We start from the raw sequence: 230,686 nt of genomic DNA, 5'->3' as shown, positions 1-230,686 counted from the left end.
TCGGCGCGCACATAGGGCCCTGCATTGTCGTTGCCATCATCATGAAAACTAAGGTAAGTGAAATCCCGGCTGACGCTTTGCTGTTGGTGCAATATTGACGCACTCCAACTCACAGGGCTGATGAAAATCGACAATATGGCGATGACACGAAAAGACAGCAGTAAGCGGTTCATTCAGTTCTTAGTGGTTCAGCATTGATAGGGCCAGCATAGCTTTAACCGTGAACATCATTATTGAGCTACGCCATATTTCGCCAGCGACTTGTTGCTAGGATAGTGCGCAATGTACAATTCCGCGCCTAATTCGCAACACGGTATAACCGAGACGCTCGTTCCCATGACGACAACCACCAACCAAACGCATGTCACCATTGGCTTGCTCAATCCCAAAAGTGCCACCAACGTTGGAGCTGTGTTACGCGCCGCGCAGTGTTATAAGGCCGATGCCATTCGCTATACTGGTCAGCGTTGGGAACGTGGTGCCAAATTTCATACCGATACAAAAAATGCCGCCGCCCATTTTGACATTGCTAGCGTTGATGATTTGCTGACAACCTTGCCGCCAAATACTGCAGTGGTTTGCGTTGATTTGGTTGAAGGGGCAACAGCTTTGCCTGAATTTGAACACCCAGCGAACGCTATTTATGTGTTTGGCCCCGAAGATGGTTCAATACCACAACCAATGATCGATCGTGCTGACCGAGTCACTTACGTGCCCACCATCGGTTGTTTGAACCTTGCCGCCACCGTGAATGTTGTACTGTACGACCGGTTGGCCAAATCCAACTCAACGTTTGGTGGCGATGAGTTGATTCGTGCCAGCCGCGACAACAATAATCAAACTCAGTTTAAGTCGGCGATGACTCAAACTGCGCCAACAGATGAGCAATAAACAGCTTCATTCGAGTGGAGTGTTCAATACGTTGCGGGTAGACCAGCCAAACGTGGCGCGACTCAATCTGATAGTTTTGAAACAATCGCTGTAACCGGCCAGCCGCAACATGCGGCTCTAGTAGATGCTGCGGCGCTCGCACCAACCCATTACCGGCTAAACAAGCTTCTACCAACACGCCATAGTCATTGACAGCAAAGCCCCCATGGGTGGCAATATCACTCACCTCATCGTGCCCTTTGACGATTCGATGTAACACCCAATTACGCCAATCTGGATGCGATAAGCATTGATGATGGCGTAAATCAGCCGGCTGCTCTGGTATGCCAGCTCTCGCCAAGTATTCATCGCTAGCGCAAATCCAATGCTCGTAACAGGTGAGTTGGCGCGCAATCATATTCTCCGGCGGTTGCTCAGTAACTCGGATAGCCAGATCGTAATTGCGCTTGGCAAGATCTTCTAAGTGATTGCCAACATCAATTTCGAATTCAACTTGCGGATATTGCTGGCGAAACGAATTGCAAATTTGCATCAGATACGCCGAACCAAAAAATGCAGGAGCGGTGATGCGTAACACGCCACTGACGGATTGATCGCTATGGCTGAGATCTCGCTCGATATCCAGCAATGTGCGATTAATGTCGAGCATTTGCCGCAACACCTTTTGCCCTTCAGTGGTTAACCGAACTTTTCGGGTAGAACGAATCAACAACTGCGTTTTAAGTTCGGATTCTACTTGGCTGATCTGCTGCGATAAGTAACTACGAGAAATATCTAATTCATCCGCTGCTTTTGAAAAGCTAAGGTGTTCGGCAACCTTCGAAAACAGTAAAAGCCGCTCTATCCGCTTATGTGATTTGGCCAATCGTTAAGTCCTCAGCTTTCATGAATCCACTCTATTATTTGATAATAAACCATTAACAACAAACCATTGGTTGGTATATCAAACTGTCTTTTTAGCTACATCGCTTTTTCCAACCTGATCAACACCTATAATGAGTGCCATTCAGTACAACGCTCACCTTTGTTCATTCTTGCTCACAATGGAGTATCCAATGCAATACCGACGACTAGGCCGCAGCGGCCTGCAAGTAAGCGAGCTTAGCCTTGGCTCTTGGGTCACTTTTGGTCAACAAGTGGATTTAGCTGATGCCAAAGCCATCATGGCGCACGCCTACGATGCTGGTATTAACTTCTTTGACAATGCAGAAGGTTATGAAGCGGGCGAGGCTGAGCGTTTGATGGGTCAAGCCATTGCCGACCTCGGTTGGAGTAGAGATAGCTTTGTGGTGTCGAGTAAAGTGTTTTGGGGTGGAGAAAAACCAACCCAACGCGGGCTGAGCCGTAAGCACGTATTTGATGCGTGCCACGCAGCCCTGTCGCGCCTGCAAGTCGACTACTTAGACTTGTACTACTGCCATCGCCCCGACATCGATACACCAATTTATGAAACCGTGCGCGCCATGCACGATTTGGTAAGCCAAGGCAAAGTGATGTATTGGGGTACCTCCGAGTGGAATGCGCAGCAAATCACTGAAGCTTGGGCCGTCGCCAAAGCTGAAAACCTAATTGCTCCTGTGATGGAGCAACCACAGTACAACATGCTCACGCGTGACAAAGTTGAGGGCGAATTCGCACCGCTCTATTCATTAACTGGACTTGGGATCACAAGCTTCTCACCACTCGCTAGTGGCTTGCTAACCGGTAAATATTTAAATGGCATTCCAGATGATAGCCGTCTCGCGCTGCCCGGCTATGAATGGTTACGCGACATGCTAATGGGTGAAGACAACAAGCTGGCGCAGATTAAGCAGCTCGATGAATTGGCCCAATCCTTAGAGCTGCCTCTGCATCACTTGGCACTCAATTGGTGTTTGGCAAATCCACAGGTCAGCAGCATTATTCTTGGCGTATCCAAATTGGCACAATTGCAAGACAACCTGCAAGCGGTCAGCCACGCCGATAAATTAACGCCGCAGGTCATGGAACAAATCGACACTATTTTGGCCAACAAACCTGCTGCGCCTCAGCGTTGGTAACCCGGCAAAACCCGGTGTCGGCATACAAATTGGGTGCACAAATGGTCAAGTTACTCGAAACAATCGGCAAGTAATTCCCTTAATCGAGTCGGAGCAGTGAGCTAGTGCGCAGTTCAATGGCAAATCTATTGCTACTATTTTTCCAATATAGCGGCACGAGTGATGCTTATGGATACGATTGAGCAACTATTGCAATACCAAGCACCGGAGATCATTTGCCACCCAGATGGCGAAGGCCATGTGCAAGTTCAAGTTGTTGCGAACGACACTAGCTTAGAGACGCCAACGCCAGCTGAGTTATTTCAAACAATTGAGCAGCAGGCATTGTGGAATGATTGGCAACAAGTTGCAGTGCAACAATCGCCACGCTGGCTGGGCGATCTAATGAGTCACATTGCGATAAGAATGAAAGCCGATCCGAATCAGCTTAATGCTTGGTTAAGCTGCTTCTTTGGTTTAGCCAATCAAGACGCTCAACTAACGGCGATTAGCGATATTAGTGAGTTGCCTTTAGCTGATGCTAGCCCTGAACAGTTATCGGCGTTAATGGATAAAGTAGAAGCGCTGGCGCCTCAATGCTTAACTTCTGAAGATGACGATCTGAGTCAATACTTAGAGCAATGCATGGTGAGCGACGCACTGGAACACTTACGCAGCTACCTCTAGCTCCATCAGGTAATCTACTTTAAACAGAGTTAACGAGCGCAAAAACTGCGCTCTTTTCATTGCTCATATAGGTAAGAAAACAGCGCCTGTGTTGGCGCTGTTTCACTCACCAAAACCGTTAAGCTATGGTGTATTGATACATTGCATTAAGGCTCGCTTCACCCAAACGCATACAACGCTCTGGCGACCAGCCCTGTTCATAGTCCGGTGTATCGACAGTATCTTTGAATGGCATTTCCAACGTCATGGCCAAGCAATCAAAGCGCTCAGCAATGTTGTTAGTACAAACCGTCATATTGGCTTGGCCAGGTTCATCAACGTCATAGCCAAACTTGGTTTGAAAATCTGGGCTCGCTTTGACCAATTCAGCCTTAAACCGATCCAATTGAGACTGTTTGTGCTCGTTCCAGCTTGGAATACCTTCAGCACCAGCAATAAAGTTGTACGGTAAGGCTTCATCGCCATGCACGTCAAAACACAGATCGACACCGGTTTGCTTCATTTTTTCTAGCACGTGATAAACTTCAGGGCTGCGCTCAAGGGTTGGCGTTTGCCATTCGCGGTTAAGGTTCGCCCCCGCCGCATTCGAGCGTAAATGACCGCGAAATGAACCATCTGGATTCATGTTCGGCACGATGTAAAAAGTTGCTCGCTCCAACATTTCTCGGCCAATCGGATCGGACTTATCAAGCACACGACTGATGAAGCCTTCCATCCACCATTCAGCCATTGTTTCGCCAGGGTGTTGACGAGCAATAACCCAGTATTTCAGTTTGCCTTCGCGCTCATCACCAATGGTCAGCATGTCCATATCGCGGCCATCAACGGTCTGCCCCAAAACATCGACTTCGCAATCACCACTGTCAGCAGCCCACGCAATCAGATCATGATGGCGTTCCATTGAATAAGGCGCGAAATAGGCAAAATACAGACTGTTAAGCTCTGGCTCGTGCTCGATGATGAGTTTTCCATCTTCGTATCGGCTATTCACACGAAACCAGTTTTCCCGATCGTATGACGCAACCACTCGGTAGTCATCCCACCCTTCGACATAAGAGCAGCTCGCCGCATTTTCAATCACTAAGCGGCATGCAACATTAGCGGCTCCCGACAATCGGAAATAAAACCACTGCGAAAAATCAGCAGCGCCATCTTCGCGAATATTCAGTGAAATATGCTGTGGGTCTGAGCTGTCGCGGCACTCAATGTTGCCACCATCAAAATGACTGGAAATACGGATCATTTGGTGTTGTCTCTTGTTAGATCAGAAGGAATGGTTGGCCTCCGGGGCCGACCTTAGCCCGCCGAGTATAGTCTCACCACGGCAGGCCTGCATGGCGTTGATTGTGCCACTCCCAAATCTGCTGTAAACCGCCTGCTAACGCTCATTAGGACGAAGCACTGCAACGGAGAATTTACGGTGCGGAATCAGCCGGTAGCAATGGGGATTGGTAATGACTCAGCGTGCCGTTGAGAAAGGGGTTTTGAAGACGAATAACTCGTCTATGCTGAAGATTTAGTTGCGCCACTGCATGCCCATAAAAATCATTAAAACATGCATCAAGGCGGCCGTTGCCTTGAAGGGTTTTCAGGCCAGAATGAATCTTCTCGGCAAGATGAAGCTGCTCGGAGGCGACATAAAATATCAGCGGAAAGGGGTAATACAGCATCAGATTTGGCTCAATGACTAATTGATCCGCAGGCTTAACCATGGACTGGTAGACATCGAGAATCTCATTGGCGCCCAACGCCACATAATCAAATTCATCGCGACTTAACCGTTCGAATAACTCATCAAAGCAGCCACGCTCAACCACCGCACAACCATTGCTTCGAAACAGCCCTGCATCCACCCACGTTGCCGGGATCCCAATGCGCAAGCGCTGAAGATCAGCCAGCTCGGTAATGGCGCTAAATTCAGCCAAGCGCTCTTTTTTAACAATCAGAATGCGTTGCCCAAGCAAGCCATTCGCAATCGGTACATCAATGGTAATTTTGGCTTGGCCGGCAAACTTGGTATTGCCCGCCACCGTCACTAAAGCGTCTGCCGAGCCATTGAGAACATCGCCTTCTTGCTCAGCTTGAGGGAGATCGGTGCTGTCGTGCTCCACCTGCCAGGATTCGCTTTGCAAAGATTCTCTTTGCCATAGCTGCGTAAGCTCTTCCATCACCCGCAATTCATGCTGTTGCCGAACTTTCGACTTGTTGCCGTTCCAAAACCGAATGCGTTGCACAATTAGTTCTCTATGTGTCCCAATAAGTGAATACTCATGTAAGCGCTTACACAAATCAACCTTAAACATGTTGAAATTTGACCTGTGTTGGATTGGTTTTAATCCGGCTTATCGATGGGTGAGGCTAATTGCCAGTCGGTTTGCGCTAACAGCAATTGCCGGATCTGTTGAATGTTCTCATTCAGGCGTAATAGCTGGAAGGTCACCATTAAATCCTGCCCCTGCAAATTCGGAGTTAGCTTCGACAAATAACTTGAAAGCTCTTGATGCTCGCCATGCTCGCCGAGCAAAGGCTGATTTGCCAAGGCCGCTTCCAGTTGATTCAGTTGTTCACTAAGCCGCTCACCAATTCGTTCAACCAATGGCAAAGCGGTCGCCGAAGTAATTGTGCCGCGATGGGATGCCAACGCCGACAAATAAGAAAGATAAGCATGTAAACGCCCCGTCAGCAGATACAACGTTGATGCTTCCGACTGCTTTGAGCGAGGCTCCGCCAACAACGCTTGCCAATGTTCAACCAGCGATGCTTCCGTAACATGAGCGTGAAAACGCGCTAGACGATAGGTTTCATCTTCATGGTGTTGCTGACTCAAATACTGGCTAAAGATGGCACTTTGGTAGTCTTTAATCGCGTGCAGACTGGCGGCAATGACAGCACGAGAGCGTTGTTGCAGCCAATCAGGCCATAGGTAACGCAGTGCCAAAAAGACTAAGCCAGCGGCACCAACGGTAATTAAAATCCGCTTGGCGAACAGCGCTTCGGCATCAAGGCCGTAAAACTGCAGCAAAATCGCCACGTACACAGACACACAACCAACCGCAATGGAGTAACGCTGTTGCAGATACCAAAAGAACACAAACTTAGCCAATACGGCAATCACAATTAAGCTGACGTCAGGCAATGCGAGCCAATACAAAGCGGTTGCTAACGCAATACCGGCAACCGTTCCCACAATACGCTGCCAAAGCCGCTGCTTGGTTTCCGAAAAAGTCGGCTTGGTAATGAACAGCACGGTGAGTAACAGCCAATAGTTTTGGCTATCGGCTGGCAGCAACTGAACAATGCCGTAACCAACAAGCATACAGAGCGAAACGCGCGTAGCGTGGCGAAACAAGGGCGTTTTTCGGCTTAAACAAAGTCGGCCGTAATCTTTCCAATTAAGTTTGTGCTGCTCAGAAAATAAGAAGTCAGGGTTAGGAAATGGCGTTTGCCGCTCTGTTAATTCACACACCTTGCGCAAGTTCGTTAGCAAATAGTTCAGCTGGCTGGCACATTGTTGGCTAAATACTTGCCGCGCCGCTAATCGTTCGATGCTGTCACTTAATGCCGTCAATTCATTTTCAACGGCATCATTCATGCTGTAACTCAGTTGCTGGCGGTATCGCGGTTGGCGAAGCATCCGTTTTGATAAGCCAACCATCACTCGCTGAATCCGTGCAGGTAATGAGGTGTCGGCCAACTCCACGCGTAATTCTTGATAGAGCAAATGGGATGAGCTGAGCCGCTCTAATAGCAGCTGGGCTTTGAAAAACTGCTCCAGATAACCAGACTGACGATTAGCCGTGGCATCCTGCTGTTGCCTCACAATCAATTGCTGACGGACATTAGCTAATGCAGCAGAAGCTTGCGCACCGAGTTTTGCCAGCCGCAAACGCAATTCAGCAGGATCGGTTCCGTCATCAAAAAAGCGGGCTTTGAGTAACTGATATTTCGCCAATGTTGAAAACAGCTGGCGACTATCATGCTCCAAATTAAAATTCGGAATGAACCAGTGCACTAGCGATGACAAAATGAAATAGCAGACGGAGCCACCAACCAGCATCAGCGGCAACCATAGAGGCTCAGCATGATGGTTGTAACTGAGCATGGTAAATACGGCAGTATTTAGCGCACCAAAGCAAATGCGCCCCAACCGAGTGCCGAACGCCGCAGCCATTAACAGCAAATAGGTAGAAATGGCAAGCGCGATGGCAAATAGCCAAGGTAACTGAAACAGTAACACCACAGAGAAAGAGGCCGAGCCAAAACAAATTAGCATGGCAAACAAGGCTGTGGCCCGTTTAGCGTATTGGCTGGGGTGATCCGACAGAGCTGCCGCTGACACGCCCATCGACATGGCGCTCATCATGACCAAATTTTCTTGCAGCCAACCAAGCATCAAAAACACAGCTGTGAGGAAGCTGGCCTTAACCGCCGTGATAAACCATGGCGAGCGCGTTGATGGAGGAGAAAAATAAGCCATAAATACGCCTAAATGCGACTGCGTTTAACGTGCTGAACCTGCGTCTGAGCGACCTTACTTGGTCATCATCAAAAATGTTGACCACGAGAAACAACGCGGCGAGAAACAGCAAAAGTGTGATCTATGTTACATAAATTGCGAGCGAAACAAAAAGTAAAGCCTCAATAACTTCTCTTAACCACTTAACTTTATGATTTATTGCAAAAATGTGACCTCGTCATTCGACTTTATGGCGCCAGCGACGATCAATTAAACATTGTTTTGTTTTCAATCTGGAGTGACGCATGGCTCAACCTCGCCTGCTATCCGTAACAGCAGCCAACCCCAAACGCGTTGGATCGTTCATCATGGTGGTAATGACCACGCTATTATTCATGGCCATTCCCGAGGCGCTTGCGGCTTCTCAATCACCGAATGAGATAGATTACGGGCCAATGCTCATGGGCTTATTTGGCGGCTTGGCGCTATTTCTGTTTGGCTTGGAAACCATGTCATCCGCACTGAAGCGCGCCGCTGGCGATCGCATGCGAACCCTGTTGGCCAAGTTAACCACTAACCGCGTGATGGCGACGATTACCGGAACCGGCATTACTGCCATCATTCAATCGTCATCAGTCACCACCGTGTTATTGGTAAGTTTCATTTCTGCCGGCTTGATGTCACTCACACAGGCCGTTGGCGTCATTATGGGCGCCAACATCGGCACAACTGTCACTGCCCAAATCATTGCCTTTAAAGTGACCAAAACAGCCATGGTGATGATTGCTGTTGGCTTTCTTCTACAATTTACTGCCAAGAAGGAATCTATTCGTCACTACGGCGATATGTTGTTTGGCCTCGGTTTGATCTTCCTGGGTATGAATATGATGGGCGATGCCATGGCGCCCCTGCGCAGCTATGAGCCATTTATTCAAGCCATGGCCCACATGGACAACGTATTCATCGCCATTGCGCTATCGGCAGCTTTTACCGCCTTAGTCCAATCTTCGTCGGCGACCACAGGTATTGTGATTGTGCTAGCTGGGCAGGGTCTGATTCCACTAGAAACGGGCATTGCGCTTGCCATGGGCGCCAATATTGGTACCTGCGTTACGGCGATGCTGGCGGCAATCGGCAAACCCAGAGAAGCTGTCCAAGCAGCAACGGTACACGTGAGCTTTAACCTTATTGGCGTCATTATTTGGATTCCGATGTTAACGCTCTTGAGCGAGACAGCCATTGCCATTTCACCCGTGCATAGCAATCTTGACGGCCTCGCGCGGCAAGCAGCAGAAATCCCGCGCCAGATTGCCAACGCCAACACTCTATTTAACTTATTGAATACCATTGTGATGCTGCCCTTTGCTGGGCTATTTGTTTGGTTTGCTCGCAAAGTCGTGCCACATCAACCCTTGGCCGAAAAGAAATCGATTCGTACCAAGTATTTATCAGATGATTTGCTGGAGACGCCAGATTTAGCATTGGATCAAGCTCAACTGGAACTTGGCCGAGTTGGCCGTCGCGTTTGCAACATGGTGAATATGTTACCGCCACTGACCATCAGCGGCATAAGTAGTGATGAACAGGACCAAATGCGGGCTCAGCTCAAACAAATTGACGACATGGAAGAAGATGTCGACCGTCTCCATGGTGCCATTCTCTCTTATCTCGGCAGGCTAAGACTCGAACCCCTATCCGATCAACAAAGTGCCCGCCAGATCCAACTTATTGGTATTACTGATCAACTCGAAAGTGTTGCCGATTTGGTGGTCGATACCATGTTGCCGCTCACCTATAACGCCTTGAATCACAATATCGTTGTAAGCCCCAAAATGCGTAACGCCTTAGATACCATTCAAGAGCGGGTCAATCAGGCGCTGCTCGATTGTGTTAATGCTGTACGCCGCAACGACCGAGAAATGGCAAGCCGCGTACTAAGAGCCAAGCGAGAGCTCAATTCATTGCTCGAAGCCGTGCTCGAACACCAAGCCGAACGTTTGGTTGAACAAGACGATAAACGGCTTCAAGTGTTCCGATTGGAAATGGAATGGGTGGATTCGCTGAAGCGCATTTACAATTTGAGTAAACGAATTGCCAAGCTGCACTTACGAAAACGTAATATTCGGGAGTCATAAACAAGCGCATAACGCCTGAATCGCTAGGCACAAAAAAGCCGCCTATTGGCGGCTTTTTTATAGCCACAGAGATGAATTTAAGCCGTTACGACTTCACCTTCAGCGGTCTCTCCGTCTTTGGCTGCACGTGCTTTCTTAATGTAGCTAATCATCATTAAAGACGTGGCCAGTGCAACAATAAAGGCACCACCAAAGATATATAGCGTGGTCTCATACGAGCCGGTCAAGGTATGCAAGTAAGCATTGATTTGCGGACCAGCCAAACCAGCCGCCGCCCAAGCCGTTAATACATATCCATGAATCGCACCTAACTCTTTGGTACCGAACAGATCACCAATGAAGGCAGGCAATGTAGCAAAACCGCCACCGTAGCAAGTCAGGATGGTGTACAGCACGATTTGGAACAACAGTACGCTGGTGATATTTGGCAGCAGCAAAAAGGCAACAATCTGAATCAGGAAGAAGGTCATGTATGTTTGACCGCGTCCTAAGACGTCAGAAAACGATGCCCAACCAATTCGGCCTAGACCATTGAACAGCGACATTAAACCGACAACGGCAGCGGCTTCTGCGGGACTCAAGCCAATACTTTCTTGTGCCAGTGGCGATGCGGAATAAATCACCCCAATACCACAAGAGATATTGATAAACATCATCACCCACAAGCCCCAGAATGGACCGGTTTTCACCGCTTCATTGGCCGTCTGCTGCGATAAATCTTCAACTTTTTTCTGTTTACCAGAGTCAATCGCTTCTTTCATATGCGCCGGCATCCAACCTTCTGGAGGCCGCTCAAGATACAGCGCAGACGACATCATGATGACAATGTAAACCACTCCCATAATGAACCAAGTGTTAGCAATACCGTTATTTGCCACACCGAACGATTCAATGATGTAGTTGAAGATAGGAGCGCCGATCATGGCACCAAAACCAAAGCCCATGATGGCTAAACCAGTTGCCAATCCTCGGCGGTCAGGGAACCACTTAACCAAGGTTGAAACCGGCGTAATATAGCCAATCCCCAAGCCAATACCACCAAGCACGCCGTAACCGAGCCAGATGATATAGAGGTTTTCCATTGCGGCACCAAGACCAGCAACTAACAAACCGCCACCGAAGAAAGTGGCAGATAAAAGACCGGCTTTGCGTGGGCCATGTTTTTCAACAAAGTGCCCCATGATGGCCGCAGCCATCCCCAAAAAGAAAATGGCCAAACTGAATGTCATGGCAATTTCATTGTTGGTTGCAGTCTCAATTAACTGTCCCAATGGCTTTTTAAATACGCTGAAAGCATACACAGAGCCAATCGAAGCATGAACACCTACCGCCGATGCGGCTATGAGCCAGCGATTCTTCATTTGTTATCTCCAAATTAATTTTGTTACAGGCACTTTATATAGGTTGCGATTTTGTTAATTGATTGTGATCAATAAGTCATCAAGGCACTTCAACCATAGTGAGTTTGTGCTAACCACATCGTTCAAAGGGTCTTTTGAAGATTGCTTTGGTCGACCAATTGGGTGGCGTAAACCACATAGTCTTTTAACAACAAATTAAAAAGAGCGGCTTATGAGTGCGATGTTTATTGCTTCCTTAATGGGGAAGAACCGACCTGGCTTACTGAAAGATTTAGCGGAGAAAACCCATGAAGTGGGTGGCAAATGGCTAACCAGCAAAGTGAATCATCTAGACGACCAAATTTCAGCGCTGATAAAAATTGCTCTGCCCGAAACGCAAGTGCAGCCGTTAAAAGACATTTTTAGCGCAGAGCCCGCCATGTGCGTGGTGTTTTCTGACGGCGACATTGAGACTGCACCCAGCACCCTGATGGAAATGGTCGTCGATGCGAATGATCGTGCAGGCTTGGTCAATGAAATTACTCAAATGCTCGATAATGAGTGTGTCGAATTGGTTGATATGGACTGCCAGCGGGTTGGCATTGCCGAACTCGGCCGCAGCGTGTTTACGGCTCGCTTGAAATTGAAAGTGCCAAACGGCCATAACGGTGAAAAGCTAGCCGAAGATTTAGAGCGAATTGCTGGCGATATGGTTGTTACGGTGGTTTAACATTCTCGCAACAAAAAAGGGAGCTAAGCTCCCTTTTTAATGCTTCACTCGTAGTGAATAACGAGTGCTCGTTGTTGCCGTGTAATTAGTCCGCTTTGAACAATGATTCCACGGACAAACCATTTTTGGTGAGTACGTCACGGAGTCGGCGGAGTGCTTCCACTTGAATTTGGCGAACCCGTTCACGCGTCAATCCAATTTCAGAACCAACATCTTCTAATGTTGAAGGCTCATAACCAAGCAGACCAAAACGTCGGGCTAACACTTCACGCTGTTTCGGATTCAAATCTTCTAGCCAGCGGACAATGTTACGCTGCATATCTGAGTCTTGTAGCTTTTCCTCAGGGCCAGATTCAGTTTCATCGGCGATGACATCCAACAAGGCTTTGTCATTTCCACCACCAATTGGCGTATCTACGGAACTGATTTTCTCGTTCAAGCGCAGCATTCGACTAACATCTTCAACTGGCTTATCAAGCTTCATCGCAATTTCTTCGGCCGTTGGCTCATGATCGAGACTTTGGGCCAATTCACGCGCAGTACGCAGATAAACATTGAGTTCCTTCACCACATGAATCGGCAACCGAATGGTTCGCGTCTGATTCATAATGGCGCGCTCGATGGTTTGTCGAATCCACCAAGTCGCATACGTTGAGAAACGGAAACCGCGTTCGGGATCAAACTTCTCAACTGCTCGGATTAACCCTAAGTTGCCTTCTTCAATTAAGTCCAGCAGGGTCAAACCGCGATTGTTATAACGGCGAGCAATTTTCACAACCAAACGCAGGTTGCTCTCAATCATTCGTTTACGTGCACGCTCATCACCCTTTAGGGCTCGGCGAGCGAAAAAGACTTCTTCAGCCGCAGTGAGCAATGGCGAAAAGCCAATTTCACTGAGATACAACTGAGTCGCGTCTAAGTTTTTTTGTAGGTCTTGCTGTGTGACTTGGTCGCTTAATAGCGACTCTCTGCCTTTGGAATTTCTACGTTTGGTGGCTTTTTCTTCAAACGCGCTGTCGGCTTTTTCCAAATCTATGGCTTGTGCTTCTTGAGTCATACTCGATCTCCCAACCGTATATCCCTATATATTATTCTGTGCTTTCCTGCATACGGAGCTTGCTTGCTCCAAAAGACCGCCCTATTTAGGCAAATATTTCAACGGATCGACTGGCTTACCTTTAAAACGAATCTCAAAGTGAAGCTTCACTGCGTCGGTGCCCGTACTTCCCATATTGGCAATCAACTGACCGGCCTTAACCCATTGTCCTTCAGCGACACGGATGGCGCTGTTATGAGCGTAAGCACTGAGAAAGTCGTCGGAATGTTTGATGATGATAAGCTCACCATAACCACGCAATCCAGAACCTGCATAAACGACTTTACCGTCTGCAGAAGCGGTTATGGCCTGACCAAATTTACCTGATATATCAATGCCTTTTGAACCAAGGTTTGCTGTCGAAAAACGCCCCGACAGGGTCCCCTTAGTGGGCCAAAGCCATTGCTTTACACGTCCATATGGGCGCGGATTGGTCTGAGCCGTACTGCTTCTTTCTTGACCAGCCTTGACTTGACGATATCCCTGCGCCTTAGTCGAGTCAACGGGATTTTTATGACCGCTGTCGATTTTATTTTGTTGGTGAGCTGAACTATTTGAACTCGCTACAATTTTATTACTTGAAGATGAGCTAGTTGAAGAACACTTTAAACTCAAAACCTGCCCTGGATGGATGACAAAAGGCGATTTTATTTTATTGATCTGTATCAGTTTTTTGTGGTCAACTCCACTCGCCCACGCAATAGAATAAAGCGTGTCACCGGCTTTAACTTGGTAACTTTTTCCACTAATTGTTGCACGATTGTAGTCGGAGTAATCTTTTGTGACTGATCTCACAGGCGCAGGATTTTGCGGTTGCCCAGCACAACCGATAAGCCCCAAAAGCACCAGTAACCATAGATTTATTATGGCTTTTTTAAGATGCAACAACGCCACCCAGCCCTTTCTTAATGCCTAAGAAATAAGTACAGGATGACTGCTGCCGCTACAACCAACCAACCTAGCACTTCAACATATTGTCGTAATTTGCGTTCCATCGGCTCACCGCCCCAAACCATCAATGCGGCAACCAGAAAGAAACGCATGCCACGGCCGACCGCAGAAGCCAGCATAAATGGTAAGAAGGCCATGCTCAGTAAGCCTGCGCTGACCGTAAATAACTTATAAGGGATCGGCGAAAAGCCTGCGACAAACACCACCCAAATGCCATATTGCTCAAACCACGCCACAACATGGTTGAACTTGTCTACTTTACCCATGGTTTCGAGCATGGGCATAACAACGGGATCAAACAGTAAATACCCCAACAAATAGCCAAAGGCTCCACCAATGATCGAAGCAATGGTAGTGATCATGGCATAACGCCAAGCTTTTGCTGTTTGTGCCAGCGACATTGGCGCCAACATGACATCGGGAGGAATGGGAAAAATAACGGATTCGGTAAAACTGAGTACAGCTAAATAAGTAGGTGCATGGCGGTGCTTAACTTTCGTCATCACCCAATCATACATCCCTGTGAAAATCTTCATGCCAAATCTCCGGGCACTAATGGAACAAAACGAACAGCCTCTACAACTTGTTCAGAAAAACCTTGCTCATGGCGATCGATCACCATCAGCTGCTGCTGTGCTTCACCAACAGGGATCACCAGCCGACCGCCAATGTTTAATTGCATTTTTAGAGCCTCAGGTACAACCGGCGCAGCGGCGGTTACTAAAATAACATCAAATGGGCCTTTAGTTTCCCAGCCTTGCCAACCATCGCCATGACGCATTGAAACGCCGTGGAGATCGAGCTTACTTAAACGGCGCCGAGCTTGCCATTGCAACGAGCGAATTCGTTCAACACTAAAGACCTTCAGCCCCAGCATGGCTAAAATTGCTGTCTGATAACCCGAGCCGGTGCCTATTTCAAGCACCGTTGTCGGCGAGATTTTCATCAGCAGCTCGGTCATACGTGCCACGATGTAGGGCTGCGATATAGTTTGCCCTTGGCCAATGGGCAACGCAGTATTTTCATAGGCCTTATGGCCTAGTACCGACTCGACAAAGTGCTCACGCGGCGTGGCCGCAATCGCCTTTAACACCTGCTGATCGGCAATTCCTTGCTCTTGCAATAACGTAGCCAGCCGCAAGCCGCTACGTGACATAGCATTCAATTCTTTCATGTTTCCAATACGAGTTTGCTGGCCCAGTAAGTTAAGGCTGGTAGCTGGCGGTGAGCGGTTAAATCGACTTTCAATGGTGTAATCGATACATAGCCTTGTTCTATGGCATCAAAATCGGTGCCTTCACCTGCATCTGCTTTTTCACCTGGCGGACCAAGCCAAAAAATTTCGCGGCCGCCGGGATCCGTCGTCCGGATCATGTGTTCAGCTCGATGACGGCTGCCCAGTCGAGTCACCTTAATTCCTTTAATTTTCTCGAACGGTAAGTCAGGCACATTCACATTGAGGATTTGGTCTGATTCAAGCGGACATTTGAGAAGATGAGATACCACCTGCGCAGCAACTTTTGCTGCCGCGTCATAATGCTGTGGCTCACGCGCACATTGAGAAACAGCAACCGCAGGCAACCCTAGAAACCGTCCTTCGGTCGCGGCCGCCACGGTGCCAGAATAAATCACATCATCACCAAGGTTGGCACCGGCATTAATGCCACTGACCACCAAGTCGGGTAACTCGGCCAGCAATTCATTAATGGCCAGATGAACACAATCGGTCGGCGTGCCTTTGACAGAAATATAGCCATTGGCAAATGTTTGTGTACGCAATGGGTTTTCTAGCGTTAACGAGTTGGACGCGCCGCTGCAATTGCGGTCGGGTGCAACAACGATCACATCCGCTAATTCGGAAAGCGCTTGCTGCAGCGCAGCGATGCCCGGTGCATGTACACCGTCATCGTTACTCACCAAGATCTGCATGAACACTCCCTGATGCATCCTGATAGGACACTAATTCTCTAAGAACACTGGTCGCGAAAGAACCAGACGGTAACACAAAACTGATTTTGACATCCTTGCCTACAAGGTCAATACGGCCATGCTCTGGCTTCAGTAAAATAGGCCGCAGTGCCATTTTTACACGTTGTTTTACCAAGCCTTCGGCAAGTTCGGGCTCGGAATTAGCCACCGACTGCGCAAGGGCTAGGTATTCACCTTCTAGTTTTTCATAACCTTCGCCCCACAACGGCGCTGAAAGTTGTACATCGCCTGATGCCAAACGTTCAGGTAAATCCGCTTCGCCTTGGTTCTGAAAATGACTGCGACTCCCCGCGAGCATCAACATGTCGCCAGCAATTAAGGTCTCGAACTGGCCTTGCTCCAAGCGTTGGCTAATCATGCAATTAAACAGCCAAGAACGAGCAGCGGACAAAAACAAGCTTTGCAAATGGCGTTTTACACGCTTGCCGGCAAAGACTTGTTTCGCTTTGTCGATATTGCCAAAACTGTGTCCAAAGCGCTGTTCACCAAAATAGTTCGGCACGCCGCGGCTCACTTGTTGCCAGCGTTCAACCACGGCTTGTGGATCACTCACGTTGGTCAACAACAACTCAAATCGATTGGCTAGTAGCACTGCTGAGCGCAATTTCTGCGAGTGGCGATGTGCAGCAATCACCTGAATATCGTCGTTTTCCAACTCCCTAATATCGGGATCTGGCTTACCCGGTAGTTGAACCGACAACCATTGCTCAGTCACTGCATGACGATCTTTGAGGCCAGCGTGGCTAACATTGCGCTCGGAAACACCAGCCCAACGCGCCACCTGCTTCATCAAAAACTGGGTGTTCATGCCCCGTTTACGGATGTTTAGCCAAAGGTGTTCGCCAGTGCCGTCTGGCTCGACTCTGATCAGCTCTTGCACCTTAAAGTGCTCTGGCTGTTGTCGAATGGCAGCCGTTTCGGTTGGCTGACCAAAGCGATACGCCAATTTATTCAATGAATATTCTGTCATTTAGGTTTCATTAGCGTTGCAGTAGAACAACTGCGTGGGCTGAAATGCCTTCTTTGCGGCCGGTATAACCGAGCTTTTCTGTCGTGGTCGCTTTGACGTTCACTTGATTCAAACCACACTTAAGATCTTCTGAGAGATGTTGCTTCATCTGCTTAATATGGGGCGCCATTTTTGGCGCTTGAGCAATAATGGTGGCATCAAGATTACCGATTACATAACCGCTTTGCTCTGCTTGAGCAAAGCACTGACGCAGTAATTCGCGACTGTCTGCGCCTTTAAATTGATCATCGGTATCCGGGAAATGGTGGCCAATATCACCGAGAGCCATGGCACCTAAAATCGCATCACTAATGGCGTGTAGCAGTACATCGCCATCGGAATGGGCTAATAGCCCTTGTTCGTAATCAATGGCTACGCCGCCGATAATTACTGGGCCTTCGCCGCCAAATTTATGCACGTCAAAACCGTGGCCGATACGAATCATGCAAGCTCCTGAATCACGTCTTGAGAAAGGTAAAAGCGCGCCAGCGCTAAGTCTTCGGGATGAGTAATTTTAATATTGTCAGCATGGCCTTCAACCAACAGTGGTTGTTCACCAAGCCATTCAAGTGCAGAAGCTTCGTCGGTAATATTAGCTCCGGCAGCTAACGCTTGGGTCAACGCTTGTTCTAGCGCCTGAGCAGGAAATAGTTGTGGTGTTTGAGCATGCCATAGCGCATTTCGATCAACTGTTTCACTAATCACACGGTTAATGCCAGCTCGTTTCATCGTATCCCGCACAGGCACCGCCAGAATACCACCTTGGTCAGCTGCCAAGAGGCTATCAATCAAGTTGTTTAAGTCTGCGGGGCGTAAACAAGGGCGTGCCGCATCATGCACCAATACCCAATCCGCTTGGCATTGAGAGGTCGCGTAACGAATTCCCGCTAAGACAGAATCGGCCCGTTCTTTACCGCCTTCAACGATATGAACCGGCTTCCCCTCAGGCCACTGAATGTCAGCAATGTAAGGATCTACCGAGGACACCGCGACAACAGCCTGAGAAACGAGCGGATGCGCTAATAATCGACAAACACTATGCCAAAGCACGGGTTGATTATCGATGGTGAGGTACTGTTTTGGACAATCAGACTGCATTCGCGAGCCAACGCCCGCAGCAGGAATGACAGCCACCAAATTGGCGGCACTACTCATGAATCTGGTTCCTCCAGATCTTGGTAGGTTTGGTAGAACACTTCATCTTGTTTGATTAGCCCTAGCTCATTGCGAGCACGCTCTTCGACCGCATCAAGACCACTTTTTAGATCATCAATCTCTTCATACAACAGTGCATTGCGCCGTTGTAGCTTTTCGTTGGTGATCTGTTGCTCCGCCACACGCTCTTTGAGTACCACATAATCTGGCATGCTATTGCGACCGAACCAAAGTCGGTATTGCAGCAGCAAGAACAAAATCAGCAGTATTGGGGTGACAAAGCGCATGGGTATCGCGGTCTGATAAAACTTGCGGTTTATTATGCAAGGGAGCAGGGAGATAGCCAACTTAAAAAGTTGGGGAATTGGGGTTTAGGAGCATTTTTCATTTCAGGAGGGCCGGATATAGTTTGAAGTAATCATGCATAATCTCCGCTGTAACAAAGTTACTCTCGCCCAGCGCGCTCGAAGGCCAACAAGAAATATACAAACTCATAGCTGATTCAACGCTGGAGCCTCCAGCCCCCGTTATTGGCATGAGAACAACCTCAGGAAAAAGCACAAAACCAAGCGCTTGTAGGTCGTGGCGTAGATAGCGTGGCATTAATTGGAACTCGAACGCGTTCAAGCGCGACTTTTGTGCGCTTGAGGTTGGCTTCATGTATGCCAATGCCGGAGCACACTTTCTTTTGCTTACTTTTCTTTGTGTGAGCAAAGAAAAGTAAGTCACCTTTCTTTGCAAAAGAATGGCGAAACCATGGATAAAAAAAGGCCAAAATAATCCCCGCCGAAGCGAGGATTTATCAACAAGCTAAAAGCTTAAAGTTTCAATTATTGACCTTTAACTTCTTTCAGGCCGTTGTACGGTGCTTTTTCACCCAACGCGTCTTCGATACGAATCAGCTGGTTGCCCATAGTTAGGTATGAGCAGCAACACGGTCAGAACGGCTCATTGAGTTTTCTACGGCCAAAAAAAATCCCCGCCGAAGCGAGGATTTATCAACAAGCTTAAAGCTTAAAGTGTCAATTATTGACCTTTAACTTCTTTCAGGCCGTTGTACGGTGCTTTTTCACCCAACGCTTCTTCGATACGAATCAGCTGGTTGTACTTAGCAACACGGTCAGAACGGCTCATAGAACCTGTCTTGATTTGGCCAGCAGCGGTACCAACAGCTAAGTCAGCAATCGTTGCGTCTTCTGTTTCGCCTGAACGGTGAGAGATAACAGCAGTGAAGCCAGCATCTTTCGCCATTTTGATAGCTGCCAGAGTTTCAGTCAAAGAACCGATCTGGTTGAATTTAATCAAGATTGAGTTAGCAATACCGTTGTCGATACCACGCTTCAGGATCTTGGTGTTCGTTACGAACAAATCGTCACCAACCAATTGGATTTTGTCGCCCAACAATTTAGTTTGGTGTGCGAAACCGTCCCAATCAGACTCGTCCAAACCGTCTTCGATAGAAACGATTGGGTAGTCAGCAACAAGGCCTTCCAAGTAGTGGTTGAACTCTTCTGAAGTGAAGATCTTGCCTTCGCCCTTCATGTTGTAGTTACCAGCTTCTTTGTCGTAGAACTCAGAAGCAGCACAGTCCATAGCCAGTGTTACGTCTTTGCCCAGCACGTAGCCAGCAGCTTCAACCGCTTCTTTAATCGCAGCAAGTGCGGCAGCGTTTGATTCTAGGTTAGGAGCGAAACCACCTTCGTCACCAACTGCAGTGCTCATGCCTTTTGACTTAAGAACTTTAGCTAGGTTGTGGAATACTTCTGCACCGATGCGCAGACCTTCTTTCAGAGTTTTCGCGCCAACTGGCTGAATCATGAACTCTTGAATGTCTACGTTGTTATCAGCGTGCTCACCACCGTTGATGATGTTCATCATTGGTAGAGGCATAGAGAATACGCCTGGAGTGCCGTTCAATTCAGCAATGTGCTCGTACAGAGGCATGCCTTTAGCAGCCGCAGCAGCTTTAGCAGCAGCCAGAGATACAGCTAAGATTGCGTTTGCGCCGAACGTTGATTTGTTTTCAGTGCCGTCCAAATCGATCATGATTTGGTCTAACGTTGCTTGGTCTTTGGCATCTTTACCAACTAAAGCACCAGCAATTGGGCCGTTCACAGCTTCAACAGCTTTCAGAACGCCTTTGCCCAAGAAGCGGCTTTTGTCGCCATCACGCAGTTCAAGCGCTTCGCGAGAACCAGTAGAAGCACCAGAAGGAGCGGCAGCCAAACCTACAGAGCCGTCAGCCAAGTGAACTTCAGCTTCAACAGTTGGGTTACCACGAGAGTCGATGATTTCACGACCGATGATTTTAACGATGTCAGACATGGTTATTCCTCATATCCATTATTTAATGTGTGAAATGTAAGCCGCCGAACAACTCGCTTGTTACCACGAGCTGCGACGGCCCTGAATTTGGGTGTTTACAGTTTAGTTTGCTTTTTGGTACTCACCAGCAGCTTTCACGAAACCGCTAAACAGTGGGTGGCCATCGCGCGGGGTTGACGTGAACTCCGGATGAAACTGGCACGCAATAAACCACGGATGGTCGGCCAGCTCTATGATCTCAACCAACTTTTTGTCTTCACTTAAGCCAGAGAACACCAAACCGGCTTGTTTTAGTTGATCAACATAGTTGTTATTTACTTCATAGCGGTGACGGTGACGCTCAACAATTGTGTCGTGACCGTATAATTCTCGGGCCTTTGAATTTGCTTCCAAGTGGCATTGCTGGCCGCCGAGGCGCATTGTGCCGCCTAAGTCACCGCTTTCAGAGCGCTGCTCCACACGACCTTCTGCGTCCATCCACTCGGTGATCAAACCAACCACGGGAGCTGGTGATTCTGGCTCAAACTCAGTTGAGTGAGCGCCTTCCAGGCTCGCAACGTTGCGCGCAAATTCAATTAAGGCAACCTGCATACCTAGGCAAATACCTAAATATGGAATTTTGTTTTCGCGAGCATATTGAGCGGCGGCAATTTTGCCTTCTACGCCACGCTCACCAAAGCCACCGGGAACCAAAATAGCATCGATGCCTTCGAGCACCTCTTCGCCTTTACTTTCAAGATCTTGCGAGTCGATGTACTTAATGGTCACATTCAAACGATTTTTCAAACCGCCGTGTTTCAGCGCTTCGTTCACCGACTTATAAGCATCAGGTAAGGTTATGTACTTACCGACCATACCGATCGTAACTTCACCGACCGGATTGGCTTCTTCGAAAATAACCTGTTCCCACTCGCCCAAATTAGCTTCAGGCACATCAATGAGGAAACGGCGGCAAATCAGCTCGTCCAGACCTTGCGATTTCAGCACCGCAGGGATCTTGTAAATACTATCGAGATCTTTCAAGGAAATAACTGCACGTTCTTCCACGTTGGTGAACAATGCAATCTTGCGACGTTCGTTCGCAGGAATCGTGCGATCCGAGCGACAGATTAAAATATCTGGCTGAATACCAATTGAACGAAGCTCTTTTACCGAGTGCTGCGTTGGCTTGGTTTTCACTTCGCCCGCTGCGGCCAAGTATGGTACTAAAGTCAGGTGCATGAACATGGCACGTTCACGGCCTAGTTCAACGCCCAACTGACGAATTGCTTCTAAGAACGGCAGTGATTCGATATCACCAACGGTGCCGCCCACTTCAACAATAGCCACGTCATGGCCTTCACCACCAGCAATAACGCGCTCTTTAATAGCGTTAGTAATGTGTGGGATCACCTGAATCGTGGCACCCAAATAATCGCCGCGACGTTCTTTGCGTAGTACCTCTGCGTAAACTTTACCAGTGGTGAAGTTATTGCGTTTTGAGGTCTTGGTGCGAATAAAACGTTCATAGTGACCTAAATCGAGATCGGTCTCAGCTCCGTCCTCGGTGACAAATACTTCACCGTGCTGAGTTGGGCTCATGGTGCCTGGATCAACGTTGATATACGGATCCAGTTTCATAATGGTGACGTCCAGTCCCCGTCCTTCTAACACGGCACCTAAAGATGCTGCGGCAATACCTTTACCTAGGGATGAAACTACCCCACCAGTGACAAATATATAACGAGTCGTCATGCTGAACCTGAGAGCTGAATGATAGATATTATGTGTGATCAAATGATCACCAAAAGACGGGGCGACAGTATATCAGCCACCCCACCTCGAAACAAACTGAGATCACAGTTTTCGAATTACTAGAGCATGACCCACATCAACGAGTTAGCTATTAACCACACGTCGGGCCAGTGCCAAACGTAGCAGAATACAAAGCATAAACCCCAATACCAACCAATGCCCTAGCGAAAAAATAAGTCTCAATTACAAACGAAAATTAGTGTAGTCAATTCATCTGGGCTGACGACTTAATTGTTGAGTAATGATAAATACTGTTTAGCAGGTCAAATTTTAAACGGTATAATTAAAGGTTACTGACGCAGTTCTAGGAGGTCGGTTGATGAATACAATTCAGTCCAGTAACCAAGCCATCTTATTGAATCGCTTGCAACAACAGCAAGAAGAGCAACAACAGCAATTGAGTGCTGGCAAACGCATTAATAGCGCAGCCGATGATGCGGCTGGCCTACAGGTTGCCAACCGCCTCACCAGTGCAATTCAGCAATCTGACCAACTCAGTCAAAACGCTCAAGATCAAATCAACCTCAATAACACAGCAGAAGCTTACGTTGAAGGGCTAAGTAACGATGTACTGCGCGCCCAAGAACTGGTTATTCAAAGTGGCAACCCGCTCTATGACAGTAGTGTTATTCAACCCGAATTGAACGCCATTGTTGCTTCAGTAAATGAGACTGCCGGCGAAGTACTTGGCTCCGAGCAATTGCTACCCTCGCTCGACGCATCGGGCTCGGTAGATGACAATTTAGCCGCCATTACGGGTGCTTTTGACGAGTTGAATGCCACTGCCGCACAGTTAGGCGCAGAATCTAACGGACTGACCAGCCAAGTATCAACATACCAAGTTCAAGTTGAAACGCAGTCGGCTGCTAGAAGCCGAATTGAAGACGCCGATTTTGCCCAGGTGACCAGCGAGCAGGCTCAAAGTGCAACCCAACGCGACATTTTGATTGAGCTTAAAAAGGAAGAAGACGAGCGTAAGGGGCGGATTATTAATTCGTTTGTTTAGCTGGCGCATGCTAAACGATCTGGCAATGGGCCGAGTACCAACCATGCCACCGAAGAACTATCGTTCGGGGGATTAATTCAATAATTGCTGTGCTACATGAACGATACCAATACGATTTTCTACCGTGGATATCTAATCAATGATGGTCTCAAAAATTCAACTCATCTCCCTGTCACCACTAATCGCATTGATGGTGGGGTGCTCGCCATCGAAGAACATGCCGGCTAGTCGTGACATCAGCAATTACAGCGGTTCAGCAAGAATCACACAAGGCCTTGCTCAATCCGTGCAAACGAATCTTTTTGAGTGTCAAAATGGGCGTAGCCGAGTTGCTGGTATTGGTGAAATTACAGACTTAGAAGGGAAGGTTTGGACTGTTCCGGCTAAAAACCACTTTGCTACCGCACCGAAGGCAATGGACTTATACGAAAAGTGCGCAAACATGATCCCAACCAACATTGATGATGTCGACGAAGCCTCGGTGCCTGTCGCAGTGATTGATCCCAATGGTGAAGAAATAACGGGGTATATTTTTGCCGATAACTATTTTGAGCTGTATATCAACGGAACCCTCATCGCTGTTGATAGCGTGCCGTTTACACCATTCAATTCTAGTATCGTAAAGTTTGTCGTTAATAAGCCTTATACAATTGCTGTAAAAGTAGTTGATTGGGAAGAGAACTTAGGTGTAGGCACAGAAAATAATCGCGGAAAAACTTATCACCCCGGAGACGGCGGTTTTATTGCTAGTTTCAGTGATGGAACCGTAACTAGCGCAGACTGGCAAGCTCAAACATTTTACACCGCGCCTATTTATGATCTGACTTGTCTCAGTGAAGTTGACGGTCAACGCCTCTCTAATACCTGTACGACTGACGCCAATAATGATGGCCAAAATGCTTACGCCGCTCATTGGCAAACACCAACGAATTGGATGGCTAAGGAGTTTGATTCAACCGCTTGGCCGCAAGCAACCTTGTATTCAGAAGATGAGATTGGTGTAAATAACAAAAAAGCTTATATGAATTTTATTGAAAAATTCAGTGGCGCCGGAGCAAGCTTTATTTGGTCTACAAATGTCGTACTGGATAATGAAGTGCTGTTGAGATATCAGGTTCACTAAGCCAGTTCGCGTCAGTCGGTCTTTAGCCTCTAAGACGACAAGTCCAAGCAGATGCATTAGCTGAATTTCAGCACGGTGGGATTGATTGCTAGATGCCAGTTTTATTTGTTTTTAAAGTGCCTTTTCGCTTCTCGCCATAACGCATCCATCTCAGCCAAGCTACTATCCTCAAATGAGCGTCCTTCGGCAGTTAGGGTTTGTTCAATAAAACCAAAGCGCTGCTCGAAGCTTCGGTTGCTGACACGCAGCGCGTGTTCAGGATCAATTTGGTGATGGCGCGCTAAATTCACCACCGCAAACAGTAAATCGCCAATTTCAGCTTCGAGCTTTGATTGGTCGATCGGCGTCGCGGCAAGCTCGTCAGCAACTTCGTCGACCTCCTCTTTGATTTTTTCAAATACCGGCTCTGGTGTTGGCCAATCAAAACCGACTTTTGAGGCTTTTTTCTGCAGCTTATGAGCTCGGCTTAACGCTGGTAAGCCTAAGGTTACTGAATCGAGTAATTTTTCTTGCTGATCGTTGCCGCCTTTGGCAGCCCGCTCTTTTTGTTTTTCAGCTTCCCAATTGGCGTGTACCGCGGCCTCATCAGCAAACTCTTTGGCGCCGAAAACATGAGGGTGACGGCGGATCAATTTTTCATTAATGCCTGCCACCACATCATTAAAATCGAATAACTGCTGCTCTTTGGCCATCTGCGCATGAAATACCACTTGTAACAGCAAATCGCCGAGTTCTAGGCGCAATTCGTCAAAGTCACGCTGCTCGATAGCATCAGCCACTTCGTAGGCTTCTTCAATGGTGTACGGCACAATGCTGTCGAAGTCTTGTTTGATATCCCAAGGGCAACCACCGTTGGGATCACGCAGCTTGGCCATGATGTCGAGCAATTGTTGAATTGAGCTAGGTTGACTCACGGTGTTCTCCGTTTTTACAGTCGCCGTGTTTCTACCACGCCGTTGAGTTGGCCAATACGCGTCAAGATGCGCGACACCGTATCGAGGTTGTAGATTTCCACATCCATGTCGATGATAGCCGTTTGATCCGTTGCGTTAGAGCGCGTTTTCATGCCCATCACGTTAATTTTTTCATTGGCCAGCAAGGTTGTAATGTCGCGAAGTAAGCCGCTGCGATCCATCGCCACAATGCGAATCGTAATGGCATAGCCACCGGAGTAGTTTTCGCCCCAGCGCACATCAATCACTCGCTCAGGATGGGCTTCGAGCAAGTCATGAAATTGTTCGCAGTCATTGCGGTGAACCGAAATCCCCCGCCCTTGGGTAATGTAACCACCAATGGCGTCGCCAGGTACGGGCTGACAGCAACGGGCAATGTTAGTCATCAAATTTCCAACACCATCAACCACCACCGCATCTTTACTTGGTTTTTTAGCGGTATGGTTGGTGCGTTTAATGAGCCGCTCGGCTAGCTCTTCATCACTGGGTTTGTGGAGCTGGCTTTGCAAAAAGTTGATCACCTGGTTGAGGCGAATGTCGCCTCCACCAATGGCCGCTTGTAAATCTTCAACTTTATTGACATTGAACCGCTTCACCGCGAGATCAATGTGCTTGGAATCGATATTGACCTTGGCCAGCTCAGCTTCTAACAGTTCTTTACCCGCTTGCAGGTTGGAGTCTTTGTCTTGCAACTTAAACCAATGTTGGACCTTGGCGCGAGCACGGGCGGAATTAATGTAGCCCATGTTAGGGTTGAGCCAGTCCCGGCTAGGCTTGCCATTTTTGGCCGTTAGAATTTCAACTCGGTCTCCACTTTGCAGCTGATAAGTAAACGGTACTATGCGACCGTCAACCTTAGCGCCAATGCAGCGATTACCGACTTGCGAATGCACATAATAGGCAAAATCAAGGGGCGTAGAGCCTGCCGGCAGGTCAACAACATCACCATTGGGGGTAAACACATAAACCCGGTCTTCCACCACTTGATTACGCAGCTCTTCTGCCAAATCACCACTTTCGGCAACATCATCTTGCCAGGCGAGAATTTTCCTTAGCCAAGCGATTCGCTCTTCATATTTGCTGCCGGCGGCGCCACCTTCTTTATATTTCCAGTGTGCTGCTACACCTAGCTCTGAGTCTTCGTGCATGTCGTGGGTACGAATTTGAATTTCAACATTCTTGCCTTCAGGGCCAATCACAACCGTATGAATCGAGCGATAACCATTGGGCTTTGGCGTGGCCACATAATCATCAAACTCTTTCGCCAGGTGCTTCCAGTTGGTATGTACTACACCCAGTGCGCCATAACAGTCTTGCAGTTCATCGGTCAGGATCCGTACCGCGCGAACATCAAATAGGCGATCAAACGTTAAATGCTTGCGCTGCATTTTTTTCCAAATGCTGTAGATATGCTTTGGTCGCCCCTGAACATCAGCGCTGATGCCTTCTTTTTCCAGCGCTTGCTCTAGCGCTGAAACAAACTCGGTAATGTAGCGCTCACGGTCAAGCCGCTTCTCTTTCAGTTGCTTGGCAATTTGCTTGTACGTTTCAGGATGCTGGTAACGAAAGGCGTAGTCTTCAAGCTCCCACTTGAGTTGGCCTATTCCCAAGCGGTTCGCCAGCGGCGCATAAATGGTTGAGGTTTGCCGAGCCACCATGACCCTGGTGTCTTCATCAGCATTTTTAACGGATCGTAAATAGCAGATTTGCGAGGCGAGCTTGATCACCACAGCGCGCACATCTTCAGCCATGGCTAGCAACATACGGCGCAGCTTGTCGACTTGCGCGGGCGAAGCACTTTCGCTCTGGTTATGCAGGGTACTAATGGCATCCATGGTGTCGACGTGCTGAATCAGGCTATTAATATCAGCGCCGAAATGTTCTTCGATAGATTGCCGTTCGATGACGTTAGCTTGGACCAGTGGCACCATCATGGCAGCCAACAAGGTGTCGATATCCATATTGAGGGACAACAGAATCTCGACCATCTCTCGCCCTTGGCGGAGCAAGTCACTGTCATGGCTAACACCAGACTGTTCAGAAATAAGCTGATATACCTCGCCTAAACGCTGAACTTGGGCATTGTTGGCCAGCGGCAACCCTGCCAACCATTCGGCAGTGGAAACGATGCTCTGTTGGTGTGCCTGACGCACCGAAACCATGTGAAACTCCCTCGGATATAAACGGCGACTCGTGTGAATCGATAAAAAACAGAAGGCTCGAGCCGAGCCTCTAATTCTTACTGAACAAGATCATGGATTCAAGGTGGTGGGTGTGCGGAAACATATCCATCACACCGGCTTTTTCAGCTAGATAACCATGCTGGTTAAGAATGGCAGCATCTCGCACCAAGGTTGCCGGATTACAACTGACATAAAGAACCTTACTCGCGCCACTGTGATGGAGCTGCGTGACAACTTGTTCGGCACCAGCTCGGGCAGGGTCGAGCAACACCACATCAACCGGCTGCCACCAAGCTTGTTGATCGAATCGTTCACTTAAGTCGGCGTGATAGAATTTGGCATTGGTCATTTTGTTGCTCGCGGCATTTTTAGTCGCTTGCAGTACCATGGCCGCCACACCTTCAACACCCATCACCTGGTTAGCCCGTTTTGCCAGCGGTAAGCTGAAATTACCCGCCCCACAAAACAAATCCAATACGGTTTCCGAGCCATCAAGCGCAAGCCATTCAATCGCTTGCGCCACCATCCGTTGGTTCACAGCACGATTGCTTTGAATAAAATGGCTGCGGCGATAACCGATGGTGACATCAAAATCTGCCAATAAGTAACTCAGCTCACTATCATCGGCTAGCCATTGCACTTGGTGCGCTTCACACCACTGTTCAATCTGCTGCCAGTCTTGCTCGGCCCACTCGCCTTTGCGATGCAACCAAATTGCCGGATGTTGGTCGTTCAGCAGTAGCTCTACATGACCAATAGCCGTTCGGTCTTGCAGCGCTCCGATCAGTTCGGTCAATGGGTTAAGCAATTGTTCAAGTTTTGGATGCAAGATCGGACACTGATTGATGGCCACCACAGACTGCCGTTCAACATGGCGAAACCCCAATTTGATTTGCTTACGAGCGTCGACCGCTAAACGAGCTTTAATTCGGTAGCCCAAATCGTGATCACTGGTAATTGGTGGCGCCCAGTCATCAATTTCAATCTGGCGCTTTGCCAGCATACGTTGCAGTGATTGCTGCTTGAAGATGATTTGCTGTTTAGCCTTTGCGTGTTGCAAACGGCAACCACCACAGTGACCATAATGGCGACAAACCGGCTCCGCTCGATACTCTGATGGCTGAGATATATTTTTAACGACGGCTTTTATTGGCCCCTTTGACGGCACCTTCGCTTGCACCTGCACTCGTTCACCGGGTAGGCCTCCGGCAACAAACACCACCCGATTCTGCCAGTGACCAACGCCTTGAGCATGACTATCTAACTCATTGAGGTGACATTGAAAAAGTTTGTTCGTTTGTGTTTTCTTAGGAGTAAAAAAGTTGGCCATAGTTACCAGCAGTGAGCAAAAAGACAGAATGGGGGCACAAATTGTGCAAACGAAGATAGCTGTGTCATTATAGCCCTCATCATTTTCACGAATTGTCCCACAAACCAACTCCATGACAAAGTACGGCCTGCGCACTTGGGTAATCTTACTGTCACTGGCACCTACGGTGTTGGTCAGCTTGTTGCTCGGCAGCTACTTTACCGTCTCTCGCTTTGAGCAACTTGAGCGACAATTGGTTGAAGAAGGCGCCAATATCGTTGAGCCCCTGACGATTGCCGCGGAACAAGGCTTGGTGAGCAATGATCGTGAGCGGTTAATGCGATTACTGAGTGTTACTCACCGCAAACATACGCCTGCGATTCGCGCCATAACCGTCTTTACTCCCGATCATGAAGTCTTTGTCACTTCAAATTTTCATCGTCAGTTTGATTCCTTTCGGCTAAAGCCCGGCCAAGCGATTCCGGAAGGCACCGACGTCAGTTATGGCCGCACCAGCGTCACATTGCGCGCACCTATCTTAAGTTCTGCGCAACAGAATATTGGCCAGCCACCTGCGCCACTAGGCTACTTGGTTGTTCAGCTCGACCGCTCGGCGGCAACGCTCGACCAACACCGAGCTGCGTTTTATACCTTTTTAATTGTGCTGCTTGGCATTGCGGCTTGTTTACTGTTCACCATTCGGTTGGTGCGCAAAGTGACCAAACCCATTAGCGAAATGGTGAAAGCCATTGATGATATTCGCAAAGGTAAACTGGAAACTCGGTTAGAAGGCCAACATATTGGCGAGCTCGATGATCTGAAAAATGGCATTAACGCCATGGCCAAATCTATTTCTGAGTATCACCTGGAAATGCAAAGTAACGTTGAGCAGGCCACCGGTGATTTGCGCCAAACCTTAGAACAAATTGAAATTCAAAACGTTGAGCTCGACTTGGCTAAACGTCGGGCACAGGAAGCGGCTCGGGTCAAAACCGAATTCCTTGCCAATATGAGCCACGAGCTGCGTACTCCGCTCAATGGTGTACTCGGATTTTCTCGCCAATTATTGAAAACATCACTCACCAGCTCGCAATTTGATCAGGTAATGACCATTGATAACTCGGCCAAAAACTTACTGGGCATCATCAATGACATTCTCGATTTATCCAAGCTTGAAGCCGGCAAACTCACATTAGAGCAAGTGCCGTTTATTTTGCGTGATGCGGTTGATGAAGTAATGCAGTTACTCGCGCCAACAGCACACCATAAAGGGTTGGATTTCGCCTTTATCATCGATGATAAAGTTCCGGATGATTTACTTGGTGACGCACTTCGTATCAAGCAAGTAGTCACCAATTTGGTGGGTAATGCCATTAAATTTACCGAGCAAGGCAGCGTGGTCATTCGCATTAGCGTAGAGCAATTGCGAGGCGACAACATATTCCTCAAGCTCGAAGTACGTGACAGCGGCGTTGGCATTTCACACGATCAGCAGCAAGCACTATTCCAAGCCTTCGCACAGGCTGACGCCAGCATTTCGCGCCGCTTTGGTGGTACAGGTTTAGGCTTGGTGATCACCAAACGCTTGTTGGCAGAAATGGGTGGCGACATTGGCCTTGAAAGTGAACTCAACAAAGGCGCTTACTTTTGGTGTACGTTCTGCTGCCGCTTAAGCCCGATTGCGTTGGGCGATCACAGTCAATCAGAAATGCTGGCCAGCAAAACGGCTCTGGTTTACGAACCGCAGCCCCATGCTTTAGAGAGTATTGAAACGCCAATGCACGATTGGCTCATGAACGTCACACCATGTCGTAGCAAGCAGCAATGGCAGTCTCTTATTCAACGGCAAGTAAAATACGACTACGTGATGCTGGCCGTCGATGAATTCGATGCCCATGAGCTGCAACAGCAATTGGCTTATTTAAGCCGGATCACGCGCCACGCGGTACTAATGTCTGCGGTTTCCAGCCAGCATGAAATTGGCCATTTAGACACATTTGAAGGCATGTTTATCAGTCATCTGCGCAAACCCATTGTGAGTAACCGTATGCTCGACTCAATGCAGCGGATGACGCGTACAACGGCAACGTACCCAGCGCAAATCAGTCAGCCAAAAGAGCCTGAAAAAATGCCATTGAAAGTGCTCGCTGTGGATGACAATGCCGCTAACCTCAAGCTGATTGTGACGTTATTGAAGGAGAAAGTAGCGCAAGTGGCCATGGCCAATAATGGTGAGCAAGCCATCGCTATGGCTGAAACAGAATCCTTCGATATCATTTTTATGGACATTCAGATGCCCAATATTGATGGCGTCACAGCCACAACAACAATTCGCGAGAGCGACGCCAATAAACAAACGCCTGTGGTTGCGGTGACGGCCCACGCGCTACCAGAAGAAAAAGCCAACTTGCTCGCCAGCGGCATGGACGACTACCTGACCAAGCCAATCGAAGAGAATTTACTCGATAATATTCTTCAACACTGGCATAAATTTAAACATCAAAATCAACAACCCCAAGAGCTACAACACCCGCTGATTGACTGGCAACAAGCGCTAGCACAAGCCGGTGGCCGTGAAGATTTAGCAAAAGACATGTTGGCTCTACTAATTGAATCACTGCCTCAATCACGTCGAGCGATAGAACAGGCATGGCAAGCAAAAGATAAGAAAGAGCTAGCCGCCCAAGTGCACCGCTTACATGGCGCATGTTGCTATGCCGGGGTACCAAAGTTGAAGGCGATTGTGGCTGCTGTCGAGGGAATTCTAAAACAGCAGTATTCATTAGAGGAGGTTGAGCCGGAGTACTTCGAAATGTTCGACTTACTAACTCAGTTGATCGATTCTCCGCCCCCGGGGCTAACCGACTCAAGCACCACCGTTGCCAACGCGTAGTGGCGTTCATCTGACAAACTTAACCAACACGCGCTAACCCCACGTTGGTTCGCTAGCGTTTTTGCTTGCCCCGAAAGACTCAATAGCGGGCGTCCAGCGGCGTCGTTGGTCACTTCAAAATCTTGAAAGGTCACACCCGCAGCAATGCCAGTGCCAATTGCCTTGGCCGCGGCTTCTTTAGCCGCAAAGCGTTTTGCTAAAAAGCGGGCGGGCTGTTTGTGTTGTTGGAATTGACTTAGCTCAGACGCCGTTAAGATGCGCGCAGCAAAGCGCTCAGGTGTGCGCGCCAGAACCTGCTCTATACGAGCAATTTCGACTAAGTCATTACCAATCCCAACAATAGCCATGAGGTAGGTCTTAAAACTCCAGTGAGCCGTCGATGCTCACCTGAGTACGTGCTTCAACCATCAGTTTTTTCATCGTTGCTACGGCTTCTGGCAAACCGGAATAAACCGCGCGGGCAACAATCGAGTGTCCAATATTCAGCTCTTCAATTTGCGGGATCGCGGCAATTGGCGCGACGTTGTGATAATGCAAACCATGACCTGCATTCACCTTGATTCCCAAACCGTCGGCAAACTCTGCTCCGGCCTGAATTTTGGTTAGCTCAAGCAATTGTGCTTGATCATCTTCGGCGTCCGCATAAGCGCCTGTGTGTAATTCGATATAAGGCGCTCCAACCGCTTTTGCCGCTTCAATTTGATCGGGCTCAGCATCAATAAATAATGAGACTTTAATACCAACATCGGCGAGTTGTGCCACAACCTCAGCAATACGGGCTTGATTACCAACGACGTCGAGACCGCCTTCGGTGGTCAGCTCCTCGCGTTTCTCCGGCACGACACAAACAAATTCCGGTTTAATACGGCGAGCAATAGCCACCATTTCATCGGTTGCTGCCATTTCCAGATTCATACGGGTTTTAATGGTATGAGCAAGAATTTCAACATCGCGGTCTTGGATGTGGCGACGATCTTCACGCAAATGAATGGTAATACCATCGGCACCAGCTTGCTCAGCCAAACTGGCTGCATGAACGGTATCGGGATAAACAGCTTTACGGACTTGTCGTAATGTAGCGACGTGATCGATGTTTACACCCAAGTAAATTTGTTTCACACCTTGCCTCTTTTCATTTGTAACCAAACCTGACGACTCTTCAGGGGCCGCCCTGCCAGTAACGGCTCGAGCCGCTGCCGGATTAATATTTTGGCAGCTTTTGCCACCTCAGGCAGCTGATAATCTGCCTGTTCAATATGTTGTAGATGCCAGCCTAAAATCGAGCTCGGATATTCCGTTTGCAATAACCCTTGTTGCGGATCCCATTGATAATAAGCATCTGGATCTATTTGGGCCAAATCATTCAAACCATAACCAAGATGGTTGAGTAGTTCATGCTCAAATCGGCGAAGCGTTGGCTCTAAACGTTGTTGCGGATCGGCTAAACAATCAATCGCTTGCGCGTAGTATGCAAAGACTGGCTCGGCCGCTTCCATCGGCTCTAACAAGCGGCTCACTAATTCATTCAAATAAAAGCCAGCTAAGGTTTGGTCGCCCTGCAGTTGAAATGACGCGCTAGCCGTTTCTGCCGCCTGTAACTGACCAAGTTCTGACTTGGCTTGCCAGCTCAACAGCAACGGCGTAAACGGCTGAAGAATAGCTGCTAGGGGCTGTCGCTTACGGCGCAAACCTCGAGCAACTAAACGCAACAAACCATGGTGCTGGGTTAGCACGTCGATAAGTGCCGAGTCTTCTCGATAAGGTCGCCGACTCAGCAGATAGGCGGGCTCAAGTTGTGCCCTAGTCCTCGCCATATCCTAAGCTGCGCAAGGCGCGTTCATCATCGGCCCAACCACTTTTGGTTTTCACCCAAATTTGCAAAAATACTTTTTGCTGGAACAAGTCTTCCATATCGAGGCGAGCTTCTCGGCCAATGGTTTTAAGCTTCTCTCCGCCTTTGCCAATCACCATGCGTTTTTGTGAATCGCGCTCGACCAATACCAACGCATTAAGCTCAGCAATGCCTTTTTCATTCACCACAAAACGTTCGATTTCAACGGTGACACTGTACGGCAGTTCGTCACCCGTAAACCGCATGAGCTTTTCGCGAACAATTTCGGCCGCCATAAAACGCTGAGAACGGTCGGTCACATAATCTTCTGGGAAGAAGTGCTCACACGGCGGCAGATCGGCCATAATGATTTTCATCAAGGCATCAACATTGTCACCTTTCTCTGCTGAGATCGGCATGATGTGATCGAATTCCATACGGCTTGATAGGCGCTGCAATATTGGTAACAACTGCGCCTTATCTTTAAATTGATCGGCTTTGTTAATCGCGGCAATAACTTGTACACGCTGCGGTAAGCGTTTGAGCTTTTCCACCACCATGTCATCATCATCGGTCCATTGATCGCTATCGCATAAAAAGATCACAGTTTCGATATCGGTCATGCTAGAAGACGCCGCACGATTCATTAATCGGTTAATGGCGCGCTTCTCTTCTTTGTGCAAACCCGGCGTATCAACAAACACCACCTGATCATTACCTTCGGTATAAATGCCGGTAATACGGTGACGAGTAGTTTGTGGCTTCTTCGATGTGATACTGATTTTTTGGCCGAGAATTTGATTTAACAACGTTGATTTACCAACGTTTGGCCGCCCAACGATTGCCACCATGGCGGCGCGTTGACCGTTTGCTTGCTGTTTAGTCATTGGTTAATAACCTTTGCAGCACTTGTTCGGCGGCTGCTTGCTCTGCTTTACGACGGCTAGAACCCTGTGCAATCACAGGCTCAGCGTCTTCAATGGTGCAACTAACGGTGAAGGTTTGTTTGTGCGCCTGCCCCGTGGTGTTGGTTACCAGATACGTTGGCAACGCGAGTTTGTGCGCTTGCAAATGTTCTTGTAGACGCGTTTTCGGATCTTTCTGGTTGTTGCCTGGCGATATGTTGGCTAAACGCGGTTGATACCAGCTCAGCACCATGGCTTTGGCCACATCAATACCGGCGTCTAAAAACACCGCACCGATAATAGCTTCAACCGAATCGGCGAGAATGGACTCGCGACGGAAACCGCCACTTTTAAGTTCACCCGGCCCTAGTTTGAGGTAATCGCCCAAACCAAAATCTTGCGCCAACTCGGCCAGTGTTTGACCACGAACTAAGGTTGCGCGCATGCGACTCAAATCGCCTTCATCTTGTTCAGGAAAAGCATGATAAAGGGCTTCGGCTATCACCACGCCCAGTACGGCATCGCCTAAAAATTCAAGCCGCTCATTATGTATTGCAGCAGCACTACGGTGAGTAAGCGCTTGCTCTAATAACGACGGCTCGGCGAATTGATGCCCGACTATCGTTTGTAGTCGGGTGATGTTGACGGCGTTTAACGCCATTATTCAATGCTTCCTAAACGTTCGAAGCGAACGCCTGTTGGGATCCAACCTGGCAACCAAGAGTCTTCGCTGCGTTCAAATTCAAAGCTCATCCAGATGAACACGGCTTTGCCCACCAAGTAGTCTTCCGGCACAAATCCCCAGAAACGACTATCGCGGGAATTATCGCGGTTATCACCCAGTACAAAGTATGAATTGGCTGGAACTTTCCACTCATCTGATTGAGTGCCCGGTTGAGTAAAGTATTCAGTAATGCGATCAGGAATAGCCGGGTTAACCAACAACTCATGACTCGCATCACCAAGCTGTGAGTGCCCTTGGATCAACGGGAATGGCCCTTGGAAGTATTGGCTTTTGGCCTGGCCGGTCATCTCAACCGGCGTGTAGCCAGAACACTTAGCCCCTTCACAAGCAGGTTTAACGTAAAGCTGCTTATCACGATAAATAATCGAATCACCAGGGAGTCCAACAACACGTTTGATGTAATCAACGTTCGGTGACTCGGGATACTTAAAGACGATGACGTCGCCACGTTGAGGGCGACCAGTTTCCACGAGTTCTTTGCGTAATAGTGGCTCACGGAGGCCATAGGCAAATTTTTCAACCAGAATGAAGTCGCCTTTGAGCAAGGTCGGCATCATCGAGCCTGATGGGATTTGAAACGGCTCATAAATGAATGAACGCAAGATCAGCACGAAAGCCAACACAGGGAAAACCGATACCGCGGTGTCAATCCAGCCCGGTATTTCAGTCAGCTTGGCTTTGGCATCATCGGGCAGACCCGTTTCGGTATGGGCGTCGCCGGTCGCTAAAGCTTCAGCACGCTTTTTACTCCAAACCCAACGTTCCAGCGCATAGATAATGCCGCTGAATAAAGTCAGGAAGAACAAGATCTGTGAAAAATATGTGGCCATGAATGTCCCTATTTACCGTCAACTTTAAGGATTGCCAGAAACGCTTCTTGCGGCACTTCTACATTGCCGACCTGCTTCATGCGCTTCTTACCTTCTTTCTGTTTCGCCAGTAGTTTTTTCTTACGACTGATGTCACCACCATAACATTTAGCAATCACGTTCTTACGCATTTGCTTCACCGTCGAGCGGGCAATGACGTGGTTGCCAATCGCAGCTTGAATTGCCACATCAAACATTTGACGCGGGATCAGCTCGCGCATTTTTTCCACCACTGCTCGTCCACGGCTTTGTGCGCTATCGGCATGACAGATGATTGCTAACGCATCAACCCGATCACCATTGATCAGAATATCCACTCTAACCATTTTCGCTTCTTGAAAATGTTTAAAATTGTAATCAAGTGATGCATAACCACGACTGGTTGATTTCAGTCGGTCAAAGAAATCCAAGACCACTTCGCCCATTGGAATGTCGTAATTCAATGAGACTTGGTTACCGTGGTAACTCATATTGGTTTGCACGCCCCGTTTTTCCACGCACAAAGTAATCACGTTGCCCAAATGTTCTTGTGGTACAAGAATATTGACGTCAGCAATCGGCTCTCGGATTTCCTCGATGTTGTTAATGGGTGGCAGTTTGGCTGGACTATCAACCATTTCGACAGAACCATCATTCACCACAACTTGATAAACAACCGTTGGCGCCGTGGTAATCAGTTCAAGATCGTACTCGCGCTCCAAGCGTTCTTGGATGATTTCCATATGCAGCATACCGAGGAAACCACAACGAAAACCAAAGCCCAATGCAGCTGAGCTTTCTGGTTCGTAGAACAGCGAGGCATCGTTAAGGCTTAATTTTGCCAGCGCATCTCGGAACGCTTCGTAATCATCGGAGCTAATAGGGAACAAACCTGCGTATACCTGCGGCTTCACTTTTTGGAAACCAGGCAAAGCGGTCTCACATGGATTGCGAGTCAGGGTCAGGGTATCGCCAACTGGCGCGCCCAAAATTTCTTTCATGCCACAGACAACCCAGCCAACTTCGCCGGTACGCAACACACCGGTATCGGTTTGTTTCGGCGTAAAAATACCAATGCGGTCAATACCCCAGTCTTGGCCAGTACTCTTAACGCGAATTTTATCGCCCTTTTTCAGCTCGCCGTTTTTAACGCGAACCAAGGACACAACGCCTAAGTAGGAATCAAACCACGAGTCGATGATCAAAGCCTGTGTTGCTTGCTCTTCATGGCCTTCAGGCGCAGGAATAGACTGCACAATACGCTCTAATACATCTTCAATACCAATACCAGTCTTAGCGGAACAACGCACCGCATCAATGGCGTCGATACCGACAATATCTTCGATTTCTTCGGCAACGCGATCCGGATCGGCCTGCGGCAAGTCAATCTTGTTAAGGATTGGCACCACTTCCAAATCCATTTCAATGGCGGTGTAACAGTTGGCGAGGGTTTGTGCTTCAACGCCTTGGCCGGCATCGACCACCAGCAGCGCGCCTTCACAGGCTGCTAGTGAACGCGACACTTCATAAGAAAAGTCAACGTGGCCTGGAGTATCAATGAAGTTGAGCTGGTAGGTTTCACCGTCTTTAGCCGTGTAATTCAGAGTAACCGACTGGGCTTTAATGGTGATACCCCGTTCGCGCTCCAAATCCATGGAATCCAGTACCTGTGAGGCCATTTCACGATCACTTAAACCGCCACAATGCTGAATCAAGCGATCGGAAAGCGTCGACTTACCATGATCGATGTGGGCGATGATCGAGAAATTACGAATATGCGTTTGCTTCATTGGGTCTGAACTGCCTAGCTAGAGTTAATTCTAAGGGCGGAGATTGTACTTAAAATAAGCCGTTGAGACTAGGATTGTAGGACTTTCAGCGTTAGCTGCTAACTTCTGTTGCTGTAATTGTATGGTGAAGCCGTTTAATGTGAGGTTCAAACCATTGATGAGACTGAATTTTACGATGCCACCAGCGAGCTATTGTAAAGCCCGCGACACCGGCACTCGCAGCCAGCACTACCACCCAAAGCTCATGTTGCGCGAGTAATTCCACCAATAACCATTGGCCAATACCGGCGCCAATCAAAATAGCGAGCAGTGGCACCACAAACATTAAGCCCGCTGCCGTGAGCAAACCTTGCTCAGGCAACGCCACAATAACTTGTTGGCCGATGGCGACTGGCTCATCGAATGGTAACGACAAACGGTGATAGCGATTCGACAACGCTCGGTTTACTTGCCCGTTGCCACAGTCTTTGTCAGCACATTGATCGCAGCTACTGCGCCGCAAAGCTTCCACAGTGATAGTACCCTGGTTGACCGCAACAACAGTGGCAACGGTTTCTATCACGGGGCCTTACCCGGTAATGAGCTATTGGCCACAACGGGGTGCACGCTCTCAACAATGCGAGTAATGGTTTCAATAGGTAATTTGCCAATCACAGCAACTTCAACGCCATCTTTGGCTACCGTCACCAAATGAGTCGCACCTTTACTGACGCCAGCTTGACCCGGCTTTTCATCAGCCGCAGAGCCGACATAAACAGATACAGAGCTGATGCCGTCGCTGTAGAGTTGGTAATCAACAAGGTCTTTGGTCACACCAAGGCGATGACGATCACGGCCAATCAATTCAAAACCTTCGGGCAGATACCCCGTTACCCAGCGAATTCGGCCATTACCGCTAACCTGCTGCGATTCCATCAAGGGCACCGGCGCAGGTAAATCAAGGGCTGCTAATTGTTGAACCACCGCGCTTGGTGTTTCTGAATACTGCATTGAAACAACTTGAATATGCTCCAATGGCTCACCGCTTGGGGACACAATATCGGCACGCAATAGCATGCCATGCTCGGCATCAAGCCACACCCAAATGGCGTAACGATCCGCTTCGTTCGGTTCGATTCGAATGAGTTGCGCTGAGCGTCCTAAAACCCGGTTACGGCCACCTAACACAAACTGATAGCTGCGTTTTAGAATCGATACATCGGTGATAAAGGCGCGCGGAATAGGCCCTACCGCACGTTGACCAGCAACGGAATAAGGTGGTTCATCATGCTGAAAATAAGTAACCACGCCATCGCGATGAAGGATTTCCCGCTCAGGACCATTCAAGTAATTCACGTAAACCAATGTTTCGCCATCAACAATGCCGTGTTCGATAGCGATCGGCTCAAAATGCTGTTGATTTACGCGTATCACCGAGAGTGAGTAGTTTGCCGCTTGGAACGTCTGACCCATTCGTTGTAACCAGGCTTCAGCAGTCGCCACGGTCGCGATGGTTTCTGTGGGTTCAACGATAGAAACGGTCGGCTCTTCGGGAGGCTCGGCATGAGCACCTAAAGACACCAATAAGGAAAAGAGGAAAAGCGCTGCAGCGATCATTGGCTGCAGCGAGTATTGATTATTGCTGAGGTTGTTCAGTGGTTGAACTCTTTGCATCGTGTTGATTAGCAGCTTGGGCAGTTTCTTGCGGCTGCTGAATTCTCATTTGAAGCTCATGGTCTTGGAAATATGCATTAATTCGACGTCGTTGTTCAATCAATCTTTGTCGAGTTTCTGCTTGAGACTGCATACTGGAGCTGCCAGCAGGTGTTGCATTCAAGCTCACCGGTGAGGTGCTCACGCCCATTACAGGGTTAGTGTTGAGTACAGGTAGAGGTTGTTCTTCGGATTGTTGACCGGTTTGTTGCACGCCAACAATGGCAACAGCTGCAACAGTAGCGGCAATCGCATACTGGCCCACTTGGCGGAACATACGAACCACTTTACCTGGCACCTTAACTGCTCGTTTTTCAGCAGAAGGTTTGGGCGCCAAAACAGTTGGTTCATCGGCAATGGCAGCTGAGACCTGAGCAGTAAAATCTGCTGAGAGAATGGTAACATCATCACCACGAATGGCATCACTTACGGTGTGGTGACGTGCCCATTGCTGTTGAAGCTCTGGATCATCCAGAAGTGCATCAATCATCTTGTCGTCTAGCTGTTCATCAACCAGAGCAGATACCCGTTCGAACTTGTCAGTCATACTAAACACCGTGCCTTTTGAGGCTTATATCTATTAGCGCTGAATAAGCGGTTGCAGCCGCTTGTCAATTGTTTCTCTCGCTCGGAATATTCGTGATCGTACTGTCCCAACAGGACAATCCATCACGCCGGCGATCTCTTCGTAACTCATACCTTCAAGCTCACGCAACGTAATTGCTGTGCGCAGATCATCGGGCAGGTTTTCAATAGCTTCGAACAACACTTGTCTGATTTCATCGGATAAAGCTTCACGTTCTGGTGTTGCCACCTCATGTAAAACTTCGCCACCTTCGTAAAACTCAGCATCCTGAGCATCAACATCGGCAGCTGGCGGACGACGCCCCTGCGAAACCAAATAGTTCTTCGCGCTATTTACTGCGATTCGGTACAGCCAAGTATAAAAAGCACTTTCACCACGGAAATTACCTAATGCTCGGTACGCTTTGATGAAAGCTTCTTGCGCCACATCTTGAACCTCAGCTGGGTTCTTTACGTATCGAGAAATAAGGTTTGCCACTTTATGCTGGTACTTTTGCACCAACAAATCGAAAGCTCGCTTATCACCTTGCTGCACGCGTTCGACCAACTTCTGGTCGATACTCTGCTCGCTCATTCGAGCCGATTCTCCTATGCAATCCGATTACTGCAACTTCGCCGGCTCGTGTGGCGATACAAGTCAGACCCACGAGTTTGAGAAAAGTTCGGATAAAAATTAAAAAAAATATGACTTCAAATATGAGAGTTGTGTAATGGGAAGCCAACTTCCGCTAACATAACAAGGACTAATACCTGTCGCCAGTAACTTGATGAAACAATCCGCTGATTATACCTGTGATGTACTCATTATCGGAAGCGGTGCTGCAGGCCTTACTGCAGCGCTACGGCTCGCCAACGATGCCAAAGTGCTCGTACTAAGTAAAGGCCCGTTGACCGAAGGTGCCACCTATTATGCCCAAGGTGGGATCGCTGCAGTGTTTGATGAGACCGATAGTATCTCTTCCCACGTTGCCGATACGTTGGATGCCGGCGCAGACTTATGTGACGAAGAGGCGGTACTCTACACTGCTTCTCGCGCTCGCCAAAGTATTCAGTTCCTGATTGACAAAGGCGTGCCGTTTGATACCGAACGCGATGACAACGGCCAGCTTCGTTATCATCTCACTCGAGAGGGTGGCCACAGCCACCGGCGAATTCTTCATGCCGCCGACGCGACCGGCAAAGCCGTACAAACGACCTTGGTCGATGCAGTGCGCGCTCACAGTAACATTACTTTGCTCGAACGCTATAACGCAGTTGATCTCATTACCGGCCATAAACTTGGCCTGGATGAAAATAAAGTACACGGTGCCTACATTTGGAACCGAGACAAAGAGCATGTCGAAACCATCCGTGCTCGCTTTGTGATTTTAGCAACCGGCGGCGCATCGAAGGTATACCAGTACACAAGTAATCCAGACGTGGCATCAGGCGATGGTATCGCCATGGCATGGCGCGCGGGTTGTCGCGTGGCGAACATGGAATTCAATCAATTCCACCCCACCTGCTTGTTTCACCCTGAAGCCCGTAACTACTTGCTGACCGAAGCGCTGCGAGGTGAAGGCGCTCATCTTAAATTGCCAAGTGGTGAACGCTTCATGCATCGCTTTGATGAGCGTTTAGAGCTTGCTCCTCGCGATATTGTGGCTCGTGCCATTGACTATGAAATGAAGCGACTCGGCGCTGACTGTGTCTACTTGGATATTTCCCACAAGCCAGCAGACTTCGTCAAAAGCCACTTCCCAACCATTTACGAAAAATTAAAATCACTGGGCATCGACATTACGTCTCAATCCATTCCAGTTGTGCCCGCAGCACACTACACATGTGGTGGCGTTATGGTCGACTTCGATGGTCGTACCGACTTAGAAGGGCTTTATGCCATTGGTGAAGTTAGCTACACCGGCTTGCACGGCGCCAACCGTATGGCAAGTAATTCGTTGCTGGAATGTGTCGTGTTTGCGGAAGCTGCGGCTCAACATATCACCCAACAATTAACCACCCCGTGTGCACTTGTTGATATTCCTAACTGGGATGACAGCCAAGTTTCTGACTCTGACGAAGAAGTTGTGATTCAGCATAACTGGCATGAACTACGCCTATTTATGTGGGATTACGTTGGTATTGTTCGTTCCGACAAGCGATTACAGCGAGCGTTGCGACGCATTCGATTATTGCAGCAAGAAGTTTATGAGTACTACTCGCATTTTAAAGTGAGTAATAACTTACTCGAGCTGAGAAACTTGCTGCAAGTGGCGGAATTGATTGTGCTATGCGCCATTGAGCGAAAAGAAAGTCGAGGCTTGCACTTTACGTTGGATCACTTGGAGCGATTAGAGAACAGTGCCCCAACCATTCTTAAGCCGGAGCCGATCAAACCCTCTCCACCATCACTCTAACGAGCCATGCTTTTGCCCTACCAGCTGGTGTCTTCGTTGAAGCAATGAGGCACTGAGCTGGCGAAAGTCATCTGGGCCTACTGCATCTCGCATAATGAGCAATTGACGGCGGCGCCCATCATGCTCAAGGCAAATAAGAATTGCCAGATCGCTCAATAGCAAAGGAAGTTGCACTTCCCCATGCAAATTTTCTTCAGTGTATTGAACCGTCACCTGACCATCTTGGGAAAGTAACAAGTAGCCTTCGAGCCGACGGGCTTTCCGAATAAGTAAAGCGCACAGCCACAATATCGACGGGATCAATATGATGGCAGCCCAACCGTGTGTCCAAGCCCCATAGCGATAGACCACGGCCAAGATTGCGAGTAGCGCTAAAGTCATCGACATCACTGCCAATTGCGCCACCCGAGAGGGTTTGAAATTAGCGGAGCAAGCTGCGGTTGTAGTCGACAATACGCTTTACCATAGCGGCTAAAGCCGCATCTTCGCAGCTTTCATGCCCCATAATCCAAGCAAACAACTCAGGATCATCACAGGCCAATAGGCGCTCAAAATCTTGCTGACATTGTGGCGTCAAGTTGGCGAACTCATTGTCGAAAAAGGGTTCTAGAATCACGTCCAACTCCAGCATGCCGCGACGGCAGCCCCACCGTAAACGCGCCATATTGGCATCTTGAGCAGTCATGTTTAGCCTCTCTATTCAATTCATTAAAGGCTATCATAACAGTGGAAGGGAGCTGACCCAATATCCCTATTGGCTCTTGAAATTTGTGTCGGCCGCCCTCATTTTATTCTCTATAGATAATTTTGGATTTGCCCGCTATGCCCAAGCCATACCGCCTTTCTCAACTCGGAGTGATACAGGTCACCGGAGATGATCAACGCAGCTACCTGCAAGGTCAGTTAACCTGTGATATGAGCCAACTTGATCAACAGCATTGGTTGGCGGGTTGCCACTGCGATGCAAAAGGCAAAATGTGGAGTAATTTCATATTGCTGCAAGCGGATGAAGGCTTATTCATGGTCATGCATCGTGCGGTATTGCCTGCTAGCTTAGCTGCCCTGCAGAAGTTTGGCGTATTCGCCAAGGTCGATATCACTGACGTATCGGCGGATATCGCAGTCTATGGTCAGCTCACTGCTGATGTTCAGTATCCTGCCTTAGCAACGGCCACGTTGCCCTTTGGCCAGTTATGGCTAGCGAACAATGACCTTGATGCGGATAGCGATGACAGCCCTTGGCAAATAGCACAAATCCAAGCGGGCTGGCCCCTGCTCTGCGATTCTGAGCACGTGGGTGAATTAGTGCCACAAATGCTAAACCAAGCCGCGATTGGCGCAGTCAGCTTTAAGAAAGGTTGTTATATCGGCCAAGAAACAGTCGCCAGAATGCAGTATTTGGGAAAACAAAAGCGCGCGACCTTTTACCTGACAGCAACTGCGGCAGAAGAATTCCACATTAGCGGCAACAATCAGTTAGAGATCAGTCGCAATGGGAACTGGCGTAAAGCGGGCACATTGCTCAATAGCGTGTTAGATCAAGATGGCAAGTTGCACACGCTTGCGGTACTGGCAAGTGATGCGAGCAATGAAGAAAGCTACCGGCTGGTCGATGAAACAGAAGCAAGCATTGCGTTAAGCCTGCAACCGTTACCTTATGAGCCGATGCCTAGCAGCGACTAATATTCACTTCTCGATTAGTCGCAGGTCGTATCTTGATCTGCGACGTTTACCAGCTCAGACACGATTAAGGTTTCCACCTCACTGCCCTCTTCCATGCCCGGTAGAACCTTAAGCTTTCCAGCAACCGTCATATGCAATGGCTCACCAGGGCCGGCTCTGTTCTGCATATAAGCTTGCTCTAGGCGCAGTCCGCCTTGGTCTTGAGCAACGGGCCATCGCTTACCTGTGACACATTCCTGAAATACAGCCGCATCCGCCATATACCGATAATCACCGATGAGCTGAATAGCCAAATCAAGTGATGGCATTGGCGCATCGAGTAATAACGGTGGCGCGGGCAACTTTGCACTGCCAGCAGCTAAAAGTGGCTCTAAACCATTTTGATGACGACGAAACCAATAAGACTGACCATCTGAAGCCGTTAACGTCAGTACTGGCCCCTGCTGCTTCCAACCACCAAACGAGGCATGCTTGCCCGCAGAATCTAACATCAAGAAGGTATTGTCAGCCTCCAAACCTAGATGTACTGGGCCATTTGGGCAATCAGCACAAACAAGCTCGCCATAAAAGGTTTGTTGTGAGCGCTCATTAAGTGTTGGTTTACGCCGCTGTACAGGTTCAACTTCCACTTGAACCGAGCCGGACTGCATTGGCTCAACGCCATAGTGACGGGTACTCGTGAACAGCAGCTTGTCATCAACATGGATGCTTGCGCGAATCGAATAACGATGCCCAGCTTCAACTTGAGATTTCATTAAAGCTAGCTTGAATGGTACGGGGACTTGCTTGCCATTCAGCGCTACAGCATAACTTGCCATTTGCTTGGCGGGCGCATCGGCTAGAGACACATCGTTGAGCACCACGGTTAGCATCGCACGCGGTGATAGTGCCATTCGCTGATGGTAAGTTACGTCGCCACTGATCACTGCAAGTTGTTCGTCAGCGCGCGCAAACTCGCCAGCCATGCGACCATCACCAACCAACGTAAATTGAGCTTGGGAAAACGATTGAATGTCGTATTCGACAATATGGGTTTCGGACTGGAGCGTAGAGTCTGTGATGAGAATTAAGCGTTGCGATTGGGCATCATATTGCCAACGCTCGCCTTGCTCATTGGCAATTCCCACCAGACTCAAATCGCCGTCGGGATGAAGCACCACTCCCTGTTGGTGACCATCTTGCGTTTGCAACCAAGCTCCGCTGAGCTCAGCATGTGTTGGTGGTGAAGGCTGGCAGCCAACGATGGTCACCATCACTCCAATAAGCACGGCAAATAACCTACAACCCAACATCACTACTCCTTGTAGACCAGCTAACGTTAGCCGCCCAACTTAATCCGTTTTAACATCGCCGAAGATACAATGTTTAGCATAGTCGCCAGCTTCCGTTGCAGACCATTCAGATTTATCTTTTTTTTCAAGCTGCTGGCACCAAGCTTGACTACCAACTTCAGCACTACATGCCTGTAGAAGAACAGCCGCAAACACAGCGGCGCCCATTTTAATAATGCGCACAATCAAATCCTTTAATAGTTTTCGGGAACAACATGAATAATCGAATGCGACTGCAAATTCAACAGTCAACATTCGATAAGAAGGAAAAGATTACCAATTGAGGGTTAACGTCTGATCGACGTAATTGACAATACCTTGATGTTTAACCAAAAAATCAGTGCCTAAAATTCCCACTACCGGCTCGTTGGCCGTAATACGGCGGATATGGTGTAAGTCGGTCGTATAAAACTCTGGTGTTGGAAAGACCGCCATGCCGATTTCGAGATCAACCACATCAAGATTACGCATGGTCTGTCGTTTAGTCCCCAAACCTGCCAATTTGATATTGTTGCGCGATGAACTTATTTCGAGGCCAAGCGCTCGGGCCGTGCGTTTATCAAGCAGGGAGATACCGGCTGCAGTATCAATTAATAAAGCGCTTGGCTGCATGCCATTAAACGACACTTCAATAATTAAATGGCCGCTATCAGCAAACGAGAACGGCACAATCACTTGTTGATCTGCTCGTTCATCAATTTGAGTTAGTGGATCTAGCTGCTCAGCATTAGCGCTTCCTGCGAGTATCAACATCCATAGTGGCACCAGCAACCAAGTTAACTTGGTCATGGTTCACCTCCGAATTTGGCTCAAACAAAATTTCCCAACGGGAACTTATTAATAATTATGTCATATGGATGTAATAGTGCAGGTTCGGCGGCGGGGTTTCTCGATCTGAATCAATAGAGTTGGGATCTAGCGCAAGCAAGGCTCACAGAAAAGCAAAAAGCCAGACAATAGTCTGGCTTTTAACGTTCTTGGGGGTGCCGTTACTGAGTGGTTACTGGCGTAATGCTCGCTCACCACGTGCAATACCCGCAACACCTGTTCGAACAATCTCGACAATCTCGGTGGTATCACGAACCGCGGCGATGAATGCATCTAGCTTATCGCTTGGGCCAGTCAGCTGAACCGTATACAACGAGTTGGTGACGTCAACCACCTGCCCGCGAAAGATGTCCACCGTACGTTTGACTTCTTCTCGCGTCGCATTGCCATTCGCCCGTAACTTGGCCAACATCAATTCACGTTCAACATGGGCACCTTCAGACAGGTCTGCCACCTTCAACACGTCAACGAGTTTGTTAACTTGCTTGGTGATTTGCTCAATAACCTGATCGTCGCCCATTGTCGTAATCGTAATACGTGACAAGGTTTCATCATCAGTGGGCGCAACCGTTAGTGATTCAATGTTGTAGCCGCGTTGAGAAAACAAGCCAACGATACGAGACAAAGCGCCGGGCTCATTTTCTAGCAAAATCGATAGAATTCGTCTCATGAGGTGCGCTCCGTTTTCGAAAGCCACATATCATCCATGGCGCCAAACTTAATTTGCATTGGATAGACGTGCTCAGCTGGGTCAATCCGGATATCCATAAAGACTAGCCTGTCTTTCATTGCAAATGCATCGGTCATGGCTTGCTCTAGTTCGGCCGGATCATCCACCCGCATACCGACATGGCCATAAGCCTCTGCCAATTTCACAAAATCAGGCATCGACTCCATGTATGAATGAGAACGACGGCCAGAGTAGAACATTTCCTGCCACTGTTTCACCATGCCCAGCGCCGCATTATTCAATGAAATAATTTTCACTGGAATGTTGTATTGCAAACAGGTGGATAGCTCTTGAATGTTCATCTGAATTGAACCATCACCGGTAATCACTGCCACTTGCGCATCAGGAAAAGCAGTTTTTACCCCCATGGCGGCCGGAAAGCCAAAGCCCATGGTGCCGAGACCGCCAGAGTTAATCCATTGGCGAGTCTTCTTAAACGGATAGTACAAGGCTGCAAACATCTGATGCTGACCAACATCGGAGCAAACGTACGCTTCGCCTTTAGTCACTTTATATAGTGTTTCAACCGCGAACTGAGGTTTGATTTTGTCGGTCGACGGCTCGTAACTCAGGCATTTGCGAGAACGCCACTCGTTAATGGTTTGCCACCACTCAGCTAATGCTTGCTGATCGAGTTGTTCTTTTGACTCTTCGATCTGCTGCATCATTTGTTCGAGTACGGTATCGATAGCACCAACAATCGGAATATGGGCCGATACAGTTTTAGAAATACTCGTTGGGTCGATATCAACGTGAATAATTTGTGCATCGGGGCAAAATTTAGTGACGTTGTTGGTCACGCGATCATCAAAACGCGCCCCCAATGCCACAATGACATCAGACTTATGCATGCTCATGTTTGCTTCATAAGTACCATGCATACCCAGCATGCCAAGGAATTGCTCATGCTCACCGGAAATCGCACCTAACCCCATCAACGTATTGGTGATTGGCAGGTTGAGTTTTTCAACGAAATCGGTGACCAATTGCTGAGCTTCAGACGCCACTGCGCCGCCGCCCACGTATACTACCGGCTTCTTTGCCGCCATGATGGCCGATACCGCTTTTTTGATCTGCCGAGAATGGCCCCGAGTTGTCGGGTTGTACGAGCGCATATTGACAGTTTCCGGAAATTTATACGGAAACTTCAACTGAGGATTTTGGACGTCTTTTGGCAAATCAACCACGACCGGCCCAGGACGACCTGTCGAGGCAATATAGAAAGCTTTGCGAATGGCTTCAGGAATGTCTTCGGCATGTTTGACCAAGAAACTATGTTTTACGATGGGTCGGGAACAACCAATCATATCGGTTTCTTGGAATGCGTCATTACCGATCAGGCTAGTTGGTACCTGACCCGACAACACGACCATTGGAATAGAATCCATATAAGCTGTGGCAATACCAGTAATTGTATTGGTCGCGCCAGGACCGGAAGTCACTAGACAAGCACCGACTTCGCCGGTTGAGCGCGCATAGCCATCGGCCATATGGACCGCAGCTTGTTCATGGCGCACTAGAATATGTTCGATGTCACTGTGCTGAAACAGGGCATCGTAAATGTCCAACACAGAACCACCAGGGTAGCCGAAAAGGTGTTTTACACCGAGATCGGTAAGGGTTCTTACCACCATCTCGGCGCCAGATAATTGTTCCACGCGAGGGCCTCTTAACTATTATTTTTAAAATTTGACACCTTGGTATTGTCAACCCCAATTTAAAACAAATTTTAAATTAAAAGGTAAAGCTGACGTTACAGCGCAAGAGTGCAGTAAATAAGGGGTTAAAGTCAATCAGTTTCAATCTTATCCGTTAGAAAACTGTCTAAAATAAAAGCCTCTGGCTTCGTGTTTAAAATGCCTTAAACCAACGACCAATCTTAATACTGGCGCACATTAACAAAACCGCAATGGCTGGTCTTATCTGCGAATCACACCATTGAGTGGTATAAACTGCCGCTATTTTAATCACAGAGCATTCAAACGGCCATTTTAGTTGGTCATGTTGTGGAACAAAGTCATGGTTTTAGAAACTTTCTACCAATGCCAACAAGGCACCGTCACAATTACTGCAGAGCAAGCATCTCGTTTTGCCAAGCGCGTGGCGGGTGATTTCAACCCCATCCATGACGCTGATGCCAAACGTTTCTGTGTGCCTGGCGATTTGTTATTTGCCGTTGTTCTTAAAGAATACGGCATTCAGCAAACAATGGATTTTAAATTTGAAGGGATGCTCAGCGCCGATCGCACCATTTCCTTACCCGATGCCAGCTTAAATCAATTTTCCATCCAAGACGTTGAATCGGATAAGACCTACCTGCAAGTCAGCCGCGCTGGTGCTAACCGCGCCTACGATGACAGTGTAGAAGCCCTGATCCGAAATTATGTTTCGTTTTCTGGGCAGAACTTCCCGTACATTTTGGTGCCTTTAATGGAGCGCCACGATGTGATGATCAACCCTGCTCGCCCATTGGTGATGTATGAAAGCATGTCTCTCACATTAGAGACCTTGGACTTCGAACAGCCAGAACTCAGCCTCGCTAGCACTGAGCTTGACGTGAATGGCAAGCGTGGCGATGCCTACTTAAATTTTGAGATTCACGATCAAGGCAAGCTCATTGGCCAAGGCCGCAAGAAAATGGTGCTAAGTGGCTTGAGGCCGTTCTGCTCAGAACAAATGGCCGCGATGGAGCAAGCGTATTTAGAACGAAAAGAGAATGTTGGCGCCGCCTAAGTTTTGCAATGATAGCTGGCACCAATGCTTCGCATTAGTGACCAGCTTGATATTTCAGCAACAACGCCGGCGTAAAGATTAATTGCTCCTGCGCCATCCATAAGGTGCGCTGCTCATCGATACAAACGGCCTCGATTTGACCCAAGCCGGGTAACAGTTTTACTTCCAGCACTTCAAACGCTTCACTTAGACGCGCCACAAAGGGCGTCATTTTTGGCAACCCCTTACTGTTGTAGCCAACCAGCCAATAGCTTTTCTCGGCGGCGTCATAATGTGCGCCAGTTACCATCCCCGGTAAATCAGCAATCGTTGCAATGGGGCTCAGTAATTGAAGTTGCGATGCCGGCAACTGCGCCACGCGATATACCCGAGTGCGATTGGTTTGCCAGCTTTTGCTAAACAACATCAAGTCGTTGCCATTCAGTGCAATCGCTTCTGCGTCCAAGTCGTGGCGCATTGGCTCGATAGGGTGCAGCTCAAAATCAGCAAACGAAAAATTGATTTGCTCAAACATGCCCGGTTTGGACGGATGTAACGCAGTCAACGGCAAATGATAAATCTGTAGCTGGCGATTAACCCCGTGATTATTCCCAATATCGGCAATAAATAGTCGCTGGCCATCGGTTGTCATCGCTTCCCAATCACGGCTGGGAGCAATCATTGGAAAGGTGGCCTGAATCTGACCTTGATGATCTAATTCATAAACATTGGGTTCATTACCCGAGTCGTTAATGACGAATAAGCGCTCATCAGTGCAAGCCAAGCCTGACGACTCTGACACTTGTTTCGCCAGTTTGTAGCGGCCAACTTCCTCATAGGCAGCTAATTCAGCAGCTCCAGCAACATTGCAAAGTAGCCCGAAGGCAGAAATCGCAATCGCCAACAAACGCGTCGCTCCATGCATTAAATTCAAATTAAAATCCTATTTAGCCTTGTTACCACACATCATTTTCCTGCAAGCAGACTAGCAAATCACACCAGCCGATGTAACTAAGCCATTTGTTTAGATTTTGTTTCACATCAACACAACTGTACAGATAACCAGTATCCTGTTAGTTTATGCGCTATCCTGTTGCTCGGACTGTTCGATAGTGCAAGTAACAGCGTGAAAGGAAATAACTTTGCGATCTGGGGATTGGCGAATGAGGAGAAATCATGGCAGTTGAAACCCGCTATGTCGTTGTGCGCAATGGCGAGGAGGTCAGAACGTTCGTGGATAAGAAACAAGCTGATGAATATGACCGTATGTTGGATATGGCAGCGGCACTGGAAGATCTAGTGACGGCGTCCGGCATCAAAATCGACGAAGGTGAACTAGAGAAACTTGGTGTTTATCTGGCAGAAAATCGCGATGAAGTGTTGTTTGCTCTGCAAGCTAAACGTCGCCCTCAGCCGAAAAAGGTCGCCCTTAAAGCCGAGCCCGACGCGGCTTAAATAGCCCTTCGGCGGCACAATCAAGCATAAAAAAAGCTGGCAGATGCCAGCTTTTTTATTGTCGTAAGGTTAGCTTACTTTTTCTTTGCCTTGGCGTTTGGCAAATCAGTAATCGAACCTTCGTAGACTTCTGCTGCAAGACCAACAGATTCATGCAAGGTTGGGTGAGCATGAATGGTCAATGCGATATCTTCAGCATCACAGCCCATTTCGATCGCCAGACAAATTTCGCCCAACAATTCACCGGCATTCTTACCAACAACCGCGCCACCTAACAAACGATCGGTGTCTTTGTCGAAGATCAGCTTGGTCATGCCAGACTCAGCATCAGCGGCAATAGCGCGGCCAGATGCAGCCCATGGGAAAGTAGCTGTTTCGAAATTGATGCCCTTCTCTTTTGCTTCTTTCTCGGTCATACCCGCCCAAGCAACCTCTGGGTGTGTATAAGCAATCGATGGGATCAATTTAGGTTCGAAGAAGTGCTTCTTACCAGCAATGTTCTCAGCCGCAACGTGACCTTCGTGCACACCTTTGTGAGCCAACATAGGTTGACCAACAATGTCACCAATGGCAAAGATGTTCGGTACGTTGGTGCGCATTTGCTTATCAACAGAAATAAAGCCGCGCTCATCAACAGCAATGCCGGCTTTTTCAGCTTCCAACAATTTACCGTTTGGCGTACGACCTACAGCAACCAATACCGCGTCATAGCGGATTGCTGCATTTGGCGCGTTTTTGCCTTCAAAGCTGACATAGATACCGTCGTCTTTCGCTTCAACAGCGGTCACTTTGGTTTCTAGCATCAACTTGAATTTTTCTTTGATTTCACGGGTATAAACGCGAACCATGTCTTTGTCAGCGGCAGGGATCAGCTGATCCATGAACTCAACCACTTCAACTTTAGAACCCAGCGCATCGTAAACGGTACCCATTTCTAGGCCGATAATACCGCCGCCCAAGATCAACAACTTCTCTGGTACCGTTTCCAGTTTCAGTGCGTCTGTTGAATCCCAAATACGTGGGTCATTGTGTGGGATAAACGGCAATTGAATTGGGCGAGAGCCCGCCGCGATAATTGCGCTGTCGAAGTTAACGGTCGTTTTACCGTCAGCACCTTCAACTTCAATTGAGTTAGCGCCAGTGAATTTACCGTAGCCATTAACTACTTTCACTTTACGCATTTTCGCCATACCGGCCAGACCGCCAGTTAGCTTAGAAATTACTTTGTCTTTCCAGATGCGGATCTTGTTGATGTCGGTTTTTGGCTCACCAAAAACAACACCGTGCTCTGCCATGTTTTTTGAATCTTCAATCACTTCAGCAACGTGCAAAAGTGCTTTAGAAGGAATACAGCCAACATTCAAGCAAACACCACCCAAGGTATCGAAACGCTCAATCAATACGGTTTCCATACCCAAATCTGCACTGCGGAACGCAGCAGAATAGCCAGCAGGACCAGCACCAAGCACCACCACCTGCGTTTTGATTTCGTTACTCATTACGACCTCAAATTTTAATTTTGTTTTAGTTGTCCGATTTGCTCGAGGGTACGAGGCTTTCGGCAATATAACTTAGGGTCAGCTAAAACGCCAAGAGCCGGGGCGAACCCGGCTCTGACAACTGACTTTACATGACGAGGCGACGAATATCGCTCAACACGTTGTTCAGCTCGGTGATGAAACGGGCACCATCGGCACCATCAATCACCCGGTGGTCGTAAGACAATGCCAGCGGCACCATCAGACGAGGTTCAAATTCGGAACCGTTCCACTTTGGCTTAATGTCAGACTTAGACACACCCAGAATGGCCACATCCGGCGCATTCACGATTGGCGTGAACTGAGTACCACCAATACCACCCAAGCTAGAGATTGTGAAGCAGCTGCCTTGCATGTCTGCTGCAGTCAACTTACCACCGCGGGCTTTCTTACTAATGACGCCCAACTCTTGAGTAATTTCGATGATGCCTTTCTTATCGACATCGCGCAGTACTGGAACCACCAAACCGTTTGGCGTATCAACGGCCACACCAATATGAATGTATTTCTTCATATAGAGGTGATCGCCATCTGGGTCCAGCGAGCTATTGAACTTAGGATAAGTTTCTAGTGCTTTTGCGGCAGCCTTAATGATGAAGGCTAACGGCGAGACCTTGTAACCAAGATCGCGCTTCGCAGCAATTGCATTTTGCTCTTTACGGAACGCTTCCAGCTCAGTGATATCGGCTTCGTCGAACTGTGTCACATGAGGGATTGTTACCCAGTTGCGATGCAGATTCGGACCTGAGATCTTCTGAATTCGGCTTAGTTCAACCTTTTCAACTTCACCAAACTTGCTGAAGTCAACGCGAGGTTGAGCCAATACAGACAAACCTCCGCCGCTAACGTTTGCAGAGCCTGAAGACTTAGGACGAGCCAATTCAGCTTTAACATACGCTTGAACGTCTTCTTTCAGAATACGTCCTTTACGACCTGTTCCTTTCACCTTAGACAAATCAACACCGAATTCGCGCGCAATGCGACGAACAGCTGGTGACGCATGGCCTGCGGCCGATGCTTTTTGATTTGAACCCGGGTGATCAGAAACTGGTGGCGGCTTGCTGGCAGCAGCAGGCGCAGCTTTCGGTGCGGCTGGCGCAGCAGGTGCTGGAGCAGACGCAGCAGCTGGAGCTGCCGGCGCTTCGCTGACAGTTTCAACCAACGCGATTAGAGTGCCTTCGGCAACCTTTTCACCCACAGCAACTTTGATTTCTTTCACGGTACCAGCAAACGGAGCAGGCACTTCCATAGAGGCTTTGTCGCCTTCTACTTCAATCAAGCCTTGCTCAGCTTCAACGGTATCGCCAACAGCAACCAAAATAGTGGTCACGTCAACTTCATCACCGCCGATATCAGGAATGGTTACTTCCTTCACTTCGGCAACCGCTGGAGCTGCGGCAGGAGCAGCAGGTGCGGCAGCCGGAGCTTCCGCAGCTGGTGCTGAAGCAGGAGCAGCAGCGCCGGTTTCGATGCGAACAATCAAAGTACCTTCGGCAACTTTGTCACCTGTGTTAACGATGATTTCTTTCACGGTACCAGCAACGGGTGAAGGCACTTCCATAGAAGCCTTATCGCCTTCTACTTCAATCAAACCTTGCTCTACTTCAACGGTATCGCCAACAGCAACCAAAATAGTGGTCACGTCAACTTCATCACCGCCAATGTCCGGGACCGCTACGTCTTCAACCGCACCGCTTGCTGCAGGTGCAGCAGCCGGAGCTGCGGCAGGCGCTTCAGCAACAGGTGCTGGGGCAGCTTCTTCTGCAGCAGGCGCGTCAGCACCCGTTTCCAGAATCACGATCAGGCTGTCTTGGGAAACTTGATCACCCACGGCAACTTTAATTTCTTTGACGGTACCAGCGAATGGTGCTGGTACTTCCATGGAGGCTTTATCACCTTCCACTTCAATCAAACCTTGCTCTGGCTCTACTTGCTCGCCAACTTCAACGAGAATACCAATTACGTCAACGGAATCCGCGCCAACGTCTGGAACCAGAACTTCTTTCAATTCGGCCATTTGTATTCTCCTTAAGCGTACAGTGAGTAGACTTTGTCGACATCCAGACCGAACTTCTCGATCGCTTCTGGAACGACTTTAGCGTCTAGGTCACCGTTCTTAACCAACTCGCTCAGTGCTGCTACAACAATGTATGGCGCACTAACTTCGAAGTGGTCACGCAAGTTTTCGCGGCTGTCTGAACGACCGAAGCCGTCAGTACCCAGCACCTTAAATGGCGCAGGAACATAAGCACGAACCTGATCTGCGAAGATACGCATGTAGTCCGTGGCCGCGATAACTGGTACGTCTTTCTCCAGTACTTTGGCGATGTAAGGTACTTTCGCTTCTTCACCAGGGTGCAGCATGTTGAAACGTTCAGCTTCGTTACCGTCACGTGCCAACTCAGTCAGGCTGGTTGCCGAGAATACGTCAGACTCAACTTTGAACTCGTCAGCAAGAATTTGAGCTGCTTCGCGAACGTGGCGCAAAATAGAACCACAACCCAATAGCTGAACTTTCTTCTTACCGCGGCCTTTAGCTTTGATTTCATCAAGCTTGTAAAGACCTTTGATGATGCCTTCTTCAACGCCTTCTGGCATTGCTGGCTGTACGTAGTTTTCGTTCAAGGTAGTGATGTAATAAAACACATCTTCCTGACGCTCACCGTACATGCGATCCATACCTTCTTGAACAATCACAGCAATTTCGTAACCGTAGGCTGGATCGTAAGAGATACAGTTTGGAATCGTCGCTGATTGCAAGTGGCTGTGGCCATCTTCGTGCTGCAGACCTTCACCGTTTAGCGTTGTACGACCTGAAGTACCACCAATCATGAAGCCACGGGCACGCAAGTCACCAGCAGCCCAAGCTTGGTCACCAATACGTTGGAAACCGAACATGGAGTAGTAGATGTAGAACGGAATGGTTGGCGCATCGTTCACCGAGTAACTGGTAGCAGCTGCCATCCAAGAACTCATTGCACCACCTTCGTTAATGCCTTCTTGCAATACCGCACCGCTTTTATCTTCGCGGTAGTATGCAACTTGGTCGGCATCTTGTGGGGTGTACTTCTGACCACCATGGGCGTAAATACCCACCTGACGGAACAAGCCTTCCATACCAAAGGTACGAGCTTCATCCGGGATGATTGGAACAACGCGCTTACCAACACTCTTGTCTTTCAACAAGGCAGTCAAAACACGTGACAGTGCCATTGTGGTTGAGATTTCACGGCCGTTAGAACCTTCCAGAACTTGCTGGAATGCTTTCAGCTTAGGAATATCCAGCGATTCGCTGAATTTCACACGACGCTGTGGCAAGTAACCGTGTAGTGCTGCACGGCGCTCGCGCAGATAAACCATCTCAGGGCTATCTTCAGCTGGCTTGTAGTACGGCAGATCTTCAATGTCGTTATCGTTAATTGGAATGCTGAAACGATCACGGAAGTGCTTGACCGCATCCATGTTCATTTTCTTAACGTTGTGAGCGATGTTTTTACCTTCGCCCGCGTCACCCAGACCGTAACCTTTAACAGTCTTCGCCAGAATTACAGTTGGACGACCTTCAGTGGCAACCGCTTTGGCGTATGCTGCGTAAACTTTTGCTGGATCGTGACCACCGCGGTTCAAGCGCCAGATGTCTTCATCAGACATGTTGGCAACCATTTCAGCAGTTTCAGGGTATTTACCGAAGAACTTCTCACGCGTATAAGCGCCGCCTTTGGCTTTACAGTTCTGGTATTCACCGTCAACGGTTTCTTCCATCAACTGCAGCAGTTTACCTGTGGTGTCACGGTTCAGCAGTGCATCCCAGTAGCGACCCCAGATAACTTTAATCACTTCCCAGCCGGCGCCGCGGAAGGTGCCTTCCAGCTCTTGAATGATCTTGCCGTTACCACGGACCGGACCATCGAGGCGCTGCAGGTTACAGTTGACAACAAAAATCAGGTTATCAAGACCTTCGCGAGTAGCGAGGCCGATAGCGCCTAGTGATTCTGGCTCATCAATTTCGCCGTCACCGAGGAAACACCATACTTTTTGATCGGAGCAATCTTTGATGCCACGGTCAGTCAAGTACTTGAGGTAACGCGCTTGATAAATCGCCTGCAATGGACCTAAGCCCATAGAAACCGTTGGGAACTGCCAGTAATCAGGCATCAGTTTCGGGTGTGGATAAGAAGACAGGCCTTTGCCGTCTACTTCCTGACGGAAGTTATCCATTTGCGAATCAGTGAAACGGCCTTCTAAGTAAGAACGGGCGTAAATACCCGGTGCAATGTGGCCTTGGAAGTAAATCAGGTCGCCGCCGTCTTTATCGTTCGGCGCACGCCAGAAGTGATTGAAGCCCACATCGTACAAAGTCGCACTAGAGGCGAAAGAAGAAATGTGGCCGCCGAGATCTAAATCTTTTTTAGACGCACGCAGAATGGTCATTAAAGCATTCCAACGGATATAACCGCGGATCTTACGCTCTAATTCCATGTTGCCAGGCATTTGCGGCTCTTGCGACGGTGGAATGGTATTCAGGTATGCAGTGGTTGCCGTATAAGGCAAGTGCGCACCGCTGCGACGTGCTTTTTCAATCAGTTGCTCAAGCAGGTAATGAGCGCGTTCTGGCCCTTCCTGCTGCAAGACGCCTGCTAGGGCATCAAGCCATTCCCCAGTTTCTTGGGGATCGACGTCATGCTCGAGATGATCAGACATGCCGTATTCCTTCTTTCAGAGTATTAGTTTAATGGCAAACCTAGTGATCATAGACCACGCAAGTTTGACGTTATTTCGTCTCACTGCGAACTCGGCGCAGTGAGCGCTCCATCCGCGTTTTTTGTCGGCTGACATCCAAGAGTGTTTCTTCGATGTAGGCCAAGTGTTCATGGCTAGCTTGTCTTGCCAGCTCTGGTTCTCGTTGAACAATCATGCTGAGCAAATGTTTTCGATGTTTAAACACCACTTGCTGAGCTTCTAAGCTCCGCAACATTTGTCGCAAGTTGTCTTCAATATTTTGTTGCAGTAAGGGTTTTAAGCAGTGCATTACCTGTAGCACCACAGCATTGTGGCTAGCTTCAGCCATTTTCAAATAAAACCCCATCACTGCATTGGCGTGGGTATGTATGGTGGCGTCGCTCAGTTGCACATTGGTAATATCCTCAATGCACTGAGCTAATTGTTCGTCATCCGTTTGCGTGCCACGCAGAGCAGCATAATAGGCGCAGATCCCTTCAAGCGCATGACGAAATTCTAGTAAATCAAATTGTGACTCAGGATGGTTGACCATTAATTGGAACAAGGGTTCCGCTACATTTTGCCAGCTTTCATCGCTGACAAACGTCCCACCGCCTTGCTTGCGTGATAATAAGCCTTTGGCTTCAAGCTTTTGTATGGCTTCTCGCAGCGATGGTCGCGATACATTGAACTGGCTAGCGAGTTCACGTTCCGACGGCAATTTTTCACCCGGAGCCAAAATACCTTCAATGATCATGCGCTCTAATTGCTCGACGATAACGTCGGCGAGACGAGGCTGCTTGACTGAATTGAACGGGCTTTTGATCTGAGTCATGTTGCTCTTGGCTAATTGGTCTTACCATTCGACCGCAAAAATTTAGCAGAGTGGGGTTGCTGTGTCTAGCCTAAAACACAGCGGTTTATTGTGCCTTCTTTGCAGAACCCCGCCGCTATTGAGCTCCAAGCCTTTGCCAAGTGGTCTGATTTGAGCACCAAACCACCGGCGGCAAATTGTTTTCTCATATTCGCAAGCTAGCTAACACTGCCGTATAAGGTCAGTACCGCAACAACACTCAGTACCAGCAAGACATTTCGCTTAGCGATTTCAACAAACTTAGTCACGCTTACAACACAAGTCGGGTTACTCGGATCGGCAATGTCTTCTGCAGCCAAGGAGACTCGAACCAAATGCGCTTTAGGTGATTCTTTGGTATTGAGAAGATGCTCCAGCCAAATCGGCATGGCGCGGCTAAAGTTACCCACCAGCGTTAAGCCAAGTGATGCCAAACGCACCGGAATAAAATCAAACCAATACAGTAGTTCTGTTGCCGCCTTAGCGGGGGTTAAGCTCGGCGCTTGGTCAGTCACTTGTTCTTCGAGCCCTGCCACTTCATCATTTTCGTTGAGCTCAAGGGCATCTACATCAATGTCGTCGGCATTCACTTGGGGCGGCTTAACCGCATTCTTTAATTCGCGATCGGCCAACGTACGTATGGTGGCATAGAACACAACGCCTGCCGCACCAAACACCACCAGCCAAATCATCACCGCAATGTAGTAACGGTAATTAATCCAAGCTAACGTTTGACCAACCCCCTGCTCTAACTCGCAATGAGGCGTTTTAGGTTGTTCGAGTTGTTCATCTTCATCCAACAACTCAACGGCTAACTCAACGTCTTGTGGTAACTCGTCTTGGCTACCTTCAGTTTTGAGTGGCGCATCGTTCGCCAATGCCCCCAACTCTTTAGCCACCATATAACAAGCTTGCTCATCGCCGCGCCGAGCCGCTCGTAAAAAGGTTTTATAAGCTTTACGGGCATGCAAACAGCCAATGGCCAGCGTAATGGCCAGTACCGTGACGACTAGCGACATCAGGCCAAAAAGCATGCCTTCCACCAGCCTCAGCAAGATCATGATTAATACGGTTGGTATGGCGCTAATCGCAACCACACCAAGCGGCGTATTAAACCAATCTTTGGTTTGCGAATAAGCCGAAATGCGTGCCAAAAACAAATTGGCATAAGTGACAAATTGCCAACGCGACGAAGGCATTAAAATTCGTTCCACGGCGAGCGCAATCAGAAGAGCGAGTAATGTCATGGTGACAAGTCCATTTAGTAGGCGAGTGCCGAGGCACTCGAAAGTCTATGTTTTAAACAAGCTTTACGCAAAGCGGTCTGCATATTCAGAGAGCCAGTTGCGAGCGATAATAACCCCAGTCAAATGATGGTCCAGGGTCAGTTTTTCGGTTCGGCGCGATATCGTTGTGACCCACAATCCTGCCTAATGAAATCGTAGGGTAGCGTTTCATTATGGCCTTGGTGACGGCAATTAAACGCTGGTATTGGCTAGAAGTAAAGCCACCGTTGTCGGTTCCTTCTAGCTCAATTCCAATGGCAAAATCGTTACAACGATTACGCCCTTGATAGCTAGAAACACCCGCGTGCCATGCCCGCTTGTCAAACGGCACGTATTGCGCCAATTGGCCTTGACGGTCGATCACGCAATGCGCTGACACCCGCAAACCGACAAGCTGCTCAAAATAAGGATGGGCGCTGCAATCAAGGGTTCCCATAAACAAATCATGTATGTAGCTATTGCCATACTCACCCGGCGGCAAGCTGATGTTGTGGATCACCAATAAACTCGGCTGTTCATGATTAGGGCGATCATCATAATGTGGACTGGTGTAACAGTTGGCACCAGTGATTTGGTGGTCGCTGTCAATATCAGGCAAGTCAAAATCAGCCATAAATGATGCTCTATACCTTTGATTTAGTTACGAGGATACTAACGACAGTTTACAGCCTTGCAGTAACTTTTGTTGTGAAAGAGGCAATAGAAATACTGTGCAGTTGCTCACGGACAGAGTAAACTTACCGCCACATTTAACCCTATGCCCTGAACCACGCCATGCCCAACCCTGACGACGTCCGCCGCTTAGTCGAAGCTTGCCTCGCTGAAGACTTAAATCACCTAACACCGATTGAAGGCGATATTACTGCGTCTCTAATCCCGCTCACAACGATCAGCAAGGCTTACATAATAAGCCGTGAGAAAGCGGTTTTTTGTGGCCAAGCTTGGAGCGAAGAAGTATTTCAACAGCTGGGCAGCCACGTCTCCATTGAGTGGCTTATCAATGATGGCGAGCTGATGGAAGAAAATCAGCGTATTTGCAATTTAACTGGCACCTCACGCGATATTCTGACCGGCGAGCGAACGATGCTCAACATCGTGCAAACCTTATCGGCGACAGCAACAGCTACACGCAAATATGTCGACGCGATTGAGGGTACTGGCGTGAAATTGCTCGATACGCGTAAGACCATTCCGGGAATGCGCAACGCACAAAAATATGCAGTGCACTGCGGCGGCGGTGTCAATCATCGTTGCGGCCTTTACGATGCTTTCTTAATAAAAGAAAACCACATTGCAGCTGCCGGCAGTATTGCCGCAGCGGTTGAACAAGCCCGAACCAACTTTCCCGGCAAGCCCGTTGAAGTTGAAGTTGAAAACATGCAGGAGTTTTGTTTGGCATTAGAAGCGGGCGTTGATCGTGTCATGCTCGACAACTTTAGCCCCGAACTGATGCGGGAAGCGGTTATTGTTAACCAAGGCCAAGCAGAGCTCGAAGCATCTGGCAATGTGACCATCGAAACGATTCGCCAAGTTGCAGAAACCGGCGTCGATTTCATCTCAGTTGGCGCTCTCACCAAGCACATTCGCGCGGTCGACTTTTCCATGCGCATCGAATCGGCTCATCAGTAAACTTGCTCTCTAAGTCACTTTGATGAATGAAAACGGGTTGTTTGCCGAATCATGGCACAACCCGTAATTGTAATTTGGCCTCATCAACGCCAACCGGCTTGCACCACGTTCAAAACCTCATAAAACGCGCCAATAATTTGTAATGCGTCAAAATTTGATTAAAAAAGCGATATGAATCAATTTTTTGACGCGTTGAAAAGTTGTCACCTGACTGCGATACGTCGTTTTCATTACCAATTTCAAATTAATTAGAAAAAGTAGCAAATTTGTTATTGAAAACGGCAAACAGGCTCCCTAGTATCAGGAACACGCAATATCTCACAGCGTCCTCCACGGAGACATTATTATGAAAGCGCAAAAAGGTTTTACCCTAATTGAATTAATGATCGTTGTTGCGATCATCGGTATTTTGGCAGCAATCGCTCTTCCTGCTTATCAAGACTACGTACGAGGCTCTCAAGCCACTAGTGCAATTGCTGGCGCCGCCACATACAAAATGGCTATTAGCGTTTGTACCAGCACAGAGGGTGATGGTACTAATATTAAAGTTGACTGTTCCAACGTTCCTACTGAGGATGGTACTAAAGTGACTAGTGTCGCTGTAGCTGGAATTACCGTAAATACTGATGTAGACAGTAATGGCGATGATGTGTCTGGCGTTGGCAATGTGATTTTGGTTCCGGCTTTAGATAGTGGCAACATCACCTGGACTATTACTGGTGGGACTGATTGCCAAGATTTAGTGAAAGGTTGTCAACCTGCAGCTGCTGCTGGCGGCTAAATTAATCAACTATTCTCGAAAAAGACCACCGCTGGTGGTCTTTTTTTTTGTCTGTGTTATTTTGATGTCCAACCAGTTACTTAACCCATTTCTCAGGCTTTCAGCCTCCGTAAACGATAGAGTTCTGAATGGATCACGCAGCAAAGATTCAAGGCTTATCCACACTTCTTGTTCGTAAACGTCTGCTTGAGGCGAGTATCGCCGTCAGCCTGATAGAGCAGGCTCGCACCGGCAAACATAATTTCATTAACTTGCTGATAGAACAAAATATTGTCACCAGCAAGTCATTGCAGCAATTACTCAGTGATGAATATGGTATTCCAGCGCTCGATTTGGCTACCGTTGATGTTGACCAGATCCCCGACGAGTACCGCAACGAATCACTGATTAAGAAACACCATGCACTGCCGCTTTATGTTGAACGCGGGGTGTTAGTTGTTGCCGTTGATGATCCCATCAACATTACTGCCTTGGAAGACTTTCAATTTAGCTTTGGTCGCCGTACTGAACCGGTATTGGTGGAGCACGATAAACTCAGCAAAGCCATCGAGAAAATACTCGACAGTGGCCTTGATGATATTGATTTAGGCGATGTCTCCGATGACGATCTGGCCGACATGGAAGTCCAGGATACCGATCAGCATGACGATGACGTAGTTGAAGGCACCGATGACGCGCCAATTGTGGTGTACATCAATAAATTATTGATGGATGCCATCCGCAAAGGCGCCTCAGATTTGCACTTTGAACCCTATGAGAAACGTTACCGAGTGCGTTTTCGCATTGATGGCATTTTGCATGAAGTGGCCACGCCGCCGAATTCTCTATCCTCTCGATTGGCTGCTCGCCTAAAAGTTATGGCCAATTTGGACATTGCTGAGCGTCGCGTCCCCCAAGATGGCCGCATTAAGATGCGCATTAGCCGCACCAAAGCCATCGACTTTCGAGTTAGCACCCTGCCCACCTTGTGGGGTGAAAAGATCGTGATGCGGATCCTCGATTCCTCAAGCGCCCAGCTTGGCATCGATATGCTCGGTTACGAAGCCGAGCAAAAAGAACTGTATATGAACGCCCTGAATCAGCCTCAAGGCATGATTCTGGTAACTGGCCCAACAGGCTCAGGTAAAACTGTGTCACTCTATACCGGGCTAAATATTCTAAATACCGAAGAACGTAACATTGCTACCGCCGAAGATCCGGTCGAAATCAACCTACCCGGTATCAATCAGGTACAAATCAATCTTAGAGCGGGCTTGGATTTTGCCTCTGCGCTCAGGGCGTTTTTACGACAAGATCCTGATGTGGTGATGGTCGGTGAAATTCGCGATTTGGAAACCGCTGAAATCGCCATTAAAGCATCGCAAACCGGCCATCTAGTGCTATCAACGCTCCATACGAATTCATCTGCAGAGACCTTGACTCGTTTGCTAAATATGGGTGTACCTGCCTATAACATTGCCAGTTCCGTGAGTTTGGTCATTGCTCAACGGCTGGCTCGCCGCTTATGTAGCAAATGCAAAGAGGTTGAAGACGTACCAGCCCCTGTATTATTGACTGAAGGTTTCTCGCAACAGCAAGTCGACGAGGGCTTAAGTGTGTATAAACCCGTGGGTTGTGACGAATGTACTGGTGGTTATAAGGGGCGAGTCGGCATTTATGAAGTAATGCCAATGACAGATGCCATTGCCAAAATTATTATGGAAGGCGGCAATTCGTTACAGATTGCGCAACAATCCCAGCAAGAAGGTCTCAGTAACCTACGCCAATCCGCACTTCGGAAAGTTGCTCAAGGCGTAACGTCACTGGCTGAAGCAGCTCGAGTCACCAGTTTCTAATCAGGAAGAAGCAACACTGTTATGGCAGCATCACGGGCAAAACAAGTTTCAATCAAAATCAACACGTACCAATGGCAGGGCGTCAACCGCAAAGGTCAACGGATTGAAGGTGAAACCACGGCGGCCAATGAGCAAGCGGTAAAAACTCAGCTACGCAAACAGGCCATTGCGGTTTCAAAAATCAAAAAGAAACCCAAACCGCTGTTCCAGTTTGGCAATAAAGTGAAAGCGGCCGATATTTGTATCGTAACGCGCCAAATTGCCACCATGCTAGGGGCTGGCGTGCCACTAGTGCAGGCGCTCGAAATCATTGGCAAAGGTTGTGATAAAGAGACCATGCGTAAACTCATGGAAGAAATTCATGCTCATGTATCGGCCGGTAATCCATTAAGTGAGACCCTAAAAAGGCACCCTGAACACTTCGATGATTTGTATTGCGACTTGGTGGCCAGTGGCGAACAATCTGGCGCTCTCGATTCAATTTATGACCGCGTGGCAACCTATAAAGAAAAGGCTGAAGCATTAAAGGCTAAAATTAAAAAGGCCATGACGTACCCAGCCATAGTTATTCTGGTCGCCGTGGTGGTAACGGCAATCCTGTTAGTTTTTGTTGTCCCTAGTTTTGAAAATATCTTTTCAAATTTTGGAGCTGAGCTTCCCGCATTCACGCTATTTGTTATCGGAATTTCCAATTGGCTAACATCAAACCTTTGGTTGGTCATTCTCGGCGCCTTTGCCGCTTCTTTTGGCTTCGCCAGAGCTCACCGTAACTCTAAATCACTGCGCGATAAAACCGATGCATTGATTTTAAAATTACCTGTTGTCGGCGGCATTCTCCATCAAGCCGCAGTGGCTCGTTACACACGCACACTCTCCACAACATTTGCCGCCGGCGTACCTTTAATTGATGCTCTTGATTCAGCAGCGGGAGCTTCAGGCAATGCCGTTTATCGTGATGCTATTCAAGCAGTACGAAGTGATGTGTCTTCGGGGATTCAGCTCAATAATGCCATGCGTCAAACGCGACGCTTTCCCGATATGGTGTGCCAGATGGTAATGATTGGCGAAGAAGCTGGCTCTTTAGATGATATGCTGGCCAAAGTTGCGTCGATTTATGAACAACAAGTAGATGATGCCGTAGACAACTTAAGCTCCATGCTTGAGCCGTTAATCATGGTCATCATCGGTACGTTAGTCGGCGGGTTGATCGTCTCTATGTATCTACCAATTTTCCAACTAGGCCACGTCGTAGGTTAACGAAATGATTGAGCAATTTACGCAAGCGGCCGAAACAGCGCCAGTTTTAATATCTGCTATTTGTTTTGTGTTTGCAGCACTTGTCGGTAGTTTTCTCAATGTTGTGATTTATCGCTTACCAATCATGATGGAGCGAAAATGGCAGCAAGAATTGGCAGAAATGAATGAACAGCCGATACCTGAATTTGAGCGCTTTAACCTAGTCGTTCCCGGATCACGATGTGGCCATTGCAATACCACAATCAAGCCTTGGCATAACCTTCCCATTGTCGGTTGGTTTATCCTCAAGGGGAAATGCGCAAGCTGCCAGCAGTCTTATTCCATTCGTTACCCACTCATTGAATTGCTAACGGCCAGTTTATCGGTATTAGTACTTCATGTGATTGGCTTTGATCATTTCGGTCTTGCCGCCGTAATGTTCACTTGGCTGTTAATTTGCCTAACTTTTATCGACGTTGATCACTACTTACTACCCGATCCACTAAATTACCTGTTGTTGTGGAGTGGGTTGCTCTTCCATTTATGGCTAGCACCCAACGAGCTAAGCAGCGCCGTGATTGGCGCTATAGCGGGTTACTTGTCGCTATGGTCTATCTACTGGGCATTTAAGCTACTGACCGGCAAGGAAGGCATGGGCTATGGTGACTTTAAGTTACTCGCTGCCCTGGGCGCGTGGCTGGGCTGGCAAATGCTGCCGCTGGTCGTGCTGTTATCGAGTGCCGTTGGAGCGGTGCTGGGCATCATGATGATCGTCCTGAAAGGCCGCGACCATCAAAAGCCAATCCCATTTGGTCCTTATCTAGCCATTGCTGGGTGGATAGCTTTGTTGTGGGGACAACCAATCCTCGATAGTTACTTCGGCTTACTTGGTTATTAAGTTGTTTGATGAAAACAGTCCAATGAGCAAATTTGTGGTGGGTTTAACTGGCGGCATTGGTAGTGGTAAAACCACCGTTGCCAACGAATTTGAGCGTCTCGGCGCAGGGTTAGTTGATGCCGATATTATCGCTCGAGAAGTTGTTGCCAAGGGCGAGTCAACCCTGGCTGAGATTCACCATCGTTTTGGAGATCAAGTGTTAGCGGCCGACGGCGAGCTGAACCGTGATGCACTTCGACAACAGGTATTTAGCGACGAGTCTCAACGCCAGTGGCTCAACAACTTGCTTCATCCGTTAATTCGTCAACGCATGATCGATCAAAGCCAGCAACAAGTAGCCCCTTATACTATTTTAGTGATCCCGCTTTTGGTCGAAAATAAACTGCAAACGCTTTGCAAGCGGGTGCTGTGTGTTGATGTGCCAGTATCCGTTCAAGTGCTCCGCACTAGTCAACGCGATGGCGTGACGAACAGTAGCGCCAAAGCAATTATTGCCCGCCAAGCGACCCGTTGGCAGCGCCTCAGAGCGGCCAATGACGTCCTGAACAACAACCGAGTATTGGAATCCGTTGCAAAAGATATTTTACACCTGCACCAGCATTACCTAGAATTCGCTACTCAGAGCTATCCAAGCTAATTTTCTCAGAATAAAATAGATGGAACCCGCATGGTTGACGCGTTCACCTACCAATTTCCTCTCAATGAAACTGCTCGCTCCTATTTACGAATAGAACACTTGCTGCTCCGCTGCACACAGGCCATGCAGGCACTCAATGAGCAAGCATTTCTAAGCTATTTCTCTGCCTTATTCGATTTGTTGGAGTTGCTGGAGCGCGCCGATGTGCGCCAAGATCTAATTAAAGATCTTGAAGGGCAACAAAAAGAGCTGGCCCGCTGGGCAACCTACCCCAATGTCGATCTAGATGCGTTAAAACAGCTGGACCAATCGAACCAACACTGTTTGAGTGCGTTACGCAGTCAATCACGATTAGCTAACTGCCTGAAGTCTGATAAATTTTTGTCCGGTATTCGGCAACGTTTTAGTATTCCTGGTGGCAACTGCTGCTTTGATTTACCGCAGCTTTACTATTGGATGAGCCAAGACAGCGAAAGCTGTTTGCAGGACATGAATCGCTGGCTAAGCCAACTGGATATACTTGCCAATGCAATCGGTCAACTCATGCACCTGACCCGCGATGGCAAGTTATTTCAGCCCGCAGTCGCCAAAAAAGGCTTTTACCAAGCCAGTGCCGAAAATCTACAATTGCTCCGCATCCGAGTTTCCAGCGACAGCAAAGTATTTCCTACCGTATCAGGCAATAAGCACCGTTTTACGGTTCGCTTTATGCGGCACACTAACAATGGTACGGCCGCTACCGAGCAAGATATTGAATTTTTGCTATCAGCCAGCTAGTTGCCTAACCACTATTTTCGAGAAGTTTTTATGAAAGTTTCATGCCCCACATGCCAAGCCCAAGTTGAATGGTCGACCGCCAATCAATACCGACCATTCTGTTCAGAGCGTTGTAAATTGATCGATCTAGGTGAATGGGCAGATGAAAGTCACCGCATCGCAGGCGAGCCTGACAGACAACAAATAGAGAATATGAGCGATGAAGAGTTGATGGAAATGATGGCGAAGATGCAAGTACCGCCGAAAAAATAAGGTCTATAAGAGCGCTTCGGCGTCAACTACGTCAGAGTCGCTAACACTTTATCTAAAATGGGCTTATTGGCTTCTGGGAAGTCATATTGAGCGAGTTCGGCCGCTGCGACCCAGCGCCCTTGCAAACCTTCTTGGCTAGCAGGCTCGCCACTAAATTCAGTCACCCAATGAGTATCGAGTTTCACCTGCTTGTCGCCATAATCATGGCTAATCACCACCAAGGGCTCACTCTTTAGTGTGCTTATTGCCAGTTCTTCTTGTAATTCACGCGCGAGCGCCTGCTGAACCGTTTCACCAGCTTCGCACTTACCACCCGGAAATTCCCACTTACCACCTTGATGCTGATGCTCGGCTCTGCGGGTCAAAAAAATATGGCCGTCGCGTACAATGACGCCAACGGCCACATGAACTTGCTTAATGCTCACCAACTAGCCTACGACAGCTTGCCGTGACACTGCTTGTACTTCTTGCCTGAGCCACATGGGCATGGCTCATTACGGCCAACTTTCGGCTGTGGGCGCTGCTGTGGCTGCGCTGTACCGCTAGCTTCAGCACCTGTAGCCCCTTGGTACTGTTTCGGCAATGCGGCTTGCTGTTGACGACGCTTCTCTTCAGCCGCTTCAACATCTTCTTGCGACTGCACTCGTACTCGGCTCAGGATAGAAATCACTTCCATCTTCAGTGCATCTAGCATGTTGCTAAACAAGTCAAACGACTCACGCTTGTATTCCTGCTTAGGGTTCTTCTGAGCATAACCGCGTAAGTGAATACCCTGACGCAAGTGATCCATTGCAGCGAGGTGATCTTTCCAATGAGTATCGAGCACCTGCAACATAATTTGTTTTTCGAATTGGCGAACAATCGGTTCACCAACCATTTCTTCTTTCAAGCGATATGCTTCAGAGAAGCTATGTTGAATACGCTCGCGAAGATTATCTTCATGCAGTTTATCGTCTTCATCAAGCCAATGTTGTAGTGGCATCTCAATGCCGAAATCACCTTTCAGACGTTCTTCAAGACCAGCTACATCCCACATTTCTTCAAGAGACTGCGGCGGAATGTATTCGCTAATCATATTGTCGACAACGTCTTCACGAATATTAGAGACCGAGTCTTTAATGTCTTCAGCATCCATCAAGTCGTTACGTTGGGCGTAAATTACTTTACGTTGGTCGTTGGCAACATCATCGTATTCAAGCAGCTGCTTACGAATATCAAAGTTGCGCGCTTCCACTTTACGTTGGGCATTTTCAATAGCTCGCGATAACCACGGATGCTCAATGGCTTCGCCACGCTCCATGCCCAGCTTTTTCATCATGCTGCCCATGCGATCCGAAGCAAAAATACGCATTAACGGATCTTCTAACGACAGGTAGAAGCGAGATGAACCCGGATCACCCTGACGACCAGAACGGCCACGAAGCTGGTTATCAATTCGGCGAGACTCATGACGCTCGGTACCGATAATGTGTAAACCACCAGCTTCAATCACTGCATCATGGCGTTGCTGCCAGTCGGCTTTAATGACCTCGATCTGTTCTTCTGTTGGGTTCTCAAGTGCATCAATTTCGGACTGCCAGCTACCACCCAAGACAATATCGGTACCACGACCGGCCATGTTAGTGGCAATCGTTACAGCACCTGCGCGGCCTGCTTCTGCAACAATTTCAGCTTCTTTCGCGTGAAACTTAGCATTCAGAACGTTGTGCTTGATGTTGGCTTTTTTCAGCAGCCCTGAGAGTAATTCAGAGGTTTCAATGGTGATGGTACCCACCAGAATTGGCCGGCCTTTAGCCACTTGCTCATGAATATCTTTGGCGATGGATTCGTATTTTTCTTCTGCGGTGAGATAGACCTGATCGGACATATCGTCACGAACCATTGGTCGGTTCGTTGGGATCACCACGGTATCCAGACCGTAAATACTTTGGAATTCAAACGCTTCGGTATCGGCAGTACCCGTCATGCCAGCTAACTTCTGATACAGACGGAAGTAATTCTGGAATGTGATCGACGCCAGCGTTTGGTTTTCATTTTGGATGTTAACGCGTTCTTTCGCCTCAACAGCCTGATGCAAACCTTCAGACCAACGACGCCCAGGCATCGTTCGGCCAGTGTGCTCATCAACAATAACAATTTCGTTGTCGCTAACAATGTAGTCAACATCGCGTTTGAACAACATATGAGCGCGCAACGCCGCATTGACGTGATGCAGTAACGCGATGTTGGCTGCGTCATACAATGACGAACCTTCGGCTAGAATCTTGTTGGTTGCCAACAGCTCTTCAATGCGCTCTTGACCTTGTTCAGTTAGGTGAACTTGCTTGGCCTTTTCGTCAACCGTAAAGTCACCAACCGCAGCTGTTTCTTCGGTATCTTCTGCCTCGGCTTTTTCAAGCATTGGAATCAGGGTGTCGATTTGACGATACAGGCCTGAGCTATCTTCGGCAGGGCCGGAAATAATAAGCGGGGTACGCGCTTCATCAATTAAGATGGAGTCAACTTCATCCACAATGGCGAAGTTAAGTGGGCGTTGAACCCGATCTTCTGGGCGAAATGCCATGTTGTCGCGCAGGTAATCAAACCCAAATTCGTTATTGGTGCCGTAGGTAATATCGGAGCCGTAGGCTTCTTTTTTGGCATCTGGTGCCATACCCGACAAGTTAATACCAACGGTCATACCGAGGAATTCAAATAACGGCTTGTTCCATTCGGCATCACGTTGTGCCAAATAGTCGTTCACGGTAATCACGTGAACGCCTTTGCCGGCTAACGCATTGAGGTAGGCTGCTAAGGTTGCGGTTAAGGTTTTACCTTCACCGGTACGCATTTCAGCAATGGAGCAGTCGTTGAGTACCATGCCGCCAATCAACTGAACGTCGAAGTGGCGCATACCAAAGACGCGTTTACTTGCTTCACGTACTATTGCAAAGGCTTCTGCAAGCACATCTTGCAAGCTAGCACCTTCGGCTATACGAGCTTTGAGTTCATCGGTTTTGTTTTTGAGGTCGTCGTCAGAGAGGGCTTCGAAGTCTGCCTCCATGGCATTAATTGCGTTGACAACTTTACGCAGCTTCTTCAAAGTCCGGTCGTTTTTGCTGCCGAACATCGAAGTCATTAATTTTACAAACATGGCTTGCCTAGTAATTTTAATTGTTGAACGCTAGCTTTTGGTCTACTGCCAACGAACATGATGAACCCATCAATCTAATGACCCCGCATAATGAACGGATCATTCGACTAGGTAAAGACTATTTATGGGGTCATTTATCGAAAAATAAACGGGCTTGGATCCACTTGCTTACCATTTTTTAGCACTTCGTAGTGCACATGGGGGCCTGTAGAGCGACCTGTACTGCCCATCGCTGCGATGACATCGCCTTTGGTAACTACGTCACCAACGGCTACATGAATTTCGCTGTTGTGACCATAGCGTGTTGTGTAACCACCGCCATGACTTACCTCAACCAAATTGCCATAACCCCAGCGGCGACCCGCCCAAGTTACAACGCCAGCAGCCGTGGTGTGAACATTGCTACCCGCATGGCCAGCAAAATCAACACCCCAATGGGATGCTTTTTTGCCGGTAAAAGGATCAATTCGCGCACCAAAGCCTGACGACAACCAGCCTTCCCCAATGGGGCGGCCAGATAGCCAGCTTGCGTCTTCTGCGTCTTGTTGCTGCATTAACACCGCGAGCAACTCTAACTGACGTTGCTTGTCATCGTAGCTTTCTATCAATTCATCAAGCTCAACCAGCATTTCTGTCAAGCTTTCGGTATTGGTCGCCGGAGCTGCTGCGAATGGGCCACCCGCAGCTTCCATTGACTGCTGACTGGTCGTTGTCGCAATGTCGAATTCTTGCTGATCGATCTCAGACTTCTGTACCAACATTTCACTCAGTCGGTCTAGCTGCGATGACTTGGCTTGCAACGTGCCAATGTGCTCGGCCATTTCAATCAATTGACCATGCAACTGTAAACGTAATGTCATGAGCGTATCGCGCTGCTGAAGGTTTTCCGTTTGCGCTTGTTGTACTTGTTGCTCGAAGTGCGTTGAGCTGATCAGGTGCGGGGCGAGCCACCACGGCATGATAAGAAGCGCCATCAACGCTAATGCCGTCCCTAGTAACGCCAACGGCGGGAAAGTCCAAGTAACTGGCTTCCCTGCAGCATTAAACGTTAAACTAACTAAAGGTCGACTCATAATTTGCTACTTTAAATGTCAAAAAGAAGCCACAAACCAGTGGCGTTATCAAAATTGTTTCAAGGTGGTCGTTCAGAACTTGCCAATATTGCTCGGCACAGTCAATCGTTAACCACTTTGCAAGAAGCGTTTGCTAACGCCCTAGACGTAGATTTAGCGCCTCATTGCCATTTAGTTCGCTATCAAAATGGCGTGCTCACTGCGCATGTCGATTCGGCCGTTTGGCAATGGCGGTTCAACATGAACAAAGTCCGCATCATTGCTAATTTACGTCAGCAAGGCTTTCGTGCGCTAACAACTCTCGAATCCCACGTAAAACCCCGAACCCTGCCGAGCCAAACGAAAGATTCTGGCTTTAAAGTGAATCGGATCATGACCCATCAATCAGCAAGCGATTTGCGTGCCCTTGCGGAATCATCTCCCGAACCACTGAAATCTCAATTACTTAAGTTAGCCGCACATGAAAAAACAAAACCAGCTTAAGCGCTGGTTTTGTTTAATCTTAACGAGTATTCATTATGCCAAGCTCGGCACCTGGTAACTGATTGGAGCTTCCTGATCATCAAAGCTAACTAGCTCCCACGCTTCAGGTTGCGTCATCATGGCTCGCACTAACATGTTATTCAGTGCATGCCCCGATTTATAGGCTTTCACTTCACCAACAATGCTGTGGCCGGCCATATACAAATCACCAATGGCATCCAAAATCTTGTGTTTGACGAATTCATCGCGATATCGCAAACCGTCGTCATTCAGGATTTTGTAGTCATCCAACACAATGGCGTTATCTAAGCTGCCGCCAAGGGCTAGGTTATTCGCTTGCAAATATTCAATATCACGCATAAAGCCGAAGGTACGGGCGCGTGAGATTTCTTGCACAAAACTGCAGGCAGAAAGATCTAACACCTTGTGCTGGGTATCAGAATCAATCGCAGGGTGAGCGAAATCGATCGCAAAGTCGATTCGAAAGCCGTTATAGGGTGAGAGTTCGGCCCACTTATCGCCATCTTCAATGCGAATCGGTTGCTTAATGCGAATAAAACGCTTAGCAGCTTGTTGCTCTTCCACGCCAGCTTGTTGTAGCAAGTAGACAAACGGTAATGAGCTGCCATCCATAATAGGAATCTCAGCTGCATCGACTTCAACAAACACATTGTCGATGCCCATGCCCGCCAAGGCGGCCATTAGGTGCTCTACCGTTGACAAGCGAACGCCATCATCGGTCACCAGAGCAGTACACAAAGTCGTTTCGCGAACCAGTTCTGCTTTAGCAGGAATATCAACTACCGGATCAAGATCGGTGCGGCGAAATACAATACCTGTATTTACCGGTGCCGGGCGCAAAACCAGTTGCACTTTGTTACCAGAATGCAGACCAATCCCTGTCGCTTCAATCATTTGTTTGAGCGTGCGCTGTCTCATCATATAGCTTGCCAATGTTCCAAAATTATCTGCAAAACGTGTCGCGGGTCGCACATCATACCAAAGTTACGACTTAAGTACAAAAGTGTGAACAAAAAACGACCAGTCGCCCCGTATTAATCCGCCTGCTTACGCAAAAATGCCGGAATATCCAAGATGTCGTTATCACTCTCAGGTAATTCAACCTGTAGCGGCTGCTGACTACCAACAGCAACTTGCTGAGGTGATTGTGGCGTTTTAATCGTTTGCTGCACGGTTGTCACGTCTGGTCGCTCCACTGGCGAATCAACCAACGTAATGTCTGGTTTACGCTCCGCGCCAATGCCAGTTGCAACAACAGTCACGCGCAATTCATCGGTCATTTCCGGATCGATGACGGCACCGACAACTACAGTGGCGTTATCAGAAGCAAACGCTTTCACTGAATTACCGACGGTATCGAACTCTTCAATCGTGATATCTAAACCGGCAGTGATATTCACCAAAATACCGCGTGCACCCGCTAAATCAATATCTTCCAGCAGTGGCGAAGCAATCGCCAACTCGGCCGCTTCTTGAGCGCGGTCAGCGCCTTTCGCAACACCTGTGCCCATCATGGCCGTGCCCATTTCAGACATCACCGTTTTCACGTCAGCAAAGTCGACGTTAATCAGGCCAGGGCGAGTGATTAGCTCGGCAATACCTTGCACCGCACCATAAAGCACGTTATTCGCGGCTTTAAAGGCGTCTAACAAAGACGTACCTGGGCCTAACACTTTCATTAACTTTTCATTCGGGATCGTGATCAGTGAGTCAACATGCTTGGCTAACTCATCAATACCTTGCCCTGCGAAGTTCATGCGCTTATTGCCTTCGAACGGGAATGGCTTAGTCACAACCGCCACAGTCAGAATACCCAGTTCACGTGCAATTTCAGCTACAACTGGCGCAGCACCAGTACCTGTACCGCCGCCCATGCCGCCAGCAATAAAGATCATATCGGCTCCTTCCAACGCTTGTTGGATGGCTTCACGATCTTCCATGGCCGATTGACGCCCCACTTCCGGATTGGCGCCAGCGCCTAACCCTTTAGTGATATTTGAACCTAGCTGAATTTTGTTGCCAGCACTCGACTTACGCAACGCTTGCGAATCAGTATTCGCAGCTAAAAATTCAACACCTTCGATGCTGTTTTGCACCATATATTCAATAGCGTTGCCGCCACCGCCGCCAACACCGATAACTTTAATGACCGCCTCGTCAGTATGGCTTTCCATAATTTCAAACATGACAGGTTCTCCGTCGTTGTAACATTCTCACCCTATTTAAAACTCGCCTTTGAACCAACCATGAATGGTGGACCAAAGAGAAGCAACCTTTTCTGTGCCAGTGCGCTCTCGCGTATTTCCCAAAACATCATCCATGCCATAATGCAGCAGGCCAACTGCGGTGGCATAACTTGGGTCACTGACATAGTCGTACAAGCCCTTAACTTCTTGCGGCTGTCCCAGCCGTACTGGCATTTGGAAAATATCTTCCGCCAACTCAATAGCGCCTTCTATTTTCGCGGTTCCACCGGTGAGCACAACACCAGCGGCAATCTGATCTGCCAGACCCGATCCTTTTAATTCTTCGTGTATCAATTCAAACAATTCGTGATAGCGCGGTTCAACAACCTCTGCCAACGTATGACGCGACATAGTCCGCGCCTGACGGCCACCAACACTGGCAACTTCAATGGTGTCTTGCATGTTCACCAATTGACGTTGCGCGCAGGCATACTGCACTTTTATTTCTTCCGCATGATTCAACGGGGTACGGAAAATCTTGGCAATGTCGCTCGTGACCTGATTACCGGCCACAGGGATCACTGCGGTATGACGAATCGCGCCATTGGCATAGACCACCATGTCAATGGTGCCGCCGCCCATATCGACGACGCAAACCCCTAATTCTTTCTCATCTTCGGTAAGTGCCGCATCGCTAGCCGCCAAGGCCGAGAAAATCAGCGATTCTACCTGTAAATCACACCGTTCAACCACCTTTTCTATATTGCGCGCCATATCATTGGCACAGGTGATCAAATGAACCTTGGCTTCCATCCGCATCCCATTCATGCCAATTGGACTTTTAATGTCCTCCTGACAGTCGATGGAAAACTCTTGCGGCAATACGTGCAATAAGCGTCGCTCATCGGAAATAGGAATCGATTTGGCGGTATGGATGACGTTATCAACATCTTCTTGCGTCACTTCCTCACCGTTAATCGACACCATGCCGTTTTCGTTTTGACACTTAATGTGGCGCCCGCTGATCCCCAAATAAACCGAAGCAATCTGACAATCCGCCATTAACTCAGCTTCTTGCACCGCGCGCTGCACACAGCGCACGATGGAATCCAAATCATTGACGCCGCCTTTGTCCATGCCTCGAGAAGCATGACTGCCAACGCCAACAATGCTGAGTTCGCCGTTCGCTAAAATCTCACCCACTAACGCACTGACTTTGGACGTTCCAATGTCCAGCCCTACGATGAGTTTGCGCTCGTTACTCTTTGCCATCTTGCTCTGTTAACCTTTGTCCACTTCGTTCAATTCAGTTTCATCCGGCCACTTCACTGCAGCACCCGTGTCATACCGCAAATCAATATATTGCGGCGTACCTCGTTGCGCTTTCAACAGCTCTGGGTATAACGCCAGAAATCGTTCAAAACGCGCTAATGTTTGTTCTCGCCCTAACCGCAATTCGATGCCGTTAGTTAACTTAACCGTCCACGCTTCACGTGGCGTAATTTGCAACTGCCGTAACTGCAAGTCCGGGTTATCGGTCCGAGCCACCACTGCAGCCAACATCGACATGGCTTCTGCCACCATGTCATCGGGCGCATTCACTTGCGCCAATTCCGCCACCACGCCAGTGTCTGGTACGGCAAACAATTTGCCGTCGCCACTCACTAGGCGGCTATTGGTCCAACGTGCCACCGGTTGATACTCAGTGACATGCACACTCAGTTGATCGGGCCACTCTTTTCTAACTGCCGCTTGAGCAACCCAAGGCAAGGCCGTTATTTGTTGTTGCACCCAATCAACATCAAGGCCAGTCAAACTCGGCAAAGGCCCTTGTTTGAGCAACTGCTCGGTCACCATGGTGTCGGTGACAAAACGCCGATCGCCGTGGATCCGCAAATGCTGCACCGGCAGTGCCGCTCGGTCACTCCAAACATGGGCGGCACCATATGCTAAATACAAGCCGCCAACTAAGGTGACGATAAAAAACGCCACACCAAACCAAAATTCCCATTCAGGAAGACGGCGAGCACTCGACGCTCCAACGGTCATCCTGATCGCCCCACTAGATTTTGGCTGCTGCCAAAATCCGTAACACTAATTCGGAAAATCCAATGCCTTTGGCTTTCGCAGCCATAGGTACCAAACTCTTTTCTGTCATCCCCGGTACTGTATTGACTTCCAGCAGGTGCCATTGGCCATGGTCGTCACGCATTGCATCAACGCGTCCCCAACCCTCTGCGCCAACGGCTTTAAATGCCTCTTTGGCATAAACTTGCAGCGCTTTTTCATCTTGTTCAGACAAACCGCACGGGCAAAAATACTGTGTTGTTTTCGACTGATACTTAGCCTCATAATCGTAAAATTCATGAGGCGTTTGCATCCGCACCACTGGCAATACTTCGTCGCCCACGATCGCAATGGTAAATTCTTCCCCTTCAATCCAGCGTTCCACCAGTACTTGGGGATCGAATTTCAACGCTTCGCTGACAGCTTCAGACAATTGTGCCGCGGTAGTCGCTTTTGCCATGCCGATGCTAGAGCCTTCGCAGGCTGGTTTGACAATCACAGCACCCGACAGCGCGGATAAAATGTCAGCAGCATCCGCTTCATCTAATGATTCGCTGATGATGTGATAACCCGCTGTTGGCAAATTCATGCTCTGCCAAATTTGCTTGGTGCGGATCTTATCCATTGCTAGTGCAGAGCCCAGCACTCGGCTGCCGGTATACGGCATACCAAGCCACTCTAAAGCACCTTGCATCACACCATCTTCACCGCCGCGCCCATGCAAAGCGATAAACGCGCGGTCAAACCCCTGCTCTTTCAACTGTTGTAAGGGTTGCTCGGCCGGATCAAACAAGTGGGCGTCGACCCCTTCCGAAATCAGCGCGTTATAAACCGCCTGTCCAGATTTAAGGGACACCGGGCGCTCGGCAGAACGACCACCGAGTAACACCGCTACTTTGCCAAACTGCTCTGCGGCAACATTAAGCGTCATGGTCACTTCCTCCGATGCACGCTTTCATGGTTTCAATATCTAATTTAAAGTCGGCTAATCGCTTGGCTAAGGCACCAACGCTGCCCGCGCCTTGGGTTAACACCAGATCGCCATCGGTTAACACATCAGCCAACACTTCTGGTAATTCGTCTGGACCACTCACAAAAACGGGGTCAATTTTGCCACGTTGACGAATGGTCCGACACAGCGCGCGGCTATCGGCACCACTAATGGGCTCTTCCCCTGCGGAATACACTTCCAGCAGTAACAACACATCGGCCTGCGACAACACATCAACAAAGTCTTCATATAAGTCGCGCGTACGGGTATAGCGGTGGGGTTGATACACCAACACTAAACGCTTTTCTGGCCAAGCTTGACGCACGGCAGCCAAGGTCGCGGCAACTTCAGTTGGGTGGTGACCATAATCATCCACCAACAACGCGTTGCCTGCACCGGTATCGAACTCGCCGTATTGTTGAAGCCGGCGGCCAATGCCTTCAAATTTTGTCAGTGCCGCCAAAATATGTTCATCAGCCACGCGTTCATCATGCGCAACAGCAATGGCGGCAAGTGCATTAAGCACGTTGTGGCGGCCAGCCATATTCAAATTGATGCTGAGCGGTGCTAGTTCATTTCGGTGCAAGACAAACTGGCTCGTCGCGCCTTGCTGTTGATAATCGCTAGCGCGAATATCGGCGTCTTCAGAAAAGCCATAGGTCACCACTTGGCGGCCACCTTCAGCAGCAAGTTCTCGCACTACTGGACAGTCGATGCACATCACCACCAGTCCATAAAACGGCAAGTTATGAATAAACTCTCGGAACGTAGCCTTGAGTTGCTCAAAGTCGCCTCCGTAGGTATCCATGTGATCCGCTTCGATATTGGTGATCACCGAAATCATGGGCTGCAAATGCAAAAACGACGCATCACTTTCATCCGCTTCGGCTACCAAATAGCGACTTTTTCCTAATTTTGCATTGGTGCCCGCACTATTAAGCAAGCCACCGATGACGAAGGTCGGATCTAAGCCGGCCTCGGCCAATATGCTGGCAGTTAAACTGGTTGTTGTGGTTTTACCGTGCGTTCCCGCAATGGCAATACCGTGACGAAAGCGCATCAGCTCGGCCAGCATTTCAGCGCGGCGCACCACTGGTACTCGGTTGGCTTGAGCGGCGGCAATCTCTGGATTGCTCGCATCAATTGCAGTAGACACCACAACCACACTTGCACCATCGATATTGGTTGCCGCGTGGCCAATGAATACCGTGACGCCTAATCCTCGCAGACGTGACACCATCGCATTTTCGGCAATATCACTGCCCGTCACTTGGTAGCCTTCACCGGCTAATACTTCGGCAATACCGCCCATGCCAGCACCACCGATGCCAACAAAATGGATTCGCTCAACCCGGCGCATTTCCGGAATTCGAATGGCGGTATTCTGCTCTAAACTCACAACGTTCCTCGATTCGTAACAACTTGTTGGCATAACTCAGCCATGCGCTCAGCAGCATCGACAACAGCGACGCTTCGCGCCGCCTTGGCCATTTCCAGCAATTGTTGTGGCTGCTTCGCTAAATTCTCAATCTGTTCGGCTAGCGTTGCAGCCGACAATTCAGGCTGCGGCATTAACACACCAGCGCCCGCTTGTACTAAAACTTGGGCATTTTTGGTTTGATGATCATCCACTGCATGGGGCAATGGCACCAAAATGGATGCTCTACCAACGGCCGCTAACTCCGATACGGTCAGCGCACCAGCGCGACATACTACCAAATCACACCACTGATACGCTTCATCAATATTGTGAATAAAATCATCGGCGTGATTCGGTTCAATACCAAGCAGCTGATAACGAGCCCGAACCTGTTCGCCATTACCTTTGCCTGCTTGGTGCCAAACCTCTATTGCAGGGCCAGAAGCCAACAATGCCAGCGCTTCTGGCATGCTATCGTTCAGTACTTTGGCGCCCAAACTACCACCCACGACTAATATCCGCAGCGGCCGCTCATCGGCGAATTCTGGCAGTGTCGTGCTGGCTAAATTTGCACGTACTGGGTTACCAACCACATCACCTTCGGCAAATGCGCCGGTAAACGCCATTAATACCCGATCAGCAAACTTCGCCACGTAGCGGTTGGTCATCCCCGCAACGGCATTTTGCTCATGCAAAACAATCGGAATACCAGCCAACTTGGCAGCCAGCGCGCCAGGGCCACTTGCGTAGCCACCCATGCCAATCACAACCTGCGGTTTTAATAACTGCAAAATTCGTTTGGCTTGCCAAATTGCTTTTAAAATTTTGAATGGCGCCGCCAGCTTTCGAACCAAGCCGTTGCCGCGAACACCCTTAATATCAATAAAGTGAATGGGGTAACCGTAACGCGGCACCAAATCCGCTTCCATTCGCTCGGCCGTACCGAGCCAATCAATCTGCCAGCCGTTTTGCTGCAATTGTTCTGCCACGGCTAGCCCAGGGAACACATGTCCCCCCGTTCCACCAGCCATGATCAGCGCACGTTGGGTCATTTGCTTCGCCCCCCCAACGCTTGCACCGATGCCATTTTCATTTCATGGTCGATACGAACTAAAATCGCAATGGCAATACTCAGCGTCACCATGGAGCTTCCGCCATAACTAACCAGCGGTAATGTCAGTCCTTTAGTCGGCAATAACCCGGCACTTGCGCCGATATTGACCACACCTTGGAAACACAGCCAAATGCCTATGCCGCTGGCAAAAAAACCTTCGAAGTAGCGTTCTTTGTTGAGTGCTTCTCGGCCAATAAGCAGGCCGCGAAAAACCACGACCGCAAGCAACATCACCACACCAACGACACCAACGAAGCCCAATTCTTCCGCCAGAATGGCAATCACAAAATCAGTATGCGCTTCTGGTAGATAAGACAGTTTTTGAATGCTATTGCCTAACCCTTCGCCAAACCAACTGCCACGGCCAAATGCCATCAGCGACTGGGTGAGCTGGTAACCGCTACCGAATGGATCGGCCCAAGGATCCCAAAAGCTGGTAACGCGCCGTAATCGGTATGGAGAGAACACAATCAGTAAAACCACAGCCCCAACGCCGCTCATCACCAACGCTGCGAACTGCCACAACTTAGCACCAGCAAGGAATAACATTCCCATGGTCGTCACCAACATCACGATGACGGTTCCCAAATCGGGCTGCAATACAAGTAAAAAGGCGATAACAAAAAATACCGCTAGCGGCTTAATAAAACCTTTGACGTTCTCTCGAACTTCATCGTGCCTGCGCACCAAGTAGCCAGCCAAATAAGAAAAGAAAAACAGTTTAGCCAGCTCTGCGACCTGAATATTAATCGGCCCAAGCGCCAGCCAACGGGTACTACCATTAACTTTTCGCCCAATAATCAACACTGCAAAAAGCAATACAAAGGCAATCAGCAAAAGTAAGGAATTACTTTGTTGCCAGCGGTACATTGGCACATGCATGACAACGCCAGCCACAACGAGTGCTAATCCCAAAAACACGCCATGCCGAATGGCATAGTGGTAAGGGTTGCCGAAATTCTTTTGAGCTTCAGGAATCGATGCCGACATCACCATGACTAAACCAATGGCCATTAAGGCTAACGCGCATGTAATCAAGGTGCCGTCGTATACTGAAGGCGATGCTGACTGCGCAGGTTTGTTGCCTGCGAAGAATTGCCCCCAAGCGGGCCACTGCCATTGTGCGCGCCATTGACTCAGAGCTGCCATCATGAGGACACCTCCTGCGCCAACTCTTTGGCCAATTGCGCAAAGCGTTGACCACGCACCATGTAGTTTGGAAACTGGTCGAGGCTTGCGCATGCTGGTGATAGCAACACCAAGTCGCCACTGCAACTGATGTCGTGGGCCAGCCGAACGGCCTCTTCTAGATCGCTCACTAAACGCGCCTGATGGCGTTTACTCGCCAACTTCACGGCGTCTTTACCAAAACAAATCAGTTCATCAACTTGCTGATTAAGTGCCTGCTTTAAGGTGCAGAAATCCGTGCCTTTGCCGTCTCCACCAGCGAGTAAAATGAGTTTGCCGCGATAACTGCCATTGAGTCCATCGAGTGCAGCTAACGTAGCGCCTTCGTTGGTGGCTTTAGAATCATTAACCCAAGTGACACCATGTTGTTGATAAACAGGTTCACAACGATGTGGCAATCCAGTAAATGTGCGCAACACATTTGCACAAGGCGCTAAATCGTCAACCAGCTCAGCTACACAGGCTAATGCTGCAAGCGCGTTTAATTGATTGTGGCCGCCCAACATCGCCATGTCAGCGCAATTGAATACCGCCGTTGAGCCCTTTAACAACGAGCTATGACGGCCTTCTAAGCCTACGCCCCATTGCTCTTCTGCAATCTGATCCTCTGGCAAATCAAGACCAAAGCTAATCGATTTGCCACTAAACTGATGTGGCTTGGTTCGTTGGTCGTGACGATTCCAAATAGCAACTTTGGCTTGCTGATAAATTCGTGCTTTTGCAGCAGCATAGTGCTCGAAGCTGTCATAACGGTCTAAGTGATCGGCAGAAACATTTAGGTTGCAGGCAACAGTCGCTTGTAATGAGTAGGTGGTTTCAAGCTGGAAGCTCGATAGTTCCATCACAACGACATCTGCATCGCTACCAAACTCATCGAGTACTGGCACTCCGATATTGCCAATCGCTGCGGCTTTAATGCCTGCTGCGTGCAGCATGTCGGCCACTAGTGTGGTAACCGTTGATTTACCATTTGAGCCGGTTATGGCTATGCGCGGGCGCTCGTCGAACAAGCAAAACAATTCCACATCGCCAATTAATTGCGTGCCCGCTTCAGCTGCTTTGGCAATTGCCGGTGTCGCAATCGAAATCCCAGGGCTGACGACTAACACATCACAGCTATTGAGGGCTTCACTATCAAATTCACCCAAATAAACGGTGAGTGACTGCGGCGCCAATGCCAACAATTCACTCGCCGCTTGGGGTAATTGATCCCGACTATCAAACAGCACTGGCTGTTGGCCTTGAGCCAATAGCCAACGAAGCACGGAGCAGCCAGTCTGCCCCATACCTACAATGCCAATTTTGTTAGTCGAAAGTTGCAAATTCATTCCTGTTATAAATCGATTAACGCACTTTGAGCGTTGCCAATCCGATCAGTACCAATATCAGGCTGATAATCCAAAAGCGCACAATAACCCGCGGCTCAGGCCAGCCTTTCAATTCATAATGATGGTGAATTGGCGCCATGCGGAAGATCCGCTCGCCTCGCAGTTTGTAGGAGCCAACCTGTAAGATGACCGACAGGGCTTCCATAACAAACACCCCGCCCATGATCACCAAGACCAGCTCTTGCCGAACCAAAATCGCTAACGTACCGAGCGCGGCGCCAAGCGACAAAGAGCCAACGTCACCCATAAAGACTTGTGCCGGATACGTGTTAAACCATAAAAATCCGAGCCCAGCGCCAACAATCGCGGCGCACACAATCACCAGTTCGGAGGCTTCCGGAATATATGGAATATGTAGATAAGTTGAGAAATTGACGTTGCCGGTGACATACGCGAAGAAACCAAATGCGGCGGCCACCATGACGGTTGGCAAAATCGCTAGGCCATCAAGGCCATCAGTCAGGTTTACCGCGTTGCTGGTACCAACAATCACAAAGTAACTAAGGAGCAGGTACATGGCCCCGAGTTGCGGCATCACATCTTTGAAAAATGGAACCACGAGGAGCGTTTCAGCTTCAAGGTGAGCGGTTTGATACAGGAAGAATGCCGTCACAATCGCCGCAATGGACTGCCAGAAATACTTCCACTTGGCGATTAAACCTTTCGGATCTTTGCGGATCACCTTGCGGTAATCGTCCACCCAACCAATCGCGCCAAACGCAGTAATGACAAAAATCATCACCCAGACATAACGGTTCGATAAATCAGCCCAAAGTAAGGTCGCCAACAAAATTGCCGCGAGGATCAACACCCCGCCCATGGTTGGAGTACCCGACTTGCTAAAGTGAGATTCTGGCCCATCGGTACGCACCGTTTGGCCGATTTGCAAGCGCTGCAAAAATCGAATGACTTTAGGCCCCAACAACAATGCGACAGTCAAGCCGGTCAGAATACTGACAATTACCCGTAACGTCAGATAAGAAAAGACGTTAAACCCGGTATAAAACTGTGTCAGCCAGTCCGCTAGCCACACTAACATGATAATTCCTCTTCGCTGCGCAACCACTGCTGCAGTCTGTCGATCACCCGCTCCATTGCGGCACCTCGCGAGCCTTTCACCAACACGCGCAAGGGCTGCTGTTGTTGTGAAATCCACTCGGTTAGCGCTGCCATAAGCGCGTCTAATTCGTAAAAATGTTCACCATGGCTAGCGCTTGAAGCAAAGCCTTGTTGTGCCACTTCGCTGAGCGAACCTAGGGTGAATAATGCTTGCACGCCTTGTTCACGGGCATAGCTACCGGCATCGTGGTGATGCTGGCGGGCCCAGCCACCCAGCTCGCCCATGTCGCCTAAAATCAGCACAGTTTTTTCTTGTTGGCAGTTTGCTAGCACATCAACTGCCGCCTTTACTGAGGCCAAATTAGCGTTGTAAGTATCATCGATAACCGTCAGTTGTTCGGTCAGAGCCGTGCTATTCAAGCGCCCCTTCACGAACACGCCAGCTTCCAGCACAGTCGCTATCTCAACAATACCGACGCCAGCGGCGTAAGCAGCTGCGCTCGCTGCCAGCGCGTTGTCGATATTGTGCAGGCCAGCCATCGGCAAACACATATCAATAGATTCATGGCCAATGGTTAGCACAAACTGGCTGCTATCCTGTTCAAGCTCGATATGACTTGCACGCACTTGTGCTCTTAAATCTGCTTGCCGCGACCAAGTAATCACTTGCTTCCCTTGCAGCTTGTTTTGCCATTGCGCGGTGTATTTACCGTGCAGATCAAAAATAGCGACGCCTTGAGGGGGTAAGCCGGAAAAAATCTCAAACTTGGCATCGGCAATACCTTGCTCCGATCCAAATCCTTCTAAATGGGCGCTGCCAATATTGGTGATCATGGCAATCGAGGGTTTGACCAAATCAGTGGTGTAAGCAATTTCACCGGCATGGTTTGCGCCCAACTCAATCACAGCATGGGTAACTTGGTGATTGAGTCGCAACAATGTCAGCGGCACCCCGATGTCATTATTGAAATTGCCGTCAGTTGCCAGCACCTGATGATGTCGACCCAGAATGGCCGCCGTCATTTCTTTCACGGTGGTTTTGCCGGCACTGCCAGTTACCGCAATATTTTTGGTTTGGCAGCGCTCGGCAATCAGTCGGCCTAAATCACCTAACGCAAGCTTACTGTCATTGACCACGATTTGTGGCAAGGAACTCTTCACTTGGCGACTCACCAATAAGGCACCCGCCCCAGCTTGTTGCGCTTGGTCGACAAAGTCATGGGCATCAAAACGCTCACCCACCAAAGCAACAAACAGTGCGCCAGATTCAACCTGACGAGTATCCGTTGTGACACTGTTAATCGACTTATCATCGCCAACTAATGTGCCCGCTACAGCGTGACAAATGTCTTTAAGCATCAGCTCAATCATGTCACCGCCTCCAGTAAATTTTGAATCACCTCTCGATCGCTGAAATGGAGCCGTTGCTCGCCGATCAATTGATATTCCTCATGCCCTTTACCAGCAATTAAAATGAGATCTTGCGGCGCTGATTCACGTAACGCTGTTTGTATCGCTTGATGGCGATCGGCCACATCCATGACATTTTGGCTGTTGTTGAAGCCGACCATGATGTCTTTACTAATCGCTTGTTGCTGTTCTGAACGCGGATTGTCGGCGGTCACAATAATCCGATCGGCATATTGCTCAGCCGCCTGCGCCATCAATGGACGTTTGCCTTTATCACGGTCGCCGCCACAACCAAACACAACCCATAATTCTCCGGCACAATGAAAGCGAGCAGCTTGTAACGCCAAAGCCAGCGCATCTGGTGTATGGGCATAGTCAACGATGCACACCGGCATATTGGCTTGTTGAAAACTTTCCATGCGGCCTGCAACCGGGCGCAATGTCGCTAATCCATTGATGAGATCTTCGAGCGGCAAGCCGGCATGTAACAAAGGTCCCAGAGCGGCGAGTAGGTTGCTTAAATTGAATCGCCCAAGCAATGGCACGTACGCGGTGGCATCGCCCCAACTCGAACGTAGAGTCACATCAAAGCCAGTCGCAGCAGGCTTAATGGCATCAAAGTACAGCCACTGACGTTGACGCTGGATCCGCGCGAGATCATTCAAGCCATAAGCAATGGCGCTCGGGCCTAATTCATCTAATAATTTGCTACCAAATTCATCGTCAGCATTGATTGTTGAACTGGCCAGAGTCGGCCAACGGAATAATGCTGATTTGGCTTCACCATAGGCTTCCATCGTGCCGTGGTAATCCAAGTGGTCGCGACTTAAATTGGTGAACACCGCATGTTCAAAGGCAACGCCACCCACACGATTTTGTACCAAACCGTGAGACGAGACTTCCATGCACACCCAATCCGCTTGCTCGGTTCGCAATTGGCTAAGCAGGCGGTGCACGGTCAGGGCATCAGGTGTGGTATTCGGCAAAATGTGCAGCGATGCAGGGTTACCGTAACCCAGTGTGCCAATCACGCCAGCGGTTTGTTCTTTGCCGGTTAGTGCCTGTAGCAATTGGACCATGTAATGGGTCACTGAGGTTTTACCGTTTGTACCGGTCACACCAACGACTGTCGGCGCATTGGCTTGGTTGTTGTAGAAACTCGCAGCCAATTCACCGAGTCGTTCCGGTAACTGAGTCAATTCCACAACAGGCACTTGCCACTGGCTATTAACGTGCACTCGGTCGCCGTCAACGAGCACGGCACTAGCGCCCTGACAGATGGCAGCATTAATAAAGTCGGCGCCGTTTAGCTGATGGCCGCGCAGGGCAACAAAAATATCACCGTGACTAACTTGGCGGCTGTCTAAAACCAAATGACGCGCGGTGACATTGGCAACGCGCGCACTTATTCCCCAGGGTTTGACGATGTCGCGTAATCGCTGACTCATGGCCATATCCCCGCATAGTCTGATGTTTCAGCATCCGGTGGAATATTAAGGTAGTGAAGCGCTCCGGCCATGACGGCAGAAAACACCGGCGCAGCAACATCGCCGCCATAGTATTTGTCGCCAGCAGGCTCATTAATCACCACGGCAATTGCTAGTTTCGGCTGAGATAACGGCGCAACGCCGGCAAAATCGGCCACGTATTCTTCACCATAACCACCTGCGATGGCTTTACGAGCAGTGCCGGTTTTACCAGCAACGCGATACCCGGGTACTCGCGCTTTAGTGCCGGTACCACCTTCTTCAGTGACAGACTCAAGCATCTCAAGTACGGCGGCAACGTGGTGCTTTTCAATCACCCGCTCCCCCGTAGGAGGCTCATTGAGTTTCAAGATAGATAACGGATATTTAATGCCACCCGCGCCGATGACAGCATATGCTCGGGCCAATTGAATGGGCGTAATGGTCATGCCGTAGCCAAATGACAAGGTTGCCAATTCAAAGTCCGACCATTTCCGACGAATCGATAAGTGGCCACTTGATTCTCCGGGTAAAAGCGCATCAGACAGGCTACCGAAGCCAAGTTGAAAGAAGGTTTCAATGAGTTCGTCTGGGCTGGTTTGCAGCGCCATTTTAGTCACGCCAATGTTGCTCGACTTTTGCAACACAGCGCGCACCGTCATATCGCCATAATTTTTACTATCGCGCACTTCTCGGCCACCAATACGCATCCAACCTGGCGACGTTGCAATGACCGAGTCTTGTTCAACAACGCCATTAGCTAAAGCGCCCAACACCACCATTGGCTTCACGGTAGAGCCCGGCTCAAAGGCGTCGGTTACGGCACGGTTACGCATGCGAAACGGATCGCGGTCGCGACGATTATTAGGGTTGAAGGATGGCGTGTTGACCAAGGCCAAAATTTCACCGCTTTCCACATCAATCACCACCACAGAGCCCGATGTGGCGCCATGGTATTCGGTGGCAATCTTTAATTCTCTGTACGCTAATGCTTGAATGCGCTGATCGATCGCCAGTTCAATATCGCCTGGCTGTTCGCGGGCTTCAATAACGCCTAACTCTTCAACAGTGCGCCCTGTTCGGTCTTTACGGATCCGACGTTTTTCAGGGCTGCCATTGAGCCAGTCGTTATAGGTAGCTTCAATGCCTTCAATACCATCGGCATCAATATTAGTCACACCAACAATGTGAGCACTAACTTCGCCTGCAGGGTAAAAGCGGCGAGATTCGTTCTTTAAAAATACACCGGGAAGTTTGAGCTTCTTGACGTAATCCGTTAAGCCAGGGGTGACCTGACGTTTAATGTACATAAAGCGGCGATTTGGCGCGCTTTCAATCTTGCTGATGAGCTTATCGGCATCCAATGACAAAGCATCGGCCAGTGCTGACCAGCGTTGGCGCTTTTGAATGCCCCCCATGTCAGCAATCACTTTTGGATCGACCCACACAGCTTTCACTGGCACGCTTACGGCTAATTCTTCGCCATGACGATCGGTAATGATGCCCCGCTGAACATCACCGGTCTTGGTCCGCAGTGAGCGCATGTCACCTTCACGCTTTAGACGATCCGGTTCAACGATCTGAATGTAAGCCGCTCGTGCTAGCAACATGGCAAACATTAAGCACACCGTCACGATGACCGCATAAAACCGCCAAGGGATCATGGTTGGTTTGAGTTTCCGCTTGGCGTGACCGGGGCGACTCATGGCACCTCCACCAGCGTATTGGCTGAGCGCGAAGGCCGCACCATGCCAAGTTGTTTGGTCGCTTTGCGACTAATGTGGCTGTGTTCAGCCAGTGCGCCTTCTTCCAACCGTAGGTGACGCCATTCAATATCTAATTCGTCGCGTTGCTGTTTTAGCTCATCAAACTGCGCGGTTAACTGCCGATTGTCATACGCCAGACGCACCACCACAAAAGCGCTGGTCAGCACGGCTATCGCCATGCACCAACGTAATTTGTAGCGCATCATGTCACGTAACATGAGCCGCATCAGCAGGGGGTGACTCAAAGCTTCACCCCCTGCTTTTCGGCGATCCTCAGCACCGAGCTGCGCGCACGGCTATTAGTTTCTATTTCCCGGGCTGAGGGTTTAATTGCCTTGCCAATGGCTTTTAACGGTAATGATTGCTTCAATTGATCTTCGGTAAGCGGTAGCCCACGCGGTGGCGGCGTGCCTTTACTGTGATGGCGAATAAACTGCTTCACGATTCGGTCTTCCAACGAATGGAAGCTGATCACCGACAACCGGCCGGTATCGACTAATGCTTCTAAAGCGCCATCAAGGGCTTGTCGAATTTCTTCCAACTCGGAATTAATGTAAATCCGAATGGCCTGAAAACAACGTGTTGCCGGGTGCTTCTTGCGATCGCGAGAAGGGCTTACTCGTCCGATTAAGCCAGCTAATTCAGTGGTTGTGGTGAATGGCGTTTCATCACGATCGGCAACAATCGCTTTAGCGATGCGCCAAGCAAACCGTTCTTCACCAAATTCTTTGAGCACCCAGCTAATTTCGTCAGCTTCTGCTTCTGCTAACCACTCAGCCGCCGAGCGGCCAGAGGTGGGATCCATTCGCATATCGAGTGGGCCGTCACGCATAAAACTAAAACCGCGATCGGCTTGGTCGAGTTGTGGGGAAGAAACGCCGAGGTCAAATAAAATGCCATCAACTTTGCCAAGCAAACCACGTTGTTCCAGATAGGCGAGGATGTGGGAGAACGGACCATGCTGGATAGTGAATCGTGGGTCGTTGATTTGCTTTGCTGTTTCAATAGCTTGAGGATCGCGATCAATCGCAATCAGGCGCCCGTCAGGGCCGAGACGAGACAAAATCTCTCTACTGTGGCCACCGCGTCCAAAGGTCGCGTCCACATAGATACCGTCCTTTTTGATGGCCAACGCATCTACTGCTTCATGCAGAAGTACGGTGACATGCTCCTGACCAGCTGTCATTTATATACTTATGTTTAAAAGGTTATCGCTTAGTGGTTCATCATCGGCAAGCTGTGCTGCCAAATCTTCATCCACCTGGGTTTGCCAGTTTTCGTCGGACCAAATTTCAAATTTGTTGGTTTGCCCGACCAGCGTAATTTGCTTCTCAAGGGCAGCAAACTGGCGCAGCTTGGCGGGAATTAAAAAGCGGCCATTTTTGTCCATATCACAGTCTGTCGCATGACCGATAAGCAAACGCTGCAAACGGCGCTCAGCCGGCTTCATGCTCGATAGACGGCGCAATTGCGCTTCAATGGCTTCCCATTCGGGGAGGGGGTATAGCAGTAGGCAGGACGAGGCGACGTCAATGGTACAAACCAAACGTCCTCCACATTGATTCATCAGCATGTCGCGATAGCGCGAAGGTACGGCTAACCGTCCTTTGCTATCTAAGCTGATTGCACTTGCCCCACGAAACATGATTCACCCTTAGCGTTGATCGATTCCAATAATGCATTAATGAAATGATCCACTTTGATCCACTTTTTCCCACCAGAGCTAGTTTAGGGACTGGCATCAATGAATGTCAAGCTAGGAAACAAGCCATTTTAACCTTGTAAAATGCGGTATTCGGCTAACCGATTGGTATTGAAAAGGAAGTGGGAAATGATGGCGAAAATGTGACTGGCAATGGCTTTCAAGAAGAGTGAAGCTGACCAAATTTTGGCCTTATTTGATCCCAGAGTGGATCAAAGTGGTAACTCGGAGCAGATCACAAATTTTATGATTAATTAACGTACCGCAATTTTAGTGCAACCAATTCGTGCAATTTGCTCTTTTCCACAATCTGCTCTTCTATACTTTGCGCAACGTTCTTGGGAGGTGCTCATGAAGCAATTTGTTTCGTTGCAAACGCTAAAGCAACATTTAGTCGCGGAGCTACCCATGGATGTGGAATTGTCAGCCATCATTCAACAATTGACCGAAAATTCCAGCAGCAACAAAAGTATTCCCGAATCTCATTATCAGATTGATCCTCGCGACGGCACCATTAGCATATTTAGCGCTGCCCGCGCCAAACGCGTTCATACCGTAACCAATGCAGATGAGCAGCCAGCCTCTGATGTCAGCTGCCCCATCTGCGATGGTAAGCTGACCACCGTTTGTCACATCCAACCACTATCCAATGGCGCTAGTTTTATTACCGACAACCTATATCCGGTTGTCACACCTCATGGCCTTAACCCAGACGCCCACCTGCAATTCGGCACCCAATCCTTTATTCGTGGTGGTCATGTATTTGGTGGTCATTTTTTACAATGGACCAGCTCAAACCATGACGACGACTGGCATAACATGCCACTAGCGGATTTGGTGCTCACCATGCAGCAATTAGCCCAATTCGCTCAGAAACTAATGACTGAGGCAGATGTCATGCCCAAAACCGCAGGGTGCCATCATGGTAGCCGCGGCTATATAACCTTGTTTAAAAACTATGGCGCCAAAGCCGGCGCATCGTTGAGCCATGGCCATCAACAATTGGTGTTTGCTAATTTGATGAGCCGGAGCAGCTTTAACAATTGGCGTTTTTACGGTCGCCATATGGAAACCTTCGCGGACTACATGCTGCGGGAAAACCCAAATTCACTTCAGCTATTAGATTTGGGCGACGTCGTGTTGCTCGTGCCTTATTTTATGCACCGCCCCTATACCATGATGGCTTTTATTAAGGACACTGAGTGCAGTCACTTACACCAGCTATCGACGCAACAACTAGAGCAACTTACTGAAGCCATGCAGCTTGCCATTCAAGCGATTCGAAGCGAGTTGACGGACGACGGCAAACCGATAGCCTTTAACGTCACCGTGCACACGGGCCCCGGATGTGGGCTTTACGTGGAATTTTTGCCGCGAGCCGACACCATGGGTGGTTTAGAGTTACAAGGCTGTTGGGTATGCCAAGCACTACCAGCCGACTGCTATGACAAATTGAACAAGCGTATTCAGATGTTGAGGGTTCGTTCAAACGACTCATGTTGAGTATGGCTAGAAAAACAAAGCATAAAAAAACGCCTGCAATGCAGGCGTTTTTATTTCAATCGCTAACCTAAATTATTTTTTAGGGTGAACCTCAACACGACGGTTCAAAGCGCGATTATCACTGGTGTCATTGCTAACGGCTGGATCGTCCATGCCGTAACCGTGCACATCGAGTTTGCCCTCGGATACACCTTCTGACACTAAGATTGCTCGGGCATTACCTGCTCGGCGTTGTGACAAGCGCTCGTTATAGGCTTTAGAACCAACGGAGTCGGTGTAGCCTGCAACTTCCAGCATAGGAACATTCGTCGCTTTAGCTGCTCGAGCGATACAAGATAATATCATTTGCCCTTCGCCGGAGATCTCAGCAGAATCAAAGGCAAACAATACCGGAGCGGCTTTCACCATTTGGTTGTCAGTTACCGTCAGGTAAGGCTTACATTCTTCCGGAATATTGGCCGGAATAATCAATGGGCAGCCTTTGTCGTCAACTTTTATGCCTGCAGGAGTGTTCGGACAATCGTCCATGTGATCCGGTACGCCGTCACCATCAGTATCAAGTGGGCAACCATCGCGATCCACTTCTACGCCCTCTGGTGTTGCTGGGCATTGATCAAACTCGTCTGGCACGCCATCACGGTCTTCATCAGCAGGATCACAGATCAAAGCACCGGCAATCGCGCCAGCAACGGCACCCGCAGGTGCAGCAGCACCAGCCATACCAGCACCAGCTGCAGCACCACCAGCGGCACCACCTGCTAATGCACAAAATCCAATGTTTTCTCCAGGGTTGTCCCGATTGGTCGCGCAACCACTAAGCATCACTGCCGCGAAAGCAACAATCGCTATGATTTTTTTCGCATTCATACAAATTCATCCTCTAAGTGTGTATCGCTTCCTTAAATCCTGATGAGGAAGCCCTAGCCTTTTGATGTTGACCATTTTTTTGTTGTCAGGTCATCCACCATAAAAAGTAGGTGACAAATCATTGTCATGCCAACTTTTATACTCGCTTTATTAGCCAAAAATCCTTTTCCACCAAGGCTTCTGAGCATCAGCCTCTGGCGTCATTTTTTTGGCGCACCTAATTTGCAACAATTCTGCCTTAACATCAAATGGTAATGTTCGCTCTGCTGGGCAACCGGCTTCATAAACTTTGCCGCTCACATCGACCGGTAAAAATTCAATATCTGCGGGCGCCGCCAGTTGCAGTGGCAGCGCGCTGCGCTGATGCAGGTAATGGCGATAGAGTTGCATGGCCGCTTGGCTGCCAGTTAGGTTGATGGGTTGATTGTCATCCCGCCCAACCCAAATCACCACCACTTCCCGGCCATCGCTGGCGACAAACCAAGCATCTCGATAATCATTGGAAGTGCCGGTTTTAGCTGCTAGGTGGGCACCTGGAAAACGTTGATTTAACGAACGGGCAGTCCCTTCAGCCACCACTTGCTGCATGCCATACATCACCAGAAACGCATGGCTCGGATCGATAATTTGCTGACGATAAGGTTGCCGAACAGAACGCCAATTGCCGCCCGTCAATTGCGCGCCTTGAATCAAATGAAGTGGCTGGTAGCTACCTTGATTGGCCAAGGTGTTAAAGATTTGAGCGACTTGCCACGGTGACATTGAAATACTACCGAGCAGATCTGACGGATACAGGCCTTTCACCTCTTCGCCAATAAGCGACGTTAACAATTGTTCAATCGACTCAAGGCCGATGGACATGCCTAAATTAACAAAGGGCACGTTCAGAGATTTCGACAGCGCATCAATACTTGCAACACTGCCGCGGTATTTTTTGTCAAAGTTCTGCGGCTGCCAACGTTTACCCGTTGAACTGCGCATTGAAACCGGCCGGTCATTAAGCGGCGTAGCCAAGTTCATGGTTGATTTTTGCTGAAATCCAGCGAGCAAAATCACCGGTTTTAGCAATGAGCCAATAGGCCGACGAGCTTCCATCACGCGATTGTAGCCAGGATATTCTGGCTGGCAATCGCTTACCAAGGCCCTGACCGCTCCGCTTGTGACATCGACAGCAATCATCGCCAGCTGCAACTGTTCAACGGCATACGCCGCTTCCAGCTCAGCGATACCATCACGAGCCGCTTGCTCCATGGCTTGTTGTGATAACGGATCGATGCTTGTGGCAATGGCCGTTAAACGCCCCTGATACCGTCCAGAGATCCACTGCTGCATTTCCGAGCGCACACTGCGCACAATGGCTGGTCGCTGTTTCAATTGCAGTTCACGTTTATTAACCACCGCCACAGGCCGGCTACTGATACGCTGATATAACTCGATATCGAGTTGTTCACGTTGTAACAGCATGCGCAAAATCAGATCGCGACGCTCGGCTAGTGTTTCAGGACGACGCCATGGATTGTACAAGCTAGGCCCTTTGATCATGGCAACCAGCGCCACCTGCTGCTCCAAATTCAGTTCAGCAAGCGACCGACCAAAATAGAATTCACTAGCCGTAGCAAAGCCGTGGATAGCGGTGGCGCCTTGCTGGCCCATATAGATTTCATTGATGTAGGCTTCAAGAATTTGAGCTTTGCTATAGCGCCATTCCATCAGCAGCGCGAGCAAGGCTTCATTGATTTTGCGGACCAAACTACGCTGGCGAGTGAGAAGCAAGTTCTTGGCTAGTTGTTGCGTTAACGTACTGCCACCTTGCACCGTTTGACCAGCTTGCAGGTTGGCTATCAGCGCGCGACCAATAGCGATTGGGTTCACCCCCCAATGCTGATAAAAGTTACGGTCTTCGACCATCAACAACAGCTCGATGAGTTGTTCCGGTATTTGTTGTAAGTCAACCCAAATGCGATCTTCGCGAGTGCCCGCCCAGATTTTATCGAGTTCAACCGGCGCCAATTCAACCGACGCCAAAACCTGATTCGCATGATGCAAACTAACCACCTGATCACCATCGAATCGCGCATCCACAACGAGCGCCTTATGGCCAGCTCGATCGTCGAGTTGAAAGCGAAGATGCTCTGCCCGGCGGTAAAAACGAGTCAAATCAGGTTGTGCAGTGACTTGTGCTGCTTGGTTGACACGCTGATAGCCAAGGGCGAGTAGCTCGGCTTGTAGCTCATCGGCAGATAAGCGAGCACCGGCTTTAATGATTAACGGGCGAGCCTGAATAGATAGTGCATGGGGTTGGTAAAGCTCAGCGAATGCTTGTTGCAGTTTACTATCGAGATAGACGGCGTAAGCCACCAGCAATGCCATGCCTGCAAAGGCTATTTTTGCCAGCCATTTCAGCCATGAGTCACCACCCATTAAGCGCTCCCGCCACTTCATAAAAGCCCTCGTACACGACCAAAGATTGCAGGCATCACCGGCTTGAATACCGCTTGGAAAAGCGACCAGGCCGCGGAATCCTTATCTGGGCTGAAGTTCGGCACGCTAAATATCTCGCAAACAAAATGAACTAAACGCCATCACGGCTCGTATCACAAACACAACTCGACGCTTAAGGAGCGTGTGATGATTTTGATAGACGGCGATCATAATGCCATTGAACTGGAATTCCAGCTAATGGAACAGCAGTTAGTCAATAAATCTCAATCAGCAGCCAAAGACCGAGCCGCAGAAGTAGACGCTGCAAGCGAAGTCGGCGCGCTCCTACCAGGTAATATTGAACCGGTCGATTACAAATAGATTGGGCATTAAAAAAGGCTCCACGCAGGGAGCCTTTTTTAGCTAAAAACCGAGGCCTTATTCGATAGGCTCTGGCTTACTCAACTCGATTTTTGAGAAAGTAACTTGCACGTAATCGCCATTGGCTTTGTCGGTTTCCCAGTCGCCGGTACCCGGGCAAGCGGCATACCAAAAACCTGGATCGTCTTTGGTGCTGCACTGATTGTAAGCGCCTGCTTTAAAGAACAAGGTGTCGCCAGAGTATCCGTGCGGGTGATCATCAGGGTTGACCTCTCCGTAAGCATCCACGTTATCGGTCAAATTAATGGTGAATTCCACAGGCTCTTTGCCTTCGGCGGTAAACGTCAACTTCATGACATTTTCATACACGTTCACCACGTAGCTAATTTCGTCGCCTAGAGCTAAACCGCTCGCACCAGGATCAGCTGAATTACCCCAGTCGTTACCCCATACAACATGGGAAATATCACGACGCTTGGGGTTTTCTTTTTCTAAGTTCAGTTCGTAATTCCAAAACACCGAGCCGGTGTCATGGTGAGGCCACTTTTTATAGTAAATTTTCAGCGGTTCATTGCCCCAGCCATAACCCTCACCTTGGGCAACTAGCTCGGCATCTTTACCCGCATGAATTTGGCCAATGACCACTGAGTAAGCTGGGTTTTTATCGGCATATTTTGCATTTTCCGATACATGGTCCACCTTCAGCGTGGCTTCCATTCGGCCACCAATCGCCGCAAAGGCTTCTGGCGTTGGGTGCGCGGCTAAACCAAAGTTGTTAGCCGGATCATAGGTATCAATACTGGTATCGGTGCCGCGGTACATCTGGTGTAATTCGCTGCGCGTATTGCTTGAGTTGGCCGTGGTGATGGCCTTGTTTGGCGCTGCAAACACTAAGTTGCCATCGCTATTTAGGTAGAAGTAATCTGGGTGGCTGTAAGATTGCAACTCAGCCACATCAATTTCATCCACTTTACCATCGCCATCAACATCCGTTGGTACCGCGATTTTCCAATGGCTTAAATCGAATTTATCGGCAGGTAGCGCAACCTCAACTACAGGCACTTCGGCTTTTGGTTGGACTGCCGAATTTGCAGTTTGCTCAGCACTTTTTTGTCCACCGCATGCTGCCAGAGAAAGCGTCGCCACGGTTAACAGAGATGTTGATAAAGGTTTCATAATGATCCTGATTTGTTATTTTCGATAGCTCCGTTATAGAGGCCAATACTGACCGGAGCCTGAACAGCCAGAATTTAACAGTTACCGGCCCCATTGTATTGTTGAGAAGGTGACCCTAGTCTGATTTTTTGGACTGACGAAGTAGAATTTAGCCGCGAACAAGTGCGCTGCTTACATAACAATCAGCCTCGGCGGCGGAGAGCTGAATCGCTCCCCAAGTCTTCTTATAAATGACGTTTGGTTTTACGCGTTGGTAACGTATTGGCCGGATCATCAGGCCATAAGTGTTTCGGGTAGCGCCCTTTCATTTCTTTTTGAACCTCTCGATACGAGCCCTGCCAAAACTGCGGTAAGTTCTGTGTTAATTGCAGCGGTCGCTTGGCGGGAGACAGCAGCTCAAAGGTCAGCGGACATCGCCCGTCGGCTAATAAAACCTGATCATTGCAACCATACATTTCTTGCATCGGCACCGAGATTTTAGCGCCAGCATCGGCATCATATTGAATGGCAACAAGTCGCCCTAAAGGTGTTTCAAACTGGGTTGGCAGGCTTTTATCGAGTAACTGTGCTTGCTGGAAACCTAAATATGCCCGCAGCGCTGGCAGCGCATCAAATTGCTTGAGTGCTTTGTGGCTTCGCATTCCAGCCAAGTACGGCAACAACCAGTGTTCGAGTGTCGCCAGCAATGATGGTTCATCAAAATCGGGCCAATCTTTAGAGCCTGCTAACTGCCAACGTTTGGCAAGCGTAACGCGCTGACAAAAGTTGGCAATGGCCGGTGTCCACTGAAGAACCCGTAAGCCTTTTCGCTTCACCCAGCCGCACAGGGCTTGCTCAATTTGATGATCATTAATCGCGGTCAATGGCTCACTCGTTAGGGTCAATCGCCCTAGTTTTCGCAACCGCCGGCCAATCACCTTGGCTTTGTCGTCGTCCCAATTCACTTGCTCCGCCGACTCAATAAAGTTACCGAGCTTCTGCTCAATCAAGTCAGGGCTAATTTCAACCGCCGCGCGCACCCAGCTATCCGCATGAAACTCGCTCAACTGATGTTGCAACACCAGTAACCAGTTGGCATTTTGCAGCGCATCGTCCGTCGGTAATTGCACGCCAACACCATCGCTAGTGGCATAGGTGCTCTGTTGGCGGCGTTTGGCCACGCGATCAGGAAAAGCCTGTAATAAGAGTTCGACGAGGCCTTGGGTGTGCAGCTTTGTCGGCCACTGTTGGCCACCCGCTCGTTTAAACCATTGCTTGGCTTGTTGCAGTTGTTGACGTTTGCCTGACGAACTAGCCGCCTCCACTCGCCTTATAAATTCACAGCTTCGTTGGTTGGTTTTATCTTCCAACAGCGCTGCACTGAGGCAGGCACTGGCTAATAACTCATCGCCTTCGGCACTAGCTAACACCAGCAAATGCGCTAGCCGTGGCGCTAAACCTAATTGACTCATAGCACGGCCATGAGCATTAATGGCACCCGTTGAATCAACGGCCTTCAACCAACGGAGTTGCTCTTTGGCATGTTGCCAATGCCCGCTATTGGGGGGAGTCAGCCAGGTTAACTGGTCAAGCTCGGAGACTCCCCATTGCGCCAACTCCACCGCCAGTTGAGTCAATTCGGCGTAATGGACTTCCGGCACAATATTAGGTTCAAAGCTCTGTTGTTGCTGCTCACTCCAAAGGCGATAGCAATGGCCCTCTGCAACACGACCTGCCCGGCCTGCGCGCTGTTGTGCAGAGGCACGACTGATTTGCTTAGTCTGCAAGCGGCCGGCATTGGCACTGCTCACAAATCGCATCGTGCGCTCAAAGCCACTATCAACCACGGTACGAACCCGCGGCAGAGTAATCGAAGTTTCGGCAATATTGGTTGCGACAATAACCCGCCGTTTAGCGCCCGGATGAAAAATTTTCTGCTGCTCACTGGGCGACAGGTCACCGTATAGGGGCATCCAATCAAACGTATTCGCAAGCTCTGGCGTTTCCTGAGCCCACTGCAATAACTGCTGGATCTCACGAAATCCGGGCACAAAAACCAACACATCGCCTTCGGGTTGCTCTTGCGTCGCTTGTTTTAACAATGAAAAGCATTGGGGTAGCCAAGCTTGTTTCGGATCGCGCATGCGATAATGAAGATGAACAGGAAACTGTCGCCCTTCAGAGCTAATCAGGCGTGCCTCGGGCAAACAACGTTTAAAGTCTTCAATTTCGAGCGTCGCTGACATCAACAGCAGCCGCAAATCATCACGCAATCCTTGCTGAGCATCTAGGCACAACGCGAACGCCAAATCGGCTTGCAGATTACGTTCGTGGCACTCATCAAAAATCACTAAGTCGTAATCGGTTAACTCAGGATCATGCTGCAGCAGGCGGGTCAAAATACCTTCGGTCACCACCATTAACTGTGTTGCGGCGGAGCGTTTTTGCTGTTGGCGGATCTGGTAACCCACTCGTTGGCCAATGGGCTCGCCTAATTGCGACGCCATATATTGTGCCACCGACATTGCCGCCAGCCGTCTCGGCTCAAGCATGAGCATCCGTTTATTGGCAAATGCAGGGTGTTGCAACAGTAGTAACGGCAACAGCGTTGACTTACCAGAGCCGGTAGGTGCCGTAAGAATGACGTCTTGTGATGAAGTCAGCAAAGCACTCGCCACTTCATCGGCAATATCAAAGACTGGAAGTTGTTGATTCATAATTGCTGATTGGTTTAATCAAGCAGACAGTTTAGGGGCCTAACTCGAAAAAGTCACCGCTGAGGTTAGCGCTTAATAAATACTGAATATTCGGCAACATTATCGCGCTGACAGGCACATTTACATTGACGCGCCGCATTTGCCTCTTATAATCGGAGTTGCTTGATTTTCTGCCTGATATTTATGCAACAAACTGCGATGGATCGTTGGCGTACCAAATGATGGACCCTTTCGCCCTTCGTAAATTGAAAGTAAGTAGCAAGAGCAACAATTCCAGCACCAAGCCATCTTAGGCACAAATTTTATCGAAGAGTTAAAGGACATCCTCATGTCAGAGATCAAAACCGGCACCGTCAAGTGGTTCAACGAATCTAAAGGCTTCGGCTTCATCGAGCAAGAAGGCGGCCCAGACGTTTTCGCTCATTTCAGCGCAATCAAAGGCACTGGCTTCAAAACTTTGGCCGAAGGGCAAAAAGTTCAGTTCACAGTGACTCAAGGCCAGAAAGGTCCTCAAGCTGAGAACATCGAAGCACTGTAATCAAATACTGTGCTAGTAGCTTCGTGAAGCTGCTAACTACAAAAAACGAGATCAACGCGATCTCGTTTTTTTATGCCTAACATTCGGTAACTGATACTGCATTGAGCGATACTCGATGAGTCTACTGCCTATCACTAGTTTGAGTGGCATACACTAGGTTTTCGATAAATCGCGGTTTGGAATAATCATGAAAATAACTTTTTCCGGTGTGATTGCTGGTATGGCCATCGCTTTTGTTTGCTTTGTCGGCGCCAGCCGCATTGCCGTTGACAGCTTGGTGTCTGGTGTTGGCACCAGTCAGGTCGAGTCACTGATGAAAAACATCCGTCACACACTAACCCTGAAACAAGCGTTAGATAATCAACAACTCGATCAGGCTCATCAAATTATCGTGACGGACTTGGCTCGGGATTTAGATGAATTACGAGGCTTTCGCTCTTATGCTTCCGACGCTCGCAAACAGGAAATTGATCAAGCCTTTGTCAATCTTGCTCACTATCGCCAAAGCCTGACCGCGGGTACTAACAGCGCAGTGGCTCGCAGCAGCTGGCAAGCACAAGATATTGAAGCGCTCTTAGGCCCAATCGAACAGGCTTTAAAACAGCAAAACGAACGCGCCTCGCAGCCAGATTAATCCATGGCTGAGCGCTTATTTGTTGCCTTGCCGCTACCGCCCACAATTAGGCGGCAAGTAGCGCGTTGGCAAAGGGCTTATCAGCCTTTGCACGCCAAACCAGTCCCGGCGGATAACCTGCATCTCACATTGGCATTTTTAGGCTCATGTGACGCCCGTGTAAAACAGCAAGTGTGCGAGCAGTTATCGTCAATTGCGTTGCCTAGCTGGTGCCAAGAATTGTCTCAAACAGGTTGGTTTGCCAAGCCGAAGATTGGTTATTTAGCACCTCAGCAAACGGCCGCAGCCTTGCAGACACTGGCGAGTCAGGTTCAACAACGCATGCAGCAACTGGGGATGGTGTTACCCGAGCATGATTTTATTCCCCATGTCAGCGTCTTTCGCCATTTTCAACACGGTCATTCATGGCGCGCTAGCCACAGCGGCACACAACCTCACGTCAACGCGATGTCATGGCCCGTCACTGAGTTTTGCTTGTATCAATCTTGCAATGATAGATACAAGGTATTACACCGTTGGCCGTTAACCGAATCATCCACTAATCGCCCCTGAAGAGCCGTTAATGAACCAAGATTTTACGCCCGCTACATTAGTTAAACGCTATAAACGCTTCCTTGCCGATGTCATTTTGGCTGATGGCTCCGAGCTTACCGTCCACTGCCCCAATACCGGCTCGATGAAAAATTGCGGCAGCCCCGGCGATAGAGTGTGGCTCAGCCGCTCCGACAATCCGAAACGCAAATACGCTTATACATGGGAGTTGACCGAAAATGCCGCCGGTGACTTTATTTGCATCAACACTCAGCGGGCAAACCCTTTAGTAGCCACCGCGATTGCCGCAGAGAAAATTGAGGCATTGGCTGGTTATGACTCGTTACAACGGGAAGTGCGCTATGGCGAAAATAGCCGCATTGATATTTTTTTAAGTAACGGCAACCAGGCGAATGCTTACGTTGAAATCAAATCTTGTACGTTGCTGGAGCAAGACGGCATTGGCTATTTTCCTGATGCGGTTACAACGCGAGGACAAAAGCACTTACAAGAACTAATGACCGTGGCGGCAAACGGTCAACGCGCCGTATTAGTATTTGCCGTTATGCACACCGGCATCAGCCACGTACAAGCAGCCGCTCATATTGATGCAAAATATGCAGCCTTATTGGCGCAAGCCATCACCAACGGCGTCGAGGTTTACTGCTGTTACGCTCAAATTTCGCCACAACAATTAGCCTTTGATCACATTAAACAGCTTAACGCCAGCGAATAAAATTTAGTTCAGCTTGGGTTCATCCTGACTCGTCAACACTGGCTTCATCGACGAACTTGTTAACGGTGGGCCAAAAAATGATTAACTTTTCCAAACTGTCACGTGCTGTCTTAGCGATTGTTGCTGCGATGTCGATTGCTTTCTCTGTTTATTCAGTGGGTCATGAGGTTGCAGTAACGTCAGCACCTTCGCTGTTGAGTGCAGGTTAACGACTAGTTTTTAACGACCGGTAATCAACCTGTTACAATTTAAATCGCAAACCGACGGGTTGGTGCGTTCGGTGAACTCATCAACCCAACCAGCCAACGTCTGGCGTAACTAGAAACCCGCTCGACAATTGACGGGCATCAATAACTCGTCCATTAGCGCCACTGGTTCGAGCTCTTGCCGTAAATCTGCAATCTATCCTTTAGCTGTGGTGATCACCTCATGTTAATAAAATGCGATTGCGGGCGAGGCTGTATTTTGCTATAGATAGCGCCCTATTGCTCTGGTAGCAGCCAGAGATGTTGTTGGATTTGAAGGGGTATGTAACATGCCAGAAACCAAAAAAGCCAGTTCACTGGGCGTGTTAGCTCTGGCTGGCGTGAAGCCTTACCAGCTTGGTGCTGATGAAGAATATATGAATGAAGCGCAGTTGGCTCACTTCCGCAAGATTTTAGAAGCGTGGCGTAATCAACTTCGTGAAGAAGTCGACCGCACCATGTCTCACATGCAGGATGAAGCGGCCAACTTCCCAGATCCGGTTGACCGAGCGGCTCAGGAAGAAGAGTTCAGCTTAGAATTGCGAACCCGCGATCGCGAGCGCAAATTGATCAAGAAGATCGAAAAGACGCTGCAATTTATTGAAGAAGACGACTTCGGCTACTGCGACACGTGCGGTATTGAAATCGGCATTCGCCGTTTAGAAGCTCGCCCGACTGCCGATCAGTGCATTGACTGCAAAACACTGGCAGAAATTAAAGAAAAGCAGTTGGTTGGCTAACGTACCGATCACACAGCGATATCGGATTTGATGCTCGAATCTGAACAAACGCCGCGACAGACTCTCTATCGCGGCCGTTTTGCACCCTCGCCTTCAGGTCCTCTTCACTTTGGTTCCTTAATTGCTGCCGTCGGCAGTTATCTAGATGCTCGTGCCCATAACGGCCAATGGCTGGTGCGCATTGAAGATATTGATCCCCCACGCGAAGTAGCGGGTGCCGATAGCGAGATTTTGCGTGCACTGGAAGCCTTTGGTCTCTATTGGGACGAATCGGTTCGTTACCAAAGCAGCCACCTAAATGAATTTCAAGCGGTCATCGACACATTGCTGGCCGAGCAGCGCGCCTATTTTTGCAATTGTCCGCGCAAACGCATCAAAGCCATTGGCGGGTTATACGATGGCCATTGCCGCGATCGTCTACTGGACGGTGAGCATTGTGCCGTGCGCTATAGAAACGATGTATCAATCCGTGGCTTCAACGATTTGCGGCTGGGTTGGCAAGATGCCGCCGAGGCACAGGACTTTGTCATCAAACGGCGCGATGGTTTGATGGCCTATCAATTAGCGGTGGTACTTGATGATATTGATCAGCAACTGAACCACATTGTTCGGGGCGTTGATTTGCTCGATACCACGGTGAGTCAGTTGGCGCTCTACAGCGAATTCAACCAGTCGCCGCCATCTTATTTACACTTGCCCCTCGCGCTTGATGGCAATGGCAATAAACTGAGCAAACAAAACCATGCGCCAGCAGTTAACTGGCAACAACCTCAAGTTGAACTTTGGCAAGCTCTACAATGTTTGAACCTCAATCCGCCCACCGAACTCAAACATCAACCCGTGGCACAGCAGCTAGAGTGGTCAACCAACAACTGGCAACGACACAAGCTGGGACAAAGCAACCACATCAAATCAGTGTGTTAGATGTCGTACTGAGCAACAAATAAGTGTTTTTCAGGCTTTTCGTTCTATTTTTCCAACAGTTTGCTAAAATTGCGCTTCTTTTAATTTCGGACTAGTCAACATTCATGGTATTTAACCGCGTTATTAATCTGTTTCGGCGCTCTTCAACCAGCTCAGATGAGGCCAGCGAAGGTCTTCACGCCACGGTGATCCCTCGTGCTGAACACAATATCTCGCGCAAAGATATCTCGCCTAATGCCATCAAGGTGATGTATCGCCTCAACAAATCTGGCTTTCAAGCCTATTTGGTAGGCGGTGGCGTTCGCGACTTGTTGCTCGGCCTGTCACCGAAAGACTTTGATATTGTGACTGACGCCAAGCCCGAAGAAGTTAAAAAACTATTCCATAATTGCCGCTTGATTGGCCGCCGTTTCCGGTTGGCCCACATCATGTTTGGCCGCGAGATCATTGAAGTGGCCACCATGCGTGGTCACCACGATGAAGAAAAAGGCGGCCATATCTCCAAGCGGGATTCCAGTGGCATGATCGTCCGCGACAACGTTTACGGCAGTATTGAAGAAGACGCCGAGCGTCGCGACTTCAGTATTAATGCGTTGTATTACAACATTGCCGACTACAGCATTCTCGATTTTGCCAACGGCGCCAATGCTATTGCCAATCGCCGTATTGAAATGATTGGGGATCCGGTTGCACGCTACCGAGAAGATCCCGTTCGTATGTTGCGAGCCGTCAGGTTTGCTACCAAGCTGGACATGACCATAGAGCCAGCAACCGCTGATCCCATTCATGAGATTGCCGATGCGCTGGGTGGAATTCCAGCTGCCCGCTTATTTGATGAAATGTGCAAACTGCTATTAGCAGGAAAAGCCGAACAAAACTTCAAAATGCTACGTGAGTTTGGCTTGTTTGATGCGCTGTTCCCTGAACTGGGCGAGTACCTCGCCAATGACGCATCAGAGCAAGATTTAGCCTTTATTCAAGCGGCGCTCAACAACACCGACCAACGGGTAAACAGCGATCAGAGCGTTACCCCCGCATTTATTTACGCCGCACTGCTTTGGCCATTAGTTGAATCCAAAGCGCGTGAGCTTGAAGCTGAATCTGAACTCAGCCAGCAAGACGCATTTCAAATTGCCGCCAGCGAAACTCTCGATCGTCAGCAGCAGCGTACCGCAGTGCCGAAGCGCTTTAGTTTAATGTCGCGCGATATTTGGACATTGCAGCTGCGGATGCCAAAACGACAGGGTAAGCGCGCTGAACGCTTGGCGACGCACCCTAAAATTCGTGCTGGTTTCGACTTTTTGCTACTTCGTGGACAAGTGTATGGCGGCGAATTACAGCAGCTTGCCAGTTGGTGGCAACAATTTTTGGAGTCATCAGGCATTCAGCGTGGCGCCTTAATTCGCGAGACGTCTTCCGATACCCCGAAGCGCAGTAGTCGCCGTCGTCGTCCGCGTCGTAAACCACAACCGAAAGCGGCTCCACCATCTTCTGAATCTTAAAAAAGAGGCGCAGCTATCATGACGCTTAGCGCAACAGCGCCAACGACCACTTGTTACGTCGGTCTTGGCGCCAATCTAAACAACCCAGTTGTACAACTGGTGAAAGCCATCAATACCCTCAAAACGTTGCCGCAAACTCAATTTATTGCGGCATCGCCCATGTATTGCAGCAAACCACTTGGGCCTGCGGATCAGCCCGACTATATCAATGCAGTCGTCAAGCTCGAGACATCTCTGGCTCCCGAAGCCTTGTTGGATGCACTGCAGGCCATTGAGCTCGAACAGGGGCGCGAACGCAAGGAAGAACGTTGGGGGCCACGGATTATTGATCTCGATATCCTGTTGTATGGCAACCAAACTATCCACACCGAGCGGCTAACAATTCCCCACTACCATATGGGCGAGAGGGAATTTGTCCTTTATCCTTTATTCGATCTTGATTCAGACGTCGCCATGCCAGACGGCACGGCCATTCGCGATCTACTGGCCAATTGCCCGCGAAATGGGTTACAGCGCTTTGATTAACGCATAGACGCCCGCCATACATGACGTCCGGCTTTATCGCATCGAGCGTTAATGCCAGCAAAACAAATTAGGTTTTAACAATGAAAAAAGTCTCCGTTGCCAGCCTTCTGAAGAAAAAACAGGACGGCCAAAAATTTGCGACACTCACGGCTTATGACGCCTCGTTTGCCAAGTTATTTGACGAATCCGGTATCGATCTCATCCTGATCGGCGATTCGCTAGGCATGGTGCTGCAAGGGGAATCCAGCACATTACCCGTTACCGTTGAGCAAGTGGCCTACCACACCCGTTGCGTTGCGTCGTCCACCGAGCGCGCCATGGTTGTTGCCGATATGCCATTCATGTCATACGCCACGCCCGAGCAAACCTATGAAAACGCTGCAACGTTGATGCGAGCGGGTGCTCAAATGGTCAAAATGGAAGGTGGCGAATGGCTGTGCGAAACCATTGCCGGTCTGGTAGAACGCGGCGTGCCTGTCTGTGGCCATCTTGGCTTGACGCCTCAATCAGTCAACGTGTTTGGAGGCTTTAAGATCCAAGGCCGCGGTGATGCCGCAGCGCGCCAATTAATCAATTCCGCCATGGAATTAGAAAAAGCCGGTATTCAGTTGTTGGTGCTTGAATGCATTCCAGCCCCGCTCGCAAAGCGAGTCGCCCGCAGCTTAACCATTCCCGTTATTGGGATTGGAGCCGGTAATGAGACTGACGGTCAAATTTTGGTGATGCAAGACATGCTGGGGATTACCGCCGGCTATGTACCGAGCTTTTCGAAAAACTATTTAGATGTGACCGGCAATATTCGTGAAGCCGTTAAGCTATATATAGCTGAAGTTGAACAAGGACTATTTCCAGCGCCAGAGCAGAGCTTTGACGAATGATCATCTCCGAACAAATCAGCGTTATTCGCGAAACCGTTAGTGACTGGAAGCGACAGGGCTTAACGGTTGGTTTTGTGCCAACCATGGGCAATTTGCATCAGGGCCACCTGACGTTGATTCGCGAAGCAAAAACGCGGGCAGATAAAGTCGTTGCCAGCATTTTTGTCAATCCAATGCAGTTCAATAATGCCGCTGACTTGGATAATTACCCTCGCACGCTCGACGATGATTGCCGCGCATTGGCTAATGAGGCAACCGATCTCGTGTTTTGCCCTACGCCAGAAATCATGTACCCGAAAGGACTGGCACAACAAACGCAAGTGAGCGTGCCGGGCGTTGCCGATATTCTGGAAGGCGCCATGCGTCCCGGTCATTTCACCGGTGTTGCTACGGTGGTTTCCATGTTGTTCAACATCGTTCAGCCCGATGTCGCCTGTTTTGGTGAGAAAGATTTTCAGCAATTAGCGGTAATTCGCACCATGACGCAGGACTTGTGCCTGCCTATCGAAATTATTGGTGTACCGACCGTTCGAGAACAAGATGGCTTAGCCATGAGTTCTCGCAATGGTTATCTGACCGAAGCAGAGCGTCAACTCGCCCCCAAATTGGCGCATGTCATGGGTGATATTCTTAAGCAACTGGCTGCGGGCGAAAATAATTTTACTCAGATGATCGAGAGCGCCTCTAACCGTCTGAATGAACACGGGTTTAAAACAGATAGTATTGATATATGCGACGCCGCGACACTTAACCCCGTTTCTAAAGAAACCAAGCAAGCTGTTGTTTTAATGGCGGCATTTTTAGGTCAGGCCAGACTAATTGATAACGGCGTGGTAGATTTGCAGGGATAGGCGAATTGTTATATATTTCGCCGTCCGTGGTATATCACGGTCATGTTAAACACAGATATTAGTAGTGAGAAGCTCAATGCAAGCGATCATGTTAAAAGGCAAACTTCATCAAGCACGCGTGACTCACGCGGAGCTAGAGTATGAGGGATCTTGCGCCATTGATCAGGATATGTTGGATGCGGCTGGCATTCTCGAGTACGAACAGATCCAGATTTATAACATCGAAAATGGGAAACGCTTCACTACCTATGCGATTTCCGGTGAACGCGGCTCTCGCATTATTTCGGTAAACGGCGCAGCTGCGCACCAGGCAAGCATTGGCGATCGCGTGATTATTTGCGCATACGTCAGCATGAGTAACGCCGAAGCGTCTGCTCACAAGCCATCTTTAGTCTATTTGGATCAGGACAATCAGATTGTTCGAACCAGCAAAGACATTCCGGTACAAGTTGCTTAACAGCTTACGTCGGTTAAAAAAAGCCACCCATGTATGGGTGGCTTTTTTTATGGGCGGATGTCGAACTTAACTATCAATTTTATTGATATCAAAAATCAGTGGTAGCGCGATTCGGTGCTACATTTTTCGCCGATTACGTTTCGCCAAGCGAATGGCTTCGCGTTTGATACAGTCTCGGAGTGGGTTTTCAGTTCGATCATTGCGCCAAATGAAGGATAGTGGTCGCTCAATCGAAAGATCAGGGACCTTCAACACCACCAAGTCGCCCCGTTCAACGAACTTCACCACATCAAGATACGGCAAACAGCTTAGGTATTGGCTATCGGCCACTAACTGACGTAATACCGGTACCTGCTCATACTCACGCCACACATCAAGATCTTCGATTAAGCCGAGTAATGCGCTATCAAAAATTTCCCGCGTACCCGCACCATGCTCACGCAGTACCCACCTAGCTTGCTCCAGTTGCGCTAGGCTCACCGACTCTTTGTTAGCAAATGGATGATGGGCAGAAGCAACAATAACCAAATGATCATGACACCAAATCTGCTGCTCAACCCGGCTGTCATCACACCGCCCTTCAATAATGCCTAAATCAAATTGATAGTTACGAACACCATCCAATACACCTTCGGAGTTATCGACTTCAAAGCGAATTCTCAACTCTGGAAACGAGCTATCAATATGACTGATAAGTTCTGGCACTAAGTGTTCTGCTGCCGTTTGACTCGCAGCCAACGATAATTCACCGCTAATAATGTGTTGGTCGTAAAAGCCCAATTCAATCTGTTGGGCATCAAATAGTAGTTGTTTGGCTTTCGGCCTCAACCACATTCCCCAATGGGTAAGCACCATACGGCGGCCTTGACGCTCGAACAAAGGCCTACCCAGCATCTTTTCCAACTGTGCCAACGCCATACTGGTGGCTGATTGCGTTAGGGCTAATTTATCAGCCGCTAAGCTGACACTTTCGAGGCTCGCCACAGCGTCGAACACCGCTAATTGTTTGAGGGAATATCGCATAACTTACCGAACAGAAAAACGCCAAATGATGACTTTCAATGTACCAAAAAAACGCATCAACAAATTTGATTTAAACAGTAAAAATAATCAATTTTACTTAAATGATGATCGCCACGTATTCTCAGCTCAACACATTCACAGCGACTGAGGACTTATGATTTTCATACTCACCAAAACTCGCTCCACGCCACTTCAGCTAGTTATTAAGGAGCATTATCGTGGACGCTAAACTCTACGCTCCGGCGGAGCATCACTCGCATCAACAAATGATGCAGCGAGCGGAACTCTACGCCGTCGCAAAAAATAAAAAATCGACACCGGTCACACTTGGCCTTGCGGTCATGGCTGGCATGTTCATTGGTTTAGCCTTCGTGTTTTACATCACCGTGACCACTGGCAATGCCGAAGCAAGCTGGGGGGTGAGTCGGCTACTTGGCGGCTTAGCATTCAGCTTGGGCTTGGTACTGGTCGTCATCTGTGGTGCAGAGCTTTTTACCAGCTCCGTGCTGTCGAGTATTGCTCGTGCCAATCGACAAATATCGACCGCCACGATGCTCAAAGGCTGGTTTAAGGTTTACCTCGGCAACCTACTCGGCGCGTTACTGTTGCTCGCGCTGGTCATGGGCGCTGGCCTTTACCTGCTAGACAATGGCCAATGGGGCTTAAACGCCTTACACATTGCTCAGCACAAGTTGCACCACACACCGCTGCAAGCTTTTTCGCTAGGAGTCTTGTGCAACATCTTAGTGTGCCTTGCCGTATGGATGACGTTCAGTTCAACACAGGCGTTAACCAAAGCTTTCATGGTGATTTTACCGGTGGCTTTGTTTGTCAGCACAGGGTTTGAACACTGCGTTGCCAATATGTTCATGGTACCACTTGGCATGGCCATCAAAACCTTTGCTCCAGCGGAGTTCTGGGCGGCTACCGGCGCATTGCCAGGCCAGTTTAGCGATCTCAATCTAAGCAACTTTTTACTGGCGAATTTACTGCCAGTCACCCTTGGCAACATCGTAGGTGGCTCAGTACTTATCGGCTTGAGTTACTGGCGCATTCACCGTACTCCACAACCACAATCAGCTCGCGCATTTAAACGTACTAATTCAGTTCCACAACTAACAAATTTTAAAGAGGAAACAAACATGAACCCACTCGTCATCACACTCGACCAAATTATGGACCCTACTCCTGTTACGTTGACATCAGACAACACCATTCAATTTGCCATCGATCAGCTCATCCACAATCAATTAAGTGGCGCTCCTGTGGTGAATGAAGTTGGTGATTTGTTGGGCTACTTGTCCATTCAGGATATTCTTGTAGAGCTCTGGTGCAGCGATTACGAGCCAAACTTACCGCAATCGGTGGGCGACCTGATGAATCAGAGTGTGCAAACCGTTGACCCAACACAAACAGTGATGGAACTTGCGGAGCATATTAGTGTTGATAAAGACCAGTTGTACCCAGTCAGCAGCAGCGGTATTGCCCTGAGCATGTCAACGCTTCCATTGGAGCAACGGGCTAAACAAGCAACGCCAAACCGACCACATCACTATCCTGTGGTTCAACAAGGCAAACTCCTTGGCATGGTTGGCCGCGAAGACATTTTGCAAGTCTTGCGTCCTTTATACGGCGAGCAATTAAACCAAGTTCCAAAGGCGGAGCCTTCGATGGTCGCTTAATGCTCTCCTGCTTCTACAAAGCCAGTCATTTGACTGGCTTTGTGCTATTTGGCCCTTCGGTGTTACGTTTAGTTGACACCCGTTCAAGCTATAGAACCCTCCCGACTTGCTCTTAATTGTTAAGCATCAACATTAGCAAATAGTCACTATGCTATTTGTTACGCGTTTTTTTCTACCCTCATGTCAGGAACCTCATCATGGCCGTCTTTGAAATCCAGCACCCCTTGGTGCAGCACAAACTTGGTCTCATGCGTAAAGCTGGGATCAGCACCAAAAACTTTCGAGAGCTTTGCAGCGAAATTGGCGCTTTACTCACCTATGAAGCAACCCGCAGCTTAGAAACAGAAACTATTTCCATTGACGGTTGGCAAGGTAATGCCATCTCGGTAGAAAACATTAAGGGAAAGAAAATCACGTTAGTGCCGATTTTACGCGCCGGCTTGGGGATGCTCGATGGCGTTCAAACACTTCTGCCAAACGCCAAAATTAGTGTCGTGGGCTTGTACCGGAATGAAGAAACATTAGAGCCGGTCGCCTACTTTGACAAAGTCGTACGAGATGTTGACGAGCGCACCGCACTGATTGTTGATCCTATGCTCGCTACCGGCGGCACCCTGATTGCCACAATCGACTTACTAAAAGCCAAAGGTTGCACCCAAATCATGGGCTTGTTTTTAGTGGCAGCACCTGAAGGTATCGCTAAGCTCGAAGCGGCTCATCCTGATGTCGATATCTATGTGGCATCTGTTGACGAAAGCTTGAATGAAAAAGGCTACATCATTCCTGGCTTGGGCGATGCTGGCGACAAAATATTTGGCACCCGTTAATAATAAAAAACTAATAAAAACAGGACATAACTAACTTATGCAGACTTTCTCCGTTCGCACTGCTTTAATTGGCGCGCAAATGCTGTTTGTAGCATTTGGTGCACTGGTTCTGGTGCCCATTCTAACTGGCTTAGATCCGAATGTTGCGTTGTTCACTGCCGGTATCGGTACCTTGTTGTTTCAGGTGATCACCAAAGGCTCAGTGCCAATCTTTCTGGCCTCATCATTTGCATTTATTCCAGCCATTTCACACGGCGTTGCCACTTGGGGTATTGCCGCTACGATGTCGGGCCTGATGGCTGCTGGCGTATTTTACATGCTGTTAAGTGGCTTGGTCGCACTGCGTGGCAACAACATCATTCATCGCATTTTGCCACCCATCGTCGTTGGTCCGGTCATCATGGTAATTGGTTTGAACCTAGCGCCGGTCGCAGTTCATATGGCTCTGGGTCAAACCGGCGATGGTGCTGCCGAGCTATTTCCAATGGACAAAGCTTTGATGGTTTCTATGCCAGCTTTGATCGTGACCATATTGGTGTCCATTTTAGGTAAGGGCTTGATGCGTTTGGTGCCCATTTTATCGGGCCTCATCGTCGGTTATGTCATTGCGATGATATTAGGCATGGTTAGTTTTGATGGCCTTGCTGCCGCGCCTTGGGTGGCCATTCCAAACTTCACCGCACCTGAGTTTCATTGGGAAGCCATTCTGTTTATTGTGCCCATCGCCATTGCTCCAGCGGTAGAGCACATTGGTGACATGGTGGCAATTTCCAACGTCGCCGGTAAAGACTTCCTGAAAAAGCCTGGCCTCAAACGCACCTTGCTGGGAGATGGTGTGGCAACATCAGCAGCTGCACTGTTCGGCGGTCCGCCAAATACCACTTATTCAGAAGTTACCGGCGCTGTAGCGCTGACCCGAGCATTCAATCCGGTGATCATGATCTGGGCAGCGGTATTTGCCATATTGCTCTCGTTCTGCGGTAAGAGCGGTGCCTTGTTGAGCTCAATTCCAACACCCGTAATGGGCGGCATCATGACCTTGCTGTTTGGCGCAATTGCGGCCATTGGCCTCAATACGTTGGTCAAAGCAGGTGATGACATCAGTCTGCCACGCAACATGACAATTGTGTCATTGACCTTAGTATTCGGCTTAGGCGGCATGTTCTTTGAGTTTGGTAGCTTTACCTTGCGCGGTATTGCCTTGGCCGCCATGACCGCGATCGTGTTGAACTTGATTTTGCCGCAGCATAAGCCGGCAGACGAGTAAACGATTCGACTAAAAACGGCGCTTCAAGCGCCGTTTTTTTGTTTAGTTGACCGACTCTCCAGCCTGATACCAAAGCTCAGGCCTATCTAGCGGCGTTGCAGCAGGTAACAATGGGTTGGGAATTTTGATCAATTTACGGCTGGCGATATCAGCTAGCTTCAACCCTTCAGAAAAACGCTCGTAGAACATTTTCTTCAAGGTGCCATCGGCCACCATAATCTCAAGCCCTTGCTCAATACGAGCAGCTAATGCTGGCTCTTTCGGGGAGATAAATATGTAGGTTGGCGACGGCACATAGAGCGCGATCGTTGGCTCCACCACAATATCTAAATCCCGACCGTATCGTGCTTGTTCATTAAAAATTTCATTCACGCCTCGAGGAACATAATCGAAGCGTTTGCCATCGAGCATGGGGAACAAGCTGGAGTACTTAGACGACAATTCAATGTCAAAGCCACCCGCATCTAATATTTCGGTGGTAGTCCAGCCTAGCTGCAGGCCAACCACAGTATTTTTAAGCTGATGAAGGTTTTCAATATGTTGGAATTTATTGACATTGTCACGATGGATCATCAATAGCCGATAATTGATGATGCCACGGCGAATTGGAATGCGAATCGGCAATGTCAGCCGTTCCCAGTCGTCATTAGTGAGCGCAATATAGGTATTGATGTCGCTCCCTTCAATCACCATTTCACGCGCACGGTAGGTGCTAAATTTGCTGGCAAAAACGGCTTCTTCGATTGCATATGGTCCGTGAGTCGCTTCGGTCTTTTGCAAAGCGGTTTCAATGACAGCTCGCTTGTAAGCACCGCGCGGATCATTTTTCAATTCACTGGAAGGCCACTTAACGGTATCAACCGCAAAGCTCAGGGTTGGCATCACAACCAAAATACTGAGCAGTGTCTTCATTAAATTCTTCATCTGCCAATTCCTTTTATAACGAACCGCATGTACTAGCGGCCAATGCAAAAACATCCCTATGATGTATGTGGAATTAATAGCTTAAGAATGCTGAAAATCCAACGTATATGACCAATTTAATTAACATTGGCATTACAAATATGACGAGTTAAATTTGGTGCAAAGCCTATTCCGACGGTCGCTATCGGCTAGCAATGCCATTCTGGTATGACCAACTGAGAATTATTTAAGTTTGAAATATCAACGGGTTCCCGCACTGAACAGTACCTTGGGAAGAAAGGTGGAGTTGACTATAAGCTGGGTCTAACAGTTCACTTCTTCTCAACTGTGATTAGAAACGGCACAGCCAAGTTTGCTGACGAAGCCTGTGAGCTTACCTTTTATCAATTAGAAGCTTCGATAAATAAAGTTAAGTTTGCCCAGTCATCACGCGACTATTCACTGCGATCATCTCTCAGTAAGGCTTTAAAATCACTTGCTGACATCGGCTTGCCAAATAGCCAGCCTTGTCCGAGTTGTACGCCCAACTCAATTAAAATATCCCGTTGAGCTTCGTGCTCGATTCCTTCAGCAACAACATCAAGCTCATACTTGCGCGAGATATCAATAATATTCGGCAGTAAACTGGACACGATGGCATCGTTTTCCAGCCCTCTTATGAAACTCTGATCAATTTTTAGGATGTCATAATTCAGCGCTTGAATACTTAATAAATTGGAATAGCCAGAACCAAAGTCATCCATGGCAATTCGTATTCCATTTTTTTGGGCTTGCTCGGTATAACGCTTTGACTCGCTAATATCTAGCGGCTGATCTTCGGTAATTTCAACCACTAGATTAAGATGATGACTTTTAGCTGAAACCTCATCTACAAATGCCCAGAATTGATCGTTGATGAAGTCCTGTGGAAACACATTAAAGTTGAGCTTTAACTGTTTTGATGTGGACTCTGCTACCTGGTTAATCTCACTTATCGCCTGCTCAACAATCAACCGAGTAAACGGCAATGTTTGTTTGATGGCAGATATTTCAGGGATGAAATGGTAAGGAGACAAATGGCCAAAATCGTCTCTGAAACGCGCTAAAACTTCACAACCAACTATCTTGCCAGTTTTTAATTCAATAATGGGTTGGTACTGACAATAAAACCCTTGGTTTTCCAAGCCGTAAAGTAATCGATGACCAATATCCCTCCGGCTCTGATAGCGCCGTTTCAACAGCCTATAGACTAAATAAGCGGCGAGGCTTGCAATGCCCGAGATAGCGCCAATCCAATCAATGAACACACCAAGAAACTGCCTTGGAGAATAAGTAAGTATTGAACAATAGGCAGAATTTGAACTACAGGATTTGACGAGAAGAGCATAGTCAGGCCACCACGAGGCATGTTCATCATAGTAACGATGCTCCAATGGCATACCAATTAGGTGCTGATTTACAGTTTCTGCATCAAAGTAGAGTTCAAAATCGACATTCAGCAATAAGAACGCCGCAGACACTTTTGATGGGTAAATGAAGCGATAATCGCCATGATTGACCTCTAACCCAACGATGTCTTCTGGTCGCGCGGATAGGCTGTTGATTGTTAAATCGAAATGCTCGATATGATGCAAGGTTCTTTGGGTGTCAAACGGCGCATAGGTACCCACCTCACAGGCTACATTGCCAGCGCTATAGTTGATTGCCTGTATGAACGCTTGCTGGTTTAGAAATTTCAACATCGCCTTGCGATGTATTTCAGAACAGGGAGCAGCCGAAACGCCCTGTAGATTTTTAGCTAGCGCTCTACCTTCATAGTGAACTGCTTCAATTCGCTCAATCAGCTCTTCTGCATCTTCGGTCAACTCATTGGCTATATCCCAAATAACAATCGCACTAATGAGCAGCCATACACAGATAAACGTGCCACCAATCAATCGAAAAAACGATGCGAGTTCTTTTTTGGTATAGGTTATTTCTTTCGATGTCATAGCTTTGGCCAAGCAAATAGTGCTCACGCTCAGTTCACTGACAAAACTAAGCATGAATGAAAAATGACTGTTAACGTTCTAACAGGGTCTTAAAAAGGTGTATAGGAGTATGGAGTGATAACCGGATCTACGCTCTAAAACTTAATTCGATGTGTCTAAAGCCTGCACATCGTTCAGCTTACTAGCGGCAATCATAGATAACATACGATAGAAGGTGGAGTCGGCCATAAGCCGGGTTCTGTCGTGGACAATCATTCGTCTAGGCCAGCAATTGCTCACTGGCTCAAGCAGCCTACCCGCCCCCAAACGCGGGCAGCGTCCGTAGGGGCCTATTTGGCCTTGCTCCGGGTGGAGTTTACCGTGCCATGACTGTTACCAGCCACGCGGTGCGCTCTTACCGCACCCTTTCACCCTTACCTGTACTCTTGCGAGCCATCGGCGGTTTGCTCTCTGTTGCACTTGTCGTGGGCTTACGCCCCCCAGGCGTTACCTGGCACCCTGCCCTGTGGAGCCCGGACTTTCCTCCCCTTTGCTAATGCAAAGCAGCGATTGTCAGGCCGACTCCGGCGCGCAGTGTACACAGATCCAGCAGTAAACCCAAGTACAACCCGAAATGCCGTGGTATTAGTCGGCCATCATGGCTTTATAGATCGCGTTCTTCTTGCCATTAAAGGTTTCAGCGGCAATGCCCGCCGCTTGTTTGGGCGGCATCAGCGGTTGTAATTTCATTGCCAACGCTAGCGCTTGTTCAAAGTCGGCATCCTGATCTTTCGGTGCGCCATCCACCATAATCACCATTTCGCCTTGTTGACGCTCTGGCTCAGCCTTGAACCAAGTAATGACGTCTTGCGCTGTTCCTTCAATAAACGTTTCAAAGCGCTTGGTTATTTCTTTCGCGACCACGACTTTACGAGCACTGCCTAAAACCTCCCCGACGCTTGCTAACGTGTCGAGTACTCGGCGGGGCGACTCATAAAACACCATGGTACGTGTTTCACTTGCCAATGCTTGCAGTCGCTCGGTGCGGCCCACCGTTTTAGCGGGTAGAAAGCCTTCGAAACAAAATCGGTCAGTCGCCAAACCTGCGGCAGATAAAGCGGTAATAGCCGCACAAGGGCCCGGTAGTGGCACAACCTTATAGCCTGCAGCACGCACGGCGGTGACGAGCGGGTAGCCCGGATCCGAAATCAGTGGCGTACCGGCATCGGAAATTAATGCCAGCGACTGATCGTTTGCCAAGTAACCAATTAACTGCTCCGAGCGCTGATTTTCATTGTGGGCATGCAATGAAATGGCTTTGGTTTGAATCCCAAAGTGGTTCAAAAGTTTACGGCTATGGCGAGTATCTTCGGCCGCAATTAAGTCGACCTCGGCTAACACCTCAAGCGCTCTTGCGCTAATATCTCCGAGGTTACCGATAGGGGTGGGTACTACGTATAGGATGCCGCTCATGGATTTGGTTTTGTTTGTTCAGGATCAGCGGTTAATATACATCACTACATCGCTCTCGCCTCACATTTAAGGAGATCTTGTGCGTAAATCACTTGGGCGCGAAAAAAGCTTGGTTTGCCGCTGGCTAACAACCTTGCTGCTCATTGTTGGTCTAGTTAGCTGTGCTAGTAACGATCAACCAACTCAAGCAGAGTTGAATAACATTGCATCTCCGCAACAGTGGCTCGATTTGGCGCAGCGCGCAAAAGAGCCCCAGCGAAGCGAATACCGACTCAATGCGGCGCGACTCTATTTACGCACCGGTCGACTCGACTTAACCGCTCAAACGTTGGCCGCCACCAACCCTCAAGCGCTGGCCAGTCAACAACAAAAAAGTTTACTCGAAGCCCAGCTTTATATCGCCCAAGGCAATATGGCAGCCGCAGAAGCGAGCTTCAATCGTGCTATTGAGCAACCTTTGGCCAGCAACAGTTTGTATAACGAGCGCTATGCTGTCGAAGCCGCCATTCGCCAATACTACGATGATTACTGGCATGCGGCACAAGCTGTGGCGAAACGCTACCCATACGCGGAGCCGGAATTACAAGGCACCTTACAGCAGCAGCTGTGGCAGTTACTTGAACAATCAGAGCAAACCTTCACCGTTACCATCAACGACGGCAACCGCGATTTAGCGTTTGACGGCTGGCTTGCTCTGTATCGCATTCTCAACACCAAAGGTGAACTGCATCAGGTACTCGCGCAATTACAACAATGGCAACAACAATACGCTGGCCACCCAGCAGTCGCGACACTCCCGACTAATCTTAATGCCGCCATGAACAGCAGTGCTGCAAAGCCTGATCACGTAGCGATCATTCTACCGTTAAGTGGTAAATACCGCGCCCAAGGCCACGCATTACGAAATGGCATGTTACAAGCCGTGCTCAATGACGTTGAAAGCCCAACTCAGCTGCACTTCTACGACAGTGGCCGCAATACCATTGCCGCACTCTATGAACAAATTAAAGCCGAAGGCCATGACATCATTGTTGGCCCTTTATTGAAGCAAAATGTTCGTACCTTGTTAGAGTTAGCGGATGATCACGTACAAGTCTTGGCACTGAACCAGATTGATGATGACCAAGCGTCCAGTCATGTCAGCCACTTTGCTTTATCGCCAGAAATGGAAGGGCGCAATGCCGCTGACTTTTTTGTCACTCAAGGCGTTAAGCATCCACTTGTTTTGCAAGCCTCAGGTGGCAGTTACCAGCGTATTGGTCGCGCCTTTGAAATGGCATGGCGTGATCATCATGACGAAGACCAAGCCATTGCGCTGCTGCCAATTCAAGATTCCAAAACCATGCAGAAGCAAGTGCAGCAAATTCTGGGGATCACAGATTCAAAAGCCCGAGCCACACAACTGGGTCAGGCGCTGGCCCTGAAAATTGAATCTGAGCCGCGCAGCCGTGCCGATATTGATGCGGTATATGTTGTCGGTAGTTCTCAACAGGCTCGCTTGTTGAAGTCCTTTGTGGACGTTACCGTCAGCCCATTTGCTGATCCAATCGGCGTGTATGCAGGGCCTCGTTCTCACAATGGTACCCATAGCGAATTTGAAGGCATATACGTCGCCGATATTCCACTATTGACCGATGGCAGCCTGACCGAACAGAAAGCCAAGCTGAAACAATTGGCGCCCGACTGGCAATATCAAGACATGCGGCTATTTGCGATGGGCTACGATGCCTTATCGCTGATCCCTCAGCTCGATGCATTACGCCAGCTTCCCGGCTTTACCGTCAAAGGGTTAACAGGCTCGTTGAGCGTGTCAGCAAGCGGTGAAGTGGGTGTCAAATTGCCATGGAGCCGTTACCGCAACCAAAGCCTTCAACCCGTGAGCAGCTAATTTGAAAGCCACGGGTGATCAATACGAACAATTGGCTATCAACCATTTGCAGCAACAGGGGCTCACCCTGCTTGAGCAGCATTTCCGCAAAGGGCGATGGGAAATTGATTTGATCATGAAGGAACAAGACACGCTGGTGTTTGTCGAAGTAAAATATCGCCGCCAACAAGGGTTTGGCGGTGCACAACATGCGTTAAGCCAATCTCAAATCAATCGGTTACGCAGTACGGCACAGTACTATTTGCAATCACACCACTTAAAAGAACACCAAACAGCTTGCCGATTTGATTTGGTAGCTGTTGATGGCCAGGGCTCTGAACAACAGATCACCTGGCTAAAAAATGCATTTTAGCTTGAGAGGACTTCATGTTAGACCGGATTAAAGCCAGCTTTACCGAAAGTATTCAAACCAAAATTGCGGCAGCCGAAGCGCTTCCAGAAGCCATTCAGCAGGCGGGCACACATATGAGTCAAGCCTTGCTAAACGGCAATAAAATTCTGACTTGCGGCAACGGCGGCTCAGCTGGTGACGCCCAACACTTTTCGTCCGAACTATTGAATCGCTTCGAAAAAGAGCGCCCCGGTTTGCCGGCAATGGCACTGACGACGGACAGCTCTACAGTCACTTCAATTGCCAATGACTACAGCTATGATGAGATTTTCTCTAAGCAAGTGCGCGCCTTGGGCCAGCCCGGCGATATTCTGCTAGCTATTTCGACCAGTGGTAATTCACGCAACGTCATTAAGGCGATGGAAGCTGCAGTGAGCCGCGACATGAAGATCATCGCTTTGACCGGTAAAGACGGCGGCGAAATGGCTGGCCTACTCAGCCAAAATGATACTGAAGTTCGGGTACCATCTGAGCGCACTGCACGCATTCAAGAAGTTCACTTGCTGGTGATCCACTGCTTGTGTGACTTAATTGATAACACCCTCTTCCCACACGTAGAGGACTAACCGATGGGGTTGTGGTTACGCCGTTCGGCAACCTTGCTAGCTGCTGTTGTGGCCTTGTCGACGCTACAAGGTTGCGCGGGTATCATCGTGGCCGGTGCCGCGGGTACCGCTTCGATGCTTCATGATCGCCGCTCAATGACCCAACAGGTTGAAGATACTCAATTAGAGTTCGATTTAGCATCAGCATTGTCGGAAAGTGATGCCATTCGTAATCAGGCTCGCGTTCGCGTGTTTGTGTTGAACGGCAAAGTGCTATTGGTGGGGCAAGCTCCCACCAGCCATTTGATGAGCGAAATCAAACGGATCAGCGCCAGCAAAGTAACGGGCAATAGCATTCATAACGAGCTGCAGCTCAAGGAGCCCATTTCGTTGACTACACGCTCATCCGATAGCTGGCTGTCAACGAAAGTACGTTCAACTCTGCTCGCCGATGAAGACACTGAATTTGCTCGCTTACGGATCATCATCGAGGATGGTCGTGTGTACCTGATGGGTTTGCTGACACACGCCGAAGCCGATGTTGCTACCGAAATTGTCCGCAAAATTGAAGGCGTAAAAGAAGTTATACGGGTCTTTGAGTTTGTATCGGAATAATTAAAGTCCTCACAAACACAAAAAAACCGAGCAAAATGCTCGGTTTTTTTATGCGGGACTGAAGCCAATTAAAGCGCTATTTAACGACTCGCAAGGTTGGTCGCGGCCCTGATGGTGGCGTTGGTTTGTCATCATCAGAAGCTACCGTGGTTTGCGCCTCAGACGGCTGACTGCCCTCATCGACATTATCCATCTGAGCCAACATGTCACGGTAACCAGGCTCGGCTTCAAATACCGTACCAGCACCGTTTTCACGCGCATAGATAGCCTTTACGGCCCACATCGGCACATAGAGAAGCTCAGGCTTGCCACCAAAGCGTGCCGAGCACGACACCACATCATTAGTCATCTGCAATTGAGTGACCGCAGCGGGTGCAATGTTCAATACGATCTGACCGTTTTGCACGAACTGACGTGGAACTTCAACGTCAGGCTGATCAGCATCGACCACCAAATGTGGTGTCAGATCGTTATCAACCAGCCATTCATAGAATGCTCGTAACAAATAAGGACGACTCGGGGTCATAACATCTCCGGCTTTCTTAGCGCAATTACAATGCGTGGATCTCGCGCTCAGTTTCCGTTAATGAGGCTTTAAATGAATCACGTTCAAATAAACGGTTCATGTAGGTTTTCAATTCTTTACTACCGCGACCACTCAACTCGATACCGAGTGTTGGCAAGCGCCACAACAGTGGGGCCAAGAAACAGTCTGTTAGGCTGAATTCTTCGCTCATGAAGTAAGGTGTTTCGGCAAAGATTGGGGCAACAGCCAGTAAGCCTTCACGCAATTCACGACGGGCATTTTCTGCATCATCATTGTTGAAGATCTTCTCAACCAAGCTATACCAGTCTTTTTCAATGCGGTGCATCATCAAACGACTACGGCCACGGGCGACTGGATAAACAGGCATCAGTGGTGGATGCGGGAAACGCTCATCCAAGTACTCAGTGATGATTTGCGCACGGTACAAAACCAAATCACGATCGACTAGGGTTGGCACGCTGCCGTATGGGTTAACTTCAGCCAGCTCTTCAGAAGGGTTGTCTGCATCAACGTAGGTGGCTTCAAACGTCACACCTTTTTCGGCCAAAACAATGCGAACCTGATGGCTATATAAGTCATCAATCGCCGAGAATAGTGTCATTACAGAACGTTTGTTAGCTGCAACAGCCATGCGTTCCTCCAATCAAATTTAACGAAAACCGAAAACAGCAAAGGGGCCGCTGGCCCCTTGCTAGCAATAAATTGTGCAATGAATTAATGTACGTCCCGCCAGAATTCTTTCTTCAAGAAGTAAGAAAGGATTAGCAATACGAACAAGAAACCAAGTACCCAATAACCTAAACGCTGACGTTCCAGCGCAATAGGTTCGGCCGAATAGGCCAGGAAGTTAGTCAGGTCGCGCACCGCTTGATCATATTCGTCGGTACTCATTTCACCTGAACCATCAACAACAATCTCACCGGTGAACACTGAGTGCATCTCGCCATCAACCAAGCGATCTTCCATTTGCTTGGTTGGTACGCCTTGCAACTCTTCCAGCACATGCGGCATCCCAACGCTCGGGAAGACCACATTGTTCACACCGAATGGACGAGTGTCATCAACATAGAAGCTGCGTAGGTAGGTGTAGATCCAATCCACACCACGAACTCGAGCAACTAAGGTTAAATCCGGCGGTGCAGCACCGAACCATTTGGCAGCTTGCTCATCGTCAACTGAATTCTCCATCAATTCACCAACTTTCGCACCGGTGAAGATCAGGTTTTCCTGCATTAAATCGACAGGAATGCCAATATCAGTCGCGACTCGCTCATAACGCTGGTATTGCGTGCTGTGACAACCAAAGCAATAGTTCATGAATAACTTGGCACCACGTTGTAGTGAGGCCTTATCAGTCAGGTCAATATTGGCTGCATCTAACGGCACTGCGCTACCACCGGCAGCTAATGCGGCAGAAGGTAACAGCAGTGACAAAATTAATAGTCCTAATTTCATTTGCTGATCCTCTCTGGTACCGGCTTACACTTCTCGTTTTTGCTGTAAAACCACAGCAGGGCAAAAAATGCGAAATAACCAAAGGTGGTGATCTGAGCCAGAATTGTGCGTCCTGGAGTTGCTGGAATCGCACCCAGAATACCCAAAATGACGAAGCAAATGACGAATTGAGTCAAGTTCAGCTTGTGCCAGATACTACGGTACTTCACTGACTTCACTTTACAGCGGTCGAGCCATGGCAACAGGAACAACACCACAATGGCTGCGCCCATGCCGACCACGCCCATTAGCTTATGGGGAATCGCCCGCAAAATGGCGTAGAACGAGGTGAAATACCATACCGGCGCAATGTGCTCTGGCGTTTTCAGTGGGTTCGCTGCTTCAAAGTTAGGCTTCTCAAGGAAGTAACCGCCCATCTCTGGCGCAAAGAAAATCACATAGCAGAACAAAATTAAGAACCCGGCCACGCCCATGATGTCTTTCACCGTGTAATACGGGTGGAAAGGAACAGCATCAACAATGTCATACTTGTCGTAACGAGCATGGTACTTAAACGGGCTTTTCTCGCCTTCTGGTACTGAACCTTTGGGCTTCTTAATATCAATGCCTTCTGGGTTATTTGAACCCACTTCATGCAGTGCCAAGATGTGCAGGAATACCAGCACAACTAATACCAACGGCAAAGCAATTACGTGAAGCGCAAAGAAGCGGTTCAGGGTCGCACCTGAGATTACGTAGTCGCCGCGGATCCAGAGCGTCAGATCATCGCCAATCCAAGGAATCGCACCAAACAGCGAGATAATCACCTGTGCACCCCAGAACGACATTTGACCCCAGGGCAATAGGTAGCCCATGAAGGCTTCAGCCATCAATACTACGAAAATCAGCATACCGAATAGCCACAGCAATTCGCGTGGTTTCTGGTAAGAGCCGTACATCATGCCGCGGAACATGTGGAGATATACCACCACAAAGAACGCCGACGCGCCTGTGGAGTGCATATAACGCAATAGCCAGCCGTAATCGACATCACGCATGATGTATTCGATAGAGGCAAACGCACCTTCACCTGAAGGCACATAATTCATGGTTAGCCAAATACCGGTGACCAGCTGGTTCACTAGCACCAGCATCGCAAGCGAGCCAAAGAAGTACCAAAAGTTAAAGTTCTTCGGCGCTGGGTATTGGATAACGTGCTTGTTCATCGCCTCCATAAATGGCAGGCGAGCTTCAATCCAGTCCATTAAACCTTTCATCACGCAGCTCCTTCTTCAACGCCAATGATAATGGTGTTGTCATCAACAAAGGTATACGGCGGGATCACTAGGTTCAGACCAGCAGGTACGTTTTGGAAAACGCGACCAGCCATATCAAACTTAGAGCCGTGGCACGGACAGAAGAAACCGGATTGAACGCCGGCAACTTGCTCGCTAAAGGTGTCTGGTAAATAAGTTGGTGAACAACCTAAGTGAGTACACAAACCGACCGCAACAAGAAGCTCTGGTTTCAGTGAACGATACTGATTCTTTGCAAATTCTGGTTGTTGAGGTTCGTCAGAAGCTGGATCTTTTAATTGTTGTTCGAAGGTACTTAGTTCATCCAAGGCCGCTTGACTACGGTTTACCACCCACACAGGCTTACCGCGCCATTCGACACGAATTAACTGGCCAGGTTCGATCTTACTAATGTCCACTTCCACCGGTGCACCAGCCGCTTTGGCTTTGGCACTCGGGTTCCAGGACTGGATGAAAGGCACGGCAGCGAAAACACAACCAGCACCTCCAACCACAGCCGTGGTCGCTGTCAAAAATCGACGGCGGCCAGAATCAACAGGTGCATTGCTCATGCAAGGATCTCCCGTCAGGACTCCGCAATTGAATTATTGTTATGGATGTTGAATCAGAGCTTGTCTGGAAAAGACTAGACCTAGATCAACACTAATGTATAAAACCGCGCCAATGATAAAAAATCGGCGCGCGAAACACAAACTGGTCTTGCCACAGAACGGCGCAAAATCGCGTTTTGAGCAAAAAAAAACCCAGCAAATGCCGGGTTTTTTCGAGCCAATTGCAACAAAACTTAACGTTTTGAGAATTGTGGCTTTTTACGAGCTTTGTGCAGACCCACTTTCTTACGTTCAACGCGACGTGCGTCACGAGTAACGTAACCAGCAGCACGCAGTGCAGGACGCAAAGTCTCATCGTACTCCATCAGAGCGCGAGTGATACCGTGACGAATTGCACCAGCTTGACCGCTGATACCACCACCAGCAACGGTGATGTGTAAGTCTAATTTTTCAGTCAGTTCAGTCAGCTCAAGAGGTTGACGAACAACCATGCGAGCCGTTTCACGACCAAAGTATTCTTCCAAAGTACGCTTATTTACTTTGATGTTGCCAGTACCTGGTTTGACGAAAACACGAGCTGTAGAGCTCTTACGACGACCAGTACCATAATATTGATTATCTGCCATTTGCCTGTTCCTCTAACCTTAGATGTCCAGCACTTGTGGTTGTTGAGCAGCATGTTGATGCTCAGAACCAGCGTACACTTTCAGCTTGCGGAACATTGCACGGCCCAAAGGACCTTTAGGCAACATACCTTTAACAGCTTTCTCGATTACCATTTCTGGTTTACGTGCAATCAGCTTTTCAAAGTTGATTTCACGAATACCACCAGGGAAACCAGTGTGTTTGTAGTACATCTTGTTCTCGGCTTTACGGCCGGTAACGGCTACTTTTTCACAGTTAATTACAACGATATAATCGCCGGTATCAACGTGTGGCGTGTATTCAGGCTTGTGCTTGCCGCGCAGACGCGAAGCAATCTCAGTGGCCAAACGACCCAGAGTTTTGCCTTCTGCATCCACGACGTACCAGTCGCGTTTGACAGATTCTGGCTTAGCAGTAAAAGTTGTCATTTATCTTAACCCAATAAAATCAGTTACATACCTAGCTTCCAAAGAAGCCCCGATGCGGTTTTTCGCCCCTTCGAGCGCATTGTCCGCAAGATGGTAAAAGTGGGAGCATGCAAATAAGGGCTGGCGGATTATACAGAAAGCAATTTCAGAGATCACGCGCTAATTACGATTATTTTTTATTCAGCTGAATCGTTCGCCAACGCGGCCATTTTGCTAACAGTTTTACCTGCATCACTGGGTTACGGTCGGTGCGGTAGCGCCAAATATTCTTCACTTTGCATTTCTTGCAGGCGTGATAAACAACGTTTGTATTCAAATTCTAATTGCCGCCCTTGGTACAGCGACTCTAACGCGGCTTCTGCAGACAGCAATAATTTTACCCGACGGTCATACAATTCATCGATCAGAGAAATAAAGCGACGAGCCGCATCATTGTGGCTGTCATCCATGGCGATAATATTGGTCAACAAAACGGTGTGGTAATAGGTGGCAACTTCAATGTAATCGAGCTGGCTACGCGCCGTTTGGCATAACGAAGAGAAATCAACCATCAACACATCATCGGCATGCCAACGAACCGTCACTGGCCGATTTAGGATCTCGATAACACCGCCTTCTTGGCCTGGCTCTGGCGCCAACTGATGAAATCGTGCCGTTAAAGCATCATCAGCAGCTTGATCATTGGGGATATAGCTACATGGCGCAGCGGTTAAAAGCCGCAGTCGGTAATCAATGCCAGCATCAACATTTACCACCTTACAGTGCTGCTCTAACAAGGCGATAGCCGGCAAGAACCGGCTTCGCTGCAGGCCGTTGCGGTACAGCTCATTGGGCACAATATTGGATGTCGCCACCAGCACAACATTGCGGTCAAACAAGCCTTTTAACAGCTCCGCCATGAGCATGGCATCGGTAATGTCCGACACAAAAAACTCATCTACACAAATGACGCGAGCACGATCGGCGAAGTTGGCAGCAACCAATTCCATCGGATTAGCATGGCCGGTGGCATCGCGCAATGCGCTGTGTACCTGCTGCATGAGGCGGTGAAAATGCAGTCTTAATTTATTTTCAAAGGGTAGCGCTTCAAAAAAAGTATCGACGAGGTAGGTCTTGCCGCGCCCAACTCCGCCCCAAAAATAAAGGCCGGAACTCGTAGGACCAACTTTTTTTCCTTGCAAGCGCTGCCAGAAGCCCGGCTTCGGACTAGGCTTGGTAAGCTGCTGAAACAAGGATTCAAGTTCATTCACGGCATTGGCCTGCGCCGTATCTTCGCTGAAATCTCGATGAGTTAGATCATATTGATACTGCTGCAAAGGTGAGCGGGCCACTGTTAAACATCCTCGTTGGTACAATCAACCGCATCTTATATCAAGACCGTGTGTGGTTGGTATACTCGACATTAGTTGTGATTTTCGCGATACACCTCCAGCTTTATCGTGAATGAGCTTGATTTGCTGATCTGTCGTACCCATTAATTGAGTTGTTGTTTTTTGAAGGAGAGTGGAATGAGTTGGGTCCCATTTGTATGTGTATTTGGTGGATTGTTTGCAGGTTTCTTTATTGGTCGCTTTTGGGCCTCTAAAGCCGCGCAAGCATCAACGCTTGATGTTGAATTACACAACACCAAAGCAGAATTCGAACGCTATAAGATAGAAGTATCTGAACATTTACAGTCAACATCTGAGCTTATGCACGCAGCACAAGAAAACTACGAGCAGCTCACTGCACAACTACTTAAGACGAAACAATTAGTGGTTGGCGAACCCGTTGAAGAGGCAGAAATGCCGCTCAAAGTACCTGTTGGTGAACTGCCTCCGCGCGATTACGCCAACACCAGTCATGGTCTATTGAAACAAAAAGAAACATCTGAATAAGAATTTTTGCTGAACTTAACCAGAATGTAACCGTCTATTGAATTAACGGAACAAAACAGAAGTAGAGGATTTCTCTGGATATGAAAATTCGCCATTTTTTCAATGTATTAGTTGTTGGCGTAACGCTAGCCCTTCCCATATCAGCAACGGCAGCACTGCCCTCTAGTGTCGAGGGTAAACCGCTGCCATCTCTAGCACCGATGTTGGAAAAAGTGACCCCAGCGGTGGTTAACATTTCAGTCGCAGGCACCCAAACCCAACGTCAACGTATACCTGAAATATTTCGTCACTTTGGTGCGCCGCGCGAATCAGTGCGCGAGCGCCCGTTCAAAGGTCTCGGCTCAGGCGTCATTATTGATGCCGAAAAAGGTTACGTGATCACCAATCATCACGTGATCAATAACGCCGATGAAATTACTGTCACACTGACCGATGGCCGCAGCTTTGATGCCGAAAAAATTGGCTCAGATGAAGGCACTGACGTCGCATTACTAAAAATTGAAGCTGAAGATTTGGTGGCCATTCAACTAGGCAATTCCGATCAACTCCGTGTGGGTGATTTTGCAGTTGCCATCGGCAACCCATTTGGCCTGGGCCAAACCGTTACCTCGGGCATTATTGGCGCACTAGCTCGCTCCAGCCTGAATATAGAAAACTACGAAAACTTCATTCAAACCGATGCTGCAATTAATAGCGGTAACTCGGGTGGTGCTTTGGTCAACTTAAATGGCCAATTGATTGGTATCAACACCGCAATTTATGGCCCAAATGGTGGCAACGTTGGTATTGGCTTTGCCATTCCAGTGAATATGGCCAACAACATTATCGGCCAATTACTCGAGCACGGTGAAGTTCATCGCGGCGTCCTCGGCATTACTGGCCGCGACCTCAATTCAGACGTGGCAAAAGCGCTCGATATTGATCTGCAAAAAGGCGCCTTTGTGAATCAGGTATTTCCTGACACGGCAGCAGCCGACGCAGGTATTGAAGCCGGCGATGTGATTGTAGAAATCAACGGCAACAAAGTGGCCTCGTTCGGTCAACTGCGTGCGCAAATTGGCACCATGGGCGCAGGCTCTGAAGTGAAGCTAGGCTTGTTGCGCGATGGGAAGAAAAAGGTTGTCACCGTCACCTTAGGTAGCGCCGAGCAACAGACCGCGAGTGCGCAAGATATCGATAAGCGACTACTCGGAGCGGCACTTGAAACCACTGAGGAATACAACGGCGGTATTCGCATCACCGAATTAGAGCAAGGCTCGCCAGCTGCGCGTCTGGGCTTAAAAAAGGATGATGTGATCATCGGCGTCAACAAACAGCGTTTGAACTCGCTGTCGGAACTTCAAGATTTATTAGAAGATTCGAGTGGAACTGTAGCACTGCACTTAATGCGAGACGGCGCTCAGATTTATCTCTTCATGAGATAAACTCAACAATCCAACACAGTTAGCGAATGGGCGGGGTAAACTCGCCCATTTTTTTTGAAGCTGTTATCCTGCCATCACGGATGTTAAGGAACTGTTTGGATTACTGTGCGCGCCCTACAATATTTGTTGAAAGCTTCCCTTGGCGGTCTGCTGTTAGCAGCCTTATTGCTGGTTTTGTTTCCCGGCTTACGTGGCGCCAATACCCTAGTTGATGCCTGGTTACCAACAACCAACGGTAGTCAAACTCCCTACTCGCTTGCCACTGCCGTACGAAAAGCATCTCCGGCGGTTGTGAATGTCTATTCGCGCAACTTAGAACGCTCGGGCAGCTTATGGAGTAATAAAGCAGAATTACGCACCAAAGGGTTGGGCTCTGGTGTACTGATGACCGAAAAAGGCCACATCCTCACTAACTCTCACGTTGTCCAAAACGCAGACCAAATACTAGTTGCCCTGCAAGATGGCCGCATCTACAGCGCCAAACTAATCGGCCAAGATATTTTTACCGACTTAGCGGTGCTGCATATTGAAGATGACAATCTGCCGGTGATCCCACAAATTGCCAATTACACGCCTGACGTAGGTGAGTTGGTGTTAGCTATTGGGAACCCCTACAACCTTGGTCAAACCATCACCCAAGGGATTATCAGTGCTGCCGGCCGCAGTGGCATGGCCTCAACCAACTATCAGCACTTTTTGCAAACGGATGCCGCCATTAATCGAGGTAATTCTGGTGGAGCATTGGTTAATAGCGAAGGCGTTCTGCTGGGAATTAATACGGCAGCGTTTCAAGCCGGCCAAGAAATAGATATTTACGGTATTAGTTTTGCCGTGCCATATGCACTAGCGCGTAAAGTGATGGAAAGCATCATCAAGCATGGCCGAGTGATCCGTGGTTATTTGGGAATTACCGGCGAATCAATCAGTTCAACTACGGCCCGTCAGCTTCGTTTGGGCGATCGCAGTGGTGTGCGCGTGACGGCGATGGAGCCAAGCGGCCCCGCTCAAAGCGCTGGGTTGATGATGAATGATATTATTCTTAAGATTGACGGCCGAGATATTAGTGAGGTCAACATGGCGATGGATTCCATTGCCGAAACCGAGCCAGGCTTCACCGTACATTTAACCATTTTACGTCAAGGCCAACTCATCACGGTGCCAGTGGTTGTATCTGAACCACCGATACCACCGCAGTTACAGCGCTAACGCCGGAAGCGTTATCGCCAACAACAATAGAACCAACAGAAGTAACAAGGACAGTTATGACATCAAAACTAGTCGCCTGCTTATTGGGCCTATGTTGCCTATCTGCAGTTGCAAACGACTTTAAAACCGCCGATCAACTCTACGAAGAGCAACGATTTGACGAGGCGTTGGTCGCTTATCGAAACCTAGCAACTATCGGTGATGCCTATAGTCAGTATCAAATCGGCGTCATGCACCTTCACGGCGAAAGCGTCTCAACCGACTATGTCCAAGCTATTGCTTGGATGCAGCTTGCCCACCACAACGCGCCTGAGCTTGGCATTGGTCAGCAAATAGAAAACGTTACTGCGCAGTTACAACAGCAGGGCGTCGTACTCGACGATGTTGACAGTGTGACTCAAAGTTTACTGAGCCAATATGGTCAGCGTGCCGTAACGGACAAGTTCTCGCCGGTCTTCTTGGCTGATACGAACTGCGAATACCAACCATCGGAATGGGTTAAACGGGCCTCCCCCAAGTATCCAAAATCAGCTATCAGACAAGGTCGGAGCGGCTCAGTTCGTCTTCAATACAACATCTCATCCGAAGGCTATGCTCGTGACATTCAAGTGCTGGGCACAACGCACGATGCGTTTATAAAGCCAACCGTCAAAGTACTTACCCGTTGGCAACAAGAACCAAGCGCAGCGCCTGGGTTAAAGCTAGAAGATGTACAAACCAAGCTGGATTATCGAATTGGTGGTACTGAGGCCGACGAAGATAGAGTTAAGAAAGTCATTGATCAAGCGGTACAGAAAGCAGAATCCGGCGATATCGTTGCGCAATACGAGTTAGCAAAAACCATCAGCTTTTGGCGTACACAGCTAAAAGGCATGGGGCTTGAGCTATCAAATTTTAAAGACGCCAATAAATGGAATCACAAAGCAGCAGAAGGCGGTCACCCGTTAGCGCGTTATGAACTCGGTAAAAGCATGATTCACGGCAAAGGCTGCGAAGTAAATATCGAGGCGGGCCTAGCTTGGATTCGGGCATCGGCAATAGCGGGTTACGCGCCAGCAAAAGGTGAACTTGGCAAACAGCTGCTCAATAAGCCCAATGCGAACAAAGCCGAAGCCATCCAATTACTGAGCGAGGCATCTCAAGGCGGCCACTACCTTTCGAGCATGAACTTAGCGTGGTTACTGGCAACCAGTGATGATCCAAAACTGCGTGATGGCGAACGGGCTTTGCACGAACTAGACCGAGCCACCAACAACTATTTTGATGACGTTCGAATACTTGAAACCAAGGCCGCCGCTTATGCAGCAATCAACGACTTTGATGAAGCCATTGATTATCAAGAAGACGCAATTGATCAAGCCGACGATTACGATTGGGAAATACCCATCATGCAGCAACGGCTTGCTAGTTATCGCGCCAAACAAATCTGGTCCGGCGAATATTATCAATAAAAAGTGAACGCGCTAAAGTGTTAGGTGCTGTTGCATGAAGTCCAGCAGCACCTGCACTCTTGGTGCTAGCTGACTACTCCGATAATACACCGCATGAACCATCTCGCGGTCGTTCCCCGCAACGACAGCGTCAGCCAATACAACCTTCAGCCGACCACTAGCCACATCATCTGCCACCATAAAGCGTGACAAGCATGCAATGCCATTGTCCGCTAACGCTAATTGCCGCACCACTTCACCACTCGATGCCGATAAATGGGGGTTGATAACTAGCTGCGGTTCGACGGGCCAGCGATTAAGAAGCCGGTTGTTCACAAAACCGAGTAACTGATGTTGCTGCAATTCTGTCACTTCTAACGGAGCGCCTTGTTGCTCAAGGTAATCTGGCGAAGCGACCAGCATTAGCGGGCTCCTCCCCAATAAGCGAGCATGCAAATTCGAGTCTTCCAAGCGGCCAATGCGGATCGCCACATCAACTTGGTTTTTGAGTAGATCGATATTTCCTTCGTTGGCCGTCAACTCCACTTGAACGTGGGGATAAAGTTGATGAAATGGCCTCATTAGCGGCACTAACTGGTGCAACGCAAACGGGCTAGCCGCATCAAGGCGAACACGGCCAGAAGGCTGCTCATCATAAGAATGCAGTTGCTCTTCAGCTAACGCGAGGGTAGATAGCCCCTGCCTCACAGTATCAACAAACGTGGCCCCCTCTTCTGTCAATTCAATACGACGCGTAGTGCGATTCAGTAAAGTCATTTGTAGCTGCCGTTCGATGCGGCTAACGGCCCGTGATACCCGGGCAACTTGCAGCCCAAGTTGCTCGGCGGCGGCACTAAATCCGCCGCAATCGATCACGCTAAGCAGCAAGGATAAATCATCTGAACGTGTCTTCATTTATTTTTGCAAATTCAACAATAATATTTTCCGATAACTATAGTTAATCACAAAGAACATGGCACCTATACTTGCTTACCAGATTTCATTGTCATCCAGTTCAACGAGGCCATTACCGTGACTGCATCTCTGTTTAGTTCAATTAAGTTAGGCCAATATCAACTCAATAACCGTATCGTCATGCCGCCAATGACTCGCTCCCGCGCGAGCCAGACGGGCAACAGCGCCAATGCTTTGATGGCCGAATATTACGCACAACGAGCTTCTGCCGGTTTGATTGTTGCCGAAGGCACCCAAATTTCACCATTGGGACAAGGCTATGCCTGGACCCCAGGGATTTATTCCGAAGAGCAAATTGCAGGCTGGAAGCTGGTGACCGATGCAGTTCATGCCAAAGGTGGAACTATTTTTGCGCAACTTTGGCACGTCGGCCGGATTACTCATCCAGTTAACATCGGCGGAGCTCAGCCTGTTTCGGCCTCGTCAATCAAGGCTGAGGGTGTAAAAGTCTTTATCGACAACGGTACCGATGCTCCTGGGTTCGTCGATGTTGTTGAGCCACGAGCGCTAAGCATCAATGAAATTAGCGGCATTATTGAGGAATACGCGCAAGCGGCCCGCAATGCCATCGCTGCTGGATTTGATGGTATTGAGTTGCATGGAGCAAACGGTTACTTGGTCAATCAGTTTATTGACTCCGAATCTAATGCCCGCACCGACCAATATGGTGGCAATTTGGAAAACCGCCTGCGTTTTCTTGATGAAGTGGTTGCCGCTATGACCGCAGCCATTGGCGCCGAGCGCGTTGGTGTTCGTCTGGCACCACTAACGACCTTAAATGGCACTGTTGATGCCAAGCCACAGCAAACCTATACCGCAGCAGCGGCGTTGCTCAACCAGCACAAAATTGCCTATTTACATATTGCTGAAGCCGATTGGGATGACGCTCCGGAAATGTCTGCGCAATTCAAAAAAGAGCTGCGTGAAGCGTTTTCTGGCGTACTTATTTATGCAGGTAAATACACCGCAGAACGAGCAGAAGATGCGCTCAATGCGGGCTGGGCCGACATGATAGGCTTTGGTCGCCCCTTTGTTGCTAACCCTGACTTGCCTTATCGTTTGCAGAACCAGCTACCATTGGCCGCGCACGATCCAGAAACTCTATTTGGTGGCGGTGCGAAAGGGTTGATAGATTACCCAATAGTCACAGAGCAGAGTGCTCAACAAAGATCCGCCGAGAACTTGTTAGAGGAATTCAACACCGGCTCTCTCACCTTGGCAAACCGTATAGCCATGGCGCCAATGACTCGCTCGCGCACCGAACAGCCTGGCGATGTGCCGAACGCTTTAATGGCGGAATACTATCGTCAGCGCGCCAGTGCAGCGCTCATCATATCTGAAGGCGCGCCAATTTCTGCCGTTGCTCGCGGCTATTCACTAACACCGGGCATTTACACCCAAGCACATATCGATGGTTGGAAAAAAGTAACCGATGCTGTTCACCAGCAAGGCGGTAAGATCTTTATTCAGTTGTGGCATGTGGGTCGCCGTTCGCACAGCAGCATTGCTGGTGAAACACCGGTTGCGCCATCCGCAGTGAAAAACCCAGACCAAGTTTATGGCCCTTTGCCTGAAGGAGGCTTTGGTATGATTGAAACTGACATGCCTCGGGCCATGACCCAAGATGATATCGTTGCCACCATTGCTGACTTTGCCCAAGCAGCGAAAAACGCAGTTGTAGCTGGTTTTGATGGTGTAGAGCTGCATGGAGCCCATGGTTATTTGCTGGATCAATTCTTACGCACCACCAGCAATCACCGCACCGATCAATACGGCGGTAGCAATGAAAACCGGCTGCGTTTTCCCCTCGCAGTAACCCAAGCCGTGGTCGATGCAATTGGCGGCGATAAGGTGGCTATTCGTCTATCACCTTTCGTCACTGAAGGGCAAGCCGATGTTGATCCACACATCACTGATTTGACCCTGCAGCTAATTGCCAAGTTAGCGCCGATGAATTTGGCCTATTTACACTTTTCCGAAAACATCTCCAATTACACTGAGATGCCAGATAGCTACCGTCAGCAGGTCCGCGATATTTATCCAAATCCAATCATGGTGGCGGGTAAATATACCCAAGCGTCTGCCAGCAAAATCATCGAGCAAGGCTATGCCGATTTAGTAGCCTTCGGCCAGCCGTTTATTACCAACCCAGATTTGGTTGAGCGGATCCATCATGGCTTTAGCCTGACGCCGGTAGATTATGACGCCCACGCTACATTTTATGGCGGCGGTGCAGAGGGCTACACCGACTATCCAACGGCAACTGCGGATTAAATCAAAGAAACGACGACAAACCATCGACTTAGCCCGATAGCGCTCAGTCGATGGTTAGTATTTGTTGAATGCTTAGTTCTTGTTGAATGGGTAGTTGTTAGGATCAGGCCAAATGCTGCGGGTCTTGGACTTCGCCTTAGATTTGGCAGCCCCAGCTTTTGCTGCAGACTTATTCCAATTGGTTCTTAGGAATAGCGCTTCAACTTTTTCTCTCGCCCACGGTGTTTTACGCAGAAATTTCAGACTGGAATTAATGCTGGGATCCTTGGTAAAGCAGTTGATGCGAATACGCTCGCCCAATTCTTGCCAACCATAATGCTCCACCAATTGCGTGACGATTTTTTTCAGTGTCACGCCATGCAGCGGATCGTGACTACCAGCCTGGCTCGTCATGTTATTCAGCGTCTTGCAGTGGTTGTTCGGTAGGCTTATCTTCGGCACGTTTCACTCGAATCTTAAAGCCATCAACATCTTTGCCATTGAGTGTTTTCATAGCGGCTTTGGCTTCGCCGTTTTTGACCATCTGAACAAAACCAAACCCTTTTGATTTGTTGGTGGTTTTGTCCTTCACTAAGTTGCACGACTGTACAGCGCCGAAGGATTCAAACATGGCTTGAAGCTCAGCTTCAGTGGTGGCGCGAGATAGATTACGGATCAGCAATTTCATGGCGTGACTCTTAGTTGAGGATGGATACGGCGAAGAAGGCCGGCACTATACAGCTTCCGTTATAAGGATACATCCTATTGCCGCGTTAAAGTGTGTCGCGTCCAACTTATGAGTCATTGTTGTACTCAAATCGATTTATTCACGGCCATGCTGCTACAAAAAAGCCGGCACTTTCGGTGTCGGCTTCCATTGCGCAATTTTTTATTATTTAACCGTCAATAATGAACCGTTAACGCCGCTCGCAACTGGTGCATCCTGTACAGGCTCGCCGGGAGCTATCCCGGCTTTTTTGGCGATTACGTTGAATCAAGCAATAGGCAGACTTCAGCGCTTTACGATAACCAAACCAATCGGTCGGTTTAGCAATCAACACATTCCCCCAGAAGCGCTTCTTAAGCCCTTCGCCATAATCAGCCAAAAAGCTACTATCACAGCCAATTTCAAAGTAAGCCATCAACTCAGACAAACTTTCCATCTGCTTAATTTTGCTGATGATAGGGTCCGATTCGTTCAAGGCTTACCTCAATTACATGGATTCGTTAATCCGAGTCACCGTAGCGCCCAGACCTTGCAGCTTGTCTTCGATATGTTCGTAACCACGATCAAGGTGATAAATCCGATCCACTTTGGTTTTGCCACTGGCAATTAAACCAGCAATCACCAAACAAGCAGAGGCTCGCAAATCAGTTGCCATTACTGTGGCACCTGACAGCTCGGCGTTACCTTTACAAAACGCGGTATTGCCTTTGAGTTCAATGGACGCTCCCATACGCTGTAATTCAGGTACATGCATGAAGCGGTTTTCAAAAATATTTTCCGTGATGGTTGCAGTACCTTCAGCCACCGCATTCAACACAGTGAATTGAGCCTGCATATCCGTTGGAAATGCCGGATAAGGCGCGGTGGTAATATCAACGGACTTAAGAGGGCGATTCCGCTGATCAATTTCAATCCAGTCGTCGCCAAAATCAATCGCTGCGCCTGCTTCTTTCAGCTTACCTAGCACCGATTCAAGGATCCGCGGATCAGTATGAGTACAACGAATACAACCACCAGTGACCGCAGCTGCGACTAGGAAAGTACCTGTTTCAATGCGATCGGGTTGCACTCGGTATTCACCGCCGTGCAAGGCTTCAACGCCTTCAATCACAATACGATCGGTACCGGCACCGGAAATTTTTGCTCCTAATGCATTTAAGAACATGGCCAAGTCGACCACTTCTGGCTCGCGCGCTGCATTTTCAATAATGGTGGTCCCTTCAGCCAACACCGCTGCAGCCATTAAGTTTTCGGTACCTGTTACGCTAATCAAGTCCATGATGATGGTGGTGCCTTTTAGGCGACCATCAACTTTGGCATGAATGTAACCTTCGACAACATCAATTTGCGCGCCCATCAATTCTAGGCCGTGAAGGTGTAGGTTGACCGGCCGAGCACCAATCGCACACCCACCGGGCAATGACACTTTCGCTTCGCCTTGTCGAGCCAGCATCGGCCCTAAGGCCAAGATACTGGCGCGCATCGTGCGAACCAACTCATACGATGCGACATGGCTGGTGATCACCGGTAAATCAACGGAGACCACATCATCTTGATGGCTGACATTGGCACCAAAGCCGGTCAATAGCTTGATGGTCGTTGCAATATCTTGCAATCGAGGAACGTTGCGAATGATGACTGGCTCAGGACACAGTAAGCTGGCAAACAAGATAGGTAAGGCGGCGTTTTTGGCACCAGAAATTCTGACGTTGCCAGCAAGAGGCCCCGAACTTAAGACTTCTAATTTTTGCATGACGACTCCCCGTTACAGCATCATGAGCTTGCGCTCGCGCTGCCATTTCTCGGGTGTGTAGGTCTTGATGGTTACTGCATGGACAGAGCCATCAGCAATCACGTCAGATAACGGCTGATAAATCGTTTGTTGAGCTTTGACACGCGACATGCCATCGAACTGCTCACCAACTGCAATGACTTTAAAATGTGTTCCTTCCGCTTCAACTACACACTCATCTAATGTGAGAGCTTGCTCTAGTATTTTTTTAACGTCAGCAGCGTCCATTAATCGTTCTCAATCTTTTCGTGTGTTGGCTGCTTGGGCAGCGATAGCAACACATCTACATTAAACAATTGCGCCAGCCGACATAATTGCCGAGGCACATTCTCAAAATTTAACGCCACTTGCTGTTGTTCGGCTTGTACGTACAATTGCACTAAGCCCGCAAGTCCTGCGCTATCCACGCGTCCTAGCTGTGTTAAATCCAGAGTAATATTAGCGTTGGCTGGTAATGCCGTTAGCTGAGACCAAATGTTGGTCAGGGTAAAGCGATCAACAGCACCAGAGAGTTGCCAGCGTTCGCCTTGTTTTGTCAGTTTAGTCACCAGTATCAAACCCCGACAACTCGTCATCATCCAAGCCACCGTCTACTTTGACTCGCAGTTGTTGGGTGACAAACTCAATGCCATGCTGGCGCAACAGTGGCTTAAATTCGTTATGCTTGGTTTTCACTTGGCTGATCCCTTCGGCCGCCAAATCATAAACTTTCCACTCGCCAGTTTTTGAGTTTTGGCGCACATAGAAAATCACTTTGATATCAGGTTTTCCCTCTTCGACAAACCGAGCTGGTACTTGCCCTGGAATGCGAATCGGATCAACTTTAATGACATGGCGGCTTGGGTCGTAGCGTTTAAACAGCAGCGTGAACGTGCCAACCATATAGCCTTTAAATGCTTCAGCAAAATCAGCGCGTTGCTCTTTCGTCGTGTTACGCACCTCAACACCCAGCACCTTTAAGGTGGCATATCGGTAGTCGACATGGGGTAACAAATCATTTTCAACAATCTGCTTAAGAAAGTCAGTGGACTGATCTTCCGGTGATTTCTCTGTCAGTTTACGCGATGTATTAGCTGCAATTTGCGTCAGCATTGCCGCCGGATCAGACGTATTTATCGATTCTTGTGCCCACGAAGGACTCGCTAACAAGCAAACACTCAGCAAAAAAATTCGAATCAAAGCAGTCATTAATCGTCACTCTGGCTATATAAAAATTGACCAATCATATCTTCCAGCACTAACGCTGGCTTGGTGTCAGTAATGTAATCACCGTCTGTAAGCATAGCAATGTCATCAATAACAAAGCCGGGCGTAATACCAACATACTGCTCGCCGAGCAATCCACTGGTCAAAATCGATGCCGACGACGTTTCGGCCAATTCGCTGTATCGGCTATTGATTCGCAATTCAACCACCGGCGTGTAGTACTCTGATTCGAGCGTAATTCCCGTCACTCGGCCAATAACCACGCCACCAATTTTAATCGGCGCACGCTCTTTGAGACCACCAATATTGTCAAATCGAGCATAAACGGTGTAGGTATCCTGCCCGCCCGTCATACCCCACGTAGCAACCTTGATTGACAAAATTGCCAGCGACGCAACGGCCAAAACAACGAATAACCCGACGGCAATTTCGATGCGACGCTGTTGCAATTGTTTTTTTCTATCCATACAAAACTCTACCCAAACATAAGAGCGGTCAATACAAAATCAAGCCCAAGCACTATGAGTGATGCTTGAACGACGGTATCTGTGGTGGCTTTACTAATGCCTGCCGAGGTTGGTTGACAGTGATAGCCCCGAAACACCGCCACCCAGGTCACTACATTGGCAAATACAACGCTCTTAATTAGCATGCTGCCAATATCTTGTTGCCATTCAACAGAAGCTTGCATCAAAGACCAGTATGTACCTTTATCCAAGCCTAACCAGTCAACCCCAACAAATTTACCGCCGTAAATGGCGACTAAGGTAAACACAGTCGCCAGCATCGGCATACAAATTAAACCCGCCCAGAAGCGTGGCGCAATGACTCGGCGCAGCGGATCAATTGCCATCATTTCTAAGCTGGCAATTTGTTCAGTTGCTTTCATCAAGCCAATTTCGGCCGTTAACGCCGAGCCCGCTCGCCCGGCGAACAATAATGCCGTAACCACGGGTCCGAGCTCTCGTAATAAACTTAGCGCCACCATTGGACCGAGACTGCCCTCGGCACCATAACTCACCAGGACTTGGTAACCTTGTAGCGCGATGACCATACCAATGAACAGGCCTGACACTAGGATGATCAGCAATGACTGAACGCCGACCACATACATTTGGCGCACTAACAACGGAATAAAGATAGATAGACGCGAAAACCCGAAAACAACTTTCAAGTAAATGAGGACGGCATGGCCCATCGTGGCCAATACATTAAAAGTACGAAGGCCAACCCGTTGTAAATAATTGGCAATCATTAACCAGCCAACTCCCTTAATTGGTCATGCAGTGCGTTCGCCGGATAGTGGAAAGGTACCGGTCCATCGGGCTTACCCTGTAAAAACTGTTGTATTTGCTCAGAATTGTCCTGCTGCAGTTGCTCAGGTGTTCCTTGGGCGATCACTGTTTTGTCCGCCATCACATAAACATAGTCAGCAATACTGAGAACTTCATGGACATCATGGGTCACAATGACCGAAGTCGAACCTAAGTTCTGATTCACATCTTGAATTAGGCTCACCAAGACGCCCATGGAAATTGGGTCTTGGCCGGTAAACGGTTCGTCATACATGATCAGTTCCGGATCAAGCACCGTAGCGCGAGCTAATGCGACTCGTCGAGCCATACCACCCGATAACTCTGATGGCATTAGTTTGGATGCACCGCGCAAACCAACCTGCTCCAACTTCATCATAACCAAGGTATTAATGACGGATTCCGGCAAGCGGGTATGTTCACGCACGGGGAATGCCACATTGTCGAATACATCGAGCTCGGTAAACAGTGCGCCACTTTGGAACAATAAACTCATCCGTGTACGAAGTTGGTACAACTGCCGACGTCCTAAATTCGGTACATCTTGACCGTCAAACCAGATATGACCGGCGTCAGGCTCGAGCTGACCACCAATCAATCGCAATAACGTTGTTTTGCCGATGCCACTCGGACCCAAAATAGCGGTGATCTTGCCTCGCGGAATCGACAAACTGATGTTGTCATAGATCAGTCGCTCGCCATGACTAAATGTCAGGCTATCAATGACGACCAGATTGTCTGTGTCCTTATCGATCATTCCATCTCTCTACGGCTGTTGCGGCAGGAAGGTGCAGACTATACCAGAACCTGAACCGTCTCTCATCGTTCTATTTCAGTTAAAAACGTTACAAACTGTTGATTAGAACATTGCAAAATTGAGCGCTACCAACGGTGTTTGCGGTAACTAATTGGCGTTTTCAATTCAACCCTAATAACCGACCATTAATGCCACTGCATTTCTGGCTGGCTGGTGTTGGCAATTGGGCTGCCATAGAAAAAACCATGGCCCGTGCAAAATCATCACATAAAGTAAGGGTTTTGGCGAGTTACCTTTAGCGCCAGCACTGCACTAAACTGGATGATCAGCAACACTAAATGGGGACACAGTTGCTACTTTCAATTCCTGTTGAGATCACGCAAAATCTACGCCACTCAAATACTCAGGTAATTTTTTATGCTCATTGCGTCTGCTATGGTGATTTTCGGGCTAATACTGCTCGGTTGGTCTGCCGACCGCCTTGTGTTTGGCTCCGCCGCACTCGCTCGAAATATGGGGATAGCCCCATTGATTATCGGCATGACCATTATTGCCATGGGATCATCGGCTCCAGAAATGATGGTGTCGGCTACCGCATCGCTGATGGACCGCCCCGATACAGCCGTTGGCAACGTGCTGGGGTCAAATATCACCAACATCGGTTTAGTGCTGGGCGCGACTTTACTGCTGCGCGCATTATCGGTCAGCTCAGTGGTATTGCGGCGTGAAATTCCGCTACTAATCGTGATTACCGCCGCAGCAGGCTGGGTTCTGCATGACGGTCATTTGTCACGGACCGAAGGTATTGTCTTCCTTATAGCCTTTGCGGCCTTGCTCGGAGGGCTGTTGTGGATGGCCATGTCAGGGGCAAATAAAGAAGATCCATTGGTTGCAGAACAAGCCTCCGAAGTTCCTGACAATGTAACAACCGGTAGAGCCGTCATGTGGACCATCATCGGACTTGTGGTACTGCCGCTAAGTGCTCACTTGTTGGTTTCAGGCGCCACCGATATCGCCACCGAATTTGGCGTATCAGATCTGGTGATTGGCCTGACGATTTTAGCCATTGGTACCAGCTTGCCTGAATTAGCGGCGAGCATCGCCGCGGTACGCAAAGGCGAAGACGATATGGTGATCGGTAACGTCGTTGGCTCCAACCTGTTTAATATTCTTGCGGTGCTCGGTATTGCGGGCTCAATTGCTCCTGCCGATCTGGATCAAGCTGCAGCCGGTCGTGATCTGTATGCTATGGCCGCCATCACCCTTTTGTTAGTCGTTGTGAGCTATGCTGCCAAACGTCATCGCCAACTTCCGCGGTGGTTCGGTTTGCTATTGTTAGCGTGTTTTATCGGCTATGAACTACTGCTGTATTTCAGCGAAATAAGCAAATAAGAGATTCCATGCGTCACCATTACATCCAATCCGCCAAACAAGTCATTGCTATCGAAGCCGAGGCCGTTGCCCGTTTGGCCGACACCCTCGACGAACAATTTGAAAATGCCTGTGAAACCCTGTTGCAATGTAAAGGCAGAGTGGTTGTTACCGGCATGGGCAAATCGGGCCACATCGGCCATAAAATTGCGGCGACCTTAGCATCAACAGGCACCCCTGCTTTTTTTGTTCACCCAGGCGAAGCTAGTCACGGCGATCTGGGCATGATCACCGCAAACGACGTCATTATCGCCATTTCGTATTCAGGCGAGACCGATGAATTGACCAACTTGCTCCCCCTCATCAAGCGCATTGGCGCACGTATGATTGGTATGTCAAAGTCGTCAGAATCAACCCTTGCGCAATTTTCTGATTGTCACTTGCGCGTGCATGTTGAGCGAGAGGCTTGCCCTCACAACTTGGCGCCGACATCGAGCACTACAGCAACCTTGGTACTTGGCGACGCATTAGCTATCGCCTTGTTAAAAGCCAAAGGCTTTAGCGCGGAAGATTTTGCATTCTCACACCCAGGCGGCAGTTTAGGACGGCGCTTGTTACTAACGCTTGATGATCTCATCCATACAGGCGATGCATTGCCTGTGGTCCATGAAAGCGCCACCTTGAACGATACGCTAGCGGAGATGTCGAGCAAACAACTCGGCATGACGGCAATTGTTGATGGCAACAACATCATGGTTGGCTTGTTTACAGATGGTGACTTACGACGCGTATTGAATAAGGGCAATGTCCAAATCGATACCCCGATTACCGAGCTCATGACCAAAGATGGCGTCACCGCATCGGCCGGCATGATGGCAGCCGAAGCGCTTAAATTAATGGAAGACAAGCGCATTAACGGCTTATTCGTTGTCGACAGTAAAAATCGTCCACTGGGCGCACTTAACATGCAAGATTTGTTACGTGCAGGAGTCCTTTAATGACGGCAGAAACAGCCATGTTCGAGACCTTATACGGCGCCATTTCAAGTCAACTCGCCAATCAGCTCCAGCAAGTTCGATTGCTGATTTGCGACGTTGATGGCGTATTTTCCGATGGTCGTATCTACATGGGCAACGCTGGCGAAGAGTTAAAAACATTTCATACGCGAGATGGCTACGGCGTCAAAGCACTGCAGGCGACCGGTGTCGCTTTAGCCGTGATTACCGGCAGACAATCGAATATTGTCGAGCAGCGCATGACAGCTTTGGGGATCGAATGGCTGTATCAAGGATGCGACGACAAGCTGACAGCGTTTCAAGATATTCTAAATAAAAGCGGTTTGACGGCCGATCAGTGTGCTTATGTTGGTGATGACCTCATTGACTGGCCGGTTATGGAGCAGTGTGCCGTTGGCGTTTGTGTGGCCGATGGTCACCCGTGGCTGCGTCAACAAGCCAACTGGGTAACCCAAACTCACGGTGGGGCCGGTGCCGTTCGTGAAGTGTGTGACACCATCATGCAAGTGCAAGGTAGTTTTAATACGACTATGGGCCGCAGCATATGAGTCGACTCACCTTAGTTTCAGTCTTGCTGCTGATCGCTGCATTGCTTTTCAATGCATTGATGGATAGTGACGATGACACGCCGCAAGAAACTGAGCTTTGGGGCAGCTACGAGCCCGACTATGTTGCCAACAACCTATTTAATCGAAATTATGATGCCAATGGCCAGCTAGAAAGCACCGTTTACGCGGAGACCATGGAATCATACCCTGACTTATCGATGACCATTTTTGCCCGCCCAGAGGTCACCCTATACGACTCGAATACGACCAAAAAGCCCGCTTGGCATGTCACCGCCTCGGAAGGTAGCCACTACCCGAAAACGCAGCAGCTGCAATTGCGCGGCAACGTGACCATTAAAGCAAACGATCAAACAAGCCAGATTCAAACCATCAGCACACCATTTTTGGTGCTCGAAATTGAGTCCAATCAGATGCATACTGACGAATACGTCACAGCCGTTGGGCCCCACTTGGAAATGAAGGGACAAGGCCTTGAAGCCGACCTGAACTCAGAACAAATCCAAGTGCTGCAACAAGTGGAAACCACCTATGAACACACGCCTGCGAATTAGCGCCCTTGCGCTAGCGCTATGGTGCCAAAGCAGCATCGCCATACAAGAAGACTTTAACGAGAAAGTTGAAATTTCTGCACAACGTAACGCCTTTGATATCAAAGCAAATGTACTGAACTACATCGGCGACGTGAAAGTTACGCAAGGCACCATGCAGATTTTTGCCGATAAACTCACCATACTTAATGCCAACGTTGAAGGTCAGCAAGTGCTGGTCGCCGAAGGCTCACCGGTACGCTATAGCCAGATTTTAGACAATGGCAAAGTCATGGACGCGCAAGCAAACAATATGCGTTACGAGCTAAATTCACGCATCTTATTGTTAACCGGTGACGCACAGGTAACACAAGAAGATAGCTTGGTAAAAGGCGAGCGAATTCGCTACAACCTCGCCAAACAACTACTTGAAGCCGATGGCAATGCAGACGGCAGCAACCGCGTAACGACCATCTTCATTCCTGAGCAAGTCAAGCAGCAGATCGACGAAGACGACAGCTCGGAAGCCACACCAACTAGTAACGAAGGCAACTAATCTGTGGATGTTTTAGAAGCTCACCAGCTCGCTAAATCTTACAAAGGCCGCCAAGTGGTCAGAGACGTTTCGTTGCGGGTTGAGCCTGGCCAAATCGTTGGCTTGCTTGGCCCCAATGGTGCCGGTAAAACCACCACGTTTTACATGGTGGTTGGCTTAGTGCAGTCCGAAGGCGGAAAGATTTTATTAAATGGCGAAAACGTCTCCCATGCCCCCATGCATGAACGCGCCCGCAAAGGCATTGGTTACTTGCCACAAGAGTCGTCAATTTTCCGAAAGTTGTCAGTCAGCGATAACATCATGGCTATTTTGGAGACACGCAAATCATTAACCAGTGCCGAGCGTGACCAAATTCATGATGACTTGCTAGAAGAGTTCAATATCGGTCATATTGCAAAAAGCAAAGGCATGGCGCTATCGGGTGGAGAACGACGTCGAGTAGAAATTGCCCGAGCACTCGCTGCCGAGCCTAAATTTATTTTGCTCGATGAGCCGTTTGCCGGTGTTGATCCGATTTCGGTATCCGACATCAAAAAAATTATTGAGCACCTCAAAGCACGTGGCCTCGGCATTTTAATTACCGATCACAACGTGCGAGAGACGTTATCCGTGTGCGAACACGCATACATTGTTTCCCATGGCGAACTAATAGCTTCGGGCACACCAGATCAAGTACTTGCTAATCAGCAGGTACGAGATGTGTACTTGGGTGAGCAATTCCAGCTATAGTAAAACCATGCAAGAATCAGGCTGAGCATAAATTGCCCAGCCCTAACAGCAACACAGTCGGAGATTAGATGAAGCCATCGCTTCAGCTTAAATTTGGCCAGCAGCTCACCATGACGCCTCAGTTGCAGCAAGCAATTCGCTTACTGCAACTCTCCACGCTTGATTTACAGCAAGAAATTCAAGAGGCACTCGATGCCAATCCATTGCTGGAACAAGCCGAGGAAGAGGCCTCTTCAAACGAAGCCGCTGACGCCGCAGAAACAACTGTCGAAGCAGACAGCAGCACCGTCGACACATCCGAGGCGCTGCAACAAGATTCGATTGCTGAAGACATGCCCATCGACACCACGTGGGATGAAGTCGTATCTGCTGCCCCGGTATCTTCTGCCGTGGCTCGTGACGATGATGACACCAGCTTCCAGGGCGAAACCACCGAATCATTGCAAGATCACTTACGCTGGCAGCTCGATTTAACGCCCATGAGCGATATCGATCGTGCCATCGCCATGACCATTATTGATGGCATCGACGATGCTGGTTACCTCACAGTGAGTGCCGAAGATGTACTCGAAAGCCAAGGTAATGAAGACGTAGAGCTCGATGAAGTCGAAGCAGTACTCAAACGCATTCAGCTATTTGATCCCATTGGCGCGGGTTCGCGCAGTATTGCCGAATGCTTAACGGTGCAATTAAAGCAATTTGATCAAGATACGCCGTGGCTCAAAGAAACTTTAGCCGTGGTGGCCAATCACATGGATCTACTGGCCAATCGTGATTACCGCACGCTAATGCGTCGCGCTCGACTAAAAGAAGATCAACTCCGCGAAGTGATGCGTCTGATCCAGAGCCTTAACCCACGCCCTGGTAGTGCCATCGTTCAAGACGATGATCAATACGTCATCCCCGACGTCTCGGTACATAAAAAGAATGGTGTTTGGCAGGTTGAATTAAACCCTGATTCAGTTCCTAAGATCCGTGTTAACCAGCATTATGCGGCGATGTCACGCAATGCTAGAAACTCCTCGGACAGCCAGTTCATTCGCTCTCACATGCAAGAAGCCAAGTGGTTTATTAAAAGCCTTGAGAGCCGCAATGACACCTTGCTGAAAGTTTCCAACTGCATCCTGCGACGCCAATACGACTTCTTCGAACTCGGTGATGAAGCCATGAAGCCCATGGTACTGAACGATGTTGCTGAAGAAGTTGGTATGCACGAATCAACAATTTCTAGGGTTACCACGCAAAAATACATGCATACCCCGCGTGGCATTTTCGAATTGAAGTACTTTTTCTCCAGCCATGTGAGCACAGAAGGCGGCGGCGAGTGTTCGTCCACCGCAATTCGCGCGCTCATTAAAAAGCTGGTTGCTGCAGAGAATCCAGCGAAGCCGTTAAGCGATAGCAAAATGGCCGAGCTGTTATCGGATCAGGGGATTAACGTCGCTCGCCGAACGATTGCAAAATATCGTGAAGCGCTCAACATTCCCCCATCCAATCAACGCAAAAGCCTGTTATAAAACAGTGCTCTGATGAAGGAACTATGCCTATGCAATTTAATTTAACCGGTCATCATGTTGAAATAACATCTGCCCTTCGTGATTATGTGACTGAAAAGTTAGGCAAAATCGAAAGACGCTTCGATAACATTACCAACGCACATGTGGTACTCAATGTGGAGAAGCTTCGCCATAAAGCCGAAGCAACCCTGCACGTTTCTGGTGGTGAATTATTTGCGACCGCCGAAAGTGACAATATGTACGCCGCCATTGATGCTTTGACTGACAAACTCGATCGACAAGTCATCAAGCACAAAGAAAAACTTCAAAAGCACTAGCCAACCAATAAGCTAACCAATGAACATTAGTAGTATTCTCAGCGCGGACTGCACTTTAAGTGCAGTCCGCTGCAACAGCAAAAAACGCGCCCTCGAGATTTTTAGTCAGGTTGCTGCTCCGCATTTGGCAGAGTTGTCAGAAACCGACATTCTTGAGCGACTGGTCAGCCGCGAAAAACTTGGCTCTACTGGTATTGGTGGTGGAATAGCCATTCCCCATGGCCGCCTGCCGTCAGATTGCAAAGCGATTGCTGTGTTACTACAACTTGAAAAGCCGATTGAGTTTGACGCCATCGACAAGCGCCCAATTGATATTTTGTTCGGCATGCTGGTTCCAGAACAAGAATGTAACTTGCATTTAAAAACCCTAGCGATGGTTGCTGAAAAATTATCCAACAAAGAAACTATCAAAGAGCTACGAACTGCCACTAGTTCTGAAGACCTTTATCAGGTTATTATCAACGCATAAGCTTGCTAGCTGGTGTAGTTCACAGGATGAAACTGACTGTCGTAAGCGGTCGCTCTGGCTCAGGAAAGTCAGTTGCACTGCGCGTTCTGGAAGATCTAGGTTACTACTGTGTCGACAACTTGCCCGTCGATTTACTCACCTCTTGGCTAACCCGCCAACAAAATCAACATCAGCAAATTGCCGTCAGTTTAGACATGCGCAACCTGCCCGATGATCCTGAGCAAGTTGCACAATTGCTAACACTGATTAAAACCATCGTCCCAACCCGTATTATTTTTCTTGATGCCGATGACGCCGTTCTATTGCGTCGTTATTCTGAAACTCGTCGCCGCCACCCACTGACACAAGCTCATGCCACGTTGGCCGAAGCTGTCGACGCCGAGTCGGCCATGTTAGCGCCAGTGCGTGAACAAGCTGACTTGTTTTTAGATACCGGCGCGATGACCATCTACCAATTTAGCGCGACCCTTCGGGAGCGTGTTTCTGGTAGCCCAAGTTCATCCATGGTGTTGATCTTCGAGTCATTCGGCTTCAAGCATGGCATCCCCAACGACGCTGATTTCGTATTCGATGTTCGGTTTTTGCCAAACCCTTACTGGCACCCCGAGTTGCGCGGTTACACCGGCAACGATCAGCCAGTGATAGACTTTTTCAATAGCCAACCAACGGTTTCAGCGTTTATCGAGCAGCTTCAAGTCATGTTAAGTAAGTGGCTACCGCAATTGCAGGAAAACGATCGCAGTTATGTCACCGTCGCGATTGGCTGCACCGGCGGCTGTCACCGCTCAGTCTTTATTGCCAATACCCTAGCCGAACTATTTCGTGGCGAGCGGGAAGTTCAGCTGCGCCACCGTAATTTAGAGGACAGTCACTAACCTATGAATTCGGTTCGCTCATTGTTAATTAAAAACAAATTAGGCCTGCATGCACGAGCAGCGACTAAACTGGCAACATTGGCGCAAGATTACGATGCTAATGTGATGATTCGGCATGGCGAGAAACAAGCTTCAGCCGGCAGTGTTATGGGGCTATTACTGCTCGAAACCTGCCAAGGCCAGCATATCGAAGTATCTGCCGACGGACCTGATGCTGAACGGGCACTCGACGCGGTCGAAGCCTTAATCAACAACTTCTTCGATGAAGGGGAATAAGACTAAAATCTGTTACCTGTCAGTGGAATATCCAATTTATTCCGATAGAATACACCGCAATCATTAACCGTACATAGGAGTCGTGGGCATGCCGGAAACACTCGAGCAACACCAAACCCACAACCGCTTACGTGCGGTGAATGACGCCTTGACGAGCGGCATGTACGTGCACGTTCGACAAATGCTGCACTCGCTTCCCGCATTTGATGTTGCACTGCTCTTAGAATCGTCCACACCATCGGCCCGTCCGGTACTGTGGCAATTGATCGATCCCGATCAGCACGGTGACATTCTCGAAGAACTTTCCGAAGACATTAAAGATTCCATTATTCAAGAAATGGATCCCGAGCATGTCGCTGCCGCCATTGAAGGCATGGACAGTGATGATCTCGCATATGTTTTAGGTAGTTTGCCCGAGTCGGTGTGTCAGCAAGTCTTGAACTCCATGAGCGAGCAAGACAAACATCGCGTCGAACAAGCGCTCTCTTACGAAGAAGAAAGTGCTGGCGCTATGATGAACACCGACGTCATCACACTGCGCCCCGATGTTTCCGTTGATGTGGTTCTACGTTACCTGCGTTTACGAGGCGAGTTGCCGGAAAGCACCGATAAGCTTTACGTAGTGGACGGCCTCGATAAGCTGCTGGGCGAAGTCTCGCTAGCAAGTCTGGTGAGTAGTCAGCAAGACACTTTAATCCGCGAAATCATGGAATCCGAAGCGGCACCACTGCAAGCCGAGCAGCACGACTCTGAAGTGGCACAACATTTTGAACGGTACGAGTTAATTTCAGCACCAGTTGTTGATGGCCGCGGCTGCCTTCTTGGCCGTATTACCGTAGATGATGTGGTTGATATTATTCGTGAAGACGCCGAGCACTCGATGATGAGCATGGCCGGTCTTGATGATGAAGAAGATACCTTCGCTCCTGCCGTTCGAAGTACTCAGCGCCGCTCGATTTGGTTAGGGCTGAATGTTGGCGCCGCGTTACTCGCCGCATCCGTCTCCAATATGTTTGAAGACATTCTGTCGCAACTCGCAACCATCGCCATTTTGATGACCATTGTGCCAAGCATGGGCGGTGTCGCGGGTAATCAGACGCTCACACTGGTGATTCGGGGTATTGCGTTAGGCCACGTTGGAGACTCAAATGCCCGATGGTTATTGGGTAAAGAGGCGTTGGTTGGGGTATTTAATGGTGTCATTTGGGCCACTATTTTGGCCACCGTCGTGACGATCTGGAAAGGCGATTGGCATATTGGCGTGGTCATTGCCGTTGCGATGTTCGTAAATATGTTGATGGGCGCGTTAGCTGGCGTATTAGTACCGTTAACATTGAAGAAGTTTAAGATCGATCCGGCACTAGCCGGCAGTATGATGGTGACAACTTTTACCGATGTGATCGGCTTGCTGTCGTTCCTAGGCACCGCAACAATCATGCTGAGCTAACCTACCGCTCAGCTGAATTTATCGCAATCTAATTACCCTAGTTTTTTCTGCCAGAATAATGCTTGCCCTTGGCCTCCAGGCAAGTCATACCCTTCAAAACCGTATTTAAGATAGGCATTCTGCGCCACAGTGTTGCCCTCTAGCACTTCTAAGGTCACCTTGCAGCAGCCTTTATTTCGGGCAATTTGCTCAACTTCTTGCAACAGCTGCTGGCTAAGCTGCATCCCCCGAAATTCGCTCATGACCGCAAAATCATGGATGTTGATCAGCGGCATACAAGCGAAGGTTGAAAACCCTTCAAAGCAATTGGCAAGCCCGGCAGGTTTCCCATCAACATAAGCCAATACGGAAAAAGCACCCGACTGTTTGGCCAAAGCCGCCAGTAAGTTACGCTGCACGTCATCCGATAAGTCGTCACCGCCGCCCATCACATCCGTGGCATAGTGTCTAAGCACAGTGAGTAAGTCGGCGCCGTGTTGTGGATTGCGATAATCGGCCTGAATTAATTCCACAGCCATTAGTGACCAGCCACCTGCATTTCAGCGATGAGTACGGAGCCGGTTTGAATTTGGCCGCGTCGATCTAAATCTGCACCCACCCGAACAATATTGGTAAACATGTCGTTCAGATTGCTGGCAATGGTGATTTCATGAACCGGGTATGCCAGTTGGCCATTTTCAACCCAAAAACCGCTGGCTCCGCGCGAGTAATCGCCCGTCACGGTATTCACACCTTGGCCCATCAACTCAGTGACATAAAGACCGGTGCCCATTTCGGCTAACAGTTGCTCGAACGTACGACCACTATGGCGCACTAGCCAGTTATAAATACCGCCCGCATGGCCAGTGTTGGTCATCCCCAATTTACGTGCCGAGTAGGCCGTCAGCAGGTAGGTTTCTAACGTTCCCTGCTCAATGATCATGCGATCTTCTGTGGCCACACCTTCAGAGTCGAATGGGGCACTGGCCAAAGCACATGGAATACGAGGCCGCTCCACAATAGAGACATGCTCGGGCATGATTTTATGACCCAGCTTATCTTTCAAAAACGAGGCATTGCGGTACAGACTGCTGCCAGAAATAGCATTAACCAAATGGGCAAACAGTCCAGAAGCTAAATCGGAAGCAAATAATACGGGCACTTTACAGGTATCGAGTTTGCTCGCATTAAGTCGGCTAACGGTGCGCTCAGCGGCATGCTTGCCGACGCGTTCCGGCAACCACAGACGCTCCGCCTGACGACTCACCGAATAGCTGTAATCGCGCTGCATGTCATCGCCTTCAGTGCCAATGAGAACACAGCTCAAACTATGACGAGAACTTGGGTAACCAGCAACAAAACCGTGACTATTACCGTACACCCGCACAGACTGGTGGCTAGCAAAGTTGGCTCCATCGGAGTTGGTAATACGCGGGTCGGCATCAAATGCTGCTTGTTCGCAGCGCTTCGCTAGCTCAATCGCGTGGTCGGGCGACAACGAACCTGGGTGGTAAAGTTCCAAATCCGGCACAGAATCTGGCATTTGCGACGCTTCAGCAGGGCCACTAAATGGATCTTCTGAGGTAAAGCGGGCAATATTACACGCGGCATCAACAGCACTACGTACTGCTTCAGGACGTAAATCAGAAGTCGATGCATTACCTTTTTTGTGACCAAAGTAAACTGAGATACCTAAAGCGCCGTCGCGGTTGAACTCGAGAGTTTCGACTTCTTGCATCCGAGTGCTGACACACACGCCTGTTTGTCGGCTCATGGCAACTTCAGCCTGAGACGCACCTTTAGATTTGGCGTAGCTCAGCGTATCTTCAATAACTTGTTGTAATTGGGCTTGCTCTTCGGCAATCGGTTGGGACATGAAGCTTTGGTCCAGTTTCTGTTAAAATCAGCAAAGCAGCATGATACTGCAATTTACCCTCGCGGTGCGAGTCTTGCGAGGGATCATGAAACCATCAATAGTGAAAGGCCATGTCTGAGCAAAAAACACAGCCAGAAGATGAGTTGGATTGGGTCTCTAAAACCCAGCGAAAACAAGAAAGCGATGCGATTCAAAAGTTAGGGCGAGAGCTCACTACGATTAGTGAGCAAGTCCTCGCACAACTGCCGATTGACGACACCTTGCTTGAGGCAATCGAGCTGGCTAAACGCATCCGCAATAAACGCGAAGGCTATCGTCGGCAACTCCAGTACATCGGTAAACTCATGCGCCAGCGCGATTGCGATGAGATCATCAAAGGCTTAGCGAAAGTTGAAGCTCAAAAGCAGCAGGCAAATCAGGAATTTCATCAGCTCGAAACGACGCGTGATGCCATCATCGCAGAGGGCGATAGCGCGATTCAAGCCGTCATTGACGAATATCCACAAGCCGATCGTCAGCGTTTAAGGCAATTGAGTCGAAGTGCTCAGCGTGAGCAAAAGCAAAGCAAGCCGCCTAAATCGGCGCGTGAATTGTTTAAGTATCTGAGAGAGATTTCTGAAGCGGCCGAATAATATCAGCCGCTCTCAAGGTTGTTCCGGTTAACTGCTGGTGCCACCAACGGTCAGTTCATCTACTTTCAAGGTGGGCTGACCAATACCAACAGGCAAGCTTTGGCCATCTTTACCACAAACACCAACGCCGTCATCTAGCTGCAAATCATTCCCCACCATCGAGATATGTTTCATCGCCGCAGGCCCAGAACCAATTAGCGTGGCGCCTTTCACTGGTGTTGTTAGCTCACCATTTTCAATCAAATATGCCTCAGAGGTCGAGAACACAAATTTACCTGACGTGATATCCACCTGACCACCGGCAAAATTAGGCGCAAAAAGCCCTTTTTTCACTGACTTGATAATGTCTGCCGGATCGCTTTCGCCACCGAGCATGTAGGTATTGGTCATCCGTGGCATGGGTAAATGAGCGTAGGATTCGCGACGGCCATTACCGGTCAGCTTAGCGCCCATCAAACGCGCATTGAGCTTATCTTGCATATACCCACGCAGTACGCCATTTTCAATCAGCACATTATATTGACCTGGCGTACCTTCATCATCAACGCTGACAGAGCCACGACGCCCTTCCAGCGTGCCATCATCAACCACGGTACATAATGGCGAGGTCACTTGTTGTCCAATCTGCCCAGTAAAGGCAGATGAGCCTTTGCGGTTAAAGTCACCTTCCAAACCATGGCCAACTGCTTCGTGCAATAACACACCTGGCCAGCCAGCACCCAATACAACGGGCATGGTACCGGCGGGTGCTTCTATCGCTGTCAAATTAACGTTGGCCTGACGCACCGCTTCGTGAGCATAACCATGGGCGCGCTTGCGACCATGACGATCAAATTCATGAAAAAAGTCATACCCAGTCCGGCCACCGCCACCGGCAGATCCGCGTTCACGCTTATCGCCATCTTGCAGCAACACCGTACAATTCATTCGCACCAGTGGCCGAACATCGGCGGCTAAGGTGCCGTCCGATCCCATCACCATCATCTGCTCGAACACGCCGCTAATGCTGACGATCACTTGTGATACACGATCATCGAGCGAGCGAGCAAGCTCGTCTACTTCCCGCAACATCGCGATTTTATCGGCTTCAGCTAGTGCGCTAAGTGGATTTACCGGCTGATAAATAGTTGCCTGAGGCTTGCCGGAGGCAACTTGCAACTGACCTTGTTGGCCTTGCTCTGCAATACCTTTGGCGGTATTTGCTGCCATGGTTAAGGCATCGGCAGTTAACTCATCGGAATAGGCAAAGCCGGTTTTTTCGCCGGTAATGGCCCGCACACCAAGACCTTGCTCAATGTTAAAGCTGCCCTCTTTAATAATACCGTCTTCCAATACCCAGGATTCGTGATGGGAACCTTGTAGGAATATATCGGCATAATCGAGCTGATGGCTGTACATGCTCTCAAGGCATTGCTGCAAATCAGTAATTTGTAAATCAGCCGGTGTCAGCATTTGATCGCTGACCTGCGAGATAATTGGAGAGCCCGTGGACATGCCAATACTTCCTTAAAATTTGCGGCGATGGCGTAAAGCCGGAATCGCTTGTTGCACGTCGTTCAGACGTTGCTTTGAAATTGAATCAACGATGATACCAAGTTGTTGGCCGCCATCGCTAGTAATCACGCCCCAAGGGTCAATGATCATGGAATGGCCGTGCGTTGCTCGGCCGTTTAGGTGTTGGCCAGATTGACCAGCGGCAACCAAATAACACTGATTTTCAATGGCGCGAGCTTGCAGTAACGGTTGCCAATGGGCTTTACCGGTTACGGCAGTAAATGCCGCAGGCACAGCGATAAGATCGACGCCTAAATCAGCCATAGCCCGAAAGTGTTCAGGAAACCGCAAATCATAGCAAATCGACAATCCTAGCTTATAACCTGCCACGTCGGTCACCACAATGGCATCACCAGCATGGGTATAATCCGATTCGCGATAGCTGCCAATATTGTCAGCAACATCCACATCAAACAAATGGCGCTTGTCATAACGCGCCTGACGCTGGCCGCTAGGCCCATACAGTAAGCTAGATGCAGTGATTTTGTCGCTTGCTGCCACTGACAAACCTAACGATCCGGCCAATAACCAAATTTGATGTTGTTGCGCCATCGTTGCCAGCCAGTTTTGCACCAAGCCGTCACCGTCATCTTCGCGATAAGGCCGACCTTGTTCACTACCAAATGCAGCAAAACATTCGGGTAATACCACCAGTAACGGCCGCTCAGATGGAAGTTGGTCAAGTTGCTTGGTCAGCCACTCGATATTTTGGCTAGGATCAGGACACGAGCACATTTGGATGGCGGCAATAGTGAGCATTTAACCCCCGTCGTTATTTGCGTCGCCGCCAACGGTGATCGGTTGCTCAGGCGGTAGCTCCGGCATTAACGGTTCGGTTTGTTCAATAACGGCAGGTTGGCTCGCCGAGGAAGAAACAGCTGGGCTTGTTGACTCAGCTTCAGCTTCTTTCGCAGGAGCCTCACTGTCAACAACCTCATCTGCAGGCTCCGGTTCTGCCGGCGGCTGCTGTAATTCTAGCTCTTTGCGGCTGCGGCTAACTTCTTCAACAATGGGCTCAGCGGTGGTGCCAGACACTTTGAAACGAACTTGGGTGACAACTTCCATTGCAGGCTTAATCACCGCGGACAATGCAAGCACATAAACCCCTGTGATGGGGTTAAAGGTCAGCGCGGACAAGAGCGGTAAACTGCCGGTAAGGTTGGGGTTAAACACAACATCATAATCGAGCTCTCGGGTCATCAGGTTGGTTCGGCCATTGATAAACATATCGCCAGCCACCCCATCCATGACCAGTTGTTCGGAATTGACATAGCCATCTTCAACCACAAAATCGCCTTCAAAGCTGTTGTAGTGCAGCCCTTTATCAAACACGTCAGAAAAATCTAAACGCATTTTGCGCACCAACGAATCAATGCTTAATAGCGTGAAAACCCGTGCGCCTTTATCACTTAACTCTGCCACATGACCGGCGCCCAATTCCCACTCAAAGTGGCCCTCTAAGGTTCGCACGTCCAACTGGTAAGGTGCGCCAGGCCAACTAAATTTCAACGTGCCCTTACCGGTGCTGTCTTTAATTGGGCTTTCGCTGCTGCCCTTAAAGCTTTCAACGTATTTGCCGAAATCTTCGGTTTCCAATTTGCCAACGAATTCGGTACGCGACAGCCCCTCTTCAACCAACCACTCGAAACTTTCTAGCTCGATGGCACCATGCGGATTTCGCAGCCAAGCTTCTTCAACACGCCAAACACCTTGTTCAGGCAGGACATAGCTCGCGAGTCGCACGCTGCCGAGATCAAAACCGGCCACCTGGCAACTGCTACAAGCCACATCGAGATTGGGAATAGCGGCCAATTGTTCAGCAGTGGCTGGCACAACGTCAGGGCGCGGCTCGGAGGCCGCTGTTGGCGCTTGCTCATCAGCAACGACTTGCTGTACCACTAGGTGCTCCAGCTTGATATCGAGCAATGGTCTATCAAGCACGTCATATCGAGCAACGCCCTCTATTCCCTCGCCTTGAGCTTCGGCTTGCCAGCCTAACGGCGTTTTAGTGAGCGTGACTTTAGCCTTGTCTAGGTACCAGTTACCGGCGCTGATACGGTCAAACTGCCATGTGCCTCGATCAAACGGTAAGCTTCCTATGTCAGCGTATTGCGATTTCTCTGCAGCATCTTCGGTTACGTCGGTATCGATTAAATCAGTGACGGGTCGATCTGCAACAACCGCATGATCTATTCCCCCTTCAGTGCCTAAATCGTCAGTTGCCAAACCACCCGCAAATGCGTCTAGCCACTGGTTGATATCGACTTCAGGCCGATTGACGTCGACTTGTAACCCCACGTCTAACTCCGCAGGTTGTTCGGCACTCACGCCAACCCATATCCGCGGTTCGCTGCCCGTTTGCGCTAAATCTTGCAGCCAGCGCAATACACCATAATCGGCCAGCTCGAATGCCATATCGAACTGGTTGTCAGCAGAAATATCGATACGGCCCTGCAAGTTCAATGCGTTACCAGCAACTTTGCTGAACGGTACGGGCAAATCGATTGCCATTGAAGCTAAGTCAGAGTCGATAACAATTTCGGTGGTCGCTCCCTGCTGATCAATTTGCGTTGCAACCGTTGCTTTGGTTTGCATCGAGCCAGATAATCCTGGCACCCAAAATCCCGGTAATTTTTTCAGCGCTTGAGCTTGCCAATTGGCCGTAACCGCGCCTTCAACCAGGTAGTGATCCGCTTGTTGATCGCCAACCACAGAAACCTGCACCGGCAAGCCGTGATAATTGCCCGTTAAGTCATTAATTTCGAATCGCTGTTGTTGATAAGTGACGCGGGCATCAACGTCTGAAATGATATGAGATTGCGTGCCCGGAATGGTTAATTCCGCTTGCTCTAATTGAACAAACCCAGACACCTCAACTTGTGACGGCTTATCAAGCGGTATCGCTAGCGACAAAGGCCCCCAAACCGGGCCTTTTAAATCAAGTAATTCAAGGCTATTTCCCACCGAATCGGCCAGCATCGAATCATTCATGACGGTCCGGACCGAGGTTGCGCTACCGGTAATTTTACCGTCGATGGCCAGAACAGAGTCGCCTTTCAGGCCCGGTATTTTGGCCACCAAGTCATCAACATGAACATCATATAGCCGAGCTTTTCTGGCCGTCATGGTGAGATCACTGTTTTCAAACAGCAAATCGAGATCAAGAGGCTCTAGCGCCGGCCAGTCTGGGCTGAATTTAAAGGTGCTGTCGCGCAGTGGAATCCAAGCTTGGAACAAACCTGAGCCATCCTGATATGGAAAATTAGTCAGCGGGCCATGCCATAAGATTTGAGCCTGTTCAGCTTGCCCCGCCAACAATGAATCGGACAAGTAGCCCGCTAAGTTTTTGCCCATGGCTTTGAGCGGAAAATAGTAATCGGCATGGCCAGCATTCGCCAGATCCAACTCACCATAGAGATACAGCTCGGCTGGTAGATCAGGGCCGAACCGTCCTTTAGCGGAAACTTCAGCCGATAAGTCAGTGGCTCGTAGTGACAAGTTCGGCACTTCAAATTGCCAGCCCCAATCACGCCGAGTTGCTTGTAAGAAGCCCTCGAACCACTCCAACTCGATGTTTTGATAAAACAAATCGCCTGTACTAATCACCTGTGCGGGGGCTGTCAGGTTGAGTTGAAGTAGATCTTGATTCAGATAAATAGCGCCGTTGACCATTTCGGTCCCCGGCATGTTCGCCAACTGCGGCCAGCCAACATCATTGAAGTCGGCGGTGAGCTGCCAACTTTCTTCATCTCGAAACTCGGTGCGCAATCGTTGTACCGCACCTTTTAGCGGTAGCTGTTGCGGAATAGGCAGCTCCCAGCGTTGCGGAATCCATTCCAATAGCGGTGCAATCAAGCTCAAGTCGACATACTCAATGGACGACTTAATCACATCCTCTTTTTGCCATATTTTTAGGTTTAAATCGTGCCACAGCTGACCGTTGGTATGAACGTCGAGATCGTTGCTGAACAAACGCCATTCATCACCACTGGCATCAAACACTAAGTAGCCGCGCTCCACTTGAATCTGATGAGGGTCTCCGTGCTGCTCTAATGCCAATTGCCAATCTAAGCTGTTTTGCTGCAGTTGGATGACCGCATGATCGACACTGTCCCATCCAAAGTTAATCCAACTTTCAAAATTCAGTAGGCTGTTGGTTAACGTGACCTCTTCGCCTAAATAGCCTTGGGCAAACTGATGCGGCGCAAGGTTCTTAACGTTGAGATAGAGCTGACCCTTGATATTTTTCGGGCGTTTTTCGTTACCGGTAAGCTTGACGATAAATTGCAAACTTTCTTCGGCGGAATGACTGACTCGAATGCGCCCTTCGCCTTGATGTTTATCATTACGATTAGACCAGACTAAATAGGGGATATGAAGGCTCGGTAGTTCTTCATCGGCCCCGAGGTGAATCGTGAAATCCGTGACCTCAAAGGCTTCAAATCGGCTGGTAACCAACTCAAGCATCAACTGCTGCATTGGCGATTCCAGCGGTTCCTCGGTGGTTCCACCTTCCATCGCAGAGATATCTAGTTCAACGCCATTGAGCCGGATGTCTCCAAACCGAGCCGCGCCGGCCATCAAGCTGGCAAATGGGTCGATACGCATGCTGAGCTTTTCAATGCCTTTGATGCGATCGGGCTCACCTTCTAACGGTTCAATGTTAACGTTCGTGAGCGCCAAATAAAGGCCAAAACGTTGCCAGCTCAAATCAAGTTGTTGGTAGTCCAACTCCATTTGGTAGCTGTCGAGAAACCAATCGACGATAGGCTGTTTAATGTGGTGAGCATGAGGGACAAGCAGGCGCAACGAGCTAACGGCTAACGCAGCGATAATCACGATTATCGCTAGCAGTAACCACAGGTAATAAAAAGCTGATTGGCAAATGCGCCCGATCGTCATGGTTACATCATCACCACATCAAATTTTTCCTGACCGTACATAATTTCAGATTGAACTTTGACTTGCTTGCCAATAAACACTTCTAACTCGGCCATAGAATGAGATTCGTCGCCACTCAAGGCATCGGCAACCGGCGGTGCAGCATAGACCACGAACATATCGGCATCATAAGCGCGGTTCACACGTAAGATCTCGCGCAGAACTTCAAAACATACGGTCTCAACCGTCTTAACCGTGCCCCGCCCCATGCACGTTGGGCATGAGTCACACAGCACATGCTCGAGGCTTTCGCGCGTCCGTTTGCGCGTCATTTCCACCAGGCCCAACCCTGAAAGGCCACTGATCTTGGTTTTGGCGTTATCGCGGGCAAGGGCGGCTTCGAGGCTTTGCATCACGCGATCTTTATGGTCGTCCTGCACCATATCAATAAAGTCGATAATGATAATGCCGCCTAAATTGCGTAACCGTAGCTGACGGGCAATGGCTTGCGTTGCTTCAAGGTTGGTATTGAAAATGGTTTCTTCGAGGTTGCGGTGACCGACAAAACCACCGGTATTAATATCAATCGTGGTCATTGCTTCGGTCTGGTCAATGATCAGGTAACCACCGGATTTAAGCTCTACTTTGCGTTCTAACGCCCGTTGAATTTCGGTTTCAACATCATACAAGTCGAACAATGGTCGTTCGCCCGGGTAGTACTCTAATGCGCCACGGAGCGTTGGCACAAAATCATCTAGGAATGACTCTAATTGCTCGTAGGTTTGGCGCGAATCAACCCGAATACGGTCAATGCCGGTGCCCACGTAATCGCGCAGCACCCTAAATGCCAAACGCAAATCTTCGTAAATCATGCTTAACGCAGGATCACTCTGCCAACGCTTTTGAATTTTGGCCCATAGCCGACGTAAAAATGCCGCATCTTGCTCCAACTCAACTTCGCTAGCGTGCTCAGCCGCAGTTCGCACAATATAGCCGCCTGCTTCATCAATGAATTTGCCAACAAAATCTTTTAAGCGTTCTTTTTCTTCTTCGCAATCAATTCGCTGCGATACGCCAACATGAGAAGCGCCCGGCATAAACACCAGATATCGCGATGGTAGCGTAATGTCAGTTGTTAAACGGGCGCCTTTCGTACCCAGTGGATCTTTCACCACTTGCACCACAATTTGCTGGCCTTCGCGCACCAACTCCGCAATGTTGCCTGCCTGAAAGTGCTCTTGCTCAACATCAGCCACGCACTCCGTATGAGGCACAATATCGGATGCATGGAGAAATGCAGCTTTACCCAAGCCGATATCAACAAATGCCGCTTGCATACCCGGCAACACTCGGCTCACAACGCCTTTATAAATATTGCCAACAATGCCGCGCTTCGCTTCACGCTCGATATGTACTTCTTGCAACACACCATTTTCTACCAAGGCCACACGAGTTTCACTTGGCGTCACGTTAATTAGCAGCTCAACCCCTACGGGGGATAGGTTTGACATAATTTATGATTCCTTAGAGACGGCTTTCAGCAATTGTTGAGTTTGGCATAACGGCAAACCAACGACCGCGCTGTAACTACCCGATATGTGCGCTACAAAGCTGCCCGCTAGCCCTTGAATGCCATAGCCGCCAGCTTTGTCAGCGGGTTCACCGGTGTGCCAATAGGCAACAATTTCAGCTTCACTAAGCTGACGAAAGGTAACCTGAGTAGTTACCGTTTGCTGATGAATTTGTTGGCCATTGCATAACGCCACAGCAGTTAGCACTTGATGTGTTTGCCCCGACAATTGGCTTAGCATGTTGATGCAATCTTGCTCATCCACTGGCTTTTCAAAGATTTGCTGGCCCAAAGTGACAATAGTATCAGATCCTAAGACCCATTGACCGGGCGCCAGTGGCACAATAGCTTGTGCCTTTTCACGCGCTAAGCGGGCGACATAATCAGCCGGAGCTTCCCCCGCCTGACGAACTTCATCAATGTGCGCTGCTCGCACGCTAAAGTCGTTAACCAACTGCGCTAATAGCTCACTGCGGCGCGGGCTCTGAGAAGCCAACACAAGCGGTAAAGAAAGTTTCATGATGAAGTCCGTATGTACGCAGCTCGCTAGCTAGCGGATTTTGAAATGACGGCGATAACGGCGCATTAAATAGAATAACCAAGGCCACAGCAGGAAATTAATCAGCGCGCCCCAAAGCTGTTGCTCATCAAACTGGATGTCGTATGCCAAGTAGCTCATCCAGTAACCCAGTACCTTCACCATAATAGACAACAAGGCGACAATAATCGCTTGTTGCCAAACGGAAAAGTTTCTAATTTTCTGAAAATGCAGTGCCAGTACATAAACCACCACACTGAGTGCCAATGCATTGGCCCCCAGCACAGCGCCTTGCAGCACATCGAGCACCAAACCGCAGGTCCAAGCAGAGCCAACATTCACCCGATTCGGTAAGGCAATAGCCCAGTACGCAAGCACTAACAAAAGCCAGTCCGGACGAAATGCTTCGATCCACTCGGGCACCGGCATAATAGCCGAGATCAATGCCACAAATAGCGTCAGGCCCAACCAAAAACGCATTTTCATTGTGCCGCCTCCTGCTGCTCGTCCGGATCAGTAACATGATCCTCACTTGGCCAAATCAACAGCAAGTACCGTAATCGATCGAGCGCAGAAATAGGCTGCAGGGAAATTTCGGCAAAGGGTAAGCTTTCATCAAAATCGGCATGGGTGACCCGCGCAACGGGATAACCTTCAGGGAAACGGCCACCTAAACCGGAGGTGACGGCGAGGTCCCCCACTTGAATATCGGCACTATGGGGTACGTGTTGCAACGACAAGCTATCGATTTTGCCAATGCCCGTTGCAATACTGCGGGTGTCGTTACGACTGATCCGAATGGGAAGCGCGTGACTCAAGTCGGCAATCAATAGCACTCGGCTGGTGCTGTAGCCCACTTCATCAACCTGGCCAACCACACCATTATCATCCAATACCGGTTGGCCAATATAAGTGCCATCCTTACTGCCTTTGTCGATCAACACCCGAAAGCGGTACGGATCGCTTTCCACCGCAATCACTTCGGTAACGACTTTGCGCGCATCTTGCTGCACTTGCGAGCCAAGTAATGCGCGCAGCCGAGTGTTTTCTCGCTGCAGTTGATCGAACAATTGTAATTGCGCCGAATCCAAATGGGCTTGTTGCCGCAATTGGGCATTCTCTGAACGCAAGGTACGACGAGTTTTTAACATGTCGCCCGCTTCCGTGAGCATTTGCTCCGGTAAGTTGGCCACATAATAGATAGGGCTCACCGCCGTGTTTAAAAAACCACGAACCTGAGCAATGTAGGCAAAATTTCGGTCGAGATAAGCCAGCAAAATGGCCGAGATAACGGCCAAAATTAAGCGAAATTGGAGCGAAGGCCCCCGACCAAAAATTGAGTTCATACCGCGATTACCCGCTGGTATCAATCATACGCAAAGACGTCGCCACCATGCATATCAATCATCTCAAGGGCTTTTCCGCCGCCGCGAGCCACACAGGTCAGTGGATCATCAGCAATCACCACGGGAATGCCGGTTTCTTCCATCAGCAAACGGTCAAGCTCTTTGAGCAACGCGCCACCGCCGGTCAGTACCATACCGCGCTCTGAAATGTCAGAAGCGAGTTCTGGTGGTGATTGCTCAAGAGCAACCATTACCGCCGAGACAATGCCCGTTAACGGCTCTTGTAGCGCTTCAAGAATTTCGTTGCTGTTTAGGTTAAAGCTGCGCGGCACACCTTCAGCGAGGTTACGGCCACGCACTTCCACTTCATGAACTTCTTCACCAGGGTACGCCGAGCCAATATCATGCTTGATGCGTTCAGCCGTGGCTTCACCAATCAAGCTACCGTAATTACGACGCACGTAGTTGATGATGGCTTCATCAAACTTGTCACCGCCAATTCGCACTGACGACGAGTAAACCACGCCGTTCAACGAGATGATGGCAACTTCGGTGGTACCACCACCAATATCAACCACCATTGAGCCGGTCGCTTCCGATACTGGCAAGCCAGCACCAATCGCAGCAGCCATTGGCTCTTCAATCAGATAAACCTCGCGGGCACCAGCGCCAGCAGCAGATTCTTTAATGGCTCGTTTCTCAACTTGCGTAGCGCCACATGGCACACACACCAAAACCCGAGGGCTTGGGCGGAAAAAGTTATTGGAGTGCACTTGCTTAATAAAGTGCTGGAGCATTTTTTCGGTAACGTAGAAGTCAGCAATCACGCCGTCTTTCATTGGCCGAATAGCGCGAATGTTGCCCGGTGTCCGGCCCAACATTTGCTTGGCAGCATGACCAACAGCCGCCACGCTCTTTGGACCGCCCGCGCGTTCCTGACGAATGGCTACGACCGAAGGTTCATTCAGAACAATGCCCTGCTCTCGGACGTAAATGAGGGTGTTTGCTGTCCCGAGATCGATAGACAGATCATTGGAAAAAATTCCACGAAATTTCTTAAACATGAGGCGCCCGAAGTTAGAATGGCTAATGATTCAAATTAAACGGGCTAACTTTACCAATGCCCTTGGGGTTCGACAAGCAAGCAACCACTTAATTCAACCATTAAATGGTAAAACCACAACAAAGCCACATAAATCTGTCATGATGTTGGCGGTATTTTGTATTTTTGACAGTTCAAGACGCTCTAAATGACCGCGATAGGCCAACAGATTTTAGCGCTGTTACAGCAGCAACATATCTCGTATCGACACGTCCACCATCAAGCTGCCAGTACTTGTGAAGAAAGTGCCGCTCAACGCGGCTTACCCATGGCAATTGGCGGCAAAAGTTTATTGTTTCGCACGCGCAGTTCAAGTAACTCTCCTCATCAAGCCAATTTTGCCATGATCGTGCTACCCGCCGATAAACAGGTCGATTCCAATAAAGTCAGAGGATTTTTAGGTTGCCAGAAACTCCGGTTTGCCACCGCGGATGAACTGATGGAACTCGCAGGCGTTGAAAAAGGGGCGTTACCGCCCTTTGGAAATCGCTTGTTGGCCGTTCCCATGTACCTAGATAGGCAACTACAAACAAATCAACAAATAGCGTTTAACTGCGGCGTCACCACCGAGTCAGTGGTGATGGCAATGGCCGACTACTTAACGCTCATTGAGCCCGTTTGGGGTGACTTTCAGCGTGGGCCTTGCTAGCGCATTAGAGTTCGCGACGCGAAATCACTCGATCACTACCGCGGGTTCGGCCAAAGGTCGCAACACCATTTACGGCTTCATCGTCATTACCATCGCCATCCCAGTCATAGCGCAGCCATACAGGCCAGCTGGTCACAGGTAAACTGTCGCCGCCCTCTCCAACATAATGAGTCGCAGAGCCAACATCGTTCGGAGCGGTATAGCGAATCCAAAGGCGCCCGTCTTGCATCACAGCCGTTTGACCATAGCCACTTTGGTCGCGCGTTAAGGCAACCGTAGAGGTACCCGAGCCTATGGCAATTTCATCGCTCGAACTTTTATCTGGGCTAAATGACATGTCAGCAAAGCTAATCTCTGTGCAATTATCGTCACCGTTATTGGTGAAGTATTCATCACCGGCAACCAAATTGCTCGGATCGTACCAATACTCGCCCCGCAGAGGCACATGCAAGGCTAGGCTCTCCGGGCTATAGCCGTTCGAGGCAACCAAACGACCGTATCGTAACTCAGCCAACGACTGTTCAAGTAAATCGATGGCCGCTTCATCACAGCTGCTATCACCGCACTGATAATCTAATTCGTCTTCATCAAAGGTTTCGTCATCGCCACCGTATAGGGCCATACCTAATAGAGGTGCTACGAACTGGCCGTCAGGGCTGACCGCTCGAGCAACGCCAAACGAGTCATCTTCAACCGTTACTACGCCGTTATCCCAGGTCAACGGATCGGGTAAGCCGACCAACCGATCCGACAATTCAGTGTCACCATCAAATAACAGGTAAGTTGGCGCCTCCGCGACATTCACATAACCAAGCGAGTCGTTGTCATAGTTTTCGGTGATCTCGCCATCGGCTGAGTAGGCCGTTAATTCAAAACTAATTTGTTGGTTCGGATCAGACAAATAGGAAAAGTCACCCGCCACGCAGGCTGGGGTGTGGTTCGGCAAGCTACGAACCTCATCGACCGTGCGCTCTAGGTAAGCAGGGTAGAAGCGCCCCACCACCAATTCGTGTTGATAGTTGACGTCGGCTAACCCAGACCAGTTAGAAACATTGAGCTGGAGGTTAATGCTACCCACTTCGTCATAAGCAAAGTCTTTCGCAACCGCACTGCCAAGAACAAAGTCGTCGCTGGCAATTTGAGAATCAGTTAACTGACCCAGTACACCGCCGGTTGGCGAATCAAGCTCGTGATTGAAACTCACGGCTGCTTTGAAATTAGGTGCAGCACAGCTCACATCATCAACATTGCAGCTGTTGCCGCTGGCATCACAATTGGCGATCAGCCCGCTGATCAGCGCCTCAAAGGGCTCACCCGCAGCTCCAAAGCCTTTATCCGTATCGCTAGCGGTACCCGCTAAGTTGGTATTGCCGCAGGCGGCATCATCGGGTTGGGTCCGAATATCAAGAAATTCCACCGCATACGGAATGACCGTGGTCGTCCCCTCGCCTGTCAACGGTGGCTGATCAGGAAACTCATCATCAAAATCTTTATCCGTAGCCGTTACGCCTATGCCACCGACATCCGCATAATTTACATCCGAGAGTGGATCAGACTCTCCGCCATCGAAATTCACGTTCAAGGTTAAATCATTGCCGGACGATATTTCCGGCACTTCATCCCCTGCGACCGTCAATACTTCCTTATCGGCCAACTCGTTGTCGATATAACGCATGGTTAAACCAATGGTTTTATCGCCACTGTAATCAATATCGGAAACACACTCGCTCGGATCGTCATCACTTGTTTTAACGGCATGAATAACAAGTTCAAAGGGCTCGTTCGCAACGGGATATTCATCGGGATTAAAGCTGACGGTAAGGGCTTCAGGTACAAATTCAATGGCATCACTATTAGAGAACACGTCGCCATTCTCATCAGACGCTTGCATCGATACGAGGCCAAGCGATGGGTGAGAAAAACCAATGGTAATTTCACCATTGTCGGCATCCACAAAGTTATAGCGTATGTCGCCGTCGCCCAGATCTGTGACTGAGCCATTTAATCCATAGCCAGCCGTTACCCAGTTACCGTCATCAGAAGTGGTTTCAATATTGACGCCACCTTCAAAACTATCGTAGATACTGCCGCCGTTGTTTACCCGCACGGTGACATCAACCACTTCACAGGTCAGTGCAACTTCCCGTGCTATTTCTAGCTCAATGTCGATATCCGCCGAATCGCCATCGCAAATGTCGTCGAAGTCAGCATCCAAGACAGTAGGATCATAATAAAAATTCCCGCCTGTCATCTCGAAACCGGCTTCGACAGACGCCATGCCATAAAAAGAAGCACTACTGTTATTCATCACCAACGTGATGTTTTGGCTTTGTGAATCCTCATCCGTTTGAATCAGTGAACCGCGAAAAACACCGCCGCTCATCTCCATTTTTTCACTGGTATGAACCACTAAATTTTTTGATTGAGCCCCCGTTGCATCATTCATCCGAGCTGCAGCATTATTAATATTCAGATCCGAATTTAGTCTCACCCGAGTCGTTGAAGAAATATGATCTAACGGCCATAGGAAGTCTTCTAGACCGCTTAGTGTAATACTCAAGAACCGATACAGTATGCGCTCAAAAAATATATACGAACTCGACTCTGTACTGCGAAAACCCTGCGCAATAAGCTCATCATAAAAAGCGGCTCTTTCAGTGGATGAGAAGCCCGATAAAAAATCGTCCCAACCATCTGGGCGTTCATCGCCTTGTGGTTCAAACGAGCCGCCTGGAATTTCAAAACTCTTTGCGACCAGAAAATCACCAGGAGGAACCGATATTACGCCGCCGTAAAGATTTACTCGATCAACACTGTACTCGATGTAGCCTTTGCTATTTTCGTTCGCACCTGGCCCCCCCCAAAAATAAACAGTCCCTCCAACATCTATATCTTTGTATCGGTGGTCGCTATTCACTAAATAATCATCGCTAAGAAACGGAGCTAACCATTCAGGTACGCCAAGGTAAGCGGTAATGCCGCCATAAGCATTTATTGAATCAGATTGATTGTTCTGAGGAATATCCGGTACGGGATTGCCTCGAACGCCTGTATCACCCGATATCTGACATTGGAACTCATTCCCTGAACCATCATTACAACCGGAAGGAGTCAGCCAGCCATTAACTCGGGCAAAATCAAATTGCTGGCCGACAACATTGTGGATACGGGAGCTTGAGTTGTTTTGAGTGAAAAATGCCCCTGTATTGTTGCCATTTTTCTTTTCCTGAACTCCTTGCAATGCTTTTGATAGCACCACGTTACAACTGGCCGCAATTGCATACTGAACAGGCCATAGTGCCAGCCAACCAGACAATGCAAATACAACAACGCGGCGCCAACCAATCACAAGCTCACTCCTCTGGCTTCAAGCTCTATCACGCGTTCGACGCGTATGGTTTCTTGACCTGTACCGGCCTGACAAAAGCCCGTTGAGGTAATGGTATAAAGCACATCCGCGCCGCCACCTGGCAACAGTTGTTCACCACATGTCACCGAGGCAGAGCAACCATTCAAGCCAGGTTGCCCTTCAAAGCGGCTATTATCAGAATTCGGCACCGCATCGCAGCCAGCACCGGCACCATTGGTTAACGGAAACAAACTCACTAGCGCCAAGTCAGCACCACTCTGTGCGGCCATCAGCGCCCGAGTACCATAGACTTCAACGGCGACAGTTCGAGAGCTATCTGAAACCACATTAATCAAGCTCGCAGCCAACAACGACAACACCACCAACACGAAGATCGATACCATTAAGCTGGCGCCTCGTTGCGACTGTGGTGAAGCCGGCAAGAGAGGTGAACGCAGCAAGAGTGATGACGGTGATTTGCACATCTTAAGGCACCTGCAGCAAGTGGATTTCATGATTCAGTACCACGTCTTCATCACGCTCATTCAAGCGCAACAATAGTTGCACTAGCGAGACACCAGAATATTGTGATTGGCTGATATTAAACATGGCCTCGCCAGAACGATTATCAAACCAACGCCCCATTAAGCTGCCATTGGTGCCGGGGCTAATATTGCCGTTTCGGCTGGAGTGGCGGTATAACTGGCCGCTCACCAAACAAAAACTGACCACTTCCCGAGCCAAAAATAACCGCTGTGCAGGCGAGTCTTCTGGAAACTGAAAAGCCGAAGCAAAGGTCAATGTGAGCGAGTTGTCGCCGTTGTCGGTTAAACCATCTTGCTCTACTTGTACCGCGCGGGATTGCCCGCCACCTGAAAACACATGTTGGCGATCTAAAGGGTAAATAATGGCGTCATAGTCATTCGCGTCGCTATCGAATACAAAATTGGTGTTGGTCGCGACCATCGCCGTGTTTGCCGCAGGTAAGGGGGCAATAGGCGCATCAAGATAAAAGAATGTGGCTTCAATGGGGCGAAACTCAATGCAATCGCCCAAGTCATCACGAACTGTCACACTACCCGGCACCGCATTGCGAATTTCGCGCGATAGGCGCTCCACCACAAATCGCCCAGTAGATGCCATGTGCTGGCGGTCAATACCTCGCGTAAAAATTTCAACGCCGGTCACCACGAAGTTCGAGGTGGCAATGGCGATAATTCCGAGCAACACAATCACCACCACCAGCTCCATTAAGGTAAAGCCACGCTGGAGACGCATGTTCATGGATGTCGGCAGCGTGCTTCTCGCTAGAAGCCTTCGCTTTTTAGGGAGGGCCATTAGTAATTGCCTCGGTACGCACTAAAGACAATCTCATTGCCAGACGGGACGCGCACGGTTACATCAATACGTTTAGCAATGTCGGTACCGCTACCGCCGTTGAAACCCGCTGCGTCATGAACCACATCAATAGCAACGGAAAAATTAGGATAAAGGTTGCCGATGATATTTTCCGACGAGTCTAATAGGGCATCACCACTAATAAAACCATTAGTAATGTAGTCATCCACATCATTGAATTGTGCACGAGTTTCACCATCCGGCCCCAGCTCTCCGGCGGTAGAGCAAGCGGCGATGGTTAAGCCAATAATGGTCTCGCCGCAGCGCCAACGGCTACCGTTGTGGTCAGAGTTGTGATCGTAAGATTTAGCAAGAGCTTCGTTGAGAAAGGTTTGCGCCAATTCGCTGGCTTTTACATCCATGACAGGATCAACGGTATTGCGCGCTTGTGGTGCCAGTACCGAGGTCACAATCAGTAGCGCAATACCGAGTACCACGATGCTGACAACAATTTCAATTAGGGTAAAACCGGCTTGCGCCGCTGTTGTTTGGTGCGGACTAGAGCGCATGAATAAAGCCCTCAGTCTCGATGCGAATGGTTTCAGTGTCGCCGCCACTGCCTTCAACGCTAATATCACAGCCGCCATTGCAACTGTTTAGCGGCCGGCCTATGCGATCAAATTCAAATTGGCCGGTGGTGATGGTAACGCTACTGTAGTTGCTCACGTGCTCCAAGGTGCCAGGGCAAGGGGGGGAAGCAACCGGCGATTCAGAATTCATTTCGGAAACGCCAAACTGGTTGGCATCAATCACCAGCATGTGGCAATCCGATTCCGCTCCATTCATTGCACTGAGCTGCACTGCACGCAGGCGCTGCAACAACTCATCGCGTAGTGCGGTTTCTTCAAAACCTTGCGAGCCTACAAAACGAGGAGCTGCGGTAACCGCAATGACCCCCAACACAATAATGATCACCACCAATTCAACGGTGGTAAAGCCTGTTTGTGCGTGTCGCAGAATTCGCTTGGTTGTGCCCATTGAGCGCTCGAAGTTAAAGCAGATTAATTATGTTTTATTGTATCCAAGCCAGTGAAAAATGGCAGAAAAAACCATCAGCCTGTGAAGATAGTGAGGATTTAAGAGCACAGAAAACAAAAAAGCAGCCGAAGCTGCTTTGTTGACCTCACTAATCAGAGTTAACCACCGCAGTCAGTTGCATCAATGTCAGTTGGCCCATAAGTAATCGTATAGACGAGATTAGTTCCTCCTGAAGGCTCTGTGTATGTCAAACTACATACGCTGGCCGTCTGAGCAACACCTGTTGGCCAAAACTCAATAGTTCCATCGCCTTCGGTGTATTGCCATTCATCGGCATCAAATGCCATAGCTTTTTCAAGCTCAGCAACAGTGGCTTGAACGTAACCATATTGGAGTGAGACAGTTTGCCCCTGAATAGTAATATCTGATGAATTGGTAGCATCATCGTGTGCAAAACTTTCTACACCATCAATCGCTGCTCGACTATAAACCAACGAGTTAGCCCCTTCGATAGCCCCTTTGAGCCCCTGCAGAGCTGACAAACGAGCATCACCTTGCAAGTTAATAAAACGTGGCGCGGCGGTCACCGCTAAAATCCCCAGGATCACGATCACTACGACCAGTTCGATCAGGGTAAAGCCTTGTTGTTGTTTCATTTTAATTATCCCCTAAGGAGTTCAATTAGTTGCTATTAATATTCACGCGCACGCTACCAAAGCCGGGCGAGTAAACAAAATTATTGCCATCATCAGTGCCGTCCGGCGCGGTGTAGTTGCCGCTTGAGTCGCGCTCTAATGTTTGAGTCAGGTGGTATACACAGTCACCAGCTTCAACACTTGCAAAGTACCGGTTATCCGCTGCTTCACCAATGGTGTCGGTCACCGTTGCCGGATTTTGCAGAATCGAATTCCACACCCGCATGCATCGAGTCGTGTCCATGGTGATGCTGGTATCTGTATTGCCCGAGCCAGAGTTGACCGGGTAGCCCGGAGATGAAGTACCAGCTAATTCACTGGTCAAATACATCAGCTGACCGTCATAAACCACACTATTCACAGCCGAATCGCCCGAACCTTCTTGTGGTCGCCCTTCAGCTTCCCACTGAGCACGGACTAAGCTAACACCGGTTGCAAAACCACCCGCCATACCTTCGATGTTGGCAATCTGGGCTTCTTCGGTCACATCAAGGAAGCGCGGCAATGCTGTGACTGCCAGCAACCCTAAAATGGTCACCACAATGACCAATTCAATTAATGAGAAACCAGCTTGTGTTGCTTTCATACTCAACCTTTGTGTATTGACGTTACAGCGCTTCGACATTGCCGCCAAGTATAGCTGCAAACTTTTTAAAAAACAGTGAACCCGTTGAGAATTAACGACTTTTTAACACTCACGGATAATAGTCAAAAAAATCTTCTGCCGAGCCAATGAATCGGCACCCACTAGACGACACATCATTCGTCGTTCGAACTAAGCCCAATGTTGCGATGGGCGTAGCTTTTGAATCTGTTCTAAAGCCCATGACTTGCTGCCAAATGGTGGCACAATCAAGCTGGCCCTTATCATCATAAATTGCCGGTCGGCCCGCTTTATTGACATCAATTTGGCGCTGCCACAAGGTCACGTTGCGAACGCGGCCTTGTATCTTTGCCTCGGCATAAACGGTTGCCACGGCCACTTGAAAATCGCGCTCTAGTACAGCAAATACCGAGCTATCCCAGCCACTGCGCTGTTGATTCAGCAGCCGAGTGACCTGAAACATTAGTAGTAGCATCAACATGATGCAAATGACCGTCATCAAACGGCGCCGGTTGCCTGCATCTTGTTGGTCGGCTTGCGTCATTAGCCGCCTCGAACCGCGCGCATCATGTCCCACATTGGGGTAAAGATACCCAAGGCTAAAATTAGAACCATTATTGCGACTACGGTGATTAAAATTGGTTCAATTCGAGCGGTTAACGATTTCAGATCAAAATCTACTTCACGTTCGTAATAATCAGCCGCTTCTAGCAACAATTCGTCAATGCGACCGGTTTCTTCGCCCACAGCGACCATTTGCAGCACTAACGGCGTAAACAATTCACTACGGCGACTGGTGCGTAATAAACTGTCACCGCGTTCAATTTCACGCCGCATGTCGGCAATGCGCTCTGACATAAAGGCGTTATCGACGGCGCTAGCCACCAAGGTCAGCGCCTGATTAATCGGTACGCCAGCTTTGAGCATAATCGAGAAACTACGGCTATAGCGCTCAAGCGTAGAACGGCCAATAATCGAGCCGATAATCGGCAAACGCACCTTAATTCGATCCCAGTTAAGCCGGCCTTTTTCAGTGTTCACATACGTTCGAACCCCGACCACCAGCAACACCAGCGTGATTAACATGAGGGGCCAATAGTTCACGAACATATCCGACATGCCAATCAAGAACCGCGTTGGCCACGGCAACTCGGCATTAAACTGAGCAAACATCTCGGCAAATTTTGGGATCACCATGATATTGAGAACCACCATGGCCAGCCCAATGGCGATCAGCACAAATGTTGGGTAGCGCACCGCGGCTTTAATGCGGCGGCGAGTTTCCTGCTCTTTTTCTAAATACTGCGCGAGTTGGAAGAATGTTTCTTCGAGCTGCCCCGTATTTTCGCCAACATGGACCATGCTGATGTACATGCGGTTAAAGACTTTGGGGTGCGCCGCCATTGCGGTTGATAGTGGACGGCCACTTTCGAGCTGTTCAACTAACTCATCAAGTGTGCGCTTGACTAAAGCACTGTGACTGGCTTCGGCCAAACCGGAAATTGCTGCCAGCATGGGAACGCCAGCTTTTGTCAGGGCATACATTTGACGCGAAAAAATAACCAATTCATCAAGGTCAATTGGCTTTTCTAGCAAGCTTTTAAAATCAAACCCTTCGGATTTCTCTGGTGCTAGCTCTATTTTTACCGGCACTAAACTGCGACGCAGCAAGCTATCAGCAACGGCTGCCTGACTTGGAGCTTCGAGATCGCCTCGAACCTCCTGTCCTTGGCCATTACGTGCCTGATAACTATAACGGGCCATTACTGTTCGCTCGTCTCATCTTGGTCAACCAAATACTCCGCTAAGCGAAGTACTTCATCCACCGTGGTGATACCGGCCATGGCGTATTGAAGTGCCGCCGAGGCTAACGGTTGATAGTAGCTACTATTCCGAGCTGCGACCGAAAAGCGTTGAGTGTCGCTATCACGCAGCGCGGCAATCATCTGATCATCTAGCTCCAGCCATTCAAAGACGCCAACTCGGCCTTTGTAGCCAGATTGCTGACAGCTTTGACAGCCAGTGCTGGTTTTGAAGCGGGTACCGGCGGGTAATGCCTCTCCTGCAATGTGTTGCAACCAACTCAATTCATCAGGCGTTGGTTGGTAGTCTTCTTCACAGTTAGAGCACAACCGTTTTACCAAACGTTGCGCTACAACGGCCCGCAAAGAACTCGCCACTAAATAACCCGGCGCGCCCATATCGAGCAGTCGCAAAGCGGTACTAATGGCATCATTCGTGTGTAAGGTTGAAAGCACCATGTGGCCCGTTAACGCGCCACGCAATCCAATTTCAACGGTTTCATGGTCTCGCATCTCGCCGACCAGCAATACATCCGGATCTTGACGCAACGCAGTACGTAAGACACTGGAAAAATCGAGACCAATTTTAGCGTTCACTTGCACTTGGTTAATGCGCGACAAGCGGTATTCAACTGGATCTTCCACCGTAATAATCTTGCGCGATGCGGTGTTCATTTCACTCAGCGCACCATACAAGGTAGTGGTTTTACCCGAGCCCGTTGGGCCGGTCACTAGAATCATGCCGTGAGGGCGCGATAACTGTAATCGGAAGCGGCGCAGAATGTGTTCCGGCATGCCGGTTTCATTCATCGATAATAAACCAGCCGATTGGTCGAGTAAGCGCATCACGACCGACTCGCCGTTTTGCACCGGCATGGTTGAGATCCGCACATCAATGGAGTGTTTGCGCACATTGATATGAAAACGGCCGTCTTGCGGCAAGCGCTTTTCTGAAATGTCCAAACCGGCAATCAGCTTAAGACGCAACACTAAGGCTGACGCAATATTTGCTTGGTCGATAATCTGTTCTTGCAGATCGCCATCAACCCGCTGCCGAATTCGAATCAAGTTCGCTTCCGGCTCAATATGAATATCTGACGCTTTGACTTGCACCGCATCTTCAAAAATAGACTGCAGCAAGCGAGCAACGGTGGCTTCGCCTTCCGACTCATCGGTTAACGAATCAGACAAATCAAATTCATCATCCTCCGAGTATTCCTCACCCAACTGCGTTGCGTAGGACGAAATTTCCTGCGTCCGACGATAAAGCTGATCAAAGGCTTCGAATAATTGCGACTCGCGTACAACCGCCCATTCAATCTGATAATCGCCCAGTCGATCTTCAATGGCATCAAGGGCGCTAAGGTCTGCGGGGTCGGCAGTGGCAACGCCAACCATGCCCTCTTCACGCTTGAAGACCAAGGCTCGATAACGACGGGCGAGCACTTCCGGCAGTAAGGTTACAATTGCCGGAGGCACAGTGATGTCTTGTAAATCTAAGAACGGAACATCGAGCTGCCGCGCCAAAAAGCGCATCAAATCCGTTTCCGATAACACGCCGGAGTCAATCAGCGTCTGCCCCAGCTTACGGCCGCTCGCGCGCTGATCGACCAGCGCTTGTTGCAGCTGCTGCTCGGTTAGCTTGCCGGCATTAACCAGCAAGTCGCCTAAGCGTTGCTTGAGTTTAATTTTTGCCATGAGACTGCGTTCCTAACATATCTAACCGGTGCTGAGCATATTGCATTGAGCCAGCGCTTAAGCCTGAGCTTGTTAATGCGCGCCGATATCCTTCAACAGCCTCGGCGTTATTTCCCATTTGCTCGGCACTAATCGCTTTACCTAACCACCAGCGGCCTTGAGCCGGATCTTTGATGGTCAATCGAGAATAATTGCGATAAGCCACTTCAAATTCACTGCGTTGGCTCGCCAAGCCAGCTTTGATAATAAAAAAGCCCATTTCTTGAACTTGTGATTCATTCAACGGTTGCAACGCATCCCATGCTTCTTCCGTGCGCCCGATAGTGAGTAGTAACTGCGCTTTGACGGTGGTTAGCTGTGCATCTGTGGGTAAGTAGCGCAAGCCTTCGTCGACTAGTTGCAAGGCTTTGGCTTCTTGTCGCTGTTGGGTTAACAACGCCACCATTTCTAACCGCGCATTAGTGAGTTTAGGGTTGCGAGTTAACACCGTGCGATAGGCATTCTCGGAATCTTTGAGACGGCCGTTGGCGGCATAGCCGCGCGCTTCGTTCAACTGTAATTCGGCCGATTGAGCAGCTGTCATGGCCGATAACTTCACTTTTGCTTTGCCACTAGAGGCTGGCGCCTGATTTGGTTTATTACTGACGACATCGGCTGGCGGCGAAACTTCACTTTTAGGCGTGGTTTCAGGCGCTTTAGTGGCCGTAGGGGCTGCTGGCGTTTGTGCTGATTTGGTTACTATGGCTTCAGCTTCGGGAGTGGTCTCTGCAGCACGCTGTTGCGCAGGAGGTTGCTTTGTTTCCGCTGATTCCAACGCAGGCTTCTTCGCGGTGACCTGCGCTTGGGGACTGTCGGTCTGCTGTTGCGGCGGCTGATTTTTAGCACCTGCGATTGGCGGAGATGTTTTTTGAGTCAGTTCATCTGCTGGTTTGTTCGCTGCAGGCACGACAGCTTGTTTAGCCACAACGCTTGGCTCAGCTGGAGTTTGCGGCGCAGCCTTAGGTTGCGTGCTCGGCGAATGAGCAAAACCAAACCACCAGATGGCAGCAGCTACCACAATGATAACGATCAACAAGACCAGTCGCGCTGGCCACGGTGACGGAACCGGCGCGCTAAACACCGGCTGTTCAACGTTTTCTTTCGGTTGCTTACGATCTTCCAGATCGCGCAGCATTTGATTAATGACACTCATGTTTGCCTCCCGTAACGAGGCATCAACAAAGACGCATCTTCCGTATCCTGTATCGCGCGCCAAACCATTGTGGCACCCACTTGGCGATTGCCTTTGCCGTAACTCAGGATCAGGCTCTTATGGCAAATCATATTCACTAGGCGCGGAATACCTCGACTGGCGCGATAGATCATGCGAGCCGCGATGTTGCCGAAAACCGGTGCACCACGATAACCTGCGGCTAGCATTCGGTGATGAATGTAAGGGCCCACTTCATGTTTATGTAAGGGCCGTAATTGACACGAAAAGCTAATACGCTGACGCAATTGGCGTAGGCTTTTATCGGCCAAACGCTGATCGAGTTCAGGCTGACCAAACAACACTAACTGCAATAATTTGCGGCGCTCAGTTTCTAAGTTGGTAAACAATCGCAACGCTTCGAGTCCCTCGGCTGGAATGGCCTGAGCTTCATCGAGCAGTAACACCACCTGCTTGCCCTGATCATGCAGCTCCACTAAACGTTGCTGAATCGCCTGAGTTAACTGTAATTGGTTGGCTCCTTGCTCCAATTCCAAGCCAAGCTCTAGCGCGAGCGACCAGCGCAATTCATCAGGTTGTAAGTAAGGGTTTGGAATGTAGGCTGGCTGGATATGGTCGGGCAATTCGTTGAGCAATTTGCGGCACAATAAGGTTTTGCCGGTGCCGACTTCGCCAACGATTTTCAATATTCCTTCGCCGCTATGCAACGCCATTAGCAGCGTTTCTAACGCTTCTTCGTGAGGCGGTAAGGAACAATAGAGTGCCGTGTTCGGGGTTAGCGAATACGGCAATTCAGTCAGGCCAAAATGCTCCAAGTACATCATTAATCGTAGAACCGCTTTTGAGCGTCCTGATACCAATTATTTAAGTTATCGTTGGTTTGACGCATCATCGGGAGGCCGTAGTCGGTTTCAACAATGGTTGGGCGGATCAAAATCACCAGCTCATGTTTTTCTTCAACTTCGGACTGATTGGTAAACAAACCACCCATCAGTGGAATATCACCGAGCAGCGGGATCTTAGAGTCGGCTTGGGTGCGCAAGGTGCTCATCAGGCCACCAATCACAACTACATCCCCACTATTGGCGCGAACGATGGTATCGGTCTCGCGAATATCACTGACCGCTAGCGGTAATTCTAAGTCTTCGCCAAAAATCGAAATCACTTTGGTTTGCTCGCTAATGTCGGTCACCGATGGGTGCACGTGTAACAAGACCGCACCTAAATCATCAATCTGCGGCGTGACATCCAATGCTATCCCTTCAAAAAATGGCGTTAGTTCCACTTCTGGCGTTGTGGTTGTGGAGTTGCCCGTAGTGGTAGTGGTTGAGACTTCGGTGACGAAATACTCATCGGTACCCACTTTGATGACCGCTTTTTGGTTATTCGCTGCCGAAATGCGTGGGCTCGATAGCACGTTGACATTGCCTTGCGTCGACAACATGTCAATCACCGCCGTGAAATTGGAGCTTTGATAACCCAGCGAGAACACACCACCAATGGCTTGGCTAATCTCGTTACCAGGTGTGGTTCCGGTAAAGCCGCCACTAAACCCAGCCGAACCACTGGCCAAAGCCGACCAGTTGATGCCTTGTTGATAGCCATCTGACAATTTCACTTCGAGGATTTTTGCTTCCAACAGCACTTGCCGCTGTACGCGATTTTGCAGGCGATTGATAAAGCGGCTAATTTGCGACAGCTCAGACGGCATCGCACGTACCGTTAACAAACCTGATTGTGGCGTTGAAATCACCGCGCGGCCTTCACCCGCCGAGCCCAACATCAGACGAACGGACTCTTCCAGCTCACTCCAAAAATCGCTTTCTGAATAAGTTTGAATCACCGTACCCGCAGCAGCCGTTGAATCGGAGCTGCTAGACCCCGAAGACGAGCTGCCAGAGCTACTGCCACTGTCTGATGAATCACTGTCACTATCTTCGTCTGCATCGACCAAGCTTGAAGAGTTAATGGTGGTGCGCGAACGGCCAAAGCGGGTCAACATCAAGTAGTTAACATTAAAGGTTTCGGTTCGTAATTCCGCAGGAAATACTTGCAACACATTGCCAGTGCGCTGAATGTCGTAACCGTACATGGATTGAACCACTTGCAACGCTTCCTGCAGCGTCACTTGGTTGAGGTTAAGGGTAATTTGTCCGCTGACATCTGGGTGAATGGCGGCGGAATAAGGCGTACCGTCCACTAAACTTGCGAAGAAGGTTGACGCTTCTACTTTATCGGCGCCGATGCTGAAGCGTATTTCTGCCACCGCAGGCGTGGCTTGCATTAATGGCGGCTGCATTAACTCCTGCAAGACTTCTGACGGCAAAACAGGACGCTCTGCTTGTTGTTCTAACTGCTTATTGGTTGCCTGAACTTCTTGCTGGATCTCATCAGGCGATTTCACCACTGACTCACAACCCAGCAGGGTCGCCATCGCGATTCCAGTTGCAACTAGCCATTTCAAATTCAACTTCATCATGTCGCGCATCAATTATTGTTGTTTAATGTTAGTGAATAGGGTCAGCGTAACCTGACTTCCATCGGACTGTTGCAGCACCACGTGCTTCGGCTGAATATCAATAATTTTATATTCGCCAACTTGCTGCCCCGCAGTAACTTTTTGACCATCGATCACCGCAAACTTACGCGTTGACGACGCCACTACCTGCTGTAATTTCAATGCCGAAAAACCATCATTGGCCGAGGCGCTGCGCTGATAGTTCGCAGGCCTTGTTGGATCAACCAGTTTGGTTTGCTCAGCGGTTAGATTGGTGCTGAGCAACATCAAACTCGCTGTAACTATCATAGTTGCTCGATTACACACGGATGTAGTCCTCGTTGGTACTTAAGGTGTACAGCACAATGCGCACTTTAGCATTCGGGTACTCCGCAACTTGATAATCAAACGCTTGCCAATAAAAACGCCATGGCGACGCTTCTATGGATTCGAGTAAACGGTATATATCGAAAAAACTACCGGACACTTCGATGGTCACGCCATGACGATACATACCAATATCTGTGTCGGCTTCATCCTGTGCTGCAAGCACCGGTTCGCCGGGAATCGAGGTTAAGCCAATCAATGAGACGTCACGCGATGTTGCAAGCAGGCTGCGCAGCACAGGTAACATTTGTTCAGCGGCCACTAAGTCGACCGTCAACGCTTTCAATTCTGTATCGAGCTTGCTGATATGCTCGTTCTGCTCATCCAGTTGATGCTGTGTTGCTTCGTTGGGATCGCGATTTAATGCTTCTTTCAGCATATCGATCTGACGCGTTAATGTTTCACTGTCTTGCTGCTGGCTGGCTAATTTGCGCTCGAGCGACGCTGCGCGATCCATGTTGGGGCCAATCCACAAGGAATACAGCACCATGCTGATCAGCACTAAGCCGGCACCAAAAATCAACCCGCGTTCGCGCGGTGTCATTTCGTTGTAGCGACTTTCTAGCTTTTGAAGTTGTTCATTCATTGCTTCAGCCCTCCGGGAAGTGGGCTTGTTGATGCAGTTGCTTTGCGACTCGCATTGGCAGTGTGACCGCTAGTAGCTGCCGGCACGGTACGTAACGAGAAGGAATGCTGTTGTTCTTGTTCGCTGATCACCAGTTGATTAAAACTTTTACCTTTCAAGTAGCCTTGTTCTCCAACCTGCTGAATCCATCCAGGGATTAATTCAGCTTCGGCGGCCATACCAACCAAGGTTAACTGTTGACCGGTAATGGCTATCTGCTGTAACCAAATTCGAGGCTCGTCAACGGACGCCAAGTCAGCCATGAGCGCCGAATAAGGCTGCTCATGGGTTTGTTCACTTTCCGCCACCAAGCGTAATAATTTACCTTTGATACTCGCTTCGCGTTTGGCTTGTTCAAAAGCTGCCAACAGTTCTGGCGACACTTTACGAGCGGCTTGTGCGGCCATCAAATTTTGATATTGCTGCTCTAAGCTTCTTTTTGCCCGAGTCGCGCTTGCAGCTTCTTGCTCAGTCGAAGTAACGACCATTGAGCTACTGACGCCAGCAAACACCATAATGGCAATTAATACACCCCAAACACCGGCTACCAATCGTGCGTTAATACGCAGTTGCCGGGGGACGAGTTGTGGTGAGAATAGGTCGACTTGCTTCTTCATAGCGTCGGCTCAACCTCTGTGGCTTCAAGCTCTGACTGCGCAGTTGTCATTTGCCCCATGCGAGCCGCCAGTAACGGCAATACGGCAACATCTTCAGTCGGGTTAAAATCTGCCAAAGTCTCTTCATCAAGCGGCGCAACGGCAACTGCTAGATTAGCAGACATATGCTGCTGTACTAACTGACGACAAGCCTCTGGTACCGCCAGCTTCACTAGCTTCACAGGAGGTTGCCTTAAATTACTTTCGAAATAATCGAGCGCCCGCTGCACCTCTAGGCTGAGGCTATCGATCACACTCGGTAGTATTTCTGAGGCCATGTTTTCCAGATTGGCAGAGCCTCGTAAACTGCGCGATAAATAGAGTTGTTGTTTGTGAATCAGCAGCAAACGCACTTCACGGCCTGGCTTTTGCCATAGCAGCACAGTTGGTACTTCGTCCTCTGAAAACAAATTGAGTAACGACAACTCTTCAACCAACACTTGTTGCAACTGCCCCCGCAGCTTACTGACCAACATGTGGCCCCAGTCTTTTAGCCACTCGCGTTCGGCTGCTATCACCATGACTTGTTTGCGTGTCCCAGCCGTCGCCATGTCATAGTAATCGAGCTGCATATTGTCGGGCTCAATGCTGATCAGTTCTTTGACGGACCATTGCAATGCAGCGGCGACTTCCTCATCAGGCACGGCTGGTTTATCAAGCTCAGCTTGCTGATAACAGTCATCGGCTAACACTAAAGTGACATCGGGACGTTTAAATTTATGTTGAACGAGCAGTTGTTGAAGCGGTTCAAAACAAGCGGAAGCTGTTTGTTCAGGAATGACAATTCGGTCAATACTTTTGCCCTTTGCCGACAGCAAAACGGTAGCTTGCGACGCAGAGAGACCGATGAATAACTGACAGTCTGAGGTAGGTTTTAACCAGCCGGGTACATCCATGCGATTCGGGCATCACCAAGTTGTGGCAGAATGTTTCAATTATCTGATATTCATGGGTAAGTGCAACAAATGTTTTATTCTCTGTTCGAGACAGTGAAGCCCAGCCCAATTATGGCATTGGATATCTCGTTCTGGTGCGGGTTTTCGGCTCAAATAAGCGTTATGCGTGATGACGTGAATCATGCCGTCGTTAGTGGCAACAAGTTACGCAAGTTAAAATATCCCCTTCAACAAGCCATTGCGGCAGGTGCCAAAGGCATCACAAGTTTTGGCGGCGCCTATTCCAATCATGCCCATGCTCTTGCTTATGCTTGCCAGCAGTTAGGCTTGCCATGCCAGCTCGTGATCCGTGGTGAGGAGGCATCAGCAGCACAATCGGCGACCCTAGCAGACTGTCAGCGTTGGGGCGCAACCATTCATCCCGTAACTCGAGCCGATTACCGCCTGCGACATCAGCCCGAGCAACAACTCACTTGGGCGTTGCCGGGCCATCATATCCTGCCAGAAGGTGGTAGTGCCGTTAGCGCGTTGACTGGCGTTGCTGAGCTACTTGATGAACGAACGCGCCAGTTTCGCTATATTGCCGCAGCGGTTGGTAGTGGCGGCACAGCGGCTGGATTACAACACGGTTTAGCTGCGGGGCAAAAACTGTTGTTGGTACCAGCGGTGCGTGACGCCAGCCTACCTCATCGAATCGCTTCGCTGCTAGAGCAAGTAGAAGTGCAGTCTGAGATCGGTCATAACCAATCATTACAGCCTGCAATATGTTGGCTTACCGGCTATGAATGGGGCGGATTTGCCCGCTTACCCGCGCAATTGCAGCAGTTTATTGCTGCATTTTATGACCGCACAGGTGTGTTACTCGACCCTGTTTACACGGCTAAGTTGGCTTATGCGGTGATTCAAGAAGTTGCGGCCAAGCGATTACCGGCCGATGGCAGCGTGTTGATGTACCACAGTGGAGGCCTTCAGGGTTGGCGAGGGATGCAACAGCGGCTTATCCCAGAAATGCAGGACTGTCTCGCCACGCTTCGCTAAACAAATGCCCTTGCCCGCCATACACACCCAACGACTTCAGCGTTTGCCATTCTCGCTGAGTCTCAACAGCCAGAGCAAAAACTCGCGCCGTTGTGTTCTCGCATGCACCAAGCAAGCTACGCACAAAGAGTTGGTTTTCACTGCGCTGTTCGATGTCGCGGACTAGGTTGGCGTGCAACTTTAAATAGTCAACTTCCAGATCTCGAATGTAGTTAGTACTAACTATCTTCTGTCCAACTTGGTCGACCGCTAAGAGACAACCGGCCTGTTTCAATTTTCGAATAATCGGCCGCGCCGCTTCGTAATTTTGATTCAACGAATACTCTGACACTTCAACAATCACCCGATCAATGATGTCGTTGTATTGCATCAAAATGAGTTCAATCCAGCGGCCAAAGTTTCTGTCTAGCAATGAATCAATTGCAATATTGATACTGCAGCGCGTTGGCTGACGGCCTTCGTAACGCATCAACTTGAGCAGCTGATGCAGGGCATTGCGATCAATTTGGCTGGTCATGCCGCACTTTCGCGCCATCGGTAAAAACACTTGGGCAGGCATCATTTGGCCGCTTTCATCACGCAATCTTAGTAGCATTTCATAGTGATGGATGTCTTCATCCAGCGCTGTAACGACTGGCTGCGATGACAGCACAAAAGCCTTCCGGCGAACGGACTCTTCAAGCAATGTGCGCCAGCGTACTGAGCCTTTAATTTCATTTCGAGGTAATTCATTGCGCTGATACATAAACCAAGTATTGGCTTCTTGTACCTGTGCTGCGCGCAGCGCCATATCAGCTTCGGCTAACACCTGATAAGACTCCGTACTGGTTTCCAGTGACGCCACGCCAATGTGAAAACAATGCTCTATATCCACATAACTTGGCATTGGGATTTTACCCAATGAGCGAAACACACTTTTAATGGAGCGTTCGATATCATCCGGATGTGTGCCAGGGAGCAGAACAGCATAATCACCTTCCCCTCGTCGCGCTAAAAAGCTATCGCTGTAAGCATCGTAAACATCATAAAGACACCGGCCAATATGATTGAGGATTTCGTAATAGGATTCGCGATCCTCATGTTGTTGAATATCATCGTACTGATTAAATTGCAGCAACAGTACAAAGCCTGAATTATGTTCGGTACCGGCTCGAATAGCGCTATTGATTTGATTGTCAAAATACAATCGATTGCCTAAGCCAGTGACCGGATCTAAAAACGTATTGGTGCGCATAAAGGCATCAAATCGGCTACGCTCTTGCCTTGCATCAAGCAGCTCGGTCACCATCTTATCTAGCGCTTGGCGAATCACCCGCGGGCGCTCTTCGGCTTCACCGCTAAGTACCATCTCGCCTTTGAGGATTTGTTGCGCGCGAAGGCCAATGTTGTCGACTTCTTGCAGCCGGCGAACAAACCATAAACTACCACGCCATGCGGTTAGACCGACGAGGCTCAGCATCAACAGTAAAATTGCGACGGAATACCAACTCCAGCTCGCTTCGAGCCAAGGGTTATTGAAACTAGCGGTTAATTGCAACGCCCGATTGTCGTTGTGCAGCGTGACTTGAACTTGCCGATGTTGAGGTTGATGAGCGCCAAGTTGAACCAATAGGTGGCCACCATAGCGAACTTGCAGCGCCTTCACGGCAGCAATATCCATCGCAGTGGTTAACCAAAGAGGTGGGCCCTGCCACGAGACTGTAGGCTGCTCTGATTCAGCTAAGACAGATGCGACTTGTTGAGCAATCTGTTCAATGCGCTGCTGTTGGCGCTGCTGTGCCAAGGTCTGAACTGACCACAAGATCCCCACAGCCGTCAGGCTCACTGCTATGAGCGTGCTCACCAACCACATTGTGGTCAGACGCTGGGTTAATCTCATGCTCAGACTCCTTACTGGGCGAAATACGGGGCATTCAATAGCTATACTAGCCGCAGATGGCAGGTTCGCCCAATAAAAAAGCGTGGCAACCAGCCCCTATAACCCTGACAAAACTAGGTCTTTTGCTCGTATCCTACTGTGACGACCAATAAATGGTGACACCGAACCGCCTTTCGAGCGAATGATCGCCACATAATCAGCTGTCAAATCGCCTGCATCACATTGGCTTGCTGTTTACTACCAATCGTTAACTCTTCGAATAATTGCGCTTGCCGGCATTTTCTCAATAAATAGTTGCCGCTCATCAGTGAAGACAATAACCTATCGGCCGTTAACGCCTGTTATTTGAAAATGGAATTTGCGCCGAATATGAAAGTCACCATTAATGATGTTGCCAAACTTGCTGGCGTCTCCATTAAAACCGTTTCACGCGTCATTAATAATGAAGAAAGTGTCCGTCAAAATACCCGCGATAAAGTAATGGCCGCGGCTGCTGAGCTGAACTATCAACCCAATCAGGCGGCTCGAAACCTCGCTGGTACTAAGTCGTATACCATCGGCTTCATCTACGACAATCCGAATGCCTATTACATTATCGACATGCAAAACGGTATTTTGTCGGAATGCCGCAAGCAAGGCTTTGAGCTGGTGATCCACCCCTGCAATTCCAAGTCAGATGGCATCCTTGATGAAATCAAGGAAATGATCAAACAGTCACGAATCACAGGCTTGGTGTTGACGCCGCCTTTCTCCGAAAACGATGACGTCATTGCCATGCTGGATCAGCTTGATGTTCGTTATGTCCGCATTATTTCTGGCAGTGGTGCTGAACAAGACTCCGATTCGTGCGTGATGATTGATGATCATCAAGCGGCACAAGATATCACCGACCATTTGATTCAATTGGGCCACAAAGACATTGCCTTTATTGGCGGTAGTGACGAACACCAATCCAGTTTTGAGCGTTTATCTGGCTACCAAGCGGCACTCAAGGCGCATCATGTCGCGCCACAAAATGATTTGATTGTAGCGGGAGATTACTCGTTTGATTCGGGCGTAGTCGGAGCCAACAAGCTATTGGAATTAGAACAAAAACCGAGTGCTATTTTCTGCTGTAATGATGAAACCGCCGCCGGCGCATTGTTCGCGGCTCGGCTTAAAAACATTAGTATTCCCGACGAGCTATCCATTGTCGGCTTTGAGGATAGCCCCTTCTCACGTCAAACTTGGCCCAAATTAACCACCGCACATCAGCCCAATCAACAAATCGCCAGCCAAGCAACTTCGCTTTTGATTGCCAACACTCGCAATCAATCAGCCAATGAGATTTGCCGACTATTCACGCCTAAGTTGGTCATTCGAGATTCTAGTCAACAAGCGCCAAGTTAAACAAAAGTCAGTTTTATTCAGCACCTCAATAAGAACCAAATTCGCTATAGAAAGACGTTAGTTTATAGCAAAGCAGCGCTTCTCATTTCAATTTGCTTTGGCCGGCTTAGCGACACATGGTGCGACAACTCTCTGGGCAACTTTTTTCACTTCCTAAGCTCCTCAACTAATCACAAAATCAAACAACCCACCCCTTAAAAATATTCAGTTAAAAATGGTTTTAGCAGCAGTTCCTCTATGTCGTTTGCGGTCAAATTTGTTGTCGATAAATCAGCCAACCAAGACAAGAGAATAGCTGAAAAATCGACCAAAAACGTTTACATCAACACATCAAGATCTCTCAAAATAACAAATTAAAGCATTTAGTTTCAGTGGCTTGGATGTCAATTGTATCTTTTTTGTTAATTTATAGTGGCAAATGAGAATGATTGCGTGTAAGTTTTAATCATCAATATGACAGCGCTGTCATTTTGAGCCGAACAAGAATATCAATAAGTTTTGAAATAAAAAATAAATCGAAGGGAACGGGCAATGAGATCTTTTAATTTTAGAAAGCAGCTGTTAGCAACCAGCATTGTTTCGATACTCGGCAGTGGTGTGCACGCATATGCAGAAGACGCCGCCAACACCGCACAGGACGCCGAAGTAATTGAGATCACAGGTATTCGCAGCAGCTTAAAGCAAAACATCAACACTAAGCGTTACGCAGACACCATTGTTGATGCCATCACATCAGAAGATATTGGTAAGTTCCCAGACAAAAACGTTGCAGAATCACTGTCGCGCATTACCGGTGTCGGTATCAGCCGGGAATTTGGCGAAGGTGAAAAAATCACCATTCGCGGATCAGGTCCCACCAAAAACAGAACCCTACTCAACGGTCAGAATGTTGCCACCGCAGACTGGTTCATCTTAGACCAACCATCTCGCGGCTTTAACTTCACTTTGCTGCCGTCACAGTTGGTAAAAAGCTTAGAAGTCTACAAAGCGCCAGAAGCTGACATCGACGAAGGTTCGATTGGCGGCACAGTGATCATGAATACCCATAAGCCACTGGATTTGGATGCTAATACCATCAAAATCGGCATTGAAGCACTATATTCCGAATCATCAGAAGAAACCGACCCACTACTGGATGCGTTCTATTCGTGGAAAAACGAAGATGAAACCTTTGGCGCATTAATCTCAGTCGTCAAACAAGACCGCACGGTTCAGCGTGAAGGTTTAGAAGTCTTAGGCTGGACCCCAGCAGACGAGGCAGGCATTAAAGCACCGAAAGATATCGGTGCTCCAATTTTCCGCCAAGATCGCGAACGTGAAACTATTTTCGCCAGCTTCCAATATGCCCCAAGCGATGAATTGGACTTCTCCCTGAATATCCTTACATCCGAGTTGGAATCAGATAACCAGAACATCAACTTGCTGGTTCGTCCACAGAATGACTTGAGCGAATTGGAAGATGTTGTGCTCAGCGGCACCAACGTGCAAGCAGCATCTGTAATGGATGGCTCGTACGAGTGGGATTTCATTAACCGCGAATCACGCACTGAAACAAACTCCTACGACTTGGAAATGAACTACCAAGCCGACAATTATTTTCTTCATGCGCAAGTCGGTTACACCGATGCAGAAGGCGGCACCTATAACGAAACGTCATGGAGCTTCGTACCCAACATCACCGCTGGTTACGACTTTGACCTGACAGGTAAACCAACGGTCAACATTGATGCCGATCCAACGGACGGCTCAGTTTGGAGCCAAAATTGGACCTGGGGTGGCAACAAACCAACTGAAGATGAAGAGCTTTACGCCCAAGTGGACTTAGAGATCCCAGTCGAATTCGGTGCTTTTTCAGAAATTAAAGTGGGCTTGAAATACCGCGACCACGATCGCAGCCAAGAACGTCAAGCTTATAGCTGGCACGGTCCTGAAACCACTGATAACCCAGACTACCCAAACTACATGGCCGAAGCTTTTGGCAACTGCCCAACGTTGGATACCTGCGATCAATCCAGTGGCGTTCACAAAGTGGCAAGCGATGTGGTTGGCGGCAACATTGTCAATCAACTCGACGGCAATAAAAGCGCCTTTTGGCACTTAGGGTTTGGTGACCAAGCTGATTACGCCATTAGCGACAACCTCGGTGAAATCTGGGCTATTAACGAAACCATCACCGCGGCCTATGTTAAAGGTTCTTTCTCCGGCGACAACTTCCGCGGTAACGTTGGTGTTCGCGTGGTTGATACTGAGCAAACTTCTGAAAGCTACAATTTCAGCAGCGATTCATGGGGCTTCCACACGGTTGACCGCGAATGGCTAACACCTTCCTATATGGAGTGGGTTAGCGAAGAACGCACTTATACCGAAGTGCTGCCAAGCCTGAATGTTGCATTCGATCTGACCGATGATCAAATCCTGCGTTTTGCCGCTGGCCGCGTCATGGCTCGAGCCAACTTCTCAGATTTAGCACCAACAGTTTCAGTGGGCGCACTCAATGTGGAATACCCAACTGCCACTGCCGGTAACCCAAGCCTTGATCCAGAAATTGCTAACCAGTTTGATGTTGCCTGGGAATGGTATTTCAATGACGCTTCGCTGCTGTCACTGACCTACTTCTATAAAGATGTAAAAAGCTACCGTACCAGCGGCGTTACTGTTCAAGAGTTCTATAACGAGCAGGACGACGAATGGGTTGATGTGGCTGTGACGCAACCTAAAAACGGCTTAGGTGGTTCAACCGATGGGATCGAAATTGGTTATCAACAAGGATTTGGTAACTTTGGTATTGCCTCCAACTACACCTACACCAATGCTGAGAACGATCAGGAACGTGACGAATCAATTGCTGGCTCGGGCTTAGTAGAAGGCGCTTCTGAGCATATGTACAACGCTACTGTGTACTACGAGACTGAAACCTATGGTGCCAGCTTGATGTATAACTACCGTAGCGAATGGTACAAAGGCCTGCATTTCTCTGGCGATGAAGTTTGGAATGACAGCTTTGGTCAAATTGACTTCAGTGCCAACTACCAAGTGACAGAGAACATCAGAGTAATATTCGAAGCCATGAACCTGAACGATGAGCAAATCGTCGAATACAACACGAGCAAAGACCGCGTGATGTCCATTTATGAAAATGGCCGACGCTACGTTGCCGGTGTTCATCTGACGTTCTAATAACTAAGTGTGTGCATGGTCGTCAAGGATGATGGCCAACCGGTTTTAGCCAGGCACCACCGCCTGGCTTTTTTAAACCTACTTGGCGCCTAAACCATGGTTGGTTTTGAGTAGCAAATGCCATAAAACCAGCGCACTGCATGTTCAACAAGCTATTAATTGAAACTCCGGAATTGTTATGAATTTTCGCTATATCTCATTGACAGCTTTTTCCTCCAGCTTGCTGTTTAGTTTAGTTGCCTGTCAGCCTCATCATTCCGCAGACAAAAGCCTCAGCAACACGGCTACGCTCAAGTCGACATTGCTCAGTGAAAACTCAAGCAATGCCGCCTCGGAGCTGACGCAAACGGCGATCGACCGTCTTGCCCAAAACCTGCAAGTTGAGTATGAGTTGGTGAGCAATATCCCAAACGAGCAATGTGCAACGGATCGCGCCGAAGGCAAATGCTTTCAAGCGCAGCTGCATCTCACCGTTAGTGAAGATTTCGCGACTGATGGTTGGGCCATTTACTTTAGCCACATTAACCGAATTCAATCGGTTGAGAGCCGTGAATTCACCATTAGTCCAGTCAATGGTGTGTTGCACAAACTGTCGCTGACAGAACACTTCAACGGATTAATAGCAGGACAAACTAAAACAATTACCTTCTGGGCCGACAACTGGTCGCTTTCACTCTCCGATGCTTTGCCCAACTATCTTGTCGCTGCAGATGATTCAACATCGTTGCAGCATTCAGTGCAGGCCAAAGTCATCGACAGCACCCGCTGGCAACGCGATGCCGATACGGGTCTAAATGCGCCAGCATTTGCCAGTGGCTATCACTACGACAACTTAATTCGCAATCAAGCCGAGCGCGACAACGGCGCCCTCGTCATGATGAAAGACGAGGCCTTGTATCAGCGCTATCAGACTCCGTTGCTCAATGAGCCAGTTGCAAATCAGGTGAGCTTGATTCCAGCACCTTTGCAATTGGCGCAACACACCACTAAACCTGTGGTTGACCTTGCCAAAGGCGTTCACATCGATTTTGGCAACGTCGAGTCGAAATCTGTAGCAGCAGCGTTAAGTCGGCTAGCTAAGTTAGGTATTGGCCAGCAACCATCAGGCATTCCTTTGCGGCTAGAGCAGAGCAATAAGTTACAAACACCTGAAAGCTATCGCCTGACCATCAGCGCTTCCGAAATACGAATTATCGGTACGGATGCGGCCGGTGTTTTTTATGGTTTGCAGTCACTGGCTGGGCTTATCAAACTCGATGATCTATTGCTCCCTGCCCTCACGATTGTCGATCAACCCCACTTTGGTTTTCGAGGCATGTTGGTTGATGTAGCCCGCAACTTCCGCTCACAACAGTTTATAGTCAAATTGCTCGACCAAATGGCAGCGTATAAGCTCAACAAATTACACCTGCACATTGCCGATGATGAAGGCTGGCGATTACAAATCCCCGGCCTAGAAGAGCTAACGGCCATTGGTGGTCAACGCTGTTTCGATCTGCAAGAGCAAACCTGTCTGCTACCTCAATTAGGCGTGGTGGCCAAAGATGACGCCAACAATGGTTACTTTACCGTCGCGCAATACCAGCAAATATTGCAGGCAGCCAGTGCCCGTCACATTCAGGTAATCCCATCACTCGATATGCCCGGCCACTCACGTGCGGCGGTTGTGGCAATGGCCGCTCGCTTTCACAAATACATGCAGCAAAACAAGCCTGAATTAGCAAACCAATACGTGCTGCACGATGCCGATGATGTGACTGAGTACGAGTCGATACAGTATTACACCGACAATACCCTCAATGTCTGCCAGCAAAGCACTTATGACTTTATCGATAAGGTGATGACAGAAGTTGCCGCCATGCATCAAGCCGCAGGTCAGCCGCTAACGCGCTACCACATCGGCGCCGATGAAACGGCTGGCGCTTGGGTGGAATCACCAAATTGCAAAGCCTTGTTAGCCAACAACGAGCTAGGTATTTCTAATGCAAGCCAGCTGGGCGCTTATTTTGTTGAACGCGTTAGTCAATTGTTGGCCAAGAAAGGGATTGAAGTAGCAGCGTGGAGCGATGGCTTGGAACATACCAAGACAACCAACATGCCGCAGATCGTGCAAGCCAATGCGTGGGCACCGCTCTTTTTCCAAGGACATCATGTTGCTCATCAACTCGCCAATCGAGACTGGCAAGCCGTTATTTCAGTACCTGACGCGCTGTATTTCGACTTTCCATATCAAGCCCATCCTAAAGAACATGGTTATTACTGGGCTTCGCGCCAAACGGACACCATGAAAGTATTTGAGTTGATGCCAGAGAATTTGCCCGCCCATGCAGAGTTCTGGAGCGATCGTCACGGCAAGCCTTATCAGGCCGATGATCGCAAACAAATCGATAGCTCCGGTCTCGTAACGCACCAGCCACTGCAACAAGACTCGGCGTTCATTGGTATTCAGGGGCAATTTTGGGGCGAGAACACCTACAGCGATGCGCTAGCTGAATTCAAAATATATCCGCGCTTGTTGGCCCTAGCTGAACGTGCTTGGCATCAGGCCGAGTGGGCAATCCCGTACGATTATCAAGGCGCCGTTTACGGCCCAGACAGCAATCATTTTACGGTCGACAAACGCCAACAAAGAGCACAAGACTGGCAACGTTTTAGTGATGTTGTGGGCGCCAAGGAACTGGCCAAATTAGAGCACGCTAGCGTTAATTACCGTCTGCCTGTGGTTGGCTTCGAAGTCGTCGCCGATCAGCTTCACGCACATATTCCGTTTAACGGCATCGCCATTGAATACCGTCAAAACGGTGGCGAGTGGCAGCCTTACCATCAACCAATATCTGCAGCGCTAGCAACTGAATTTCGTAGTCGGTCATTTGATCGCACCAGATTTAGCCGAGTTAGCCACTATATTGGCTCCCAAACAGAAGCAACTAATTATTAATAAACAGATAGTTAATTTATTTAAAAAACAAAGACAGTTAAACCAACAAAAAAACAAATGACAGCGCTGTCATTTTTAGGTTAGGATGAATTATCGACACGGCATAACAAGTTCTTAACAGCCAGTTCGATTAGATTTTAAGAGGCATTTCAATGCAAATCAGTAACGACAAATCAACACCGCTTTACCTCGGTATCGATGGAGGCGGCAGTAAATGCAAAGCTGTGTTGATGAATGAACAAAACGAAATCCTCGGTGTTGGATTAGCGGGCCCTGCCAACCCAACACATAGTTTTGAACAGGCCATTGACTCCATTGTTAAAGCCGCGCAACTGGCTTTGGCCGATGCCAACCTCCCCAAGGAAACGTTGAGCCAATTAATTGCTGGCGTTGGCTTGGCGGGCGTTAATTTGCCCAAGTACTTTCAAAAGGTAGATCAATGGCAGCACCCATTTGCCGCCATGCACCTGACCACCGATTTACATATCGCTTGTCTAGGGGCCCATCAGGGGCAAGATGGCGCAGTGATCATCTCAGGAACGGGATCATGTGGTTACGCTCTGGTTGACGGCAAACAATTGATGATTGGCGCTCATGGTTTCCCTCAGGGCGACAAAGGAAGTGGCGCTTGGATTGGCTTGCAAGCGGTGCAACAAAGTCTAAAAGCACTGGATGGTTTAACTGCAGACTCCGAACTCCCTGCGTTAGTAAGCACTCAACTCGACTGCACTGACGATGTTTCGCTGGTGGAAGAAGTGGCAGGTAAAAATGCCAACTACTACGCCAAACTCGCAGGCTTAGTGTTTGCAGCTGCGGCAAAGGGCGACCCGCTCGCCACCGGCATCATCAAAGATGGCGCGGCATACATAAGTGCAGTCGCTAAGCGATTAATGCAAGTTAATCCACCTCGTATTTCGATGATTGGCGGTTTAACTGCGCTGTATACCGATTGGCTCGACGAACAAGTTGCCAACCAAATCCAGCCAGCCCAGCAGCCTCCGGAAATTGGCGCCGTGTTGTTTGCCCACCAGCAATTGCAACAACGCCAAGCAAATCGTGCCCGTTAATTAGGTATCAATGAAATGAATTCGAAAACGCTTATGGAACAAGAAGCCGCGCAAACGCCTCAAGTGATTGCCGAGCAGTTCCGAAAAAACCAAGACAAAGTAATGGCTGTGGCACAAAAGCTACAAGCCAATCCACCGAAAATGGTCATGATCATTGGTCGCGGCTCATCGGATCATGCCGGTGTGTTTGCAAAGTATTTGATTGAAATTGAAACCGGCGTGCCGGTAGCCGCGGCGGCACCTTCGGTAGTTAGCATCTATGGCAAATCACTCAAGCTGGCCGACACATTGGTCATCGCCATTTCACAATCAGGCCGCAGCCCAGACATTCTCGAACAAACAAAAATGTGCCAGGCCGCTGGCGCCTATTGCATCGCGTTGGTTAATGATGAGACTTCACCATTAGCTGCTCTAGCAGATGACATTCTGCCGCTAAGCGCCGGCCCAGAAAATTCAGTGGCGGCCACCAAAAGCTACCTAGCAACCTTGTCTGCGCTGCTGCAACTGACGGCTTACTGGAGCAATAGTCAGTCGTTGATTGAAGCCTTACCGCAATTGCCTGACGCGTTAAACCAAGTGATAGCTAGCCAACCACAGCTCACCTTCGCGGCAATTGAAAATCAACGCAACTTAGTCGTGTTAGGGCGCGGTCTTGGCTACGCCGTAACCAAAGAGCTCGCGTTGAAATTAAAAGAAGTGTGTTCGATTCATGCTGAAGCTTTTAGCAGTGCTGAGTTTTTACATGGCCCGGTCACGCTTGTGGAGCAGCAGCTCACCATTATCGACTGCGATATCGCCGATGAAGCACAACAAGCACATCGCGAGCAAATCAAAGAAGTAAAACAGCGTGGAGCAGATGTCGCCCACCTTACCCAAGTGATAAAAGACGTTCATCCACGAATGGCACCATTGTTAGTGTTGCAACGTTTTTATCTTGATATTGCCCACATTGCGACAGAAATGGGGTTAAATCCTGATGAGCCCAAAGGCTTGAAAAAAGTGACTAAAACCCTGTAACGATAGAGAACACCATGACAAAGCAGTTTTTCGCCAAGCAGTTCTTTGATGGCCAGCAGTTGTTAGCAAACGTTGCCTTTACTGTTGCCAACGGCTGTATCGACACGCTGATTAAAAATGCCATTGAGCCCACGCAGGCAACATGCCTCGAAGGTCTCGTGGCTCCCGGCTTTATTGACATACAGGTTAATGGCGGTGGCGGCAAACTGTTTAACCAACAACCAACACTGGATACCATTTCTTGTATTGGCCATGCCCACCGCCAATTTGGCACTACCGGTTTTTTCCCAACGGTGATCACCGACGATCTGACAGTCATGAAGCAGGCTGCAGATGCCGTTAGTAAAGCAATTGAGCTAGGCCAAACTGACGTTTTAGGGATTCACTTTGAAGGCCCTCACCTTAGCGTTAGTCGCAAAGGCGTACATGCCGAAGAACATATTCGGGGCATTAGCCATTCAGAGTTTGCACAGTTTACTCGTGCCGACTTAGGCCAGGTAATTGTTACCTTGGCGCCCGAGAATGTTAGCTGTGATGACATCACCAAACTAACCGAACATGGCGTCGTGGTTTGCTTAGGTCATTCGGATGCTAGCTACGAACAGGTCCAAAAGGCTATTGATGCGGGCGCTCGTGGTTTTACTCATTTGTTCAATGCCATGTCGCCACTTCAATCGCGCGAGCCAGGCATGGTTGGGGCGGCACTCCTAGATGAAAACACTTGGTGTGGGCTAATTGTGGACGGTCATCATGTCCATCAAGCCAGCTTAAAATTGGCAGTTCGTGCCAAAGCCACCGGCAAAATGATGCTAGTTACCGATGCCATGCCACCGGTCGGTGCAGAGCAACCCAGCTTTCGTTTATATGGACAGGAAATTGTTCGCACCGGCGATAGGCTCAATGCCCAAACCGGTGAATTGGCAGGCTCAGTGCTGGACATGGCTGGCGCGGTTAAAAATACCGTCGAGCAACTCGGGCTGCCGCTCGAAGAAGCATTAAGAATGGCATCCCGCTACCCTGCCGCATTTGCCCGGACCGACCATTTGTTGGGCGATTTAAGTTCCGGCAAGCACGCTAACTTTGTAGTACTCAACTCAGATATTGCGGTGCAGCAAACTTGGTTAGCTGGCGAGCGTGTTTACTAACATAAACCGCTTCAGCGCCATAGGTTTTAAACAATAAATTATAATAACGACATACAGTTAGGAGAGAGAATGACTACTGCTACAGACTCTACCAAATCCATCGATGCAGGGCAGCCGTCAAGCTTTGTTCCCATGGTGATTATCGGCATCCTGTTTTTCATCTTCGGCTTTGTCACGTGGTTGAATGGTTCACTGATCCCGTTTCTAAAAGTGATTTGCGAACTCAATGAATTTCAAGCCTTGTTTGTGACCTTCGCGTTTTACATTGCCTATACGGTGATGGCCCTGCCAATGTCCTCGTTGCTAAAACGTACCGGCTATAAAAATGGCATGGCCTATGGCCTCACCATAATGGCCGTTGGCGCCCTTCTATTTATACCAGCGGCGTTTAGCGCCAATTTTATGGTGTTTTTGCTGGCACTGTTTGTCTTGGGGACCGGCCTGACCATACTGCAAACTGCATCAAATCCATATGTTGTCCACATTGGTCCCCGCGAAAGTGCCGCCATGCGGATCAGTATCATGGGCCTGATTAACAAGGGTGCCGGCGTTATTGTGCCATTGGTATTCACTGCGGTTATTTTATCGGGCTTAGGTGACTACTCAAGCGAAGCGCTGGCCGCTATGGATGAAACTACTCGTACCCAGCATTTCAACGAGCTGTCACAACGCTTGATTACACCTTATATTGCCATGGCGCTGGTGCTATGCGGTTTGATTGCTCTAGTCAAATACTCTTCGTTGCCAGAGCTTGATTTTGAAGGTGATGATAGTGGCCTAGTAAATAGCAAAGCGGGTATTTCCCAGTTTCCACAAGTAGTTCTTGGGGCGATAGCGCTGTTCTGCTATGTAGGTGTCGAGGTCATTGCGGGTGATACGATTGGTTTATATGGTGAAGGGCTGAACGTCCAGAACTTTGCGTCGCTAACCTCATACACCATGGTGTTTATGGTGATTGGTTACATCATTGGCGTCACTTGTATTCCCAAGTACATAACCCAAGAACAAGCACTAAAAGGCTCCGCCATTGCCGGTATTCTATGTGGCTCAGGAGTGATTTTATCGTCCACCGAAAGTACTGCCATTGCCACATTTTTGTGGGGCTGGAGTGGTATTCCAGTAATCCCTGATTCAGTCACTTTTGTGGCCATGATGGGACTTGCTCATGCCCTGGTGTGGCCATCCATCTGGCCATTGGCGCTTGAAGGATTAGGCAAATACACAGCGCAAGGGTCAGCATTGCTAATTATGGGTATTTCAGGCGGAGCGATTCTTCCATTGGCATTCGGCAAGCTAGCGCACCTAGGCAGCACTCAATACGCCTATCTAATCGTAATCCCTTGCTACCTATTTATCCTTTACTATGGCATTGCCGGCCACAAGAAACGAGAGTGGCATAGCTAACCGGCGCCACGAACCAATGACAAAAAAGCCGCTCAAGGGAGCGGCTTTTTATTACAACATTAGGCTTGGAAGCCAGCAACACGATTTATCATCAACAATGTAACTCGGCATGGCACAAGTCCTTCATTCTACACGCCTTTGTTCAGTGAGTTACTAGACCCGATACCGCGCGATTAGGCCTTCAAACTCGCCCACAATATCATTGAGATTTTTCGCAAAATTAGTCAGTTGGTCTGTTTGCTCAACAATTTTACTACTCTGGCTGCTGATATCTTCCACATTTTGGTTGATATGATCGCCAGTAACCGACTGCTCTTCTGCCGCGGCAGCAATTTGATCGTTCATGTCGCGCATTTGAGAAATGGCTTCTTCAATACTGGCTAATACCGAGCCTGCTTCATGAATGTTGGTTGCCGTTTCTGAGGAATGCTGATGACCGGTTTCCATTGAACTGACGACTTGATTTGTGCCCTGCTGCAAACTCTCGATCATAGTTTGGATTTCACCGGTGGACTCCTGAGTACGCCCAGCTAACGCTCTCACTTCATCGGCAACAACCGCAAATCCTCGGCCTTGTTCTCCGGCTCGGGCTGCTTCAATGGCGGCATTCAGCGCTAACAAATTAGTTTGTTCCGAAATGCTCTGAATAACTTCTACCACTGATGAAATGGTTTGCACGTTGCCGTTTAACTCACTGATCGACTGTGACGCATTCGCTAACGCATTAGATAATTGATCGGTGCGATCGATTGCTTGCGTTACCAACTTGCCGCCATCACGTACTTGCGTATCGATGTTACCGGCGGATGTTGCCGCGCCTTGAGCATTACGCGCAACTTCGTTGATGGTCATCGACATTTCATTCATCGACGTAGCGGCTTCCTGAGTTTGACCCATTTGGATCGCCATCACATCGTGGGTTATGTCACTGAGGTTTGACAGTTGACCGGCCGTTTTTTGCAGCTCAATTACCGAAGAACTCATCACTCTAAAGAGATCGGCAATACTATCCATCATTTCGTTAAACGCGGTAGCCGCTACTTCTTCACCATCGGCAGCAATTCGAGTCTGCAGGTTGTTGTTATCGGCCACATCCCGAACAGCATCAATTAGTGCATAACTGAACATTTGTTCGCGTCGCATACGAACGGAGTAATACACCAATACAGCCGATTCCATCACAACAAAAAATGCATGCAAAAATGCGATGGACCAGCTACAGCCGTAGTTGTAAATCATGATCGGCATGCTACCCAGAGATACGTCGCCAAGTTGCAACGCGGTGAGTAATAGGTGATGAACAGCAATGGTGGCACCAGCTGCTATCACCGGTACCCAATCCCGATAAATAAGCGTAAAAGCAAGCGCGGAGAAGATATGGAAATGCATTTCCATCCGCCCCATTTGGGCTTGAATTAAAATCGCCGAAAACAACATTAAGCACATTGCCGCGAGCGCTGAAAATGCTCTGGTTCCTTTGGCTAAGGTAAACCCTATCCCAGCCAATGCAGCAACTAAGAGCGATGCAGTTAACGCAAAGCCTGTCGTGCCATAAGACATTGGCGCCCACAGACCGGCAAATGGCACATGAGCCAACAAGATGCCGAGCATAAAACGGTCAGACTTCAGGCGCTCTTGGTGCGCATAGGATGAAACATTCATAGGGTCTCGCCTTAACTTCGTTGTAATTGTTTTAAGTCGTTGAGCATGGCCTCAACATTCAGTTTGCTGTTGGTGTAGATCAGACTTAACTTTCCGTCGGGATTCACCACGTACATGAAGCCAGAGTGGTCAATATCGTAGCCTGCGCCCTCCCCGGTCTTAATAAAATATTCGTTATATTCATTTGCCAACGCATGAGCTGCCGCTTCATTGTTGGGCCGCACACTATGAAAATGTTGCCCTTGGCTATCAAAATAGGCTTGCAGTTGGTTACTGGCATCTCGCTCCGGATCGAGACTAACAAACACGAAACTCACGGCTTGTTCTGATAACTGATTATTTAGTGCCAACATATTGGCCACCTGACGGTGGCATATGTCCGCACAGCGCAAATAGCCAAACAGCAAGTAAACGTATCGTCCTTTCAAATCACTTAAACGCTGCTCGCTATTGTTAGTATTTTCAAATGGGAAATCGTAGGCAGTCTTATCTACGCGTAAACCATAGTAAGGTTCAGACTGAAGTAACGAGGGCAGCCAAGGTAACGCTGCAGCTAATACAATGACTGCGAGAAATACTGCGGCAATAGAGGCAATACGAACACCCAATCCAAGCTCCCATAATTAAAGCAAACCAACTTCGAGCGCCTAGTGACTACATGTCATAGCGACAACAATATCCTTTAAAACTAGACCATATTGTTGCTATCTGTTGATTCCAATAATGAATTTTACGAAATCGAGATCCAGATTAAATTGTTTGTCGATACAGCTCATACGGTCATCAAAATACAAATACTGCGCGCTAGTTACCGTTCATCACTACATTTCGACATTAGCTCTATTACCCAGAATCAGTCATAGCAGGCTTTAAAATCTTAGATTGGAATGACCACGAGAACAGCGCTTCGATTTAATTGGATAGACCAAATAAATCAATTGATAAGCGATAACTGATTAATTACTAGACAAATTTCAGGCAAAAAAAACGCGGTATCAATTCTGATACCGCGAAGTCCTCTTGGGAGGGGGTTCTATAGCAAACGGCCACCGTGTTCGCTAATAGAGAAGTAGGACTGAAGTGTTAGGCAGACCCCAAATCACACAAAAGATCTGCCAAAACCCACGAGATAAATACTACTGTGGCCTGACCAAAATGGCAACTAAAAATTAATTAACAACTAACCTGTATGACCAATTAATGTGACCAATAAACAATTTACGGCTAGGACCTGTGTTGATACCAATAATTTGAGCCAAAAAAAACGCTCGGCCAAAGGCTACGAGCGTTTTTTGCAGTGCAGCTAAAGGCTGCATAATTGCGTATTAAGCGTTGGCTTTACGGCATGCATCCGTGATTGCTTGCCAGTTACCTTCAGCAACCCAATCCTTTTGACATACCCAAGTACCGCCACAAGCAATAACGTTTGGCAGCGCTAGGAAGTCAGCTTTGTTGTCAGCATTAATGCCGCCAGTTGGGCAGAACGTCATATCGCGGAAAACAGTAGAAACAGCTTTCAGGAATGGAATGCCACCGGCCAAAGACGCAGGGAACAACTTCACTTCGCGGAAACCAGCGTCGCGTGCCAAAGCAATATCAGCACAGTTAGCAACACCAGGAATCGCTGGTACGCCACAGTTAGCCAATGCTTCCAGCAATGCAGGTGTTACGCATGGGGTAACAATGTAGTCTGCTTTAGCTGCAATTGCTTGATCTAAAATTTTGGCATCAAGCACAGTGCCCGCACCAACAATCAAATCTGGATAAGCTTCTTTAATCGCTTTCATTGCATCAAGCGATGCATCTGAGCGCAGTACGACTTCAACAACGTTTAAGCCAGCTTCAGCCATAGCGCCAGCAATGTTCACGCCTTCTTCAACAGAGTCAGCTTGAATGATAGGCAGCAGCGTTTGGCCGTCCATCAGTTGAGAAAAAGATTTCATGGATGTTCCTAATTTATTCGTTATTACAGCGTTTATTACTTTTCTACAGCGTGTTGTTCAACCAGTGGGCCCATCTTATCCGCAAACGCTTGGCTCGGAATAATGGCACCACGATGTTGAATCACTTCGCCTGCAGCTGCGGCTGCTAGCTGAACAGATTCAGCGACACCGATACCGCTCATGCGGGCACCTAAATAGACGCCATTGAACGAATCACCAGCAGAGGTGGTATCAACCACAGTTTCTACCGGAGTGATGTCGATTTCACTCAACTCACCGTCACGAATACAGCAAACACTCTCTGGGCCATTCTTAACAACAAGCTCTTCGATGCCAAAGGCGCTACAGAAATCTTGGATTTTGCTAAACTCGGTGAAGCCATATAGCTGTTCAAGCTCTTCAATACCAGGCATAACCAAGTCAGACATGCGGAAAGCACGCTCAAACTGGATCTTCGCTTCGGTTTTATCGGCCCACATGCGTGCACGATAATTAGGATCAAAAGCGATACGAACGCCGGAGTCTTTTAGCTTGCGAAGCAATTGCCAGAAGATGTCGCGCTCGTTTGGCGTAATAACCGCCAACGAAATACCTGAGAAGAAAAACAGATCACCCATACACAGGTAACCAACATTTTCAGCAGATACAAATTGCATGATTTGACGAGCAGCAGAGTCGTTACGCCAGTAAGAAAAGCTACGCTCGCCTGAGTTATCAACAGAAATCATATACAGACCGGGCGCTTTACCTCGCACACGCTGAACCATATCGGTGTTGACATTTTCTTTTTCAAAAGCTGCGACCATCTCATCGCTCAACGGATCTTCACCAACTGCGGTGAAGAAATTGACGTTGAAGTCATTGAATGCGCGCTTTAAATAAACTGCGGTGTTGTATACGTCACCAGCATAAGACTGCTTGAGTAAACCATCGCTCGTACGCGACAGTTCAACCATACACTCACCAAATAAATAAACATTCTTCATAATTACGTTTTACGCTCCGCTGGTCTAAAACATCACCGGCAAAGGAATCAGAGACAAGATCAGCAGCAGAGGGGCTGCTGACAAACTAAGAAGGGGTAGCAAGCACCCCTTAATCATCGTGTTAACTGTCTTCAATGGTGGTTCTTGATGAACAAGACACCACCATTTTAGACCAAACTCAAGGTGTTGGCTTAAACGCCACGAACCTTGTCGATGCGAGCTTTTTCAACTGGGCCAATTGTGCCGCCGAAGAAGAACACAGCAAGCACACCCAGAGGTACAAATGCACCGATCAGAATGAAGATAGGGGTATAAGATACTTCAGCAATAATTGGTACGAGGAAGTTCAAGATGATAACCGAGAACACACCAACCATGCCGCCCATGCCGGCTAATGAACCAACAGACTTACCGCTGTAGAAATCACCCGGTAGTGTTTGGATGTTACCAATAGCAAACTGGAAGCCAAACAATACTAAGAATACAACACCCATGAACGAGTAAGCGGTATGTTCTACTGCAACAGTCGCAACCAAGCCCAAGAACATCAGCACAGAACCGATCACAACAGTACTCTTACGACCTTTATTGATGTCGCCAGATTTCGCAATGATCTTGCCTGAATAAATACCACCAGCAATAGAACCAATCGCAGCACCAACGTATGGGAACCACAGGAACATACCCAGTTCTTTTACATTGAAGCCATAAACTTTGGCGAGGTAGATAGGCATCCAACCAACGAAGAACCACCAGATTGGCTCTAAGAAGAAACGACCAATCAAGATAGAGTAAGTTTCACGGATGCGAAGCAATTGCCCCCAAGTCAGGCCAGGCTCTTCATCGCCACCAGCTGCTTCAGCAGGTTGACCATCAAGAATGTACTTACGCTCTTCGTCAGTTACCCAAGGGTGCTCTTTAGGACCAGCTTTGTTGATCAACAACCAAGGCACAATCCAAACGATACCGAAAGAACCCACTATCATGAAGGTGATTTTCCAGCCAAACGCAGCAAATAGCATCGCAATGAGTGGCGGAGCGATTACCGCACCAATTGATGCACCAGCGTTAAATAGACCCTGTGCTACAGCGCGCTCTTTAACCGGGAACCATTCGGCGTTACTTTTAACCGCACCAGGCCAGTTACCCGCTTCAGAGAAACCTAACGTTGTACGCAAGATTGCTAGAGACATGAAACCGCGTGCAAACGAGTGCATGAACGATGACAAGCCCCAGATACCAATGGCAAGAACGTAGCCAATACGTGTACCGATTTTGTCAAAAATCTTACCTGAAAATAGCTGACCTAATGCATAGGCCACCATAAATACGTTCAGAATTAGACCATAATCGCTATCGTCTAGACCGAGCTCGTGTGCAATACCTGCTTCGGTTGGCCACATAATGGACAACGCTGAGCGGTCAATATAGTTAATAACGGTTGCGGTAAAAATCAAACCGATAATTACCCACCGAAAACCCTTGATCTTCATGGTGTAAAAACTCCTAAGACTATTTTCAAGTAAAACAATTATTTACTGTATATTTTAGGACCTATAAAAGGCCCCGCATTTGTTGTTATTAATGCTGTAAAGTAGGGCTAGACGACTGAAAACATAACCAATAACCAACAGCCGAGCTAACCAATACTTCAAACGTACTGACCACAAATATACCACCTGGTCAGACAGATGACTCGTTATTGTGCAAATTAATTGGTAATACCACAATTAACCAGAAAAATTCACAACTTGTTTGATCTACTCCCAAATTGAAAGTTTGGGCAGCTTTGATAAGGCAAGTACAGCGTATGGCTGTATTTGCCTTCATATTTTATTTTACAGAGTTGTTTTTCAACACTGCGGTGTGTGGTCCTTTAACGCGCAGCTCGGTAACTTTAGGCTCACCGGTCTTTTCAAACACGTTGTTCACGATCGTCGTTTTAGGTTCGCCAACGGTATGCTCAACAATAACCGGAGCAGACGAAGCAAATTGGTTATTATCCAGAACCGAAACCTGAACGCCATGGAGCATTAAAGAAGCTTTCTCTTTATTACGCTTGCCGTTACCGACATCGCCGATCATGTTTTTGTTTAGAATTACGTGCGGACCAAATGTACTTTCGTCCGACCCACCTCGATAAACCTTAGCGATGGCGCCTTCTACTTTTTCAAAGCGGTTGTTATTAAGACGCACATATTCGGCGTTGTAAATACCGAGGTCATCTTGTTCTTTGTTCAGGCGAAGGATATCACCAGTGATATTGGAGAACACACTGTCGCTGATATCGATATAGTCTGCGAATGCGCGCGCACCAGAATCAAACACGTGGAATGAATGGTTGATATCCAAGTCTTTGACCGTCAAACCCTTCAAGCTTAAACGATAGTTTTTGTACATGCCCCATTTAGCAGTACGAATCATCGCGTTACCAGAATAGTCGGGGGCATCAACACCTGAGATATTCAAGCCTTCAAGCGCTAAGCTGCCATCATTGTGAATTTCAAACAAGCTAGAACCTTGGAAATTGATGGTTACTTTGCCTTTATTGGCAGCTTTCACAGAAATGGTTTTTGCTACGGTTATTTTGCGGTCTACATCATACTCACCGTCAGCAAGTACCAAAACGTCGCCAGACTCAGCCTTCATAACTGCGTCATAAATTGAACGTTCTGCCGGCTTAACCTTGATGACTTTACCTGATTCAAAAGCGACAACAGGTTCAGTTTTAGGGTACCAACTCGGGCCAGTAGCTTCTTTAGCAATAGGTTTCAAATCGAGCGAAGCGCCCGCTTTGAGTTTGTTCTTTGGAACGAGAAGGCCATGCTCATTGCGTTTCAACTCAACCTTGGCAACTTCAAAACCTTCTTTGATTAGAGGGTTCGCTACATTATTGCGAACGTTGCCTTTGAATTTGATGCCACTGATGTCATCAAAAGCAGCGAATGGGTCTTGACCATCGTCATTGATGATCAAGTTGTTTTGCATTGCAGAATCAACAGGCGCAGCCGAGCGCTCAGCATCTGCACCAGCGGCGAGCTGAATGTGCTCAACGTTGATCAGTGTATTGTTCTCAATCGTCGCATTTTTCACTTGGTGATAACGGTTGATCGGCGAATTCGGTACGCCGTTCATCACAGTCAATCCGCTACCAAAGCGATAACCGGTCAAGCCTTCCATGTAGTTGTTACGCAAGGTTTGATCGGCGTTGATGACGCGCGGGCCACCGGTGTGGTCAACACCATTACCAAAGAACACGTTGCCTTCAATCAAGTTGCCATTGCCGTGACGCATCGTCAGGGTGCCACGTGATTCGAAGAATACGTTATTGCGAACGGTATTTTTACCACTCTTAATCGAGATAATTTCCACTTCACCGTCACAACGGTCGAAGTAGTTATTCTCAACCGTAGTTAACGAATCATTTAACGAATGGTGACTGGTACCAATACGAAGGGTTTCACCGCCGTTTGAGCCAAACGTAGGACGTGGACCAAAATAGTTATGGTCAATACGGTGGTGGTTTTGTTGATGCGCTTTGGCATTCAAACGAACGGCCAAAGTAACACCTTTATTGCGCTTGCCTTCGAGGTGGTTGTGATCAAAACGGTTATGTTTGCCATACATGCCAACCCAATAATCACCTTCAAAGCGATCAGGGTTGCTGTAATTGTCGATAACCACTTCGGTCACGCGAGAGTGAGATGCAAAAGCATCTTTATCTTTACGGAATGAGATGACTTCACTGCTTGGCGTGAAACCATTTTTGAATACGAGGCCGCTTACCATCAAGTATTCGCCAGCCAGTCGTAGATTCGACTGACCAGTTAAAAATACGTTACCTTTTTTCTCTGCTGTCAGCGTAATAGGCTGTTTCTTTGTGCCCTTAGCTTCAAACAAAATTTCAAAGTTCTGCCATTCGCCATTGGCCAATACGACAGTATCACCAGGCGCAACCTTGTTGATGGCTTGCTGGTATTCATCTTGTGTCTTTACAAGCCAATCTTTAGCTTGAACGGAGAGTGAAGAAATAGAAAAAATAAATGTAGAAAGGAGGATAACACAGCGGAATATAGCAGTATTTTTATGCATCGCCGGACTCTTATTTGATAAGTAATAAAAGGGGAAAAAGCTCCATCCTTGGAGCTTTATGAGTTCCCGAAAGGTGACTTGCGTCCCTTAGAACTGGTGTTTAACACTCACGAAGTACTTAGGGCCTGAGCTTGATACCAAGGTTGGGTTCTTGTTCGTACCACGAGTCATATACTGAGCTTCGTCAAAGATGTTCATTGCTTTGAATGAAACGCTAGTGTCGCTAGTCAGTTTGTACTTCATGCTGACATCAACATACTCAAACGGCATAACGTAACGATTCGCAGCAGCACCCGTGTTTGGCTGGTAGTATTTAGAACGGTACTTGTAGAGTACGCGAGCAGAGAAGTCTTCGTAATCCCAGTAAACAGAACCAGAGAACACGTGCTCAGAGAAGCCCCAGATATTGGCGGCATCAAAACCTTCAATACCTTGCTTACTTACATTACCTTCTGAATCGTAAGCTGTACCAAACGCGCCATCTTCGTTTTTGAAGTCAGAATCTGCGTAGTTGTACGAGCCTTTCATACCCAAACCACTTAACAAACCTGGCAGGTCTGCAAAGTGATGCTGAGCACTCAATTCAACACCCCAAAGATCACTTGCGTCGTCACCATTAGTAATGGTGTCAACTTCGATTGGCACTTCTACACCATCAATCGTGATGGTTTCATTCAAGATGGTGTTATCGAATGACGCTTCGAAACGCTTGTAGTAAATCGCGGTGCTGATCGCTGTATCTACTGATGGGTACCACTCCAACGAGATATCACCATTCCAAGACATGATTGGTTCAAGGTTCGGGTTATCACCGTCAACTGACGAAATCAGTTCAGCAATACTTTCATTTTCGTCGTCACCAGTACCCGTACTAATGATACGGCCAGCGCCCATGTCTTGCAGGTTAGGACGAGATAATGAACGATAAGCTGCAGTACGCAGTAACAAATCGTCAGCTAAGTGGAACGTGATGTTGGCACTTGGCAGGATTTCAGTTACATCGTTTTCAACTTTAACACGCTCGAGTTCACCATTGGTTTCAAGGCTAATCGCTGCGCCAGTTTCTTCGTCGTAATTAACGGTGTAATCATCACGCCAGCCACGTGAATCAATTTCAGTTTTAACAACGCGAACACCAGCATTACCAGTAACGTTCATGTCAAACATTTCAGTATCGATGTTGAACATGACATAAGCAGCCATCACGTCTTCACGGATGTCATCATCACCGGAACTGCGAGAGTCTTCCCAGTAGCCGTAATCTTCGAAGCTACCATCAGGGTTAACACGTGATAATTGGCCGAAACCACACTTACCATCAAAGCTAGCCCACTTGCCGCCTTCGAATGGTTCGCCATCTTCACTGTTCATCCAACGGTCGTTGTTCCAATCAGTGAAACAGGTATCAACCATACGCTCTGTCAGCGTCGTCTTCTCGTCAGCCGTCATAGTGTCGTCGTTGTATAGACGGTACTCAGAGCTGCGGTTGTCATCGCTAGTATCGTATTGCTCACCCGTATCAGGGTTAATATTGGCGGTACCATCAACATTATAAAGCGGGTTAACCAGTGCTACATCATCATCCATTTCGTTGGTCAGGTGTTGCTTCGAGTAGCGCACACCGGCCTTGATAGATGAAATGATGTCACCATCAACCAAGTAATCAACGTCAAATTTGACAGACTTGTGGGTATCCCAACGGTCATCCATTTCACGTTCAGTACGCGCATCATATGGATTCAACCATGAATCAGCAGTTGATGGATCAAAGGCCGTAGAAGAATCATAACCGGCTTCATCACTAGACAAACCATTGGCATCCAAGAAGCGTAGCTCCATGGTCCGAGTATTACGGTTGTCTAAGCTGTAGTTCCAATAATCGGCAGACTGCATACGCGACTTGTAACTAGTACGGTTACGAGTCGAGCGTGAATAGGCAACATCTAGCTCAAATTTCCAGTTGTCATCGTAGTAGTGCGCAACGTTAAAGCCGTAGCCGTTGTAACGCTCAACTTCATCACGATACAAACCTTGAGTTTCGAAACGAGACTCACCTTCACGATAAAGCAAGGTGCCGTCTTGGCCGATAACGTGGTCTGTTAAGTTACGACGGGCAGACTGAACGACGAAGTCGTGACGATCTTCCCAGTACTTATTTTTAGACCATGACATGTCAGCGTTGATATCCCAGGCATCGTTTGGAATCCACTGCCAAGTGGCAACGACTGCTTTACGGATATCTTCTTCTTCCATCTGACGGTAAGTCTGGCTAGAAGAGGTGTAGAAGACTGAATCTGGATCATATTCGTGAATGGAATCACGAATATCATTGTTCGAAGCGTAAGTGTTACCGTCTGCGTCGGTGATGCCTTCTTTATTCAGCATATCTTCACAGTCGTAATCACCGGTCGCAGATGGCGTATCAGTACCATCAGCAAAACGAGTACCACAGCCATACATAGTAGAGCTGTTCAAAACACTTTCTTCTGGGTTAGCAGAGTCGGTGCGTTGGAAACCAAGGGTATAGCCCATTGAGCCATAATTTTCAGTTTCAAACTGGTTTACGGTTGAGAAGGTAACCTTGTTACCAAAACCATTTTCATCGTGTTGGCGCGCAGTGTGTGAGTTATAGATACCCGTCAATTCGACGCTAGTTTTCTTTTTACCGAAATCAATAGGGCGCAGCGAGCTCAGCTCAATGGTACCGGACACACCACCTTCGACCAGGTCAGCTTGCTGTGATTTGTAAACAACAACCTTATTAACCAACTCAGAAGGGAATTTCTTGAAGTTAACCGCACGCGAGTAACCAGCACTGGTAACGGTACGACCATTAAAGGTTGAGTAACCTAAGAATGGGCCCATACCACGAATAGAAGTTTCTGAAGTACTACCTTTACCGCGGTGACCAGAGACAGAAGTGATGTTTTCAATAACATCAGAAATCGACAGACCAGGAAGGTCACCGAAATCCGCAGCAGCAATCGCATCAACAACTGCAGAGTTGGTACGCTTCTCATCAAGAGAGCGAGACATGGTCGCGCGCATACCAGAAATTTGAATGCGTTCAACGTCTTCAGCCGCAGGCTCCGCAGTCGCTGGGTCCGCTGGCGCTTCGGCAGCCAGAGCCGGAGCGGCAAAAGCTAACAGAGCCGAAGTCAGCAGCGTTTGCTTACTTAGCAAACCCACTTTTTGTTGCGCCAAAGCGCTGGTTATTTGGTTGAGTTTCACGATGTGTTTTCCCCACGTATTTCACGTTTGTATTTCTTATGTAGCACCAATAAAAACAGGGTGCTAACCAAGTGTTGTCAACTTAACCAAAAATTTACAGACCAGCAAACCATTTACGCTTACCAATGACCCAAATGTGATCTCAAGCAACTTTACCAATTGGTAATTCCAATAGACGTGCCAACCTTCAAATTTTGGTCACAAAATAATAGCGTTTGATCCCAATTTTTTTTACCAGTCCTTGTCTTTCTATCGACTCTATGTTGATTATGTGTCATACCAACGGCTAACCAATGCATATTAGGGATAACCAATGAAAAATCGGCGCTTATTTTGGCGCATCGTAGATCAAATCGAATCCATGATTAGCGGAGGAGATTTTCCTGCTGGCAGTCGCCTTCCGCCTGAAAGAGAACTTGCAGAGATCTTTGATGTCAGTCGCCCAACCATTCGAGAAGCAATCATTGCTTTAGAAGTTCGAGAGCGGGTCGAAGTGAAAACTGGCTCTGGCGTTTATGTTCTTGAGCAAAATAATCTTTCTAAAGCCGACATGGCCATAAGTGCATTTGAGTTAACCCAGTCTCGAGCGTTGATTGAAGGCGAAGTTGCAGCCCTTGCCGCCACCTCAATTACTGACGAAGAGCTCGCTGTATTGCACCGGACCTTGGTCGATATGGAACGAGGCGAGTACGCAGAAGAAGCCGATGAAGAGTTTCACCGCGTGATTGCTGTTGCGACTCGGAACGCCGCGATGCTGCGAACAGTTGAGAACCTTTGGAATCTGCGTGTTTCAAACCCGCAAATTGTGTCTGACTATGGCTCAGTCTGTGCAAAAAGCAATCAACATAAAATTTTGGATGAACACACGGCAATCTACAATGCCCTTAAAGGGCGCGATGCCGCAGCTGCACGCGCAGCAATGCACAAGCACTTTAATCGCTTAATTAACGCATTGTTTGATGCTCTAGAGGCGAAAGCTCTGGAAGAAGTGAAGCGTAAAGCGAGTGAGAAGCGTGGCCTATACTCGCTCGACGGTATCCTCCACCGTCCGACCTAAATCGTCAATAATTGAACCGGGCTTGTCCCGGTTTTTTTATGCCTTCATGTCGCGTTGCAACTCGCCATTTACAGCCTAAGTGAGCAACGTCAAAACCTACCGAAACAAACACCTTCTCGATCGCAAGTGCTCTGCCCAATTTTGCCAAACAACCCACATTGATGGTCAGCCAATTTTGGTCATGCTTACGACCAGAAAAAAGCCCTAATTCAAGGTGACTTTGCGCGGCCTTTAATCGTCATTACGCGAATTGGTTATATCTAAACCAAAAAAAAGCCTCTCGGGTTGAGAGGCTTTTTAACATCATCGATACAACCTAGGTGTTATTTACACAGGTTGTAAATGGCGACGATGTCTTCTTTAGTAACTGGGCGTGCGCCTGGCGTGGTATTCGCTTCTGGACCAGGGAACATACGAACAACGTCATCAGCCATTTCTTCAAACTTGTCCTCTGGAATACCTACATCAGACAAGGTCAGGTAAGCACCAGTTTCTTTAAGCCACTCGGTCACTTTAACAGACAACAGCTTGGCAGCTTTCACATCGTCTTGTTCAGTCACATCAAAACAACGACGTGCTAACTTCGCCCAACGAGCTGGCTTCGCATCTGCCATGTGTTCGAGGTACGCAGGGATCACAACAACCATACCGCGACCGTGTGGTAAGTCATAAATAGCACTTAACGGCATTTCAATGGAGTGCATTGGGATACAACCCATGCGTCCTAAGGCTTGAATACCAGACCAACCGAAGATAGAGCACAATGCCAACTGGCCACGCACTTCCAAATCTTCGAGGTTGTTAATGATTTTTGCGAAGTTTTCTTTCAAGCACAAAATCATGCCTTCGGTCTGGCGATCAGCAAACTCAGACTCTGCATCGCTTGATAGGTAGTGCTCGATCAAGTGAGAGAAAATATCAACACAGCTGTCTTGGGTCAGGCGCATTGGCACTGACTTGAGGATCTCTGGATCGACGATAGCAACTTTAGGAATACGGTAAGGCGAGCGAGAGAAGCTCTTTTCCTGAGTTTCAGCATTGCTGATCACACCACCAGCGTTACACTCAGAGCCCGCAGCAGAGATCGTAGGAATTGAGATGATTGGGAATGCACCTGTGTATTCACGCGGCACACGATCACCCAAGACAACGTAGTCCCAAGCGTTACCGCCAGAGAATGCAGTTGCTGAAATGTACTTTGAGCCATCAATAACGCTACCGCCACCAAGAGCGATTACCATATCGCACTCTTCGGCTTTGAAAATCTCAATGGCCTTATCAATTGTTTGAGCACGTGGGTTTGGCTCAATACCGGTGAATACTACAACGTCCAAGCCCGCAGCTTTGAGGGAGGCTTCTACACGATCGATAACAGGGTCTAGCGGGCTACCTTTGGCATAAGTCGCAACCATTGCTTTTTTGCCATAGGCTTTTGCAATTTCACCGACTTCGTCAATCCGGCCAGGACCATAAGTGAGCTTTGTTTGAAAGTTCCACTCAAATGGAGTCATTTTAAGTTCCTCAACATATAAAATTTTTATTTTATGGTTCAGACGTCATCGATGAAGCAGGTGATGTCTGGCTCTGGTTGTTCAAGCAAAAATCCGTTTTGCCACTGGTCTGACAGAATTTTTTTTCGTCTCGAATTTTAATCCGAAACTGTTAGACCGAACGTGTATTTAGTTGACTACAACCGCTTGCTTGCCAGTGACCAACACACTGCTTTCATCACAGTCTGATGTGTTAAGCACGGCGAGCGATAAAGCAAACAGTTCAAACCAAGTTAACACCGAAATGTATAACCAGATTGGAAAATTGTCAATCAAAGCAACCTTACCAGTTGGTAACAACATCACCCTTTTTGGTCATACAAGTAACCTGCTTGTTACAAATGTTGCTTTAAACTGAGCTAAATCAATTTTTGATGGCATGGCGCCCAGAAATTAGTCATTGGCAGCTAACAACTTTGCACCTACAATACATTTGTTTTTTCGAATATGTTTTTCGTTTTAACCGTTCAGTCCACGAAATAAACTGAGGCGGCTTGAGGTATCAATAGTGGGTATTTTTGAACGTTACTTATCTGTATGGGTTGGTTTATGTATTGCGGCGGGCGTTTTGCTCGGCCTTTATGTGCCCGCTTTGTTTGCCGCCATTGCGCGCATCGAGTTTGCCCACGTCAATCTGGTGATCGCCGTTTTCATTTGGGTGATGATTTACCCAATGATGGTTCAAATCGATTTTTCGTCCATTAAAGATATTGGTAAGAAACCAAAAGGCTTGGTATTAACGTTAGTGATTAACTGGCTCGTTAAGCCTTTCTCCATGGCGGCTTTGGGCTGGTTATTCTTCAACGTATTGTTTGTCGATTGGGTCGATCCACAATCGGCCAATGAATACATTGCTGGCATGATCTTGCTTGGCGTAGCGCCCTGCACCGCCATGGTTTTTGTCTGGAGCCAGCTTACCAAAGGCGATGCCAACTACACGCTGGTACAAGTTTCAGTGAATGACATCATTATGGTGTTTGCCTTCGCGCCCTTAGCTGCGTTGCTGTTGGGCGTATCAGATGTAGAAGTACCGTGGCAAACCTTGCTGCTCTCCGTTGCTTTGTATGTGGTACTGCCACTAATCGCCGGCGTATTAACCCGCCGCAAGTTAGAAAAAGCCAAAGACAATCATCGCCTAGACAATTTTCTTGCTCGGATCAAACCCTGGTCGATCACCGGCCTACTTGCCACGGTGGTATTGTTATTCGGTTTTCAGGCTGAAGTTATTGTCAGCCAACCTCAAACGATAGGCCTAATTGCGATTCCGTTATTAATACAAACTTACGGTATTTTCGCGATTGCTTATGCGGCCGCCAAATGGATGAAGTTGCCCCATAACGTTGCGGCTCCGGCCTGTATGATCGGCACTTCAAACTTTTTTGAATTAGCTGTCGCTGTGGCCATTTCGTTATTTGGTCTGCACTCAGGTGCCGCGCTAGCAACCGTGGTTGGCGTTCTAGTTGAAGTACCAGTGATGTTATCCTTGGTTGCATTCGCCAACCGAACGCGCCATTGGTTTAATTAAATGAACCATAAAAAAGCCCCGCTTGGCGGGGCTTTTAATCATATTCTTAACTCGTTTATCTAGCGTTATTTTTTATATATTCCTCAAAACGGAATATCGTCGTCAAAATCAACTGAAGGCTCAGCACCACGTGGCGCCGGTTGTTGTGGCGCTTGTTGACGAGGGGCTTGACCACCAACTGGAGCAGCTTGTGGCGCGCCGCCATAATTACCGCCTTGGTTATCGCCTTGATTCTGATAACCACCCTGTTGAGGTTGTTGCGCCATTGGTTGACCCATACCCGGAGCTTGGCCACCTTGGCCGCCGCCAGTACGACCACCCAGCATTTGCATTTGGTCGGCAACGATTTCTGTCGAGTAGCGATCTTGACCGTTCTGATCCTGCCACTTACGCGTTTGCAATTTGCCTTCAATATAAACTTGCGAGCCTTTACGCAAATATTCGCCAGCAATTTCACCTAAACGGCGGAACATAACCACGCGATGCCATTCTGTTTTTTCCTGCTGCTGACCTTGCTGATCTTTCCAGCTTTCTGAGGTCGCAACGGTAATGTTGGCAATCGCGTTACCATTTGGCATGTAGCGTACTTCTGGATCTTGCCCAAGGTTGCCTACCAAAATAACTTTATTGACGCCACGTGTGGCCATACTAATTCTCCTTCAACTCTGCCGCTGGGGCACTAATCAACGCCATCACGCGTTGAGCATCAAATTCTTGTTTGTAAACTTTCAGGTAAACAATCTGCTCTTCTGGCACATAAACGGCCTCGGCAACGCCTGGTTGCTGCATTAATTGTTCAAACCAATTGTCATGACATTGGGTCACGGCAAAATTTACTGACTTGAGATGATGGCGATGTTGCAAACCTAATGCAAACAAAGCCCACAATAATAACGCGATCAACATCGCAATAAATACGGCTTCACGCCCCTGCCATTGCAGCAAGCTACCGGCAACAACACCGCCAACAAAAGCTCCCGCAAATTGGCAGCTGGTAAAAATCCCCATGGCACTACCCTTTTGCCCGGGCGGTGCAAAGAGGCTCACCATGCTGGGTAAACCCGCTTCAAGATAATTAAAGCCCGCGAAAAACAATACCGCCGCGAGCAGTAGCCAATAGCCCACGGGTGTTGTCATTAGCAAGACGCAAGCAGCCGCCATTAATAGCGCAGAAACAATCAAGCCAGCTTTGATCTGACCACGAGCATTAAACAACTTCATCATTGGTATAAGCAACAAGAAGCTAACGAACAACACAGGTAATAAGGTCTGCCACATGCCACTGGCATCGGCGACCGATGGCATCAGTAAACTAGGTAGTACAGTAAACACGCATGTCATGCAGAAGTGGATGGCAAAAATGGCACTGTTGAAACGCCATAACTGACGATCACCAATTAATTTTCGCATGAAAGCCCAGCGCGCAGAGGTATCTCCCCGAGGCGCACTCGTGGTCGCATTTGGCACCCAAAAACGGATCACTAACATTGCCAATAGCGACAACAAAGCGGTAAACCAGAACAGACCTGACAAGCCAAATGGCGCCGCAATCACTGGCCCCAATATGATTGCTACCGTGAACGACAAGCCAATAAAGACACCAATAATTGCCATCACTTTGGGGCGTTGTTCGTCGCTGCTCAGATCAGCGGCCAAAGCTAACAATGCACTGGAAATGGCGCCGGCACCTTGCATCGCTCGACCAATGGTGACCCAAACAATGTGATCGGCCAGTGCAGCCATGACACTGCCACCTGCAAAAACTAGTAGGCCTAAATAGATCACCGGCTTTCTGCCAATGCGGTCAGATAGGTGACCCATGGGGATTTGTAAACAAGCTTGCGTCAGGCCATAAATGCCGATCGCTAAGCCCATCCAGAAAGGCGTGTAGCCGCCCAGCTCAGGACCATATATGGCAAACACTGGCATGATCATAAATAAGCCAAGCATTCGGGTTGCGAATACTCCGGCCAGTCCAATGGCAGCTTTGCGCTCTGTGGCAGTTAATCCCATGCGATGAAAGTCAGACGATCAGCGAAAACAAAGTGGCCGATTCTAGCACGGCCTGCAGGCAACTTCATCGTACAAACGACTCTCATTTACGAATCTAAAAAAGATCTGATAAGGCACTGATCATCGTTGCAGATTGTGCGATTCTATAGGGCTTTGGTGCAGAAAAACTGAGCGGACAATGGATTCCATTGACATTCGTGGGGCACGAACCCACAACTTAAAGAACATTAACCTAACCATTCCACGCGACAAACTGGTGGTGATCACCGGTTTGTCTGGCTCGGGTAAGTCATCGCTCGCGTTCGACACCTTGTATGCAGAAGGTCAGCGGCGCTATGTCGAGTCGCTGTCAGCGTACGCCCGCCAGTTCTTATCATTAATGGAAAAGCCCGATGTGGATTCCATTGAAGGTCTGTCGCCGGCAATTTCCATCGAGCAGAAATCAACCTCCCATAACCCTCGCTCGACGGTTGGCACCATTACTGAAATTTACGACTACTTGCGCTTGCTGTTTGCTCGCGTTGGTGAGCCTCGTTGTCCGCACCACGACGAGCCACTAGCTGCACAAACCGTGAGTCAAATGGTGGATCATGTGCTTGAACAGCCTGAAGGCAGCAAACTCATGCTGCTTGCGCCTATCGTCAAAGAGCGCAAGGGTGAGCACATTAAAACGCTCCAAAATCTGGCCGCTCAAGGCTTTATCCGAGCACGCGTCGATGGCGAGATTTGCGATCTGTCCGATCCACCAACGTTAGAGCTTCATAAAAAGCACACGATTGAGGCTGTGGTTGACCGTTTTAAAGTGCGAGAAGGGCTCGAATTACGCTTAGCCGAATCATTTGAATCTGCGCTCGACTTATCAGGCGGCACCGCCACTGTGGTGAGCATGGATGATGACAGCGTTGAGTTAGTATTCTCCGCTAACTTTGCTTGTCCGGTTTGTGGTTATTCCATGGCTGAACTTGAGCCGCGAATCTTCTCGTTCAACAACCCAGCTGGCGCTTGCCCAACCTGTGATGGTTTGGGCGTTCAACAGTATTTTGATAATGACAAAGTCGTGCCCAATGGTGAGCTCAGCCTCGCCGGCGGCGCGATCAAAGGCTGGGATAAGCGCAGCCTTTATTATTTCCAAATGCTACGTGCTGTTGCCAATCACTTTGACTTCGATCTTAACCAACCGTTTGATGAACTGGCTGAAGACGTAAAACAAGTGGTGCTGTTCGGTACCGGCAAGCAAAAAATAGAATTCCAATACGTTAATGATCGCGGCGACATTGTGGTTCGCAATCATGCCTTCGAAGGCATCATTCCCAACATGGAACGGCGTTACAAAGACACCGAGTCCGCTGCCGTGCGGGAAGACTTGTCAAAATACATCTCCAGCCAATCGTGTAATAAATGCGGCGGTAGCCGATTGCGCGAAGAAGCGCGTCATGTCTTTGTCAGCAAAACCACTTTGCCAACCGTGACCGAAATGGCCATCGGCGACTGCCTCCGCTTCTTTGATGAATTAGAGCTTGAAGGTCAGCGCGCACAAATCGCTGAAAAAATACTGAAAGAAATTCGTGATCGCCTAAAGTTCTTGGTCAATGTTGGGCTCGATTACCTAAACCTGTCACGCTCTGCCGACACCCTTTCGGGCGGCGAAGCTCAGCGGATCCGCTTGGCCAGTCAAATCGGCGCCGGCCTTGTGGGCGTCATGTACGTATTAGACGAGCCCTCTATTGGCCTGCATCAGCGCGATAATGAGCGCTTACTAGCCACACTTAATCATTTACGAGATCTAGGCAATACCGTCATCGTCGTTGAGCACGATGAAGATGCGATTCGCGCAGCTGATTATGTTATTGATATTGGTCCGGGGGCCGGCGTTCACGGCGGTGAAATCATTGCTCAAGGCCAAGTGGATGACATTAAAAATACCCAAACATCCCTCACCGGTGATTACCTGTCTGGACGCAAGCAAATTACCATTCCCGCTGAGCGTCATCAGCCCGATGAACGCTGGATTGAATTGTCAGGCGCAACAGGTAATAACCTCAAAAATGTGAATGTTCAACTGCCCGTTGGCTTGATGACCTGTGTCACCGGCGTATCGGGCTCAGGTAAGTCGACGCTCATTAACGACACGCTATTTCCAATCGCTCATAAAATGCTTAATGGTGCGGCTGGCGATGATGTCGCGCCATACAAATCAATTAATGGTTTGGAATACCTCGATAAAGTCGTCGATATTGATCAAAGCCCAATTGGCCGTACCCCGCGCTCCAACCCAGCGACATACACAGGTATTTTCACACCGATTCGCGAGCTATTTTCGGGAACTCAAGAAGCGCGTTCTCGCGGTTATAAACCAGGCCGATTCTCCTTTAATGTCAAAGGTGGTCGTTGCGAAGCTTGTCAGGGCGATGGCGTCATTAAGGTAGAAATGCACTTCCTGCCAGATGTCTACGTTCCTTGCGATGTTTGTAAAAGTAAGCGTTATAACCGCGAAACATTAGAGATCAAATACAAAGGCAAAAGTATCCATGAAGTGCTGGATATGACGGTGGAAGATGCTCGTGAATTCTTCGATGCGATTCCGGCCGTCGCTCGAAAATTACAAACGCTAATGGATGTTGGCTTGTCTTACATTCGTTTGGGGCAATCGGCTACCACGCTGTCGGGCGGTGAAGCACAACGGGTTAAGCTATCGCGTGAACTGTCGAAACGCGACACTGGCCGCACCCTATATATACTGGATGAACCAACAACCGGCCTGCACTTCCATGACATTCAATTGCTCTTGACCGTGCTACATCGTTTGCGCGATCACGGTAATACCATAGTCATTATTGAGCACAATCTTGATGTTATTAAAACCGCAGATTGGATTGTTGATTTAGGCCCGGAAGGCGGATCCGGCGGTGGCACAATCTTGGTTTCAGGATCACCAGAAACAGTCACTGAATGCCAACAGTCTCACACTGCCCACTTCCTAAAACCATTGCTTAAATAAGTATCTACACCACCGGCGCAATCTCTTTGCGCCGGCCTTATATCCTCTTCTGCACTTACATTTTATTCAAATACACTGAGTCGTTTAATTACACACAGCAACCAGTTGATTTCTTGCCTATATTTAAAGCTCTTCGAATTTCGATTAATCAGGAGCAAACGATGAAACATTGGACGCTAATGGCAGCTGCATTGCTAAGTTTTATGATGGTGGGCTGCAGTTCCCCCAAGGATGAAATGCAAGAAGCCGAAGCTGAATTCACGCAAGAAAAAACCAAGACGCTACAAGAATACAAAGAATGTGTTGATGCATCAGACGATGAGCACGAGCTTAAGAAGTGTGAAGCCTTACTGAAAGCCGTTGAGGCCGTAGAAAATAAATAGTCAGAGTAAATAAACAGCGGCCTGAATGTATTCAGGCCGCTTATGTTTATCTGTTAATGAAGTGCATTTGCAAGCTGTAGTTCTGTTAAATCCAGCGGTGCAGATGTGCTTTTGTTTGCTAAATCAACATCCAGCCACAACTCTTTGCGATCGACTGGAGCCGAAGCTGGCAACATCGGATTAGCAACATTAATGACGGTACGTTCCGCTAATCTTACTTTCGCCAATGCATTCTCAATTAACGGGTGGCTGTAGAACCAATCATCGAAGCTGCCATCGGCAATGGCAATATCAAACGCTCGCTCTAAGTCTTGCGCCAACGCCTCATTTTCTTTTGAAGTAAACAAGTACATAGCCGATGGGTAGACCATCAATAAATTTGGCTCAACCGTTAGGTTCAATTCTGGGCGACTAGCAACTTCAGTGTAAGGTTCGTGAATGGCACGCGGGAAGTAATCAAAACGCCCCCCTTCTAACATGTAAAACAGGCTGGCGTACTTCGTTGGCTTCACCATCGGGATACCCGCCTTTTCAAAAATTGGCGTGCTGCCCCAGAAACGACCTTGGCCCGCAGTCAATTGCTTTAACTGTGACAAGCTTTGAATGTTGTTGAAGCGGTTCTGATCGCCATTACGAATAATGAACACGCGATGACCCAACATGCCCTTAAGCACAGGAATGCGAATAGGACGCAGATCGCGTTCAAGTTGTTCATTGGTCGATATCGCGGCAAACGATAAATTGCCACTTTGGATCTCGGAGATTTGACGACTAATCACCATTGATTTGGCCTCAGTTGGGACAAAATCATAGTTATGATCAATCTTAGAAAGTAAGAACTTAACTAGTTCTACCTGATATTTATCTTTAGGTACTTCAGTTGGAATATAACGAATGGTCGCTGCACTAGCCCATGCACTAACCATTAGTAAGCATACCAACATGACAGCAGAAGTTGTTTTTTTATAGATACTCATATTAGTCACATCTCAAAATCAAAGTCGTGAGCATCCATGCGATGAAAATGGTTATACCAATAACAACTAACCAAGAAAAGAATAGCTGTCATTCCAACTCAAAAAACCTTACATAGATCATGTAAAGCTTGGTTAACCAAGTCACTACAACTCTCAAATAACCCTATGAAAACAGTGTATAAAGCTATTTATATTTAGCTTGAGCTGAGCGTAGCAAAAGCGATGTAATAAAAATGCGATAGAGGCAGCCCTATTTGGCCTCTGATGTCATCGTTATTGGCCTGACCAAAGATAAGTTTTCCCGCCATTTAAACTCAAATTTTGCTTCAAATTCCTCTGCCAAATACAGCCCCCTCCTCCCTTCTAGCCTCCAACGTAACCTAATGTAACAGCCGGAAACACAAGGTAACCAACCGTTTTATATAGCAAAACAGCCATTCACCTCGCTTCACCTTGAGCCATAAAAATTTAGAGTGTGGTCAGCGAATCAAGGCTGCTAAGACGGCCACAACATTCGAAATTGCCTGACCACACGACTCAGCATAGGCAATTTACAGCATCACATATACGTTCATTGGCAAGTCGCCAACGAACACAAACTGCAACGCCCATAAAATGATTTAAGAAGCAAAACGAGGAGCCCTTTCAAGCTGATACTGAAGATGACTAGAACGCAACTAAGCATTTGTTAGAAAGATAAAAAACAAACATTAATTTTGTGACTGCGTTGTAGTTTGCGAGCTTTCAGAACAGCCGGGGTGAACTATAGTTTAGCTACCTTAAGCGGAGGAAGCTTATATCCATGTCTGCCCAAGTTCTCGAATTAAAAGCCCCCGTTAGTGGGGTTGTTATCCCACTAGAGCAAGTTCCTGACCCTGTATTTGCCCAGAAAATGGTAGGAGAAGGGATCTCCATCGATCCTACCAGCCAACAGCTAATGGCGCCTTGCGACGGAAAAATCATTCAAATTCATCCAGCTAAGCACGCTGTCACCCTACTTTCTGACTGCGGCATCGAAGTATTAATGCACATCGGTCTCGACACCGTAATGCTCAAAGGTGATGGTTTTTCACCAGCGGTCGCCGAGGGCGATCAAGTAAAGCAAGGCGATCTGCTGATTGAATTTGACGCCGACAAAATTGCCCTTGCCGCGCGTAGCCTCATGACCGAAATCATCATTACTAACGGTGATAAAGTGGCCCGCTACCAGTTTACTTCTGGCAACGTGGTTGCCACTCGCGACACGTTAATGACGCTGCAACTCGGAACGCCTGAGTCGACCGATGAAATCGATCAAGAAGGCTTAACCAAAGAAGAAGTGTCAGACTGGATTAGTATTCCAAACCCTACGGGCATTCATGCTCGCCCCGCGGCAGCCCTTGCCGCCGAAGCCAAGGTATTTCAAGCCCGTATTCAACTCGAGCGCGATGGCCAAACAGCCGACGCTAAGTCTGTTGTGGCACTGATGGGACTCAACGTCAAACTCGGTGAAAAAGTACGAATTGTAGCCAAAGGCCGCGATGCCGATGAAGCCGTAGACGCGCTCACAACAGCCATATGTGATGGCTTAGGCGAAGATGTCTCGGCATCTCCGGCCAGTCAAATAGAAGAGTCAATTGAAGTTGAAGAAGAAGTGTCGTTGCTTGCCAAAACCAGTAGCGATCCGAATATCATGCTCGGTATTGCAGCCTCACCAGGCATTGCTATTGGTACCGTCCACCAGCTTCAACATGAACAATTAACCTTTGACGAGTTAGCGAACAATAGCGACGCCGAACGTTCTGCCTTAAGTGATGCCATTGAACGTGCTCGCGCTGATCTAAAAACCTTACAAACCAAGCTTCAGGCAGAAGGAAATATCAGTAATGCTGAAATTTTCGCTGCTCACCAAGAGCTACTCGAAGATCCAGCCATTTTCCAGCAGGCTAAGAAAGCGATAAAAGAAGGCAAATCAGCCTCCTACGCTTGGCATAAATCCGTACACGAACAAATCAAAATACTCCAAGCCGTTGATAGCGATGTCATTGCTGGCCGCGTGGCAGACTTAGAAGATGTCTGTAACCGCGTACTAAAACAATTACTTGGAATATCCGAAGCCGACACCGAACTTGCCACCAACACGATTGTTGTCGCCGAGGATCTAACACCATCAGATACCGCCAACTTAGATCGCACCAAGGTGATTGGTTTCGTTACCACCTTAGGTGGTGCTACATCACACGCCGCGATACTTGCTCGCTCAATGAACTTGCCAGCATTGGCCGGTGTTGATCCCCAAGTTTTGACTTTAGAAGAAGGTCGTCAGGTTGTGCTTGATGGCGAAGCTGGCACTTTGAACATTGCTGCAACCGATCAACAAATTGAAGCACTGAAAGCCAAACAACAACAACAGGTTGAGCGTCAACAAAAAGCCAAAGCCCACGCCCATGACCTCGCGAAAACAAACGATGGCCACCACATCGAAGTTGTCGCCAATATCGGCAATGTCAAAGATGCCGTTGAAGCGGTGAAGCACGGCGCCGAAGGCGTTGGTTTATTGCGCAGCGAATTCTTGTATCTCGACCAAGCAACCGAGCCAAACGAAGATCAGCAAGCTCAGGTCTACACAGAAATCGCCGATGCATTAGGCTCGGATAAACCACTTATCGTTCGCACATTGGATGTTGGTGGCGACAAGCCATTACCTTATTTGCCAATGCCTGCAGAGGAAAACCCTTTCTTAGGTGAACGCGGCATTCGAATCGGTCTTAATCGGCCTTCCATGCTGAAGCGTCAAGTTCGCGCTATTTTACGCGCACATGGCCATGCCAAACTGAAAATCATGTTCCCCATGATTGCCACACTGCCTGAATTGAAAGCAGCCAAGCAGTTGGTTCAAGAAGAAGCCGCCGATCTCGGTATTAGCGGTGTTGAAGTCGGCATCATGGTAGAAGTGCCATCAACCGCTGTATTGTCTGAACATTTTGCCGCTGAAGCTGACTTCTTTTCGATTGGTACCAATGATTTAACTCAATATGCCTTAGCAATGGATCGCGGTCACCCGAAACTCGGCTGGCAAGTCGATGCGCTCGATCCTGCGGTACTGCGGTTGATTAAATTGACCGTGGATGGCGCCAATAAGCATGGTAAATGGGTCGGCGTTTGCGGCGGTGCCGCCAGCGACCTGCTCGCCGTACCGGTACTTATTGGCCTGGGGATCACCGAGCTGTCCTGCAGCGTCCCTGCCATTCCTGAAGTCAAAGAGCTCATTCGAAACAGCTCGCTGGCGGAATGTCAGGCTCTGGCCGAACAAGTTTTGCAACAACCTGATGCGGATGCCGTCCGCGCCCTATTACAACAGCAGTAAACTAATTTAAAACTATAAGTAAGGAACGAAACATGAGTGCTTTTACCAATGCCTTTGGGGCATTACAAAAAGTCGGCAAATCGCTAATGCTCCCCGTCTCGGTGCTGCCTGTTGCAGGTATTCTGCTGGGTGTTGGTGCAGCTAACTTCTCGTGGTTACCGGATATTTTATCGCAAATCATGGCCGCTTCTGGTGGCGCGATTTTCGGAAACCTCGCACTACTTTTTGCCATTGGCGTTGCCCTAGGCTTCACCGAAAATGATGGTGTATCGGCCTTGGCCGCCACCGTTGGCTATGCCGTGATGCTGGCAACCATGGGCGTGGTTGCCACTGCTATGGGCGTTGAAGGCCTAGAAGTGAAACAAATCATGGGCATTGACTCCATTGAGACCGGGGTCTTTGGTGGTATTTTGATCGGCGGTGTATCAGCAGCGGTATTCAACCGTTTCTATCGCATTCAGCTGCCATCATATCTCGGCTTTTTTGCCGGCAAACGTGCAGTGCCAATTATCACCGCTTTCGCCGCTATTTTACTGGGCATAGTGATGGTTATTATCTGGCCTCCAATTGGTGGCGCCATTAACACCTTCTCCCATTGGGCTGCAGAGCAAAGCCCTGCCACCGCGTTTGGTATTTACGGCCTCATTGAGCGTTCACTCATTCCGTTTGGCTTGCACCACGTTTGGAACGTGCCTTTCTTCTTCGAAGCCGGTTCTTGTACCAACTTGGCGGGTGAAGCTCGCTCGGGTGTACTGACTTGTTACCTTGAAGCCGATGCCGCAACCCGCGCAACAGCCACCAATCACTTTGGTCAGTTGGCTGGCGGTTACATGTTCAAAATGTACGGTCTTCCTGCTGCTGCAATTGCGATCTGGCATTGTGCTAAGCCAGAGAACAAAGCAAAAGTTGGCGGCATCATGGTGTCAGCCGCACTCACATCATTCTTAACAGGTATTACTGAACCAATTGAGTTTTCTTTCTTGTTCGTAGCACCTGTACTTTATGCTATCCACGCAGTGCTCGCAGCAACAGCATATGTCGTAACCAACACGCTGGGTATGGTGCACGGCACCTCATTTTCCCACGGCTTGATTGACTTCCTCGTGCTGTCTAGCAACTCTGAGAAGTTCTTCTGGTTCCCGGTTATTGGTTTGATGTACGCCGCCGTGTACTACACCGTTTTCCGTGTGGTGATCACCAAGTTCGACCTTAAAACACCAGGCCGAGATGATGACGAAGTAGCCGTCACTAGCGATTCAAGTGAAGATGGTTTTGCTCGCGACTTAGTACTGGCTTTTGGTGGCGCAAGTAACATTGCGAGCTTGGATGCCTGTATTACCCGCCTTCGTGTTGGCGTTAATAATCCTGCTGCTGTCGATCAAGCCAAACTCAAAGCTATGGGCGCTGCCGGTGTTGTTCAAGTTGGTAATGGCATGCAGGCTATTTTTGGCCCTCAGTCCGAAAATCTTAAAACCGACATGGACATCTACCTGAAAAGTGGTGGCAATGCAGAGCTTACTGCGCCCGTAGCAGCGGCACCAACCAGTGCCGCGCCGGTTGCCGATGAGCCGGTAGACGTCACTGCCGATGTGGAAGCTGCCGTTGCGGTTTGCGTAGAAACCTTTGGCGGTGCAGATAACATCGAAAAGGTAACGCGTTGTGCGACGAGTCGCATTCGCTTGCTGTTAAAGCAACCTGTTGATGTTGACCCTGACACAGTCAATCTACCATTGGCAAAAGCAACCATGAAGGTACAAGGTAACCTTTACCATATTTTGGTTGGTGATTACGCCGAAGCTTATGAAATCGCGATTAACAAACTTCGCGACCAATAAGATAAAGTAGAAAAAAGCCCGCTTTTGCGGGCTTTTTTTTGCTTCGATTTAGCTAACGAACATTCTTGCCGTTGTTTTGACAATCGTGCTCGGCCCACTCTTCCTGATAATCCTCAAGATCTTGCTCCAGCTGGCGTTGATCAATCGGCTGCTTTTTTAACTTCTTAATGGTTCGGTTCATTTGCTTTGCTAGGTATAGACATTTTCTATCCATCCCAGCAGATGTTTCATAAAGCGGCTGCTCTTTAGCGTCCACGCCAACGAGCAGGCAAAGCATACAAATGATTAAGATTGGAAAGGCGTATTTCATGATGATTTTCTCTCCTTGAAAATCGAGTGAACTAGAACCTTAACGGTAGACCCATGTCTAATTTTTGCACAGGCAGCTTTAATTGCTCGGTCGAATTTGATATTCCTAACGGTTCCCTCGCAGCTTTTTAAAAGCTGGCTTTTTGTGGCAGCTAACGGACCTAATCGCTATTAGAGGCACACCTATGGCAACAACGGTTGAACGTCGCTTTGCGGCTCAGCAAATATCGTTACAAAGCTTGAACGTAGCGCAACGCTCTGCGTTTAATGCTCTTGAGTCTGAAGGGTATGGTTTGTTATTTATTCGTTCGACGACAGGTGGGAAAGTTGCGATTTGCAGTAGCGGGCAATCTTTTGCGACCATTGATGAAGCGGGCCAACTAGACACTTGCCCTAGCGTAGATTTACGGCAAGGCTAAACAACACCTCCCTCGGCTTTACCTTCTTTTCTAGCTCTCAAGCACTCAATATCAAGCGCGATTTCTATTAGCTCGAGCCTGTGATAGCTCGACTAAATTAGGCGCAAATTCAGTTTGTTGGCCCCATTTTTGACTAGTGCCAGAGCGGCGCACCGGCACTTGATTGAGAACAATACCGAGTATGGGGGCATTCACTTTACGCAGCCGATCGAGTCCGGCCTTAACGCCAGCTCGTGACGTTTGCTCCGCTTTAACGACATACAACAACTTATCGGCTACCGTCGAGACTACCTGAGCGTCACTCACGGCCTGAATCGGGCCAGTTTCAATAATAATGCGATCATAGTGTTCGCGCAGGCCGTTAATAAGCACCTTGAACTTGTTTGATGACAGGTAGTTAAGCGGATCGCTGGTCGGCTTGCCGGCGGGCATAACATCGATATCTAATTCGCTCGAATGATGAATACAAGCACCAACCTTATGAGAACGCGATAAGACATTACTCAAGCCAGGCATGGTCGGCTCTATATCAAGCATGGTGTTAATGGACGGGCTGCGCATATCGGCGTCAATGAGCAATACCTTTTCGATCTCACCACATGAAATAGCCAACTGAATAGCGACCGAAGACTTACCCTCACCCGGCAATGTTGAGGTGATTGCCGCAAGTTGATTGCGACCGCCACTCAACTGCAAGCGAGTACGTAAACCATGAATGGCTTCACTGAAGTAGCTATCTTCCAGTAATGCTTGCACTGGCGAGCGTTTTTTCAGTTTGACCACGGGTAATTCGATGAGTACATCGAGACCTAACGATGTTTCAACCTCGGCGCCTTTGCGTATAGCCCCGCCGAGTAAACTTCGGGCGAACACAATTAAACAGCCGAGCATGCCACCCAATACCACCGCAATCATCAAAATCATCACCTTGCGAGGCTTAAATGGGTAAATAGGAACGATCGCTGGATCGATTAAACGCGCGTAATTATGTTCGAGATCTTCCGTCGCTTTAGTTTCTTCAAAGCGCGTCAGAAAAGTATCGTAAAGCTTTTGGTGGGTTTCCACTTCGCGCTGCAACTGAGTAAATTTAGCTTGCACATTACTCAGGCGTTGATAAGTAGCTTTGGTACGCTCAAAGGCATTTTCTAAACCGCGCTCTTTGAGTTGCGCAGCTTGGTACTCGTTTGCCATGGTAGAGCTGATTTGGGTTAGCAGCTCCGTTAAGTTGTCATCTACCGCTTTTTGCTCTGCCGCCAACGCCGTCCGTTTGGGGTGTTTAGGCCCGTAGCGTTTGGCGAGCTCAGATTCGCGCAAGCGTAGCTCAAGTCGTTTATCGCGAATACTCTTGATGGACGGATGCTCGCGCACGCTTTCGATGGCCAATAAATCCATCACATCATTTTTGCTGTATTCCTGTACCAAGCCACTGAGTACGCTAATTTCTTCTGACTTACGTCTCGCTTCAATGATTTGTGATGACGTCTGATTTAGCTCCTGACTGACTAAACCAAGAATACCCGAGATATCAATCAGATCTTCAGTTTTTCGAAATGCCGATAACTCTTGTTCGGCTCGCAAAAGGTTGGCCCGTTGCTCTTCGAGCTGTTCCAGTAACCATTGCGACGTTTGCTCGGTCATCTCACTTTGTGAATCGCGATGATAATCGATATAGGCGGCAACAATGCCATTGGCGACGCCCGCAGCTAATTTAGGATCGTAGGCATCAAAACTAATTTGAATAATTTCACTATCGCGCACCGGCGCGACCGACAAACGAGCGCGGAATTCAGCTTCTAGCCACTGGGTTGTGACCGGCCACTCGAGTTGCGACATCAGTGACTCTTTGCCGGTGAAATAGCCTCGCCAGTATTCAAACACGCTTGGTTGGCGGTAAGTAAATTCGGGATGCGTGTGTAGCGACATTTGCGCAATCACTTTTTGCGCAATCGCTCGTGATTTAAGAAGCTCGACTTGAGTACTCATGTGGGAGGAGCTTCGCTCATCAATCACATAGAGCTGCTCAATCGCCACAACATTTGATTTTTGGCCGCCAATTTGAACGTTGGCGCTCGTCCGATACATTAAGGCTAATGACTTAACATAAATCACCGCCAACAATGCAAATACCGTGGCAACGGCAATAATCAATAAACGCTTACGCCATAGCAACGTCACCAAGTCCACTAGCAACTCGCTGTCGTTTTGATGATTAGGCGCAGAGGAATATGAATTCATAATAGCGGGCTAGAAAAAGCTCTCGGATATTTCAACAATGTCACCCGCCATAACCGGCGTGTCGCGACTCGCGTCTTGTTCTTGCTGGTGAGAATCAGCCGCGCGTCGAATCGACCAATTTGATTTAGAAGCACGCTCTTTCAGCCCGCCAGCCAAAGCAATTGCCATATCAACCGTCAGTCCTGGCTGATAAGGGTAACCACCGGGGGCATGGACTTGACCATGAATATAAAACGGCCGATAGCGAATGACCGAGACTTGGACATGCGGATCAACAAGGTAATCACCTCGAAGGCCGTCTTGAATTGATGTTGCAAGCTGTGGCGTGGTTAATCCTTTCGCAGCCACTTCACCCAAAAACGGAAAGCTAATAAAGCCGGCACGATCAACTTCTGTTTCTAGACTTAAATCAGGCTCGTTATAAACATCGACGCCAATATAGTCGCCAGCACCTAATAAATAATCGCTATCGTTGTTGGCTTCATTTGCGATGGCTGAGGTCACCAACAACAGCGCAGCAACCGCCATGTAAAAGCAACGTTTTAGAGAAGTAACGGCGTTTAGCAACAAGTTCCGTGTGCCCTTAAATAGTTGAATTATTCTCAATTTGTTTTAATCGACTGATTTGGCGCTTTCTTTAGCCAATGCCAGCTCCATCTAACGTTGACAGCGCCGCCATGATACCCTTGTCGGTGCTATTTTTAACTTCTGTTCAATGAATTACGTGCTCAAGATCAAAGCAAAATGGAGCAGCTATTTACCGAACATTCTATGCTAACGTAATAGCACGCTAATTAATTCATTTTTTAGCCCACAATTTCCATCTCTCGATTAGGAAGATCACCCATGCAACTCCCTCGAAAATTAATCGCTAGCTTGGCGTTTGTCTGTTTATTGATATCAACATCAAGCAACGCAACCGATTATGATCAACTTAGCGATGCAGAGCTTGATCAACGCTTGGCCTACCTGAATAAATCATTTGATGAAATTGAGTCGCCGTCCGACTATTGGCATTACGGATGGAGTGGATTCTACGCAGTGTCAGCTGTCGCCCAAGCAGCCAAGGCCGCCGACGAGAGTGACAGTGATGATTCCACCAAACTCTGGGTTGGTGCCATCAAATCGACGGGCGGTCTCGCCATGATGTTGATGAAGCCCCTCCCAATTGTCCATGGCTTAGATGAATATCAAAGCATGCCAGCGACGACCAGAGCGCAAAAAATCGAGCAATTAAAAAAAGCAGAGCAATTACTAAGGCACAGTGCGTGGCGAGCTAACGAACGCTACACCTGGAAACCACACGCGATTACCATTGGCGCGAACTTAATCGGAGCTGCTGCGATAGCAGCATTCGGCGATAGTAGCGACGCACTTTCTTCATCAGCTTTGGGTATTGTGATTGGAGAAGCCGCTATTTGGACACAACCTTCTGCCGCTGAACAGCAATGGGAAAATTACAAAACTACTTATGGTGACAGCCAAACGGCTCTTCAATGGCAATTGCGGCCAACCTACAACGGTGTCGAATTTGAATTAAGGTTCTAGTCAAAGAAGCGAGCCTGCGAAACCTCAGGCTCGCTCGTTATTGCTACGCACCGCCAGGCTCACCAGTAAACTCTACCAGTAAATCTTCGTCCGTTACGATCGTTTGACAAGCCAGCCTGTACGTTGGCGGGATATCGTGAGTTTCGGCACGCTCAGCTTCATGCTGCGGCAACTTACCAATCGACTTCAAAACTGAACGCTCTTTATCCGTTAGCATGATGCCCTTGATGCGGTCGCCATCTAAGTGGGTCACTTTAATCAAACAAGAACCACACTCACCGTCACGACACTCACACGGGATCTTAATACCATTGCTTTCAGCAAGGCCTAAGATTGCGTCACGTTTACCCGCAACGGCTTCAACTTTTTTATTTTTTCTCATCGTTGGTGATGAAAAGTACACTGTTGCCATTTCCTTGTTCCTTTTATGGTCAAAACCAAGGGTCAAGCAAGAACAACGCCGAGTAGATAATCGGTTGTTTTTATTCGTATAAATAATTATCGAAAGCGCGAATGTTGTTGCAAAACAAACAAGTTTGGTAGGTTAGCGGGTCTTAGCGACAAAGCACCGATTTACGCTTCATTTAAGTCAGTCAGCTTAGTAAGCGCTACAACCAAAAGCTAATTCCCGGTTATTTGTTCACAATATTGATAGGGCGGCTTTCGTGTAATTGCCATACATGTGCGGCTTCAAATGACGTCGGGTTTTCAAAGAAGTCACTACTAACATCAATGACTTTACGGGATTTAAGCTGGGCACGAGCAAATTCTTCAGCGTAGTATTTATTAAATATACGCATCAACTCACCCGAGTCGGCTAAACGAGTTAAACCAAGAGAGAGGCGTTTATTAAGCCTTGGGTACTGTGGCGAAACATAGGCAAAGCTGACCATTGGCACATGTAACAATAACGTCGGCTCAATCACCATGTCTGGGTAGCGTACCTGGCGTCGGTCGAGCTCATCATAAATCTCGTAAATCGCACGTGGCACATAATCGACGCGCTTGCTCTGTAGCATCGAAAACAAGCCTTCAAAATTATGGGAAGTCATCAGCGTCAAGCCTGCTGATTCAAAGCTCTTGGTCGTCAGCCAGTCGTCTTGCAAACCTGCCGTCAATTGTTTTAATTGATGCACATTGTTGACGTTAGCAAATGCCGGTAAGTCTTGCTCGTTGATCAGTAATAAACGATAACTTAGCGTGCCGCCTCTAACAGGCACATGAACAGGCAGTGTTTCTTGGCTCCAATCGTCGTTTGCAGCAATCACCGCAACGTTCATTAACTCGCCGGTTTGCATCAACGTGAGCGCGCGTTTCGGTTTCATATCGATTCGGCGCTTTTCAACAATAAAATCGCCGAACTCAGGCTCGCTCAATACCATTGCGCGCGTGAGCAGCTCATGTTTGTAATCCTGGCTTTTACCAGATCCTGCCGACGGACTAACCAATTTCAAAACATCAGCACAAAACGCAGGCTTAGCGAGCACTAATAACAAAATAACTAAGCTTGTTCTGACTGACATAAAGGTAACCATCCTAGTTGACGCTTTTTATAACTGGTATGACAAGCGACGATTATATAGTCAAAACCGCTGTCATAACATAGTCAAAGTACACTGCTTCGCCAAAGTGACTTATAGACACATCTCTAACTACAGGCCTCTAGAGATTGGCTTTAAATAACCTGTTGTTTATTGGTTACTTTCATTAAGAACTCGCGCCAAAAATAAAATATGAAAAAACGCGCAGTGTGGTTTAACAGGCAAAATAAGTTTTTAGCGATAGGGTTTGAGCTTAGTTTGAGTTGGATTTAGCCTACGAAAATTCTGCTTACTTGCCTCTCAACAACAGACCAGCCCTTGCGGATTGGCCTGTCAGACGACGAGGTGCTTGGTGAATAGCAGGGCGGCGTATTGGTCTTCACTCAACGGAGCTGCCGCTGCATTTCCCCCAAAGCAAAAAAGCCCGCTACATCAGTAACGGGCTTTGACGTACATGGATGTACTAATGTCGATGATATTCATGGATGAATGTCTTTCATCGACCTGACTGATTAGAACATCTTTAGGTGTTTATATACGAAAAAACCCCAGTCCATTTGGACTGGGGCTCTTCGTGTATTAGGTGCCTGGCGGTGACCTACTTTACTCCGGGCCTCCTGCCCTCCGCCCTTCGGGCCAGCCTAAAGGCGGTTCAAATCTGTTCCTGACAGATTTGTCACTTCGTTCGAATAGGTCATTCATCAACGACGTATAGAAAATAAAAAAGCCCCTCGCTTACGCGAAGGGCTTTTCTATTTTAAAAGGTGCCTGGCGGTGACCTACTCTCACATGGGGAATCCCCACACTACCATCGGCGCAGTTGCGTTTCACGTCTGAGT

211 protein-coding genes, 1 rRNA gene, 1 other RNA gene and 2 pseudogenes (1 of these 215 cut by a window edge) are annotated in these 230,686 nt (G+C 48.7%); 78 read left to right on the top strand and 137 right to left on the bottom strand.

Annotation, left to right across the window (positions count from 1 at the left end; genetic code table 11):
- Window positions 1-173 carry the 5' portion of a hypothetical protein gene (locus K0504_RS01065; protein WP_220102285.1) on the bottom strand. 163 nt of this gene lie to the left of the window's left edge, so only the first 173 of its 336 coding nucleotides appear in the window; the start codon lies at window positions 171-173; its stop codon lies beyond the left edge, outside the window.
- Between the two features lie 163 nt (window positions 174-336).
- Here K0504_RS01065 and K0504_RS01060 point away from each other — a divergent pair, with 163 nt between their 5' ends.
- Entirely contained in the window at window positions 337-891 is a 555-nt protein-coding gene (locus K0504_RS01060; protein WP_220102440.1) for an RNA methyltransferase, read from the top strand.
- Here K0504_RS01060 and K0504_RS01055 read toward each other — a convergent pair.
- Complete coding sequence (locus K0504_RS01055) at window positions 848-1,756, bottom strand: LysR family transcriptional regulator (protein WP_220102284.1); 909 nt, start codon at window positions 1,754-1,756, stop codon at window positions 848-850. The two genes, K0504_RS01060 and K0504_RS01055, sit on opposite strands and share 44 nt — an antisense overlap.
- Window positions 1,757-1,946: 190 nt before the next feature.
- Here K0504_RS01055 and K0504_RS01050 point away from each other — a divergent pair, with 190 nt between their 5' ends.
- Complete coding sequence (locus K0504_RS01050) at window positions 1,947-2,930, top strand: potassium channel beta subunit family protein (RefSeq protein ID WP_220102283.1); 984 nt, start codon at window positions 1,947-1,949, stop codon at window positions 2,928-2,930.
- 168 nt (window positions 2,931-3,098) lie between these two features.
- Entirely contained in the window at window positions 3,099-3,596 is a 498-nt protein-coding gene (locus K0504_RS01045) for a hypothetical protein (protein ID WP_220102282.1), read from the top strand.
- 118 nt (window positions 3,597-3,714) lie between these two features.
- On the opposite strand, the gene K0504_RS01040 is transcribed toward K0504_RS01045, so the two are convergent.
- The 3 genes from K0504_RS01040 to K0504_RS01030 all read right to left on the bottom strand — a co-directional run bounded on the left by K0504_RS01040 (window position 3,715) and on the right by K0504_RS01030 (window position 8,073).
- The gene (locus K0504_RS01040; protein ID WP_220102439.1) at window positions 3,715-4,836 is read right to left on the bottom strand and encodes a M14 family metallopeptidase; all 1,122 of its coding nucleotides are present in this window, start codon (window positions 4,834-4,836) and stop codon (window positions 3,715-3,717) included.
- 175 nt (window positions 4,837-5,011) lie between these two features.
- Complete coding sequence (locus K0504_RS01035) at window positions 5,012-5,830, bottom strand: hypothetical protein (protein WP_220102281.1); 819 nt, start codon at window positions 5,828-5,830, stop codon at window positions 5,012-5,014.
- 98 nt (window positions 5,831-5,928) lie between these two features.
- Complete coding sequence (locus tag K0504_RS01030; protein WP_220102280.1) at window positions 5,929-8,073, bottom strand: FUSC family membrane protein; 2,145 nt, start codon at window positions 8,071-8,073, stop codon at window positions 5,929-5,931.
- Between the two features lie 284 nt (window positions 8,074-8,357).
- Here K0504_RS01030 and K0504_RS01025 point away from each other — a divergent pair, with 284 nt between their 5' ends.
- Window positions 8,358-10,187 (top strand): Na/Pi cotransporter family protein, encoded by a 1,830-nt coding sequence (locus tag K0504_RS01025; protein WP_220102279.1) that lies wholly within the window; start codon window positions 8,358-8,360, stop codon window positions 10,185-10,187.
- 77 nt (window positions 10,188-10,264) lie between these two features.
- Here the strand turns inward: K0504_RS01025 and K0504_RS01020 are convergent, their stop codons facing one another.
- Window positions 10,265-11,548, bottom strand: coding sequence for an L-lactate MFS transporter (locus K0504_RS01020; protein WP_220102278.1), 1,284 nt, complete (start codon window positions 11,546-11,548; stop codon window positions 10,265-10,267).
- 211 nt (window positions 11,549-11,759) lie between these two features.
- On the opposite strand from K0504_RS01020, the gene K0504_RS01015 reads away from it, so the two are divergent.
- Window positions 11,760-12,257 (top strand): glycine cleavage system protein R, encoded by a 498-nt coding sequence (locus K0504_RS01015; RefSeq protein WP_220102277.1) that lies wholly within the window; start codon window positions 11,760-11,762, stop codon window positions 12,255-12,257.
- Window positions 12,258-12,342: 85 nt separating this feature from the next.
- On the opposite strand, the gene rpoS is transcribed toward K0504_RS01015, so the two are convergent.
- The 11 genes from rpoS to K0504_RS00960 all read right to left on the bottom strand — a co-directional run bounded on the left by rpoS (window position 12,343) and on the right by K0504_RS00960 (window position 22,516).
- The gene (gene rpoS / locus K0504_RS01010; protein WP_220102276.1) at window positions 12,343-13,314 is read right to left on the bottom strand and encodes an RNA polymerase sigma factor RpoS; all 972 of its coding nucleotides are present in this window, start codon (window positions 13,312-13,314) and stop codon (window positions 12,343-12,345) included.
- An 81-nt stretch (window positions 13,315-13,395) separates the two neighbouring features.
- Window positions 13,396-14,247 (bottom strand): peptidoglycan DD-metalloendopeptidase family protein, encoded by an 852-nt coding sequence (locus tag K0504_RS01005; RefSeq protein WP_318837905.1) that lies wholly within the window; start codon window positions 14,245-14,247, stop codon window positions 13,396-13,398.
- A gap of 11 nt (window positions 14,248-14,258) precedes the next feature.
- On the bottom strand, window positions 14,259-14,840 hold the full coding sequence (locus K0504_RS01000) for a YqaA family protein (protein ID WP_220102275.1): 582 nt from the start codon (window positions 14,838-14,840) through the stop codon (window positions 14,259-14,261).
- Complete coding sequence (locus K0504_RS00995; RefSeq protein ID WP_404822977.1) at window positions 14,837-15,478, bottom strand: protein-L-isoaspartate(D-aspartate) O-methyltransferase; 642 nt, start codon at window positions 15,476-15,478, stop codon at window positions 14,837-14,839. The genes K0504_RS01000 and K0504_RS00995 overlap by 4 nt, the downstream gene beginning before the upstream one ends.
- A complete protein-coding gene (gene surE, locus K0504_RS00990) occupies window positions 15,475-16,233 on the bottom strand; it encodes a 5'/3'-nucleotidase SurE (protein WP_220102274.1) in 759 nt (252 codons plus the stop codon). The genes K0504_RS00995 and surE overlap by 4 nt, the downstream gene beginning before the upstream one ends.
- The gene (gene truD / locus K0504_RS00985; RefSeq protein ID WP_220102273.1) at window positions 16,214-17,263 is read right to left on the bottom strand and encodes a tRNA pseudouridine(13) synthase TruD; all 1,050 of its coding nucleotides are present in this window, start codon (window positions 17,261-17,263) and stop codon (window positions 16,214-16,216) included. Before truD ends, surE begins: the two co-directional genes overlap by 20 nt.
- Window positions 17,264-17,273: 10 nt before the next feature.
- The gene (ispF, locus tag K0504_RS00980) at window positions 17,274-17,747 is read right to left on the bottom strand and encodes a 2-C-methyl-D-erythritol 2,4-cyclodiphosphate synthase (RefSeq protein ID WP_220102272.1); all 474 of its coding nucleotides are present in this window, start codon (window positions 17,745-17,747) and stop codon (window positions 17,274-17,276) included.
- Window positions 17,744-18,457, bottom strand: coding sequence for a 2-C-methyl-D-erythritol 4-phosphate cytidylyltransferase (ispD, locus tag K0504_RS00975; protein ID WP_220102271.1), 714 nt, complete (start codon window positions 18,455-18,457; stop codon window positions 17,744-17,746). Before ispD ends, ispF begins: the two co-directional genes overlap by 4 nt.
- Complete coding sequence (ftsB, locus tag K0504_RS00970) at window positions 18,454-18,744, bottom strand: cell division protein FtsB (RefSeq protein WP_220102270.1); 291 nt, start codon at window positions 18,742-18,744, stop codon at window positions 18,454-18,456. The genes ispD and ftsB overlap by 4 nt, the downstream gene beginning before the upstream one ends.
- A 739-nt stretch (window positions 18,745-19,483) precedes the next feature.
- A complete protein-coding gene (gene eno / locus K0504_RS00965; RefSeq protein WP_220102269.1) occupies window positions 19,484-20,782 on the bottom strand; it encodes a phosphopyruvate hydratase in 1,299 nt (432 codons plus the stop codon).
- Between the two features lie 102 nt (window positions 20,783-20,884).
- Window positions 20,885-22,516 (bottom strand): CTP synthase, encoded by a 1,632-nt coding sequence (locus tag K0504_RS00960; protein WP_220102268.1) that lies wholly within the window; start codon window positions 22,514-22,516, stop codon window positions 20,885-20,887.
- Between the two features lie 379 nt (window positions 22,517-22,895).
- Here K0504_RS00960 and K0504_RS00955 point away from each other — a divergent pair, with 379 nt between their 5' ends.
- A complete protein-coding gene (locus K0504_RS00955) occupies window positions 22,896-23,582 on the top strand; it encodes a flagellin (RefSeq protein WP_220102267.1) in 687 nt (228 codons plus the stop codon).
- A gap of 139 nt (window positions 23,583-23,721) precedes the next feature.
- Window positions 23,722-24,705, top strand: a complete 984-nt coding sequence (locus K0504_RS00950) for a hypothetical protein (protein ID WP_220102266.1) — start codon at window positions 23,722-23,724, stop codon at window positions 24,703-24,705.
- A 101-nt stretch (window positions 24,706-24,806) separates the two neighbouring features.
- On the opposite strand, the gene mazG is transcribed toward K0504_RS00950, so the two are convergent.
- The 3 genes from mazG to rlmD all read right to left on the bottom strand — a co-directional run bounded on the left by mazG (window position 24,807) and on the right by rlmD (window position 29,171).
- Window positions 24,807-25,619: a nucleoside triphosphate pyrophosphohydrolase gene (mazG, locus tag K0504_RS00945; protein ID WP_220102265.1), complete on the bottom strand. Its 813-nt coding sequence runs from the start codon at window positions 25,617-25,619 to the stop codon at window positions 24,807-24,809.
- A gap of 14 nt (window positions 25,620-25,633) precedes the next feature.
- Entirely contained in the window at window positions 25,634-27,820 is a 2,187-nt protein-coding gene (gene relA, locus K0504_RS00940) for a GTP diphosphokinase (protein WP_220102264.1), read from the bottom strand.
- A gap of 70 nt (window positions 27,821-27,890) precedes the next feature.
- On the bottom strand, window positions 27,891-29,171 hold the full coding sequence (gene rlmD, locus K0504_RS00935; protein WP_220102263.1) for a 23S rRNA (uracil(1939)-C(5))-methyltransferase RlmD: 1,281 nt from the start codon (window positions 29,169-29,171) through the stop codon (window positions 27,891-27,893).
- 112 nt (window positions 29,172-29,283) lie between these two features.
- Between rlmD and barA the strand changes: the two genes are divergently transcribed.
- The gene (barA, locus tag K0504_RS00930) at window positions 29,284-32,043 is read left to right on the top strand and encodes a two-component sensor histidine kinase BarA (protein WP_220102262.1); all 2,760 of its coding nucleotides are present in this window, start codon (window positions 29,284-29,286) and stop codon (window positions 32,041-32,043) included.
- Here barA and acpS read toward each other — a convergent pair.
- The 11 genes from acpS to rpoE form a co-directional block, all read right to left on the bottom strand.
- Window positions 31,980-32,390, bottom strand: coding sequence for a holo-ACP synthase (acpS, locus tag K0504_RS00925; RefSeq protein WP_220102261.1), 411 nt, complete (start codon window positions 32,388-32,390; stop codon window positions 31,980-31,982). The genes barA and acpS overlap by 64 nt on opposite strands.
- A 10-nt stretch (window positions 32,391-32,400) precedes the next feature.
- The gene (gene pdxJ, locus K0504_RS00920) at window positions 32,401-33,162 is read right to left on the bottom strand and encodes a pyridoxine 5'-phosphate synthase (RefSeq protein ID WP_220102260.1); all 762 of its coding nucleotides are present in this window, start codon (window positions 33,160-33,162) and stop codon (window positions 32,401-32,403) included.
- Window positions 33,159-33,857, bottom strand: a complete 699-nt coding sequence (gene recO / locus K0504_RS00915; RefSeq protein ID WP_220102259.1) for a DNA repair protein RecO — start codon at window positions 33,855-33,857, stop codon at window positions 33,159-33,161. Before recO ends, pdxJ begins: the two co-directional genes overlap by 4 nt.
- On the bottom strand, window positions 33,844-34,761 hold the full coding sequence (gene era / locus K0504_RS00910) for a GTPase Era (protein ID WP_220102258.1): 918 nt from the start codon (window positions 34,759-34,761) through the stop codon (window positions 33,844-33,846). Before era ends, recO begins: the two co-directional genes overlap by 14 nt.
- Complete coding sequence (gene rnc, locus K0504_RS00905; RefSeq protein WP_220102257.1) at window positions 34,754-35,440, bottom strand: ribonuclease III; 687 nt, start codon at window positions 35,438-35,440, stop codon at window positions 34,754-34,756. The genes era and rnc overlap by 8 nt, the downstream gene beginning before the upstream one ends.
- The gene (lepB, locus tag K0504_RS00900) at window positions 35,440-36,354 is read right to left on the bottom strand and encodes a signal peptidase I (protein WP_220102256.1); all 915 of its coding nucleotides are present in this window, start codon (window positions 36,352-36,354) and stop codon (window positions 35,440-35,442) included. Before lepB ends, rnc begins: the two co-directional genes overlap by 1 nt.
- Before the next feature lie 8 nt (window positions 36,355-36,362).
- On the bottom strand, window positions 36,363-38,162 hold the full coding sequence (gene lepA / locus K0504_RS00895) for a translation elongation factor 4 (protein WP_220102255.1): 1,800 nt from the start codon (window positions 38,160-38,162) through the stop codon (window positions 36,363-36,365).
- A gap of 91 nt (window positions 38,163-38,253) precedes the next feature.
- Complete coding sequence (locus K0504_RS00890) at window positions 38,254-38,724, bottom strand: SoxR reducing system RseC family protein (RefSeq protein WP_220102254.1); 471 nt, start codon at window positions 38,722-38,724, stop codon at window positions 38,254-38,256.
- Window positions 38,721-39,815 (bottom strand): MucB/RseB C-terminal domain-containing protein, encoded by a 1,095-nt coding sequence (locus K0504_RS00885; RefSeq protein ID WP_220102253.1) that lies wholly within the window; start codon window positions 39,813-39,815, stop codon window positions 38,721-38,723. The genes K0504_RS00890 and K0504_RS00885 overlap by 4 nt, the downstream gene beginning before the upstream one ends.
- Window positions 39,778-40,401, bottom strand: a complete 624-nt coding sequence (locus K0504_RS00880; RefSeq protein ID WP_220102252.1) for a sigma-E factor negative regulatory protein — start codon at window positions 40,399-40,401, stop codon at window positions 39,778-39,780. Before K0504_RS00880 ends, K0504_RS00885 begins: the two co-directional genes overlap by 38 nt.
- 33 nt (window positions 40,402-40,434) lie before the next feature.
- Window positions 40,435-41,013, bottom strand: coding sequence for an RNA polymerase sigma factor RpoE (gene rpoE, locus K0504_RS00875; protein ID WP_220102251.1), 579 nt, complete (start codon window positions 41,011-41,013; stop codon window positions 40,435-40,437).
- A gap of 193 nt (window positions 41,014-41,206) precedes the next feature.
- Between rpoE and nadB the strand changes: the two genes are divergently transcribed.
- Complete coding sequence (gene nadB / locus K0504_RS00870) at window positions 41,207-42,835, top strand: L-aspartate oxidase (protein WP_220102250.1); 1,629 nt, start codon at window positions 41,207-41,209, stop codon at window positions 42,833-42,835.
- Here the strand turns inward: nadB and K0504_RS00865 are convergent.
- The gene (locus K0504_RS00865) at window positions 42,827-43,288 is read right to left on the bottom strand and encodes a protein YgfX (protein WP_220102249.1); all 462 of its coding nucleotides are present in this window, start codon (window positions 43,286-43,288) and stop codon (window positions 42,827-42,829) included. The genes nadB and K0504_RS00865 overlap by 9 nt on opposite strands.
- Complete coding sequence (locus tag K0504_RS00860) at window positions 43,257-43,520, bottom strand: FAD assembly factor SdhE (RefSeq protein WP_220102248.1); 264 nt, start codon at window positions 43,518-43,520, stop codon at window positions 43,257-43,259. Before K0504_RS00860 ends, K0504_RS00865 begins: the two co-directional genes overlap by 32 nt.
- 137 nt (window positions 43,521-43,657) lie before the next feature.
- On the opposite strand from K0504_RS00860, the gene ygfZ reads away from it, so the two are divergent.
- The gene (gene ygfZ, locus K0504_RS00855) at window positions 43,658-44,518 is read left to right on the top strand and encodes a CAF17-like 4Fe-4S cluster assembly/insertion protein YgfZ (protein WP_220102247.1); all 861 of its coding nucleotides are present in this window, start codon (window positions 43,658-43,660) and stop codon (window positions 44,516-44,518) included.
- Between the two features lie 14 nt (window positions 44,519-44,532).
- On the opposite strand, the gene K0504_RS00850 is transcribed toward ygfZ, so the two are convergent.
- The 5 genes from K0504_RS00850 to K0504_RS00830 form a co-directional block, all read right to left on the bottom strand.
- Window positions 44,533-45,810, bottom strand: coding sequence for a YbaY family lipoprotein (locus tag K0504_RS00850; protein WP_220102246.1), 1,278 nt, complete (start codon window positions 45,808-45,810; stop codon window positions 44,533-44,535).
- 39 nt (window positions 45,811-45,849) lie between these two features.
- Window positions 45,850-46,032 carry a DUF3012 domain-containing protein gene (locus K0504_RS00845; protein ID WP_318837904.1) on the bottom strand — a complete coding sequence of 61 codons (183 nt, stop codon included), beginning with the start codon at window positions 46,030-46,032 and terminating at the stop codon, window positions 45,850-45,852.
- A 90-nt stretch (window positions 46,033-46,122) separates the two neighbouring features.
- Window positions 46,123-46,638, bottom strand: coding sequence for a retropepsin-like aspartic protease (locus tag K0504_RS00840; RefSeq protein WP_220102245.1), 516 nt, complete (start codon window positions 46,636-46,638; stop codon window positions 46,123-46,125).
- 211 nt (window positions 46,639-46,849) lie between these two features.
- Window positions 46,850-47,347, bottom strand: coding sequence for an acetolactate synthase small subunit (gene ilvN, locus K0504_RS00835; RefSeq protein ID WP_220102244.1), 498 nt, complete (start codon window positions 47,345-47,347; stop codon window positions 46,850-46,852).
- Window positions 47,344-49,065: an acetolactate synthase 3 large subunit gene (locus K0504_RS00830; RefSeq protein ID WP_220102243.1), complete on the bottom strand. Its 1,722-nt coding sequence runs from the start codon at window positions 49,063-49,065 to the stop codon at window positions 47,344-47,346. Before K0504_RS00830 ends, ilvN begins: the two co-directional genes overlap by 4 nt.
- A gap of 361 nt (window positions 49,066-49,426) precedes the next feature.
- Here K0504_RS00830 and K0504_RS00825 point away from each other — a divergent pair, with 361 nt between their 5' ends.
- Entirely contained in the window at window positions 49,427-50,140 is a 714-nt protein-coding gene (locus K0504_RS00825) for a DUF3581 domain-containing protein (protein ID WP_220102242.1), read from the top strand.
- 34 nt (window positions 50,141-50,174) lie between these two features.
- Here the strand turns inward: K0504_RS00825 and K0504_RS00820 are convergent, their stop codons facing one another.
- The gene (locus K0504_RS00820) at window positions 50,175-51,053 is read right to left on the bottom strand and encodes a hypothetical protein (RefSeq protein ID WP_220102241.1); all 879 of its coding nucleotides are present in this window, start codon (window positions 51,051-51,053) and stop codon (window positions 50,175-50,177) included.
- A gap of 242 nt (window positions 51,054-51,295) precedes the next feature.
- On the opposite strand from K0504_RS00820, the gene K0504_RS00815 reads away from it, so the two are divergent.
- Window positions 51,296-51,574, top strand: a complete 279-nt coding sequence (locus K0504_RS00815; protein WP_220102240.1) for a YebG family protein — start codon at window positions 51,296-51,298, stop codon at window positions 51,572-51,574.
- A 74-nt stretch (window positions 51,575-51,648) separates the two neighbouring features.
- Here K0504_RS00815 and lpdA read toward each other — a convergent pair whose 3' ends face one another.
- The 6 genes from lpdA to ampD form a co-directional block, all read right to left on the bottom strand.
- On the bottom strand, window positions 51,649-53,073 hold the full coding sequence (gene lpdA, locus K0504_RS00810) for a dihydrolipoyl dehydrogenase (RefSeq protein ID WP_220102239.1): 1,425 nt from the start codon (window positions 53,071-53,073) through the stop codon (window positions 51,649-51,651).
- 127 nt (window positions 53,074-53,200) lie between these two features.
- The gene (aceF, locus tag K0504_RS00805; RefSeq protein ID WP_220102238.1) at window positions 53,201-55,129 is read right to left on the bottom strand and encodes a pyruvate dehydrogenase complex dihydrolipoyllysine-residue acetyltransferase; all 1,929 of its coding nucleotides are present in this window, start codon (window positions 55,127-55,129) and stop codon (window positions 53,201-53,203) included.
- An 11-nt stretch (window positions 55,130-55,140) separates the two neighbouring features.
- Complete coding sequence (gene aceE / locus K0504_RS00800) at window positions 55,141-57,813, bottom strand: pyruvate dehydrogenase (acetyl-transferring), homodimeric type (RefSeq protein WP_220102237.1); 2,673 nt, start codon at window positions 57,811-57,813, stop codon at window positions 55,141-55,143.
- A gap of 70 nt (window positions 57,814-57,883) precedes the next feature.
- Window positions 57,884-58,666: a pyruvate dehydrogenase complex transcriptional repressor PdhR gene (gene pdhR / locus K0504_RS00795; RefSeq protein ID WP_220102236.1), complete on the bottom strand. Its 783-nt coding sequence runs from the start codon at window positions 58,664-58,666 to the stop codon at window positions 57,884-57,886.
- Between the two features lie 197 nt (window positions 58,667-58,863).
- A complete protein-coding gene (gene ampE / locus K0504_RS00790) occupies window positions 58,864-59,931 on the bottom strand; it encodes a regulatory signaling modulator protein AmpE (RefSeq protein WP_220102235.1) in 1,068 nt (355 codons plus the stop codon).
- Between the two features lie 85 nt (window positions 59,932-60,016).
- Window positions 60,017-60,583: a 1,6-anhydro-N-acetylmuramyl-L-alanine amidase AmpD gene (ampD, locus tag K0504_RS00785; protein ID WP_220102234.1), complete on the bottom strand. Its 567-nt coding sequence runs from the start codon at window positions 60,581-60,583 to the stop codon at window positions 60,017-60,019.
- Window positions 60,584-60,744: 161 nt separating this feature from the next.
- Between ampD and nadC the strand changes: the two genes are divergently transcribed.
- From nadC to yacG, 8 genes are all read left to right on the top strand, one after another.
- Window positions 60,745-61,599 (top strand): carboxylating nicotinate-nucleotide diphosphorylase, encoded by an 855-nt coding sequence (gene nadC / locus K0504_RS00780; protein WP_220102233.1) that lies wholly within the window; start codon window positions 60,745-60,747, stop codon window positions 61,597-61,599.
- Window positions 61,600-61,945: 346 nt separating this feature from the next.
- A complete protein-coding gene (locus tag K0504_RS18525; protein ID WP_220102232.1) occupies window positions 61,946-62,380 on the top strand; it encodes a pilin in 435 nt (144 codons plus the stop codon).
- A gap of 128 nt (window positions 62,381-62,508) precedes the next feature.
- The gene (gene pilB / locus K0504_RS00770; RefSeq protein ID WP_220102231.1) at window positions 62,509-64,215 is read left to right on the top strand and encodes a type IV-A pilus assembly ATPase PilB; all 1,707 of its coding nucleotides are present in this window, start codon (window positions 62,509-62,511) and stop codon (window positions 64,213-64,215) included.
- 21 nt (window positions 64,216-64,236) lie between these two features.
- Complete coding sequence (locus K0504_RS00765) at window positions 64,237-65,472, top strand: type II secretion system F family protein (protein WP_220102230.1); 1,236 nt, start codon at window positions 64,237-64,239, stop codon at window positions 65,470-65,472.
- A gap of 4 nt (window positions 65,473-65,476) precedes the next feature.
- A complete protein-coding gene (locus K0504_RS00760; protein ID WP_220102229.1) occupies window positions 65,477-66,349 on the top strand; it encodes a prepilin peptidase in 873 nt (290 codons plus the stop codon).
- Window positions 66,350-66,371: 22 nt separating this feature from the next.
- Window positions 66,372-66,986, top strand: a complete 615-nt coding sequence (coaE, locus tag K0504_RS00755) for a dephospho-CoA kinase (protein ID WP_220102228.1) — start codon at window positions 66,372-66,374, stop codon at window positions 66,984-66,986.
- Between the two features lie 30 nt (window positions 66,987-67,016).
- A complete protein-coding gene (gene zapD, locus K0504_RS00750; RefSeq protein WP_220102227.1) occupies window positions 67,017-67,763 on the top strand; it encodes a cell division protein ZapD in 747 nt (248 codons plus the stop codon).
- 30 nt (window positions 67,764-67,793) lie between these two features.
- Window positions 67,794-68,015, top strand: a complete 222-nt coding sequence (gene yacG, locus K0504_RS00745) for a DNA gyrase inhibitor YacG (RefSeq protein WP_220102226.1) — start codon at window positions 67,794-67,796, stop codon at window positions 68,013-68,015.
- Between the two features lie 26 nt (window positions 68,016-68,041).
- On the opposite strand, the gene mutT is transcribed toward yacG, so the two are convergent.
- The 3 genes from mutT to K0504_RS00730 form a co-directional block, all read right to left on the bottom strand.
- The gene (mutT, locus tag K0504_RS00740; protein ID WP_220102435.1) at window positions 68,042-68,434 is read right to left on the bottom strand and encodes an 8-oxo-dGTP diphosphatase MutT; all 393 of its coding nucleotides are present in this window, start codon (window positions 68,432-68,434) and stop codon (window positions 68,042-68,044) included.
- Between the two features lie 14 nt (window positions 68,435-68,448).
- Window positions 68,449-71,148: a preprotein translocase subunit SecA gene (secA, locus tag K0504_RS00735; RefSeq protein ID WP_220102225.1), complete on the bottom strand. Its 2,700-nt coding sequence runs from the start codon at window positions 71,146-71,148 to the stop codon at window positions 68,449-68,451.
- Window positions 71,149-71,282: 134 nt separating this feature from the next.
- Window positions 71,283-72,221, bottom strand: a complete 939-nt coding sequence (locus K0504_RS00730; protein WP_225917886.1) for a M23 family metallopeptidase — start codon at window positions 72,219-72,221, stop codon at window positions 71,283-71,285.
- Window positions 72,222-72,260: 39 nt separating this feature from the next.
- Here K0504_RS00730 and K0504_RS00725 point away from each other — a divergent pair, with 39 nt between their 5' ends.
- Window positions 72,261-72,704, top strand: coding sequence for a DUF721 domain-containing protein (locus K0504_RS00725; RefSeq protein ID WP_220102224.1), 444 nt, complete (start codon window positions 72,261-72,263; stop codon window positions 72,702-72,704).
- 33 nt (window positions 72,705-72,737) lie between these two features.
- Here the strand turns inward: K0504_RS00725 and lpxC are convergent, their stop codons facing one another.
- The 16 genes from lpxC to mraZ form a co-directional block, all read right to left on the bottom strand.
- Window positions 72,738-73,646 (bottom strand): UDP-3-O-acyl-N-acetylglucosamine deacetylase, encoded by a 909-nt coding sequence (lpxC, locus tag K0504_RS00720; RefSeq protein ID WP_220102223.1) that lies wholly within the window; start codon window positions 73,644-73,646, stop codon window positions 72,738-72,740.
- A 113-nt stretch (window positions 73,647-73,759) separates the two neighbouring features.
- Complete coding sequence (gene ftsZ / locus K0504_RS00715; protein WP_220102222.1) at window positions 73,760-74,911, bottom strand: cell division protein FtsZ; 1,152 nt, start codon at window positions 74,909-74,911, stop codon at window positions 73,760-73,762.
- Between the two features lie 36 nt (window positions 74,912-74,947).
- On the bottom strand, window positions 74,948-76,183 hold the full coding sequence (gene ftsA, locus K0504_RS00710) for a cell division protein FtsA (RefSeq protein WP_220102221.1): 1,236 nt from the start codon (window positions 76,181-76,183) through the stop codon (window positions 74,948-74,950).
- A 9-nt stretch (window positions 76,184-76,192) separates the two neighbouring features.
- Window positions 76,193-76,960, bottom strand: coding sequence for a cell division protein FtsQ/DivIB (locus K0504_RS00705; protein ID WP_220102220.1), 768 nt, complete (start codon window positions 76,958-76,960; stop codon window positions 76,193-76,195).
- Window positions 76,961-76,973: 13 nt separating this feature from the next.
- The gene (locus K0504_RS00700) at window positions 76,974-77,909 is read right to left on the bottom strand and encodes a D-alanine--D-alanine ligase (protein ID WP_220102219.1); all 936 of its coding nucleotides are present in this window, start codon (window positions 77,907-77,909) and stop codon (window positions 76,974-76,976) included.
- Window positions 77,899-79,401, bottom strand: a complete 1,503-nt coding sequence (gene murC, locus K0504_RS00695; RefSeq protein WP_220102218.1) for a UDP-N-acetylmuramate--L-alanine ligase — start codon at window positions 79,399-79,401, stop codon at window positions 77,899-77,901. The genes K0504_RS00700 and murC overlap by 11 nt, the downstream gene beginning before the upstream one ends.
- Window positions 79,365-80,441: an undecaprenyldiphospho-muramoylpentapeptide beta-N-acetylglucosaminyltransferase gene (murG, locus tag K0504_RS00690; protein ID WP_220102217.1), complete on the bottom strand. Its 1,077-nt coding sequence runs from the start codon at window positions 80,439-80,441 to the stop codon at window positions 79,365-79,367. Before murG ends, murC begins: the two co-directional genes overlap by 37 nt.
- Window positions 80,438-81,652 (bottom strand): cell division protein FtsW, encoded by a 1,215-nt coding sequence (gene ftsW, locus K0504_RS00685; protein ID WP_220102433.1) that lies wholly within the window; start codon window positions 81,650-81,652, stop codon window positions 80,438-80,440. The genes murG and ftsW overlap by 4 nt, the downstream gene beginning before the upstream one ends.
- Window positions 81,652-83,013 (bottom strand): UDP-N-acetylmuramoyl-L-alanine--D-glutamate ligase, encoded by a 1,362-nt coding sequence (murD, locus tag K0504_RS00680; RefSeq protein ID WP_220102216.1) that lies wholly within the window; start codon window positions 83,011-83,013, stop codon window positions 81,652-81,654. The genes ftsW and murD overlap by 1 nt, the downstream gene beginning before the upstream one ends.
- 22 nt (window positions 83,014-83,035) lie before the next feature.
- On the bottom strand, window positions 83,036-84,118 hold the full coding sequence (gene mraY / locus K0504_RS00675; protein WP_220102215.1) for a phospho-N-acetylmuramoyl-pentapeptide-transferase: 1,083 nt from the start codon (window positions 84,116-84,118) through the stop codon (window positions 83,036-83,038).
- On the bottom strand, window positions 84,112-85,509 hold the full coding sequence (locus tag K0504_RS00670; RefSeq protein ID WP_220102214.1) for a UDP-N-acetylmuramoyl-tripeptide--D-alanyl-D-alanine ligase: 1,398 nt from the start codon (window positions 85,507-85,509) through the stop codon (window positions 84,112-84,114). The genes mraY and K0504_RS00670 overlap by 7 nt, the downstream gene beginning before the upstream one ends.
- Window positions 85,506-86,996 carry a UDP-N-acetylmuramoyl-L-alanyl-D-glutamate--2,6-diaminopimelate ligase gene (gene murE / locus K0504_RS00665; protein WP_220102213.1) on the bottom strand — a complete coding sequence of 497 codons (1,491 nt, stop codon included), beginning with the start codon at window positions 86,994-86,996 and terminating at the stop codon, window positions 85,506-85,508. The genes K0504_RS00670 and murE overlap by 4 nt, the downstream gene beginning before the upstream one ends.
- Window positions 86,993-88,720, bottom strand: a complete 1,728-nt coding sequence (locus tag K0504_RS00660) for a penicillin-binding transpeptidase domain-containing protein (RefSeq protein ID WP_220102212.1) — start codon at window positions 88,718-88,720, stop codon at window positions 86,993-86,995. The genes murE and K0504_RS00660 overlap by 4 nt, the downstream gene beginning before the upstream one ends.
- On the bottom strand, window positions 88,717-89,025 hold the full coding sequence (gene ftsL, locus K0504_RS00655; protein ID WP_220102211.1) for a cell division protein FtsL: 309 nt from the start codon (window positions 89,023-89,025) through the stop codon (window positions 88,717-88,719). The genes K0504_RS00660 and ftsL overlap by 4 nt, the downstream gene beginning before the upstream one ends.
- Window positions 89,022-89,966 (bottom strand): 16S rRNA (cytosine(1402)-N(4))-methyltransferase RsmH, encoded by a 945-nt coding sequence (gene rsmH / locus K0504_RS00650; protein ID WP_220102210.1) that lies wholly within the window; start codon window positions 89,964-89,966, stop codon window positions 89,022-89,024. The genes ftsL and rsmH overlap by 4 nt, the downstream gene beginning before the upstream one ends.
- Entirely contained in the window at window positions 89,967-90,425 is a 459-nt protein-coding gene (gene mraZ, locus K0504_RS00645; RefSeq protein ID WP_220102209.1) for a division/cell wall cluster transcriptional repressor MraZ, read from the bottom strand.
- A gap of 408 nt (window positions 90,426-90,833) precedes the next feature.
- Here mraZ and K0504_RS00640 point away from each other — a divergent pair, with 408 nt between their 5' ends.
- Complete coding sequence (locus K0504_RS00640; RefSeq protein ID WP_220102208.1) at window positions 90,834-91,985, top strand: hypothetical protein; 1,152 nt, start codon at window positions 90,834-90,836, stop codon at window positions 91,983-91,985.
- Between the two features lie 72 nt (window positions 91,986-92,057).
- On the opposite strand, the gene K0504_RS00635 is transcribed toward K0504_RS00640, so the two are convergent.
- Together K0504_RS00635 and mrcB are read right to left on the bottom strand one after the other, a co-directional pair.
- Window positions 92,058-92,852: an OmpA family protein gene (locus K0504_RS00635; RefSeq protein ID WP_220102207.1), complete on the bottom strand. Its 795-nt coding sequence runs from the start codon at window positions 92,850-92,852 to the stop codon at window positions 92,058-92,060.
- A gap of 150 nt (window positions 92,853-93,002) precedes the next feature.
- A complete protein-coding gene (mrcB, locus tag K0504_RS00630; RefSeq protein WP_220102206.1) occupies window positions 93,003-95,294 on the bottom strand; it encodes a penicillin-binding protein 1B in 2,292 nt (763 codons plus the stop codon).
- Between the two features lie 186 nt (window positions 95,295-95,480).
- Here mrcB and K0504_RS00625 point away from each other — a divergent pair, with 186 nt between their 5' ends.
- Window positions 95,481-95,654, top strand: coding sequence for a hypothetical protein (locus K0504_RS00625; RefSeq protein WP_220102205.1), 174 nt, complete (start codon window positions 95,481-95,483; stop codon window positions 95,652-95,654).
- A gap of 57 nt (window positions 95,655-95,711) precedes the next feature.
- Here K0504_RS00625 and K0504_RS00620 read toward each other — a convergent pair whose 3' ends face one another.
- Both K0504_RS00620 and hrpB read right to left on the bottom strand, forming a co-directional pair.
- Complete coding sequence (locus K0504_RS00620) at window positions 95,712-96,830, bottom strand: polysaccharide lyase family 7 protein (RefSeq protein ID WP_220102204.1); 1,119 nt, start codon at window positions 96,828-96,830, stop codon at window positions 95,712-95,714.
- Between the two features lie 224 nt (window positions 96,831-97,054).
- The gene (gene hrpB / locus K0504_RS00615) at window positions 97,055-99,526 is read right to left on the bottom strand and encodes an ATP-dependent helicase HrpB (RefSeq protein ID WP_220102203.1); all 2,472 of its coding nucleotides are present in this window, start codon (window positions 99,524-99,526) and stop codon (window positions 97,055-97,057) included.
- Between the two features lie 328 nt (window positions 99,527-99,854).
- Between hrpB and K0504_RS00610 the strand changes: the two genes are divergently transcribed.
- The 12 genes from K0504_RS00610 (at window position 99,855) to panD (ending at window position 108,087) form a co-directional block, all read left to right on the top strand.
- Window positions 99,855-100,064, top strand: coding sequence for a cold-shock protein (locus K0504_RS00610; RefSeq protein WP_087505494.1), 210 nt, complete (start codon window positions 99,855-99,857; stop codon window positions 100,062-100,064).
- A gap of 187 nt (window positions 100,065-100,251) precedes the next feature.
- The gene (locus tag K0504_RS00605; RefSeq protein WP_220102202.1) at window positions 100,252-100,698 is read left to right on the top strand and encodes a hypothetical protein; all 447 of its coding nucleotides are present in this window, start codon (window positions 100,252-100,254) and stop codon (window positions 100,696-100,698) included.
- Window positions 100,699-100,701: 3 nt separating this feature from the next.
- Complete coding sequence (gene thpR / locus K0504_RS00600) at window positions 100,702-101,250, top strand: RNA 2',3'-cyclic phosphodiesterase (protein ID WP_220102201.1); 549 nt, start codon at window positions 100,702-100,704, stop codon at window positions 101,248-101,250.
- Window positions 101,251-101,260: 10 nt separating this feature from the next.
- The gene (gene sfsA, locus K0504_RS00595; RefSeq protein WP_220102200.1) at window positions 101,261-101,965 is read left to right on the top strand and encodes a DNA/RNA nuclease SfsA; all 705 of its coding nucleotides are present in this window, start codon (window positions 101,261-101,263) and stop codon (window positions 101,963-101,965) included.
- A 77-nt stretch (window positions 101,966-102,042) separates the two neighbouring features.
- Entirely contained in the window at window positions 102,043-102,174 is a 132-nt protein-coding gene (locus K0504_RS18455; protein ID WP_264082948.1) for a hypothetical protein, read from the top strand.
- Between the two features lie 326 nt (window positions 102,175-102,500).
- Window positions 102,501-102,950 carry an RNA polymerase-binding protein DksA gene (gene dksA / locus K0504_RS00590; RefSeq protein WP_220102199.1) on the top strand — a complete coding sequence of 150 codons (450 nt, stop codon included), beginning with the start codon at window positions 102,501-102,503 and terminating at the stop codon, window positions 102,948-102,950.
- Window positions 102,951-102,980: 30 nt separating this feature from the next.
- Window positions 102,981-103,874, top strand: coding sequence for a tRNA glutamyl-Q(34) synthetase GluQRS (gluQRS, locus tag K0504_RS00585; protein WP_220102198.1), 894 nt, complete (start codon window positions 102,981-102,983; stop codon window positions 103,872-103,874).
- Window positions 103,875-103,978: 104 nt separating this feature from the next.
- On the top strand, window positions 103,979-105,376 hold the full coding sequence (pcnB, locus tag K0504_RS00580; protein WP_225917884.1) for a polynucleotide adenylyltransferase PcnB: 1,398 nt from the start codon (window positions 103,979-103,981) through the stop codon (window positions 105,374-105,376).
- Between the two features lie 18 nt (window positions 105,377-105,394).
- Complete coding sequence (gene folK / locus K0504_RS00575; RefSeq protein ID WP_220102197.1) at window positions 105,395-105,901, top strand: 2-amino-4-hydroxy-6-hydroxymethyldihydropteridine diphosphokinase; 507 nt, start codon at window positions 105,395-105,397, stop codon at window positions 105,899-105,901.
- Between the two features lie 80 nt (window positions 105,902-105,981).
- Window positions 105,982-106,779, top strand: coding sequence for a 3-methyl-2-oxobutanoate hydroxymethyltransferase (gene panB / locus K0504_RS00570; RefSeq protein ID WP_220102196.1), 798 nt, complete (start codon window positions 105,982-105,984; stop codon window positions 106,777-106,779).
- A complete protein-coding gene (gene panC, locus K0504_RS00565) occupies window positions 106,776-107,630 on the top strand; it encodes a pantoate--beta-alanine ligase (protein ID WP_220102195.1) in 855 nt (284 codons plus the stop codon). Before panB ends, panC begins: the two co-directional genes overlap by 4 nt.
- A gap of 76 nt (window positions 107,631-107,706) precedes the next feature.
- Window positions 107,707-108,087 carry an aspartate 1-decarboxylase gene (panD, locus tag K0504_RS00560; protein WP_220102194.1) on the top strand — a complete coding sequence of 127 codons (381 nt, stop codon included), beginning with the start codon at window positions 107,707-107,709 and terminating at the stop codon, window positions 108,085-108,087.
- Between the two features lie 117 nt (window positions 108,088-108,204).
- On the opposite strand, the gene K0504_RS00555 is transcribed toward panD, so the two are convergent.
- Window positions 108,205-109,110 (bottom strand): LysR substrate-binding domain-containing protein, encoded by a 906-nt coding sequence (locus K0504_RS00555; RefSeq protein WP_220102193.1) that lies wholly within the window; start codon window positions 109,108-109,110, stop codon window positions 108,205-108,207.
- Between the two features lie 218 nt (window positions 109,111-109,328).
- Between K0504_RS00555 and focA the strand changes: the two genes are divergently transcribed.
- The 3 genes from focA to K0504_RS00540 all read left to right on the top strand — a co-directional run bounded on the left by focA (window position 109,329) and on the right by K0504_RS00540 (window position 112,886).
- Window positions 109,329-110,792 carry a formate transporter FocA gene (focA, locus tag K0504_RS00550; protein ID WP_220102192.1) on the top strand — a complete coding sequence of 488 codons (1,464 nt, stop codon included), beginning with the start codon at window positions 109,329-109,331 and terminating at the stop codon, window positions 110,790-110,792.
- A 197-nt stretch (window positions 110,793-110,989) separates the two neighbouring features.
- Window positions 110,990-111,619, top strand: a complete 630-nt coding sequence (upp, locus tag K0504_RS00545; RefSeq protein WP_220102191.1) for a uracil phosphoribosyltransferase — start codon at window positions 110,990-110,992, stop codon at window positions 111,617-111,619.
- A gap of 37 nt (window positions 111,620-111,656) precedes the next feature.
- Window positions 111,657-112,886 (top strand): uracil-xanthine permease family protein, encoded by a 1,230-nt coding sequence (locus K0504_RS00540; protein ID WP_220102190.1) that lies wholly within the window; start codon window positions 111,657-111,659, stop codon window positions 112,884-112,886.
- Window positions 112,887-112,928: 42 nt separating this feature from the next.
- Here the strand turns inward: K0504_RS00540 and K0504_RS00535 are convergent, their stop codons facing one another.
- The 4 genes from K0504_RS00535 to rsmI form a co-directional block, all read right to left on the bottom strand.
- The gene (locus tag K0504_RS00535) at window positions 112,929-113,810 is read right to left on the bottom strand and encodes a type 2 periplasmic-binding domain-containing protein (protein ID WP_220102189.1); all 882 of its coding nucleotides are present in this window, start codon (window positions 113,808-113,810) and stop codon (window positions 112,929-112,931) included.
- A 434-nt stretch (window positions 113,811-114,244) separates the two neighbouring features.
- On the bottom strand, window positions 114,245-115,780 hold the full coding sequence (locus tag K0504_RS00530; RefSeq protein WP_220102188.1) for an EAL domain-containing protein: 1,536 nt from the start codon (window positions 115,778-115,780) through the stop codon (window positions 114,245-114,247).
- A 212-nt stretch (window positions 115,781-115,992) separates the two neighbouring features.
- Window positions 115,993-116,345, bottom strand: an RNA gene (gene rnpB, locus K0504_RS00525) — RNase P RNA component class A.
- Between the two features lie 59 nt (window positions 116,346-116,404).
- Window positions 116,405-117,232: a 16S rRNA (cytidine(1402)-2'-O)-methyltransferase gene (rsmI, locus tag K0504_RS00520; protein WP_220102187.1), complete on the bottom strand. Its 828-nt coding sequence runs from the start codon at window positions 117,230-117,232 to the stop codon at window positions 116,405-116,407.
- Window positions 117,233-117,311: 79 nt separating this feature from the next.
- Between rsmI and K0504_RS00515 the strand changes: the two genes are divergently transcribed.
- From K0504_RS00515 to K0504_RS00500, 4 genes are read left to right on the top strand one after another with little or no spacing between them, the layout of a single operon-like run.
- Window positions 117,312-119,120 carry a penicillin-binding protein activator gene (locus K0504_RS00515; protein ID WP_220102186.1) on the top strand — a complete coding sequence of 603 codons (1,809 nt, stop codon included), beginning with the start codon at window positions 117,312-117,314 and terminating at the stop codon, window positions 119,118-119,120.
- 1 nt (window position 119,121) lies between these two features.
- Complete coding sequence (locus tag K0504_RS00510; protein ID WP_220102185.1) at window positions 119,122-119,472, top strand: YraN family protein; 351 nt, start codon at window positions 119,122-119,124, stop codon at window positions 119,470-119,472.
- Window positions 119,473-119,486: 14 nt separating this feature from the next.
- Window positions 119,487-120,077 carry a phosphoheptose isomerase gene (locus K0504_RS00505; RefSeq protein WP_220102184.1) on the top strand — a complete coding sequence of 197 codons (591 nt, stop codon included), beginning with the start codon at window positions 119,487-119,489 and terminating at the stop codon, window positions 120,075-120,077.
- A 3-nt stretch (window positions 120,078-120,080) separates the two neighbouring features.
- Window positions 120,081-120,671, top strand: coding sequence for a BON domain-containing protein (locus tag K0504_RS00500; RefSeq protein WP_220102183.1), 591 nt, complete (start codon window positions 120,081-120,083; stop codon window positions 120,669-120,671).
- Between the two features lie 76 nt (window positions 120,672-120,747).
- Here K0504_RS00500 and K0504_RS00495 read toward each other — a convergent pair whose 3' ends face one another.
- The 8 genes from K0504_RS00495 to zapE all read right to left on the bottom strand — a co-directional run bounded on the left by K0504_RS00495 (window position 120,748) and on the right by zapE (window position 126,923).
- Entirely contained in the window at window positions 120,748-121,197 is a 450-nt protein-coding gene (locus K0504_RS00495) for a ClpXP protease specificity-enhancing factor (protein WP_220102182.1), read from the bottom strand.
- A 25-nt stretch (window positions 121,198-121,222) separates the two neighbouring features.
- Entirely contained in the window at window positions 121,223-121,849 is a 627-nt protein-coding gene (sspA, locus tag K0504_RS00490; RefSeq protein WP_220102181.1) for a stringent starvation protein SspA, read from the bottom strand.
- A gap of 83 nt (window positions 121,850-121,932) precedes the next feature.
- Complete coding sequence (locus K0504_RS00485; RefSeq protein ID WP_220102180.1) at window positions 121,933-122,673, bottom strand: cytochrome c1; 741 nt, start codon at window positions 122,671-122,673, stop codon at window positions 121,933-121,935.
- Window positions 122,670-123,929 carry a cytochrome b gene (locus tag K0504_RS00480; RefSeq protein ID WP_220102179.1) on the bottom strand — a complete coding sequence of 420 codons (1,260 nt, stop codon included), beginning with the start codon at window positions 123,927-123,929 and terminating at the stop codon, window positions 122,670-122,672. The genes K0504_RS00485 and K0504_RS00480 overlap by 4 nt, the downstream gene beginning before the upstream one ends.
- Window positions 123,929-124,519: a ubiquinol-cytochrome c reductase iron-sulfur subunit gene (petA, locus tag K0504_RS00475; RefSeq protein ID WP_220102178.1), complete on the bottom strand. Its 591-nt coding sequence runs from the start codon at window positions 124,517-124,519 to the stop codon at window positions 123,929-123,931. The genes K0504_RS00480 and petA overlap by 1 nt, the downstream gene beginning before the upstream one ends.
- Before the next feature lie 233 nt (window positions 124,520-124,752).
- Window positions 124,753-125,145, bottom strand: coding sequence for a 30S ribosomal protein S9 (gene rpsI / locus K0504_RS00470; RefSeq protein ID WP_220102177.1), 393 nt, complete (start codon window positions 125,143-125,145; stop codon window positions 124,753-124,755).
- An 18-nt stretch (window positions 125,146-125,163) separates the two neighbouring features.
- A complete protein-coding gene (gene rplM, locus K0504_RS00465) occupies window positions 125,164-125,592 on the bottom strand; it encodes a 50S ribosomal protein L13 (protein WP_220102176.1) in 429 nt (142 codons plus the stop codon).
- Window positions 125,593-125,831: 239 nt separating this feature from the next.
- Window positions 125,832-126,923: a cell division protein ZapE gene (gene zapE, locus K0504_RS00460; protein WP_318837903.1), complete on the bottom strand. Its 1,092-nt coding sequence runs from the start codon at window positions 126,921-126,923 to the stop codon at window positions 125,832-125,834.
- 177 nt (window positions 126,924-127,100) lie between these two features.
- Here zapE and K0504_RS00455 point away from each other — a divergent pair, with 177 nt between their 5' ends.
- The 4 genes from K0504_RS00455 (at window position 127,101) to K0504_RS00440 (ending at window position 131,550) form a co-directional block, all read left to right on the top strand.
- The gene (locus tag K0504_RS00455; RefSeq protein WP_220102175.1) at window positions 127,101-127,469 is read left to right on the top strand and encodes a YhcB family protein; all 369 of its coding nucleotides are present in this window, start codon (window positions 127,101-127,103) and stop codon (window positions 127,467-127,469) included.
- Between the two features lie 80 nt (window positions 127,470-127,549).
- Window positions 127,550-128,893: a DegQ family serine endoprotease gene (locus tag K0504_RS00450; protein WP_220102174.1), complete on the top strand. Its 1,344-nt coding sequence runs from the start codon at window positions 127,550-127,552 to the stop codon at window positions 128,891-128,893.
- Window positions 128,894-128,992: 99 nt separating this feature from the next.
- Window positions 128,993-130,099 (top strand): outer membrane-stress sensor serine endopeptidase DegS, encoded by a 1,107-nt coding sequence (degS, locus tag K0504_RS00445; protein ID WP_220102429.1) that lies wholly within the window; start codon window positions 128,993-128,995, stop codon window positions 130,097-130,099.
- A gap of 56 nt (window positions 130,100-130,155) precedes the next feature.
- Window positions 130,156-131,550 (top strand): TonB family protein, encoded by a 1,395-nt coding sequence (locus tag K0504_RS00440; protein ID WP_220102173.1) that lies wholly within the window; start codon window positions 130,156-130,158, stop codon window positions 131,548-131,550.
- A 12-nt stretch (window positions 131,551-131,562) separates the two neighbouring features.
- Here K0504_RS00440 and K0504_RS00435 read toward each other — a convergent pair whose 3' ends face one another.
- Window positions 131,563-132,444, bottom strand: a complete 882-nt coding sequence (locus K0504_RS00435; RefSeq protein ID WP_220102172.1) for a LysR family transcriptional regulator — start codon at window positions 132,442-132,444, stop codon at window positions 131,563-131,565.
- A gap of 117 nt (window positions 132,445-132,561) precedes the next feature.
- Between K0504_RS00435 and K0504_RS00430 the strand changes: the two are divergent.
- A pseudogene (locus tag K0504_RS00430) lies at window positions 132,562-133,644 on the top strand (alkene reductase); the annotation flags it as partial.
- On the top strand, window positions 133,630-134,778 hold the full coding sequence (locus tag K0504_RS00425; protein ID WP_318837909.1) for an alkene reductase: 1,149 nt from the start codon (window positions 133,630-133,632) through the stop codon (window positions 134,776-134,778). The pseudogene K0504_RS00430 and the gene K0504_RS00425, both read left to right, overlap by 15 nt.
- A 72-nt stretch (window positions 134,779-134,850) precedes the next feature.
- Here K0504_RS00425 and K0504_RS00420 read toward each other — a convergent pair whose 3' ends face one another.
- The 10 genes from K0504_RS00420 to K0504_RS00375 form a co-directional block, all read right to left on the bottom strand.
- Window positions 134,851-135,171: a VF530 family protein gene (locus K0504_RS00420; RefSeq protein WP_220102171.1), complete on the bottom strand. Its 321-nt coding sequence runs from the start codon at window positions 135,169-135,171 to the stop codon at window positions 134,851-134,853.
- Window position 135,172: 1 nt separating this feature from the next.
- Window positions 135,173-135,445 carry an RNA recognition motif domain-containing protein gene (locus K0504_RS00415; RefSeq protein ID WP_220102170.1) on the bottom strand — a complete coding sequence of 91 codons (273 nt, stop codon included), beginning with the start codon at window positions 135,443-135,445 and terminating at the stop codon, window positions 135,173-135,175.
- Between the two features lie 229 nt (window positions 135,446-135,674).
- Window positions 135,675-135,959, bottom strand: a complete 285-nt coding sequence (locus K0504_RS00410; protein ID WP_225917883.1) for a nitrogen fixation protein NifW — start codon at window positions 135,957-135,959, stop codon at window positions 135,675-135,677.
- Window positions 135,960-135,971: 12 nt separating this feature from the next.
- The gene (gene murA / locus K0504_RS00405) at window positions 135,972-137,237 is read right to left on the bottom strand and encodes a UDP-N-acetylglucosamine 1-carboxyvinyltransferase (RefSeq protein ID WP_220102169.1); all 1,266 of its coding nucleotides are present in this window, start codon (window positions 137,235-137,237) and stop codon (window positions 135,972-135,974) included.
- 12 nt (window positions 137,238-137,249) lie between these two features.
- The gene (locus K0504_RS00400) at window positions 137,250-137,504 is read right to left on the bottom strand and encodes a BolA family protein (RefSeq protein WP_220102168.1); all 255 of its coding nucleotides are present in this window, start codon (window positions 137,502-137,504) and stop codon (window positions 137,250-137,252) included.
- Complete coding sequence (locus tag K0504_RS00395; RefSeq protein WP_220102167.1) at window positions 137,504-137,824, bottom strand: STAS domain-containing protein; 321 nt, start codon at window positions 137,822-137,824, stop codon at window positions 137,504-137,506. The genes K0504_RS00400 and K0504_RS00395 overlap by 1 nt, the downstream gene beginning before the upstream one ends.
- Window positions 137,817-138,464: an MlaC/ttg2D family ABC transporter substrate-binding protein gene (locus K0504_RS00390; RefSeq protein ID WP_220102166.1), complete on the bottom strand. Its 648-nt coding sequence runs from the start codon at window positions 138,462-138,464 to the stop codon at window positions 137,817-137,819. The genes K0504_RS00395 and K0504_RS00390 overlap by 8 nt, the downstream gene beginning before the upstream one ends.
- A complete protein-coding gene (gene mlaD, locus K0504_RS00385; RefSeq protein WP_220102426.1) occupies window positions 138,464-138,931 on the bottom strand; it encodes an outer membrane lipid asymmetry maintenance protein MlaD in 468 nt (155 codons plus the stop codon). The genes K0504_RS00390 and mlaD overlap by 1 nt, the downstream gene beginning before the upstream one ends.
- 26 nt (window positions 138,932-138,957) lie before the next feature.
- Window positions 138,958-139,737 (bottom strand): lipid asymmetry maintenance ABC transporter permease subunit MlaE, encoded by a 780-nt coding sequence (gene mlaE, locus K0504_RS00380; protein ID WP_220102165.1) that lies wholly within the window; start codon window positions 139,735-139,737, stop codon window positions 138,958-138,960.
- Complete coding sequence (locus K0504_RS00375) at window positions 139,737-140,552, bottom strand: ATP-binding cassette domain-containing protein (protein ID WP_220102164.1); 816 nt, start codon at window positions 140,550-140,552, stop codon at window positions 139,737-139,739. The genes mlaE and K0504_RS00375 overlap by 1 nt, the downstream gene beginning before the upstream one ends.
- A 417-nt stretch (window positions 140,553-140,969) precedes the next feature.
- Between K0504_RS00375 and K0504_RS00370 the strand changes: the two genes are divergently transcribed.
- From K0504_RS00370 to mgtE, 12 genes are all read left to right on the top strand, one after another.
- Entirely contained in the window at window positions 140,970-141,944 is a 975-nt protein-coding gene (locus tag K0504_RS00370) for a calcium/sodium antiporter (protein WP_220102163.1), read from the top strand.
- An 8-nt stretch (window positions 141,945-141,952) separates the two neighbouring features.
- Entirely contained in the window at window positions 141,953-142,921 is a 969-nt protein-coding gene (locus K0504_RS00365) for a KpsF/GutQ family sugar-phosphate isomerase (RefSeq protein WP_220102162.1), read from the top strand.
- Window positions 142,921-143,487, top strand: a complete 567-nt coding sequence (gene kdsC / locus K0504_RS00360; protein WP_225917882.1) for a 3-deoxy-manno-octulosonate-8-phosphatase KdsC — start codon at window positions 142,921-142,923, stop codon at window positions 143,485-143,487. The genes K0504_RS00365 and kdsC overlap by 1 nt, the downstream gene beginning before the upstream one ends.
- A complete protein-coding gene (gene lptC, locus K0504_RS00355; protein ID WP_220102161.1) occupies window positions 143,484-144,059 on the top strand; it encodes an LPS export ABC transporter periplasmic protein LptC in 576 nt (191 codons plus the stop codon). The genes kdsC and lptC overlap by 4 nt, the downstream gene beginning before the upstream one ends.
- Window positions 144,037-144,591, top strand: coding sequence for a lipopolysaccharide transport periplasmic protein LptA (gene lptA / locus K0504_RS00350; protein WP_220102160.1), 555 nt, complete (start codon window positions 144,037-144,039; stop codon window positions 144,589-144,591). The genes lptC and lptA overlap by 23 nt, the downstream gene beginning before the upstream one ends.
- Window positions 144,592-144,594: 3 nt before the next feature.
- On the top strand, window positions 144,595-145,320 hold the full coding sequence (lptB, locus tag K0504_RS00345; RefSeq protein ID WP_220102159.1) for an LPS export ABC transporter ATP-binding protein: 726 nt from the start codon (window positions 144,595-144,597) through the stop codon (window positions 145,318-145,320).
- Window positions 145,321-145,388: 68 nt separating this feature from the next.
- On the top strand, window positions 145,389-146,837 hold the full coding sequence (locus K0504_RS00340) for an RNA polymerase factor sigma-54 (RefSeq protein WP_220102158.1): 1,449 nt from the start codon (window positions 145,389-145,391) through the stop codon (window positions 146,835-146,837).
- A 29-nt stretch (window positions 146,838-146,866) separates the two neighbouring features.
- The gene (gene hpf, locus K0504_RS00335) at window positions 146,867-147,154 is read left to right on the top strand and encodes a ribosome hibernation promoting factor (protein WP_220102157.1); all 288 of its coding nucleotides are present in this window, start codon (window positions 146,867-146,869) and stop codon (window positions 147,152-147,154) included.
- Between the two features lie 19 nt (window positions 147,155-147,173).
- Window positions 147,174-147,623, top strand: a complete 450-nt coding sequence (gene ptsN / locus K0504_RS00330) for a PTS IIA-like nitrogen regulatory protein PtsN (RefSeq protein WP_220102156.1) — start codon at window positions 147,174-147,176, stop codon at window positions 147,621-147,623.
- Between the two features lie 26 nt (window positions 147,624-147,649).
- Window positions 147,650-148,498, top strand: a complete 849-nt coding sequence (gene rapZ, locus K0504_RS00325; protein WP_220102155.1) for an RNase adapter RapZ — start codon at window positions 147,650-147,652, stop codon at window positions 148,496-148,498.
- A 3-nt stretch (window positions 148,499-148,501) separates the two neighbouring features.
- Window positions 148,502-148,774, top strand: coding sequence for an HPr family phosphocarrier protein (locus tag K0504_RS00320; RefSeq protein ID WP_220102154.1), 273 nt, complete (start codon window positions 148,502-148,504; stop codon window positions 148,772-148,774).
- A gap of 88 nt (window positions 148,775-148,862) precedes the next feature.
- Window positions 148,863-150,221, top strand: a complete 1,359-nt coding sequence (gene mgtE / locus K0504_RS00315) for a magnesium transporter (protein WP_220102153.1) — start codon at window positions 148,863-148,865, stop codon at window positions 150,219-150,221.
- Between the two features lie 32 nt (window positions 150,222-150,253).
- Here mgtE and K0504_RS00310 read toward each other — a convergent pair whose 3' ends face one another.
- Together K0504_RS00310 and pmbA are read right to left on the bottom strand one after the other, a co-directional pair.
- On the bottom strand, window positions 150,254-150,739 hold the full coding sequence (locus K0504_RS00310; RefSeq protein ID WP_220102152.1) for a GNAT family N-acetyltransferase: 486 nt from the start codon (window positions 150,737-150,739) through the stop codon (window positions 150,254-150,256).
- Window positions 150,739-152,076 (bottom strand): metalloprotease PmbA, encoded by a 1,338-nt coding sequence (gene pmbA, locus K0504_RS00305; RefSeq protein WP_220102151.1) that lies wholly within the window; start codon window positions 152,074-152,076, stop codon window positions 150,739-150,741. Before pmbA ends, K0504_RS00310 begins: the two co-directional genes overlap by 1 nt.
- Window positions 152,077-152,186: 110 nt before the next feature.
- Between pmbA and yjgA the strand changes: the two genes are divergently transcribed.
- A complete protein-coding gene (gene yjgA, locus K0504_RS00300) occupies window positions 152,187-152,708 on the top strand; it encodes a ribosome biogenesis factor YjgA (protein WP_220102150.1) in 522 nt (173 codons plus the stop codon).
- 27 nt (window positions 152,709-152,735) lie between these two features.
- On the opposite strand, the gene tldD is transcribed toward yjgA, so the two are convergent.
- The 8 genes from tldD to K0504_RS00260 are packed head-to-tail and all read right to left on the bottom strand — an operon-like array spanning window position 152,736 to window position 163,661.
- Window positions 152,736-154,202: a metalloprotease TldD gene (gene tldD, locus K0504_RS00295; protein ID WP_220102149.1), complete on the bottom strand. Its 1,467-nt coding sequence runs from the start codon at window positions 154,200-154,202 to the stop codon at window positions 152,736-152,738.
- Window positions 154,203-154,214: 12 nt separating this feature from the next.
- The gene (locus K0504_RS00290; RefSeq protein ID WP_220102148.1) at window positions 154,215-155,021 is read right to left on the bottom strand and encodes a carbon-nitrogen hydrolase family protein; all 807 of its coding nucleotides are present in this window, start codon (window positions 155,019-155,021) and stop codon (window positions 154,215-154,217) included.
- Window positions 155,022-159,164, bottom strand: a complete 4,143-nt coding sequence (locus K0504_RS00285) for a YhdP family protein (protein ID WP_220102147.1) — start codon at window positions 159,162-159,164, stop codon at window positions 155,022-155,024.
- Between the two features lie 2 nt (window positions 159,165-159,166).
- Window positions 159,167-160,654, bottom strand: coding sequence for a ribonuclease G (rng, locus tag K0504_RS00280; RefSeq protein WP_220102146.1), 1,488 nt, complete (start codon window positions 160,652-160,654; stop codon window positions 159,167-159,169).
- A gap of 3 nt (window positions 160,655-160,657) precedes the next feature.
- The gene (locus tag K0504_RS00275; RefSeq protein WP_220102145.1) at window positions 160,658-161,233 is read right to left on the bottom strand and encodes a Maf family protein; all 576 of its coding nucleotides are present in this window, start codon (window positions 161,231-161,233) and stop codon (window positions 160,658-160,660) included.
- 30 nt (window positions 161,234-161,263) lie between these two features.
- The gene (gene mreD / locus K0504_RS00270; protein WP_220102144.1) at window positions 161,264-161,737 is read right to left on the bottom strand and encodes a rod shape-determining protein MreD; all 474 of its coding nucleotides are present in this window, start codon (window positions 161,735-161,737) and stop codon (window positions 161,264-161,266) included.
- Window positions 161,734-162,597 carry a rod shape-determining protein MreC gene (gene mreC / locus K0504_RS00265; protein ID WP_220102143.1) on the bottom strand — a complete coding sequence of 288 codons (864 nt, stop codon included), beginning with the start codon at window positions 162,595-162,597 and terminating at the stop codon, window positions 161,734-161,736. Before mreC ends, mreD begins: the two co-directional genes overlap by 4 nt.
- A 20-nt stretch (window positions 162,598-162,617) precedes the next feature.
- Window positions 162,618-163,661, bottom strand: a complete 1,044-nt coding sequence (locus K0504_RS00260; protein WP_220102142.1) for a rod shape-determining protein — start codon at window positions 163,659-163,661, stop codon at window positions 162,618-162,620.
- A gap of 186 nt (window positions 163,662-163,847) precedes the next feature.
- Between K0504_RS00260 and K0504_RS00255 the strand changes: the two genes are divergently transcribed.
- Entirely contained in the window at window positions 163,848-164,348 is a 501-nt protein-coding gene (locus K0504_RS00255) for a YbaK/EbsC family protein (RefSeq protein WP_220102141.1), read from the top strand.
- A 4-nt stretch (window positions 164,349-164,352) separates the two neighbouring features.
- On the opposite strand, the gene K0504_RS00250 is transcribed toward K0504_RS00255, so the two are convergent.
- From K0504_RS00250 to K0504_RS00170, 17 genes are all read right to left on the bottom strand, one after another.
- On the bottom strand, window positions 164,353-167,697 hold the full coding sequence (locus tag K0504_RS00250; RefSeq protein WP_220102140.1) for a DUF6701 domain-containing protein: 3,345 nt from the start codon (window positions 167,695-167,697) through the stop codon (window positions 164,353-164,355).
- Window positions 167,694-168,101, bottom strand: coding sequence for an MSHA biogenesis protein MshP (locus K0504_RS00245; RefSeq protein WP_220102139.1), 408 nt, complete (start codon window positions 168,099-168,101; stop codon window positions 167,694-167,696). Before K0504_RS00245 ends, K0504_RS00250 begins: the two co-directional genes overlap by 4 nt.
- A gap of 82 nt (window positions 168,102-168,183) precedes the next feature.
- A complete protein-coding gene (locus K0504_RS00240) occupies window positions 168,184-168,981 on the bottom strand; it encodes a PilW family protein (protein WP_220102138.1) in 798 nt (265 codons plus the stop codon).
- Between the two features lie 53 nt (window positions 168,982-169,034).
- On the bottom strand, window positions 169,035-169,604 hold the full coding sequence (locus K0504_RS00235) for a type IV pilus modification PilV family protein (protein WP_220102137.1): 570 nt from the start codon (window positions 169,602-169,604) through the stop codon (window positions 169,035-169,037).
- The gene (locus tag K0504_RS00230; RefSeq protein WP_220102454.1) at window positions 169,594-170,073 is read right to left on the bottom strand and encodes a hypothetical protein; all 480 of its coding nucleotides are present in this window, start codon (window positions 170,071-170,073) and stop codon (window positions 169,594-169,596) included. The genes K0504_RS00235 and K0504_RS00230 overlap by 11 nt, the downstream gene beginning before the upstream one ends.
- Window positions 170,074-170,231: 158 nt before the next feature.
- Window positions 170,232-170,729: a type II secretion system protein gene (locus K0504_RS18520; protein ID WP_220102136.1), complete on the bottom strand. Its 498-nt coding sequence runs from the start codon at window positions 170,727-170,729 to the stop codon at window positions 170,232-170,234.
- A 25-nt stretch (window positions 170,730-170,754) separates the two neighbouring features.
- Window positions 170,755-171,354 carry a pilin gene (locus K0504_RS00220; protein WP_220102135.1) on the bottom strand — a complete coding sequence of 200 codons (600 nt, stop codon included), beginning with the start codon at window positions 171,352-171,354 and terminating at the stop codon, window positions 170,755-170,757.
- A 109-nt stretch (window positions 171,355-171,463) separates the two neighbouring features.
- Complete coding sequence (locus tag K0504_RS00215) at window positions 171,464-171,916, bottom strand: hypothetical protein (RefSeq protein WP_220102134.1); 453 nt, start codon at window positions 171,914-171,916, stop codon at window positions 171,464-171,466.
- Window positions 171,916-173,136: a type II secretion system F family protein gene (locus K0504_RS00210; RefSeq protein WP_220102133.1), complete on the bottom strand. Its 1,221-nt coding sequence runs from the start codon at window positions 173,134-173,136 to the stop codon at window positions 171,916-171,918. Before K0504_RS00210 ends, K0504_RS00215 begins: the two co-directional genes overlap by 1 nt.
- The gene (locus K0504_RS00205) at window positions 173,136-174,872 is read right to left on the bottom strand and encodes a GspE/PulE family protein (RefSeq protein ID WP_220102132.1); all 1,737 of its coding nucleotides are present in this window, start codon (window positions 174,870-174,872) and stop codon (window positions 173,136-173,138) included. Before K0504_RS00205 ends, K0504_RS00210 begins: the two co-directional genes overlap by 1 nt.
- On the bottom strand, window positions 174,859-176,064 hold the full coding sequence (locus K0504_RS00200) for a tetratricopeptide repeat protein (RefSeq protein WP_220102131.1): 1,206 nt from the start codon (window positions 176,062-176,064) through the stop codon (window positions 174,859-174,861). Before K0504_RS00200 ends, K0504_RS00205 begins: the two co-directional genes overlap by 14 nt.
- A complete protein-coding gene (locus tag K0504_RS00195; protein WP_318837901.1) occupies window positions 176,061-176,906 on the bottom strand; it encodes an ExeA family protein in 846 nt (281 codons plus the stop codon). Before K0504_RS00195 ends, K0504_RS00200 begins: the two co-directional genes overlap by 4 nt.
- Entirely contained in the window at window positions 176,906-178,516 is a 1,611-nt protein-coding gene (gene mshL, locus K0504_RS00190) for a pilus (MSHA type) biogenesis protein MshL (RefSeq protein WP_220102130.1), read from the bottom strand. Before mshL ends, K0504_RS00195 begins: the two co-directional genes overlap by 1 nt.
- Window positions 178,517-178,573: 57 nt before the next feature.
- Window positions 178,574-178,888, bottom strand: a complete 315-nt coding sequence (locus K0504_RS00185) for a hypothetical protein (RefSeq protein WP_220102129.1) — start codon at window positions 178,886-178,888, stop codon at window positions 178,574-178,576.
- A gap of 10 nt (window positions 178,889-178,898) precedes the next feature.
- Window positions 178,899-179,552 carry a type II secretion system protein GspM gene (gspM, locus tag K0504_RS00180; protein ID WP_220102128.1) on the bottom strand — a complete coding sequence of 218 codons (654 nt, stop codon included), beginning with the start codon at window positions 179,550-179,552 and terminating at the stop codon, window positions 178,899-178,901.
- Window positions 179,549-180,208, bottom strand: coding sequence for a PilN domain-containing protein (locus K0504_RS00175; RefSeq protein ID WP_220102127.1), 660 nt, complete (start codon window positions 180,206-180,208; stop codon window positions 179,549-179,551). The genes gspM and K0504_RS00175 overlap by 4 nt, the downstream gene beginning before the upstream one ends.
- Window positions 180,205-181,143, bottom strand: coding sequence for a hypothetical protein (locus K0504_RS00170; RefSeq protein WP_220102126.1), 939 nt, complete (start codon window positions 181,141-181,143; stop codon window positions 180,205-180,207). The genes K0504_RS00175 and K0504_RS00170 overlap by 4 nt, the downstream gene beginning before the upstream one ends.
- A 69-nt stretch (window positions 181,144-181,212) precedes the next feature.
- Here K0504_RS00170 and K0504_RS00165 point away from each other — a divergent pair, with 69 nt between their 5' ends.
- The gene (locus K0504_RS00165; protein ID WP_220102125.1) at window positions 181,213-182,181 is read left to right on the top strand and encodes a 1-aminocyclopropane-1-carboxylate deaminase/D-cysteine desulfhydrase; all 969 of its coding nucleotides are present in this window, start codon (window positions 181,213-181,215) and stop codon (window positions 182,179-182,181) included.
- Here K0504_RS00165 and K0504_RS00160 read toward each other — a convergent pair.
- Window positions 182,141-184,060 (bottom strand): EAL domain-containing protein, encoded by a 1,920-nt coding sequence (locus K0504_RS00160; RefSeq protein WP_220102124.1) that lies wholly within the window; start codon window positions 184,058-184,060, stop codon window positions 182,141-182,143. The genes K0504_RS00165 and K0504_RS00160 overlap by 41 nt on opposite strands.
- 369 nt (window positions 184,061-184,429) lie before the next feature.
- On the opposite strand from K0504_RS00160, the gene K0504_RS00155 reads away from it, so the two are divergent.
- From K0504_RS00155 to K0504_RS00125, 7 genes are all read left to right on the top strand, one after another.
- A complete protein-coding gene (locus K0504_RS00155; protein ID WP_220102123.1) occupies window positions 184,430-185,449 on the top strand; it encodes a LacI family DNA-binding transcriptional regulator in 1,020 nt (339 codons plus the stop codon).
- Between the two features lie 531 nt (window positions 185,450-185,980).
- Window positions 185,981-188,626 (top strand): TonB-dependent receptor, encoded by a 2,646-nt coding sequence (locus K0504_RS00150; protein ID WP_220102122.1) that lies wholly within the window; start codon window positions 185,981-185,983, stop codon window positions 188,624-188,626.
- A gap of 178 nt (window positions 188,627-188,804) precedes the next feature.
- Window positions 188,805-191,564: a family 20 glycosylhydrolase gene (locus K0504_RS00145; RefSeq protein WP_220102121.1), complete on the top strand. Its 2,760-nt coding sequence runs from the start codon at window positions 188,805-188,807 to the stop codon at window positions 191,562-191,564.
- A gap of 152 nt (window positions 191,565-191,716) precedes the next feature.
- Window positions 191,717-192,631: an N-acetylglucosamine kinase gene (gene nagK, locus K0504_RS00140; RefSeq protein WP_220102120.1), complete on the top strand. Its 915-nt coding sequence runs from the start codon at window positions 191,717-191,719 to the stop codon at window positions 192,629-192,631.
- Between the two features lie 15 nt (window positions 192,632-192,646).
- Complete coding sequence (gene nagB-II / locus K0504_RS00135) at window positions 192,647-193,648, top strand: glucosamine-6-phosphate deaminase NagB-II (RefSeq protein WP_220102119.1); 1,002 nt, start codon at window positions 192,647-192,649, stop codon at window positions 193,646-193,648.
- Between the two features lie 14 nt (window positions 193,649-193,662).
- Window positions 193,663-194,793, top strand: coding sequence for an N-acetylglucosamine-6-phosphate deacetylase (gene nagA, locus K0504_RS00130; RefSeq protein WP_220102118.1), 1,131 nt, complete (start codon window positions 193,663-193,665; stop codon window positions 194,791-194,793).
- Window positions 194,794-194,862: 69 nt separating this feature from the next.
- The gene (locus tag K0504_RS00125; RefSeq protein WP_220102117.1) at window positions 194,863-196,197 is read left to right on the top strand and encodes a sugar MFS transporter; all 1,335 of its coding nucleotides are present in this window, start codon (window positions 194,863-194,865) and stop codon (window positions 196,195-196,197) included.
- Between the two features lie 153 nt (window positions 196,198-196,350).
- Here K0504_RS00125 and K0504_RS00120 read toward each other — a convergent pair whose 3' ends face one another.
- The 7 genes from K0504_RS00120 to K0504_RS00090 all read right to left on the bottom strand — a co-directional run bounded on the left by K0504_RS00120 (window position 196,351) and on the right by K0504_RS00090 (window position 208,111).
- Window positions 196,351-197,859, bottom strand: a complete 1,509-nt coding sequence (locus K0504_RS00120; RefSeq protein WP_220102116.1) for a methyl-accepting chemotaxis protein — start codon at window positions 197,857-197,859, stop codon at window positions 196,351-196,353.
- An 11-nt stretch (window positions 197,860-197,870) separates the two neighbouring features.
- Window positions 197,871-198,467 (bottom strand): SCO family protein, encoded by a 597-nt coding sequence (locus K0504_RS00115; RefSeq protein WP_220102115.1) that lies wholly within the window; start codon window positions 198,465-198,467, stop codon window positions 197,871-197,873.
- 717 nt (window positions 198,468-199,184) lie between these two features.
- A complete protein-coding gene (gene eda, locus K0504_RS00110) occupies window positions 199,185-199,802 on the bottom strand; it encodes a bifunctional 4-hydroxy-2-oxoglutarate aldolase/2-dehydro-3-deoxy-phosphogluconate aldolase (RefSeq protein WP_220102114.1) in 618 nt (205 codons plus the stop codon).
- A gap of 35 nt (window positions 199,803-199,837) precedes the next feature.
- Window positions 199,838-200,788, bottom strand: a complete 951-nt coding sequence (locus tag K0504_RS00105) for a sugar kinase (protein WP_220102113.1) — start codon at window positions 200,786-200,788, stop codon at window positions 199,838-199,840.
- A gap of 191 nt (window positions 200,789-200,979) precedes the next feature.
- Complete coding sequence (locus tag K0504_RS00100; RefSeq protein WP_220102112.1) at window positions 200,980-202,281, bottom strand: MFS transporter; 1,302 nt, start codon at window positions 202,279-202,281, stop codon at window positions 200,980-200,982.
- A gap of 340 nt (window positions 202,282-202,621) precedes the next feature.
- Window positions 202,622-204,880, bottom strand: a complete 2,259-nt coding sequence (locus K0504_RS00095) for a polysaccharide lyase 6 family protein (RefSeq protein WP_220102111.1) — start codon at window positions 204,878-204,880, stop codon at window positions 202,622-202,624.
- A gap of 87 nt (window positions 204,881-204,967) precedes the next feature.
- Window positions 204,968-208,111: a TonB-dependent receptor gene (locus K0504_RS00090; protein WP_220102110.1), complete on the bottom strand. Its 3,144-nt coding sequence runs from the start codon at window positions 208,109-208,111 to the stop codon at window positions 204,968-204,970.
- 313 nt (window positions 208,112-208,424) lie between these two features.
- On the opposite strand from K0504_RS00090, the gene K0504_RS00085 reads away from it, so the two are divergent.
- Entirely contained in the window at window positions 208,425-209,168 is a 744-nt protein-coding gene (locus K0504_RS00085; protein ID WP_220102109.1) for a FadR/GntR family transcriptional regulator, read from the top strand.
- A gap of 323 nt (window positions 209,169-209,491) precedes the next feature.
- Here K0504_RS00085 and K0504_RS00080 read toward each other — a convergent pair whose 3' ends face one another.
- A complete protein-coding gene (locus tag K0504_RS00080) occupies window positions 209,492-210,679 on the bottom strand; it encodes an iron-containing alcohol dehydrogenase (RefSeq protein ID WP_220102108.1) in 1,188 nt (395 codons plus the stop codon).
- Between the two features lie 547 nt (window positions 210,680-211,226).
- Between K0504_RS00080 and arsB the strand changes: the two genes are divergently transcribed.
- Window positions 211,227-212,243, top strand: a complete 1,017-nt coding sequence (gene arsB / locus K0504_RS00075) for an ACR3 family arsenite efflux transporter (protein WP_220102107.1) — start codon at window positions 211,227-211,229, stop codon at window positions 212,241-212,243.
- Window positions 212,244-212,326: 83 nt separating this feature from the next.
- On the opposite strand, the gene ssb is transcribed toward arsB, so the two are convergent.
- Window positions 212,327-212,890, bottom strand: coding sequence for a single-stranded DNA-binding protein (ssb, locus tag K0504_RS00070; protein ID WP_220102106.1), 564 nt, complete (start codon window positions 212,888-212,890; stop codon window positions 212,327-212,329).
- Window position 212,891: 1 nt separating this feature from the next.
- Entirely contained in the window at window positions 212,892-214,256 is a 1,365-nt protein-coding gene (locus tag K0504_RS00065) for an MFS transporter (RefSeq protein ID WP_220102105.1), read from the bottom strand.
- Window positions 214,257-214,434: 178 nt separating this feature from the next.
- Between K0504_RS00065 and uvrA the strand changes: the two genes are divergently transcribed.
- Both uvrA and K0504_RS00055 read left to right on the top strand, forming a co-directional pair.
- Window positions 214,435-217,254, top strand: coding sequence for an excinuclease ABC subunit UvrA (gene uvrA, locus K0504_RS00060; RefSeq protein WP_220102104.1), 2,820 nt, complete (start codon window positions 214,435-214,437; stop codon window positions 217,252-217,254).
- Between the two features lie 161 nt (window positions 217,255-217,415).
- Window positions 217,416-217,637 carry a hypothetical protein gene (locus tag K0504_RS00055; protein ID WP_220102103.1) on the top strand — a complete coding sequence of 74 codons (222 nt, stop codon included), beginning with the start codon at window positions 217,416-217,418 and terminating at the stop codon, window positions 217,635-217,637.
- Between the two features lie 53 nt (window positions 217,638-217,690).
- Here the strand turns inward: K0504_RS00055 and K0504_RS00050 are convergent, their stop codons facing one another.
- Complete coding sequence (locus K0504_RS00050; protein WP_220102102.1) at window positions 217,691-218,614, bottom strand: type 2 periplasmic-binding domain-containing protein; 924 nt, start codon at window positions 218,612-218,614, stop codon at window positions 217,691-217,693.
- Between the two features lie 802 nt (window positions 218,615-219,416).
- On the opposite strand from K0504_RS00050, the gene ptsP reads away from it, so the two are divergent.
- Together ptsP and ptsG are read left to right on the top strand one after the other, a co-directional pair.
- On the top strand, window positions 219,417-221,960 hold the full coding sequence (gene ptsP / locus K0504_RS00045) for a phosphoenolpyruvate--protein phosphotransferase (RefSeq protein ID WP_220102101.1): 2,544 nt from the start codon (window positions 219,417-219,419) through the stop codon (window positions 221,958-221,960).
- A 32-nt stretch (window positions 221,961-221,992) separates the two neighbouring features.
- A pseudogene (ptsG, locus tag K0504_RS00040) lies at window positions 221,993-223,459 on the top strand (PTS glucose transporter subunit IIBC); the annotation flags it as partial.
- 388 nt (window positions 223,460-223,847) lie between these two features.
- On the opposite strand, the gene K0504_RS00035 reads toward ptsG, so the two are convergent.
- Window positions 223,848-224,105 carry a hypothetical protein gene (locus tag K0504_RS00035; protein WP_220102099.1) on the bottom strand — a complete coding sequence of 86 codons (258 nt, stop codon included), beginning with the start codon at window positions 224,103-224,105 and terminating at the stop codon, window positions 223,848-223,850.
- Window positions 224,106-224,289: 184 nt separating this feature from the next.
- On the opposite strand from K0504_RS00035, the gene K0504_RS00030 reads away from it, so the two are divergent.
- Window positions 224,290-224,523 (top strand): hypothetical protein, encoded by a 234-nt coding sequence (locus K0504_RS00030; protein ID WP_220102098.1) that lies wholly within the window; start codon window positions 224,290-224,292, stop codon window positions 224,521-224,523.
- Window positions 224,524-224,574: 51 nt separating this feature from the next.
- On the opposite strand, the gene K0504_RS00025 is transcribed toward K0504_RS00030, so the two are convergent.
- Window positions 224,575-226,758 (bottom strand): GumC family protein, encoded by a 2,184-nt coding sequence (locus tag K0504_RS00025; RefSeq protein ID WP_220102097.1) that lies wholly within the window; start codon window positions 226,756-226,758, stop codon window positions 224,575-224,577.
- 9 nt (window positions 226,759-226,767) lie between these two features.
- On the bottom strand, window positions 226,768-227,286 hold the full coding sequence (locus K0504_RS00020; protein WP_220102096.1) for a polysaccharide biosynthesis/export family protein: 519 nt from the start codon (window positions 227,284-227,286) through the stop codon (window positions 226,768-226,770).
- Window positions 227,287-227,604: 318 nt separating this feature from the next.
- Here K0504_RS00020 and K0504_RS00015 point away from each other — a divergent pair, with 318 nt between their 5' ends.
- Window positions 227,605-228,306: a hypothetical protein gene (locus K0504_RS00015; RefSeq protein ID WP_220102095.1), complete on the top strand. Its 702-nt coding sequence runs from the start codon at window positions 227,605-227,607 to the stop codon at window positions 228,304-228,306.
- 43 nt (window positions 228,307-228,349) lie between these two features.
- Here K0504_RS00015 and K0504_RS00010 read toward each other — a convergent pair whose 3' ends face one another.
- The 3 genes from K0504_RS00010 to rrf form a co-directional block, all read right to left on the bottom strand.
- Complete coding sequence (locus K0504_RS00010) at window positions 228,350-228,718, bottom strand: 2Fe-2S iron-sulfur cluster-binding protein (protein ID WP_220102094.1); 369 nt, start codon at window positions 228,716-228,718, stop codon at window positions 228,350-228,352.
- A gap of 220 nt (window positions 228,719-228,938) precedes the next feature.
- Window positions 228,939-229,829 carry a transporter substrate-binding domain-containing protein gene (locus K0504_RS00005; RefSeq protein WP_220102093.1) on the bottom strand — a complete coding sequence of 297 codons (891 nt, stop codon included), beginning with the start codon at window positions 229,827-229,829 and terminating at the stop codon, window positions 228,939-228,941.
- Window positions 229,830-230,613: 784 nt separating this feature from the next.
- A 5S ribosomal RNA gene (gene rrf, locus K0504_RS18655) occupies window positions 230,614-230,686 on the bottom strand; the annotation flags it as partial.

Origin of the sequence: Neiella holothuriorum, from assembly GCF_019457915.1 — a bacterium.
Taxonomy (GTDB): domain Bacteria; phylum Pseudomonadota; class Gammaproteobacteria; order Enterobacterales; family Neiellaceae; genus Neiella; species Neiella holothuriorum.
The sequence above is the reverse complement of the archived record's forward strand: the minus strand, read 5'-3'. Positions and strand labels throughout refer to the sequence as shown.

Bases quoted from the DNA above. Each gene is read 5' to 3' on its own strand.
- K0504_RS01060 (WP_220102440.1), top strand. From the start codon at position 337: ATGACGACAACCACCAACCAAACGCATGTCACCATTGGCTTGCTCAAT.
- K0504_RS01050 (WP_220102283.1), top strand. From the start codon at position 1,947: ATGCAATACCGACGACTAGGCCGCAGCGGCCTGCAAGTAAGCGAGCTT.
- K0504_RS01045 (WP_220102282.1), top strand. From the start codon at position 3,099: ATGGATACGATTGAGCAACTATTGCAATACCAAGCACCGGAGATCATT.
- K0504_RS01030 (WP_220102280.1), bottom strand. From the start codon at position 8,073: ATGGCTTATTTTTCTCCTCCATCAACGCGCTCGCCATGGTTTATCACG.
- K0504_RS01025 (WP_220102279.1), top strand. From the start codon at position 8,358: ATGGCTCAACCTCGCCTGCTATCCGTAACAGCAGCCAACCCCAAACGC.
- K0504_RS01020 (WP_220102278.1), bottom strand. From the start codon at position 11,548: ATGAAGAATCGCTGGCTCATAGCCGCATCGGCGGTAGGTGTTCATGCT.
- K0504_RS01015 (WP_220102277.1), top strand. From the start codon at position 11,760: ATGAGTGCGATGTTTATTGCTTCCTTAATGGGGAAGAACCGACCTGGC.
- rpoS (WP_220102276.1), bottom strand. From the start codon at position 13,314: ATGACTCAAGAAGCACAAGCCATAGATTTGGAAAAAGCCGACAGCGCG.
- K0504_RS01000 (WP_220102275.1), bottom strand. From the start codon at position 14,840: ATGAAGATTTTCACAGGGATGTATGATTGGGTGATGACGAAAGTTAAG.
- K0504_RS00995 (WP_404822977.1), bottom strand. From the start codon at position 15,478: ATGAAAGAATTGAATGCTATGTCACGTAGCGGCTTGCGGCTGGCTACG.
- surE (WP_220102274.1), bottom strand. From the start codon at position 16,233: ATGCAGATCTTGGTGAGTAACGATGACGGTGTACATGCACCGGGCATC.
- truD (WP_220102273.1), bottom strand. From the start codon at position 17,263: ATGACAGAATATTCATTGAATAAATTGGCGTATCGCTTTGGTCAGCCA.
- ispF (WP_220102272.1), bottom strand. From the start codon at position 17,747: ATGATTCGTATCGGCCACGGTTTTGACGTGCATAAATTTGGCGGCGAA.
- ispD (WP_220102271.1), bottom strand. From the start codon at position 18,457: ATGAGTAGTGCCGCCAATTTGGTGGCTGTCATTCCTGCTGCGGGCGTT.
- ftsB (WP_220102270.1), bottom strand. From the start codon at position 18,744: ATGCGCTTTGTCACCCCAATACTGCTGATTTTGTTCTTGCTGCTGCAA.
- eno (WP_220102269.1), bottom strand. From the start codon at position 20,782: ATGTCTGACATCGTTAAAATCATCGGTCGTGAAATCATCGACTCTCGT.
- K0504_RS00960 (WP_220102268.1), bottom strand. From the start codon at position 22,516: ATGACGACTCGTTATATATTTGTCACTGGTGGGGTAGTTTCATCCCTA.
- K0504_RS00955 (WP_220102267.1), top strand. From the start codon at position 22,896: ATGAATACAATTCAGTCCAGTAACCAAGCCATCTTATTGAATCGCTTG.
- K0504_RS00950 (WP_220102266.1), top strand. From the start codon at position 23,722: ATGATGGTCTCAAAAATTCAACTCATCTCCCTGTCACCACTAATCGCA.
- relA (WP_220102264.1), bottom strand. From the start codon at position 27,820: ATGGTTTCGGTGCGTCAGGCACACCAACAGAGCATCGTTTCCACTGCC.
- rlmD (WP_220102263.1), bottom strand. From the start codon at position 29,171: ATGGCCAACTTTTTTACTCCTAAGAAAACACAAACGAACAAACTTTTT.
- barA (WP_220102262.1), top strand. From the start codon at position 29,284: ATGACAAAGTACGGCCTGCGCACTTGGGTAATCTTACTGTCACTGGCA.
- acpS (WP_220102261.1), bottom strand. From the start codon at position 32,390: ATGGCTATTGTTGGGATTGGTAATGACTTAGTCGAAATTGCTCGTATA.
- recO (WP_220102259.1), bottom strand. From the start codon at position 33,857: ATGGCGAGGACTAGGGCACAACTTGAGCCCGCCTATCTGCTGAGTCGG.
- era (WP_220102258.1), bottom strand. From the start codon at position 34,761: ATGACTAAACAGCAAGCAAACGGTCAACGCGCCGCCATGGTGGCAATC.
- rnc (WP_220102257.1), bottom strand. From the start codon at position 35,440: ATGGCGTTAAACGCCGTCAACATCACCCGACTACAAACGATAGTCGGG.
- lepB (WP_220102256.1), bottom strand. From the start codon at position 36,354: ATGGCCACATATTTTTCACAGATCTTGTTCTTCCTGACTTTATTCAGC.
- lepA (WP_220102255.1), bottom strand. From the start codon at position 38,162: ATGAAGCAAACGCATATTCGTAATTTCTCGATCATCGCCCACATCGAT.
- K0504_RS00885 (WP_220102253.1), bottom strand. From the start codon at position 39,815: ATGCAAAGAGTTCAACCACTGAACAACCTCAGCAATAATCAATACTCG.
- K0504_RS00880 (WP_220102252.1), bottom strand. From the start codon at position 40,401: ATGACTGACAAGTTCGAACGGGTATCTGCTCTGGTTGATGAACAGCTA.
- rpoE (WP_220102251.1), bottom strand. From the start codon at position 41,013: ATGAGCGAGCAGAGTATCGACCAGAAGTTGGTCGAACGCGTGCAGCAA.
- nadB (WP_220102250.1), top strand. From the start codon at position 41,207: ATGAAACAATCCGCTGATTATACCTGTGATGTACTCATTATCGGAAGC.
- K0504_RS00860 (WP_220102248.1), bottom strand. From the start codon at position 43,520: ATGACTGCTCAAGATGCCAATATGGCGCGTTTACGGTGGGGCTGCCGT.
- ygfZ (WP_220102247.1), top strand. From the start codon at position 43,658: ATGCCCAAGCCATACCGCCTTTCTCAACTCGGAGTGATACAGGTCACC.
- K0504_RS00850 (WP_220102246.1), bottom strand. From the start codon at position 45,810: ATGTTGGGTTGTAGGTTATTTGCCGTGCTTATTGGAGTGATGGTGACC.
- K0504_RS00840 (WP_220102245.1), bottom strand. From the start codon at position 46,638: ATGACCAAGTTAACTTGGTTGCTGGTGCCACTATGGATGTTGATACTC.
- ilvN (WP_220102244.1), bottom strand. From the start codon at position 47,347: ATGAGACGAATTCTATCGATTTTGCTAGAAAATGAGCCCGGCGCTTTG.
- K0504_RS00825 (WP_220102242.1), top strand. From the start codon at position 49,427: ATGGTTTTAGAAACTTTCTACCAATGCCAACAAGGCACCGTCACAATT.
- K0504_RS00815 (WP_220102240.1), top strand. From the start codon at position 51,296: ATGGCAGTTGAAACCCGCTATGTCGTTGTGCGCAATGGCGAGGAGGTC.
- lpdA (WP_220102239.1), bottom strand. From the start codon at position 53,073: ATGAGTAACGAAATCAAAACGCAGGTGGTGGTGCTTGGTGCTGGTCCT.
- aceF (WP_220102238.1), bottom strand. From the start codon at position 55,129: ATGGCCGAATTGAAAGAAGTTCTGGTTCCAGACGTTGGCGCGGATTCC.
- aceE (WP_220102237.1), bottom strand. From the start codon at position 57,813: ATGTCTGATCATCTCGAGCATGACGTCGATCCCCAAGAAACTGGGGAA.
- pdhR (WP_220102236.1), bottom strand. From the start codon at position 58,666: ATGACTCAGATCAAAAGCCCGTTCAATTCAGTCAAGCAGCCTCGTCTC.
- ampE (WP_220102235.1), bottom strand. From the start codon at position 59,931: ATGACATTACTCGCTCTTCTGATTGCGCTCGCCGTGGAACGAATTTTA.
- ampD (WP_220102234.1), bottom strand. From the start codon at position 60,583: ATGGCTGATTTTGACTTGCCTGATATTGACAGCGACCACCAAATCACT.
- nadC (WP_220102233.1), top strand. From the start codon at position 60,745: ATGCCCAACCCTGACGACGTCCGCCGCTTAGTCGAAGCTTGCCTCGCT.
- K0504_RS18525 (WP_220102232.1), top strand. From the start codon at position 61,946: ATGAAAGCGCAAAAAGGTTTTACCCTAATTGAATTAATGATCGTTGTT.
- pilB (WP_220102231.1), top strand. From the start codon at position 62,509: ATGGATCACGCAGCAAAGATTCAAGGCTTATCCACACTTCTTGTTCGT.
- K0504_RS00765 (WP_220102230.1), top strand. From the start codon at position 64,237: ATGGCAGCATCACGGGCAAAACAAGTTTCAATCAAAATCAACACGTAC.
- K0504_RS00760 (WP_220102229.1), top strand. From the start codon at position 65,477: ATGATTGAGCAATTTACGCAAGCGGCCGAAACAGCGCCAGTTTTAATA.
- coaE (WP_220102228.1), top strand. From the start codon at position 66,372: ATGAGCAAATTTGTGGTGGGTTTAACTGGCGGCATTGGTAGTGGTAAA.
- zapD (WP_220102227.1), top strand. From the start codon at position 67,017: ATGGTTGACGCGTTCACCTACCAATTTCCTCTCAATGAAACTGCTCGC.
- yacG (WP_220102226.1), top strand. From the start codon at position 67,794: ATGAAAGTTTCATGCCCCACATGCCAAGCCCAAGTTGAATGGTCGACC.
- secA (WP_220102225.1), bottom strand. From the start codon at position 71,148: ATGTTTGTAAAATTAATGACTTCGATGTTCGGCAGCAAAAACGACCGG.
- K0504_RS00730 (WP_225917886.1), bottom strand. From the start codon at position 72,221: ATGAGTCGACCTTTAGTTAGTTTAACGTTTAATGCTGCAGGGAAGCCA.
- lpxC (WP_220102223.1), bottom strand. From the start codon at position 73,646: ATGATGAGACAGCGCACGCTCAAACAAATGATTGAAGCGACAGGGATT.
- ftsZ (WP_220102222.1), bottom strand. From the start codon at position 74,911: ATGTTTGAAATTATGGAAAGCCATACTGACGAGGCGGTCATTAAAGTT.
- ftsA (WP_220102221.1), bottom strand. From the start codon at position 76,183: ATGGCAAAGAGTAACGAGCGCAAACTCATCGTAGGGCTGGACATTGGA.
- K0504_RS00705 (WP_220102220.1), bottom strand. From the start codon at position 76,960: ATGACCGTTGGAGCGTCGAGTGCTCGCCGTCTTCCTGAATGGGAATTT.
- K0504_RS00700 (WP_220102219.1), bottom strand. From the start codon at position 77,909: ATGACGCTTAATGTTGCCGCAGAGCAGTTTGGCAAAGTAGCGGTGTTA.
- murC (WP_220102218.1), bottom strand. From the start codon at position 79,401: ATGCCAACAAGTTGTTACGAATCGAGGAACGTTGTGAGTTTAGAGCAG.
- murG (WP_220102217.1), bottom strand. From the start codon at position 80,441: ATGACCCAACGTGCGCTGATCATGGCTGGTGGAACGGGGGGACATGTG.
- ftsW (WP_220102433.1), bottom strand. From the start codon at position 81,652: ATGGCAGCTCTGAGTCAATGGCGCGCACAATGGCAGTGGCCCGCTTGG.
- mraY (WP_220102215.1), bottom strand. From the start codon at position 84,118: ATGTTAGTGTGGCTAGCGGACTGGCTGACACAGTTTTATACCGGGTTT.
- K0504_RS00670 (WP_220102214.1), bottom strand. From the start codon at position 85,509: ATGATTGAGCTGATGCTTAAAGACATTTGTCACGCTGTAGCGGGCACA.
- murE (WP_220102213.1), bottom strand. From the start codon at position 86,996: ATGAGTCAGCGATTACGCGACATCGTCAAACCCTGGGGAATAAGTGCG.
- K0504_RS00660 (WP_220102212.1), bottom strand. From the start codon at position 88,720: ATGAGTCGCCCCGGTCACGCCAAGCGGAAACTCAAACCAACCATGATC.
- rsmH (WP_220102210.1), bottom strand. From the start codon at position 89,966: ATGACAGCTGGTCAGGAGCATGTCACCGTACTTCTGCATGAAGCAGTA.
- mraZ (WP_220102209.1), bottom strand. From the start codon at position 90,425: ATGTTTCGTGGGGCAAGTGCAATCAGCTTAGATAGCAAAGGACGGTTA.
- K0504_RS00640 (WP_220102208.1), top strand. From the start codon at position 90,834: ATGAAGCAATTTGTTTCGTTGCAAACGCTAAAGCAACATTTAGTCGCG.
- K0504_RS00635 (WP_220102207.1), bottom strand. From the start codon at position 92,852: ATGAATGCGAAAAAAATCATAGCGATTGTTGCTTTCGCGGCAGTGATG.
- mrcB (WP_220102206.1), bottom strand. From the start codon at position 95,294: ATGAAGTGGCGGGAGCGCTTAATGGGTGGTGACTCATGGCTGAAATGG.
- K0504_RS00625 (WP_220102205.1), top strand. From the start codon at position 95,481: ATGATTTTGATAGACGGCGATCATAATGCCATTGAACTGGAATTCCAG.
- K0504_RS00620 (WP_220102204.1), bottom strand. From the start codon at position 96,830: ATGAAACCTTTATCAACATCTCTGTTAACCGTGGCGACGCTTTCTCTG.
- hrpB (WP_220102203.1), bottom strand. From the start codon at position 99,526: ATGAATCAACAACTTCCAGTCTTTGATATTGCCGATGAAGTGGCGAGT.
- K0504_RS00610 (WP_087505494.1), top strand. From the start codon at position 99,855: ATGTCAGAGATCAAAACCGGCACCGTCAAGTGGTTCAACGAATCTAAA.
- K0504_RS00605 (WP_220102202.1), top strand. From the start codon at position 100,252: ATGAAAATAACTTTTTCCGGTGTGATTGCTGGTATGGCCATCGCTTTT.
- thpR (WP_220102201.1), top strand. From the start codon at position 100,702: ATGGCTGAGCGCTTATTTGTTGCCTTGCCGCTACCGCCCACAATTAGG.
- sfsA (WP_220102200.1), top strand. From the start codon at position 101,261: ATGAACCAAGATTTTACGCCCGCTACATTAGTTAAACGCTATAAACGC.
- K0504_RS18455 (WP_264082948.1), top strand. From the start codon at position 102,043: ATGATTAACTTTTCCAAACTGTCACGTGCTGTCTTAGCGATTGTTGCT.
- dksA (WP_220102199.1), top strand. From the start codon at position 102,501: ATGCCAGAAACCAAAAAAGCCAGTTCACTGGGCGTGTTAGCTCTGGCT.
- gluQRS (WP_220102198.1), top strand. From the start codon at position 102,981: ATGCTCGAATCTGAACAAACGCCGCGACAGACTCTCTATCGCGGCCGT.
- pcnB (WP_225917884.1), top strand. From the start codon at position 103,979: ATGGTATTTAACCGCGTTATTAATCTGTTTCGGCGCTCTTCAACCAGC.
- folK (WP_220102197.1), top strand. From the start codon at position 105,395: ATGACGCTTAGCGCAACAGCGCCAACGACCACTTGTTACGTCGGTCTT.
- panB (WP_220102196.1), top strand. From the start codon at position 105,982: ATGAAAAAAGTCTCCGTTGCCAGCCTTCTGAAGAAAAAACAGGACGGC.
- panC (WP_220102195.1), top strand. From the start codon at position 106,776: ATGATCATCTCCGAACAAATCAGCGTTATTCGCGAAACCGTTAGTGAC.
- panD (WP_220102194.1), top strand. From the start codon at position 107,707: ATGCAAGCGATCATGTTAAAAGGCAAACTTCATCAAGCACGCGTGACT.
- K0504_RS00555 (WP_220102193.1), bottom strand. From the start codon at position 109,110: ATGCGATATTCCCTCAAACAATTAGCGGTGTTCGACGCTGTGGCGAGC.
- upp (WP_220102191.1), top strand. From the start codon at position 110,990: ATGGCCGTCTTTGAAATCCAGCACCCCTTGGTGCAGCACAAACTTGGT.
- K0504_RS00540 (WP_220102190.1), top strand. From the start codon at position 111,657: ATGCAGACTTTCTCCGTTCGCACTGCTTTAATTGGCGCGCAAATGCTG.
- K0504_RS00535 (WP_220102189.1), bottom strand. From the start codon at position 113,810: ATGAAGAATTTAATGAAGACACTGCTCAGTATTTTGGTTGTGATGCCA.
- K0504_RS00530 (WP_220102188.1), bottom strand. From the start codon at position 115,780: ATGACATCGAAAGAAATAACCTATACCAAAAAAGAACTCGCATCGTTT.
- rsmI (WP_220102187.1), bottom strand. From the start codon at position 117,232: ATGAGCGGCATCCTATACGTAGTACCCACCCCTATCGGTAACCTCGGA.
- K0504_RS00505 (WP_220102184.1), top strand. From the start codon at position 119,487: ATGTTAGACCGGATTAAAGCCAGCTTTACCGAAAGTATTCAAACCAAA.
- K0504_RS00500 (WP_220102183.1), top strand. From the start codon at position 120,081: ATGGGGTTGTGGTTACGCCGTTCGGCAACCTTGCTAGCTGCTGTTGTG.
- K0504_RS00495 (WP_220102182.1), bottom strand. From the start codon at position 121,197: ATGACCCCGAGTCGTCCTTATTTGTTACGAGCATTCTATGAATGGCTG.
- sspA (WP_220102181.1), bottom strand. From the start codon at position 121,849: ATGGCTGTTGCAGCTAACAAACGTTCTGTAATGACACTATTCTCGGCG.
- K0504_RS00485 (WP_220102180.1), bottom strand. From the start codon at position 122,673: ATGAAATTAGGACTATTAATTTTGTCACTGCTGTTACCTTCTGCCGCA.
- K0504_RS00480 (WP_220102179.1), bottom strand. From the start codon at position 123,929: ATGAAAGGTTTAATGGACTGGATTGAAGCTCGCCTGCCATTTATGGAG.
- petA (WP_220102178.1), bottom strand. From the start codon at position 124,519: ATGAGCAATGCACCTGTTGATTCTGGCCGCCGTCGATTTTTGACAGCG.
- rpsI (WP_220102177.1), bottom strand. From the start codon at position 125,145: ATGGCAGATAATCAATATTATGGTACTGGTCGTCGTAAGAGCTCTACA.
- rplM (WP_220102176.1), bottom strand. From the start codon at position 125,592: ATGACAACTTTTACTGCTAAGCCAGAATCTGTCAAACGCGACTGGTAC.
- K0504_RS00455 (WP_220102175.1), top strand. From the start codon at position 127,101: ATGAGTTGGGTCCCATTTGTATGTGTATTTGGTGGATTGTTTGCAGGT.
- K0504_RS00450 (WP_220102174.1), top strand. From the start codon at position 127,550: ATGAAAATTCGCCATTTTTTCAATGTATTAGTTGTTGGCGTAACGCTA.
- K0504_RS00440 (WP_220102173.1), top strand. From the start codon at position 130,156: ATGACATCAAAACTAGTCGCCTGCTTATTGGGCCTATGTTGCCTATCT.
- K0504_RS00435 (WP_220102172.1), bottom strand. From the start codon at position 132,444: ATGAAGACACGTTCAGATGATTTATCCTTGCTGCTTAGCGTGATCGAT.
- K0504_RS00420 (WP_220102171.1), bottom strand. From the start codon at position 135,171: ATGACGAGCCAGGCTGGTAGTCACGATCCGCTGCATGGCGTGACACTG.
- K0504_RS00415 (WP_220102170.1), bottom strand. From the start codon at position 135,445: ATGAAATTGCTGATCCGTAATCTATCTCGCGCCACCACTGAAGCTGAG.
- murA (WP_220102169.1), bottom strand. From the start codon at position 137,237: ATGCAAAAATTAGAAGTCTTAAGTTCGGGGCCTCTTGCTGGCAACGTC.
- K0504_RS00400 (WP_220102168.1), bottom strand. From the start codon at position 137,504: ATGGACGCTGCTGACGTTAAAAAAATACTAGAGCAAGCTCTCACATTA.
- K0504_RS00390 (WP_220102166.1), bottom strand. From the start codon at position 138,464: ATGACTGCTTTGATTCGAATTTTTTTGCTGAGTGTTTGCTTGTTAGCG.
- mlaE (WP_220102165.1), bottom strand. From the start codon at position 139,737: ATGATTGCCAATTATTTACAACGGGTTGGCCTTCGTACTTTTAATGTA.
- K0504_RS00375 (WP_220102164.1), bottom strand. From the start codon at position 140,552: ATGATCGATAAGGACACAGACAATCTGGTCGTCATTGATAGCCTGACA.
- K0504_RS00370 (WP_220102163.1), top strand. From the start codon at position 140,970: ATGCTCATTGCGTCTGCTATGGTGATTTTCGGGCTAATACTGCTCGGT.
- K0504_RS00365 (WP_220102162.1), top strand. From the start codon at position 141,953: ATGCGTCACCATTACATCCAATCCGCCAAACAAGTCATTGCTATCGAA.
- kdsC (WP_225917882.1), top strand. From the start codon at position 142,921: ATGACGGCAGAAACAGCCATGTTCGAGACCTTATACGGCGCCATTTCA.
- lptC (WP_220102161.1), top strand. From the start codon at position 143,484: ATGAGTCGACTCACCTTAGTTTCAGTCTTGCTGCTGATCGCTGCATTG.
- lptA (WP_220102160.1), top strand. From the start codon at position 144,037: ATGAACACACGCCTGCGAATTAGCGCCCTTGCGCTAGCGCTATGGTGC.
- K0504_RS00340 (WP_220102158.1), top strand. From the start codon at position 145,389: ATGAAGCCATCGCTTCAGCTTAAATTTGGCCAGCAGCTCACCATGACG.
- hpf (WP_220102157.1), top strand. From the start codon at position 146,867: ATGCAATTTAATTTAACCGGTCATCATGTTGAAATAACATCTGCCCTT.
- ptsN (WP_220102156.1), top strand. From the start codon at position 147,174: ATGAACATTAGTAGTATTCTCAGCGCGGACTGCACTTTAAGTGCAGTC.
- rapZ (WP_220102155.1), top strand. From the start codon at position 147,650: ATGAAACTGACTGTCGTAAGCGGTCGCTCTGGCTCAGGAAAGTCAGTT.
- K0504_RS00320 (WP_220102154.1), top strand. From the start codon at position 148,502: ATGAATTCGGTTCGCTCATTGTTAATTAAAAACAAATTAGGCCTGCAT.
- mgtE (WP_220102153.1), top strand. From the start codon at position 148,863: ATGCCGGAAACACTCGAGCAACACCAAACCCACAACCGCTTACGTGCG.
- K0504_RS00310 (WP_220102152.1), bottom strand. From the start codon at position 150,739: ATGGCTGTGGAATTAATTCAGGCCGATTATCGCAATCCACAACACGGC.
- pmbA (WP_220102151.1), bottom strand. From the start codon at position 152,076: ATGTCCCAACCGATTGCCGAAGAGCAAGCCCAATTACAACAAGTTATT.
- yjgA (WP_220102150.1), top strand. From the start codon at position 152,187: ATGTCTGAGCAAAAAACACAGCCAGAAGATGAGTTGGATTGGGTCTCT.
- tldD (WP_220102149.1), bottom strand. From the start codon at position 154,202: ATGTCCACGGGCTCTCCAATTATCTCGCAGGTCAGCGATCAAATGCTG.
- K0504_RS00290 (WP_220102148.1), bottom strand. From the start codon at position 155,021: ATGCTCACTATTGCCGCCATCCAAATGTGCTCGTGTCCTGATCCTAGC.
- K0504_RS00285 (WP_220102147.1), bottom strand. From the start codon at position 159,164: ATGACGATCGGGCGCATTTGCCAATCAGCTTTTTATTACCTGTGGTTA.
- rng (WP_220102146.1), bottom strand. From the start codon at position 160,654: ATGTCAAACCTATCCCCCGTAGGGGTTGAGCTGCTAATTAACGTGACG.
- K0504_RS00275 (WP_220102145.1), bottom strand. From the start codon at position 161,233: ATGAAACTTTCTTTACCGCTTGTGTTGGCTTCTCAGAGCCCGCGCCGC.
- mreD (WP_220102144.1), bottom strand. From the start codon at position 161,737: ATGAAAATGCGTTTTTGGTTGGGCCTGACGCTATTTGTGGCATTGATC.
- mreC (WP_220102143.1), bottom strand. From the start codon at position 162,597: ATGAACTCAATTTTTGGTCGGGGGCCTTCGCTCCAATTTCGCTTAATT.
- K0504_RS00260 (WP_220102142.1), bottom strand. From the start codon at position 163,661: ATGTTTAAGAAATTTCGTGGAATTTTTTCCAATGATCTGTCTATCGAT.
- K0504_RS00255 (WP_220102141.1), top strand. From the start codon at position 163,848: ATGACCGCGATAGGCCAACAGATTTTAGCGCTGTTACAGCAGCAACAT.
- K0504_RS00245 (WP_220102139.1), bottom strand. From the start codon at position 168,101: ATGGTATCGATCTTCGTGTTGGTGGTGTTGTCGTTGTTGGCTGCGAGC.
- K0504_RS00240 (WP_220102138.1), bottom strand. From the start codon at position 168,981: ATGAACATGCGTCTCCAGCGTGGCTTTACCTTAATGGAGCTGGTGGTG.
- K0504_RS00235 (WP_220102137.1), bottom strand. From the start codon at position 169,604: ATGCGCTCTAGTCCGCACCAAACAACAGCGGCGCAAGCCGGTTTTACC.
- K0504_RS00230 (WP_220102454.1), bottom strand. From the start codon at position 170,073: ATGGGCACAACCAAGCGAATTCTGCGACACGCACAAACAGGCTTTACC.
- K0504_RS18520 (WP_220102136.1), bottom strand. From the start codon at position 170,729: ATGAAACAACAACAAGGCTTTACCCTGATCGAACTGGTCGTAGTGATC.
- K0504_RS00220 (WP_220102135.1), bottom strand. From the start codon at position 171,354: ATGAAAGCAACACAAGCTGGTTTCTCATTAATTGAATTGGTCATTGTG.
- K0504_RS00215 (WP_220102134.1), bottom strand. From the start codon at position 171,916: ATGACGCAAGCCGACCAACAAGATGCAGGCAACCGGCGCCGTTTGATG.
- K0504_RS00210 (WP_220102133.1), bottom strand. From the start codon at position 173,136: ATGGCCCGTTATAGTTATCAGGCACGTAATGGCCAAGGACAGGAGGTT.
- K0504_RS00205 (WP_220102132.1), bottom strand. From the start codon at position 174,872: ATGGCAAAAATTAAACTCAAGCAACGCTTAGGCGACTTGCTGGTTAAT.
- K0504_RS00200 (WP_220102131.1), bottom strand. From the start codon at position 176,064: ATGAGTGTCATTAATCAAATGCTGCGCGATCTGGAAGATCGTAAGCAA.
- K0504_RS00195 (WP_318837901.1), bottom strand. From the start codon at position 176,906: ATGATGTACTTGGAGCATTTTGGCCTGACTGAATTGCCGTATTCGCTA.
- mshL (WP_220102130.1), bottom strand. From the start codon at position 178,516: ATGGCGACCCTGCTGGGTTGTGAGTCAGTGGTGAAATCGCCTGATGAG.
- K0504_RS00185 (WP_220102129.1), bottom strand. From the start codon at position 178,888: ATGATAGTTACAGCGAGTTTGATGTTGCTCAGCACCAATCTAACCGCT.
- gspM (WP_220102128.1), bottom strand. From the start codon at position 179,552: ATGAATGAACAACTTCAAAAGCTAGAAAGTCGCTACAACGAAATGACA.
- K0504_RS00175 (WP_220102127.1), bottom strand. From the start codon at position 180,208: ATGAAGAAGCAAGTCGACCTATTCTCACCACAACTCGTCCCCCGGCAA.
- K0504_RS00170 (WP_220102126.1), bottom strand. From the start codon at position 181,143: ATGGATGTACCCGGCTGGTTAAAACCTACCTCAGACTGTCAGTTATTC.
- K0504_RS00165 (WP_220102125.1), top strand. From the start codon at position 181,213: ATGTTTTATTCTCTGTTCGAGACAGTGAAGCCCAGCCCAATTATGGCA.
- K0504_RS00160 (WP_220102124.1), bottom strand. From the start codon at position 184,060: ATGAGATTAACCCAGCGTCTGACCACAATGTGGTTGGTGAGCACGCTC.
- K0504_RS00155 (WP_220102123.1), top strand. From the start codon at position 184,430: ATGAAAGTCACCATTAATGATGTTGCCAAACTTGCTGGCGTCTCCATT.
- K0504_RS00150 (WP_220102122.1), top strand. From the start codon at position 185,981: ATGAGATCTTTTAATTTTAGAAAGCAGCTGTTAGCAACCAGCATTGTT.
- K0504_RS00145 (WP_220102121.1), top strand. From the start codon at position 188,805: ATGAATTTTCGCTATATCTCATTGACAGCTTTTTCCTCCAGCTTGCTG.
- nagK (WP_220102120.1), top strand. From the start codon at position 191,717: ATGCAAATCAGTAACGACAAATCAACACCGCTTTACCTCGGTATCGAT.
- nagB-II (WP_220102119.1), top strand. From the start codon at position 192,647: ATGAATTCGAAAACGCTTATGGAACAAGAAGCCGCGCAAACGCCTCAA.
- nagA (WP_220102118.1), top strand. From the start codon at position 193,663: ATGACAAAGCAGTTTTTCGCCAAGCAGTTCTTTGATGGCCAGCAGTTG.
- K0504_RS00125 (WP_220102117.1), top strand. From the start codon at position 194,863: ATGACTACTGCTACAGACTCTACCAAATCCATCGATGCAGGGCAGCCG.
- K0504_RS00120 (WP_220102116.1), bottom strand. From the start codon at position 197,859: ATGAATGTTTCATCCTATGCGCACCAAGAGCGCCTGAAGTCTGACCGT.
- eda (WP_220102114.1), bottom strand. From the start codon at position 199,802: ATGAAATCTTTTTCTCAACTGATGGACGGCCAAACGCTGCTGCCTATC.
- K0504_RS00105 (WP_220102113.1), bottom strand. From the start codon at position 200,788: ATGAAGAATGTTTATTTATTTGGTGAGTGTATGGTTGAACTGTCGCGT.
- K0504_RS00100 (WP_220102112.1), bottom strand. From the start codon at position 202,281: ATGAAGATCAAGGGTTTTCGGTGGGTAATTATCGGTTTGATTTTTACC.
- K0504_RS00095 (WP_220102111.1), bottom strand. From the start codon at position 204,880: ATGCATAAAAATACTGCTATATTCCGCTGTGTTATCCTCCTTTCTACA.
- K0504_RS00085 (WP_220102109.1), top strand. From the start codon at position 208,425: ATGAAAAATCGGCGCTTATTTTGGCGCATCGTAGATCAAATCGAATCC.
- K0504_RS00080 (WP_220102108.1), bottom strand. From the start codon at position 210,679: ATGACTCCATTTGAGTGGAACTTTCAAACAAAGCTCACTTATGGTCCT.
- ssb (WP_220102106.1), bottom strand. From the start codon at position 212,890: ATGGCCACACGTGGCGTCAATAAAGTTATTTTGGTAGGCAACCTTGGG.
- K0504_RS00065 (WP_220102105.1), bottom strand. From the start codon at position 214,256: ATGGGATTAACTGCCACAGAGCGCAAAGCTGCCATTGGACTGGCCGGA.
- uvrA (WP_220102104.1), top strand. From the start codon at position 214,435: ATGGATTCCATTGACATTCGTGGGGCACGAACCCACAACTTAAAGAAC.
- K0504_RS00055 (WP_220102103.1), top strand. From the start codon at position 217,416: ATGAAACATTGGACGCTAATGGCAGCTGCATTGCTAAGTTTTATGATG.
- K0504_RS00050 (WP_220102102.1), bottom strand. From the start codon at position 218,614: ATGAGTATCTATAAAAAAACAACTTCTGCTGTCATGTTGGTATGCTTA.
- ptsP (WP_220102101.1), top strand. From the start codon at position 219,417: ATGTCTGCCCAAGTTCTCGAATTAAAAGCCCCCGTTAGTGGGGTTGTT.
- K0504_RS00035 (WP_220102099.1), bottom strand. From the start codon at position 224,105: ATGAAATACGCCTTTCCAATCTTAATCATTTGTATGCTTTGCCTGCTC.
- K0504_RS00030 (WP_220102098.1), top strand. From the start codon at position 224,290: ATGGCAACAACGGTTGAACGTCGCTTTGCGGCTCAGCAAATATCGTTA.
- K0504_RS00025 (WP_220102097.1), bottom strand. From the start codon at position 226,758: ATGAATTCATATTCCTCTGCGCCTAATCATCAAAACGACAGCGAGTTG.
- K0504_RS00020 (WP_220102096.1), bottom strand. From the start codon at position 227,286: ATGGCGGTTGCTGCGCTGTTGTTGGTGACCTCAGCCATCGCAAATGAA.
- K0504_RS00015 (WP_220102095.1), top strand. From the start codon at position 227,605: ATGCAACTCCCTCGAAAATTAATCGCTAGCTTGGCGTTTGTCTGTTTA.
- K0504_RS00010 (WP_220102094.1), bottom strand. From the start codon at position 228,718: ATGGCAACAGTGTACTTTTCATCACCAACGATGAGAAAAAATAAAAAA.
- K0504_RS00005 (WP_220102093.1), bottom strand. From the start codon at position 229,829: ATGTCAGTCAGAACAAGCTTAGTTATTTTGTTATTAGTGCTCGCTAAG.